We start from the raw sequence: 230,686 nt of genomic DNA on the forward strand, positions 1-230,686 counted from the left end.
TTATTTGTTTACTTTTTTGGCATCACAGGAGTTGAAGGATCAATTTGGGCTGCTGCTTTGTATTGTGCTCTGCCCTTTTTGGTGAATACGATATGTTTCTTGCCTGTCTGTATTTATTTTAAAGTCAGCAAAAAAAGTGAGGAACATACATGATTGTCGTCAGTGCTTGTCTTGCTGGGTTGAAGGTTCGTTATAATGGCAGCCATCGATTAGATCAGCGTATTGAAGAGCTTGTTCAAGAGGGAAAGGCAGTCACAGTTTGTCCTGAGCTGCTTGGCGGTTTCTCCACGCCAAGACCTCCCGCGGAAATCATTGGCGGAGACGGACATGATGTATTACAGGGTCTCGCCTCCGTGATTGATGTGCATGGAACTGATGTCACGGAGATGTATGTAAAAGGTGCGACGGCCACGCTGGAACAGGTTCAGTCTCTGAAAGCGACAGCAGTTGTGTTAAAAGAGTACAGCCCTTCCTGCGGCAGCCGGATGATTTATCGCGGTGATTTTAACGGCAGGACAAAAACTGGGGATGGTGTGACATCCGCCTTGCTAAAACAGCATGGGATTCGGGTTTTCTCTGAGGAGGATGATTGGATTTCGCTGTTTTGATAGGTGTGGTGAATAGAAGGAGGAGTTAGATTGAAAAAGTGGATCATTGGTTTAGTCGTCATTATTTTATTAGGAATTGGTCTTTATTTTATAATCAATGCAAAAACATACTCTTTTGATGATGTGGCCTCAATTGATCAAAACAAGGTGACTTCGATTCAAATTGAGCATGATAATGAGCGTGTTATGGTGGAAAAGAAAGAGGATATTCAAAAGCTGCTGAAGGAATTTTCAGGTGTGAAATTAAAGAAAACGAATGAGGTTAAAAAAGCCTCAAAAGAGTCTTATTGGATTAGAGTGTATGAGAACGAAAAAGAAATTTATGGATTTGTCTTTTATGATCAAAGCTTTTTAGAGATATATGATTTTTCTAAAACAAAAGATCAAACCAGCGAATATCAAATCGTTGACGCCAATCAAGTTGATATGGGAAAATATATCAAATAACTCAGTCAGAATGTCATGCATGATCAATAGAAAATTCGGGTATAGTGCTTGGTAAGTAAAAAGGAAGCGGAGGTTTGTTTGATGAGTGGATTAACAGATACAGTCACATTAGCAAACGGAGTAAAAATGCCGAAGCTAGGCTTTGGTGTATGGCAAGTAAAAGATGGAGATGAGGCTGTAAATGCCGTCAAAGACGCTCTTGAAGCGGGCTATCGCAGCATTGATACAGCAGCAGCCTATCAAAATGAAGAAGGGGTAGGCAAAGCCATTCAGCAATCAGGCATCTCTCGCGATGATCTATTCATTACGACGAAGGTCTGGAATAATGATCAAGGCTATGAATCAACACTCGAAGCCTTTGAAACAAGTATGAACAAGCTGGGGCTAGATGTATTAGACCTTTATTTAATTCATTGGCCTGTTGAAGGCAAATATAAAGAAACATGGAAAGCGCTAGAAAAACTATATAAGGATGGACGCGTTCGAGCGATCGGAGTGTGTAATTTCCATCAGCATCATTTAGAGGATTTATTGGAAGAGGCAGAAGTTGTGCCAATGGTGAATCAAATCGAGCTGCATCCGAAGCTGACGCAGGAGCCTTTACGAGACTACTGCAAATCGAAAGGAATTCATGTAGAGGCGTGGTCGCCATTAGGAAGCGGGAAGCTTCTAAACCATCCTGTTCTTCAGGATATCGCGAAAAAACATGACAAGTCAGTAGCGCAAGTGATTCTTCGCTGGGACTTACAGCACGGCATTATCACCATTCCAAAATCTGTGACGAAGAGCCGAATCATCGAAAACACACAAGTCTTCGATTTCGAGCTGTCCACACATGAGATGGGTGTCATTGATCAGCTCAATGAAGATGAGCGCACAGGTCCAGATCCAGATAACTTTAATTTTTAATCGAAAGAAAAGCACAGGTGCGATGCCTGTGCTTTTTTATTTGCCTTCATGTGTAGACATTTTTTGAGGTTGAAAGGTCTCAATGATTTGAATGGCGTCGATAATCTTTTCTTTATCATAGTCTCCAATCAAACAAAAGGTTTCATTTTTACGTGCAGCATGGTTTGCCACTGTAAGTGCCGCCTCGTCCAGCTGAGTTGTAATACCAAGATCGCGCATATTTTTAGGTAATCCAAGTGTTTGGTAGAGTTCAAGTAATTCCTCTACCTCGGACATTCGGTTTTCTGCGGCAAGCTGGACAAGGATGCCATAAGCCACTTTTTGTCCATGTAACACATGATGCGTTTCTTCAATAAATGTCAATCCATTATGAACGGCATGGGCTCCTGCCATTCTTCCATAACGTCCCCCATAGCCTCCGACTGTTCCGGCTAACGTAATAATCGTATCTGTCACATCTGCAAATGCTTGTGAAAATTGACCTGTTTTTAAGCTGTTCACCGCTTCTTCACTATGAGAAAGAAGAATGTCTCGAACATATACAGCCTGCTTTAATGCAGCATGCACCATGAGCGGCAAGGCGCTTTTTGTGTTACGAATAATCGCTTCCGCTTCATACCATTTTGCCAGCGTATCACCAATTCCGCTTTGAAGGTAGGAAAGAGGAGAGGAAAGCAAAAAAGTATGGTCAATTACGGTGAGGTAGCTGGATCGTTTATGATAATCTACTCTCATGAAATTGCCCTTTTCATCATAAATGACGCTGAGTGGTGTAGAAGCAGCACAGGTGCCGGGAATCGTTGGTACCATGATAACTTCGATTTGAAGAGCATCTGCAACTGATTTGGCGGTATCTAAAATCGTTCCGCCTCCGATGCCGATAATCACATCTGACCCGTTAAGCTCTTCTGCGATCCGTGTGACCGCATTGGGTGAACTGTATCCTTTGTGCTGAATGACAGGCCACTCGGCCGGCAGCTTTGTGTATTGTGAAAAAGCTTGGTATGAATCATATCCTGTCACCACAGCAGGTGACTGAAACGCAGATACAAGGGAATCTAGTTCATGATATATTCCCTTTTGAGAAATAAATTGGTTAGGACCACTTCTGACAATATCTTCTGGCTGGATCATGGATCATCAATGCTCCTTTACTACATCATATTATTCATAAATCATCTCATTTTACAGAAAGTTCTGTCAAATAAATATAAGAAGAAAGGCCCTTCCGTTTTATGGAATTAAGCCGCCGACATTGCCTTTAGGTATGTATTTCCTGTATGATAAAGAATGGTATGTTTTGATTAAATTTAAGAGGTGTTTATATAGATGGAAAAACAATATCGCGTTTTACTTTACTATCAATATGTCCCCATTGAGGATCCAGAGACGTTTACAGCAGAGCATTTAGCATTCTGTAAGGAGCTTGGTTTGTTAGGCCGTATCCTCGTATCAGCAGAAGGATTGAATGGAACTGTTTCTGGAACCATTGAGCAAACGGACAAGTACATGCAAGCGTTAAAAGAAGATCCGCGCTTTGCGTCTATGCCGATCAAAATTGACGAAGCAGATGGTCATGCATTTAAGAAAATGCACGTCCGCCATCGGAATGAACTAGTGAACCTTAGCCTTGAGGATGACGTGAATCCGTTAGAATTAACGGGGAAACATCTTAGCCCGGTCGAATTTTACGAGCAAATGCAATCACCTGATACTGTTGTGATTGATGCACGTAATGATTACGAGTTTGATGTGGGTCACTTCAGAGGGGCAGTCCGTCCTGATATTGAGACATTCCGTGAATTACCTGAGTGGATTCGTGACAATAAAGAGATTCTTGAAGGAAAAAAAATCCTGACTTATTGCACAGGCGGCGTACGCTGTGAAAAATTCTCCGGCTGGTTAAAGCGTGAAGGCTTTGAAGATGTCTCTCAGCTTGACGGCGGAATTGTCACTTACGGAAAGGACCCAGAAGTACAAGGAAAGCTATGGGACGGTCAATGCTATGTGTTTGATAATCGCTTAACAGTACCAGTGAATCAAACAGAGCATGTGGTTGTTGGAAAAGATTTCTTCACTGGTGAGCCTTGCGAGCGTTATGTGAACTGTGCGAATCCTGCATGTAACCGCAAGATGATTGCCACTGAAGAGAGTGAGCATAAGTATATGCGCAGCTGCAGTCATGAATGCCGCACAAGCGAACGGAACCTGTATGTGAAACAGCACAATTTATCTGAAGAGGAAGTTCAAGAAAGACTAGCTGTCATTGAAAAAGAACAAGCGATTTCACAAGGATAGAGGGAACCCCCTCTATCCTTTTTTTCTATACATGGCGGGGTTTAGAAGGGAGAGGAAGTCATTTCCTCTATCTTTTTTGTTTTGTTTTTTTCAAAATAAGGGTAAAGGTAGTTATTCAGTCTAATAGATTGAACAGTTGAAAAAGCGCTTTCTTTTGAAATAAGCATGTTCGACTATTTCAGAAAATGAAGAATTGAGAGATAATATAACAGGCGAAAAAATGAACAAGGGTAAAGGTTCATTAGAAGAAATATTTGCCAGTAATATGAAAAGTGAGCTGCTTTGAAAGAGAGATGCTTGCTTGACACATGCTCTGTAATTTAATCGAAAGGTGTTATGAACATGAATCATTTGCATCGTAGGATGGGAACTTTCGCTTTAATGATGGTAGGTCTTGGCTCAATCATTGGTTCAGGATGGCTCTTCGGTGCTTGGCGAGCGGCTCAAATCGCCGGCCCTGCTGCTATTTTATCCTGGCTGATTGGGATGGTTGTGATTTTATTTATCGCTTTGTCTTATAGTGAACTCGGATCGATGTTTCCAGAGGCAGGCGGAATGGTGAAATATACGCAATATTCACACGGATCTTTTATTGGGTTTATTGCAGCTTGGGCGAACTGGATTGCCATCGTTTCTGTCATTCCTGTTGAGGCGGTTGCTTCTGTCCAGTACATGAGCTCGTGGCCTTGGGAGTGGGCAAAGTGGACAACCCATTTGGTTACAAAAGGGGTGTTGACGACAGAAGGGCTTATGGTTGCCAGTGTGCTTCTTGTGATTTACTTTCTGCTGAATTATTGGACAGTTGGGTTATTTTCAAAAGCGAATACATTCATTACCGTGTTTAAAATTGTCATTCCAGGATTAACAATTGGTGCGCTCTTATTCGTAGGTTTTCATAGTGAGAATTTTACTTCTGGAACAAGTATTGCCCCTAACGGCTGGGCGAGTGTGCTGACGGCTGTTGCGACATCAGGGATTGTGTTTGCCTTCAATGGCTTCCAAAGCCCGATTAATATGGCCGGTGAGGCAAAAAATCCAGGCCGGTCGATTCCAATCGCCATTGTCGGATCGATTTTTATTGCAACTGTGATTTATGTCCTTTTACAAGTCGCCTTTATCGGTGCTGTTGATCCATCTATGATTGTGAATGGATGGGGCCATTTGAATTTCAACTCGCCATTTGCGGACCTTGCCATTGCACTTGGGATTAACTGGCTTGTTCTGATTTTATATGCGGATGCATTTGTGTCACCTTCTGGTACAGGCATTACGTATACCGCAACGACGTCTCGTATGATTTATGGAATGGAAAAAAACAAATACATGCCAAGTGTGCTTGGCCGTCTGCACCCTATTTACGGCGTGCCTCGTCCAGCAATGTTTTTTAACTTAGCCGTATCGTTTATCTTTCTGTTTTTATTTAGAGGCTGGGGTGTGCTTGCTGAAATTATCTCTGTCGCAACGCTCATTTCTTATTTGACTGGACCAGTGACCGTCATGACGCTGAGAAAGACAGGGACAGATTTATATCGACCGCTTCGAATAAAAGGACTCAGCATCATTGCTCCTCTCGGTTTTGTCTTTGCCTCATTGACGCTGTATTGGGCAAGATGGCCGTTAACAGGTCAAGTGCTGTTCATTATTCTCATCGGTCTCCCTATCTATTTTTACTATCAAGCAAAAGCGAAGTGGAAAGGCTTCGGCCGCAACTTTAAGGCGGGTGCTTGGATGGTTGTGTACCTGCTTGTGATGATGACGATTTCCTGCCTTGGCAGTGACAAATTCGGGGGTTATAACGTCATTCATTATGGCTGGGACATGGCACTGATTACAGTGGTTGCTCTGCTATTTTATATGTGGGCACTCAAAAGTGGATATGAAACAGAATTTTTAGAAGATGCGAAAAAAATTAATGATGAGCTGCGTGCTTCTCAGAAAGAAGCTGCGGCAACCAAAGAATAAAGAAACGGCTGCCTGAACATTGCGGGCAGCCGTTTTTATTTGGATGAATGATGCATCACATGCTGCTTCAGCCAAGTGATGACGCCGCGCAAAACGGCAGCTGTGACAAGTGAAATGAGCACATATCTCCAAAGCTGACCTAAGCCTTGTCCACTCAGCCAGAACACGATGCCTAGAATGATGAGGGTGAACATGAGAAAGAATAAAAATGATGCAGACCAGAAAAAAGCCTTCATAGAAGGACACCTCCTCTGGAGTAATGTATGCAGGCTGATGCACGATCAGACCAGTAATGATGAGGTAGAATAATTTATGAATTATATTGCAAAAGTCAGATAAAAACACCAAGTGATTTGACAGTTGTGTTAAGATGAGAGCATATTTTGAGTAAAGTTGTTGGTGATAGACGGAGGTGTTTGGAAATGCAGATTCAAAAGGTTCTAAACAATAATGTCATTAGTGTCATAGATGAACAAGGGAAAGAAATCGTCGTCATGGGCAGAGGCATTGCTTTCAAGCGACGTCCCGGCGACCCGGTGGACGAAGCGTTAATTGATAAAGTCTTCCGCCTAGAGGATCATTCCGTTCACGAGCGGATGAAAATGCTGCTTCAAGAGGTTCCGTATGATGTGGTCAAGGTGACGGAGGAAATGATCCAATATGCACATACAAAGCTGAACCGAAGATTAAATGAAAGTCTGCATGTATCGCTGGCAGACCATATTCATTACGCCATCGAACGGTTGAAGAAAAATCATCTGATTGAGAATTCGCTGATTTGGGAGATTAAACGCTTATACAAAGATGAATTTCTTGTGGCAAAGGACTGTCTTGAGATGATTGAAGAGCGTCTTCATATTGAACTGCCTGAGGATGAAGCAGGATTTATTGCGATGCATATCATTAACGCAGAGCTCAATGAGGATATGAATACGACGGTCAATATTACAAAGGAAGTCAATGCTATTCTCACCATTGTGAAATATCATCTCAACATGGAATTTGATGAAGACTCACTCAACTTTTATCGTTTTCTCACGCATTTGCGCTTTTTCGTTCAGCGTTTGATTAATGAAACACTGCTTGTCAGCGAAGATCAGGACTTATATCAGCTGATCAAAGTGAAATATCCGAAAGCATACGATTGCGCAAAGAAAATCGCAGAATATGTCTATCAAACCTATCACCGAGATCTCACATCAGAGGAGATGCTGTATCTATCAATTCATTTGAATCGACTGATCAAACGAGAAAAATAATGATAGATTTTAAAAGAAAGCGTTGACATGAGAAAAGGTGAGTGGTACTATTTGCTCATAAACATAAAAGAATACGGTTTCACAATGATCGTCTTAGAGGATTGTGACTGTTCGGCAGGCAAAACCTAAACGTTCACTAAAAAAGCGCAACAGCAAGCTGCGACTATTTTTGGTGCCCGTTTAGGTTTTTATTTTGCCCAAAAACGTATTTTTTTCAAAAAAAGGGGGTTTTTGTATGAGTCATCGTCAATTAGCAGAAGACATTATCAAACACATTGGCACAGAGAAAAACGTTCATTCATTGGTGCATTGCGCTACAAGACTTCGCTTCACTTTAAATGACAGATCAAAAGCAGATAAAGCGGCCATTGAAAAATTAAATGGTGTCGTCACAGTCATGGAAAGCGGCGGCCAGTTTCAAGTGGTCATTGGCAATACCGTACCAGAGGTTTATCGAGAAATTGGAGAGTTTACGAATCTATTAGAGGATTCCTCTGCTTCATCTGCAAAATCAGGTGAAGAGAGCACAAGCCTTTTCGGAAAATTCGTCGACATTGTATCGGGGATTTTCACACCACTTCTCGGTGTCATGGCGGGTGCAGGTATTTTAAAAGGTCTATTAGGTATTTGTATCAATGCGAAATGGTTATCTCCTGAAGATACGTCGTATCAAATTTTATTTGCTGCGTCTGACAGCTTGTTCTACTTCCTGCCATTATTGCTCGCATTCACTTCTGCTAGGAAGTTTAAAGCGAATCCGTTTGTCGCTGTGACGATTGCAGGTGCACTGATTTACCCAACCATTCAGGAATTGTCAAAAGGCGGCGGAGATGTGACCTTCTTCGGAATTCCAGTCGTCTTAATGTCTTATACATCGACGGTCATCCCAATCATTTTGGCAGTGTTTGTCATGGGATATATCGAACGTTTCTTTAACAAAGTCATTCATGAAAGTGTCAAAAACTTTATTACACCACTCATTTTACTTGTCACGGTTGTTCCGCTGACACTCATCGTATTCGGACCATTTGGTGTGTATGCAGGGAACGGCATCGCAGCTGTTTTACTAAAAGTATTCTCCTTTAGTCCTACACTTGCAGGTGCTTTAATTGCGATGGCTTGGCAGATTCTTGTCATCTTCGGTATCCATTGGGGACTTGTGCCAGTGATTTTAAATAATATCGCAGTCCATGGGAAAGATCATATCAAGCCGGCAACTGCGCCAGCTGTATTCTCACAAGCAGGTGCTTCCATCGGTGTTATGCTGAAAACAAAGAATAAAAAGCTGAAATCCTTGGCTGGATCAACAGCAGTTTCTGCCGTGTTTGGGATCACAGAGCCAGCTGTATACGGGGTCACGCTTCGTTTGAAAAAACCATTTATTGCAGCTGTTATCTCTGCCGGAGTCGGTGGTGCAATCATTGGTTATTCACAAAGTATTGCGATTGCGTCAGGTCTTCCAAGTTTACTGACACTTCCGATCTTCTACGGTCAAGGCTTTACAGGGTTCATCATCGGAATCTCGGTCTCGTTCGTCCTTTCTATCATCCTAACCTATTTGATTGGATTTAAAGATCCGGTAGATGAAGATGAAACGCCGGCAGCAGGTACTGTGCCAGTTATTGAAAACGAACATGGAGTCAAAGCCGCTCATGTGAAAAGTCCTTTAAAGGGAGAGGTCATCAAGCTGGAGGAAGTACAGGATAAAGCATTCTCATCTGGTGCACTAGGAAAGGGCGCAGCCATCATTCCATCAGAAGGAAAGCTGTTTGCACCAGTATCAGGAGTTGTGACAACGGTGTTCCCAACGGGACATGCGTATGGTCTAACCTCTGAAAGCGGAGCAGAAGTACTCATTCACATTGGACTGGATACCGTACAATTAGGCGGTCAGCATTTTACCCCGAAGGTTACTCAGGGGCAAACCGTAACAGAAGGTGAACTGCTTGCAGAGTTTGATATTGAAGCTATCCAAGCAGCCGGTTTGTTAGTCACAACACCAGTGATTATTACCAATTCCGGTGAGTTTAGCGATATTATTGAAACAGAGGAGAAGCAAATTGCTCCGGGACAGTCATTTTTACATCTAGTTTAATTATGAGGAGGAAGAAATTATGAGATATTCAACACTAGCACCATTTCCAAAGGACTTTTTCTGGGGCGGATCGACTTCCGCCTATCAAGTAGAAGGTGCGTGGAATGAGGATGGCAAAGGGCCTTCTGTCATTGACATGAGAGCCAGTTATCCTGAAGGCACAACGGATTTTAAAGTCGCAAGCGATCACTATCACCGCTATAAAGAGGATGTGAAGATGTTTGCAGAAATGGGTTTGAAGGCTTACCGCTTTTCCATTGCGTGGACAAGGATCATTCCAGATGGAGATGGGGAGATCAATCAAAAGGGGATTGAATTCTATCATTCACTCATCGATGAATTGCGCCGCTATGACATTGAACCAATCGTGACAATGTATCATTTTGATCTGCCTCATGCGCTTCAAGTAAAGGGCGGGTGGTCTAACCGCGGGACAGTGGATGCGTTTGAACGCTATGCAGAGGTGCTATTCAAGGAGTATGGTCAGAAGGTGAAATACTGGCTGACCATCAATGAACAAAACATGATGATCTTACATGGATCAGCGCTTGGTACACTTGATCCGAATTTAGAAAATCCAAAAAAAGAACTGTATCAGCAGAATCATCATATGCTCGTTGCACAGGCAAAAGCTATGACGCTTTGTCATCAAATGCTGCCTGAAGCGAAAATTGGACCAGCGCCAAACATCGCGCTCATTTATCCGGCTTCTCCAAAGCCTGAGGATGTGCTTGCTGCGGCGAATTACAATGCGATCCGCAACTGGCTTTATCTTGATATGGCTGTGTTCGGCCGTTATAACAACCTTGCTTGGGCGTACATGAAAGAAAAAGACATTCTTCCTGTCATCGAAGAGGGAGATATGGATATTTTGAAAAGCGCGAAACCAGACTTTATTGCCTTTAACTACTACACCTCTCAAACGGTTGAAGCGAGTAAAGGAGATGGCAACGACGAATTTGCACGCGGCGGAGATCAGCATTTGAAATCCGGTGAAGATGGCGTCTACAAAGGCGGCAACAACCCATTCTTAAGCAAAAATGCGTTTGGCTGGGAGATTGACCCTGTCGGCTTCCGTTCAACGATGCGCGAGATTTATGACCGCTATCAGCTGCCGCTTATTATCACGGAAAACGGACTGGGTGCTTTCGACAAGTTAGAAGAAGATGGTTCAATCCAAGATGATTATCGAATTGATTATTTAGAAAAGCATATCGAACAAATCAAATGGGCGATCACAGATGGCGTCGAGGTATTCGGATACTGCCCGTGGTCAGCTGTCGACTTAATCAGCACACACCAAGGATGCTCCAAGCGCTACGGGTTCATCTACGTCAATCGAGACGAATTTGACCTAAAAGACCTCAAGAGAATTCGCAAAAAGAGCTCTTATTGGTATGAAACCTTGATTCAACAAAATGGAGACAACATCGGGAAGTAACATATGAAAAAGCCAATCACCTTATGCGGGTGGTTGGCTTTTTTTCTGTTCACTTTATTGGCCAGATCATATTGTTCGAGTTGTTCTAACATGATAGTCTGATGATATATTGTAAAAATTGGTTTAATATCCATTATAAGAAAGGGGCTGTTTATATGATGACAATTCTTTATATGTTCTTCCTATTGTTTTTCATTTTTTATGGTTTGAATTATATAGGACAGAAATTAATTGCGAAGGAATATCCAATGAACCATGGAGTGATTGTGACTCTTTCAGCTGTGGAAGGTATTCTTGTTTTCGTCATTGTTGGTGTGAATGCGAAATTTCCATCTTTATTTACAGTATTTATGTCCGTTCACATCTAACTCTCTACTATCATTATACCCCGAATTTAATGAAATTTATAGACTGTTTTCCCCCCATATCTAGCCGTATACTGTTATACGCAAGTCAAAAACGATAAGGGGTGTGGCTGTATGAATGACAAGCAAAAGGTGTTAGATCCAGGGCCATTTTTTCATGGGACAAAGGCAGAATTGAAGATTGGGGATCTGCTTGAACCGCTGCATTTATCCAATTATCAGGATAAAAAATCGAACCATATTTATTTCACCGGAACACTAAACGCAGCCAAATGGGGTGCTGAGTTAGCCAGGTCTGATGCGAAAGAAAGAATTTATATTGTAGAACCGTTAGGCGAGTTTGAAAATGATCCAAATGTGACGGACAAAAGATTTCCCGGCAACCCAACACGTTCTTATCGATCGAAATCTCCGTTGAAAATAGTCGCAGAATTAGGTTCATGGGAAAGACATTCCGATGAAGAAATCAATCATATGCTAAGCTCCTTAAAAAAATTAAGTGAAGAAGGAAAAAATATCATCTACGATTGATGTTACGTATATCTAAATAACACAAAAGCCGCCTCATGAACTGGGCGGCCTTTTATTTGATCTTAATGGAACAACGCATCCATCAGCTCATCAAATGTTTTGGCTTGCTTGAGGGCGCGAATGCGGTCTGGATTGTCTAGTAAATCGACGGCCTGTTCAAAGAATTGGTTCATGCAGGCAGCGTCATCCTTATGAATCGCTAATAAAAAGACAATTGATACTTGGTCTCCCTGCCAGTCAATCGGCTGTTTTAAGTGTGCGATGGCTACAGAGGAAGTCCCTTCATTTGTGATGAGCGGATGCGGCATTGCAATACCGCTGCCAAGATAGGTAGACGACATTTGCTCACGCTCAAGCACCGAAGGCCGAAATGAAGACGATACTAGCTGATGCGCCTCTAAACGGCTGCATAATATATTTAATACCTCATCCTTGCTGCTTAGGTCAGCATTCATTAAAGTCAATCGCTCTTGAAAAAACGCCATCAGCTCTTTTGAGGGTGCCCCGTGTCCATTTAATAAATGAATGACTTCATTCACACGCTGTATATCATGCTGTTCAAAAAAGGCACTGACCTGAATGACTGGTTTCCCCTTTGATGTGAGTGGAACAGTTGTGATGATGACGTCACACGGCAAAGAGGAGCTCATGAGATAATCCTGATAGGAATAGAGCTCAACGATGTCAAGCTCGTGCTGAAAGGCTGACTTCAATTTAATTTCAAGGAGCCTTGCCGTCCCTAGTCCAGACCCGCACACGATAATGGCTTTCTTTCTTTGCGAGGTGTCGAGCTGACTTCTTTCAAATGAAGCAGCGATATGCAAGGCAACATATGCGGCCTCGTCTTCATTTGGTGTACGCACCAGCTGTAAGGCATTGAGTCCGCTGACAGCCAAATCAAACGGGTAAGGATAGGACGTTTTGATCTCATGCAAAAGCGGATTTTGTAAGGATACGCCATATTGGATTCGATTTAATAGCGGCTTCATATGAAGCATTAAGTCTTGTTGCAGAATGCTGTCATCAGCAAAACGATGGCCGCTTGTTTTTTCAATGTGCTGTAGAAAGACTGTAACCGCCTGTTGAACTTCCACTGTCGTCTGATGCTGCGCGGCTTCTTTCCACGTTTGATTCGCCAATAGATGCATGACTAAGTAATCTGTTTCATCCTCTGATAAGGTCACATAAAAAGTGTCACTCACCTGCTGTATGATTTTTTGTGCAATTCTCATTAAAACTGGTGATCTTTGTGTGCGGGCAGTACTAGCGGATACCCGCTGGTTTTTTCGTGTTTGCTGAATCGCAATGGCTAAGTGAATGACTAAATTTTTTAAAGCAATGTCTTTAATGAGCAATGACTCTTGATGCAGGTTCGTCAACACAATAGATCGAATGGTTTCAAGAGATATATCAGGAAAATGGAGCTGCTCCCGCTCAGTGATATGAGAGAGAGCAGGCTCTTCTTCAAGAAGTAAGTCTGCATAGCACGTTCTTTTTTGCAGCTCGTCTCCTTCAATCTTTAAGCCAAATCCAGGCTTTGATACAAGGGTCATGCCGTAACGGGCTAACATCTCTCGTCCTTTTTTCAAATCACTGCTGACCGTCATGCGGCTGATAAACAGTTCTTCAGCCAGCTGGTCAATTTTTAAGTAATCTGATTGAAGCAGCAGCTTTCTCATCATAAATCGTACACGCTCTTCTGGCATGACGGGGACAAGAGAGCGGGCAGGAAGTTTTTGTTGATGAAGCCAAAGTAAGAAAGCGTCTTGGTCACTCGTTAAAAGAGTATATCCCTTTCCGCGAATCGTTTTAATTATGGCTCCAGCTTCCTTTAAATACTCATTTGCTTCCTTGATTAAATTGCGGATAGAGCGGTCAGATAAGCGAAAAGAGGCAGTGAGCTCCTCCAGCTTCACGAACCCCTTCGTTTCAAATAGCCGCTGAATCAGCTGATAGGTTCGAGGATCTGCCGTCATCATCATTGCGCGGCTCCTTGCGCCTGTAAGGCATCCGTTCCAAGAGCGATGGCGCCCATTAAACCAGATAATCCATCAAAGGATGGTTTTGTGATAATTTCATGTAAAGGCTTTGGCAGCTGCAAATAGCCGCGAAGCCGCTTGTCTGTTTCATCAAGAATAAGTGGCAGCATAGCTGGCTGTTTCATCACGCCTCCACCTAAAATGATGCGTTCTGGTGAAAGGGTGAGCAGCAGGTTAGCAGTCATCTGCCCGAGATAGTAAGCATGAAGTGACCAGGCAGGATGATCCTCTGGCAGCATGGGTGCCAGTGTATGATAACGCCCTTCTATGGCAGGTCCAGATGCCAGTCCCTCTAAACAATCATGATGTATAGGGCAGCAGCCTCCGTAGGTATCATGAGGATGCCGCTGAACGGTGATATGACCCATTTCTGGATGCAGCAATCCGTGAATAAGGCGATGTTCAATATAGGCACCTCCGCCTATTCCAGTCCCAACAGTAATATAGACCAAGGAGGCAGGTTTTTCTGCTTCAGTTGAAAAACGAGCTTCCCCGAGTGCTGCACAGTTCACATCGGTATCAAGCTTCATCGGGATCCCGAGGGCTTGTTTTAAGGTAGAGAGGAAAGGGAATTGACGCCAGGCCGTTTTTGGTGTGTCTAAAATCGTCCCATAGCTTGGGCTTTGCTCTTTCACATCGACAGGACCGAATGCCCCAATTCCAATTGCATCAACACGATTCTTTGTAAAGTAATCGATCACTTGCCGGCATGTTTCATCTGGATTCCCTGTTGCAAAGGAAGTCATGTGTTCAATCGTTCCGTCTGTTGTTCCGTAGCCGCAGACAAATTTCGTTCCGCCTGCTTCAATGCCTCCAATTCGCATGATCAATGCCCTCCATTAAAGAGGGGCGGAATCCTATGGATCCCGCCCCTACATGTTCATTTTTTCTTTACAATGTAGGTTTGTACCTGACAAGGTGTAAGCGGTTCAATGTGTAATGATCCATGTTGTGCTTTGAGTATCTGTCCTTCAGGTGTTTCTCCTAAATTCGCTGTTTCTCCGTGTTGTAGAGATGAACTATTGATTGAAGCGGCTGTTTGACGCGTTAAATATGGATTGAAGAGACGAATGACGATGCCTGTTCCATGCTCCTCTTTTTTCAGAGCGCTTAGAATGGCTCCATCTGTCTCGATGTCAAGCAGGCTATAAGTAGATTGTAAGTCTTCTTTTTCATCTCGGAAAGAGAAAATTAAACGACCGTTTAAAAAATCTGCTCGCTCGTAGCATTGAACAGGGGTGGTATACCGTTTGGCAAGCTGCGATAAGTGTCCCTCGCTGACTGCATCCTTGCTATAGTGCATACCAAATGAGAATGACAATGCACCTTGCAGCTGAGCGTCAGGTGTTTCCACAATTTTTTCCCCAGATGCGCGTCCTGGACGATAAAGGAGATTTTCTTTCCCCATTTTTCCGAAACAGCGGAAGAGTGTATACGCAATGGTTGTGTAACCTTCTCCTGTGATTTGGTATTCTCTCACGCAGTCGGTCAACAGAGCGGCACCATATGCTTGATCACGAAGTGCGACAAAGGATTGCATCGGTTCAATAGTGATCGGTTTTTCTTCCCAATGTTCATTGTTCCACCATTCAAGCTCTTGCGTGAGCTCGGTTGGGCGTTCGATTGTACCAAACTGTTGATCGCTTAGTGATACGTTTGATGCGATGCCTGTATCAAAAAGAACACGCAGGCGATGATCTAATGCATGGTTATCGACATCTACATGAAAACGGATGACAGCATCGTCTTTGTTTAATGCCACCTTCGCTGTGATCGGAAGTGATGTCGCAGCCGATTGCTGAGAGCGCGCCTCTAGGTCATAAGGGACAGTGAGCTGAAGCTTGATGGTCAGCTCCTCTTGCAGGCCGCTTTTAGACACTGAGATGTCCGCTGATGAAAGATCTTTTGATGAGACATACAGATCCTCACGCGGTGGTGAATAGTTGTAAGAATCCCCATCGTCTCCGTTGTCTTCAAAGATCATTTGCTCAGAGAAGGTCTGGCCAGTTTGTTTATCTGTGATGTCCAGCGATCCGTTGTCATTTGCCGCAATGCGGTAATACGTATTTTCAATCACGCGTCCTTCAGTTTGTTCCCATAGAGATTCGCTTGATTCATCGAAGACCATGCTGACTTGTGTATAGCCTACTGACGGTAAGTCGATGGCTTCAATCAGCAGCACGGCTTTCCATACTTGCTTTGGCATGTACACTTCTTTACTTGGGTTAAGAGAAATTTGCTGTGCCAGCACATAATCTGTGACATCGGTTTTGCTTTTCACGGTGTACTGAAGCGTTCGTCCATTTGCATCCTTTAGCGTAAAAGGACGTTCCGTGATAAACGTTTCGACTTCAATGACTTCAGAGCGCGTTGAAGGCATTGTATTGAATAAAGTGAACGTGATTTCCTGCTCTGTTTGCAGTCGAATAGTGATGAGACGCATGTGCAAGTCTACAAGATTCTCAGCGATTTCCTTTGCCTGCTTGTAGCGGAAGAAGACATCTTGGTTTGTCGTGTCACTATTACAGCCGCCAATGCTGTCATGCGCTGCATTTTCAAACATGAGGTACCAAATATCGCGAACCGTATCATGCGGATAGTCGTGTCCAAGCGAATAGCTGATCGTTAGGATAGGCTCCATCACATTCACGAGATAGTTTTCGATTTGATTGTTTAAGATTTTTAAATCCGCTCGTGTTGAAAAAATAGATTTGTGAATCCGCATATGCTTCGCGTGAATAAGCTCTCCCTGTAACGTCTCAAAAGATGTCCGCTCTTTTTTCACGGCTGCAATATAATCTTCTAAACTACTGATTTGATAGTGATGCTCGTTAAGCCCATTGGCTTTTTCTAATAAGTCAGGCAGATTTTTACGAATCGGTGCCTGGTCAAAGCCATTTGGGAAATAGACATTCTTTGTGGTTGCCTTTGCTTGCAGCGCACCGATTTTTTCAGATAAAAAGGCTTGTAAGTCCTCATCCTTCTCAGGAATATTCCCGCCGTAGTAGTAGCCAAATGGCAGGTTCACAGCAAAGACTTCACTGCCGTCAGCGCCGCGCCAATTGAATTCAGTATGATTCGTCATATGGTCAGAAACGCCGCGCCAAAATGCTGTATCGACAATGCCGAAGCCGCGATAAATTTGAGGCATTTGTGCGGATTGACCGAAGGAATCAGGGACATAGCCGACTTTCATCACGTGGCCGAACTGCTGACAGCGTTCAATCCCATATTGCAGGTTCCGCACAATCGATTCACCTGAAATGACGAGCTGGTCGGTTTGGGTATACCATGGGCCGATGATGAGACGTTTCGCTGTGACGAGCTTCTTGATTCGATTCTCATCCTCTGGACGCCATTTTAAATAATCATCTAATAAGGAAGCCTGGGCATCGAGCATGAAGTAATGGAACCTTTCATCTGTTTCAAGGGTATCTAAAATGTCCATTACGCTTTTCATTAAGTAGATACGGGAGCGGGAGGTGGTGAAATACCATTCCCGGTCCCAGTGAGTATGTGGAATCACATGTACATTGACAGTCATTGATCAACGACACCTTTCTTCGTTCAAATTATCCTTCTAGCACAAGGTCAAAATCGTCTTCTTCTTTCTGCTTCTGATCATGTTCTGGCGTTTTTGGCTCTTTTTTCTCAGAGAAATTCACAAGCAGGTTGGCGCCAATACCGATGACGAGTGCGCCAGTAAGGGCTCCGATTAAATAAGCCCACCAGTTTCCGACTGAGAAGAAGCCGTATAGCCCGCCAATTGGCGGCATGATGTCATGAACTCCTAATAATGCAGCGACCCCGCTTCCAATAGCACATGCGACAACATTGAGCGGAATCAATTTCAAAGGATTGACGAGGGTAAAAGGGATCGCCCCTTCCGTAATACCGATAATGCCCATAACAAGTCCGCCTCGTCCGGCTTCTCTAAAGGTTGGAGAGAAGTTGCGTTTTCGAATCAATGTCGCAAGCCCGTATCCAAGCGGTGGAATGACAATCGCAATATTGACAAGAATGGCAGGGAGATAGACGCCTGATAGGAAGAGCGCGTTACCAGCCATCCACGCTGATTTATTCACCGGTCCGCCAAGATCGAAGCCAATCATCGCACCTAAAATGAGAGCGAGCGCAAGTGTGCTTGTTCCATCAGCGACCATTCCTTTAATCCATTCAATTAATGCCGTGTTCAAAGCGCCTAATGGTCCGCCTAGAAGAACTGACATAAGAAGTCCGGTTAAGCCAACGGTAATAAGCGGCAGGATGAGCAGAGGGACGAGCCCAGCTGCAGAGCCTTGAATTTGAATTTTTCTTTTCACAAAAAGAGCAACATATCCTGCGAAGAAGCCTGCAATGACGGCACCTATAAAGCCGGCATTTGTTGAGCTGGCAAGGGCACCGCCGATAAAACCAGCCGCAAGACCTGATTTATCTGCAATGGAATAGGCGATAAATCCAGCGAGCAGGACGTTCATTAAGCCAATGCCTGTCCAGCCAACCTGCTCCATTAAATAGGCACCGTGCAGTATGCCGCCAGCATCCTTATAGGTGTTTAAATCTGAAACACCAAACCCTAACCCGACCAATTTTGCTAAACCAACGATAAGTGAAGCACCGATGATTACAGGAAGAATATAAGAAATACCGGTCATAAGATGGCCTTCAATGACTTTTAATTTTGCTTTCATTTTCTTTGCTCCTTTCTATATGGCATTGCTCATGTTTATTGAGATTCAGACTTTTTCTTTTCTACAAGTGCTACGGCTTTGGTGATAATTTGTTCAGCATTTTTTAAGGCACGTCCGATTTCGACACGTACAGTGGGAATGCCTGAGAAGCGTTCTGCATCGTTGATATGTTGATTTGAGGCAATGATGCAGAGGTCTGCCTGCTTTGCTTCCTCTGCTGTAATGCCGTTCACCTGTCCCATAATCCCTTGCTGTTCGATTTTGATCTCGTGTCCGAGTTGTTTACCTGCATTTTCTAATGCTTTTGCTGCCATTGGTGTATGAGCTAACCCTGCTGGACATGAAGTGACACCGACAATTTTCATTGTGTAATCCCCTCTTTCAATTGTTGTTCAATGACTTCGTAATAGTAATCAGCTGTTTGACCAGGTTGAATCTTTTCGATAAAAGCAGGTTCCATTAGGCTTGTCGCAATACCTGACAGTAGTTTCAGATGTGTGACATTTGCTTCTTCTAGTGGAACGAGCAGTGTAAATAAATAGCTTGTGGGCAAATCATCGAAGCTTCCCCATTCAATGGGTTGTTCAAGTTCTAAAAAAAGAAGTGAAGCCGTTTGTACAGCGGAGCTTTTTGTATGTGGAATGGCGAAGCCTTGTTGAAGTCCTGTTGAGACTTCGTCTTCGCGTGTCAACAAATCTGCTAATAGCCCCGGCTGATCGTTTGTAATCTGAAGGTCTTCAGCTTTCTCGGAAATGTATTGTAAAATCTCATTCTTTGATCGTCCGTTTACTTGTGTGAAAACATGATCTTTTTGGAACAAGCTGATCCCTTCTCTCTTGTTTGTTAAGCGCTTACAAGTTGATTGTAATGTACTTTTCAGCATGGTTAAATAGCATCATTTTCCGTTTGAAATGGCAAAAAGTTTATGAAGCTACCCGTCTTGCTGACTGAATATCTCAAATCCTAGCTTAAAACGAGTTTAATTATATAAAAAACAGATTCTACTAAATGTATTTCTGTGATATTCTTCCAAGGTATCATAAAAGATAAGGGGGTCTTTTCATGTTCAAAAAGCAGGTCAAATCCTGTGTGGTCGTACTCATGGCCATCATTCTATGTATGGCAGCATTACCTGGATACGAGGCAGCAGCTGCTAGTCATGGAACAAGTGTCAATGAAGCCATTGGGTTAAAAAATGGTGAAGTCATCTCAGGTACATTACAGAATGAAAAGGAAGAGTCATGGTATCAAATCACGCCATCTGCACAAGAGGTGGCAAAACATACACACATGCAAATTTCTGTGAAAAGTAAACAAGTGCTGTCCGTATCGGTCTATCCAAGTAAGGACAGAGCGATGAAGGATGACACCTATTCAAGGTATCGCGTGGACACAGCAAGCGGAGAAACAGAGATCAATTTCCCGCATGCATGGTCAGGTCCCTATTATGTCAAAGTGCTCTATTTAGGGTCAGAGGAAGACAGCCGTGATGAGGAAGAGGATGCGGCATATACAATCGGGTATAAAGGAGCTAACCTTCCGCCTTCTGAACCTGTTTTCCCTGAAGAAGATGAGCCTGAAATCATCATTATTGAGAAAAAGTACGGGCGTGAAATTCTACAATCGATTCGTACAATCGAAGATAAACGATTTAATGAGACAGCAGAAGGTCGGAAGCTTTCACGTCTGCTCCAAAAGACAAAACCGTTTCTCAAATCGAAGCTCATCAAACATCAAAAAGAGCAGCAAAAGGTATACAATCATCTGCTCACATTAAAAACACTGCTAAGTGACGTAGAGAAAAATGGTGCATTTAGCGGTCATATCGTAACAGAAAAAGAACAGCAGGCGATTCGCTCCCTTTTTGATATGCTCAAAGAAGCAAGTCCGGCTTATTTAAAAAAGGAATTAGAAGCTGTCAGTCAAAAAATTGGCATTGATCAGCTTGAAGGAAAATCAGCTGGTTATGTATTAGAGAAACAAAAGCTTGTAAAAGAAGAGAAGGTTAAAACGAATAAGATCATTTTTAAATTAAAGGATGGCCAAACACTTCAATCTGCGAAAAAGAAGATGAAAAGCTACGGTATCCAAGAAAACCGTGTGACATCACAGTCAGTCAGTCCTTTATTCAAAGGCATGTATGTCTATGATGTACCAGCAGGGCAAGAATCAGCTGGAAAGACACTAAAAGCAGGCAAAGCGGCCATCAAGAGCACGGCAAGAAAGCTTTCCAGCATGCCGAATGTTGAATTTGCAGAGCCTGTTCAAACCTATCGTGCGCTAAGCAACGACGCGCAGTATGCTTATCAGTGGCCGCTGAAAAACAGTGCGCAAAACAGTGGGAAAAAAGGCGCTGACGTCAAATTTGAACAAATGAATACACTGATTGGCACAAGCAAAATGAAGCAAACATTAATTGCTGTTGTGGATACAGGTGTAGACAGCCGTTTGACAGATTTAAGCGGGACTGTTCGTACAGACTTAGGTGCGAATCTCATTGGACGCAACAAAGATGCGATTGATGACAATGGACACGGTACGCATGTGGCAGGCATCATTGCCGCAAAATCCGATAACCATTACTCAATGGCAGGTCTCAACCAACATACGGGCATCATTCCAGTGAAGGTGCTGGATGCTTATGGATTTGGCGATACAGAGCATATTGCACTTGGCATCAAGCATGCAGTGGACAAAGGCGCAAAGGTGATCAACATGAGCCTTGGCGGCTACTACAGCAGAGTGATTGAATATGCAATGAATTATGCTGCACAAAGAAATGTACTAGTCGTCGTGGCAAGTGGAAATGATGGCGTACCAGAAATGGGCTACCCTGCGACGTCAAAATACGCAATGGCGGTTGGCGCAAGCAACCGTATGGATATTGGCGCTGAGTTCTCAAGTTATGGCAAAGGACTGAGCATGTCAGCACCAGGTTCTGATATTCCGAGCTTAATGCCTGATGGGAACGTCTCATACCTTAGCGGGACATCAATGGCGACACCATATGTGGCAGCAGCAGCAGGATTACTGCTTTCTAAAAATCCATCCTTGAAGCCAAATCAAGTGAGAAATCTTTTGCAAAATACAGCAGATGACATCTCATTTAAATCTATTGATGGAAAAGACGACGTTTTCTATGATGAAAACGAGGAACCAATTGTTGATCCGAAAATTCCAGGTGTCGATTGGATGACAGGACACGGCAGACTGAATGCATTTGCTGCATTAAGTGCTGTCGAATTGAATGCATCTGTGAGCAAAGTGGAGGATCAGCATCAAAAGGTGACAGGTAAAGCAAAAGCTGGCGCTGCTATCTCTGTGTATAGAGGTAAAACCCTGCTTGGAAAAGGCACAGCAGGCAAAAAAGGAACCTTTAGTGTGAAGATTAAACATCAGAACAAAAACAAGGTCCTTCACATTAAAATTTCAAAAGGAAAGGCCGCTACGACGCTCAAAACCGTCGTGAAAAAAGGCAAAGCACCAGCTAAGCCGAAAGTGAGCAAAGTAACAGTCAAAAGTAAAGCGGTCAAAGGGACTGCGGGTGCAGGCTTGACCATTAAAGTGAAAAACAAATCAAAGAAAGTCATCAAAACAGTCAAAACCAATAGCAAGGGCGCATTTACTGCCCAAATAAAACCACAAAAAGCTAAAACGGTTTTGTATGTGACTGCTTCAGATGTGAGAAAAAGAGAAAGCAAAGCAGTAAAAGTGGTTGTGAAAAAATAAAAGAAGAACTTCCCTTTCTAAAAAAGGGAAGTTCTTTTGTTTTATACTGGAAAAATACCAATTCCTGTCGATAGTAATATAGTAGGAAATAAAAGGAGGATTTATCGATGAAAAAAATCATGTTTGCTTTCTTTCTATCATTGCTTCTCGTATTCCCAAGCTTTGCACATGCTGAAGAAACAGGTGCAGTACCAGCATCCGTACAAGTAACAAGTGTCACAGCAGCCGATAGTGGTATAGTGAATTACGGCTATGGCAGTAAATATCGCGTGGGTTCTTATTATCCAGCTACGTTTAAAGGGACACTAAAAGATGCAAGCGGAAACCTCATGCCTAATCAGCCGATCCAGCTTTATTTTGAAGCAGCAATCAAATCATATGCTCAAACAGCGACAGGCACAACAGATGAGAATGGACAGTTTTCACTCACGTTTCAAGTTCCTGCAGGTGCAGGCTACCAATCATACAATAATGCAGGCTGGTCTACACATTACTACGATATCGTTCCAGTGACGTTCACGTCAAACGACATCAAACTATCTTCAAATGTCACAAGCGTGTACCATTTGGCGTATACATCACGTTACTAATCTCATAAAAAAGAATGTCAACAATCTGAAACTTCCCTTTCTAAAAAAAGGGAAGTTTTTTGTTTTTTACTGGAAAAATACCAATTTATGCCGATGGTAATATTGTAGGAAAAAAAAGGAGGATTTATCGATGAAAAAAATGTTGTTTGCTTTCGTTTTATCATTGCTTCTCGTATTCCCAACCTTTGCACATGCAGAGGAAACAGGAGCAGCACCAGCATCTGTACAAGTAACAAGTGTCACAGCAAAAAATGGTGGAATGGCCGATTACGGTTATGGCAGTAAATATCGAGTGGGTCCGCGTTATCCAGCTACGTTTAAAGGAACGTTGAAGGATAAAAATGGTAAATTGATGGCTAATCAGCCAATCCAGCTTTATTTTGAAGCAGAGATCAAGTCATTGGCTCAAACAGCGACAGGCACAACAGACGAGAATGGACAATTTTCACTAACGATTCAAGTTCCTTCAGCTGCAGGCTACGATTATTTTGATAATGGCAGGTTTAAACATTATTTTGATGTCGTTCTAATCAAGTTCACTTCAAACGACATCAAGCTATCTTCAAATGTCTCAAGTGTGTACCATTTGGCATATTCAATCAATTCTTAACTAATCTGCTGGATGAGACGACTTAGCGAAAACCCTGTCGTTTTCATAGAAAAAAGGATGTCATCAGGTGACATCCTTTTCTTTTTGTTAGCAAACCTGCTGGGCGGCAACCGAAAGAGTCGATAAACAAACACTCATCAGCCGTTACTCCCAGATTCGATCGAGCGTTTAACTTTTAATCTTAAGCTTTGATGGATAAGAACTTTTACACTTGAACTTTGATCCTTGAACGTTCAGCTTTGAGCTTTTATCAAGGATCATCCTTAGATGATCATCAGATGAGGAGGGAATGACCTTTCCCTCGGAGGTGTTTAGTTCTATCGATTTTCGGCTCACTAACAAAATCAATTAATCGATCTGTATTTTCGTCAGTGTATTGCTTTCAGACAAGGAAAAATCAACTTCCATTTGGAAATCTTCAATTTCTTTCGAAAGCTGTTCAATTTTTACTCGAAGGCGAAGCGGATCGATGATCACTGCCTCATTTTCAGCTAGAAAAGACTTCACGATCTCTTGGTTGGCAGCCGCTTGCGTCTTTCCATCTTTCCCAAACAAGGTTTCTAAATGCTGATCAAGTCTCCTTTTCACATCTTCATTCGTTTGTTCTGCTTTGTCGACCAGCTCTTTGTACACTTGTTTCATTTTCCGTAAATAACGAATATCGTAGTCTATCGACGTCTTACGTTCAATCGCCTCTGCCACCGTCATACGGACACCTGCCACATCAATCATTGTGGTTGCATTTGATACAACGATGGCTGATTTGATGGCATTCCGGCGTTTGATTAAAGCTTGAATCGATTGATCATCAGCCTTCGCCTTTTTTTCAACTTCTTCTTGATTCTGAAATCCGTGCTGTATATGTTTCCCGATCATCAATCCACCAAGTACGGCGTCATCAACGGTTCGGTTGATCCTTTTATCTAACATTTTCAGTTCACTTAATGCTCTTGTAATGGTCATTTCCATATTCACGACAACTCCCTTGGTTCATCCTGAAAATCATAGATTCCTATCATATACCAAAGTGTGCTTCTTTTACTAGTGATATCCTTTTCTGTCAGCAGCTTTATATAGAAAAAACCTGATGTTTATACACCAGGTTTTTCTCGTTTTTTCTGAATCCAAGCTGTCATGTAATACGCAGCATAGCAGAGCGCAATGAAAGGAATGCCGCAGATGAGGGCAATCCGCTGATTTGGATCAAAGGCAATGCCGATGACAGATGCTAGACATAGGAGGAAGGCAGCAATCGGAACCACTGGATAGAGCGGGGTTCGAAATGATAAATCTTGAAGCTGTCCGCCTTCCTGTAAAAATCTTTTCCGAAACATCAACTGTGAGGCAGCAATTCCCATCCATACGACCACAACAGCCAGTCCAGAGATTGACACAAGAACAAGATATACCGTTTCTGGTGCGATCACACTCGATAGCAATGAAAGAATACCACCGATCATACTTAAAATGAGTGCATTCAAAGGAATTCCTTTTGATGTCAGCTTCGCCAGTTTTTTAGGAAGTGTCCGTTCTTCAGAAAGCGACCAAAGCATACGAGATGACGCGTATAATCCTGAGTTTGCGGCAGATAAGATCGCGGTCAGGATGACAAAATTCATGAAATCTGCAGCATAAGGAATTCCGATACGATCAAATACCACGACAAATGGGCTTTTGATCACCCCGGCTTCTTCTACTGGAATCAAGCCAGCCAAAACAACGATCGTTCCAACGAAAAACAGGACGAGACGCAGGACGGTTGTGCGAATGGCTCTTGGGATGGTCTCGTCAGGATTGACGCTTTCACCCGCAGCAATCCCAATCAACTCCGTCCCTGAAAAAGCAAAATTGACAGCAAGCATCGTCATTAAAATCGGTAAAAAGCCGTTTGGGAAAAGTCCGCCTTCGCCAGTGAAATTAGAAAAGAACGGAGCGGCCTCACCGCCCTTTAATGGAATCAAACCAAACATTGCAGCTCCGCCAAGAATAATAAAGAGAATAATAGCCATCACTTTAATACTGGAAAACCAAAACTCTGATTCTGCAAAAAATTTGACTGTAAATGCATTCAGTAAAAAGATGAGAAGAGCAAAAACACCACTCCACATCCAAACCGAAGTGTCTGGAAACCAGCGCTGCATTAATAATCCTGCCGCTGTAAATTCCGAACCGAGTGCCACTGTCCATGTCAGCCAGTATAGCCAAGCGACCGTATAGCCTGTACCAGGTCCAATGTATTTTGTTGCGTACGTATGAAAAGCCCCTGTGACCGGCATAGCGACAGACAGCTCACCTAAACAAAGCATCACGAGGTAGACAATTAATGCCCCCACAAGATAGGCAAGAATGGTTCCCGCAGGTCCGGCCTGATTAATGGTATACCCAGAGCTTAAAAAGAGCCCTGTCCCAATGACGCCGCCTAGAGAAAGCATGAACAGGTGCCGGCTCGTCATTTTTCGTTGATATTGTTGTGACTGATCTTTTGCTTGTTCCATGTCTTCCCGCCCTTTTGCTTAGAAGTATGTGTGATGATTCATGATGTGGTTCGTTTTAAGATGTCATTGATATCTTCTGGAGTCGTGCGGCAGCAGCCGCCGATGATATGCGCGCCGTCTTTGTACCATTGATACGCACATTCGCCAAAAGTAAGATGTGACGTATCACCGCTCCAAACCTTTTCTTCAGGATCATATACTTCACCTGAGTTTGGATACACCACAATCGGTTTGCTTGTTCCTTTTTTCATTTCTTGAATGAGAGAAGTGATAAATTGCGGCGGAGTACAGTTCACGCCGACAGCAGCAATTTGTTCATAAGGCTCAAGCGCCTGTACACATTCCCGTATGGAGTCACCTTCACTAATGTGCAGGCCATCCTTTGCGCTGAATGTGATCCAAGCAGATACCCCGCTGAATTCATCCCGCAGCAGCTTTGCGATGGCTGTTGCTTCAATCAAACAAGGAATCGTTTCACATGCAAGAATATCTGCTCCCGCTTCTACTAATGCCTGAATTCTTGGTCTGTGAAAATCAATGAGAGCCTGCTCAGAGAGTCCGTAATTTCCCTTATATTCTGAACCATCAGACAAATAAGCGCCGAATGGCCCCACAGATCCAGCGACAAAGGGTTTTGTCCGCCCTTCACGACGCGCTTCATCCTGCCAAAAAAGATCGCGTGCCTCTTTCGCTAAAGTGACAGATCGTTTCATGAGTTCAAGCGCTTCTTCTTTTGTATAGCCTTTTTCAGCAAAGCCTTCAATCGTTGTTTGGTAACTGGCGGTTGTGGCACAGTCAGCACCTGCTTGGAAGTAGTCCAAGTGTACTTGCTGAATCAATTGTGGCTGTTCAATAAGTATTTTGGCTGACCATAAACTGTCATTTAAGTTACAGCCCTTTCGTTCAAGCTCTGTTGCCAATGCACCGTCTAAAATCAAAGGTGCGTGAGCCTGTAAACGGCTTTGAATAGGATTCATCGGAATCAAACAGCCTCCTTTTTAGATCGGATTTGATGGGTATGATATGAGGCAGTAGTTTAAATGACTAAAGCGTTTTTGTCAAGGAGAGGAAAAAGCATCTTATAGCGAAAAAACCCTGAAAACATGCGGGTTTTGATGCATAAAAATGCAGTCAAAATAATAGAAAACCAAGTCATTGACAGCCTCTAAAAAGAGATATATATTATGGAAAGATTGATTTCAGAAAGCTTCATCAAAAGGCGCCGTCTTTTGATTTTTATGTTGTCCAACGACTGTCTTCTTTCGTGCAGAAAGAGGGTTTTTTATATGCTTAAAAAAGGAGGAAAGAAGAATTGAAAAAATGTGTAAAAGATATAGCGATGATTTTAGTTGGTTCTTTTTTATTTGCCGCAGCAGTGAACATGTTTGTCATTCCGCTTGAATTTGGTGAAGGCGGCGTAACGGGGCTGTCCATCATTTTTTATTATTTGTTTGAGATTGCACCGTGGCTGACGAACCTTGTGTTGAATGCGATCTTATTACTTGTGGGATATAAATACTTGGACAAGAAAACCACGATTTATACGGTGGTTGCCGTCGCAAGTAACTCTCTATTTTTACACTTGACCACAACATGGGTCGTGAATGTTCATGAATTGATCATTGGAGCGATTTTTGCAGGAATTATCATCGGTATTGGGATTGGTCTAGTACTAAGAGCAGGCGGAACAACGGCGGGCTCTGCCATTCTCGGAAGAATTGCCAACAAGTATTTAGACTGGAACGTGAGCTATGCCATCTTGTTCTTTGATCTGATCGTTGTATTTGCTTCCTACTTTATTATTGGTGCGGAAAAATTAATGTTTACCATTGTGATGCTGTACGTGGCGACAAAGGTGATGGACTTCGTGATAGAAGGACTTAACACGAAAAAGGCAGTGACGATTATTTCTTCATGCAAAGATGATATTGCGGAAGAAATCAATCACACCCTGGACCGAGGCGTAACAATTTTAAACGGACGCGGACATTATTCAAAGGAATCGAAGGAAATTCTTTACGCAGTCATTCAAAAGCAAGAGCTCATGCGCCTCAAGAAAATTATTAAGAAAATTGATCGAGACGCATTTGTTGTTGTCCATGACGTGCGCGATGTGTTCGGAGAAGGATTTGTGAATATATAAAAATGAAAATAAGACAAAGAGCTAAAAGACCCGAAAAAGGGTCTTTTTTTATTCTCTATACCTCTTGTCACACAATACTATGTAATGTATAGTATAAAGAGTTAGGAGTTGTAAACATGAATGCACAATTAAAAAAAGGATTACTGGAGTTTTGTGTACTGGCGGTATTAAAGAAAGGCGATTCCTATGGTTATCAAATCATTAAAGATATGTCCCGTTGTATTGAGATTTCAGAATCGACATTGTATCCGATTTTAAAGCGTTTAGAGCAAAACAATTATGTGGAGACCTATTCCCAGGAACATAACAGTCGATTAAGAAAATACTACCGCATGACAGAAAGCGGGCGGGAGCATATGGCGCAGTTTTTAGAGGAATGGGATCAGGTGATGGCGATTTACGACTTTATTTCTGGAGGACAGGGCAATGAATAAAAAAGAATTTTTAAGCAGCCTAAAGAAGCATCTGCATCTTCTAGGCGACAAAGATAGTGATCGGTTTATCGAATACTACGATGAAATAATTGAGGATTATCAGGAAGATGGCTACAGTGAACAGGAAGCGGTTCAACAAGTCGGGCAGCCTGCTATGATCGCTGAAGGAATTATGAAGGAACAAGGAATAAAAACCGTTCAGGTGCCGACGTTTGGAGAAAAAGCCACAAGACTCTCCATTCTCATTTTAGGCTTTCCGTTATGGGGCAGTATTCTAGCAACAGTCTTCCTGTTGATTCTTTCTGTGTATATGGTGATTTGGTGTATTCCACTCGTGACAGGTACAGTGACGCTGGTTGGTCTGCTCGGAGGTTTTTGGAGCATCATTGGTTCTCCATTTATCTTTCAGGACGGTTTGCATGTGGTGGTGACGCAGATTGGCGTTGGTATTTTTCTGTTAGGTGCCGGATTATTAAGCGGCATAGCCACGGCGTATTTGACAAAGCTATTTGTGCAAATAACTATTCAAACCACTAAGGCATTCATGGGAATGTTTAAAAAGAAGGTCGTGAGAGTATGAACGTGAACGATTTAAAAAAGCAAGTCATCAAATGGGGAATCATCTTCACCGTTGCCGGAGGAATTGTCATGGCAATTGGTTTTGGCATATCAGGCTTTGATCTAGATGCATATCACAACGATGACCAGAATAACGTGTTCCGCACCATCAATTGGAGTAAGCCATAATAAATGAAAAAAGACAAAGAGCTAAAATCAAGATCATTTTAGCCCTTTGTCAACAGTCTGAAACCCGCTTATGCGGGTCTTTTTTTCGCTCGGGCCACAAAGAAGAAATAACAGCAAAGTGCGCCTAGATCACAAAGCATAATGATCAGACCCATTGGAAAGGCTGTTTGGCTTCCGGCTAGTCCGACAAGAGGTGTCATGCAAGCGCCTAGCAGCATTTGCGCCACACCGATCAGTGCAGCAGCACTTCCTGCATGTGCCCCGTGATGCTGCATCGCAAGAGACGGTGCAGAGGTGCCGACAATTCCAACGCTTGATACCACAAAAAACAGCGGAATGAGAATACCGTACAATCCTGCATCAATCGAGATCATGAAAAATAAAGTCACTCCCCCTAACGCAGCTGTCAGCAATCCAATGCGAAGGACTTTCTCTTCACCGATTTTCGCAGCGACTCGGGCAAATACTTGTCCAGCCGTGATGATTCCAAGACTATTTACCGCAAATGCTGCACTAAAGCCTTGTGGAGAAAGGTTAAAAATATCCTGGAGCACAAACGGTGAACCTGAAATATACGCAAACATCGCTGCGAATACAAGACCTTGTGAGAGTGCATATCCAACAAAGAGACGATCACTGGCTAAAATTTTCATCGCGCCTGCAATCTGTTGAAAGCCCCCGGTCTGTCTACGCTCCGCAGGTAAGCTTTCTTGCAGTGAAAAGATGGATCTCAGCAGCATCAATGCCCCGAGAATTCCGAGTAGGACAAATACACCCTGCCATGTCGTGAAGCGTAAAATTTGTCCGCCCGCAATAGGTGCTGCTGCCGGAGCCACCCCGTTGACTAACATCAGCAGTGCAAAGAATTTCGTCATTTCTGATCCTTCATAATGATCTCGCACGATAGCTCGTGCAATCACAATGCCTGCTGAACCAGCAAGTCCTTGAATCAATCTAAGAAGAATGAACATCCAAATCGATGTGACCACTGTACAAAGAAGTGATGCCGCTATAAAGATAATCAAGCCAATCATCAGCGGTTTTCTTCTGCCGATCGTATCGCTGATCGGGCCTGCAATCAGCTGGCCAAGCGCCAGTCCAATGAGACAAGCCATGAGACTTAATTGGGACAGCGCCGTACTTGCCTCAAAATCACGAGCAATATGAGGCAATGCAGGTAAATACATATCCATTGCCAGCGGAGCAAGGGCTGTTAAAGATCCAAGCAATGCGGCAAGGAGAAATCGATTTTTTTTCGATTCTTGGGGATAAGATAAAGAACTCATATGATGACAACACTCCTCGTATACTTCCTCAACACAGCATAATGAATCAAGCGTTCCTTTTCAATGAAAAATTTTCAAAGATGTTTCCGTGCAAAATGATTGATCTTTCGAATGAGACTCTTTACATTGAATGAGTAGAGAAAAGAGTAAGGCTATCACATGCAGTGATTGCATGATACGTATATCCACTAATAGAGAGCAGGAGGTGCTGACATGAAGCAGCAAGAGCTGATCATTCGTCAAGCAGTCAAAGAAGATCATGAGGCCATCAGGAACGTGCTGATCAAATCCTATGCACAGTATGCGCCTCAATTTACAGAGGAAGGCTGGCAAGATTATTCTGCCGCGCTTTCAGCAGCTGTAGATAATCCGAACATGGAGCTGATGCTGGTGGCTGAGCTTGATGGCAAGGTTGTGGGGACGCTTCAAATGTTCCGATCATCAGAGCAAGCATATGACAATCCAGAAATGGGCATTACATCAGCCATCGTCCGGTTTTTAGGAGTAGATCCCGCTGTGAGGGGAAAAGGGATTGCAGAGTCATTGCTGCGTAAAAGTATTGAACTAACGCAATCATGGGGCGAAAATGTCCTGTATCTGCATACATCTGATAAAATGCAGGCCGCTATTCGCCTATATGAAAGAATGGGCTTTGAGCGTGCGCTTGATAAAGATTTTGTGAGCTCGAGTGGGACGCATGTCAAGAGCTATCAATATGTGATCAAGAAAGAACAGCCGGCAGGTTCATAATATAACGTGCAGCAAAAGGAAGAGCTTACGTCCATGGGCAGCTCTTCCTTTTTTCAATTTACTGCCACAGTGCCAGCGCCCAATATGATACCCGAACATGACAAAGAATTTTAACATGCGCTCATAAGGAGACAGCTTTCGTTCTCTCTTCGTTTTCACTAGCTGCCAATAAAGGGCAAAGCCGCAAATAATGAGGATGATTTGTCCAAGCTGTGTAAAGTTTTCAAGAATCGTGATTCCGTTCATTTCTTTTCACCTCATCATTCATCTTCCAGAAGTAAAAGCGCAATCCTTTATTTCTTCAAAAAAAATCGGTGTATACTAGAAAGAAACGAGTGTTAGAGGGAGTTGTGCATATTGTTTTCGCTGCATGCGGATCGTTGGGATGAAGTCATCGAGAGAAAAATCAAATACGATCAAAAAGTTGTGGAACATACCTGTCAGCTGTTAGACGCACAGAAGCAGCAGGCTGTGCTGTTTCACAAGATTGAAGACCCGTTTACGATGAGGGCAGGTGATGGTGCTCTGACCATTCCAAAAGGGAGCTATACGACCGCTTATTATTGGAAGGATCGTCCTTACAACATATATTTCTGGAGAGATGATCAAGGGAAGGAACTAGGGTCTTATCTTAATATGGTGGGAGACACTCAATTCAACGGCCAGCTGGTCATGTTTGAAGACCTCATTATTGATCTCCTCGTTCTTCCGAATGGTGATGTCTTTGTGCTGGATGAAGATGAATTGCCGGAGAGTTTAGCGGATTTTGAACACGGTTCGGTGCATCGGGCATTAAAGGGCGTGATGGCTTCGTTAGAAAGCATTCTCGATCAAGTGAGGGCAGATGCCGAAGGAAAATATCATCACAGTTTGTTTGAGCCGATGTTGAAATAGAAAAAACGATTCCTCGCTGAAAGGAATCGTTTTTTTGTTAAACCTTAATACGGTTTAATCGTTTTTGTAAATTGGTTTTTGTTTTGGAGGCTTTTAGCTGTTTGACAGCGCTTTGGGCCGCTGCTTTTGTTTTCTTTGTTCGTTTCGCTTCCGCTTTTTTGACCTTTTGTTTAGCGTCTGTCACTTTCTTTTGATAAGCGACTTGTTTTTTGACTTTGTCGAGCCGGTTTTGCAGGCTTGTTTTTTCTTTGCCTTTGTTTAGTTTTTTGATGGCCGTTTGAGCACTTTTAATAGCGCCCTGTGTTTTGTTTTTTTCGGCTGTTTTGACCTTTGCACGTGCCGAGCGGATATCAATGGCTGCTTGGACTTTCTTCACCCGTTCTGTGAGTGCTGTTTTTTGTTTGCTTGCAGTGAGCCGGCCAATTCTTGTTTTGGCTTGATTGACATCTTCCTGCTTTTTAGATGTTTCGGCTTTTTTAACAGCACTGGCAGCAGCCTTTAAAAAGGAGGATTGCGGCACATATTGCACGCGGCCATAGCCGAATTGTGGATCCCTCCCTTTTGCACCAAGATCCACTGTATAGCTGCGCAATAAAGTGCGAAGCTGTGCATTTGTTTTCTTCGGATGAAGCTGCTTTAACAGTGCCAGCATTCCTGTGACATGCGGTGCAGCTTGTGATGTACCCGTTGCATACCAATATTCATTTTTTAAATAAGTGCTGATGACGTTCTGGCCAGGGGCAGAAAATTCAATCCCTTTCCCTGTATTCGAGATAGACGCGAGTTTGTCTTTGTCAGTCGTTGCAGATACGGCAATGACGCTATTGTAAGCGGCAGGGTAGCTAATATGATTCTTTTTCCCATCATTTCCGCTTGCAGCGACTACAAGTAGTCCTTTTTTATAGGCTTCATCCACTGCTGAACGCAAGATGGGGATATTGTCTTCAAAGCCTAAACTTAAATTAATAATGTCCATCTTGTTGGTAATCGCCCAATCGATGCCTCGAAGCAGACTATATAGATCGCCTTCTCCCGTTTTATCTAACACTTTCACAGCATACAGCTTCACACCAGAAGCGACGCCAACTGTTCCATAATCGTTATTAAGCGCACCAATCGTGCCGGCGACATGTGTGCCATGTCCTTCATCATCTTTATAAGAGGATGTGTAGTTCACGAATGATTTACCGCCGGCTACCTTTAAATCCTCGTGTGAGAAAATGCCAGTATCTAAAACGGCTACTTTTACATTTTTACCAGTGACGCCTTCTTTTATTGCTTGTTTTATATTGAGTTTTTGCAGGTTGTAAGATTTTTGTACCAATGCATCCTGATTAGTAGCAGCGGCTGTTTTCTTCACAGTAGAAGCTGCGAGTTTAACCTTTACGTTTTTTGAGACGTAAGCGATGTTTGGGTCTTTTTTGAGTGAGGTGACCGCTTGTTCATCTGCTGTCACAGCGACCGCGGGAAGATGTATGTACTGTGCGTTCACTTTCTCACTTTCCTCAATAGCTGTTTGTTTCCCTTTTTGATTTTTATAGACGATGATAACATCTGTTTCTTTTGACGGTGCAGCTGCCTGCGAATGGAAGGGCAAAGCAGTTGTCAGCGCAAGAAGAAACGCGATGACGATCAATATTTTCCTTTTCAAGGCGTGGCTCCTCTCATCCGATGATCTCGGTCTTTTTTTCTCTATTATATCGGAGAAAGCAGAGGGATGGGATAGTAGAATTGTCGTCTTGTTGAGAAAGTTATTTTTACTAGTAACCTGAAATTGAAATTCATAGAATTCTAGTAGACAATAGAGACATCAAGATAAGAGAAAGAAGGACATGCTGATGAACGTAAAAGAGTATATGACGTATGATGCGACTGGCTTAGCAGCACTTGTGCGGAATAGGCAGGTAACGCCCGAGGAGCTTATGCAGGCTGCATTTAATAGATTGAATGAGGTCAATCCAGAACTAAACGCTGTGATACAGACGAGACAAGATCAAGTTTTAAAAGATATCAAGGAGTTACATGAGTATCAGCCATTTGCAGGCGTTCCGTTTGTGCTGAAAAATATATCACAAGGGATTAAAAACGAACCGCTGACAGCAGGCGCTTTGCTGTTAAAGGATGTAAAAGCCAACTCGGATTCGCACTTTGTTGATCGATTGAAGCAGGCTGGTTTTCTCATGATTGGGCATACAAATACACCGGAATTCGGTTTAAGAAATGTGACGGAACCTGCGTTACATGGGCCAACGAGAAATCCTTGGAATACGGACTATTCTCCAGGCGGCTCAAGCGGCGGGACAGCAGCAGCTGTTGCAAGCGGCATTGTACCTGCTGGCGGAGCAAGTGATGGCGGTGGTTCCATTCGGATTCCAGCCTCCTTTACCGGTTTGTTCGGTCTTAAGCCTACGCGGGGAAGAACGCCGGTAGGCCCAGGCGCAGGAAGGCAGTGGCAAGGGGCTTCCATCGACTTTACACTCACAAAAACCGTGCGGGACAGTGCAGCCCTTCTTGATCTTCTTCAAGTCATTCAGCCCGAAGCTGCTTTCCAAACTCCGTTATACGATGGCAGTTACCAAGAGGATCTGGTGAAACGTACATCTTCTATGCGAATTGCTTACAGTGTAGAATCTCCAGTTGGCACGAAGGTCAGTGAGGAAGCGAAGCAGGCGGTTCAGCAAACAGTGAAATGGCTGAGTGAGCAAGGTCATCAAGTAGAAGAAGCCAAGCCGGAAATTGATGGGGTTCATCTCATGCAGCAATATTACGTGATGAACAGTGGAGAAATGTCTGCGTTATTCACTTCCTTGGCTCGTTCCTTAGGGCGTCCAGTAAAGCCGGAGGAAACGGACATCGTGGCATGGGTGCTGGCGGAGGCTGGCAAGAATGTGACCGCAGCTGCTTATACAGAAAGTCTTGATGCGTGGGATCGGGCTGCTGCACAAATGGCGTCATTTCATCAAACCTACGATCTCTATGTGACACCAGCTACTGCCTATTCAGCTCCAAAGGTTGGTGAGCTTATGCATTCAGATCAGGAAACAGCCGAACTTTTACGTGTGTCATCTCTTTCAATGCAAGCACAGCAGGATCTTATTTATGATATGTTCCTCAAGAGCTTGACCTACACCCCATTTACACAGCTTGCCAACTTAACAGGTCAGCCATCAATGAGTGTACCGGTTCATCTCACTAGCGCGGGCATGCCTTTAGGGGTACAGGTGACAGCGCCTAAAGGGAAAGAGGACTGGCTGCTCAGGCTTGCGGCGGAAATGGAGACATCCTCGATTTGGAAAGGAACTAGACAATTAAATCGATAACGCATGATAAGCGACTTTGGTCTATGGAGGGAAAAGAGTGTCACACGTGAGTACGAAGGATAAAATCATTCAAACGGCAGCACTTCTTTTACGTAAACAGGGATACCATGCGACAGGATTGAATCAAATTATCAGAGAGAGCGGCACACCTAAAGGCTCTCTTTATTATTACTTTCCAAATGGAAAAGAAGAGCTGGCCATTGCATCTGTTGAATACATTAGTCAAAAGGTCATCAATCAAATTGAAGAAGGCTTTGCTTATTCGGATGATCCGTATATTGCCATCGATCGTTTTATGACAAACATCATTCGAGGATTTATGGAGAAAGAAAGTGAAAGAGGGATTCCAATTGTCTTGCTGGCGGCAGAGTCAAAGCCGGAAAACACGCAGCTCCATGTTGCATGCAAACAAGAAATGATCCGCTGGCAGGAGCTTGTAAAAGAAAAGCTAATGAACAGCGGGTATGAAGAAAACAAAGCGGATGAGCTGGCTTCTCTCCTTCACTCAATGGTAATCGGTGGTCTATCGATGACGACTGCACTCAAACAAACGACCCCTTTAGAACACGTAAAAAGTTACCTTAGACACTTATTTATGCGAGAAGAGTAAAATCTCTCGCATATTGTCTATCTATTATATCAATTGGTCTATATAATATAGATAGTCAATTCGTCATGAGGAGTGATGGGATGTCGGAGCAACCGCAATCGATCAAGCAATCCGAAGGTACCTCTTTTTATACCATGTCTGGTTCAGGAAAACTGTATGGGCTGGAGAATCAGCTTGTTCAAATGCTGGCAGAAGCAAATCAAACGAATCAGCTGTTTGAGCTTGCCTTAATCACAGGTGGGAAAGGAGCTTATTTCCCGCTGCACTGTCATGAGCACTTATTTGAAACCATTTTTGTGCTGGAAGGAAAGCTTGAAGTGATGCTGGACGGTAAAAAATACATGGTAACTGCCTTTGATTATATTCATATCCCGCCCAAAACGATTCATGGCTACAGAATGCATAGTCATAAAACAAGATTTATTTCATATACGCTGGGCGGAAAAATGACAGATGTCTATCAGCAAATTGGGAAGAGGCTTTTTCAGAATGAATGCTCTATGATGAATCATGCTTTCGATGCAGCCAGTTTTCAGCAGGCTGAAAAAGAAAGCGATATCATCCTGATGCATGGAATCAGAGAACTGTCCAATACAACGAGGCCCTCCGTTTTATTTCATAGTCAGCTCCCTCAAAAGGTGCAGCCTTATGTATTAGAGGCTGGTGAAGGGAAGCAATACATCATTGATGGTCAGATTCATGAGCTGATTGCAACAGTAGAAACAACAGGGGGCGGATTTAGTCATTTTGTGATTGAAGGAGCGAAGGAGAAATATTTCCCGCCGCATTATCATCAAGTTCATACTGAAGCGCTCTATTGTGTTGAAGGGAAAATGAACCTTCATTTGAATGGAGAAGATATTTGCTTGATGCCGGGTGACTTTGCCTATATCCCGCCTGATACGATTCACTCTTATGAATTTATGTCTCATTCAAATAAAATGTTGGTTTTGCTGCTACCAGGAGAAATTGAGCAGGTGTATGAGCAGTTTGAAGAATCTCCAAGACAAAGTATATGTCCCTATTTTATTCAAGAAGGGAATTTCATGTTCAATCGGGAGACTTCAACTCAATATGATTTGTTTTTTGTCGAAAAGGAATAAGTGTGTAACGCGTTACACAACATTATGAGTCTGTCGAAACAATCGACAGGCTTTTTTTGTTTTTTGCCTCCTCCACATAAATTTCTCATTCGATGAATGAAGCATTCATTCAAGGTGAAGCTATGTAAAGATGACTTGAGCTAAAGGAGGAAATGCATGTGAGAGCCGTTACTTATCAAGGGAAAAATAGCATTGCAGTGAAAAAAGTAGATGCACCGTCGATTCAAGATCGAGAAGATGTGATTATACGGATAACATCGACATCAATTTGTGGATCAGATTTACATTTGTATCAGGGGAATTTCCCGCTTCCAATCGGCTATGTGATTGGGCATGAACCAATGGGGATTGTGGAGGAAGTTGGCCCGGATGTCACAGCCGTAAAAAAGGGAGACCGTGTCGTCATTCCATTTACCGTTGCATGTGGTAAATGCCAATATTGCGATCATCACTTAGAAAGCCAATGCGACAACTCAAACCCGCACTACGACTCGGGTGGACTTTTTGGCTATAGTGAGAAATATGGGAATTATCCCGGAGGACAGGCAGAGTATTTACGCGTACCTTTTGGAAATTACACCCCGTTTAAGATTCCAGAGGATTGTGAGCTGGAGGATGAACAATTGCTGTTCTTATCAGATGTCCTGCCAACCGCCTATTGGAGCGTAGAGCACGCAGGTGTGAAAAAAGGCGATACGGTCATCGTGCTAGGCTGCGGACCTGTTGGGTTAATGGCACAGCAATTTGCTTGGCAAAAAGGGGCGGAACGTGTGATAGCCGTCGATTACATCGATTACCGCCTGCGGCATGCAAAACGGATGAGCGGCGTGGAGGTTTTTGACTTTACAGAAGATCCCGACATGGGAGAAACGTTAAAGGAGCTCACCAAGGGCGGGGCCGATGTTGTGATTGATTGTGTGGGAATGGACGGTAAGAAGTCGCCGCTTGAAAAAATTGAGCAAAAGCTCAAGCTGCAAGGCGGAACGATCGGACCCATTCAAATTGCCACAAAAGCCGTTCGCAAGTGCGGAACAGTGCAGATGACGGGTGTGTACGGCGGCCTGTACAATATGTTCCCATTAGGTGCTTTTTTCGCAAGAAACGTCACCTTGAAAATGGGCCAAGCCCCTGCTCGAGGATACATGTCAAAGCTCTATCAAAAAGTGACAAGCGGTGAAATCGATCCAAGAGCCATTATCACACACAAATTGCCATTAGATGAAGCTGCTCATGCGTACCACATCTTCAATGACAAACAGGATGATTGTATAAAGGTCGTCTTAAAGCCATAAAAAGAAGGCTTAGGACGTATAGACAAACCTTCGCATTCGGTGCCAGGTCTGCGTACCGGTGCTCATGAATGTTCAATTCGCTCCGCTCCATTACTCATCCTTCCTAGGGCTGCAAAGGTTTTCGATCACTCTGAAAAGAAGACAAAGGGCTTTTAGCCCTTTGTCAAAAATCTAAAGGCTTAGGAGTATTCCTAAGCCTTTAATGTGTGCTCGTCCATCATTTTTTCGATTAATTCAAAAAATGTTTTTTTATCTTCCTCTGAAAGGTGGTTGAACAATTGATTCACAAGCAGCTGGCGATTGTCGATCATTTGTTTAGCAATTTGTTCACCCAATTCAGAGAGTTCAATCCACACAGTCCGGCGGTCATTATTATTTCGAGAGCGGATAATCAGCCCTTCGTCTTCTAAGTGATTGAGAGCGGTTGTTGTTGCAGAGGGAGATAATGAAACTTCCTGAAGAATATTTTTCACAGTACATGATTGATGGCGGTAGATGATACGTAAAATAAATCCTTTAACATTCGTGACGTTTTTCGGAATATTTTCTTCATCTAATTGTTTCGTCGCCTTTAAATACTTTGTCAGTGCATGGTCTAACAAACTTGCCTCTAGCTCGAAATGTTGCATTCTCCATACCTCTTTTCCTATTGCATTCGCATTTTCCGATCAATTACTAGGTCTATCTTATCATAATAATCATCATGATTTAAACCAAAATGGAAGACGGCTATAAAATTACCTATATTATCAATTAATAAAAGGAACAATTCCAAAATGAAATGATTTTACTTTCAGCTGTTTTTATTTTAGAATGTGAATGAGATAAAATCTGCCAACCCAATTCGCTGGAAATTGGCTATTGGAAATCAAACGTTTGGAGATGAAGATATTGAATACTTTACAGGCATTACTAAACGACAGAATGGAACGCTCTTCACAAATTGAGGCGGTAACTGGCGGAGGTGTGTCTTATACATTTGAAGAATATGCAAAACGCATCGACCAGCTCGCTCATTACTTACATCAAAAAGGAATTCGAAAAGGCGATCGCGTTTGCTTTATTTGTCAAAACCATCATCACTTTTCAACGATTATGCTGGCAGCCATTAAAGCAGGTGCAGTCGCAGTTCCGCTTAGCTGGCAGCTTACTTCTTTTGAGCTGGAAGGGATTTTGAAAAAAGCAGAGCCAAAGGCTTTATTCTTTGACCGAGAATTCCGTGACATTATTGCTGCAGTGGATGTGTCTTTAGACAACTGTCTCATGGTAGAATCTGGTGTGAATGCGAAAACAACGCAGCTGTTTGAAGATATATTGGCTTCAAATGATGGCAGTGATCTTGCAGAAGAGGTATCAGAGGAGGATCTAGCGATGATCTTATTTACCTCTGGGACAACGGGTAATCCAAAAGGCTGTATGGTCGGACATGGACGAATCTATCAATTTTTAACAAGACGTGGGAATCGAGGATTTGACTTGAAAGGAAAGCGGTACTTAGCGAGTCACCCTCTGTATCATATGAGTTCAATTAATCACCTGATCGCCGCTGCGATTGAAGGGTATACGCTTGTTTTCTTACATGATGCAACACCGAAGCGCATTTTAGAAACAATTGAAAAAGAAAGAATTACGTTCATGATGGCTTTCCCTTCAGCTTATACGTACATGTTGGAAGAAATGAAGCGTGGTTCGTATGATCTTTCATCCTTTGAAATTGCGATTTCTGGCGGTACGAAGGTGCCGGTCCGTTTGATTAAGGACTACAAAGAAGCAGGCATTCAGATGATGCATGGCTATGGAAGCACGGAAGCATGGGTTGTCAGTGCGTGGCATCCTGCGATGGGCGAGGATAAAATGGGCTCTGCTGGTAAAGTGGATCCAGATGTAGAAGTGAAAATCGTTCATCCTGAGACAGAGGAAACACTGCCAGCTGGAGAAATTGGCGAAGTCGTCATGAGAAGTCCGTTTTATTTCTTAGGCTATTATCATCAGCCTGACGCAACTGCGAAGGTACTCAAAGATGGATGGTTCCATATGGGAGATGCAGGCTATCTAGACGAAGACGGTTTTCTATTTATCACAGGCAGATACAAAGATGTGATTTTATACGGCGGAGATAATATCTACCCTGATCAAGTAGAAGAGGTCATTGAACAAATTCCGGGTGTGATTGAATCAGCTGTCATCGGGGTGCCGGACGAATTATATGGAGAAGTACCAAGTGCATATATCATAAAAGACGAATCCGTAGATTTCTGCGAAGAAGATGTGGTGAACTATTGTCAGGAACGTTTGGCAGATTACAAAGTGCCATCCATTCATTTCATCAGTGAACTGCCAAAAAACAAGCTTGGTAAAATCATGAAGAAAGATTTACGTGAATTGGTTGTGAATGCTTAGTACCTATTCTGCTATAATGAAATTTGAATGATTTTTTGTTTTTCTAACGTTTTGGAGGGAAAGGGTTTGCGACATATTCTTCGTAAGAAACACATTCACGATTTGTTGGAACAGAGCAGACAGCAAAAGGTAAAGAAAACGCTGGGCGGGCTTGATCTCACGCTTCTTGGTATAGGGGCGGTGATTGGTACAGGGGTTATGGTATTAACTGGAATTACAGCAGCTAAGGATGCTGGACCGGCTGTCATTTTCTCTTTTGCAATTGCAGCCATTGTGTGCAGTTTGGCAGCACTTTGCTATGCAGAAATGGCGTCAGCGCTCCCTGTATTCGGCAGTGCATACATTTATTCATATACAACCATGGGCGAGCTTGTAGGCCATTTGATGGGCTGGACCTTATTATCTGTTTATATGCTGACAGCTTCAGCTGTCGCCAGCGGCTGGTCGAGTTATTTCAACAGCCTGCTTGAGGGATTTGGAATTTCGATTCCGCATCAATTCTTAGCGGGGCCGGAGCAAGGCGGATATATGAATCTGCCGGCGATTATCATTGCTTTACTGATTGCGTGGATCTTATCTAGAGGAACGAAGGAAAGTAAAAAATTTAATAATATCATGGTGTTTGTGAAACTCGGTATTATTGTTCTTTTCATTGTAGTAGGCGGCTTTTATGTACAGCCAGCCAATTGGCAGCCATTTATGCCGTTTGGCGCAGAAGGTGTCATTGCCGGTGCTGCTGCTGTATTTTTTGCCTTTTTAGGATTTGATGCGATATCTGCATCAGCAGAAGAGGTGAAAAATCCGCAGCGGAACCTGCCAATTGGGATCATAGGTTCATTACTTATTTGTACGGTCATTTACATTGTCGTTTGTTTGGTCATGACAGGCATGGTGCATTATACAAAGCTGAACGTTACAGAAGCTATGTCCTATGTCCTGCAAAGTGTACATCAAAATAGCGTGGCTGGTATTATTTCTGTTGGTGCGGTCATTGGATTGATGGCTGTGATTTTCGCCAATAATTATGCGGCAACTCGAATTGCCTATGCGATGGGCCGAGACGGACTTTTGCCTAAAGTGTTTTCAAAAACAAACAAAAGCGATACGCCTGTTGCTAGCATATGGATGATTGGCGGAATGACAGCTGTTATTTCAGGCTTTATTGATTTGAAGGATCTGTCCAACTTAGCGAATATCGGTGCGTTATTAACGTTTGCCATGGTCAGTTTATCTGTGCTTATTTTGAGAAAGACACATCAGCAGCTTGAGAGGGGCTTCAGGGTTCCTTTTGTGCCGGTTTTGCCGATTATATCAATGGGCTGCTGCTTGTTCCTTATGCTCAACTTACCAGGCCGGACATGGCTTTACTTTGGGGTTTGGCTGTTAATCGGTGTCGTCATGTACGCAGCGTATTCAAACAAACACAGTGAATTAGCGAAATCTTCATGAGAAAAAGGTGCAAATCCGTTGACGATTTGTGCCTTTTTTCATACGATTTGGGATAAGCTATAAACGAGATAATGGACGGAACAAGAGGAGGATGAGGGATATGATTAGTGTTAGTCCTTATATTGTTGTAGAAGATGTGAAAGAATCTCTTCAATATTATCAAGGGATTTTTGGTGGGGATATTCAAATCTTAAATGAACATCAAGACCGTGTCCTGCATGCTGAATTGCATCTTGGGGAATCGCTGCTTCATTTTTCAGATACGTTTGGACGCACGCCAAAGCCAGAGAATCTCAGATTGATCATGCAGTTTGACAATGAAGAAGAACTAAAGGCTGTCTATGAAGCACTGGAAGCTGATGGAGATGTACTGGTTGAATTACAGGATACCTTCTTTGGCGCACTTCACGGACAAGTACAGGACCGGAAAAACGGGTTAATCTGGGTTCTGAATTATATGAAATAGACTAAGACCTTCACCAGTGTGAAGGTTTTTTTGTGAGTGTTTTTATTTTCTGAAAAATGGAAAATATGCTATGTTGGAAGAATAAAAGGACAAGGAGAAGGGTGGCAAAGGAATGGAACAAATTGAGTTTCAATCAATCCAAACAAATGGTATAACACTTCATACAGCAATGGCTGGACCGGAAAATGGCCCGCTGCTTGTACTGCTCCACGGGTTTCCTGAGTTTTGGTACGGCTGGAAAAATCAAATCATCCCCTTGGCTAAGGCGGGCTATCGTGTTGTCGTTCCTGATCAAAGAGGCTACCACCTAAGTGACAAGCCAGAAGGAGTCGAATCCTACGTATTAGATAAATTGAGAGATGATATTGTGGGTTTGATCAAGACGCTGAGCCCGAACCAAAAGGCGATTGTCGGAGGACATGACTGGGGCGGGGCTGTTGCTTGGCATTTGGCTTCGACCCGTTCTCAATATGTCGAGAAATTAATCATTGTGAATATGCCGCATCCGCGGGTGATGATGAAGGTTCTTCCTTTTTATCCGCCGCAGTGGAAGAAAAGCTCTTATATCGCTTTTTTTCAGCTCCCAAATGTTCCAGAGGCAGCACTTCAAGAAAATCACTTTCAAAAGCTGGATGAAGCCATTGGGCTTACTGCAAGACCACATTTGTTCACGAAGGAAGATGTCTCAAGCTACAAGCTCGCTTGGACGCAGCCAGGCGCCTTGACCTCAATGCTGAATTGGTACCGAGCCATTAAAAAAGGCGGCTTTGAAAAGCCAATTTCAAAACGAATTCTCGTTCCTGTTCGCATGATCTGGGGGATGGAGGACAAATTTTTAAGCAGAAAGCTGGCGAAGGAAACGATTAAGATCTGTCCAAATGGCCAGCTGATCTTTGTCGATGATGCCTCTCATTGGATCAATCATGAAAAACCAGACGTCGTCAACAAACTCATACTCGAATTCTTGACATAAAGAAAAAAGCTCTGATCAGAGGACCAGAGCTTTTTTGATTTATCCGATTTGATTCTTTTTCAATGCAGCAGGTTCGTCGTCCCAGCATTCAATTTTCTCATTGTTTGGAACGGCATTTTTATAGAAAACAGGATCTTTGCCTTCTTTTTTCTGTCTCGTGTAATCCTTCAGTGCTGCGAAGGCGACCTTAGACAGCATGGTAATAGCGATGAGGTTGACGATGACCATGAGTCCCATAAAGAGATCGGCTAGACCCCAAACAAGAGGAACAGTGGCAACCGCACCGAACAGAACCATTCCAATAACGGCAATTCGATAGATGTTAAGCCAAATTTTGTTCGCTCCAAGGAATTCAATGTTCGTTTCCCCATAGTAATAGTTACCAATCAATGTACTAAACGCGAATAGGAAAATCATGATGGCAAGGAATCCAGATGCCCATGGTCCAATGTGCTGACTGAGAGAAGCCTGTGTTAATTCAATTCCTTGCAAATTTGTTGTTTTATACGCATCAGAAAACAGAACAAGGAAGGCTGTGCTTGTACAAATAATTAACGTATCTGTTAACACGCCGAATGCTTGGATTAATCCTTGTTTAACAGGGTGGCTCGTGACAGCCGTTGCTGCTGCGTTAGGTGCACTACCCATACCAGCTTCATTTGAGAAGAGACCGCGTTTAATCCCTTGTAATAAAGCACCGCCTAGCGTACCGCCAGCGAACTGTTCAAACCCGAAGGCGTGTTTCACAATCGTGCTGATGACACCAGGAAGTTCCGTGATATTTGTGACAATGACAAAGAACGCAATACCGATGTAAGCAACTGCAAGCACAACCACAATGTATTCAGAAGCCTTTGCAATCGCTTGGATGCCTTTGAAAATGATCGCTGCAAAAATGACTGCCATCACAATACCGACGGTTAAACGGTCTAAACCAAAGGAATTTTTAAAAGCGACAGTGATCGTATTGGATTGAACCGCGTTAAAGACGATTCCAAAAGAAATCGTGATCAGGATCGCAAATAAAATCCCCATCCAGCGCTTGTTTAACCCTTTTTCCATGTAATAAGCAGGTCCACCGCGGAAGCCTGTTTTGTCTTTTACTTTATATACTTGAGCTAGTGTACTTTCAACGAAACTTGAAGCAGATCCGATAATGGCTACGATCCACATCCAAAAGATGGCACCAGGGCCACCAATGGCAATAGCGATGGCAATCCCTGTGATATTCCCTGTCCCTACGCGTGCTGCCATACTGATGGCAAATGCTTGGAACGGTGATATTCCCTCTTTTTCTTTTCTTCCTTCTTTCAGGACACGCAGCATTTCTTTGATCATTCTCACTTGCAGGAAGCGTGTTCTATATGTGAAGTACACCCCAACACCAAGTAACAAAGCAATCACAATATAAGTCCAAATAAAATCATTTGTATGTGTTAAATAAGATAGCAAAGCTTTTTCGTTCATAACATCACCTCTTCGAATTCATCACTGTTCTTTTTAAAAAATACTGAGATCCCACTCTTTAGCGAGCTTTTTCAGCATCATGACGCCGGTAATACTATTTCCACAATCGTCAATGGCAGGACCGTAAATGCCAATACCACAGCCTGTCTGAAACGGGAACTCTCTTCTTGCGCTTGGCGGAACGCAAGCCATAATTCCTCCAGACACACCACTTTTGGCTGGAACGCCTACGAAAGCAGCAAAATTCCCAGACGCATTATACATGCCGCATGTCAGCATCAATGCCTTTGTTAGTCTGGCGATATCCTTTGGGATGACTTGGACTTGTTTAAAGGGATGGTAGCCATCACTTGATATAATCAGTCCAATCAAGGCGATGTCCTCTGTTGTGACCTCGATGGAACATTGCTTTAAATACACTTCTAACGTGTCCTCGACATCCGATTCTAAATAATTGGTTTCTTTTAAATAATAAGCAAGTGCCCGGTTGCGATGCGCAGTTGCCCATTCTGATTGATAAACCTCTTCATTAACAGAAGGACGCTTACCTATTAAGTTTTCGATTAAATCGAAAATATATGCTAGCTTTTCTGTAGAAGTCTTTCCGGGAAGGATGGAGGATACGGTAATAGCTCCAGCATTAATCATTGGATTAAAGGGCTTCCCTGGTTTATGCATCTCAAGACGGTAGATGGAATTAAATGCATCACCAGTTGGCTCTACATCTACCCGATCCAAGACGTAAGGTACGCCTCTTCCTAAACAGGCAGCTATAAAGCTGATGACTTTTGAGATACTTTGCAGGGTAAAGGGAACGTCCCAATCACCATATCGTACAGATGATCCATCTGGGCCTATCACGCTGATACCAAGTTGAGAGGAATTCACTTTTCCGAGTGCTGGAATGTAGCCAGCATTCTGCCCGTTCTTGTAATACGGACGTATTTCTTCTGCCCATTGATCAACAGAAGACTGGCATGCGTGTTGTGTATTATTAGAAATTGCTGTTTTCATACGATTCCTCCAATCAAAAATCAAAAAGTACCCTATTGAATTGGCGGATGACAAAAAATGCGATCAAATAGGCACGAAAACATGTTACACATCTTCAAAGAACTTGTCATGCGCTGCTTGCACCACTCCTTTACACCTAAATATATGTACAAATGAAGGCATTGTCGGTGGAAAAACAAAAAGGGTTTTTAGTGAAAATTAAGAAAACGCTTACATCTAGTTTCACTAAAATTATTCATTCAATTTATCTTGGAAACTACACAATCTGACGTAAATCTACAGAAAAACTTACAAATAAAAATCAGTCTGTCGACTTTTGTCTAAACAATTCCTATTATTGTCGTCAATGATCAAAACACTGAATAGCTGAAAGGTCACCTTGCTGCCCCGGAGAATAGTCATAAAAAAGGATTTTGGAGATAAAAAGAGCGGTGAAAATTATTTTTTTGCACATTGTGGAGAAAAGAGTCTCCTTGTATACTGTGGCTATGCAAACAGGGGAAGGGATGTCAGTCATTTGAGTTTAAATCAGCTTGTCAAAAAGGACGCATTCATTTTAATTTTTATGATGGTCATTGTGCCGCTTGCAGGAGAGCTGAAGTTTTATCCTGTGAATGAGACGTTTCGCATCAGCTTTGGTGCGCCTGCGTTTTTCTTTTGTTTATTACTCTTAAGAAAATCTAGACCGCTATTGCCAGGATTTTTAACAGGCGCAGCCATTGTGCTTTTTCGGGTAGGCCTAGATTTGGTTCAGCAGAATGCTGATCTGGCTTCATCATTTTATCAGCAATTCCCAAGCTTCTTTTTCTATTTCACTTATGCGTTCCTGTTTTTTGCCGTCCGTACGGGTCGCTTTAAACAGCGCTCTATTTTCATTGGGATCATCGGTCTGATGATCGAATTAGTTGCTGATTTTGTCGAGCTGTTTGTACAATTTCTAGTGTTTGATACAACGATGACTTTATCAAAGCTGAGCGATATGGTCCTCATTGCGTTTGCTCACAGCTTTGTGGTGATCAGTTTTTTTAATATGATGAAGCTGTATGAGGCGCAATCAAGAGAGAAGCAGATCATGAAACAAAATGAGCATATGATGATGGTCATTTCGAATTTATATGAAGAAACGGTGCACTTAAAGAAAACATTAAAACATACAGAGCATATTACGCAGGAATCATACCGGCTTTATCGTCTGCTGCATGAACACGAAGCAGGGAAAAAAGTGAGTCAGGAGCTGTTAAAGCTCGCAGGAGAAATTCATGAAGTGAAAAAGGACAATCAGCGCATTTATGCTGGGCTTTCAAAGCTGATTTCGAAGGAAAATATGCAAGATTACATGAAGGCGGAAGAGCTCGTTCAAATTGTGATCCGTATTCAAGAGAAGTATGCCCTATCTCTTGGGAAAAACATCTCCTTTACCTCTGATATAAGGGGTATTCATCTACATGATTATCATGTGTTTATTTTCTTATCGCTGATTAATAATTTAATGGCCAATGCAGTGGAAGCTATAAAGGATACCGGCATGATCTCACTCGAATTGAAAGGAAGTCATGATAAAATAGAGATTCGGATTGAAGATGATGGACCGGGGATTCCTAAAAAAATGAGAGAGATTGTGTTTGATCCAGGCTATACCTCCAAATTTGATGCATTTGGAACACCGTCTACTGGGATAGGCTTATCCTATGTGAAAGAGCTGGTTCAAGAGCTAGGCGGTCATATTCAAATCGAACCAAAAGAAACAAAAGGGACAGCTTTTCTGCTTGTCCTTCCTATACAAAATTTAATACAGAGAGGGTGAGTGTATGCGATTCTTCATTGCAGATGATGATCGTGCAATACGCTCGATTTTAGGTCAAATCATAGAGGATGAGGATTTGGGAGAGGTCGTAGATGAAGCGGGTGACGGAGTTGGATTAGAGGCACATTCACTGAACCTCAAGAAAGTAGACATCCTTTTGATTGATCTTTTAATGCCTGCTAGAGATGGCATTCAAACCATCCGCCATATTCACCCTGAATTCAAAGGCAAGGTCATTATGATTTCCCAAGTAGAGGCGAAAGAGATGATGGCAGAAGCCTATGAACTAGGGATTGAATATTATATCCATAAGCCTGTCAATCGAATTGAAATCGTCAGTGTGATTCGAAAAGTCATGGAGCGTATCAAACTGGAAAAATCGATTTACGATATACAAGCCTCCCTTCGCCACGTACTGCCATTAGAGCCTGTGTTTTCTCAAGGTGCCGGCGCTGGAGCGAAGAGAAGAACGATAAAAGAGGCTGGGGAATTCCTCTTATCTGAGCTCGGAATTGTCGGTGAGAACGGCTCTAAGGATTTACTGGAGATACTTCTCTATTTACATGAAACTCAGTCAGTCAATTCTCATGAGGTCAATTTCCCGCCGCTAAAGCAGCTGTTTATCAAAACCGCAGAAAGAAAGCTGGATCATGGTGCAACCGATGTAGAGGTGATGCGGGAAGTGAAAGCGGCGGAGCAGCGGATTAGACGAGCTATTCATCATTCCTTGAATCATTTTGCCTCACTAGGATTAACAGATTTCTCAAATCCTAAGTTTGAGCACTACGCGTCGAAGTTTTTCGATTTTACCGATGTCAGCCAAAGAATGAAAGAAATGCAGAAGACATCTTCTCCCGCAGGATCGACGGGCAGAGTCAATACAAAAAAATTCGTTCAAATCTTTTATTTTGAAGCAAAGCAGTTATTCGAAGAAATGAGCTGAGGAAAATCTGTTGGTATGATTGGAGAAAATAAACAGAGAAAGTCTGCTTTTCCTATGATCTGTCTTGATCTTCAGGTGTCTTTATCATTTAACTGATCATTCTGATTTTTCTTTTTTCTTGAAAATAAAACCCTCCTGTGCAATCGTTTGTTAAAATAGTGAGGTTAGACTAGAATGTCGGAGGTTTTATTTTGGGAAAAATTAAACGAAATGCGCTCTGCCCATGCGGAAGCGGAAAAAAATATAAACATTGCTGTGGTCAAAAATCAGGCGGAGAACAAACGTCTGAGCTTGTGTTTAAGGAAGCTGTACAAGTTCAAAAGGATTTAATGAATTATGCTTTTTCTAAACATCAAAGAGCGATCAATCAATTCATTAATGAGTTTTCTTTCCTTGCAGATATGGATAAAGAAACGCAACAAATCTCAGTTTTTCATTTGAGTGTATGGGGCATCTTCTTCCGTCCATTAACTGATCAGAAAGAAACCATTTTCCAAGAATTCCTGACAAAGAAAGCAGAAGATATTACCCGTCCGAAAACAAGACAAGTGGTCCAATCTTGGACAGACATGGAACCATCTTTGCTTTTATTAAATGAAAAAACGGACGAGTCTCTTTACTTTGAAGATATGGTAACAGCTGAGAAGGTTGAAGTAGATGTAAAACCGGATCAAACGGTACTGCCTGAAAAGGGAAGTCTCGTGCTTGGTTTTCCTGTTCAATTTGAAGAAAAAGCAGAGTTTTTCATTCAGTATACGATGTTTGCGAAAGAGTTCACAGATACTCTTCTTCTTCAGGTCCGCCAGCTTGTTGACTCATATGAAGCAAATGGAGGAGCGCGCAGCACATTTATGAGAGAATCATTCCCTGATGTGCTGAAGTGTATGTTTGCGAAGCAAGAAGTAGAAGAATCAGAAACACCTGCTCAAACAGAAGGCGATGCAGGTCTATCAGCAGATCGTATGGACTGGGCAAGTGACGTCCAGCTGGAAACAGCTAAGCTGATTGAAGACGGAATGAAGGAGCACGGTGACCAAAGCCTGACAGATGGTGCTTTAACGGTTTGGAAAGCCTACTGTGATCAGAAATCACCTGTGATCCGTAAAGCAGCGTCATTTGCTGCAGGAATCGAATACTATATTCATTCACTTGCAAGCGATGCTCCGCTTTCTCAAGCACAAGTAGCGAAGAAGTATGGCATTAGTGCGTCGACTGTATCGAGCCGTTTTAAAGATATCGAAAAAGCGGTGAAAGAAGAGCAAGAAGCGACAGTATAATCTAAAAAAGACGCGGCATCTTAAGAGGCCAGCGTCTTTTTTTTAGATTATCTTGTTTTAATAAAACCACTCATGTACTGCTCTGTATTATAATCGTTTAGGTCGATTTTCCATTGACCATCCCCATTACGTTTCATTTTCACTTCATATTCAGCTGGGCTGGAGACGGGAGGGAGCTTTTCGAATTCAGATGCGTACATGTTTAAGCTTTTTTTATACAATTCTTCTTTAGAACGGATTTTCCCGTTGTAAAACTCGTCTCTTTGTTTGTCTAGCTTGTCTTTTAAGTTAGAAGCATCAATGCCTGTTACTTGAGCGACAACCTTTGCTTCGTCATCAGAGATGGTTTTTACACTTGTTTCTACTTTGGCTTTATCCTTCATAGTGTTTTGAATGCGTTTGTACATCGACAAAATATCACGGTCACTCACTTCATTACCGTATATTCCTGCACTTCTTTTGAAGTCTTTAACAAACATTTCATGGTATTTATTGACGACATCCGATTGGTTGTCACCCGTTAAATCTGCGAATTGATCGTTCTTTTTGTCAAAAACAATAATATCGGTATATGCTGATAACGCTTTTGCTGGGTTATCCAGCTTTTTTGCTGAATCGAGTATTTTGTTTCCATCTAGATCGATTTGGATGGAATCACTGTTTTTCTTGATGCTGTCCTGATACACGAACTGATATTTTTTCCCTTTGTCTACTAGGAAATATAGAGCTCCTGAAAGTGACTTGCCTTTGTTCAGTGAACCAAGGTCAAGACGGTCTTTACTGCCGTAGAATTTTAAATCAGATACTTTGGCATCGTCCTGATAAAGGGAGAAGTCAGAGTTATATAATGAAAGGGCTTTGTCACCTTTGTTTGTGATCGTTAGGTTGACTTTTAGTACCAATTCATTGTCTCTCAGGGTAGTTGTTGAGTCTTCTGGTAACGTATATTCGTAGCTATTGACTTTTACCTCTGCTGTTTTCGTTGACTTTTGGTCAGTGTCTGTTGATTTGGCTGAGCTCTGGCAGGCTGCAGAGATGATCATCACGAATGAAATCATGAGGAGGGCACTTATTTTTTTAAAATTCACAGTTGATGCTCCTTTGCTTTTCTTTCGTCATTTCATTCCCGCTATCTGACTATGAAAAAAGAAACAGATAGAATGGTATATTCGGGTGTTAAAGGGGAAAATATCCTAATGACGATTTGCACTATTCATTCTATCGAAATTCATTCATGATGAGGAATAGGTTTTAGTCCCTATTTTTAATAGTTTTTAACACAATTACCTATAAAATAAGGAATTAAATAAGTATAATATACTGGTTAATAAGTATTGATTTATAGATTTATTTTGGGTTTTAAATGTTTTTTGTATAAAAATCTTGAAATAAAGGTAGTTTTTATTTGACGAGGCGGTGCCGGATGGCGAAGACGACAGCCTGTGTGCGGTCTTGTGCATTGAGCTTTTGTAATATACGGTGCACATGCGTTTTTACCGTACTTTTGCTGATAAATAATTGATCAGCGATGTCTTCATTCTTTAAGCCATAGGCCATTTGCTGTAAAACATCACGTTCACGTTCTGTAAATGATTCGTGAAGTAGATGAGTGTGATGTGTATCATTTGCCTGCTGAAGAGCTCGGGCCATCATGTGCTCAGAGGCTGCCGTTCGAAAGACAGATTCACCAGCAAAGGCGGTGCGGATGGCCTGAATTAATTCCTCAGGCATTGTATCCTTCAGCAAATAACCGACTGCCCCTGCACGAATCCCGTCAAAGACGTATTCTTCCGTATCAAAGGTCGTGAGAATCACAATTTTTACATCTGGGTGCTTTTTTAAAATGTGCTCTGTTGCCGTGATGCCATCCATTCCAGGCATTTGTACATCCATGAGCAGTACGTCGGGTTTGTTGGTCAAGCAAAGCTCAACCGCCTCCTGACCGTCTGACGCCTCCCATATGACGTCAATATCCTCTTGAGCGCTTGCAATATAACGAAATCCTTGGCGGATCAGCGGCTGATCATCAATAATGCCAATCTTAATAGGGGTTGTCATGTCTCAGAGTCCTCCTTGATAGGAATTTGAACATGGATACAAAAGCCGTGCGGCTCGCGTATGGACGTCTTGAGGGAACCGCCTGCTGCGTCACACCGTGCCTTCATGCCTGACAGACCAAATCCAAATGAAATATCTTTTTCGCTGGTCAAATTTCCATCGTCTTCAATGTTCATCATCAGCTCATGCTGGTGGTTATAGAGTGTAATGGTCATCGCGGTCGCCTTGGCATGGCGAATTGTATTGGTGATCGCTTCTTGTAAAATGCGGTAAAGCAGTTCAGATACGGAGAGCGGCCATTTTTTATACGTAAGCTGCTCTGTATGAAACTGAATATCTAGCTCTCCTGATATCTCTCCTTGCTTGATGAGACTGCGAAGTCCGGCAAGTCCGAGACCTGCATCATCTGACGCCATATGATGAACCACAGAACGAACTTCGGTGAGACAATTTTTAGAAATATTGATCAGCTCCTGAAACGTCTGCGCCATCTGCTCTGGTTCTTCCTGTTTTAAACGATAGGGCAAAGACTGCAGCTGGACAATCATTGAGGTTAATTGGTGACCGATGCTGTCATGCAGGTCACGTGCAATTCTGCTCCGCTCCTCCAGCACAGCAAATTGGAGTGACTGAACGGTCGCTTCTTCAAGCTCTATATGCGCCTTTTTTAATTGTTCATGGGCATCTGATAATTCCTTGTGAACCAATTGCAGTTCTCCGAAGTGTTCTTCCTTTAATTCCTGTTCACGCCGCCGCATTCTAGAGATCAAGACAAGTGTATACACAAGCAGCTGGAATAGCGGGAGAGTGATCACCATGTTCCAAGAAAAATCATTTACATAATAACTGACCCCACTAGTGAAAAAGATGATAGCAAATAGATAGGGATGATGCGCCTCTGAAAAACGAAAAGCGATAAAGCCAATCATAAAAAAGGTCAGCCCAATACTGTCTTGAATCTGACCTGTCACCATCCACAAGAGATGTGTCAGAATCCACATCGAGAGGAGCATAGAAATTTGCTTTTTAGGTGACAGCTTGCTTTTTGGAAAAAGACAAAGGAGAAACACTAAATAGACGAAGGTGCGAAACACCAATTCGCCTATTGAAAGGGGCTCATACATTTGAATATACATATAGGTCAATACAAGGCCTAATACGAATTTTCGCCTTATTTGACCTAAAAGCTTGAGTGGCTGCTGAAGGTTCATATCAAAAACTCCTGTCTGTCAGTTAAATAGCAGCAGATGCCTTGATGTTCATATATCTTTTTAAAAGAATAAAACGTAATCCGATCATACTGCCAATTGGAAGGAATGTCAGGCCATTTGCGAAAATGATCAGGGAATGACCGCCATCCTGTACAACTGAACCTACTGTCATCCGGATAAGAATGATTCCGATGAAAAAAAGTGTTCCATAGAGTGAGCTGGCGGCGGTGATACGTCCCGACTGTTGATCATATGTTACTTTGTATAGTTTACCTCTCCAAAGCCCGATTGCAAAACCTGCGAATGCAAAGCCAGTCATCACAAGCAGGCTCATCGCCGTGATTTCAATATGCTGGGTAAAGGAATAAGAGAGAGTGCCTAATAAAATGAGCGGCCCTATGAGAAGCCTGAAGGGGCGGATTTCTTTTTCCTTGCCTGTTCTTAAAAGCAGAATAATGATAATGATGACAATTTGAATGGTCATAACAAGATCTCCTTTTCGCTTTAGTCTATCTTCATCATACGCATCTACTATTTTCTCGGCGTCCACCTGCAGGTTGATTTTCAGAGAGCGGGATACTTGAATGTTGGAATTGATTCATGGGAAAATAAGGATGATTACGTAGATAAGGGAGATGAGCTTTTGAAAAAGGTAACGCTTGGACGAACTGAATTACAGGTGAATCCGATAGGGCTTGGTACGAATGCAGTAGGTGGACATAATTTATTCCCGAATCTTAGTGAGGATGCTGGACGGGAGCTTGTGGAGACGGCTCTTGATCAAGGTGTCAATTTCTTAGATTCTGCTTTTATTTATGGGCTGGGCCGTTCAGAGGAATTAATCGGTGAGATCATTGCCAAAAGAGGCGGCAGAGAAAAGCTTGTCCTTGCGACAAAAGGAGCTCATAAGGAAGTAAACGGGCAAATTGAACTTGATAACAGTCGTGATTTCTTAAGAGAGCAGGTCGAAAATAGCCTGAAACGACTTCAAACAGATTATATTGACTTGTACTATATGCATTTCCCGGATGGGCGAACGCCGCTCGAGGAAGTAGCAGGCACATTAAAGGAATTGAAGGATGAAGGGAAAATCAAGGCGATCGGTGCATCCAACCTTGATTTTGAACAGCTTCAAGCCTTTAACCGAGATGGCTACTTAGACGTGCTTCAGTCGGAGTATTCTCTGCTGAAACGTCAGGCGGAGCAGGATCTTCTTCCATACTGCGTCGAGCATGGTATTTCCTTTATTCCTTATTTCCCATTGGCATCAGGCTTGTTGACTGGCAAATTTACAAAGGATGCCACATTTGATGATATTCGAGCAAAAGACCCACTTTTCCAAGGTGATGCATTCCTTTCAAATCTCGAAAAAGTAGACAAGCTGCAGGCGATTGCCCAATCAAAGAATGCAGAAACGGCACACGTCGCACTCGCTTGGCTCTTAGCTCAGGATGGTATTGATGCTATTATTCCAGGGGCAAAACGAGCAGACCAAGTGCTGCAAAATTTAAAAACAAACGATGTTCAACTAACTGAAGAGGAAATTAATCAAATCGACAAGATTTTTTCTTAACACGAAAAAAAGGTGCAGCTATGCACCTTTTTTTTATGACATTGTAAGAGGGATTTTGATGACGAGCCGTAAATTTGGAGAACGGTAAGTGAAATCCAGTGTACCGTCTGCCTTTTCAACAAGCTGATGAATGATATACGTCCCCATGCCTTGATGATCGCCGCCTTTTGTCGAGCGGCCAAAAGTTTTGAATAAATGATCTAACACATGTTTTTCCATACCCTTTGTGCTGTTTTCACAATGGATTAAAAATAGCCCGCTCCGAATAGAGGTTGTGACCGAAATGCTGCCCTCTTTTCCAGCTTTCTTTGCTTCAATCGCTGCATCTAGGGCATTATCAAGCAGGTTGCCAGTAAAACTAACCTGATCCGCCTTTGAAAAGGGAAGCGATGAAAAGGGAGCTTGAAGGTCTAGTGAAAGTGCAATGTTCTCTTTCTCAGCCCGCTCCAAAAAGATGTGAAGGGTAGAGGCTAAATATGCATTTTCTCCTTTCATCCATGGGAAATGTTTGACGTATTGCTGAATCAAATCTTTAATCTCATACTCGTCGTTCGACGCCGAAAAGGCATTTAAATGTCTGGCTGTTTCATGATGTTTACTCCGCAGCTCAAGAAGTAATTCGTTGGTTCTAGCTTCTGCGTTTATAAGCTCTTGAAGCCGTCCATTTAACTGTTTCTCTGTCTGCATCACCTTCAATGAGAGGATATCGACTGTCACCATCATGATGATTGCTAAAAGACAGCTTAGCCCATTCTCTTGCGTTAGAAACAGCAAAAAGCCTGCACAGGTGATGAGTATAAAAGCACCTAATATCACATAACCACTCGTATGAGGTAAAAATCTTTTGTACATGAAGAATGTATAAACACATATTACGCAAAAGGTAAGAATCCACAACACAATTGATGATAGCGGTAGAAAGGCTTCAGCAGCTGCATGAAACGCAAGACCTAGCCATATGAGGGCATAAATGCGAAATCCAAGATAGAAAGCGTTCACGTTCGTTCTCCTTAAAAATAGTATTTCTTAAAGAATTCTAATTGCTGCTTGGTCATCATGGCTTTTTTATCTGTCCCTTCAAAAGACACGATAAACGAATTTTTAGCATACGCCGAGAAATTCTTAATGTAATGAATATTGATGATAAACGATCGATGGGAGCGGATAAAATCCTTTTCAGCCAAATCACCCTTTAACTCGTTTAAAGTTTGATATGTCTGGATTTCTCCTGTCGTTGTCACGATAGTTGTTGACCGGCCCGTTCGCTCAACAAAAATGACATCCTTTTTCTGCAGCACATGAATATCTGACTGCTGCTTAATGAGAAGCCGTCCATGAATGCTTTTCTCCTGCTTGGTGGACATATAGCGCTCTAAGCATTTGGCAATTCGATCAGCTTGGTAGGGCTTCATAATATAATCATGTACATTCAAATCAAACGCATGGACTGCATAACCACTGTTTCCTGTCACAAAGACCACATCGACATTCAGTGCGTGAGAGTGAATGAGGTCCGCTAATTCATAGCCGGACATTCCAGGCATTTCAATGTCAGCGAACAACAGATCAATGTCTCCTTGTTTGACCTTCTCATATGCATCCTCTGCTGACTGCGTGACAAAGACAATGTCCACAGCCTCCATTCTGCCCACAATGGCGTGCAGCTTTTCTAAATCTACTCGGTAATCATCGACGAGACCTACTTTTATCATAAAAATCACCTATGACTCTTCTTATTATTTGTCTATTTTACCATTTGTTTTTTTGAAATAGATCATTTCAAGACAGAAAAAGGACGTTTCGCGACATTTTTATATCAGGCAGGCATTATTTTTTCTATCATAGACTTAGAAAGTAAAGTTGAAAGGGGCGAACCAAATGATTACTCTCAGCGATTGCAGCTGCTGGTTTAAAGATAAGAAAAAAGTCGTGAAAGCGATGAAACACATGACGTTCTCCGTGAAGGAAGGGGAAGTCGTTGGCATCCTAGGAGAAAATGGTGCAGGAAAAACGACATTATTGCGCGCCGTAGCCACATTATTAGAGCCTACGCACGGGTCAGTCACTGTCGCAGGCTTTGATACGGTGAAAGAATCAACGGAAGTGAAAAAGCGAATTGGTGTCTTGTTTGGCGGTGAGACGGGGCTTTACGATCGTTTGACGGCACGAGAAAACCTTGAATACTTTGGCAAATTGTATGGCTTAGATCAGCATGAAATCAAAGCAAGAATAGAGGATTTGGCAAAGCGTTTTGGAATGAGACAATATATGGATCGCAAGGTGAAAGGATTCTCAAGAGGGATGAAACAAAAGGTGGCGATTGCCAGAACGTTAATTCATGATCCTGACATTATCTTATTTGATGAGCCGACAACAGGCTTAGATATCACGTCGAGTAATATTTTCAGAGATTTTATCCATCAGCTCAAGCAGCAAAACAAAACGATCCTCTTTTCAAGCCACATCATGGAAGAAGTCAGCCAGCTTTGTGACAGTGTCATGATGATTCATCAAGGAGAGCTTGTGTACAAAGGGACACTTTCAGAATTATATACTCAGGAACAAAGTGATGACTTGAACTATATCTTTATGTCGAAGCTCGCTAGGGGGATTTCATAATGTGGAAAACCGTCTTTTTGAAAGAAATGACAGATGCGCTGAGAGATCGAAAAACGTTGCTCTTAACCGTGCTGATTCCTCTTTTGACCATGCTTGGACTGGTGTTCTTTTATGAAAGCATGATTGCAGATCCAGGGGATGAAGCCTATACAGTCGCCATCAATGAACAGCTTCCAGCCGAAATGAACCAAATGATCAAAGAGGTCAAAAACCTAAACCTTGAAACATTTGATGATCCGCAGCAAGCGGTCAAGGATGGAGAGGCAAATGCTTACCTTGAAATGCCGAAAGAGGCAGGCGATATGCTCAAACAACAAAAGCCATTCGCTATTAAAATCCATGGATATACGACAGATGATGATTCGGTCATCACTGTTCAAATGCTGCAATCATTGCTGGAGCAATATCAAAACCAAGTGGTCGAAAAGCGATTAGCAGCCGATCAAATCGATGCGTCCGTTATTCATCCGTTTGAGGTGCAGTCCGTTGATGTAGAAGAAGGGGATGAAGGGGAAAACGGAGTGACCGCTATGCTGTTGTCGATTCTCCTTCCGATGATTTTGGTGACCTCCGTCATCTCAGGAGCTTTGCCGGCTGCGCTTGATATTGTAGCAGGTGAAAAAGACCGGAAATCCATTGAAGCGTTGTTCCTGACACCTGCCAGCAGACTCCAGATTCTCATCGGGAAATGGCTCGCTGTCTCTATGTTTGGTATTTTAAGTGGGATTGTGGCGATCGGTATGCTGCTTTTATCCACTTTGCTCTTTACAGAAAAGCTGAAGCAGGCTCTAAACTTTGGTGATCAAATGTGGAGCATTATCGGCGTCATGTTTGCGGCGTTAATCATCTTCTCCTTCATGGTATCCATGATCGAATTGCTGCTCAGCGTCATTTCGGGCTCAGTCAAAGAAGCACAGTCGTACATGTCCATGATCATTACACTAGGTGTGATCCCAATGTTCTTTACCATGAGAGCAGGTGCTACGCAGCTAGATACGTATTACTTTGCGGTCCCATTCCTTAATATTCATGCGCTGTGTAAGCAACTGATGTTTGGTATCATCGATCCGGTGGCTGTCACTCTGACACTCGGCTCCTCAGCCTTGGCAGTCGTTATCCTGTTTGTCATCGTCAGAAGCTTGTTTATGAAAGAAAAATGGATGCTTGCGAAATAAAGAAAGGAAAACTTGTAGATTTTTTCTACAAGTTTTTTTATATTCGGAGATTCATATAAAAAGGCTGGGGAAAGAATTGTTATGGCATAATGGAAGAGGAAATGACATAATCATCCTATTTTTACTAAAGAGGGGAGGTGGAGATATGTCTTATCAAACAGATGACGATGATGTGTTAGGACTATGTAATATATATGCTCAGCAAACACACCATTTTGAAGCCTTTATTTTGGGAAATAGGAAAGGCTTATTAGAACTAAGAAATGCAATAGACAAGGCTTTAGAAACCGGTTGTTCTACTGCAGCGTTATTCCCTTCTGATTATGAAGGATATGATGTCTATGTTGCTTTAGTAGACGAGGAGCAAAGGTTTAAAAAATTAACGACTCCTTATGTAGAGGAATACGCACAAGAGGAAAATGCGGTTGATCCAATTGAGATCATTAAAGAATATGAAGCTGAAAAGGGGAATTCCTTATAAAGAGATTCCCCTGCTTGTGAACTCGTTTGCTAGTGAATCAAATGTCTATGGATTTGGCTTGTCATTGGGTTTTGTCCAGTACTTGATGTCTTCCAATGCTCTTTCAATGTCATCCATATCGTCAATTCCTAAAGTACTATCAAATTTCGAAGATAGTATCTTTCGTACTTTAGCGAGTCTTTGAGTGACCTCCCACTCATCTATAAATCGTGTGGTTTCTGTTTCATATTCTCCTCTATATGCTTCCTCACCATACTGATGAAATTTTTCACCATAATAAGTACCCATGTTATGCAAAGACAAAAGAATCAAATTCATTTCTTTTAATACCTCTAACATTTCATCACCCGTGTAGGTGATGTTTTGATTAGACTTTAGCATTGACTCCCACCCTTAAAATAAGAAATGTTGATATACGCCGCAACCAATACGCTTGTGCTCATCATATTAAAAAAACCCCCGGGATCGGGGGTTTCAGCGTGTAGACAAACCCTCGCATTCTTTGTCAGTTCTGCGCTCCGGTGCTCACGAATGTCAAATTCGCTCCGCTCCGGTGCTCGCCCTTCCTAGACTGCAAAGGTTTTCTATCACGCTGAAAAGAGGACAAAGGGCTAAAATAAAGATCATTTTAGCCCTTTGTCAACAATCTGAAACCCCCGGAATCGGGGGTTTTTCTTTAGTTCTTGATGAATTTTTCAACTAATGAGCTTGTTTTGTAATCGTTCAAATCAAGTTTCCATTGGTCGATATCGTTTTTCTTCATGTTCACTTCTACTGTTTCTTCAGAAGATGATGGTCCTAATTTTTTAAATTCATCTGGATAGATAGAAAGTAGATATTTCTGTGCATCATCATAAGATGCTGAACGGTTTTTGCTGTAGAACTCAGTCGCTTTCTCTTTCAAACGATCGACAAGCGGACTTGCATCGATTGGTGTAAGAGTTACAGTCACGACAGCTTTATCACCACTGATCGCTTTTGTTTTTGTTGATACTTTTGATTTTTCAGCTAATGTTTCTTTTACTGCTTTTAAAAGCTTATCAAGGTTTTCGTCCTTCGCTGAGCTAGAAGAAATACCTGATGAAGTGATATAACCTTGTTTGAATGATTTATCGAATTCATTCACAACAGTTGATTTGTTATCACCTGTTAGTTTTTCGAAATCGTCGTTTTTCTTACCAAAAATCATCACATCAATATAAGAAGAAAGAGCTTTTGCAGATGCTTGTAGTGTATCTGCTTTTTTCATTAAGTCTTTTCCTTTAATATCGAATTCTAGTGTTTTGTCATCTTTTTTCGATCCACTGCCTGGCTCTGTGTAAACAAGCTGATAGTCTTTGTCTTTGTCAACAACAAAGAATAGACCGCCTTTTGTTACTTTGTCTGCATTTAAAGAGCTTGAAGATAATACTTCGTTGTAGTCATCTGGAGAGATCGTAGATACCTGTGCGTCATCTTGGTAAAGTGTGAAGTTGCTTTTATCAACATTGAGAGGCTCTTTGCTGATATTTTTTACAGATACATTCACTTTTAGTACATACTGATCATCCTGTACAGATGTATCGTATTGAGGTGGTAATGTGTACTCAGCACTTTCTACCTTTACTTCTGCTGCATCAAGAGATTTTTTGGTATCGTTTTCTTTCGCAGCTGTTTTGTCTTTACCACCACTACAAGCGGCAGCGACAACAGTTACACACAAGATCAGAAGAAACAGGGATAATTTCTTTTTAAACATGTCGTGTTTTCCTCCTCGGGTTTATGGTGAATTTCATTGAAAAGCTGTAGTTCATATCGTTCTTTTTGCACAAAAAGAAAAATACTGTATGTTTTTTACTGTAGAATGAAGCGAAAGTACTGTCAATACCTCAGTGCGTTTCCGAGGTTGATTGGCTTCAAGTAGTAAAAATGACACTAAGTTGAGAGGAGAAACTTGTAATTTATTATTTGATATCTCCTGTAGAAACTCAACATTTTATATTTTAAGGTTTTGAGTCGGATTATTGAATAGGTTCAAATGACTGTTTTTGAAGATGATGTCGCAATTAGAAGGATTTTTATGACTTGTAAATGAGTATATAGTAATGAATATTTTTTCCTGCTATGTGGATGATCACTTGGTTTGTGTGTTGTTGACAGCAAGACACATGTCCAGCAAATTTAGACAGGCTGCCGACACTGAACGTGCTTTTTCATGTCAAAATGGCAGTCATCTACACAGAAACGCTACATAAAATAAAAGAGAAACGAACTGGAGGTGGATGTATGGCAGTGGTAAGAGCGACAAGCTCTGATATTGATTTAATGGCCAGACTGCTGAGAGCGGAGGCAGAAGGTGAAGGGAAGCAAGGGATGCTGCTCGTAGGAAATGTGGGCATCAATCGGCTGCGTGCCAACTGCTCTGACTTTAAAGGGCTGCGTACGATTCCACAAATGATTTATCAGGAGCATGCATTCGAAGCGGTCACGCATGGGTACTTTTATCAACGAGCACGAGAAACTGAAAAAACACTTGCGCGGAGAAATATTAACGGAGAACGTTTTTGGCCGGCAAAATTCAGCCTTTGGTATTTTAAACCGCCTGGCAATTGTCCAGCGACATGGTATAATCAGCCGTTTGTGGCAAGGTATAAGTCGCATTGCTTTTATCAGCCAACCGCCGAAACGTGTGAAAATGTCTATAACACCTTTTAGCTTGATGAAACGCACAATCCTCTTAGAGTACGAATGCAGAGGGTTGTGTTTTTGTTTTTTCCAAAATGGGTAACCATTGTGTATCAACAAGATGAAGCACGTGAATGGAGGAAATGATGATGTATCAAGATTTAAAAGGGAAAACAGCCATTGTCACAGGCTCTTCAAAAGGAATTGGACAAGCGATCGCATTGCGGTTTGGACAAGAGGAAATGAATGTGGTTGTGAACTATAAAGGCGATGAAGATGGAGCTGAAGAGACGGTACAAGCCATTCAGAAGCACGGAGGTGGGGCGGTGAAAGTACACGCAGATGTCTCCAAAGAGGAAGGCATCCAAGCTATCATGGATACAGCATTGGAACATTTCGGTACAGTAGATGTATTCGTCAATAATTCAGGCTTCAACGGCGAAGAAGCGCTGCCGCATGAGATGACGCTGGAGCAATGGCAAAACGTCATCGATGTGAACATAACAGGTGCATTTTTAGGCGCAAAGGCTGCGCTTGCCTATATGATGGAGCATGACATCAAAGGATCTATTTTAAATATTTCCAGTGTCCATCAGGAGATTCCGCGCCCATTCAACGTTCATTATTCCACTTCAAAGGGCGGAATGAATATGATGACAAAGACGCTGGCTCTTGATTATGCAGAATCAGGTATTCGAATCAATGCGATTGCGCCAGGTACCATGGCAACCGAATCAAATGATGATTTGCAGGATGAACAGAAAAAACAAAAGCAGCTTGAGAAAATTCCGATGAGGACCTTTGGTGAACCGAAGGAGATTGGGTCCGCTGCGGCATTCCTCGTTTCTAAGGAAGCGGCATATATCACAGGCACCACCTTATTTGTGGATGGTGGAATGACACTTTATCCTTCTCAAATCAATGATTAATCCGAAAAACATCCGCCTGTTCAGCCGGCGGATATTTTTTGTTCGTAGCGTTGTGTAGCTTTGGCTCGTTTGCCGAGCAGCATCGGGTACTTGCCCAGGAAGGAGATACATGGCACCATGAGCAGCAATGTGCCGATCGTATAAAAAAGTGTCCAAGAGAGCTGCGCTGTATCAGCAATATTGATACCAAGTCCATAAAAAACAAATGCTTTCATGATATCAATGCCGGCAAACTGCAAGACAAGAATGACAATAGAATTTCGTCCTAGATACGTCAAAATAGGGGATGTTTTCAATTTAAAGCTTAAATAAATCACGGCAGCTGAACCGAGCAGAGCACATGCATAGAAAATAAAGAGATCACCGTAGTCGTTGATGCGCATATCGATCCGTGAATTAAAGCTCTGCATGTAAGCCGTCAGCACAAGCAGACCTGTACATAAAAGCAGGGTTGGATCTGTTTTTAATTCCACAAACCACTGCTTTGCTAAAAATCCAATCGAATAAAACACAACAGCCGTCAAGGCAACATTAGCATTCCAAGGAAGACTTTGATCTAAAAGCAAGGTAGAGGCATATCCAGCACCTCCGCAAAGAATAGTCAGCAAGATTAAGGCAGCAGGTCTCCCTTTTGAAAGACGATGCATAAAGTAAAATAAAATTTCCACTAAAAAGAGTGTCGTTAAAAACCAAATCGCTGGGTTATGTGTAAGTCTTGCTTCATCTGCATTGGATATGAAAATACCTGTAAACGGAACGAAAGGGTCGATATCCGTTTGTCCCTTGAATGCAAAAAAACGAGTAACGGAGAACCAAAATACATAAGTAATGATGGAGAAATAGAGATAGGGCAGGAGTAAGCTTTTGGCTTTTTTCTGAATAAATGACAAAGCAGGGGATGAGGATGATCGAAACATCATGCCTGATAGTAAAAAGAAAAGCGGCATATGAAAAGAGTAAATGAATTGCTTGAGCGAATCTGGAATGGGCACATGCGCCATAACCACGAGCAGAATGCCGATTCCTTTAGCTGCATCTACCCAATCGAGTCTCTTTTTCATGTCCTGTCATCTCCTTTTTCTCAGCGTCGTAAACCGTTCATTGAATATGTACCTCTACTATATAAAAGGTACACCTCTTATGCGTTTACAGTTCGCTAACGATTAGAAGACACATTTGCGATTAGATGACAGACGAAAGGATTTTGACATCTTGATGTTACATTTCCCATTTTTTATGACAATGTAAAAAAAGAAGCCTGAAAAGCTGGCTTCAAAATAATTCTGCTATTCGCTTGTAGGAGCGTTGTTTTTCAATCGGATCAAAGGAATTGTTCAGAATCATGATGTCATCCGTTTGATAGCGGTCCATCAAGGTCTGTAATTGCTCTTTCACCGTTTTCTTCGAGCCGACAATCATCCGCTGGCGGTTTTGCAGCACTTTTTTCTTTTCCTGCGTGGTGTAGTGATAGGCATTTGCTTCTTCTATAGAAGGAACGCGGCTGTCCAGTCCTTTTTCAACACGAAGCAGCCATAAATCTGTACTGCTGGCGATCCGGTCTGCTTCTTCATCTGTTTCACCGCAGATGACAAAGACGGCAAACATAGATTGTGGCTGCCTAGAAAAGACAGATGGAGAAAAGTGTGATCGATACGTCTCAAATGCTTGTTTGCCGCGTGCAGGATGAATAAAGTGGCCAAAAATATAGTTGATTCCAAGCTCCGCCGCCTGTATGGCACTATTTTCTCCTAGTCCAAGCAGCCAAACCGGCGGATGAGCATCAACAAGCGGAGCAGCTTTCACGCCTGCATGCGGATGACCAGAAGGCAGGCTGTCTGATAAGTAAAAAAGAAGATCCTTCAGCTGGCGGTCAAACTGAGACAAATCTTTATGCACGCCGTCCGTCAAAGCGAGTCTCGTCCTTTCGATCCCGCCCGGGGATTTACCGACTCCGATCTCAATCCGTCCAGGATAAAGGGCCTCAAGCTGCCGCGTGACCTCTGCTACTTTAAAAGGACTGTACTGAGGAAGTAAAATGCCGCCAGATCCGGTACGCAAGGTCGATGTATGAGCCGCAATATGAGCCATTAATATTTCAGGCGCCGTACTAGCGAGCCCCCTTGTGCTGTGGTGTTCAGCGAACCAATAGCGCTCATACCCAAGCGTTTCAGCCAGTTGAGCCAGCTGCGTTGTATGAATCAATGTCTCCTGAGCAGACTGACCTTTAGGAATGGCGACTTGATCTAATATATGAAGTGATGGCATCATCAACATCCTTTCAACAACATGCTGAATATAAGTATAAAGAAATCAATGGGTGGAAGGAAACGAAAGGGTTTATCCTTTGAACACATGCTTTTATCTTTTCTATATCAACATATGAAACCACATCTTACGCTCCTTATCAGCAAGAGCTGCTCACCGGGAACTTTCGACAATGTTTCACATGAAACACTTCATTTACGACATGAACTATTTTCAATGTGCATCTTTCTTTAAAAAAATATAAAGTGTTTGAAACCTATCTTGAACATAGATCGTATATACTAGTAAATAGAAAAAAGAGTAAGAGGCTCCAATGTCATTTCATGAATTTTGTCGAATTTTCATGTATGATGATTTTAATAGGGTCCATCGCTTAATAAATAGATTTTTATTATGCTGGAGGAGTGATTGATTTGGCGATTACATTAGAAAAAGGTCAACGTATTGATTTAACAAAAGGGAAAGCAGGGCTAACGAATATTCTTGTTGGACTTGGCTGGGACCCTGTATCACAAGGCGGCGGGTTTTTAGGAAAGCTGTTTGGCGGCGGAGGCGGCGCTGATGTTGATTGTGATGCTTCAGTGCTCATGCTGAAAAATGATAAGTTTACGGAAAATAAAGATTTGATTTATTTTGGCAACCTAAAAAGCAAATGCGGCAGTGTTGAGCATACAGGTGACAACCTGACTGGTGAAGGAGACGGAGATGATGAACAAGTCCTCGTCAACTTGAGCAAGGTGCCGGGTAATGTGAATAAATTGGTGTTTGTCGTGAACATTTATGATGCCCTTAGAAGAAACCAACACTTTGGTATGATTCAAAATGCTTACATTCGCATCGTTGATCGTTCAAACAATCAAGAATTAGTGAAATATAATTTAAAAGATGACTATGCAGGAAAAACATCGTTAATCGTCGGAGAACTTTACCGTCAAGAGAATGAGTGGAAGTTTGCGGCTCTTGGAAATGGTACAAATGATGCGAAGCTTGCCGATATTACGAGAAACTACATTTAAACAGAAGGGAGAGGTTCCTAGTGGGAATTTCTTTAGCGAAAGGTCAAAAAATTGATTTAACAAAAACGAATCCGGGTTTAACAAAAGTAGTCGTTGGTCTTGGCTGGGACGTCAATAAGTATGACGGCGGACATGACTTTGATCTAGACGCAAGTGTATTCCTTTTAGATGCAGCAGGTAAAGCAAGCTCTCCATCTGACTTTGTCTTTTACAACCAAACAACTGGCGGAGGCGGCAGTGTCGTACATACAGGCGATAACCGCACTGGTGAAGGGGACGGAGATGACGAGCAGGTCAATGTTGACCTTGCAGCTGTACCAGCAAGTATTGAGAAGATTTCATTTGTCATTACCATTCATGATGCAGAAGCGCGCAGTCAAAACTTCGGACAAGTGTCTAACGCATATGTACGTATTTTAAATGCGGCTTCGAATGAAGAACTCATTCGCTACGATTTGGCAGAGGATTTCTCAATTGAGACAGCCATTATTGTAGGTGAATTATACCGTCATGGCGGGGAATGGAAATTCTCGGCTGTCGGATCAGGCTATCAAGGCGGTCTTGCACGCATTGCAACGGACTTCGGCTTAGATATCGGATAACGATAGCTTCCTATTTTCAAAGACAGGAGAGATACGAATATGGCGATTCAGCTTTCAAAAGGACAACGTGTCGATTTAACAAAAACCAACCCAGGGCTGACGAAAGTGATGATCGGTCTTGGCTGGGATACGAATAAATATTCTGGCGGAGCCGAATTTGATTTGGACGCTTCGGCTTTCTTGGTGGATGCAAACAATCGTTGTCAGCAAGATACAGATTTTGTGTTCTATAATAACCTTCAACATCCAAGCGGCAGTGTCACTCATACAGGTGATAACCGGACGGGTGAAGGAGATGGAGATGACGAGCAAATTCTCGTTGATTTCTCGAAAATTCCTGCTAACATTGATCGTATCGGAATTACAGTTACGATCCATGATGCAGAGACGCGTAGCCAAAATTTTGGACAAGTCTCTAATGCATTTGTTCGTGTTGTAAATGAAGAGGGCGGGGAAGAATTGATTCGCTTCGATTTAGGCGAAGACTTCTCAATTGAAACAGCTGTTGTGGTATGTGAATTGTACCGACACGGAAGTGATTGGAAGTTTAACGCGATCGGAAGCGGATTCTCTGGCGGACTTGCAGCTCTTTGTCAAAATTATGGGTTAGAAGTGTAAATAAGAGAAACAAATCAATTCAAGAGGTGCTGTCAAAAACTCATATGAGGGCCTTTTCCAAAGTGAGAAAGAAACAGCGATCAAGAATAGCAGCAGGCGAAAGCCTGCTGATGCTTCTACACTTATAGGAGGAAAACCAGTTGGACATTTTGAAACATATGTTGGATACATATGCCTCGTTTTTTGATTGGCATATGTGGGCAGAGGTGTTAACAGACCCTGTCTCTTGGGGGCTTATTGGGACGCTTGTCGTGCTTGAAGGATTGTTATCAGCAGATAACGCACTTGTATTAGCTGTGATGGTGAAACATTTACCGGAAAAGCAGCGTAAAAAGGCATTAACCTACGGATTAATTGGCGCTTATTTCTTCCGTTTTCTATTCATTGGCGTAGGGATGCTGCTTATTAAATTCTGGTGGATTAAGGTTCTTGGAGCTGCTTACTTAGCATGGCTTGTCATTAAGCACTTCTGGTTAGGTGATGGCGATGATGAAGCGAAGGAATTGAAAAAAGAAGGCTGGTTGATTCGGGTATTTGGTATATTCTGGGCAACCGTTATCTCTGTAGAAATTATGGACCTTGCCTTCTCGGTTGATAGTATTCTTGCAGCATTCGCTGTATCTGAGGAAGTATGGATTCTTCTATTAGGCGGAATGCTTGGAATTCTCATGATGCGTACAGTGGCACAGTTGTTCCTTGTTCTTATTGACCGTATCCCAGAGCTCGAGAATACAGCGTTTATTCTTATCGGGATCATTGCGATCAAAATGGGCTTGAGTGCTGCTCACATTGAAATCCCGCATCTTGTATTCTTTGCAATTATTATCCTAGCATTTATCGGAACGTTTATTGTTCATAAAATCAATAAGAAGAAACATCAAGGTGTAACAAACGAAGCTGCGGCTTCAAAAGAAGAATAGGACGATCAAAAAGGAATGGAGTTGATTAGCGGCTCCATCCTTTTTTGAATCATCAAGTCATTTGTTCGATTTTCTCTCAACAACAGGAGGTGGCACAGCATGCGGTATTTTCAGTTTTTATCAGAGGCGAGGCAGCACGATATTTTTTTCAAACGGCCGGGGACGATGCATTTGATGACGCCAAGGCACGTACTTGCGCATGCATTAGGTGCTACTTTGTATATGCCTGCAACAAGACAGGATATAGCAGACATGCTGCTGTCGCAGAAATATGAAGCGCTTTGCTCTGTTGTATTTTGTTTAGAGGATGCCATCGGTGATCAAGAAGTGGAAATGGCTGAGCAGAATCTAGTGGTACAACTCGCCAAACTGTCGGACAAATTGACGCATACGCCTGAAACGGCTGAACAATTGCCGCTTTTATTTATTCGGGTTCGTTCACCGAAGCAGCTGCTCAAAATGGCAGATTTGCTTGGTTCATCTCTTCATTTATTGACGGGTTTTGTATTTCCAAAGTGTTCTATTCATAATGCGAAGGATTATTTGGACAGCTTGAAACAGGTTTCAGCACAAACGAAGACAAAGCTGTACGGTATGCCCATTTTGGAAACACCCGATTTATTAGAAAAAGATACAAGATATACGGTGCTGTCAGAGTTAAAGCAGATCATGCTGAATGATGAAGAATATATTTTGAATATTCGTATTGGGGCAACGGATCTTTGCGGCTTATATGGCATTCGCCGTGACCGTGACACCACCATCTATGAAATCAGATTGATTGCTGATTTGATCACAGATATGATCAATTATTTTGGCCGTTCCTTTGTTGTATCAGGTGCAGTATGGGAGCATTTTGGCCCTGCACGAAAGGAACAAAAACCATTCATCCGTGCGCTTTCTAAGGGCGGTGAGCTGTCCTTCTCTGAATTCGATGACGTACAAGGTCTACTCAAGGAGACAAGACTCGATGTAGCCAATGGCATACATGGGAAGACAGTGATCCATCCAACACATCTCAAGCCAGTTCAAAGCATGTACGTTGTGACAAAGGAAGAATACTTGGATGCATTAAGTATTTTAGATCATGCTGACGGCACAGTTGGCGTAATGAAGAGTGCCTATTCTAATAAGATGAATGAAACGAAGCCGCATTACAGGTGGGCAGAGCACATTTTAATTAAGTCAGACATTTACGGGGTGTTTCATGAAAATAGAAGCTATATCGACATACTCACAGAATCAGAAGCGGCATACGCTGAACATCTTGGAACATATGGAGGTTGAGCTTGACCTCAAAGAAGGGGTGCTCCAGCTGGAGAAAGAGCATCTTTTTGAGATGGCAGCAAGGGTGAACAAAAAAAGAGCCTTTTTATTCGTTAGTAAGGTGCTTGGAAAGCATATTCCTGTTCATCCAGTGAAACCGCTCCTTGTCTCGGGTCTTTTAGCGATGGCATATGCCAAAGAGCAAACGGGACAGACGCCTCCGTACCAAGATTTTCTTGTAGAGGCACTCAAGACGGATGATCACGCGGTGTTAACGGCAGCCTATGAAACACTCAAAAAAGAAAAGCTAGCAGCTGGCAATGAGCCTGTCGTCATCGGCTTTGCGGAAACGGCAACAGCCCTTGGACATGGTGTGTATGATGTGCTAGAAGGCGCATCTTACATTCATACGACACGTGAACAGCTGCTGGGTCTTGACCCGTCATTGGTATTTGAAGAAGAACATTCGCATGCAACAGACCAGCTTTGTTATGCAGATGAAGCATTACTTCGCACAGACCGCCCCATCGTGTTAGTAGATGATGAAGTCACGACAGGCCGTACAAATATCAACATCATTCGTGACCTTCATGCAAAGTACCCGCGGCATTCTTATACCATTCTTTCCATTTTGGACTGGCGGACGGAGGAGCATGAGAAAGCCATGTGCCAGCTTGAAGAGGAGCTCGGAATTCACATCACATCATTGTCTTTATTAAAAGGGCAGATGGTCTTTAGAGGCAAAACGCTTGATGAACCAGCTTATTCGTATGAGATTGGGGAGCAAGAGAAGCGGCCAAGTCTCTCTTTTCATTCTCTTCAATCTTTCTTTAAGCAAGTGCCGTATTCACTTTCTCATGCAGCAAATTCGGCTGGTCATTCGCCATATATACATGAAACGGGCCGTTTTGGTTTAAACGCAGCAGATACGGAAGCACTCGACCAAGCAGCTGCTGAAGCGGGATTGAAGCTGTGGCAGGAACGCAAAGGAAAGCAAACACTCTGCTTAGGGACAGGTGAGCTTATGTATGTACCGATGAGACTGTCTACACATATGGGTGAAGGCGTTCGCTTTCATTCAACAACGAGAAGTCCTATTCACCCAGTCGAAAAGGATGGATACGCTGTTCAAAATGGGTTTACCTTTATGAATCCAGAAGATGCCCGAATTCAGCACTACGTGTACAACATTCCAAAAGGTGAATATGATGATGTATTTCTCTTTTTTGAGAAAAAGGTCTCTCAGGAGGCATTGCTTCCGCTTATTCATTTATTTGCCGAGCGGCATGTGAAGCATGTGCATATTGTGACTTTATCAGACGAGGTGAAGGTGAATGGCTAACGTGTATACAAAGATGGGAAGCTATCCAGAGCAGGATGTAACCTTCTTACTCAAAGATTTATCCTCTATTGAGATGGAGAAAAGTACAGAAGAGCGGGAGCGTTCCATTCAGAGTGGTGCGCATTATTCAGAAATGCTGCCAATTGAATATAAACCAACTGAATCTTATATGACTTTATTCTATCAATCTCTTGAAGAAAGTAAGGAAAAGGTAGCCGAAGCAGTAGCTGTTGTAGCAGAACAGATTGTGAAGAAGCGAGGCTTCAAAACCGTGCTTTGCAGCTTGGCGCGTGCAGGAACACCGATCGGGGTGCTAATCAAACGATATATTCGAAAGACATATGGTATCGATCTGCCTCATTACAGCATCTCTATTATTCGCGACCGCGGAATAGACGAGAATGCACTGCATTATATGCTGAAAGAACATCCGGGCTTTGAAATTGCTTTTATCGATGGATGGACTGGAAAAGGTGCGATTTCGAAAGAGCTCGAAAAAGCTGTGATTGATTTTGAAAAAAAGTATGGCGTGCGTCTTTCGAGTGAGCTGGCTGTGCTGGCTGACCCTGGCTATTGTACACATGTATATGGAACGAGAGAGGACTTTCTCATTCCAAGTGCCTGCCTGAATTCGACGGTATCAGGGCTTGTCAGTCGTACGGTACTAAACAACCGCTGGATCAATGCCGATGATTTCCATGGGGCAAAGTATTATAAAGAGCTGCTTGATGAGGATGTGTCCAATCTGTATGTGGATACGATTGAAGAAGCATTTTCCAGCCTCGGCCCAAATGTACAAGAGAAAGCAGAAACCATACTTACGCAAGGGACGCCGGCAGATTGGCGCGGAATGGCATCCATTGAAGCAATCGGTCAGGAGTTTCAAATTAAAAATACACATTTGATTAAGCCGGGTGTTGGTGAGACGACCCGCGTGCTGCTTAGAAGAATCCCGTGGAAAATCTTGATTCAGCCTGGATCTCAGGAAAAGCTGAAGCATATTTTGCTTTTGGCTGAGGACAGAGGCGTTCCTGTCATTGAATATGCCAATATGTCCTACACGTGCTGCGGGTTAATTCGCCCGCTGGAGCAAACGTCATGAAGACATATGCATTTGCCAGTGATTTAGACCGAACGCTGATTTACTCACATCGAGTGCTTGACCAGTATGCGTATGAAGGAGAGTATGATTTAGTTGAGGTGCTGGACGAACGGCCGCTTTCCTATATGTCTGTTGAAACGAAAAGATCCTTGCAGACGATTCATCAATCAGGCTGGTTCATTCCAGTGACGACAAGAACGACTGCACAGTATGAACGGATCACCTTCTTTCAACAAGAGCTTCAACCGGAGTATGCTGTCACAACAAACGGGGGCTGTATTCTTCACCATGGCAAGCCGCTTGAGGATTGGCAGGCCATTGTTGATGAGAGACTTAGGGAGTGTATGCCAGTCAGAGAGATGCTGAGGGCGATCTCCGAACTTCCGGTTGCGGCTTGGGTGAAGCGTACCCGTACAGCAGAGGGAAGATTTCTTTATTTGATTATGAAAGATGAGTATTTATCTCACATACCGCTTGCTGAATTGAAGCTGTGGGGTGAGGAGAGAGGCTGGCAGGTTTCTCTTCAGGGACGGAAGCTTTATTTTATTCCACAGCCGCTTAATAAGTGGGATGCTGTTGCTTTTCTAAAGGATAGGCTGCAGCTTGAATACGTCTATGGTGCGGGTGATTCCCTGTTAGATGTGGGGATCATTCGTCAATCAGATAAGGGCTTTGCCCCAAGGCATGGAGAAGTTCTCGACTTTGACCCAGAACTTGAGCCGACAGCAGCATCTGGCATGGCCGCAGCGGATGAAATCACCGCTTCTGTCATCGAGCAGATGGCGAAGGCAAAAAAGCCTTCGATTCGATAGCAGAAGTAGAAGGCTGAATGATATGATAGTAGTAGCTTTCTAGAAAATATAGGAGAAAGGAAGGAGCGGCGTGAGTTATAAAGAAATCAATGTCACCCAAACACGGGCGGAGCAGGAAGCCTGGAAAAACGTGCTGAAAAAGCCGCTCCCTGAAAGAGACGGTTATGTAAAGGACGAGCATACGTTGTCCTTGCCGCGTCTCGCCGCCCGGGTCCTTGGAACTCCGCATGATGCAACCGATTATTTTATTTATTTACATGAATTATACGAAACAGAAGGCATGCATATTTTAAGTGAAACGCTCAATCGTCATATTGAGCCAGAGCATTTTCAAGCGTTGCAGCGTATTCATTTGATTAACCAAGAAGAAAAGGGATTGTCCGTGAATCGCTTTGTGGCTTTTTTAGATGGTGAACAGCTGATTGTACGCCATCCAAACCCTGTGATGAACCGGCATATCCGTCTTTCATTGATCAAGGTGTTTGAGCATTTCAAGCAGCTGCATGAGGGTGGATTTCAGCATCCTGATTTCCGCCGGGTCTTGCTGGATGTCGTGAAGTTTTCAAATAACCATCTAGGTCCATGGCTGAAGGAAGTCAATATAGAAGAAAAAATGCCGGCTGTCATTTGGTATGGAGAGGCGAATAAAAGTCAGCTTTATTTTCTTTACTATGTCATGCTGATTGGCTGTGATGTTGTGCTATTTCATCCAGAAGGCGTGGATTCGTTTCGCGAATTAGATCCAGAAGAAAAGCTGACTTTTATTGATCAGTACCCGGGGACTTCAAAGCTTGAGCCGTTCCCTACTGAAAAGCCTGAGAGGAAATCAACGGTGGCGTACCGCTCGACAAGAGAGCTTGAAGAGGTGCTTCACACGGAAGATTCAATGCTGTATAAGCCGTGGCAATTCAGAGATCATGCTCCTCATTCTATTACGCTGAAGACAACGTATGATGAGCTGTTTTTAATTGCAAAGGAACGATCCTTTATCCGCCCGAATTTCAAAGCAGACCGGGACACGATACAGATTCCGAATCTTTTTGCGAAAATGATGGGTGTCACACGAGACAAGCGTGAATACTGGGATCGCATTCACACGTTAATGGAGGGGAAAGAGACGAAGACCATTCGCCATTTTCCTTTTACAAAAGAAGTGACTTCGAATTATCAATTTCATTATCAGCATGCACTTTCTGCTACTGGAGAGATTGATCCTGAATTATTAATGAAAAGCAATGTGTGGCAGTTTTCTCATCTATATGAGGGCGCGCAGCGTGCGATAGCAGAGGCGATATCTCGAATCTGTCAGCATCCGAAGCTATTAAAAGAAGGCAATGAAACCGAATTAGATGTCCGCATTTATTTATTCAAGCAGGTTCTGCATTTGAGCCAGGATCTCATTGAACTGATTCAAACCTTTGATTATGCACAAACCGTACCGAAAGTGATTTTATACCATACGGAATATAATGGTGAGCTGACTCGTTCTGATGCGGCCGCCCTGATTTTCCTAAATGAAATGGGTGTGGATCTCTTCGTATATCATCCGGCGGGATATCAGTGTATCGAACGGTATATCGATGACCAATTATTTGATACCCATTGGCTTGATGAGATGGTCATGAACCAGGAGTTTAAAGAGCCGTCCATCGTTAGAAAGTTATTTCAATCCATTAAAAACCGATAAGGAGATCAAAGCTTATGACAAATACAAACGGAAATGACATCATTTCAATTGATAAAGAGGAAATCACGATTGAGAAGGCAGACGATATTCGCGTTCAGCTTCGAAACGAACCAGAAGTGCAAAATATTGCGAGACAGATCGATGCAAAAAATCAGCTTGAGCTTCTTGAATACGGAAAACAGCCAGCCGTTGAAATCTCTAAGTTCTCTGATCGTATCCTTTCAATGATGCGTTCAACAAGCGTCACTGACTCAGGAACAATGCTGACGCAGCTTGGTAAGATTATGGATCGCTTTGATAAAAATGATTTTGACGAGCCGAAGGGTGGTTTGTTGTCAAAAATCTTTAAACGCGGCGGCAGCATGATTGAAAAGATTTTTAGTAAATATCAAACGCTCGGTGCTGAGATTGAAAAAATTAATGTAGAAATCAGTAAATATAAAGATGAAATGACCAAATCGACTGTGACGCTTGAAGAAATGTATGAGCATAACATTCAATACTACATGGAGCTTGAAAAGTATGTCGTAGCCGGTCAAATGAAAATTGAAGAATTAAAGCAATTGGTTCCTTCATATGAAGAAAAAGCAGCTAGTGGAAACCAGCTGGCACAAATGGAACTTGATACGCTTCGTAATGGGATTCAAGCGCTTGAAGAGCGTGTATATGACCTTGATATGGCAAGAATGGTCGCGCTTCAAACGGCACCGCAAATCCGTTTGCTTCAGCGTGGGAATACAAAATTAATCGGTAAAATCAACTCTGCCTTCATTATCACCATTCCAATCTTCAAAAATGGGATCATTCAAGCTGTGACAGCGAAGAGACAAAAGCTTGTCGCTGATTCCATGAGTGAGCTGGATAGAAGAACAAATGAAATGCTGAAACGAAATGCTGAAAACATTTCAAGTCAAAGTGTGGAGATTGCCAAATTATCCGGCCGTCCAAGCATCGACATTGAAACGATCGAATCTTCCTTTAATACAATTGTACAAGGGATGAAAGAGACGAAACAGATCGAAGAAGAGAACAAGCGATTACGTGAAGATGGAACAAAACGTATGCTTGAGCTTCAAGATAATATTAAGCGGGCTGCCCTAGAGTCCTAAAAAAACGAGCTGTCTGTAACTAAAGTTGCAGGCAGTTTTTTTGTGAATTTAAATAAAATTTGAGAAAAAAGGTTTTTATGTGACCATTTTCGGGTAAATCATGTTCAGGGGAATGGTTCGCCCATGATTCAAAAAAACTGCTATGACGAGGATTCGACTTGTTTTTTAGCACAATTAGGAATTTCCAGTAAAATATTGTCTGGTGAGAGGAAATACCCCGTAAAATATGTAGTTTATGAAGCATTCTATAGGATTTACGAGTAATACGGCGTATAAACTCTAATGACCAGACCTCTATATGGAATTCATACATATTGTGGGGAAATAAGCGAATTCTAAAGATTGTTCGCATCATAACGCTTATGTTACGGTTATAAAGATGCTAATTTGGAGGGAAAATATGAATTCTGAAGAGAGAAATATCAAAATCAAGATAAATAATGTATCTAAAATTTTCGGTAAAAATGCTAAAAAAGCATCTCAAATGCTTGAAAACGGGAAAACAAAAAGAGAGATCCTAAAAGAGACCGGCGCAACAGTTGGTGTCAATCGAGCAAATTTTGATGTTTATGACGGCGAGATATTTGTCATCATGGGGCTATCAGGGAGCGGAAAGTCCACACTTGTGCGGATGCTAAACAGGTTAATCGAACCAACCTCCGGTGAAATTTATATTGATGGGGATATGATAACAAATATGTCAAAGGATCAATTGCGTGAAGTCAGACGGAAAAAGATCAGCATGGTTTTCCAAAACTTCGCATTGTTCCCGCACCGTACAATTCTTGAGAACACAGAGTATGGTCTTGAATTGCAAGGTGTAGATAAAGAAGAGCGCAGACCAAAAGCGCTTGAATCTTTAAAGCTTGTTGGACTTGAAGGCTTTGAAGAGCAATACCCAAATCAATTAAGTGGTGGGATGCAGCAGCGTGTTGGATTGGCACGTGCGTTAGCAAATGACCCTGACATTTTATTAATGGATGAAGCATTCAGCGCACTAGACCCATTAATTCGTAAAGATATGCAGGATGAATTGCTTGAGCTTCATACATCTGTAGGAAAAACGATCATTTTCATTACCCATGATTTAGATGAGGCGCTTCGTATTGGCGACCGCATTGTGCTCATGAAGGACGGAAATATCGTTCAAATCGGAACACCAGAAGAAATTCTAATGAACCCATCGAATGAATATGTTGAACGTTTCGTTGAAGATGTTGACCTTTCTAAAGTATTAACCGCTGGTCATATTATGAAACGTGCAGAAACAGTTCAGATTGACAAAGGGGCACGTGTTGCGCTTACGCTCATGAAAAACCTAGGGATTTCGTCTATCTATGCGGTAGATAAGAAAAAGCATTTATTAGGTGTCATTTCTGCCCAAGCAGCGAAGAAAGCAGCAGAAACGGGAGCGTCGCTTGAAACGGTTCTCGATAAAGAATTTACGACAGTGTTGGAATCTACGTATTTGACAGAGATCTTTGATGCGGTGTCTGATGCGAACATTCCGATTGCCGTTGTCGATGAGAAAAACAGAATGAAGGGCATTGTGGTCCGAGGTGCATTGATTGGTGCATTATCAGGAAATGATGAGTATATCAACATGTCTTCTAACAAGCTAGAGGAAATTAAAGCACAAGAGCCTTCTGCACAGGAGGTAGAATAAGATGTTTAGTATGAGTGATTTACCTAGAATTCCGTTTGCGGAATATATCGATCAATTTGTTGACTGGTTAACATTAACGTTTGGTGGTTTCTTTGATGGCATCACAAATGGATTAGCAGGAACAGTAAATGGGATTGTGGCTGCACTTGGCGTCATTCCATCCATTATTTTAACTCTTATTTTTGCCGGCATTGCTTGGTGGATCAGTACAAGAGGAGTTGCTCTTTTCACACTTATTGGATTTTTACTGATCGACTATTTAGGCTACTGGCATCCAATGCTTCAAACACTTGCGCTCGTTTTGACCGCTGTGGTCATTTCTATTGTGATCGGGGTTCCGATCGGTATTTGGGCATCACAGAAGGAAACTGTGCGTAAAATTGTGACACCTATATTAGATTTAATGCAGACAATGCCTGCATTCGTTTATCTATTACCAGCGATTTTCTTCTTTAATATTGGGGTTGTTCCTGGGGTTGTGGCATCGGTTATCTTCTCCATGCCGCCAACCATCCGTATGACCATTCTCGGTATTAAACAAGTACCAGCTGATTTAATTGAAGCAACAGAAGCATTTGGTTCAACGACATTCCAGCGTTTATTCAAAGTTCAGCTTCCACTTGCAACAAAAACCATCTTAGCTGGTATTAACCAAAGTATCATGCTGGCTCTATCAATGGTCGTTATTGCAGCAATGGTGGGTGCACCAGGACTTGGTTCAGAAGTATATAGTGCGGTAACCCAGCTGAAAACAGGTATTGGTTTTGAAGCAGGTATTGCCATTGTTATTGTGGCGATTACACTTGACCGTATTACACAAAACATTAAAACGAAAAAAACCAGGGGGAATGCTTAATGTGGAAAAAGTCTCTCTACATTGGGATGACCGCCCTGCTTGTCTTTTTACTAGCCGCTTGCGGTGCGCAGACAGATTCAAATGCGAGTGCAGCACAGCAGGTGAATAAGACCATTATCGGAATCGATCCAGGTTCAGGGATTATGGCACTGACAGATCAAGCGAAAAAGGATTACGGCTTAGAGGATTGGACGGTTGTGTCTGCATCAAGTGCAGCTATGACGGCAACACTCAAAAAATCTTACGACCGTAAAAAGCCAATCATCATCACTGGCTGGAATCCACACTGGATGTTTTCCCGCTATGATTTAAAATATCTAGATGATCCAAAAAAATCTTACGGTGAAGCGGAAGAAATTCATACGATTTCACGTAAAGGCTTTGCAAAGGATGAGCCGGAAGCAGCCAAAATGCTTAGTCAGTTTAAATGGTCTCAAGATGACATGGGCGAAGTCATGATTGATATTCAAGATGGTGTGAAACCAAAGGATGCTGCCATAAAATATGTGAAAAAACATAAAGACCAAGTAGCGAAATGGACAAAAGGCGTGAAAAAGTCGAATGGTGGAAAAATCAATCTTGCCTACGTTGCCTGGGATAGTGAGATTGCAAGTACCAATGTTGCGGCAGAAGTATTGCGTGAACTCGGGTTTAATGTGACTTTGACTCAGGTTGAAGCAGGTCCAATGTGGACAGCAATTGCAACCGGAAGTGCGGATGCATCATTATCCGCTTGGCTGCCAAATACGCATAAAACGTATGCAGCGAAGTTTAAAGGAAAATATGACGACCTTGGTACAAGTATGAAAGGCCTTCGAATGGGGCTAGTTGTTCCGAAATATATGAAGAACGTAAACTCCATTGAAGATTTGAAAAAATAGTCAATGATGTAATGGTTCCCTTATAATAGAAGGGAGCATGTGGAAAAAGCAGTCTGCTCAAAAAGCGGCTGCTTTTTTCTTATATAGAAGGATGGAGTTGTCGTCGATGATGGATAGGTCAATCATGATTTTTCTGCATGGTGGAGGAGTAAGCAGCTGGATGTGGCAGGAGCAGGTTGAAATATTTAAGGACACGTATGAATGCTTTGCCCCTGATCTCATTGGACATGGGACAAGAGCAAAAGAACAGATATTTTCAATGAATGAAAGCGCCCAAGAAGTCATCTCATGGATCAAGGAAAACGCGAATGGCCGTCAAGTGATTCTGATTGGATTTTCTTTAGGTGCACAGATTGCCGTTGATGTGTTATCAAGAGAGCCAGATATCGTAGACATCGCTGTCATCAATAGCGCCCTCGTGATGCCTCTGCCATGGCTCCATTTCATGGTGAGACCGCTCTTGCCACTGACGTATCCATTATTAAAGAAAGATTGGTTTATCCAGCTCCAAGCCGAAAAGATGGGGCTCCCGCAACATGTACTGCCTCATTATGCGGCGGAATCGAAACATCTGCAGAAGAAAACCCTTCTTACGATGTTTCAAGAAAACCTCCATTACAGGCTCCCAGACACGTTTCAGCAAGCAAAGGCACGCATTCTTGTCACAGTGGGAGAAAAAGAAAAAGGCATTATGACACGGTCAGCAAAAAAAATAACAAATTCACATCCAAAGGCAGCAGGCGTCATCGTTCCCGGTATTGGACATACATTTACTTTTGAGAAAAAAGAACTTTTCACAGAAATGATCAAAAGCTTTATAGAGGCACGTGCATTACCAGTGGAATTAAAGGAAATCCAGTAGCCGTGCCCATCAATAAGTGAAGATAAGCATAAAAGAGGCGGTGGTCTCTTAGAATCTGTATGATATAGGTATAAAACGCTTTCAGTTTCTGTGCCATAGAAGGAGGAGCTATGAGTAAAAACTATATCATATTCGGTGCAAGTCAAGGATTAGGAGATGCTTTTGTAAAGGGTCTTCCTTCAAGTGGAGATACAGTTTGGATTGTGTCGCGAAGTGAACCAAGCAGTTTGAGCATAGATGACGGTGTACATAGAATTTGGCTGAAAATCGACTTATCAAGCCAAACACATATCCCTTATATGCTCGAAGCACTGGAGAACAAGACGATTGATGTACTTATTTATAACGTCGGTTTATGGGAAAAACGAGGCTTTGAAGACGATTATTCCTTTGATCACGATCAGCCAGAGGATATTGCGCACTTAATTAATGTGAATGTCACCTCAACCATTACGTACATCCAGGCACTGCTTCCGCACGTAAGGAAATCGGAGAATGGGAAAATCATCGTGATTGGCTCAACGGCTGGACTCGATCATACAAACCTGCCGCAAGTCTCGTTTGTTGCATCTAAATTTGGCCTGCGCGGAATTGTGAATGCGCTGAGAGAGCATGTGAGAAAAGATAAAATATCTGTTACCTGTATCAATCCAGGAGAGCTGGCGGCAGAGGTTCCGTATGAAGAGGGAGCCGAAAAGGCCATTACTCTATATGATGAAACGAGAATCCCTGTTCAGGATATTGTGGAGCTTGCTAGATGTGTGATTCACTTATCAAGGGTATCTTGTGTGAAAGAAATCAACGTTCCAGCCATGGCAGATTTGAATGCATAATATAAAGCGACCACCCGTCCTGAAGAGAAGGCGGGTGGCTTTTTCATTTTATGATGAATGCTGCTGGAGCGTTTGATAGACAGCTTCAGTCAAAATCTCAATGCCGGTAAAGATTGCAGAGCGGTCAAAGGTCATGTACGGATGATGAAGACCTGGCTTTAAATCACAGCCTAAACCGAGCATCGTAGATTTGATATGCGGAAGCTTTGCTGCATAAAAGTGAAAGTCTTCTCCACCTGTTGTGACGATTGGGGGATCAAGCTGCTCTTGGCCTAAAACCTGTTCAATCGCATGAGACATGATCTGGACAGCTTCCTCATTTAACGTAGCGGCAGGCAGACGATGGTCTGTTGAAAGTGTAATGGAAGCACCAAAGGCATCCGCTACAGAATGAACTGCTCTTTCAATTTCTTTTTCTAGCTCATCCATTACTTCGTTTGTTTGCGCCCTTACATCTAATGTAAAAGAAGCTTTGCCTGGGATGATGTTTGAGCTGCCCCCGCCAGCATGTAAATTGGTCATTTTCACAGAATGGGCGACTCGTGGATCGACATGGATATGCGCCAGTCTCTGCACGAGGGTTGAAGCCACTTCTATTACGTTGATGCCAAGGTGAGGACGTGCACCGTGCGCTTCCTCTCCAGTAATTGTGCCGACATAATGATTACTTGATCCGTGCAAAATAGCAGGAGCGCAGCGTCCGTTTAATGTTTCTTGAATTGGGCGCACATGTACGCCATATAAGTAATCGACATCTGCCAGCACACCTTTTTCAATCATTTTCAGCGCACCGCCGCCTCTTTCCTCGGCAGGCTGAAAAATGAAACGGATCGTGCCGTTTGGGCGTTCTTTTTCCTTTAATGCCATAAAGGTACCAAGAGCCATTGTCATGTGTGCATCGTGGCCACATGAATGATTGGCCTGAAACTCACCATCTACTTCCTGCCAAAGTGCATCAATATCGGCTCTCACAGCGACCACTGGTACGCCTTCTCCAATTTCACCGATCACCCCTGTACAGTCGTCAAATGTTTGAGTTTTGCAGCCCAATTTTTTCAATATATCTTCAATATAAGCAGTCGTTTCTGTTTCTTCCCAGCTGATTTCTGGGTGGGCATGCAAGTGTTCGAAGATGTCTGTCACGGTTTGTTTCATTTCGTTTGTCAAAGTTGTCATGAAGAGCCTCCTTGCTGACAGATAATCTGCCAAAACATTATTTTAGTGAAATAATATTGATCTTAAATATCAACAGTGTTTATAATATAACACATCATTTGATTATTCTGAAAATTAAGTGAAATTCCGATCGGGACAAAGGGGTTTTGACACATGAAAACAGCGACAGTATCAGCACCAGAGAAACAGAAACGAAAACTTCAAATGCCGGATGCGTATGTTCTCTTATTTATGATTGCACTGATTTGTACGATAGCAACGTATTTTGTACCAGCGGGTGAGTTTGACCGAAAGACATCTGGGGAGATCACAACAGCCGTTCCTGGCAGTTATCACCGCATTGATCAATCACCAGTGAGTCCAGTAGGCTTTTTCACTGCTATACAAGAAGGGATGGTAGGGTCCGCTTCTATTATTTTTCTGATTCTATTTACGGGCGGAACCATTGCCATTTTGGAGAAAACAGGTGCTATTAACGGGATGATTCACCATGTCATCAGCCGGTTTCAAACGAAGCAATTATTGTTTATTTGTATTGTTGGGGGATTATTTTCAGTCCTTGGAACGACCGGAATTGTCGTGAACTCTGTTATTGGGTTTATTCCGATTGGCATCATTGTGGCACGATCCTTGAAATGGGATGCTGTAGCAGGAGCGGCTGTCATCTACATCGGCTGTTACGCAGGGTTTAATGCAACGATTTTATCTCCATCTCCATTAGGTTTATCACAAACGATCGCAGAGCTGCCGATCTTTTCTGGCATTGGCCTGCGTGTCATCATTTATCTTTGTTTCCTTATTTCTAGTATTGTGTACATCTATTTATATACAAGACGTCTGAAGAATAAAGACAAGGGAAGCATTCTTGGCGATCAATGGTTTCCTGCTAAGGGGCTTGGCGGAGCCGATGCGGAATCTGTGGACAAGCCTGCATTCACTGGCAGACATAAGCTGATTTTAGCGGTGTGCGGATTGTCACTTGGAGGGTTCTTATATGGCGCACTTCAGCTTGGCTGGACCGATAAGGAAATGGCCGGTGTGTTCATTTTTATGGCAATTGCAGCTGGACTGCTTGGAGGATTAGCGGCCAATGATATTGCGAAAACGTTTATTATCGGGTGTCAAAGCCTTGTATACGGCGCACTTATTGTTGGGATGGCACGCTGTATTTCGGTCATTTTAGAAAATGGGAAGCTGCTTGATACAGTGGTCAACGGCTTGGCGAGTATGCTGACAGGCTTTAGTCCAATTGCTGGTGCGATCGGGATGTATATTGCGAGTGCGCTTCTTCACTTTTTGATTTCATCAGGATCAGGAGAAGCCGTAGTCTTTATCCCGATTCTTGCGCCGCTCGCTGATTTAATGGGCATCACAAGACAGGTAGCTGTAGAAGCAGTAATGCTTGGTGAAGGGGTGGTCAACTGTATCAATCCGACTTCTGGTGTGTTGATGGCTGTGCTTGCTGCAAGTGGTATTCCTTATGTAAAGTGGCTGCGTTTTATGGTGCCGCTTGCCCTCATTTGGTTTGTCATTGGTCTTGTATTTATTTGTATTGGGGTCATGATCAACTGGGGCCCTTATTAAACATGTATGAAGCTGCCGAAGAGCGTTTGGCAGCTTTTTTCTTGTGGAAATATGTATGGAACCAGCGCTTTGAAAGCACAATAAATGTGTTCACAAATTCGCTACATATTTTTTTTGAGCAACCCCCTTGCAAAAGTTTGTGAAGTGTTGCACAATAAGAATGTGAAATACTTCACATAATAAAAACAGCCTAGTTTTACTCAGGAGGATGAGATAAATGACAAACGAAAAAGTAAACAAAGTAGCCCTTATTGGAGCAGGTTTCGTCGGCAGCAGTTATGCCTTTACATTAATAAATCAAGCGATCACAGATGAATTGGTTGTTATCGATTTGAATCAAGACAAAGCAATGGGTGACGTGATGGATTTAAACCACGGAAAAGCATTTGCCCCGCATCCTGTGAATACTTGGTATGGAGATTATGAGGATTGTAAGGATGCAGACATTGTATGTATCTGTGCTGGCGCAAACCAAAAGCCAGGTGAAACGAGACTTGACCTTGTTGAGAAAAATTTAAATATATTTAAAGGTATTGTAGACAATGTGATGAAAAGCGGATTTGATGGCATTTTCTTAGTTGCTACGAACCCAGTTGATATTTTGACATATGCGACTTGGAAATTCAGTGGACTACCAAAAGAACGAGTGATTGGCAGTGGTACGACGCTTGATACGGCAAGATTTAGATACATGCTCAGTGAGTATTTTGAAGCAGCGGCACACAATGTGCATGCGTACATCATTGGCGAGCATGGGGATACTGAGCTTGCTGTTTGGAGTCATGCGAATATCGGAAGTGTACCAATTACAGAATTAATGAAGAGAAATGATCAATACAAACAAGAAGACTTAGATGAAATCATGGAAAATGTCCGTCATGCCGCTTACCAAATCATTGAGAAAAAAGGCGCCACTTACTACGGCGTAGCAATGAGTTTAGCCCGCATTACAAGAGCGATCCTGCACAATGAAAACAGTATTTTAACGGTCAGCACTTACTTGGATGGTGAGTACGGAGCAGAAGATGTCTACATTGGTGTACCCGCCCTTGTGAATCGAAATGGTGCAACAGAAGTGATGGAGCTTGCTCTGGATGATACAGAGAAAGAAAAATTTGCACACAGTGTGAATGTGTTAAAAGAGATTTTGGCTCCTCATTTTTAATCAATCAAAAGCAACCTATCTGAGCAGAAAAGGATGAATCACTATGTGGCAGCAAATATATGATCCGTTTGGTAATGAATTCGTCAGTGCATTGGTGGCAATGCTCCCAATCTTGTTTTTCCTACTTGCATTAACCGTTTTTAAGTTAAAAGGTGTTTTAGCCGCTTGTTTTACCTTAATCGTCAGTTTTGTAACAGCTGTTTTCTTCTTCCATATGCCAGTTGAAAAGGCATTATCTGCTGTGCTGCTCGGTATATCTAATGGGCTGTGGCCGATTGGATATATCGTGATCATGGCGGTATGGCTCTATAAAATTGCCGTGAAATCTGGTAAGTTCGATGTCATTCGTTCTAGTATTGCAGGAATCTCTCAAGATCAACGTCTTCAGCTCTTATTAATAGGTTTTAGCTTTAACGCATTTTTAGAAGGTGCTGCTGGGTTTGGTGTACCGATTGCGATCAGTGCCGCTCTCTTAACAGAGCTTGGGTTTAAACCGCTGAAAGCTGCGATGCTCTGCTTAATTGCCAATGCTGCATCTGGTGCATTTGGTGCTGTAGGAATCCCAGTGATTACAGGGGCGCAAATGGGCAATATGACGCCGCTTGCGTTATCTCAAACCCTTGTATATACGATTCCGTTTATTTCATTCTGTATTCCGTTCCTACTCATTCTGATTGTAGATGGATTCAAAGGAATCAAAGAAACTCTGCCAGCCTTGCTTGTTGTGAGTGGAACCTATACCATTTTGCAAGCTGTTACAATGGTGACGATGGGTCCTGAGCTTGCCAATATTATTTCTGCCTTAGCAAGTATGGGAATTTTGGCTTTATTTCTTCGGAAATGGCAGCCAAAACACATTTATCGAGAAGAAGGATCGCCAGATATTGAACAGAAACAAACGTATCGCGGCGTTGAAATACTGAAAGCATGGTCTCCGTTCTATATTTTAACTGCTGTTATTACGATATGGAGCCTGCCAGCATTTAAAGCATTGTTTGCTGTAGGAGGACCGCTTAACTGGACGACCATTTTAGTGAAAATGCCATTTTTACATCAGCAAATTGTGAAATTACCACCAATTGCACAAACGGAAACACCTATTGATGCGATCTTTAAAATTGATGTCATCAGTGCAACGGGTACTGCCATTCTGATTGCGGTGATGCTGACAGGGCTGTTTAGCAGACATATTACATTAACAGAAGGCGCTGCCTGCTTAAAAGCAGCGGTGAAAGAGCTTTGGCTCCCCGTTCTTACCATTTGTTTTGTGATGGGCTTTGCCAACCTGGCGAACTTTGCTGGACTAAGTTCTGCGATTGGACTTGCTCTTGCCAAAACAGGCGATTTGTTCCCGCTTGTCAGCCCGGTGCTGGGCTGGATCGGTGTGTTTATTACGGGGTCTGTCGTGAGTAACAACGCCTTATTCGGTAACCTTCAAGCGGTCACTGCTTCTCAAATCGGCTCACAGGCAGGTTTGTTAATTGGGGCGAACACGACCGGTGGTGTGATGGCGAAATTAATTTCTCCACAATCTATCGCTATCGCTACAGCAGCTGTTGGAGAAACAGGGAAAGAATCTGAGCTCTTCAAAAAGACCGTGAAGTACAGCTTCATTCTGCTCGGCATTGTATGTATATGGACATTCATTCTTGCTCAATTTTTATAGGTTGATAGATTAAAAAAGACTGGGATCTCTCCCAGTCTTTTTTTATGTAGATTCTCTTGTCACGAGCCGGGTAGGCAGCTGGATATGTTCGCGCTGTAATGGTTTTTGGTCTTGCAGAAGCGCGATCATTTGCTGTACTGACCGCTGGCCAAGCTCTACGATCGGTATGTCAATCGTGGTGATCGTTGGAGCTGTCACTTCGCATATGTCTTGGTTGTCATAGCCGATGACCGCTAGATCCTCGGGGATTTGATAGCCATATGAAATGGCCTGTTTAATGAGCCCTGCTGCAACTTGATCATTGCCGGTGAAAATGGCATCAGGCGCATCCGTCATGTGATGGATGACCTCCATTAAGCGAAAGCCGTCTTCAATGGTAAAAGCCTCTCCAAACAGCCAATCATCTTGCAGCGGCAAACCGTGAGCAGAGAGTGCATCAAGATAGCCCTGTTTTCTTTGTTTCTGCGCTTCACTGCTTTCTGTATCGAAGCAAAACCCAATCGATTTTCGCCCCGACCGAATCAAGTAGTCCACCGCTTTATAGGCGGCTTCCCGTTCATCGTATCCAATAATCGGGATGTTTGCTGTTTGATGATATTCATTTGCCATGACAATGGGGCCGTTCGTTAAAAATGGCTCAATTTTCTCCCACGTATTTTCTAACGCCCCCAATATAACCCCATCTACTTCTCTTCTTTTTAATAGTTGAAGTCCTTCAAGCTCTAATGCTTCTTGATAAAACGTCTGAAGCACGATGGCTTTATATCCTTGATCAAGGGCTTCTTTTGAAATGCCTTTAATCAATTGTGCAAAAAAAGGATGGTCCACAGCTGGGACAGACACAGCAATGGTTTTTGTCTGATGTGACCTTAGTGTGCGGGCTGCTGAACTCGGTGTATATTCCATTTCTTTCATCACCTGTAAGATGAGCTGCCGCTTTTCTTCTGACACATATGGGTGATGGTTTAGCACTCTGGAAACGGTGGTGGTTGAAACCCCGCAGCGTTTGGCAATTTCATAAATTGTACACATATTAACAAATCCTTTACACAAAGTTATTGTTCTGAAATCGATAACATCATTTACAATGTGAAACAAGTTAAATATTAACAAAAGGAATTGATTAATTGGAGGGAATGGAATGCAAATATTGACGAAGATATCAGGTAAAAGCAAGGATTATCTTCCTTTGCTGGATATGATCAATCAAGGTGTTCAAGTAAAAGCCGATTCAGTTGAAAAGCATCTAGCAAATGAAAAGCTGGTGACGTTCCTTGAGCAAGATATAGAACGCACAGGTTTGGAAAAAATTCTCTTCCATTATAAACAAAATAAGGAAAAAAAGATACCGTTTCTGCCGGTTGATAAACTGATTTCAGAGGATGAAATCGATGATATTATGCTGGTGTTGAAGGAAGTATTGAGCTCTGGCCGTTTTACTTCAGGGCCATATATTCCGACCTTTGAAAAGGCGATTGCTGAGTACTTAGGGAAAAAATATGTCATAGCCACGTCAAGTGGAACAGATGCCTTGATGATCAGTCTCATATCGGCAGGCGTCCATCCGGGAGACGAGGTGATTTTGCCAGCCAACAGCTTTGCTGCAACAGAAAATGCAGTGCTTGCCATTGGGGCTGTTCCGGTATATGCCGATATCGATCCAGAAACCTACTGCCTCGCAGCGAGTGAAATAGAGAAGCATATCACAGATAAAACGGTATGCATTCTACCGGTTCATTTATATGGAAAGCAAGCGGATATGAAGGCTATTTCGGCGATTGCGAAACAGCATGGTTTGAAAATCATTGAAGATGGCTGTCAAGCGATTGGCAGCAGTGGCCTTGGTGCTTATGGAGATGGACTTGTTCTCAGCTTTAATCCATACAAAAACCTTGGGGTCTGCGGAAAGGCAGGCGCCATCGCTACAAACGATGAGGCCTTAGCGGAAAAATGCATGGAGATCAGCTATCACGGCTTTGAATCTGGAAAGAAAAATGTCAAACGCAGTGACTACGGCTTTAATTCCAAAATTGATAATTTGCAGGCAGCGATCGGACTCGAACGAATGAAGTATTTAGGACTGCAAAACTTTAAACGTTTTTACTTAGCCAAGCGATATATTGACCAGCTGCAAACGCTTGAGGATGAAGGATACATGAAGCTTCCGAAGCTGACGGATGACCATGTATGGCATCTATTCCCGATTAGAGTACTGAAGGGAGACCGAGATGAACTTGCAGCGAAATTGCTGGAAATGGGCATAGAGACGGATGTCTATTACCCGATCCTATCGCATCAGCATCAAACAAATCTTGTTTCTCAAAAGTATAGACAAACAACACTACCGCACACGGAAAAGGCAGCGCAGCAATTACTTCACTTGCCGCTTTACCCAGGAATGCCGCTGCAAGATCAGGAGAAGGTCATCGAGGGGGTTCATCATGTTATCAAGTCTTCCATTCAATAAAAAACTGCTTAATCAGCCGAAGAATCCGCAGTGGATCGTCTTCTGTGATTTTGATGAAACGTATTATTCTCACGAAATGACAGAGGAGCAGAGAGAGGATGTCAAGCGGCTGGAAGCCTTTGTAGCAGAAAAGAGTGAAGCGGGACAGCTTTTGCTGGGCTGGGTGACGGGAAGCAGCCTCGATTCTGTCACGAGCAAAATGGAAAAAGGCGGGTTTCATCAATTCCCGCATTTCATTGCGTCGAACTTAGGGACTGAGATTGTATATACGTCGGATGCTCATTTTGGACAGCCAGATGCAGAGTGGATGAAGCGGCTGGATGCACAGGGCTTTTCAGATGAAAAAATCGAAGACATCCTGGAAACAGTCCGAGAAAAGGGCATTTCCCTTAGACCGCAAACGCAGCTGGGCAGCTCAGGGTATAAAAAGAATTTCTATTATCAAGAGCAGGATGAACGGACGGATCTTCATCATCTATCATTTATCCAAACACTGGCTAAAGAGCGGGGTGTGGCGGTCAACATCAACAAATGCAACCCGCTTGCAGGAGATCCTGCGGATTGCTATGATGTCGATTTTTTACCAGTAGGAACAGGGAAGGATGAAATTGTCCGCTTTATGCTGAACCAATATGATCTATCGAAAGATCAAGGCTTTGCGTTTGGTGATAGTGGGAACGATTTGCGGATGCTTCAATCCGTCACGCACGGTTTCCTTGTCCAAAATGCGACAGGCGAAGCCAAACGGCACCATCACCAAATTTGTCATCATGGGTATGCAAAAGGAATCTATGAAACTCTGAAAACAGTGATGTATAAACATGAGGAGGCACATTCATGAAGAAAATTGGAATTGTTGGAGCAGGGAATATTGCAAAAGCACATGCAAGAGCATTATCAACGATCAAAGGTGCAGAATTATCCGGTGTCTATGATTTGCATGAGTCGGTCGCACAGGGATTCATTAAACAGTACGGCGGACGTGTGTATTCAAGTATCGAGACACTTGCAGATGCATCTGATGGGTTGATCATTGCTTCCCCTAATTTTTGTCATAAGGACCATGCCCTTCAGTCGCTAAGAGCAGGACAGCCGATTTTATGTGAAAAACCGATGGCTGTGTCGCTGAAGGAAGCGAAGGAAATGGTAGAGACAGCCAAACAGTTCCAAGTTCAAGCCAGTATGGGCTTTAACTATCGTTATTTATCCTTTGTGAATATATTGAAGAACTTGATTGCCAACGGAGAATTAGGCCGTATTTTGACCGTCAGAACTCATTTTAAGAAAAACAGTGCCCTCAGAAGAAAGACATTTTCATGGAGAGACAGCGGCGAAAGTCTGCGTACGAGCGGTGCGCTAGGAGATCTTGGCATTCATTTGATTGATATGCTGTGGTACTTATTTGGCAGTGAAATGAAGAAAGAATCACTTAACACCAAGATGCTGACACGTGTAAAGGAAAAAGAAGAGAAAAAGGTACAGGTGGATGATCATACCGAAATTTTCGGGCAGATGGAGAATCAAGTGTTCTTTCATTTGGTGACATCCAAAAGTACGCAGCCTGAGGAATGTGGATTTAGTGTAGAAGTCGTTGGTCATGACAAGGTATTCAAATACCATACGAACATGAAAAACGAATATGAGATCAGTGATGGATTGTGTGTGGAGCGTCATCAAATGCCGCAAACCTTGCTGACAGATCCGCCGAATGAATTTTACGGATGGTCCGATACATTCCGCGATCAGCTGATGCATTGGGTGAATACTGATCCATACCCAACTCATATGAATGTCGCTGATTTTGAAGATGGTTATCGCGCGCAGGCTGCGCTCAATACATGCTTTGAGAGGGAAGAGGCAGTTGTCTCTGCTCAGGCATATTAAAGAGGTGGAGCGGAGGATGTCATGACTCCGCTCCTTTTTAGAGGAAGTGAAAAGATGAAAAAGGTATTTTATTTTGGCTGTGTCTTTTATTTTTTTATTGGGACCATTCATGTGTTCTTTGGCAGCTTAACGCCTTATTTGCTGTCGAGTTATGATAAGGGTCCTGGGGAATTATCATCTTTAATTTTTTTTCAGTTTATTGGTTTTTTGACAGGTGTTCTGCTATCCCCCATTCTAGTGAGAAAAAGAGGCTATGGCGCTGTGCTGACGATGGGTCTTTTGCTGATGATTGGCTCACTTCTGCTGGGGCTGTTGGTGCCGGGCTGGACGACGCTTGTGCTGGCAGGTTTTTTTCTTGGGAGTGGCGCAGGCAGTCTTGAGACAACAGCCGGTGCGTATGTCATTTCAATGGCTAATAGTGCAAAGCGAATCAGTATCATGGAGGTCTTTTTTGGATTAGGTGCACTGTTATTTCCGCTAGTGATTTTGCTGACTGTCACAGATCAGACATGGCAGTATGTGTTTTTATTTCAGGTGGGTGCGCTGACATTTTTCCTCATGCTCTGGCTTGTTTTTATGAACAAACTGCCTCATGGACAGATGGATGCTCCTTCCACAGGAGGGATGAGGAAACCGTCCTTGCTTCTTGATCGAAATAATCGAATGATCGTGGTCATTATGATTTGTTTTGCCTTTTTCTACGCAGGGATTGAAACGAACTTTGCGAACTTTTTGCCGTCGATCATGCTGGAAAAGGGGGGAGAAAATTGGGGCCTCTTTGCGGTCTCTACTTTCTGGACAGCGATCGTCATTGGCAGGACTGTGATTGCGAGAAAAGCTGATCAGCTGCACCCGCTGCGTTTTTTAAAGCTAAGCGCATCACTGATGATTTTGCTGCTTGTGATATTCGCTCTGACAACCCACATTACTGCGCAGCTGATTCTCATCTTTTTCATCGGCCTTTGCGCAGCTGGCATGTTCCCAATCGCACTGACAGCATCAGCGCTAATGATTGAAAATGCCATCGATGAGGCGACGAGTTATTTTATTGCAGCCGCGAGCTTAGGCGGAGCCTGCTTGTCCTTTTTGATTGGATTTAGTCTGGAATGGGCAGGAGCGGCAAGTGCCGTCTTTGTATTTGCTTTCTTAGCTGTTCTTTTGTTTGTAGCTGCGATTCAAATGAATCGTTCTAAGAAAAAAGAAACAGTACACCCGCAGCAGACGGAACTGAAAGGCTAAGCACATGATCAAGCCGCTCCCCAAGGTCCCCCTGAAATGATGTCAAAGGACTTGTACTAAAACGCAGAAAGTTTGAATAACATGTACAAGTCAGCATCAAAAGGAGGACGTCTATGTGGCGGTATTTTTTGGTTATATCTTTTTAGGGTTGTCACTTTCAGCGCCTGTTGGGCCAGTCAATGCAGCCCAAATCGACAGAGGGATTAAAAGTGGATTTTGGCATGCGTGGATTTTTGGTGTGGGGGCTATGGCTGCGGATATTGTCTATATGCTTCTCATCTATTTTGGTGTCGCCCAGCTTTTGACTGCACCTCTTGTAAAAACCTTTTTGTGGCTGTTCGGCTTTTTCGTTCTGACCTATACCGGCATTGAAAGTCTGCGTAAAATCAATTTGCAGGAGAGTCCGAAAAAGGACAGCGGTAACACATCAATTGGCCATTCGTTCATGACCGGATTTTTCATTTCTCTATCTAATCCGCTCAGTATTTTGTTTTGGCTTGGCATCTATGGCAGCATTTTAGCCAATACGATCGAAAAGTATGGAGCTTCCCAAATGCTCATGTATAGTATGGCTATTTTTATCGGCATGCTGATCTGGGATTTCAGCATGGCACTGCTAGCTAGTTCGTTTAGGCGTTATTTAAGTGAACGTGTGTTACATGGCTTATCCGTTCTTGCAGGTCTATCTTTACTTGGTTTTGGCGTCTATTTTGGGTATCAAGGGATTATGGCGTTGATTGGGTAGAAAAACAGACTGACACATTCAGTCTGTTTTTTTGTAAGGATTGACAGACATAACACATTCTTGAATAATGTGGAATAGAAAATGGATTGAAGGAGCTTCTGCTATGCGTATGTTTCTGCCAGTATTTAATTATTTGTGTATGTTGATTTTATCAGTCATCACAGCAACATTCATTTATACGTTTTTATTTATGCCATCTGAAGCGGGCTTCAGTTATGTGGAGATGACCAGTCTGTTCATTTTGCTTGCTTATGTCATTTTTGCTGTACCAATTCAGCTTGTTTTACACCGGCATCCTAAAAGGTTTCGAAGCCGTGACTTATTGATTTATTTTATTGCGGCCTGGGTGGTTTGCTCGGCTTTGGCTTTATGGATTGATTATGGACTTGTTGTGTTCATCAGCTATAAAGTTTATTTGTTTAGCTTCTGCGCAGCCCTTATTTATTGGGTGCTGGATTCCGTCTTTTTGATGAAGAGCCAATCGTAGAAATGACGAAAGGCGCTCTATTAACTTACGCTAGGCTGATCTGCATAATAGAATAAGAGAAACAAATACCTGCTCCATTTGAATGGAAATACCCATCTTGTCATGCGCAAGGAAAGTCGTGGGAGGACAGTCACCACAGCCATTTCCACCTCATAGGCTGTGGAGAAGACGCTAAAACGAGGTGGAAGGAAATGGCCCAGCTGTATGCAAAAAGTTGCCTTGATCAAAATCTACGATCACTAGAAGAATGGAAGCAGGATGCTTTCAAACAATTTGGCGAGATGGTCGGAGATGAAGCAGATACATTCCCTTGTGTACCCGGAAGACAGGGATTTTTTCTCGATCATTTACGCTATGGGTTTGTTGGTGACCCGAGGGAAGAGGAAGCGGTGGATGATTTAGCCCAGCTGCTTAGAGAATATCAAGGCTGTGCGAAAGAAACCGGTCAATATGCTTCATTTATCTGCTTTTTCGAAACACCGCAGGATTTAAAGGAAAGTTCGCTTGAAGAGTTCGAGCAGCATTTTTGGTCGCTGCTTCAACGGCTGCATCATAAAGATGAAGAACCATGGCCTGAGGAGATTCCGCTAGATACTCATCATCATGAGTGGGAGTATTGCTTCCATGGTGAAGCTTATTTTATTTTGTGTTCCACACCTGCTCACAAGCTCAGAAAAAGCCGCCACTTCCCTTATGTCATGATGGCATTTCAGCCTAGATGGGTGTTTGAGAAATTGAATGGATCGACCAAGTTTGGACAAAAAATGAGCCAGCTCGTTCGCAAGCGGCTCAAAGCATATGATGAGGTCAGTGTTCATCCATCATTAAAATGGTACGGGGATCCGACCAATCATGAATGGAAGCAGTACTTTCTCCCAGATGAAGAGGCGGAGAAACCAGCCTCCGCCAAATGTCCATTTACTGCATTAAAAAACATGATGAAATTATGATGCGGTCTGATCCTGTTTCCACTTTTTCCTCATAAATAGCACCATGACGGCAATCACTGCAATGATCCCAAGGCTGATAAAAAAGCCAGGTCGTCCGCTTGCCTCTGTTAATGTGCCTGAAACGGCGGCTCCAATTAAGAGCAGCGCAAGAATCATTTCACACGTTTGGCGAGTGGATGGCTTGGATAGCTTTTTACTTGAGAACAGAATAAAGATCCATGTATACAGCAAAGTAAGACCGGCTGCTGTTGTGAGATGCTCGTAGATGTGTTTGGACAAAAAGAGTGCAAGCAAAATCGAGACAATTAATCCAGCAGCAGTTAAGATAATCGAAGACCATCTGACATGCGATGGATCTTTTTGTTTAAAGCAAGCAGGTGCATCCTGATGCTCTGACATTGTGCCGAGCAGCGTTGTGACTGCATAGAGAGAGGCAACCAATGTCGAAAAACCGGCAATGATAAAAATGCCATTAAAGATATGAAGAAAGATCGATAAATGAAACGGCTCTAATGAAGTAATAAATGGACTGCTGTTCTCATTAAAGGCTGTCACTGGGACAAGCAAGAGAGCAAGTCCGATTGAGACGATATAGATGACTGCTAGAATGATCAGCATGACACGCCCAGCCTTTGCCGCATCCTTCGGGTCCTTTAAATGAACCGCCATCAGCCCCATGACTTCAATCCCCCCAAAAGCATAAAACGCATAAATCAAACCATTCCAAAGACCAAGCGGACCAAGAGGCATCCATTCGTGATCCTTATTAGGCAGATGAAGGGTCGGTTTATGTTCTGTCAAAATGCCGAATAATACAAGCACCGCAAGAATCATAAACAGAAAAATCGCCGCTGTTTTCAGTACCGCAAGAACATTTTCTGTCTTTTGAAAAGAAGAAAGCCCTATAATAATGACGAGCAGAGCAAGAGCGGAATAAATTGCAGAAAACACCCAAAGCGGAACAGAAGGAAACCAGTGACGGGTAAATAGAGAAATGGCGGTTAACTGACTTCCTGTAATCAGCATTTCTGCAAACCAATACACCCAGCCATTACTAAATCCTGCCCAGCGTCCGTATGCTTTACGAGCATAAGAACAAAACGACCCTTTATCAGGATTATCGGCTGTCATCGCAGCCAAATGTTTAAAGACGAGATACGTTCCGACCGCAGCAAGCAAAAAGGAGATGCAGACGGAATAACCGGATTTTGTAATGGCGATGCTGGAGCCAAGGAAGAACCCAGTGCCAATTGTACAGCCGACTCCGATGAGAGAAAGCTGCCACCAAGATAAAGATTGTTCTTCTTTCAATGCAAGTGCAACACCTTTCTATTTCAATGACATTAGCTTGTGACCACGTCTTTTTTTTATACATGATCAAGGGGACATTTTGGGCATACTGTCATGGAAAGGAGTGCATGTGATGAACGGAGAATACGTCATTTTACCGAAGGGTAGACTCGGCTTTCGTTTAGGAAAAGGCCAATGTATGCGAGTGGTCGATGTCGAAGGCCAGCAAGTAGCAGATGTGATGGCCTATCATGAAAAGGATTTTTATGAAAAATTTGACCAAGGTGCCACAATGGATAGCCTATTTTCATCCAAAGTGAAAAAAGGCGATAAGCTCTATTCTAATTTATATAAACCGATGTTTACGATCATTGAAGATACAGTAGAATGCCATGATTTATACATGCCCGCCTGCCGGCAAGAAATGTATCAGCTTTTATACGGCCGGACGCACTTGGAGGTCATGCATACATGCTACGACAATTTGCGGACTGCCTTTGAGCCCTTTGGAATTCCAAAGGAGGATATGTATTATCCTTTTAATGCCTTTATGAATACAGTCATTGATGAAAAAGGAAAGCTGTCTGTCGAGCTGCCAAAATCGCTGCCAGGTGACTACATTCGCCTGAGGGCTGAAATGGATCTCATTGTGGCCGTGTCCGCTTGCCCTGCTGATATTGGGAAGTGTAATGGATCAAGCTGTACATCTATACGGGTAGAAATCGATTAAAAAAGAAAAGGACCAGTCCATAAAGACATGGTCTTTTTCACTTGTGAATGTTTGATATCTAAGAAATAGGGGAACGTCTAACAAAATGTTCTTGATGAAAACATGGTATAATGGAGATTCAAAAAACGTTGTTAAATCAATGAATTGTGTGTAAAACCTGTTCTCTTCATGTAGAGGATGCTTAGGAGGAAAAGTGTATGAGTTTGCAGAAAAAGATCAGCCAAGAGTTGCATGTGCAGCCCTCAATTGACCCAAAGCAGGAGATCGAAAAACGGGTTGGATTTCTAAAGGAATACTTGAAAAAAACCGGGGCAAAAGGATTTGTACTCGGCATTAGCGGCGGGCAGGATTCAACGCTTGCCGGACGTCTTGCACAGCTTGCTGTCAGTGAGCTTCGTCAAGAAGGAAAAGAGGATGCAGTCTTTATTGCGGTACGCCTTCCGCATGGTGTGCAGCAGGATGAAGATGATGCACAGCTTGCTCTATCATTTATTCAGCCAGACAAGTCGTGGAAATATGATATTGCACCTGCCGTATCAGCATTCAGTGATCAATATCAAAAAGAAACAGGCGGCCCATTGTCTGACTTTAATAAAGGGAATGTCAAAGCACGTATGAGAATGATCGCGCAATATGCTGTCGGCGGTGAGGAAGGATTGCTTGTCATCGGTACAGATCATGCAGCTGAAGCAGTAACCGGCTTCTTCACGAAGTATGGTGATGGCGGTGCAGATGTTCTTCCGCTCACAGGCTTGACAAAACGCCAAGGCAGGGCGCTACTCGAAGCGCTAGAAGCACCGGAACGCCTGTTTTTAAAGAAACCAACAGCCGATCTGCTGGACGACAAACCTCAGCAAACGGATGAAACAGAACTCGGCATTACGTACAATGAAATTGATGATTACTTAGAAGGCAAACCAGTGTCAGATCAAGCAGCAGAAGCGATTGAAAAGCGCTATGTTCAATCAGAGCATAAACGCCAAGTACCCGCTTCCATGTTTGATGATTGGTGGAAATAAAAAAGAGACCTCTCCAGAAGATGGAGAGGTTTCAGCGTGTAGGCAAACCCTCGCATTCGGTGTCAGGTCTGCGCGCCGGTACTCACGAATGTCACATTCGCTCCGCGCCGGTACTCGTCCTTCCTAGGGCTGCAAAGGTTTTCTATCACGCTGAAAAGAAGACAAAGGGCTAAAATAAAGATCATTTTAGCCCTTTGTCAATAATCAGAGACCTCTCCAGATGGAGAGGTTTTTTTATGTCGAATTTCAAGTGGGTTTGACAAAATAACCAAAATTTCATTAAATTAGTAGAACGATATACTTAAGTCCATTTCACTAAATATCGGTTTTTTTGATCAAAAAAAGCATGCATAATTAGTTCGATTCACTTAATTTCGTTTCTATTGACAGTATTTTCAGAAAAAATGATTGACGAAGAAAAAGAATGCGCTTACAATGAAACCACATTCCGAAAAGTGAAATTAGATTCCACTGAATGGAATAAGGGGGTGATTCACCTCCAAATAAGAAGCTAAAGGAATGATGGACACAATGAAAAATCGAAGTGCACTGGAAATTTACAAAGAGGGAGGCGCTTGGTGGGAGACTGAGATTAGTCATATTCAAAAAAATTCAATTGAACTTCGAGGATATCCGATTGAAGAACTGATTGGTGAATTGTCGTATCCACAAATGCTCTATTTACTGCTTGTTGGTGAATTATTGGATGATTCAAAAGCAGCTCTTTTTGAAAGTGTTCTTGTCGCAGGTGCGGACCATGGACCAAGGGCGCCATCTATTGCAGCAGCCAGAATGGCGGTGACTTGCGGCATTTCGTTTAATTCCTCTGTTGCAACAGGGGTGAATCTATTAGGTGACATTCATGGCGGAGCCGGAGAGAAGGCCATGCGTATGTTATACGAAGCCAAAGCGATCTACGATGATCAAAAGGATGTACAGTCTGCGGCAAAGCAAGTGTGCCAAACATGGTTAACTCGCAAGGAAAAAATCCCGGGAATCGGACATCAGCTTCATGATGATGATCCGAGGGTGAGACGTCTATATGAGCTGAGTCACACATATGTCCAGCAAGGTGTTATCAGCGGGACATATTTACGATTAGCCGAAGCGATTAGACATGAGCTTGAACAGCTGAAAGGGAAGAAAATCACAATGAATATAGATGGTGTATCTGCTGCCATCCAATGTGAATTAAACATTCCGGCAGAAGCAGCAAAAGGCATTTTTTCCTTATCCAGAGGAATGGGCATCGTGGCGCATGCATATGAGGAGCTGACAAAGGGAGCCCTCGTGAAGGGACCTTGTCCGAATGAAGAAAGATTGGTTCGTTATGCAGGGCATGGAACGCGGTACTTGAAGGAGGGAGAAAAAATTTGAGTGGTTTCAAAGCGTTGTCATATATAAACGGCGAGTGGCTGGATACCGATCGTGTCAAAACTGATATCATCAATCCTTACTCAGGAGAAATAATCGGTACATCCTATCTCGCCTCATCAGAAGACATAGAACAGGCACTTTCTAGTGCGCAGCATGCTAAAAAACAAATAGCGGGAATATCGGCAATCGAACGCTCAAAGCTTCTAACAAAAGCAGCCATCTTACTTGAAGAACAAAAAGACCATTTTGCAAAACTGATTTCGCTGGAACTAGGCAAACCACTTAAAAATACAAGAGATGAAGTTTCGCGATCAATCGAGACGCTGGCGCAGTCGGCGGAAGAAGCGAATCGATTAATAGGTGAGACCATTCCTGGCAATGTATCATCGCGTGGACAGGGAGCAATGGCCATGACATTTAAAGTACCAGTCGGAGTTGTGCTGGCGATTACTCCTTTTAATGCACCGCTCAACTTAATTTGTCACAAAGTCGGTCCAGCCTTTGCGGGAGGGAATGTCATTATTTTGAAGCCCGCACCGCAAACATCAGCTGTTGCCACAGCGTTTGTCAAACTTCTTCTCGAAGCAGGGTTTCCTGAGGCTGGTTTGCAGCTTGTGATTGGCGGGGTCGAGGCTGGGAAACAGTTAGTCACTGATGAAAGAACGAATCTCATCTCTTTTACCGGCGGGGCTGCCGGAGGCGAACATATTACAACCTCTGCGGGATTAAAAAAGGTACTGCTCGAACTTGGAGGGAATGGCGCGACGATTGTTCATCACGATGCAGATATTGAACAAGCCGCATCCCTTTGTGCAAAAACAGGCTTTAGTAATTCCGGTCAAAGCTGTATTTCTGTTCAAAGAATTTATGTCCACCAGGAAATCATGCCGACGTTTACTGAGGTATTAAAACAAAAAGTAGAGCAGCTTGTCGTTGGAGATCCGCTGTCTAGTGAGAGTGATATCGGCTGTATGGTTGATGTCCAGGCCGCGCAGCGTGTTGAGGCCTGGATACAAGAGGCAGTGAGCATGGGTGCTGAGCTTTTATATGGGGGAAAAAGAAAAGGAGCGAGCATCACGCCAGCTATTTTGTTAAACCCTCCGAAACAGGCCAAGGTTGTCTGTGAGGAAGTGTTCGGCCCAGTTGTCAGCGTTCTCCCTTATGAGGAGCTGGAGGAGGCAATCAAAGAAGCAAATGATAGTCGATATGGGTTGCAGGCAGGGATCTTTACGAATCAGCTGGATGTGGCATTACACGCAGCAAAAGAGCTTGAAACTGGCGGTGTTGTCATCAATGGGACATCGAATTTTAGACTGGATCATTGGCCTTATGGCGGGATTAAGCGAAGTGGTCTTGGAAGAGAGGGTCCGCGTTTCGCCATCGAGGAGATGACCGAAACCAAAATGGTCGTGCTCCCAAATGGTCTATGAAAGGGGCGTAGGGATGTGAATGCATTTCAGCAAAAAGTAAAAAGTGTGCAGACAGGCGGTCCGCCAATGATTTGTACGCCGCTCATCGGACAAACAAAGGAAGAATTGTTTCATGAGGTCGAGGTGTTAACAGAGAAGAAGCCTGATGTGATCGAGTGGCGGGCAGATTTTTTTCATCACCTTCATGACAAGGAACAAGTGATAGAAACCCTTAAGGGAATGGTAGAAAAGGCAAAAGGCATCCCATTTTTATTCACCATTCGCTCTGAAAAGGAAGGCGGTGAAAGTATATCACTCTCCGAAACTGAGAAAGTTTCTTTGCTTGCCGAGCTTTGTTCCACACAGCTTGTGGATGCCGTTGATTATGAATTGATGCAGGATGTGGCACATATACAGCAAGTCAGTCAGGCAGCTAAAAGAAATGGCGTCACCTTGATTGTGTCGTATCACGATTTCTATCGCACCCCTGAGATAGATCGTCTCGTGCAGCTACTCGTCAATGCAGAATCAGTCGGCGCCGACATCGCAAAGATCGCAGTGATGCCGCATTCCTATGACGATGCATTAACACTGCTCTCAGCGACCAGCTATGCGAAAAAGCAGCTGTCAATTCCCGTGATTTCGATGGCAATGGGGGAATACGGGGCTTTTACAAGAATGGTTGGCGGACTTTTTGGATCTGTCATGACCTTTGCTGTAGGGAAAGAAAGCTCAGCTCCCGGGCAAGTCGCGATACAGGATTTGAGCAATGTTCTATCTATTGTGTTTTCAAAGAATAAGTGAGTAGCAGATTCATAGCTGCAACGTGAGAGGAGAGAAACATGAAGAAGAATATTTCTACACAGGTTATTCAGTACTTAGAAAATCGGGGAGTCGAGCATATTTTCGGTCTCTGTGGTCATACGAATATTGCTTTTTTATCAGCGCTTGAAAAAAGCTCGATTCAATTTGTAAATGTCAGGCATGAACAGATAGCAGCACATGCAGCAGATGGTTATGCGCGAGCAAAGAAACAGACGGCTGTTGTTCTCAGTCACCTAGGTCCTGGACTCACCAATGCGGCAACAGGTGTGGCGAATGCAGCACTTGATTCCATTCCGATGGTTGTCATTGCAGGAGATGTTCCAAGTCATTACTACGGAAAGCACCCACACCAAGAGATCAATCTTCATTCCGATGCCTCTCAATACGAAATTTACCGGCCGTTTGTGAAAAGAGCATGGCGAGTCGATATTCCAGAATTATTTCCAGAGATTTTATCAAAAGCATTTCAGTTAGCTGAAAGCGGCCGACCTGGCCCGGTGCTTATTTCTGTTCCGATGGACGTGTTCTCAAAAGACCTAGATGTGTCCCTGTTTGAACAAATGAACCATCATACACACACCATTGAAAAACCTTCTATTGATGATCAAACGGCCAATCGGATATTAGACCGATTGCTGCAGGCAGAAAGGCCGCTCTTATATGTAGGGGGAGGCATTTTGTTAGCTGATGCAGCTGAAGAATTAAAGGCATTTTCTGACCATCTAAGTATCCCTGTTGCTCATTCTTTGATGGGGAAAGGAGCCATGCCGGATGATCACCCAATGACCCTTGGAATGACGGGGTTTTGGGGGACAAAATTTATTAATGATCAGTGTAAAGAGGCGGACTATATATTGGCTTTAGGGACCCGTTTTGCTGAAGCTGATGCGAGCTCGTGGGAATCGGAGTATACGTTCAATTTCCAATCAACCAAGCTCATTCATATTGACATTGATCCGAATGAAATTGGCCGGAACTACCCTGTTGAAATTGGAGCGGTAGCCGATCTCAAGCAGGCACTGACCGTACTCAATCGCGTGGCGAAAGAAAGGCTGCCAGAAGGTATCGATCGCCTTGAACTGAAAAAGGACATTGCGGCATATCGTGAGGAATTTCAAAAGAGCAATTTGACGAATATTCAAGACGAGTCTTTCCCAATGAAACCGCAGCGTATTTTGCAGGAAGTGCGGGAAGTATTACCGTCAGATGCTTTCATTACAACCGATGTTGGCTGGAATAAAAATGGGGTAGGACAGCAATTTCCTGTATTGACTCCAGGCACTATTTTAACCCCAGGCGGTTTTGCAACAATGGGATTTGGAGCCCCTGCTGCACTTGGAGCAAAGATTGCCCAGCCTGACCGTGTCGTTGTGTCACTAGTTGGAGACGGTGGATTCGGTCAAAATCCATCCGTTCTCGCAACAGCCGTTGAAGAAAACATTCCTGTTGTGTGGATTGTGATGAATAACAGTGCGTTTGGCACAATAGCCGGCTTGCAAATGGCGCACTATGAAACGACGTACGGCACTGTTTTTAGAAAAGGTGGAGAAAGCTATTCTCCGGATTTTGCTGCCATTGCGAGAGGTTATGGAATGAAGGGGATTAAAATCACTTCTGCGTCTGAATTCAAAGAAGCCTTGGCTGAAGCCATTGCCTCTCAAGAGCCTTGCGTCATTGATGTAGCGATGAAAAATGATCCTGTTCCTACGGATGGACATTGGAATATTAATGACATTTATTCACCAAATACAAAACGCTCACATGTCAGTGTGAACTAAACATTACTAGGGAGGAATCAACAATGAAAATTAAAGTATTGAATCCGTTTCAAGATGGGAACCCATTATGGTTAGGCTTAGATCGTCCAGAGGAGCAAATGATTCGAAAGGTATTTCAAACGATTACACCAGATACCGTTGGATCAGAACATATGATGGCGGGTCTCACCATTTTTGAACCAGGGGAAGCAAGTTCAGTGCACAATCACCCGGGTTCAGAGGAATTTGATTTTGTGATTAAAGGGTCCGGCGAAGTCATTTGTGATGGAGAAAGGCAGCCCTTTAAACAAAATGATTTTATGTTCATTCCTGACGGTGTCCCGCACCAGCATGTGAATACAGGCGATGAACCTTTATGGCTCATTTGGCTCTACACGCCGCAAGGGCAGCTTCCGAAGGATTAAAAACCTGCACCGGTGAGCCCTGCTTTTGAATCATCAGGGCCTTACGGGTCAATCAGAAAGATGAAAAGGGCTAAATTAGAAATGATTTTAGCCCTTCATCACTTGAATGAAAGGGAGTCAAGCAATGAATATGAATACACCGCTCGAAGGAATAAAAATATTAGACGTCTCTACAATGATCGCTGCACCCTATGGCGCGGTGCTTCTAGGGGATTTTGGAGCAGAAGTCATCAAAGTCGAGATTCCTGGTAAAGGCGATACGCTGCGGCATGTCGGCCCTTTTGCAGATGGGGAACCACTTAGATGGTCAGGTCTCTCACGGAATAAGAAATCCCTTACACTGGATCTGCACAAAGACGAAGCAAAAGACATTTTTAAAAAGCTTGCAGCTCAGGTCGATGTACTGATCGAAAATTTCCGTCCTGGAACACTCGAAAAATGGGGCGTTGGGTACGATGTGTTAAAAGAAATCAACCCTCGTTTAATTATGATTCGTGTATCGGGTTATGGTCAAACGGGCCCGTTTAAGGACAAGGCCGGATTTGGAACGCCAGCGACGGCGTTTAGTGGCTTTACATATATTCAAGGGTTTCCAGACCGGCATCCAGTCAGCCCTTCATTTTCTCTAACTGATTATATTGCTGGCATCTATGTGGCATTTGCTACTGTGACAGCGATGTATTACAGGGATACACATCCAGAAGGAACGGGGCAAATGGTGGATTTGGCCCTCTATGAATCTGTGTTTCGTATGTTAGAGTTTTTGGTTGCAGAATATGACAAGCTTGGGAAGGTGCGTGAGCGTTCACCGGGGCTAAGCGGTCATTCAAGCCCTGCTGGTACCTATGAGACAAAGGATGGGCATTATTTGGTTCTTGTGACAAGTACAGATTCGACCTTCAATCGATTGGCTGAGGCGATGAATCGATTAGATTTATTAGAGAATGAAAAATTCGCGGTTAATGCATCCAGGCTGAAGCATAACAAAGAAATGGATGCAATTGTTTCGCAATGGATCGCGTCGAAAACAAGGGATGACGTATTAGAAATTCTAGATACTCACGGTGTCCCTGTGAGCCCGATCCTAAGTATTCGGGATATTTTTGAACATCCACAATTTAAAGCAAGAGAGAATATCGTCGAAGTGCATCACCCTCGACTTGGAAAAGTGAAGGTGCCTGGGATCATTCCGAAGTTTGAAAAAACACCTGGAAGTATCCGTCACATTGCACCTGATTTAGGCGAACATAATTATGAGATTTTAACAAATATGCTTGGCCTAACAAAAGAAGAGTGTAAGCAGTTAGAAGAAAAAGGGGTTATTTAAGACGTTCAACCGAACCGCACGCTGCGGAAACAAAGGAGGATGGTTATGAAAGTGCATTCAGAATTGAAGGGGAATGAATTGCAGCCCGCATATGTGAAACCAACGAAAGCCCGTTTTGGCATATTGATTCTGTTGTTTTTTATTACCGCTATTAATTATATTGATCGAGCCAGTGTGTCCATTGTTGCGCCTGCTATTCAATCTTCATTGCAATTAAATCCTGCTTTATTAGGTCTGATTTTTTCGGCATTTAGCTGGACATATACAGCGATGCAAATTCCAGGCGGTTTTATTCTCGATAAATTTGGCTCAAAGGTAACGTATGGGATATCACTCGTTACTTGGTCTATTTTTACAGGCTTACAAGCGTTTGCGAATAGCTTTGCCTTTTTATTCGGCTGCCGTTTGTTTATTGGAATTACAGAATCTCCCGCATTTCCTGCAAATAATCGTATTGTCACTACATGGTTTCCAAGGCGGGAACGGGCTTTTGCAACAGGAGTATACACAGCTGGAGAGTATGTGGGTCTTGCATTTGCGACACCTCTTCTTTTTTGGATCATGACGACTTTCGATTGGAGAACCGTCTTTATTACGGCAGGTGCGCTCGGTATCATATTTGCTTTCTTTTGGTACAAGTATTATCACGAACCGAAAGAGCATCCGAAGATAAATGAAGATGAGTTAGAATTAATCCGGCAAGGCGAAGGGCTGACCGTCGCATCACAGGAGAAGCTGAAATGGGCAGACTTTGCCGCCCTCCTAAAATATCGTAAATTGATCGGGCTCTATATTGGCCAATTCTCTGTTGCGTCTACACTTTTTTTCTTTTTAACATGGTTTCCGACCTATTTAGCAGAGGCGAAAAACATGGCGTTTCTCAAGGTAGGTTTTGCTGCTTCTCTTCCTTATATTGCTGCATTTTTTGGGGTCTTGTTTGGAGGTTATGTGTCTGATTGGCTGCTTAGAAAGGGCGTATCAGTGAATGTAGCGAGAAAGCTGCCGGTAGTGGTTGGCTTGCTGATGACGAGTACCATTGTTTTAGCAAACTTTACAACGAATATCCCGCTTGTGCTGACCATTTTATCCATCGCTTCATTTGCGCAAGGACTGTCTAATATCTCTTGGACGATGCTGTCCGAGGTGGCACCGAGGGAAATGGTTGGGCTTGCTGGCGGCGTATTTAACTTTTTTGCTAATTTAGCTGGGATCATCACTCCGCTGATTATCGGATTCATCGTGTCGGCGACAGGCTCTTACAACGGGGGAATTTTATTCGTCAGTTTAGTCGCATTAGGCGGGGCATTGTCGTACATTTTCATCGTAGGTAAAATTGAACGTATTCAATTGAAACCGTAGTGGGAAAGCAAAAGAGAACTCATATCAAGACGAGTTCTCTTTTTTTATGAATAAAAAATAACGGTGATAACTGTTGCACATGCGATACCCATGCTGATATAAAAGCCAGCAAACCAAATATTCCACCGAGTGATACGGTAAGGGTTGACCTTCATCAAATCTGCCAATAAGGAGACAGAAACATTAAAAGGGCTAAACATAACAGTTGATGTGCCAGCAACGATCAGCATGATAGCGATGGGAAGAGCAGGCAGTTCATGAATGACAGGTGTCATCATGCTGACTAATAAAGCAAGCGAGACGAGCGGGTGAAAACCGCAAAGAGCGGTGATCAGAAAATACAACCCGATGACACAATAAACCCAAATGGCATGGTCTGCTATACTGACAATAAATGCTTGAATCGGCTGCATACTGTTTGTGGCAAGCAGCATATCGACAAAGAAGCCGGCACTTAAAAATAGACACATATAGTTGGAGAGCTGATTGGTTCTTTCTTTCCAATGAGGCACAGAGACCGCTATATATTGTTTTCTTTTTTTGATAACAGATGAGAATAATAGAGCAAATGGAATAATTGTCAGCACAACAGCAAATAGATAGCCTTTTCCAATCCATGCATCGACAAGTGAGACGGCTGTCATAAAACTAAGCAGCATGAAAGCGAGCTGAAGGGTTTTTCGCTTAATTCGATGAGGATTGGAGTTTGTTTGTGCTGACTGAATGATGTTTGGTAATCGTTTGCTTTGCCGAGAAAAAAGCATCCAATCTGCCGCCAGCACCACGATCATTAAACCAAAAGTAATGGGTGCAATTTGATAATATTTTAGTTTGGTTGCATCAATGGTGACGCTGACTAGCACTTCAACAGGACTCCAGCTTAAACATAATGCATATGACCTTAAGAGGTTGCGTGTATAAAGATGTTGCTGCACCTGTTTTTTTAGGGATTCCAGCGACGGTTTGAGTGATGTATATAGTAAGGGGATCGTCGCGATATTTAAAAACATGCCAAGAATATGAGTGACAAATGAACTCTTGCGATAAAGCTGGTTTGGACTCGTTGTATGTAGTGTGAGCAGTTTATTTAATTGTGTATCGAAATGTCCAACATGTATGAGAGAATGAATAAAAGGCAGCATGAAAAATAGAGAAAGCAAGCCTAGCATGGAATGAAAGTGAAGAACAAACGTATGCAATGGCTGGCCGGATAAGAAGAATAAGAACAAACCAATGATGAGAAACACAGCACCTGTTTTCAAATAAAGCCCACTGGCTTTCTTAAAAGAAATGGTGAGCGAGATAGCGGCCAGCAGACCAACAAAGTAGGAGAGTATGGGAGCAGGAAATAGTTGATGAACAATATATAAGCTAATCAGAAGTGTAAAAACGACCAGGTACATTCAAATATCTCCTCCATGAAACATCTTCAATTGATTTTATTCCGTCTAGTAGAATTTGTTTTCTTTTAGTGGAACATTTAAAATGGATTATAGCAAAATCGATCGTTTATGTCGATAAGAAATCAAAGGGGAAAAGGAGAAAGTGAACATGGCTGATAAGAAGTCAAAAGAAGAATCAGGACTGCGTACGGTTCAGCGCGCTTTGGATATTCTTTCTTGTTTTAGTGAAGAACGTCAAGAGCTGACGCTAACGGATATTTCAAAAGAGATGAATTTAGCAATGTCTACGACAACGAGACTGCTCAAGGCACTTGAAATGAATCATTTTGTGGAAAAGAATCAAGAAACAATGAAATACCGATTGGGTCAAAGGCTTTATCTCCTCGGGTACATTGCAGGGAAGTCCATTCAATTGAGAGAACTGGCTAAACCACTCATGTACGCACTTCGTGATGAAACAAAGGAAACCGTCAACCTGTATGTACTCGATTCAACAAGCAGGGTTTGTATTGAACAAGCGGAAGGGCTGCAATCGATTCGGCATCTTGTCAAGATTGGTGAGAAGCTGCCATTATACGCAGGTGCAGGCGGAAAGGTATTATTGGCATTTCAAAGTGAAGAATTTCAACAAAAAGTATTTGCGGCTGAGGCTGATCATGTGATGGGAGACGACTGGAAAAAGGAACGTAAACATATTCTTGACACGTATACTTCTTGCAGTATCGATGAACGAGAGGTAGGATCTGCGGCAGTAGCGGCACCAATCTTTAATATTCATGGGGAAGTGAAAGCTTGTTTATCCATATCTGGTCCAACCCATCGGTTTACTGAAGAAGTCATTCCCCAGTTGCAGCAAAAAGTGAAAGAACAAGCACAGAGGCTCTCTGAACAGCTCGGCTACGTCGTTAAACACAATTTTTAAGATGGTCTATCTTTTCGCGCTCCATTTATCATATAATAGAAACATTATGTAGCATTCCTTGTCGTAGGGAGGACGTGTCACGACCATGAAAATCAATAGAGAAATTCCTGTAAGACAGCGGAATATTGTCCTCATTGGCTTTATGGGTGTTGGAAAAACAACCATTGGGCAGCTGGTTGCCAAAAAGCTATATAGAGATTTTATTGATGTCGATCAGGAGATTGAGAAAAAGTACAACATGACGATTCCAGAGATGTTTCAGCAAAAAGGAGAAGCATTCTTCAGGCAGGCTGAAAAGGATTATATCGTCGATTTATGTGAACATACACAGCTCAAGATCGTTTCCCTTGGAGGCGGTGCATTCAAACAGGAAGAAATCAAACGCGCCTGCTTGAAGCATTGTACCGTTCTTTTCCTAGACCTGTCTTGGGAGAATTGGAAGCAGCGGCTGGATATTTTAATCGAAAATCGCCCTGTTCTTCACAACCGGACGCTTGATGAGATGAAAGAGCTGTTTGAAGAACGCCGGGAAATTTATTCTCTTCATAACTCCAGAGTGGAAACAGATCATTTAGAGGCTGAGGAAGTCGCCAATTATATTGTGGATACACTCAAGCTTGGCTGGGATTTATATTCGAAATAAAAAAAGTCTACCGTTTAGGGTAGACTTTTTTCTATTGATTCCTTTCCTCTTTGTACATATGATGATGTTTTGACAATCAAAATATTTTTATCCTTTATTTGGTGTATGGCCGTTCGGAAAAAGCGGTGATCCTACTTCAATCAGTTCATGATGATGAGGTTTTTGATATAGATCTTTTTCTTTTTTGAAAAAATAAAATAGTATCTAAAATTCTATAATAGTTTTTTGAATTATTATAATATTGAAAAAACAGTGTTGACATCTTTGTTGATGACATTCTATGATTGTTTACGTAAACGCTTACCGTAAACGTTTACTATAATCGAATGGGGAGGAATTTGTTGATGAAAAATAAAGAAAAATGGAGCGGTGTATTCCCGGCAGTCTTAATTCCTTTTAAAGATGACTATTCAATTGATGAACCTGCTTTTCGTAAGCTTGTTCGCTGGGTGGCGGAGCACGAAGGGATTAACGGGATTGTTGTCAATGGACATACTGGCGAGATTATGACTTTGCTGCCACATGAACGAGCTGAGGCTGTGCGCATTGCAGCCGACGAATTAAAGGGAGAGGTACCTGTCATTTCAGGGGTTTCAGCTGAAGGGACAATTGAAGCGATCCAACATGCAAAAGCAGTTCAAGAAGCTGGCGGAGAAGGTATTCTTCTCATGCCGCCGCATTCATGGCTGAGATTCGGTATGCAGCCTGAATCACCTGTCCAATTCTTTAAAGATGTTGCAGAAGCAATTGACATTTCAATCATCGTCCATCAATATCCAACATGGACAAAAACCTCTTATACAACCAGTCAATTATTAGAAATGTCCGAGATTCCAAACGTTGTCTCATTTAAAATCGGTCAAAGAGACATGGCACAATATGAAGTCGATGTGCGCGCACTAAAAAAGCATGCACCAGATGTATCGTTGCTCACATGTCACGATGAATATTTATTGCCAACATTAGTTCAAGGGATTGATGGGGCGCTTGTCGGTTTCGGCTGTTTTGTGCCGGATTTGATCGCTGAACTTGTCAAATGTGTGAAAGAACAAGACCTTGCAGCGGCTAATAAAGTGTACGATAGAATCTTTGAATTAAAGCATGCTGTGTATAAAATGGATGAACCTTCCTCTACCTCTCATCTGCGAATGAAGGAAGCGATGTTCCAGAGAGGTTTGATCAGCAGTTCGCTTGCGAGGAAGCCGGTATTACCTTTAACTCAAAAGGAAAAAGAAGAGATTCGTCAGGGCCTTCAAAGTGTTGGTTTGCTTAAGGAAAACGTCAGTAGATAACAGACCATTGATTTCATGATGAAGGTGAGTCAGGTTATAATAGAGTATAAAACAACAGACTCCCGGAGGTATGAAATGTGTCAGTAAGTATTAAAGATGTCGCATTGAAAGCAGGAGTATCTATAGCCTCTGTTTCCCGAGTATTAAGTGGTAAACCAGGAGTAGGTGCTCAAACGGCTGAAAGAATCAAACAAGTGATTGATGAGTTAGGCTACCGTCCTAATTTAGGAGCGAGAGGGCTCGTTAAAAGAAAGACTGGGAATATCGCTGTAGTGGTTCCTCGCGGTTCATATATTTTGAATAATCCATTCTTTTCAACGATTTTAGATGGAATAGCGAAGGAATTAGATGAGACCGAATTCAATATGCTGATGTCATTTACATCTGTACAACAGCAGCGATTACTTGAGACGCAGGCTGTAGATGGTGCCATTTTATTTTCTCCAAGAAATGAAGAATTGAGCATGGATTGGTTAAAAAGTTTGGCTATTCCCATTATCGTTGTCGGAAGTTACTTAGAGGATTCTCCATTTCCATGTGTCAGGCCAGATGATGAAGAAGGTGTTTGTCAATCTGTAACGGCCTTATTTGATAAAGGTCATCGAACCATTGGGCTGGTGAATGGTCCAATGAGTTCGATGCATAGTGTGAGGTATTACAAGGGGTACGAGCGTACACTGAAAAGTTTAGGATTAACAATGAACAAAGAGCTTGTGTTTGAGTTAGATGAATTTGATGGGGGAAAAGTAGTAGAAGTGGTTTCTCAATTTCTTCAAGGAAACCAGCACATGACTGGAGTTGTTTGCTCTTCAGATTTTTTGGCGATGGGGGTCATGAAAGCGGCAGATAACGCAAATGTGTCAATACCTCATGATTTGTCTGTCGTTGGTGCTGATGATGTGCCTATTGCAAGTTTTCTAACCCCTTCTTTATCTTCTGTTCATGTTGATTTAGTTGGAATGGGAAGAAAAGCTGTTTCTTTACTAACACAGTTATTGGAAGGAGAACAGTTAGAAGCGATGGAGCATATCTTCCCTATGTATTATATAGATCGTGGCACCACTGGAACGCCAAAAAAGAATTGATAGATGCTGAAAACTCGTATGAACGCTACAGAATTTCTCTTGATTTAAAATGTAAGCGATTTCTTTAGCGATCTTCGGCATGTACTTTTGCATCATTTCCTCTAATAAGGAGGAGATACTATGACGTTAGAACTCAGCGGAAATTCAAATTCTCACGGTGGGCAAGTTGTTGATAGAGCTTCACAACTATTGACTAGGATGGAAAGTGTACCTTTTTCGAGGTGGCATTTAAAACCTCGGATCATTATGGGATCTGCTACCTTTTTTGATGCTTTTGATGCGCTATCTTTAGCGTTTGTTCTCCCGGTTCTCATCGGAATGTGGAATTTGTCACCTGCTCAAATTGGCCTTCTTATTGGGTCTGGTTATATCGGACAAGCGATTGGTGCTATTTTCTTTGGATGGTTAGCAGAAAGGCGCGGCCGTGTATTTAGTGCAAAGTGGACGGTGTTCCTCATGTCTATTATGAGTATCGCATGTGTATTTTCAGGTAATTTTATGGCCCTTTTTATTTTCCGTTTTATACAAGGAATTGGAGTTGGAGGAGAGGTGCCGGTAGCAGCCTCATATATTAATGAGTTGTCTAGAGCCCAAGGAAGAGGTAGATTTTTTATGCTTTATGAGATGATTTTTCCATTAGGATTAATGATCTCAGCTCAAATTGGCGCATTTGTCGTACCTAGCTTTGGGTGGAAATGGATGTTCTTGATTGGAGGCATTGGAGGTTTAATCGTCTTTGTATTCTTTTTCATGCTGCGTGAATCGCCAAGGTGGCTTATTTCGAAAGGCAGGTTAGATGAAGCCGAAAGAATTATTGAAGAAATTGAAGCTAGTACTGACAAACGAATGCCTGTCGCAAATCAAGTATCCAGCAGTACTGAAAAGGGCGACTGGAAAGAGCTATTTTCAACTTTTTACCGTAAGAGAACATTGATCGTATGGGGACTATGGTTTTCTGCCTACTTTGTATCGAATGGTTTAAATAACTGGTTACCGAGTCTTTATAATACTGTTTACCATTTGCCAGTCGGAGATTCATTAAGGGCAGCATCTCTCACAAATATTTTACAGACCATAGGGGTATTCGCTTGTGCATTTTTAATTGATAAAGTAGGACGGAAGCGCTGGGCAACCATTGCATTTGTATTAACAGGTGTTTTATTAACGGCTTTATGGATCAGCGGAGCGACTTCTCCAGAAAGCGTCATCTATTTAGGGTCTGCTGCTTACGGAATGATGGGAACAATTACAGTTCTTCTCTATCTATATACACCTGAAATTTATCCAACACGTATGAGGGTGATTGGAACGGCATTTGCTACAGCGTGGCTTAGGCTGGCCTCAGCGATCGCTCCTATTATGATAGGTTTTATTTTAGAGGTAAGCGGTGTTTCAACTATTTTTATTCTTTTTGCAAGTGTGACTGTAGTGGGAGCAATTCTTGCTTTTAAAATGATAGAAACGCGCGAGAAAGTATTAGAGGATATTGCACCGTAAGTTACGTTTGCAGTAAAGAACTTATTCCAACGAGGGTAGGTTCTTTTTTTATTCAGAGAATCTAAAATGCCTAACCTATCTCCGTTCATTTAACATATAATAGAAACATGATGTAGCCCTCCTTGTCATGAGGAGGGACGTGTCACGAACGTAAAAAGCAATACAAGTGAGACAGTGAAGATGTATATTTGAAATAAAAAAGTCTACCGTTTAGGGTAGACTTTTTTCTATCAGTTTAATGCTTGATTCCTTGAAGCAATGCAGCTTTTAAACAGAAAGAAATGGGCTGATGCTGTGCATCGAATTGAAGCTGAAACAGCTGCTTTGTGTCAGGGTCTGCGGCTTGAAGGTGGGAAACGATCTCCTTTTGAACGTTCTCTGGTGTGCGTCCACGTATAATCCAGTCCTGATAATCAATGTGCAGATCCCAGTAACGAATCTCGTTTTGAGTCAATTGGTTTGCTACGAAAAGCTCTTTCCATTCTGATAACGAGCTTTCTCGCACATGAGAGGGATCTCTCAGTCTATTTAAGTGATTAATAAATGAATCCTGTGCAGTGTTTTCAGGTGCATAATGATCGACGAGCAGAAATTGGCCGCCTTTTTTTAAGACTCGGCTGATTTCAGACATGGCTGCCGGAAGGTCTGGAAAATGGTGAGCGGCAAATCGGCACGTCACTAAATCAAATGATTCATCAGAGAAGGGCAATGCTTCTGCGGCTGCCTGCTCAAAAGTAATGTGGGTCAGCTGGCGTTCTTCAGCAAGTGCTTCAGCAACCTCGATCATCTTTTGTGTGACATCAATACCGATTCCTTTAGAGATGACGTCTGAAAAGGAAAAAACGGTATGTCCTGCCGCACAGCCAATATCAAGTAAATGCTCATCTCCCTTCGCATTTGCTGTTGTTTTCATCCATTCCAGCTCTTCTCCAGCAGCAAATATAGGTGAATCTCGATAGTTCTCGGCATTTTGTGAGAATTGGTTCTCTGCTTTAGCATATGGATTCATTTCTTTTCCCCCTTTGTGGTCTCTTTATCGTAGAATTCCTTCTGTTATTTGTCTAAGACATAAAAGATATGGCATGAATAGTTAAAACCTATGAGGTGATGAAAGTGGATATACGAATGATGGAATATGTCATAGAAGTGTACCGGCAGCAAAGTTTTACAAAAGCAGCGGATCAACTTCATATTGCACAGCCTTCTCTAAGCCAGCAAATAAAGAAGCTGGAAGAGGAATTAGACACACCACTATTTATTCGAAAATATGGACAAGTAACGCCCACACCTCAAGGGAGACGATTCATTAAAAGGGCTGAGAATATTTTGAAGGAAAGAGATGATTTGCTGCGTGAAATGGGAGAAGCAGCTTATGAAATCGGGAAAGAGCTGAACATTGGAGCGCCAGCAGTGACAGGGGTATATGTCTTGCCCGGTTTATTAAAAACCTTTTGTCAAACGTATCCTCATGTTCACGTTCAACTGATAGAAGAGTCTCCGCGTGAGCTCGAAAAACTTCTATTGGCTGGAAAGCTGGATTTGGCTATTTTATCGATGCCTGTCGAGCACGAATCATTGAAAACGAAACAAATGCTGACAGAGCCGCTCCTTCTTGCAGTTCCGCAAGCTGCTCAGCCCTGGTTATCAGAGGCATTGAACGAGATCATTGAGCAGGCAGGGCAAAAAGAGACCGGTCACGAAATCGTTCCCTTTCGGCTTCTTGAAGGTATCCCATTTATTTTGTTGAAAGAGGGATACGGTTTTCGGCAAGTGGTCACAGAACTGTGCCGTCATCACGGTTTTCAGCCAAAAGTGGCTTTTGAAACAAGCCATATTCAAACAGCACAGGCATTGGTCAAAAACGAACTAGGGGTGACCGTTGTGCCGAAAATGGTGGCACAAGAGGATAGGAACCAAGTCACTTATTTGCAAATTGATTCATGCCCAACCCGCACACTTGTGTTTGCATATGTGGAAGAAAGGTATTTAACGAAAGCCGCTCAAGCCTTCATGGACCTATATCAGAATCAAGGGAAAGCTTAAACAAACGTTTAATTAAACGCAAAAAGCAGGGGAGCACCCTGCTTTAAGATTGGTGACAAAGGGCTAAAATGATCTAGATTTTAGCCCTTTGTCTTCTTTTCAGCATGATAGAAAACCTTTGCAGTTTAGGAAGGACGAGCACCGGAACGGAGCGAATTTGACATTCGTGAGTACCGGCGCGCAGACCTGACAAAGAATGCGAGGGTTTGTCTACACGCTGAAAGCAGGGGAGCACCCTGCTTTTTAATATAAGTCCAGACGCTGATCCGTCATAACCGGAATTTGCTGCCTGACTTCATCCACTAGCTGAAGATCAATTTCCGCATAATAAATGTCTTCGTCATCGCTTGTTTCAAGCAGTATGCGGCCGAGTGGATCAATCACCATGGAGTGTCCAGGGAATTCTGTGTCTCTGCTTGTGCCTGTTCTGTTTACAGCAATCATAAATGACTGGTTTTCAATCGCTCTTGCGATGAGCAGGCTGCGCCAATGGTCCACTCTTGCTGACGGCCATTGCGCCGTATTGACGAGCACCTTCGCTCCTTTGTTCACAAGTGTTCTGGAAAGCTGCGGGAAGCGGAGGTCATAGCAAATCATCGCACCAATCGTTACATCTTCACCATAGTCAAATAAACCAAGCTGATCACCAGCGGTTAAATAATTGTGCTCATCCATTAAGCGGAATAAATGAATTTTATCATAATCTAACACAAGCTCACCTTGGCGGTTAAAGACATACATCGTGTTGGTGATGTTTTCATCTTCTGTCCGCTTATTTAATACACTGCCTGCGATGAGATACACCTGATGCTTACGGGCAAAGGAGGAAAAGAGCTGTATTGTGCGTTCACCGTTTACATCCGCAAGCTGATCGGCTTGCTCAAGGGCGTAGCCGGTATTCCACATTTCGGGTAAAATGATCAGATCCGGCTGCTCGCGGACCGCTTCTTCTAAAAAAGCTTCTGCTTTTTTAAAATTCACTTCAGGTTCTCCAATTTGTACGTCCATTTGGACAAGGGTGATTTTCATAGGGATTCCTCCTTTTTTCGCTATATGTCATGTGAAAATTCATGAACGATCGATCATCTTCATGAATATATTGTAAAGGATGATTCTGTCTGAGAACATCTAGTCTTTATGGTCAGTTTCTTTATCATAAAGGTTTCCATCATCTTTGCCAATAGAAATGTCAGAAGGTTTTGTTAAATGACTTTCTCAATCAAGAAATGAGTGGTATGATATATATAACTAATAAAACAAAGGGGAATAGTAGGATATGCAATTGTTCGATTTATCATTAGAAGATCTAAAAAAATATAAACCAAAGAAAACAGCACGTCCTGATTTCTCAGACTTTTGGAAGGCATCGCTTGAAGAACTGCGTCAAGTGAAGGCAGATCCAGCGCTTGAACCTTATGACTATCCAGTGAAAGGGGTCAAGGTGTACCGCCTGACGTATCAAAGCTTTGGGCATTCTCGAATTGAAGGCTGGTACGCGGTACCAGATCAATCAGGTCCGCATCCAGCGCTCGTTCGTTTTCATGGCTATAATGCCAGCTATGATGGCGGCATTCACGACATTGTCAACTGGGCGCTGCATGGCTATGCGACATTTGGTATGCTCGTCCGCGGTCAAGGCGGCAGTGAAGATACGTCAGTGACACCAGGCGGTCACGCTTTGGGATGGATGACAAAAGGCATTTTATCAAAGGAAACCTACTATTATCGAGGTGTTTATTTAGATGCGGTTCGTGCACTCGAAGTCATTCAGTCCTTCCCGGAAGTGGATAAACAACGGATCGGCGTGATTGGCGGAAGCCAAGGAGGCGCATTAGCGGTAGCCGCTGCAGCCCTTTCAGACATTTCGAAGGTCGTCGTGGCAGATTACCCTTACTTATCAAACTTCGAGCGTGCAGTGGATGTGGCATTGGAGCAGCCTTATTTAGAAATCAATTCGTACTTTCGGAGAAATAGTGATCCGGAAGTGGAAGAAAAGGCATTTGAGACATTAAGCTATTTTGATTTAATCAATCTAGCTGGATGGGTCAAACAGCCAACATTGATGGCGATCGGGCTGATTGACAAAATAACCCCGCCATCTACTGTGTTTGCGGCATACAACCATTTAGAAACAGAAAAAGACCTGAAGATATATCGCTATTTTGGACACGAATTTATCCCGGCGTTTCAAACAGAGAAGCTCGCCTTCTTACAAAAGCACTTGCTCAAATAAAAAAACAAAGAGGCCGCTCTAGGAGGGCCTCTTTTTTAATAACTCGTATTCTGCCTCGTTTTTTCATCAGGCACTAACGCTGTGATAATGAGGGCAAGAGCTGTGATGATATGCAGGATGAATCCGAGTATCGGAATCCAGGCGAGGCAGGATGTGATAATCCCAATGATGCTGCCAATCATTGGTCCTTGGTCTCGCTTCGATAAGACGAGTGTGATAATATGCAGGATAAGCATGACCATGAGCGGTGAATAGCCATTGCTAATAATAAATAGTCCTCCGATGACAGGGATGGCAAGACAGGCTTCAAAAATCCCGGTGATCCATTTCATGATGCGAGATATAGACATGAGATCCAACTCCTTTTTCATATATGTCTTATTCGTATTTTACCAAATCGTGATGAAGTCATGCAGATTTCTATAGAAAGAGTTGATGGTTGATGAGAGAGAGAATCAAGGAAGAGCTGAAAATCATCGAAGAAACGTATGACGTCAAGATTTGCCTCGCGGTCGAATCAGGCAGCAGAGCATGGGGATTCCCTTCGACTGATAGTGACTACGATGTTCGTTTTTTATATGTGCCTCGAAAAGAATGGTATTGGGCGATGGAAGAGCATCGTGATGTCATTGAACGGCCGATTGATGACATGCTTGATATCAGCGGCTGGGAGCTTAGAAAGGCACTTCGCTTATTCAATAAATCGAATCCGTCCATCATGGAATGGCTGTCTTCTGACATCATCTATGCTGAATCCTTCTCTTTGGCAAAGCAGCTAAGAGAATTAAAGGATCGAGCGTTTTATCCCGCAGCATTGATGTATCATTACCTCAATATGGCGAAGCGGAATGAAAGCAGGCATTTACGAGGAGAGCAGGTGCGAATCAAGAAGTATTTCTATGTGCTTCGTCCGCTACTTGCCTGTCAGTGGATTGAACGCTACCGGACGGTTCCGCCGATGGACTTTCTTGAACTGCTCGAGGAACTAGTGGAGGAAGGACCGCTTTTAGCGGAAATCCATGAGCTGCTCAAACGTAAAATGGACGGCGAAGAAATGGATGTAGAAAACCGCCTCGCTTATGTCCATCCATTTATCGACAAAGAGATCGAGCGATTTGATGAATTGGTGAAAAGCTACAATCAGCCGAAAGACAACCTGATGCAAGAATTAAATGAGCTGCTGCAGTCTACCCTTGATGAGGTGTGGGCGTAAGCAGGGAAGAGCCAGCCGGATCGCGGCAGGCTCTTTTTTATCTGTTATTGTGATAAAACCACAAAAAAAGTCAGAATTTTTGTCATCTTCAAATATTGTAGCGGACAGCTTATGAGCCTTACAATAAAGACATAGCTTACAAAGAGTGGGAGGTGCCCTTTATGGAGTCGGTCACAAGAAATTTCTTCTTGTTTTTGTCAAAGAGCAGTCTCTTGAACCATATTGCTCGTAATTGGGGAAGTGCTGTTGCATCTAAGAAAATCATCGGAGGGAAGGACTTTGAGAGTGCCATCCCTGTCATCAAACGATTAAATGACCAAGGAATGGCTGTGACAGTTGATCACCTTGGTGAGTTTGTCACAAAGGCAGAGATTGCAAATGAACGGACGATTGAGTGTATTCAAACCATTCAGCGGATTGCAGAGGCGGGACTCAATTCTCACGTGTCACTCAAAATGACATCCCTTGGCCTGGATATTGACGATGACCTTGTGTATCGCAATATGAAAAGGATTTTAGATACGGCAGAGAAGCACCGTATCATGGTGACAATCGATATGGAGGATGAACAGCGCTGTCAAAAAACGCTGGACATTTTTAAAGAGATGAAATCTCAATATGAGTATGTCAGTACGGTCTTGCAGGCGTATTTGTACAGAACAGAAAAGGATCTTGATGACCTAAATAAGCTGCAGCCATTTTTAAGACTTGTAAAGGGTGCCTATAAGGAATCCGCCGAAGTGGCGTATCCAAACAAAAAAGACGTCGATCAGAATTATCAAAAGCTGATCGAAAAGCAATTGCTCTCAGGGAACTATACAGCCATTGCGACACATGACGATCGAATGATTGAGTTCACGAAAAATATTGTGAAAAAACACAATATACAGACAAGTCAGTTCGAATTTCAAATGCTGTACGGCATGAGATCAGAAACGCAGCAAGCACTTGTGAAAGAAGGCTATCAAATGAGGGTCTATACGCCGTATGGACGAGAGTGGTATGGCTACTACATGAGACGTCTTGCAGAACGGCCGGCAAACATTGCCTTTGCTTTAAAAGGAATGACGAAAAAATAATTTGAAACGGGAGCGTGACAAAAATGACAACACCTTACAAGCATGAACCATTCACGGATTTTAGCCAGGAAGAAAACCGCAAAGCGTTTGAACAAGCATTAGCTAAAGTAACAGAATCACTTGGTCAAACCTATCCGCTCGTGATTAATGGAGAAAGAATTGAAACGAAGGACAAGATTGTTTCAATCAATCCAGCGAAAAAGGATGAAGTGGTTGGAACTGTATCAAAGGCCGGGAAGGAAGAGGCAGAACAAGCGGTTCAAGCAGCAGCGAAAGCATTTGAAACATGGCGCTATACGTCTCCTGAAGAAAGAGCAGGCGTATTATTCCGTGCTGCGGCAAGCATTCGCCGTAAAAAGCATGAGTATTCAGCCCTTCTTGTAAAAGAAGCAGGTAAGCCTTGGAATGAAGCGGATGCAGATACAGCAGAAGCGATTGACTTCCTAGAGTATTACGCTCGTCAAATGCTGGAGCTGGCGAAAGGCAAACCAGTGAACAGCCGCGAAGGGGAACGCAATCAATATGTGTACACACCAACTGGCGTGACACTCGTCATTCCGCCGTGGAACTTCTTATTTGCCATCATGGCAGGAACAACAGTAGCGCCAATCGTCACTGGGAATACAGTTGTTTTAAAACCAGCAAGTGCGACGCCTGTCATTGCAGCCCGTTTTGTGGAAGAGCTTGAGCGAGCCGGTCTTCCAAAGGGTGTTGTCAACTTTGTACCTGGAAGCGGAGCAGAAGTTGGGGATTACTTAGTAGATCATCCGAAAACAAGTCTGATTACATTCACTGGATCAAGAGAAGTAGGGACACGTATCTTTGAACGCGCGGCAAAAGTGCAGCCAGGCCAGCAGCATTTAAAACGTGTCATTGCTGAAATGGGCGGTAAGGATACAGTAGTTGTTGATGCGGATGCAGATGTTGAATTAGCGGCTAATGCCATTTTCACATCAGCCTTCGGGTTTTCAGGTCAAAAATGTTCAGCTGGATCGCGGGCAGTCGTCCATGAGAAGCTGTATGACCAAGTGGTTGAGCGAGTGAAGGAAATCACAGAAACGAAAACAACAGCCAATCCGCTTTCTGCGGATGTTTACATGGGACCTGTCATTGATCAAGCGTCCTTTGACAAGATCACGGATTATATCGAGGTTGGCAAACAGGAAGGCTGCTTAATCACTGGCGGAACGAGTGATGATTCGGAAGGATACTTTATCCACCCGACCATTTTTGCAGATCTTGAGCCGACTTCTCGTTTAATGCAAGAAGAAATCTTTGGACCAGTGTTGGCTTTCTCGAAAGTCTCAAGCTTTGATGAAGCACTTGAGGTAGCCAATAACACAGAATACGGTTTAACAGGTGCTGTCATTACGAATAATCGTGATCACATCAACCGTGCGAAGCAGGAGTTCCATGTGGGGAACCTTTACTTTAACCGTAACTGCACAGGTGCCATCGTTGGTTACCACCCATTCGGCGGCTTCAAAATGTCAGGAACGGATTCAAAAGCAGGCGGTCCAGATTACCTAGCTCTGCACATGCAGGCAAAAACGATTAGTGAAATGTTTTAATATGGAAAAAGCATGAACCTGAACTGATGGGTTCATGCTTTTTTTGCCTGTCTGCGACTTGTTTCTATACAAATCTGACTGGAAAGAAGTATGATAAATGTATCACTTAATCAGGGAGCAATCGGGATGGAAGAGATATTAGAAAAGCTTCATACATTTTTTGATGTCGATAAATTAATTGCATTTATTAGCGGATATTTAAAGAAGCCAGTCATTTTAGAAAGCACAGAGTGTCAGCTCCTTGCTTATAATTCTTACAGCATTCAGCAGTTTGACCCAGTCAATCAGCAAACGATTTTCTCAAAGGAATGCCCGGGATCTGTGGTCGATTGGTTAAAGAAAACAGGGGTAATCGAGCGACTTTTCGCGGAATCAAAGCCTTTTTATGTGAGCGGTCATGACGAGCTCGGATTTAATCGGCGGGTGGCTGTGAGCGCCAAGCATAAACAAGAGGTAGTAGGCTTTATTTGGGTCCAAGACATTGAGGACTCCCTCTCTCAGGAGGAGCTGCAATTTTTACACGAGGCTTCCTTTCAGGTTGGAAAAGTGATATATAAGAATAAGAAACAGCTTGAGAAAAAGGAAGGCAAGATTGAAGAGTTTTTCAAAAAGGTCATGGATGATCATTTTTATACAGAAGAAGAGCTGAAATGGGAGGCTGAGAACTTAAGCATTCCACTGCCAGCCGTATTTACCGTTATGGTCGTGCACGCTGCCGATAACAAAAGTGAGACGGCAGAAGATGTGAAGGATGTCATTCGAACGTATTTGCAGCTAGAGGATAAAGTGAATCACGTCTATTCGGTTCAAGCAGATATCGTGGTTATATTAGGCAGCCTGTCAGATCGGCACTCACCGAAAGCGACTGCCGCTGATGTCATCGCACATCTGCAATCGAAAACGCATGCACATCCTTCTCCTTTGTATATCGGAATGGGAAGAGAGTATCGTGATGTCATGAAAATGAGTACAAGTCGATTTGAAGCGATAGAGGTCGTCAAGGCAGTGAAAATTGTTGGAGGACAAGACCTGATTCCATATGATTATGAGAATTTAGGGGTCTTCCGGTTTTTAGACTCCATTTACAGCCATCAAAAAAAGAAAAACGACTTCAATCCAGATTTGTTACGTTTGAAGGAAAAAGACCGCGAAAGTCAAACTTCGTTTTTAAAAACGCTTGAAGTCTACTTATTGAATAACTGCAAGTTAAAGCCAGCAGCGGAGCAGTTGTTTATTCATCAAAATACATTAAACTATCGAATGAAACAAATTTTTGACATGACGTCGATCGACTTAAGTCATTTTAGCCAGCGATGTGAGTTATTTATTGAATTGATGCTGATGAAAAAAGATCAATAATATATGATGGAATCCGCAGGTGCACGGATCACCTGCGGATTTTCATGTGAAATGCGAAAATGGCATACAACTGATGTATTTCGTTGTATGATAGATAAAGATTTTATGAGAAAAATGAAAGGGGGGCCACCTTTGGGTTCAGTCACCTTAGCCATTTTGATTTTCATCATGACCCTCGTCCTTGTCATTTGGCAGCCAGGACGTGTCACCATAGGATGGTCAGCATGTGGGGGTGCCATTCTTGCGCTTGCCTTTGGCGTCGTTCATCTAGGCGATGTATGGGAAGTTACGCAAATTGTATGGAACGCCACCTTTGCTTTTATTGGTATTATTATCATTTCGTTAATTTTAGATGAGATCGGTTTTTTTGAGTGGGCTGCACTGCATATGGCAAAAGCTGCAAGAGGCAACGGTGTCCGCATGTTTATTTATTTAACATTGCTCGGCGCTGTTGTGGCTGCTTTTTTTGCAAACGATGGAGCGGCACTGATTTTGACCCCAATCGTCTTATCTGTCGTGAGAGCGTTGAAGCTGGATGAGCGCATGGTGCTACCTTTTGTGATGGCAAGCGGCTTTATTGCAGATACAACCTCCTTGCCATTTGTCATTAGTAACCTGGTCAATATCGTATCAGCCGACTATTTTCATATTGGTTTTCTAGAATATACAGCGAATATGTTCGTGCCAAACCTTGTGTCGCTTGGAGCGAGCATGCTGGTTCTGTATGTGTTTTACCGAAAACTTATCCCAAAAACCTACGATCTGTCACAGGCGAAAGAGCCGGCATCAGCTATTCGAGATATCCGTATGTTCCGTTTGTCTTGGTATGTGCTTGGCTGTCTGCTTGTTGGTTATTTTGCGGGCGAGCTGATCGGTGTTCCAGTGTCTATTATTGTAGGCGGGATTGCCCTTGCTTTCTTGTGGCTGGCGAGAAGAAGTCCGCAAGTGGCGACAAAGCGAGTGATCAAAGAAGCGCCGTGGTCCATTGTGTTTTTCTCGATCGGTATGTATGTCGTCGTATATGGATTGAAAAATGTTGGCCTTACTGAAATATTGGCGGCATGGATCGAGCAAGGGGCATCACATGGCCTGCTTGCAGGAACGATGTTTATGGGTGTACTTGCCGCAGTGCTGTCCTCTGTGATGAACAATCTGCCGACTGTTTTAATTGATGCGATTGCCATTGGACATACAGATACAGCAGGTGTCATGAGAGACGGGCTGATTTATGCCAATGTTATCGGCTCCAACCTTGGACCGAAAATGACCCCAATCGGCTCATTGGCGACATTGCTGTGGCTTCATGTCTTAAAGAAAAAAGGCGTTCATATCTCTTGGGGGGCTTACATGAAAGCCGGAATCATCCTGACCATCCCAACCTTGATCCTCACTTTACTCGGATTATATGTGTGGTTATGGCTTATTCATTAATTATCGTGTAGAACAAACCCTCGCATTCGCCCGCAGGTCTGCGCTCCGGTGCTTAGGGCTGCAAAGGTTTTCTATCATGCTGAAAAAGAGCAGATCCATGAGATCTGCTCTTTTTTTTGCTACAGATATTTCGCATAGCGTTTTTCTAAAAAGTCCTGAAGCAATGAGACGACACTGCAAATGCCCCAGTAAATGAGTGCGACCAAAATATACATGGTCATATAATCAAATTCTCGTCCGCCTACAATTTTTGCTTGCTGGAAGAGCTCTGGTACAGTAATCATCGCTGCCAGTGAGGAAGCTTTGATTAAATCAAGCATGACATTGGTCAATGGCGGCAAGGCGATGCGGACGGATTGAGGCAAAATGACACCGCGCATCGTTTGCCAATAGCTGAGACCTAATGATTTAGCGGCTTCCACCTGTCCACTTGGAACAGAGGAGAGGGCCGCCCGATTAATTTCTGCAATATAGGCAGCACTATTGAAGCTGAACCCAATAATGGCGGCAGTGACTGCTGTAAACTCAATGCCGATATAAGGGAACCCAAAATAAAGAATAAACAAAATCACCAGAATGGGCACGCCTCGCATGAATGAGATATACAGCCGTGCAGGCAGCTTAAGAACCCATGAATTCGCCATCCTGGCAAGAGCGATAAAAAAACCAAGAATGGTACCAAAAAACATGCTCACAAAGGAAATGAGCAGCGTCAGCCAGATGCCTTTCATGACAAACGGAAATGACGCCTTTGCCAGTGCAGGATTAAATATATATTCTAAATGAATATCTCCCACGATTGCGGCTCCTTATTTGGAAATGTCGACATCTTCGACATCAGCATCAATTTTCTTTGAGACGTCTGCATGATTAAAGAATTTCTCAGAAATCTTTTTCATTGTTCCGTCTTTTTTCATGTCGCTTAATACACGATTCAATTCTTTTTGAAGCTCTTTGTTGTCCTTCTTCATGACAAATCCTTGTTCATTCGGCATGTATTTCAAGTCAGGGTGAATCGTAATATTTAATTTAGGAAATGCAGCAAGAGCCAGTGTCTGCAAGTAATAATCATTTAAAATGACATCTGTTCGGCCGTTTGCAACATCCTTTAAGTATTGCTCGTTTGTCGCATTATCATAAATGACTTCCTTTGCACCGTACTTACGAGCGACATCCATGTAAATCGTCGTGGCAGCACCTGCTGCTTTCTTTCCTTTTAAATCTTTTAAAGTTTTAATGCCTGATAAATCATCTTTCCGTACGATAGCCGTTCCGTAGGAATATTTATAAGGGGTTGAAAAGGCAAACTTGTCTTTTCTGTCATCTGTGATGTCGATATCATTTGCAGCGGCATCCACTTGACCAGAATTAATGGCGCTCAGCATCCCGTCATAACCCATTTCTTTAAATTCTACTTTCACATCAAGACGTTTAAACGCTTCTTTGACAACTTCTACTTCATAGCCAGTTAATCGATCCTTGCCATTAGAAGTATCATGATAAGAAGTTGGATAAAGGGTGCCTGAAGTTGCAACCACGATTTTTCCTTTCTTTTTAATCTCATCCCACTTTGTGTCTCCAGATTGAGATGAGCCTGATTGACTGCAAGCAGACATGATAAGGATGCAAGCAGATACAACAAGCATGATCCATATAGATTTTTTATGATAAAAACGACTCATTTAAGAATCCTCCTCTATTTTTTATACAAAACAAAACATAGCACGCTTTTTCTGATAGGACAACGTTTTCAGAAGAAAAGTGAAAAAGTAAGAATATTATAAGCAATTAGCGTGTTAAAATAATGTATAAAAAAGGAAAATGAGCGCAAAATAAAGGCGAATAAAGGAGGGAACAACAATGATGAAAAAAATAAGTGGTTTGATCATCTTGTCGATGATGCTGTTATTTGGTTTTCAGATAGAAACGGCTCATGGAGAAACACCTCAAATGGAAAAGCGCCCGGTGACACACCAAGTGAAATTAACAGCAGAACAACAAAAACAAATTGAAATCCTTGAGCAGCAAATTCTTTCTAAACGAAAAGCAGTCATTGAGAAATATGTACAGTATGGCGTGTTAACAAAGGAACAAGGCACACACATCACGAAACGAATGGATGAGCATTACAATCATTTGAAAAAGAACGGATTTGTTCCATTGCTGAAAAAACCACAGCACCATCGCCCATAATAATGATAAAACCGGCAGCGAGGTGCCGGTTTTTTATTGTGATCAGAAGGTGAGACTTTCCCCATCTTGAGGGACAAAAATGGCTTGATCTGCATGATGCTCTTGAATGTAAGCTTCCAAAGCAGCTCTTGTTAACAAGCAATGATTCACAGCTTCAAGATGACAGGCGACAATTTGAGCTTTTGGCTGAGAACGGTGAATGTCTAAAATTTCTTCCTTAGTCATGGTAATCGGATCGCCTTCTAAAAATTGAGCAGCTCCGCTATTGACCACAATGACGTCTGGCTTGCATGTATTCACAACCTCTTTCGGTTCATCACACCAAATGGTATCACCTGCAATATAAAGGGTAGGTTCATCAGGGTGAGAGAAAACAAAACCGCTCACCTGCCCCATTCGCTTCGCCGTTTCTCCCGTCCCATGCTGTCCACCTGTACGTTTAATATGAACGCCGCAAATGTCCATTTCATCTTCAATGCATGTGACATGCTGAAATCCAGCTTCTTCAACTTCTTTTCGATCCTTCTCCGATTGAGTATAAATTGGCCCATCTTGAGCTAATTTCCTTTTGGCCTCGTCGTCAAAGTGGTCCACATGTAAATGAGAGAGTAAGACAGCATCTGGGTGTAACAGACTGTCTAAATCTATATTTACAGGAAGCTCCACAATAGGGTTGTTCAAATGTTGATTGGCTGTATGAGGGAACGGTGGATATGTTCCTTTTGCTGCCAAAAAGGGATCGATTAAAAAAGTTGAATGACCATAGTGAAGGTATAAAGTAGCATTGCGAATGAGTGTAATTTTCATAAAAAGGCCTCCTTTTTTTCTGATTAAGTTTACAGTATATTAAAAGAGTTCTATGTGACAGAGGATCATGAAAGTCTTTTATCGGAAGGGCTTGATTTTTGAAAGAGGTGAGCCAATGCTAGACCAAACAGATATGAATATTTTAAAAGAACTATCAAAGAATAGCCGATTAACGATGAAAGCTCTAGGTGAAAAAGTTCATTTAACCGGCCAAGCTGTTGCAAATCGGGTGTTAAAGCTAGAAGAAGAAGGCGTGATCGAAGCATATACCATTTCAATTGATTGGCAGACGCAAAAGACGATTCAAACATTTTTGCAGCTCTATACCCGGAGTCATCATCATGAACCACTTCTGTCGTTTCTTTATGAAAAGGAAGAAATCAAGAATTTGTTCAAAATAAGTGGTGAGGGCTGTTATATGGCTGAAGGACATTTCTCGAGTCATGATGAGCTTGATCAGTTTTTAACGGAGCTGACAAATTACGCAAATTACAAACTGTCTATTGCGGTTAAACGTCTCATTCATCAATAATCGAAGAGACGCAGGAGGAAAAGGAACGATGCAAAAATTAATCGAAAATCAAGCTGAACCGATGACAAAGGAAACAATCAAAGCAGACTTGGAACAACTTGGTGTGAAAAAGGGCATGATTTTATGTGTTCACTCATCTTTATCATCCATCGGCTGGGTAAACGGAGGCGCTGTAGCCGTCATACAAGCATTGATGGAAACCTTAACAGAAGAGGGGACACTCATTATGCCGGCACAAACGTTAGAGCTTTCTGATCCTGCCGATTGGATTGATCCGCCTGTTCCTTATTCATGGTGGAAATCGATCAAAGAAACAATGCCTGCATTTGATCCAGCTTACACGACGCCAACAGCAATGGGAAAGGTAGCGGAAACATTTTGGAAATACCCAGGCGTGGCGAGAAGCAACCATCCCCATTTTTCATTCACAGCCTGGGGGAAAAGAAAACATGAAATTCTGAAACACCATGCACTTTCCTTTGGATTAGGAGAGCATTCGCCTCTTGGTCGCATGTATGATCTTCATGCTCAAGTGCTGCTGCTTGGTACAACATTTGAAAGCATGACAGCTTTTCATCTAGCTGAATACCGAATCCCCCAGCAGGACCTCATGACAAGAGGAGCCCCTATTTTAGAAAATGGGTGGAGAGTATGGAAAGAGTACCAAGATATCATCACAAGAGAAGAACTATTTGAACAGATTGGCCGTGATTTTCTGCAATCAGGAGGCCTCCATCAGCACAATCAAATCGGACTTGCCAGTTCATATTTATTGCCAGTGAGAGAATCGGTAGACTATGCGGAAAAGTGGCTTGATTTATACGATCAGTCGTAATCTACACTGTTTGGAAATTTACATAATAAACATCTTGATCAGGCTGCTGTGAGGTATAGCAGGTAAGCTGATAGTCTCCTTTTGGAATGGGGAAAGACAGTACATGAGCCATGACGCTTGTGATATAAACTTGATCCCTTGTATGCGTAAAGGGCACTGTTATAGCTCTATCAATAGAGACTTGGGGCTCATCGCTATTTAATGTCACAATAATAGACGCCTTTCCATTATTGATTCCTTCAAAGGAAACTCCTTGATCTCCAGTTGCGAATCCTTGAAGAATGTCCTCATCTGTCCAATCAATGATAGGTGGTGTTTCGCTTCCGGTGTATACCGTGATTTGGTGGTAGGAGATAGATAGAGAATAGGTTTGATTTAAGAGATTCATATAAAAAACTCCTTTATTCATGGATTTTCGTTGAAACGTAAATGGTTGAAAGAGTCATTCTTGAGGAGAAAGTTAGGCAGCAAGACGATTGCAGCCGTCTTGCGCTATTTGTTGTGGGATCTAGATGTGAAATTGCGAGACCATTGCTTTTAAATCTCCTGCTAAATGGGCAAGTGCTTCTGATGAAGCTGTTACTTCTTCCATTGCAGCAAATTGTTCTTCTGTTAAACCTGCTACTTGCTGTGAATGTTCACTCGTTCGTTTAACGCCTTCTGTAATAGACGCAAAAGACTGTTTCGCATCGTTAGTATAAGCTGCGATTTTTTGTGATGCACTCGATAAATGCTTAATGCCATCTGCCATTTCTCTCATGGACTGCTGGATATCATGAAAAGATTCTTCTGTATGAGAGATAAGGACAGCCCCTTGAGCTGCTTCTTCTCTTACTTGTTTGATGGCATTCGTCGAATGAGTCATCTCTTTTTGTATTTCAGAAATGAGATGGGAAATCATGTTTGATGATGCTTGAGATTCTTCAGCGAGCTTTCTCACTTCGTCTGCGACAACAGCAAACCCTTTTCCATGCTCACCTGCCCGTGCTGCTTCAATTGCTGCATTAAGAGCTAGCAGGTTTGTCTGGCTGGCGATATCTGTAATGACTTTGGAAATATGATCAATTTCAGTTGAACGTGTTTCCAATGCTTGAATTGCTGTACCGTTTTCTTCAATTGATTTTGCAATAGATGTCATTTGTGAATGAACTTCACCGATATTGTGTACACCTTTTTGGGCAATTTCTTGTGCGAAGTGACTTCTTGAAGCCATTTGTCCGGCATTTTCAGTGATGTTTGCCAGCTCGTTTGATACTTGAATCATCATGTGCTCACTAGCTGTCATTTGAGCGGACTGTTCTTCTGAAGATTGTGCCACTTCTTGGATCGTGTGGGTGATTTTTTCTGATGCTGCACTCGTTTCTTCTGCGCTAGCTGACAGCTGTTCAGAGGATGTGGCCACTAATTCAGACGTGTTCATGACATTTAGAATCGTTTGATTTAGTTTTTCACGCATCTTATTGAAATGTCCAGCCAGATCAGACAATTCATCACCGGCAGTATCCGTCACATTGATGGTTAAATGACCTTCGCCTGCACTCTTAATGGCAGAAGCCAAATGCTTGAGACGTACCTGAATCCGCTTAGTGAAAATAGAAATAATGATGACTGAAACGATCAGACTTAACAAAAGGACGATGACAAATTGTATATAGAATGACTGAAGCATTTGTGAAATCATGCTTTGATTAGCGCCAGTATAAAAAATACCAATTGTTTCGCCTGCTTCATTTTTGATTGGCATATAAGCCGTTTGATAGTCTTTCCCAGCAACATTTGCTGTCCCGTAATAATTTTCTCCTTTATCTAAAACAGTGGTCTTCACTTCAGGAGAGACTTCAGTACCTACAGCTCGTTTCCCGTTTAACATGACATTCGTAGCAACACGGGTATTTCCTTGAAAAATCGTGATGGTATCACCGGTATATTCGGCTAATTGGTCAACCAATGCATCATGATCATTGATTTGCGTATTTCCTTTGAATAGCTTGTCCTCTTTAATCTGCCACGAGCCTGCCACTTTTTCATTTAGGTAGGCGTAGCCTAGCTTTAAATCACCTTTTGCTTTTTCAGTTGCCATTTGCTTGATGTTTTCTGTCATTTCGCGATTTACCACATAACCAACAACCGCAGAAAAGATGATGAGGACACTTAAAAAGATCAGCAAAATTTTGGCGCCTAGCCTCAGTTTTCCCTTTTTCTTCATGCTTTTTGACTCCTTTAGGTATAAGGTAGGATATCCCTCCTTAAGGATTATCGGCATGAAAAAAGTGTTTAAAATACCTGCAAGCAGTCATGTGAAAATTTTTTTAATATAGAAAAGGGAAAGGCGGCTAATCGATGATAAATTGAATTCTTGTGCCGTCTGGATCATCCGATAATTGATGACTTACCCACGAGCCTGCGCCTCTATTATCAGAAGGGCGTACATATTTGACAGAAGCTCCACTGCCTCCTTCTTTGCACATCGCCATTGGCCATTCGTCCCGATCATACCCGCGCTTTGTTGGAATGCCATGTAGTGATCGATCTCTCTGCTCATCACTATGTTTACGGTCAATTGTACAAATGGACGAATGACCTTCATCAATGGCTTCTTCTATGTGCTTGGCTGTTTCTGGATAGCGGTCTGATGGAAAATGAATGGTTTTGTCATAAGATGAATTCGCTGTCTCTTGTTTCCCTTGCTCTAGCTGGATATAGCCTGTTGCTACACCAATGACAATCAATAAAAGCAAGAGAATCATTTTAAGAAGTTTCATAGATGCTGGCTCTCTTTCTTGTTTGCGTATTTTGTAAACAGAAGTATAGCAGAATTACTTACCAATTTCTCCTGGTTTTGAAAAAACGTCTTTTAAAATTCAAAAAACAGTTTTTACCTGATTTCTTGCTTTTCATTTTTGTAGAAATTCATAAAAATTTTAATTTTGTGGGTCAGAAAACGAATATGCTCATCCAAAATGGCTTTATCACTGCTTTTTTGGCTAATTTCAAGAATTTAACACACAGAAATTTCAAAAAAATAAAATTGACTAGACCGATCTGCTTTAATAATATGGAGTCAAATATCAAAAAATGTCGTAATTTATCAAAATATGATTCTAATTACATTGTAGGAGGGAAGTACAAATGGCGGATGTCTCATACCGGCTCGGAATAGACATAGGCGGAACATTTACTGATTTATCGCTGATAAATGAAGCAACAGGGGAGCTGACTGAACTCAAAACGCCTACAGTGACTGATGACCCAGCCCAAGGAATTATCAATGGGTTAAATCTTCTGAAAAAAAGAGGTGTTGATTTATCCAACATCCAATACCTCGTTCACGGAATGACAATCGGTCTGAATACATTATTACAGCGAAAAGGAGCAGATTTAGCCCTTTTTGTGACAGAAGGATTTCAAGATATATTGTCACTTCAACGTTTACGACTACCCGTTCCTTATGACTTCAATTCTCGTTTGCCAGAACCATTGATACCACGGAAGCATGTATATCCAATCTCTGAAAGGTTGATACACGATGGTACGATCAAAAAACCTCTCCATCTGCAGCAATTAGATGATGCGGTCCAGCATGTTATATCTAAAAAGCTAGCAGGTATCGTCATTTCATTTTTACATAGTTATCAAAACCCAGTTCATGAATTACAGGCAAAAGCCTATATCAATCATCATTATCCACAGTTAGAAGTCCTTACCTCATCTGAATTATGGCCTCAAATGAGGGAATACGAGCGTACAGTGATGTCTGTTGTTAATTTGTACATTCAGCCAAAGGTGAAACAGTATTTGCAAACATTGAAAAGCCGTTTGAAGGAAGAAGGTGTACCAATTTCTCCATACATTACACAATCAAATGGTGGTTTAATGGATGCAGAAAGTGCGGCAACCTCGCCTGTTAAGACTCTCTTTTCTGGTCCGGCAGCTGGTGTCATCGGTGCGGCGAGAATTGCAGCATCAGCGAGTGAACCCAATCTGATCACTTTTGATGTTGGGGGGACGAGTGCAGATATCTCAATCATTCAAAATGGACAGCCTACAATGGCTCAATCCAATCAGCTTTCAGGCTTCCCAATCATTCTTCCATCTGTTGCGATGTATTCAATAGGAGCAGGAGGAGGTTCGGTAGCATGGATTGATCAGGGCGGACTTCTCAAAGCGGGGCCGGAATCAGTTGGCTCAAACCCGGGACCAGCTTCGTATGGAAAGGGAGAAAAAGCAGCTTTAACTGATGCGTTTCTCATATGCGGTTATCTCAATCAAGAACGTTTTGCCGGAGGACATTTACATTTACAACTGTCTGCGGCGAAAAAGGCCTTTCAGCCAATTGCTGATCAGCTCAACAAAACGCTTGAAGAGGCGGCTGACCAGCTCATTCAAGTAGCCGTAGCCAATATGTACACAGAATTAAGCAATGTGATGGAGCAGCAAGGATTTGACCCTAGAGATTTTAGTTTGCTGGCGTTTGGCGGAGCAGGACCGGTTGTGGCGAATTTCCTTGCAAGAGAAATTCATGCGAAAAATGTAGTTGTTCCTCCAAGTCCTGGTACATTATGTGCGTTAGGTGCTTTAACAGCTGATTTTATCCATGATGCGGTGCTGTCGAAGAAAATATGTTTACAAGACTATTCGATCAACCAACTAAAACAAGATTATGAGAAGCTGTCACGAAAAGCGACTGATTGGGTCAGCCAGCAGAACATTCAGCATATCAATCAGACATCCATTCTCTTATTAGCAGACGCACGATATCAAGGGCAGGCATTTGAGATTGAATTGCCATTATCGATTGATTGGTTAAAGCAAGAACAAGACATCCACCAACTTTTTGAAGCCTTTCACAAATTGCATCAGCGTCAATATGGTCATAGGGATGATCAGGCAAAAATCGAGTTTACTCATTTACGCGTTCGAGTCATAGGTGAGACGCCTCCGCTGCCTTTTTCACCTGTTCAAGAAAGCATGGGACAGTCTTTGAAACCAAATGAATATAGACGAATTTTTATAGAAGAAAAAGAATACGAAGCATCGGTTTATAATCGGGATACGCTGTCAGTAGGTTCTATTGTAAATGGGCCTGCCGTGATTGAGCAGGATGATACGACAACATTAATTTTGCCAAACTGGACAGGCAGTATTGATCCATCAGGTAACTTAGTGATTTCAAAGGAGGCGGCTTTACATGAGAACTGACCCAGCAAAGCTTGAGATGATGCGCAGTTATTTTAATGCGATTGCATCAGGTATGGGGCATGTCATTGAACGGACGTCGTTTACGACCTTCGTCAAAGAATCTGCTGACTTTGCGACAGCACTAGCCACACCTTCTGGAGATTTCTTTGTTTATCCGAAGACAGTGGGTGTGACGATCTTTTTAGGGCTGAGTCTAAAAAAAGCAATTGAAGAAAGCGGACAGATGCAGCCAGGAGACATTATCATCACTAATGATCCTTATACGACAGATGGTTTGGCGACTCACCTGCCAGATGTCCATATCATTAAGCCGATTTTTGTAGATGGTGAAATCGTAAGCTATGCTTGGTCTTTTGTTCATGTCAGTGATGTGGGTGGCCTTGTGCCTTCGAGTATTTCACCGACAGCAACGGATGTTCATCAAGAAGGATTAAGAATTCCGCCAGTAAAAATTTATGAAGGTGGGAAAGAGAATCAGGTCGTACGTACTTTTTTGAGAGCTAACAGCCGCGCTAGTCATCTAAACGATGGTGATATCAATGCGATGATTGCTGCAGTGAATACAGCAGATATTCGGTTAAAAGAAATGATTGAGAAATTTGGAAAAAACGAAGTGAAACAAGGAATGATAGACTTGCTGAAGCAAGCCGAGGATCGTGCTGGAAAGGTCATTGAAGCTATACCGGATGGAACGAGTGAATTTGCTGATTATTTAGATGATGATATGATTTCAGACGTCCCTATTCGGTTGAAAATCAAGCTAACGATCAAAGGCAAACGGCTGACGCTCGATTTTTCTGAGTGTGACCCGCAAGTAAAAACAGCCTTTAACCTTGTTACCAATGGTCAGAAGCATTCCTTTCTTTATCAAGGGTTGATTAATTACATCATTAGTAAGGATCCTTTTATACCGATTAATGGTGGAATAACGTATCCAATCGATGTGATCTCTCCTAAAGGAACGCTGGTGCATCCAGAATATCCAGCCTCTGTCGGGATTCGTCATTCGATTACGATGAGGCTGTACAATGTCGTGCTAGGTGCGATTGGTAAGCTGCTGCCTGAAGCAGTACCGGCAGCAGGTGCAGGTCAATCTGCCATTGTGGTTCTCTCTGTACCTGATGATCAAACGGGTGGCAGGAAAATGTCCGTTGTCGAACCATTAGGCGGAGGCGGCGGTGCTCAAAATGGTACTGATGGAGTTGACGGTATTGATCATTCGTCAGGCTTTTTGAAGAATACCCCAATTGAGAGTTTGGAACAGCATATTGATATTCATGTTCACCGATATGAGCTTCTGCCGAATACAGGTGGAGCTGGTGAAAATCGAGGCGGACATGCGATTGGTTTGGAATTTGAAATGATGAAGCCTGAATCGATGGTGACAGCACGAGGAATGGAACGGATGAAGTTTCAGCCTTGGGGTTTAATGGGCGGCCGAGCAGGAGCGGTTGGTGAGGTCAAGCTGATCACAGCTAATGGTGAGAAACAAGACCAGCCCAAAATAGATGTTCTGCGACTTGAAAAAGGCGATATCGTTCAATTGATTTCACCAAGTGGAGGCGGCTGGGGGAATCCATTTGCCAGAAAGAAAGAAAAAGTCCTTCAGGAAGTGGAAGCTGGTCTATTAAGTGAAGAAAGAGCGCTGCAGCAATATGGTGTTCAAGTGTATTTAGAGCAAAATGAATGGAAGATTGATGAGGAGCAGACGAGCAAGGTGCGTGAAAAGGCTGGTGATCCTGCAGCTACTGATGTGTGGGATTTCGGAGAACAAAGAGCAGCTTATGAGAAAGTATGGACGGACGAAGCCAGCAGTGAGCTAGCCGTTCAGCTGCGTTCCTATCCGGCTAATGAACGTACGCACTATAAACATGCAGTTCATCAATATTTCAGTCATAGAAATGAGCCGTTAACAAAGGAAGATATTACTCAAGCACTTCGTCAAATGAATGGACAAAAAGGGGGAAATGAATCATGAAAAGAAGATTAATCGCTATTGTTGCAGGTATCCTATCCATCGTTGTACTGCTGACCGCTTGTGGTGGAAATGGAAAGGATCAAGGCAAACAGCAGCAGACTGTGATTGTTGGCGTATATGGAGGCGATTGGGAAAAGAATATCAAACCAATCCTTGAAAAGTTTGAAAAAGATACGGGAATTAAAGTGCAGACCGTCTCTGGAGCGGATTCTGAATGGTTTACAAAATTAAAAGCGTCAAATGGGAAAAATCCACCATATGACTTACTAATCTTACAGCCTGACACGATTCAAAGAGGTATTGCAGCAAACGTTCTTGCGCCTATCGATGAAGATCAAGCGCCGAACGTCAAAAAGCTTTACCGTTCTGTCCAAAAGAAGCTTACTGTGAATGGAAAACAATATGCAGCAGGCTTTAGTATGGGGCAGCTTGGAATTGCTTATAGAAAAGATCTCGTCAAGCAGGAACCAAACAGCTGGACAGACCTATGGAGCAGTCAGTTGAAAGGGAAGGTAGCCATTTCATCTCCGACTTATTCAGCTGGTTTGCAATTTTTCTCTGCACTTGTTCATGCACAAGGGGGGACAGAATCAAATCCTAAGGATATTGATAAAGCATTTAAAAGTCTCGCGCAATTAAAAGGTCATGTCGCTGCTTTTCCGGATAACCCAGGATCGATTCAAACCTTGTTAGAACGTGGGGATGTCGCAGCTGTTCCCTATTGGGACGGGCGAGTATTTGCACTTGAAGAAGAAGGAATGGATATTGGTTTCTCATATCCGAAAGAAGGCGCTGTTGCAGCTGTAGCGAGCTGGGCTTTAACGAAAGGAAGTCAGCACGAAGAAGCGGCATACAAACTATTAAACTACTTGAGTGGAAAAGAAGCTCAGGAGGCTTTCTCGGAAAAATCTTATTATGGCATGTCGAATTCTGATGTGAAGTACAATGACAAGATTAAGGGGAAAGTGAAAGTTGGAGAAAATTATTACAGCAAGCTGACTTGGGTAGATTATGAAACAGCAACCTCTGAGCTGGGCAATTGGACAAATCGATGGAACGAAGTATTAGGCGGAGGAAAATAGGTGATCGCATGAGTGGAATTCATTTAGAACACATCAGTCAGCACTTCGGTGAGCAGATTGCTCTCAACGATGTCAGTCTTACTGTGAATGAGGGAGAGTTTTTCTCCCTTCTCGGTCCTAGCGGCTGCGGGAAATCAACGTTATTAAACATCATTGGCGGTTTTTTAGAACCAACAAAAGGCGTCGTCTATATTGGTGATCAGGATGTGACAGCTTTGCCGCCTTACCAAAGAAAAACAGGTATGGTCTTTCAAAGCTATGCACTCTTTCCGCATCTGACTGTATTTGATAATGTGGCGTACGGGCTTAAGGTTCAAAAGAAAAAGAAGGCGGAAATCAAAGAGAAAGTGATGGAAAGCTTGTCTCTTGTTCAATTAGAGGCATTTGCGAAACGGATGCCCCACCAATTAAGCGGTGGTCAGCAGCAGCGGGTAGCGATAGCAAGAGCGCTGGCGATTCAGCCGTCTGTTCTCCTTCTTGATGAACCGCTCAGCAACCTAGATGCCAAACTAAGAAAAAACATGCAGACAGAGCTGCGAAATATTCAAAGAAATGTTGGGATTACAACCATTCTTGTGACACATGATCAAGAGGAGGCCTTAAGCCTTTCTGATCGAGTTGGAATTTTAGGAGAGGGTAGAATTCAGCAGATTGGGACGCCTTTAGAGGTGTACCGCCAGCCAAACAATCGATTTGTAGCTGAATTCATCGGACAGGTGAATATCTTTGAGGCCGTGTACAATGAAGCTGATGCTGCATTTACGGTTCCGCATGTAACCCATTCAAACGGTCAGCATCTTCAGCTGCAGGCTGCGGCACATCAAGAGAAGAGGGAAAAGCAACTGCTTATGCTGCGTCCTGAAAGAATCAGCATCTCTTCTGAGCAGGAGAAAGTTCAGCCAAACCATGTATCAGGCGTGCTGTCAGATGTGAGTTATATTGGGCATTCATTACGTTTGGTTGTGGGGCTTGATAATAGTGAAATCATTGTCCATGCTTCTGATGCTGCATTTCCCGAGCTGCCTGAAGTTGGAGAAACCGTCCATATCCATTGGCAGCCTGAAGATATCGTTTTCTTAGATTCGAAGGTGCATACGTGATGCGAATCAAGAAAAAGAATCAACGATTTCATTGGTTTATGCTGCTGCCAGCCTGTTTGTTTCTTGTTGTATTTTTACTAGCTCCGCTTGTGATGATGCTCGTTCTCAGTTTTCGCGATGTCGATTCGATGATGAATACATTACAAACGTATAGCTTTTCTCAATATATTCATGTGTTCACGACAGATGCATATGTAAAGGCGATTGGAAGTACTGTGTGGGTGGCTTTACAGACAACGGTGATTTGTTTATTGATGGCATACCCAGCAGCATACGTGCTTGTCAAGGCTCCTAATCCGCGTCTGCGGGCATTTTTCTATATCTTACTTGTGTCGCCGCTTTTGACAAGTGTTGTGATTCGGACGTTTGCATGGATTGTTCTTCTTTCGCAAAATGGTCTGATCAATGGCATGTTACTAGATTTACATGTGATTGAGAAGCCGCTCTCGATGCTGTGGAATATGAATGCGGTGATTATTGCCTATGTCCAAGTCATGCTGCCATTTGCAGTACTGCCGATCGCAACAAGTTTAACCGATATGGATCGTCACTTAAAACCGGCTTCTATGAGTCTTGGAGCTGGCCGGATTCGAACCTTTTTTCATGTCACCTTACCACTGACCATTCCTGGCATGGTGACAGGCGCGATCATCGTCTTCTCACTGGCAGCAGGAAGTTATATCACTCCGCTGTTAGTCGGCGGACGGATGCAGCCGCTGCTGCCGCTGTCAATTTATCAGCAGGTGATGCAGGTGTATAACCTGCCTCTTGCTGCAGCTATGTCCTTTACATTATTGGTTTGTGTGCTTGTGGTGGTCAGTCTACTAAGCTATTTATTGAAGCGTTGGGAGGCGAGGATGCATGCGTAAAAAGTCAATAGGTGACCGCTTGCTTTCTATCCTGATTTGGACTGCTGGGTCATTGGTTTATCTTTTTTTAACCATTCCTGTTCTTGTGATCGTCCTATCTGCTTTTAGTCCAAATGCCTTTCCTGAATTTCCACCGACTTCGTTCTCTGTTCGCTGGTTTCATGAGGTCGTGTCAAATCCAGAATGGATGGAATCGCTTCGGATCAGTGTGATTCTGCTTTTCATTGTGACGCCTCTCACGGTTCTTTTAGGGACAATGGCTTCGTATGCTTTAGCAAGGCTTTCCTTTAAGGGAAAGGAGGCTGTCCAAGCTTTCATTCTGTCACCTCTCATGATTCCTCAAGTGGTGTTAGGGATTGCTATGCTTTACTTGTTTACGGCTATGGGCTTTACAGGGTCTTTGTGGGCGCTCGTCATTGGTCACGTCATCATTGGTTTTCCCTATGTGGTTCGAACGGTAGGTGTGAGTGTTTCGAATTTAGATCCGCGTCTTGAGCTGGCTTCAATGAATCTTGGCGCAGGACCCATTCGCACGTTTTTTCGAGTCACATTGCCTTTGATTAAGCCGGGAATCATTGCAGGCGGAGTGTTTTCAGCTGTGACGTCATTTGGGGAAATATCGATCAGTTTATTCGTTTCCTCACCTCAAACCATCACAATTCCGGTCAGGACCTTTAATTACATTGAGCAGACCTTTGATCCAAGTGTCAATGCGATATCTGTCATATTTATTATCATTTCTATCATTGCGCTGCTCATTATTGAGAAAACGATTGGTCTGTCTAAGGTGATGTAAATATAATGAAGAAACAAGGAGTTGTCATTTGAAATGGCAGCTCTTTTTTTTGTTGTTTTTACAGTAAAAAAATTCATTTTTTTAGGGAATGTAGTTCTTAAGATTTAAGAATTTGCGGGAAACGAAAGGAGACCTCTATCCTAGATTTTCGGCCATATTTTCAATATTTAAGGGAAAATATGAAATTTTTGCGGTATTTAGTCGATTATTTTCGGTTGAACGCAACTATTATTAGTTATTTTCGGTAAATATCGTCAATTATCATGTAAACCCTTCGGTATAACGCATGAATCTTTACACCCATTTTTCGGTGAAAAAAACAATATTTTCATATAAAGTGGACGTAAATAGAAAATATCTAAAAGAAAAGAAGAAAAAGGCAAATCTATGGAAACATAGAGACGCAAAGCCATGTCCTAAGGTAAATGATTCTTTTTTGCTAAGGTCGGCAGGCTACCGAATCAAAATGGGAGTCCCTCCGTTTTATTCGGGGTGGGCTCCTTTTCTGTTAAAGCGTCTATTTTAATGAAATAGACTTGGTTCTTTTGATATAGAGGGTGCAGGGTGAAATTGGTGGAGAAAACATAGAAGAGGCGGAGGATGAGAATGAATACAGTTTATTACCCCTTAACACATGCGCAAAAGCGAGTATTCTATACGGAAAGATTTTATCCAGGTACAAGTATTTCTAATTTGGGTGGATTCGCCAGGTTGAGATCAGCATCTGGTCTCAATCCTTCTTTGGTCGTCGATGTGCTTCAAGCGTACATTCGACAAACTGACTCTCTTCGGCTGAGACTCGTATATCGAGATGAAGAGGAGGAGCCTGTTCAATATATCAAACCTTATGAAAAACAGCCGATTCGAATGGAAAAGGGCTGGAGTGAAGAGGAAGTAAGGGCTTGGGCGAACGAGCAAATTCGTGAGCCGATGCCATTGATTGACAGCCCCTTGATTGAATTTACGGTATTTCAAATCAGTGATCAAGAGTGCTGGCTGTTCTGTAAAGCACATCATATTGTCGCGGATGGGATTTCTATCATTTTAATGGGAAATCGCATTATTGATTTATATCATGACATGCTGCAAGGAGTAGACATCTCGCCAGTTGAGGAGATTTCCTTCGTTGATCACATTATGAGTGAGCAGACCTATGAATCTTCTAAACGTTTTCAAAAAGATCAAGCTTTTTGGAATGAGCAATTTGCTCATATTCCAGACTTCGCATCTTTAAAACCGCATAAGGGATATGAGATGAGTTTACATGCGGAGCGATTTTCAGGGGATATTCCAGATTCTTTAAAGGAGAAGCTTCGTGTCTTTTGTGAAGAACAGAAAGTCAGTATGCTTTCGATGTTTATGTCCACTGTCTATATTTACTTACATCGTTTTAGCGGTATGGAGGATGTCGTTCTTGGAACCTTTATGGGTAACCGGACGAATGCCAAAGAAAAAAAGATGATTGGGATGTTTGTATCGACGATTCCAATGCGTGCATCTGTTCAAGGGTCGCAATCGTTTGTTGATTTCGTAAAGCAGGTCATGGCAGATCAAATGAAGATCTTGCGACACCAAAAATACCCTTACAATTTGCTCATGAATGATTTGCGGGAAAGAGAAGGATTTACAGGACGCCTTTTTGATATTTCTTTAGAATATCAGGTCATGCAGTGGCAGAAAAAAGAGAACCTGTCGTTCATTACTGAACCGATTTTTAGCGGGAGCGGAATGAATGATATTTCAATACATGTGAAAGACCGCTGGGATACTGATACATTGACCATTGATTTGGATTACCGTACAGATGTATTCACAGAAGAAGAAATGAGTAAGATGTTTGATCGATTCTTGATTTTACTAGAAGCGGCGGTCACTCAGCCTGATCAGCTGATCGGGACACTGCCTTTACTTTCAGCAGGTGAACAAAAGGAACTGCTGCAATTATCTGAGGGAGAATCGTTTGAAAGACCAGCAGCAAAACCGGTTCATCACATGTTTGATGAGACAGCCAACAAATATGCAGATCGAACAGCCGTTGTAGCAGAAAATGGAACAATTACTTATGGAGAGCTGCAACAACAGGCAGTAAAGCTCGCACGTTTTCTTCAAATGAAAGGTATCTCACGTGATGTGCCTGTTGCTGTTTTGATGGAGCGGAAGGTAGATGCCATGGTAGCAGTCTTCGGCATACTAAAGGCTGGCGGGGCATATGTACCAATAGATCCAGCATTACCTGAGGAGCGCATTCAATTTATTGTGGAGGATTCAGGTGCTTCTATCGTGTTAACAGAGGAATCGTTCATTCAAGAGTACCCAGCCCTCTCGGAAAAATTGATCGTGCAGCAGCAACTATTATTAGATGATGGACGGCTGCCTGAGCTTCTCGATCAGACGGCGCCCGAAGATTTAGCCTACATGATTTATACATCGGGTACGACTGGAAAGCCGAAGGGCGTCATGATTGAGCATCTTCAGCTTCATCATTTGGTCCATGCTTTGCATCATGAGATGTATCAAGGGGCGAATGAGCTTCAAATGGCGCTTCTAGCCCCATTCCATTTCGATGCATCGGTGAAACAAATATTTGCTGCCCTTTTATTTGGACATACGCTTCATATCATCCCGCGAGAAACGACGAGAAATGGCATGCAGCTAGCGGCTTATTACAGAAAACATCAAATTGAAGCGGCAGATGGAACTCCGGCGCATGTGCAGCTTTTACTTGCAGCGGATTTGGACGGTCTGTCATTGACGCACATGTTGATTGGGGGAGAAGCGCTGCCTGCGAAAGCAGCACGTTCACTTATCGAAGCGGTTCGTATGAGTCAGCCTGATTTTACTCTATGGAATGTGTATGGTCCAACTGAGACGTGTGTGGATGCGGCAGTTCATCGCCTGAATCTCAGTGAGCTGAGCGAATCAACTGAACAGCGCTATGTGTCGATTGGAAAACCGCTTGGTCATCATCGTATTTATATTTTAAATGAACATGATCAATTACAGGTGCCAGGGGCTGCAGGAGAACTTTGCATTGCCGGTATAGGTGTTGGGCGAGGCTATGTGAATCAGCCTGAATTGACGAAGAAGGTATTCACGGCAGATCCGTTTTCTCCGAATGAGCGGATGTATCGAACAGGGGATCTAGTCAGATGGCTTCCAGATGGCACGATTGATTATCTTGGCAGAATGGACGATCAAGTGAAAATAAGGGGTTACCGCATAGAAACAGGTGAGATTGAAGCGGTGATGGAGCAGGTAGATGGAATTGATAAGGCTGTCGTGCTAGTAGTTGATGAAGCGGATGGGGAAAAGGCGTTAAGTGCTTACTATCAAGCTCGTCATGATGGTGTGTCTGTTGACATGCTGCAAGCGGCTATCAAACATCAGCTCCCAGCTTACATGATGCCGCTTTATTTCAAAGAACTCGATGCTTTTCCACTCACAGTCAGCGGCAAAGTCGACCGTCGTGCACTTGCTGCCTTAAAAGGTGATAGAGCGGTTCATGCTGTTTATACGGCACCTAGAAACGATATAGAAACGAAGCTTGTTCATTTGTGGGAAGACATTCTTGATCAAGAACAAATCGGTGTATATGATTCTTTCTTCGATCGAGGCGGGCATTCGCTCAAAGCGATGACCGTACTTACAAAGGTTCAGCGAGACTTTCAAGTGGAGGTGCCGCTCTCTGTTTTATTTGAACAGCAGACGATTGCTGCACTTGCTGCTTATATTGAGCAAGCAGAAAAGTCTACTGCAACGGAGATACCAAAAGCGCCGGCTGCAGATCATTATCCGTTATCGCCTCCACAGCAGCGCGTCTATATGGTGAGTCAATTGGAGCAAAGCACTGCCTATCATATGCCTGCTGTTGTGAGGTTAAAAGGAGCTCTGCAGCTTGAGAAGCTGACTGAAGCCTTTGACAGACTGATCTCACGTCATGATATGCTGCGTACTTCTTTTCATACGATAAAAGGTGTCCCTCGTCAGCGGATCGCTTCATCCGTTTTCTTTGAAATAGAACAGCTGACAGGTGGTACGATGGAAGAAAACATGCAGCACTTTGTCAGACCTTTTGATCTTGAGTGTGCGCCACTTCTTCGAATAGGATTGCAGTCATTGCATGATCAGGAGCATTTGCTCTTTTTCGATATGCATCATCTGATTTCAGATGGTCTTTCGATCGATTTAATACTGCGTGAGCTGTCAGATGCTTACGAGGGATCGGTGAAAGAACCATTGAAGCTTCAATATCAAGATTATGCTGTTTGGCAACAGCACCAAGACTTTCAAAAAGAAGAGGCATTCTGGCTGCAAGAATTTTCGGGGGATATCCCTGCTTTACAGCTGCTGACCGATTATCAGCGTCCAGCTGTCCAGTCCTTCGCAGGTGATCGTATCATCAAAGAAATCGATGAGGCGTTAAAGAATCAATTACAGGAGATTGCAGCAAACCATCACACTACACTGTATACGGTGCTGCTTTCTGCTTACTATACATTGCTTGCGAAATATACGGGTCAAAAGGAATTTGTGGTCGGAACACCGGCAGCAGGGCGTGTGCATACAGATTTGAATGACATGATCGGTATGTTTGTCCAGACACTTGCTTTGCGGTCAGAGGTAGATCCGAATGGAACCATGTCTCAGTTGATTGAGCAAGTAAAGGAAAAGACGATGCAGGCATTTGAGCATCAGCAATATCCGTTTGAGCGGCTGCTTGAAAAACTGAATGTGCCAAGAGATTTTAGCCGTCATCCATTGTTTGATACCGTCTTTACAATCGCGCCGGATCATTCAACAGCACAGCATATTGGAGACATGCTGGTCGAAGTCGAAGAAACCAATTTCCATATTGCAAAGTTTGATTTAACACTGCAAGCGATGGAGTCAGATCAAGGTTTATCCTTTGTACTCGATTACAGTACGGCGCTATTTAAACGAAGTACAGCAGAGCAGATGCTCAAACATTATGTTTATCTGCTGGAGCAAATGGTTCAAACGCCGCAGGAAGCTATTCAATCCTATCGCTTACTGTCTGAACAAGAAGCAGAAGCTCAGCTAAATAGGTGGAATCCGTTACCTGCGCCTTATCCAGCAGAAGAAACCATTGTGACGCAGTTTGAAGAACAGGTGCAGCAGCATGGTCATCAGCCTGCATTGCAATGTGAAGATGTGGTTCTTTCTTATCAAGAGCTGAATGACCGAGTGAATCAGCTGGCTCATTATTTGCGTGAAAATGGTTTTGAAAAAGGAATGAAAGCAGCCTTATTCTTTGAACGATCCAATGAAATGGTGCTCTCTGTTCTGGCTGTGCTTAAGGCGGGCGGAGTCTATGTACCAATTGATCCCGATTTCCCTGATGAGCGCGTGAAGCACTTTTTAACAGACAGCGGTGCACAATTCTTACTGACACATCAAGTGCTGCGCCATCGCTCGGTGCTCACTGCATTTGAGGGAATCATCATAGAAACAGAAAATCAAGCGATTGCTCAGCAGTCAGACAGCCCAATAGATGCTCATATTTTACCTGAGGACTTGGCGAATTTGACCTATACATCTGGTACAACCGGTAAACCTAAAGGAAATATGGTGACACACCGGAACATTTTGAGAACGGTGAAGCAATCGAATTATCTCACCATTCATCATGAAGATACGGTGATGAGCATCTCAAACTATGTATTTGATGCCTTTATGTTTGATGTGTTTGGTGCTTTATTAAACGGAGCAAAACTCATTGTTCTGCCAAAGGACCATATTTTAAACATGAATGAGCTTTCTGGAGCGATTGAGAAGGAAAAAATCAGTATTTTAATGATCACAACAGCTCTTTTTCACTTACTCATCGATATGAAAAAAGGCAGCTTGAAGAACGTAAGAAAAGTGCTGTTTGGCGGGGAACGTGCTTCAGTGCCTCATGTGGTGACTGCACTTGAGACAGTGGGGAAAGACAAGCTTGTTCATATGTACGGCCCTTCTGAGAGCACAATTTTCACCACATATTATCCTGTGAACCACATTGAGAAGCACGCGTTATCCATCCCAATCGGAAAGCCAGTGAGTCAAACGGCTGTTTATATTGTAGATGAATTTGGACATGTACAGCCGCCGGGCGTGGCAGGAGAGCTATGTGTCGCTGGTGATGGACTTGTGAAAGGATATTATAAGCAGCCAGAACTAACGAGCGAAAAGTTTGTCAAAAATCCTTTCCGCCCTGGAGAGACCATGTATAAAACGGGCGATCTTGCACGCTGGCTGTCAAATGGAGATATTGAATTCATTGGACGGATCGATCATCAAGTGAAGATTCGCGGACAGCGTATCGAGCTTGGGGAAATTGAACATCAACTGCTGCAGCATCCTCAGGTGAAGGAAGCTATCGTGATTGCTGCTCCGAATGACACGTTATGTGCGTATTTCACAGCAGAAGGATCTGTCTCATTAACTGATTTGCGCGAGCAAGCAGGACGTGAACTGCCCGTGTATATGATGCCGGCATTTTTCATGCAATTAGAGGAGCTTCCTTTAACGAATAACGGCAAGGTCGACAGGCGGGCGCTGCCGGCACCTGATCTTAGTGAGCAGGGGGCAAATGAATACACCTCTCCTCAATCAGAAACAGAGCGTCTGCTGGCGAACATTTGGGAGGAAGTTCTTGAAGTACCGCGAATCGGCAAACACGATCATTTCTTTGAATGCGGGGGCCATTCGCTGCGCGGCATGAAAATGCTGAACAGGTTGTATGAAGAAATGCAGGTGGAGCTCACTTTGAAGTCTTTATTTGAATCCCCGACATTAGAAGCGTTCGCGCTTGCGGTAGATCAAGCGGACCAAACGGAGATCAAGCGAGTGGAAGTTGCCAAAGAGGCGGCCTATTATCCAGTGACATCTGCTCAGAAAAGACTGTTTGTTTTGGAGAAAATGACTGATGCGGAGCAAAGCTACCATATGCCGGCGGCCTTAAAGCTAGAAGGCGTCTTTGATGAAAAACGATTTGAAGAGGCAATTGATCAGATAGTCCAACGTCATGAAGCTTTCCGAACGAGCTTTGATTTTGTTCAGAATGAACCTGTTCAACGGATTGAAACAAATGTCTCAATAAACATTGAAAAAATTGAACAGAACGGCCGAGACATACAGCAATTGATGAATGACTTTATCAGGCCATTTGATGTAGAAAAAGCGCCTTTACTCAGAATAGGTCTAGTTTCCGTCTCCGTAAATGTCCATTATTTACTGATTGATATGCACCATATCATTTCAGATGGGGCGTCTGTTGGCATTTTAATTGAGGAGCTTTCAGCCCTGTATCGAGGAGACAAACTAGAGGAATTGCCTGTTCAATATAAGGATTATGCAGTTTGGTCAAAAAGTGAGGCATCTGCTGCGCAAAAAGCAGATGAAGAGGCATTCTGGCTGGATCAATTACAAGGAGAGCTGCCTGTACTGGCACTGCCGGAAGACCTGCCAAGGCCAAAAGTGCAAACATTCGCTGGAGATCGTGTCTCATTTACAATTGAAGGTTCGCTTAAATCAAAATTGGACGAACTCGTTAGAACGCTCAACAGTACGACCTATACAGTCCTGCTTGCTGGCTACAGTATTCTTTTAAGCAAGCTTTCAAGACAAGAGGATATCATCATTGGTTCTCCGGTTGTGGGTAGAACCCATCCTGATATTCAATCTGTGATTGGCATGTTTGTGAACACGCTGGCACTTAGAACAAGACCAACAGGACATCAGACTGCTGCTGAATTTGCGTCAAATGTCCATCAGCTTGTGTTAGAGGCAAACGAGCATCAGCTGTACCCATTTGAAGAATTGGTAGATCAGGTGCAAACGGTTCGAGACACAAGCCGTCATCCAATTTTTGATGTGGTCTTCTCAATGGAAAATGCGGATATTCGTGATTTATCGATGGATGGGCTTCACGTTGTTCCACAGCCATTCGAGGAGAATATCGCCAAATTTGATTTGACCTTAACTGGAAACGAATCCGCAGATCAAATTGAGCTCGTGTTTGATTTTAATTGTTCTATCTTTCAAAAGACGTCAATTGAAAAGTGGAAAGAATATTTCCTTCATTTGCTGGAACAAATGGTGTCAGCGCCAGATCAATCTTTAGATCAAATGAAATTATTGTCACCGCAGCAGCAGCAAAAACAGCTGAACGAATGGTCAGGACCTGTCCTAGACGTCCCGTCAAATCAAACCGTTCATGCCCTGATTGAGGCGAAGGCACAAGGAGCACCGCATCAAAAAGCGGCGACCTTCTGCGGAACGAGCTGGACGTATAAAGAGCTGAACAGCCGGGCGAATGTAGTCGCTTCAAGGCTCATCGCAAGCGGCACAAAAACAGGAGACCGCGTCGGCATTCTCACCCGCCCATCTCTTGACATGACAGCTGCTGTCCTTGGCGTTCTCAAGTCAGGTGCGGCATTTGTTCCGATTGATGCAGATTATCCAGCGCAGCGTATTGCATACATGCTGGAAGACTGCGGGGCAGAGGTACTTCTGATGCAGAAAGGACTTACTGCACCACCTTCATTCACAGGTCATATCCTGTTCATAGAAGATGCGGTAGAGGGAGAAGCTCACGAGATTCAGGTTCAGATCAAACCAACGGATCTTGCCTACATGATTTACACGTCTGGGACGACGGGACAGCCGAAGGGTGTCATGGTCGAGCACCAGTCTCTTGTGAATCTTGCATTCTGGCACAATGATGCGTTCCAAGTGACGCACGAGGATCGAACTGCGAAATATGCAGGCTTTGGCTTTGACGCCTCCATTTGGGAGATGTTCCCGACGTGGATCGCTGGCGCAGAGCTGCATATCATCGACGAAGCAATTCGCCTCGATATGATCAAGCTCAATGCGTATTTCAATGAAGAAGGCATCACCATTGCCTTCCTGCCAACACAGCTTTGTGAGCAGTTTATGTCAATGGACAACCATTCTCTACGTTACTTACTAACAGGCGGAGACAAGCTGAAACAGGTGAAGCCAGTTCCATATCAACTCGTCAATAACTACGGTCCAACTGAAAATACGGTCGTAGCGACAAGCGGAATGATCGATCCAGAACAAGGCACGCTTCCGATTGGAACAGCCATTGCCAATACTCGTTTTTACATTATGGGTTCGTTATATGACCTGTCGCCGCCAGGCGTACCGGGTGAGCTCGTGATTGCAGGAAAAGGACTGGCAAGAGGCTACTGGAAACTTCCAGAGGAAACAGCCAAACGATTTGTCCCAGATCCATTCTATCCAGGCGAGCGCATGTACCGCACAGGCGATTTAGTGAAATGGACAGAGGGTGGCGAGCTGATTTACCTCGGCAGAATAGACCATCAGGTCAATATCCGCGGCTTCCGTATTGAGCTGTCAGAAATTGAAGCCCAGCTTCTGACGCTGGATTCGGTGAAAGAAGCCGTCGTGACAACGGTCAAAGATGCGAGTGATCAGGACGCCCTTGCCGCTTACGTGATCACAGAGAACGATACTGATGCAGAAGACTTAAAAGAAAGCCTAAAACGAACGTTGCCTGAATACATGGTGCCATCATGGATCATCAAGCTAGACCAATTTCCAATGACGGCAAATGGAAAAGTTGATCTGAAAGCATTGCCAGCTCCTGATATCGAAGCGAACCAAACGATATACGAAGCACCAAGAGACGAAGTTGAAACACTGCTTTGCGGCATTTGGGAAGATGTCCTTGGCGTCAGCCAAGTCGGTATTCACGATCACTTCTTCTTCCTTGGCGGAGATTCGATTAAAGGTATCCAAATGGCAAGCAGACTCACGCAAGCAGGCTGGAAGCTCGATATGAAACTTCTATTCCAGTACCCGACGATTGCGGAGCTGCGCCCATATATCGAGGAAGCCGATCTTCTCACAGCCGACCAATCATCTGTCGAAGGAGAAGTCATTTTAACACCGATTCAGCGCTGGTTCTTTGAACGAAACTTTACGAATCAGCATCATTGGAACCAATCGGTTATGCTCCAAGCACCAAATGGTTTGGATGAGGAAATCGTTCAGCAAGTACTGGAACAGCTCATGATTCATCATGATGCCTTGCGACTGGTGTATCCGCTCGAAGAAGGGCGCGTCATCCAGCGTCATCGAGGAATCGAGGAAAAGAATGTGGCAATTGAAGTGGTGGAAGTAAAAGGAGAGCTGTCGCAGCAAATCAAGCAGGTAGAAAAGCTGGCAAATGAAGTGCAGGCGAGTATATCGCTAGCAGAGGGGCCTTTAGTGAGACCTGCTATTTTCCGAACGGATCAAGGGGATCATTTATTGCTTGCTGTACACCATCTTGTCATTGATGGTGTGTCATGGCGCATTTTCCTTGAAGATTTCATGGCTCTTTATGAACAGTCGAAGCGCAGGGAAACTCTTACCCTCCCTGAAAAAACACACTCCTTCCAAGAATATGCCCAGAAGCTGACTGAATACGCTGTGTCAGATGAGCTGCTATCGGAAAGAGAGTATTGGAAAAAGGTACTTGCGCATTCCGTTCCTCCGCTTCAAAAGGATCATGTCACGGAGGATCAACGAATGCTTCATACAGAAACCATTCGTTTTACATTGTCTGAAGAGGAAACGCACAGGCTGCTGACGGATGTACATGAAGCCTACCAAACAGAAATCAATGATATTTTGCTGACGGCATTAGGATTGTCCATGAAAGAGTGGACAGGTGAAGACAGGCACTTTATTCATCTTGAAGGGCACGGGAGAGAAGACATCCTCCCTGCGGTTAACGTGTCACGGACCATCGGCTGGTTTACTAGCATGTATCCTGTGTTACTGGATATGTCGCATGCAGACGATCTTTCTTATCAAATCAAGCATTTAAAAGAGGAACTCAGACACATTCCGAACAAGGGGATCGGCTATGGCGTTTTAAAATACTTAACGCCTGACAAGATGAAGGACGATATTGATTTTCAAGTCACACCAGATATCAGCTTTAACTATCTTGGCCAGTTTGATGAACAGATCGGTGGCGGTGAAATGAGACGCTCTGCATGGCATGCAGGACAATCGCTGAGCCCTGAATCCGAGAAACCTCATGCGCTAGATATTGTTGGTTTCGTAGAACAAGCAATGCTCCATGTGACGATTTCCTATCATCACCTTGAATTCGAAGAGCGGACGATGGAACAGTTCAAGGAACTCCTAGAAAAGAATGTGAAGACATTGATCTCACATTGTCTATCACAGGATGAGAGTCAGATCACACCTAGTGATGTGGGGGATGATGATCTTACCATGGATGAACTTGAAAAGCTAATGGATCTATTTTAAGCAAAATGAAGAGGTGGACTTATGAGCAAGCAGAAAATTCAAAAGGTATATCCTTTAACACCAATGCAAGAGGGCATGCTGTATCATGCCATGCTAGACCCTGATTCCTCCTCTTATTTCACACAGCTTGAGCTTGGAATAAGCGGAGATTTTGATCTAGATCTTTTTGAAAAGAGCCTCAATGAACTCGTACGGACATATGACATTCTGCGTACAGCCTTTGTCTATCAGCAATTACAAAAGCCTCGTCAGGTTGTATTGGCTGAACGTCATTTAGATGTGTATAGAGAAGATCTATCTCATCTGAATGATCAAGAGCAGAAAAAGGTATTGGATCAATATAAAAAGCAAGTGAGAAAGCAAGGATTTCACTTAACGAATGATCTGTTGTTGAAAGTCGCTGTTTTTCAATTAAATGAAACAAACTGGCACCTGATTTGGAGCAACCATCACATCATCATGGATGGTTGGTCCATGGGTGTTTTGATGAAAAAACTGTTTCATTACTATGAATCTTATCGGAACGGCCGAACCCCGGATCGCTCACAAGGTAAGCCTTATGCGGACTATATCCAGTGGCTTGGAAAGCAAAACAAACAAGAAGCGGAAGACTATTGGAAGGAGCGGCTGGATGGCGCTGTTCAGCACCAAGGGCTGCTGCAGCAAAAAGAGGCGAACGGACAATATGACCATCAGGAATGGACGTTTACATGGGATGCACAAACGGTACAAGCCATTCAAGATGCGGCAAGACAATGCCAAGTGACAGCACCGAACCTTTTTCAGGCTGTCTGGTCCGTTCTTTTAAGCACCTATCATGCAGCAGATGATGTCACATTCGGAACAGTCGTATCGGGCAGACCTCCAAGTGTGTCTGGAATTGAGCGAATGGCAGGGCTGTTTATCAATACGATACCTGTTCGGGTGACATTGGATCAGGAACAGACCTTCAAACAGCTGTTTCAAAAGGTTCAGCAGCATGCACTGGAAGCGGAAAACTATGATTTTATGCCGCTTTATGACATTCAGCAGAAAACAGCTGCTGGAGGAAAGCTCTTTGATCATTTGGTTGGGTTTGAAAACTATCCTTTAGATCAGGAGCTGTCTGGTGACACCATGTCTGCACGTCTCGGTTTTGCCATTGATGTAAAGGACGGATTTGAACAAACGAATTTCGATCTGAATCTTCTTGTCTATCCGGGTGAAACGTGGACATTGAAAATCAAATACAATGCGGTGGCGTTTGAAGAAAAAGTCATTGAAAATATATCGAAACATCTGACCAATCTCATAAAGCAAATCATTCAAAATCCTGACATGTATCTTCATGAAGTGACATGTATCACAGAAGAAGAAAAGCAGCAGATTGCAGCGTGGAATCAGACGGAGAGAGATTATCCGAAGCACCTGTCCATTCCCGAGCTGCTCAATGAACGTATCAAAGCGCAGCCAAACCACCTGGCATTAGTCGAAGGCGAGCGAACATTCACATACGAAGAGCTTGGACAAGAAATCCGTCGTTTAGCCAGCATCCTTGTAGAAAACGGCGTTCAGCCGGGGGATGCTGTCGCGGTGTATATGAACCGATCAGCAGATGCGGTGATCGCCATTTTAGCCATTTTACACGCAGGGGCTGCCTATGTGCCGATTGATCCAGCTCAGCCTGAGGAGAGAATCCGTTGGATGCTTGAAGACAGTGGCGTAGCCATTTTGCTTTATGCTGACAGCCAGCCGCCGGTTGATGAAAGCATCAAAGCAATTCATGTGACCGGCATGACTCATCACTCACAAGCGGAGTTTTCAGTCGTCGAGACGTCTCCATCTCAATTGGCATATATCATGTTCACATCGGGATCAACTGGACGGCCCAAAGGAGTGCAAATTGAGCATCAGCATATTGTGAGGTTAGCATGCTCTCAGGAGAAATTGGGCTTGAACACGTCGGATCGTATGGCGCATACAGGAGCTGTCAGCTTTGATGCGATTACCCTTGAAATCTTCACTACGCTTCTGAATGGGGCGACGCTTTATCCTGTTGACCGTGATACTTTATTGGATATACACCGATTCGAACAATTTATCCAAACACATCAAATCACGGCGCTCTTTTTAACGACTGGTTTATTTAATCAGCTCGCTCAGCAGCGGCCGCAAATGTTCAAAGGGTTAAAAACATTATTCACCGGCGGTGATGTGATCAATGAGAAAAGTGCGGAGCTTGTGAAAAAGCATCATCCATCACTTACCTTGCTGAATGTCTATGGTCCAACAGAAAATACAACCATCTCGACCATTTACGAAGTAAGAGGAGATGAAACGGGTCCGATCCCAATTGGTCAGCCGATCAATCATACGTCAGCTTATATTTTAGATGACTATCAGAGACTTCAGCCAATTGGAGCGCCAGGAGAGCTGTATGTAGGCGGGGACGGTGTTTCAAGAGGGTACATCAAACGTCCAGATTTGACTGATCAAGTATTCATGGCAGATCCTTTTAAGCCGTCAGGACGGATGTATCGAACAGGTGACTTGGCTAGATATGGTGCGGATGGTCAGATCGAATTCCTTGGCCGTGCAGATGATCAGGTGAAAATTCGAGGCTTCCGTATTGAGCTTGGTGAAATTGAAACGGTGCTTCGCCAAGAAACGGGTATCGATGATGCGGTTGTACTTGTTCAGCAGCTTTCTTCAGAAGAAAAGGAAATCATCGCCTACTTCACAGGGAGACTCACAGAAGAAGAGGTGCGAGATGTATTCAATCAAAAGCTGCCAGCTTATATGGTGCCGCACTATGTGATGAAGCTGGATACCTTTGCACTGACAACGAACGGGAAGGTAGATCGAAAAGCTTTACCAAAGCCGAACGAAGTGCATCGCGAAGAGATCAAAATCATGCCGCCTGAGACCGAGACAGAAAAGGTACTAGCTGACATTTGGGAGGAGCTTCTTGGAAAAACGATTGGGATAGACGAGCATTTCTTCATGGCTGGCGGGCACTCGCTCAAGGCGATGATGATGTCTGCGAAGGTTCAAGAAGCGCTTCAAAAGGAAGTGCCGATTCAAATGATTTTTGAGAAGCCGACGATTCGCTCATTAGCGGCTTACATCGATCAGGATGGTCAAGAAGATGCCGGACATCCTATTTTACCAGCAGAGCAGGCAGATGAATATCCGGTATCACCAGCTCAGCGCCGTTTATACATTTTGCAGACACTTGAACCTGACAGCACGAATTATCATATTCCGATCGTCTTAACGCTTGAAGGAACACTCGAATATGAGCGGCTCAAATCAGCATTTAATCAGTTAATCCAAACGCATGAAATCTTAAGAACGAGTTTTCATATGAATGGAGAAGACATTGTCCAAAGGGTGCATGAATGGTCTGCATTTGACCTTCCTGTTCATGACATCAAGGAAGAAGAGGCTGAGGCATTTCTTGCTGAACGTCAATCGCCATTTGATTTAACAGCGGCACCCCTTTTACGAGCTCAGCTGCTAAAGGTCAGTGAGAATCGTCATCTTCTCGTTTTGGAAGCACATCATCTCATTACAGATGGCAGCTCCATGAAGACGTTCATTCAAGATTTGGCGAAGGCCTATGATGGAGAAGCTCTTGCTGAAAGAGCCATTCATTATAAAGATTACGCTGTCTGGCAGCTAAGTGAAGAAGAAACGGAGAAACTGAAGGAGCATGAAGCATATTGGCTGAAGCAATTTGAAGGAGATTTACCGGTTTTAGAGCTACCAACTGATTATCCGCGTCCAGCAGAACGTGATTTTTCGGGAGAACGATTCATGTTTGGCTGTGATCAAGCAACGACTCAGCGCATTCATGAACTGCTTCAGAAAACCGATACGACCATGTATATGTTCTTGTTATCCGCCTTTCAAGTGCTGCTTGCCTCCTATAGCGGTCAGGAAGATATCATTGTGGGTTCGCCTGTTGCTGGACGGACACACCCTGATATCCAGGACATGCCGGGGATGTTTATCAACACCATTGCAATGCGCGGAAAACCAGAACAAACCAAAACATTTTTACAGCTGCTTGAAGAAATAAAAGAAACAAGTGTTGATGCTTTTGCACATCAAAGCTATCCACTGGAAGAGTTAATTGCACATCTTCCATTAGACCGTGATACAACTCGGAGCCCGCTTTTTAGCGTGTCATTTAACATGCAGAACATGGAGGTTCCAGCGCTAAAGCTCGGCGATCTGCACATTTCGCCTTATGCCATTCAGCATCACTCGGTCAAATTTGATTTATCTTTAGAAGCATTTGAACGCGAGGGAGCATTAAAACTGAGCTTTGACTATGCAGCGGCATTATTTAAAGAAGAGACCGTCCGCCGGTTCGGAACTCACCTCCTAGCGATTATTCGTGAGGCGGTTCGTCATCCAGAGGAACAGATCGGCTTGCTCCGTATACTGGATCAGCATGAACAAATAGAGCGTCTGGAGAAAAAAGCCGAAGGGCCAACGAATCGTCATGAGCCATTCCATGTCCAATTTTCACGTCAGGCTAAGGAAACACCGGATGCTATCGCCGTCATGGATGATCAAAGAAAACTCACCTACCGTGAGCTGGAAGACATGTCACATGCACTTGGCTGTGAACTTAAGAAACGAGGCGTAGATAAAGAAAAAACTGTGGCACTGATTCTTGACCGCTCTGTCTATGTGATCGTCTCCATGCTTGGTGTGATGAAAGCAGGAGGAGCGTTTGTCCCGATTGATCCAGCTTTTCCGGCTGAACGAATCCGCTACACATTAGAGGATTCAGGTGCACAAGTCATCGTGACAAATAGGTCTCTTGCTGATTCCTATCAAAATCGCAAGTCGATTCAAGTGGTGCAGGTTGAACAAGCAGTGCAACAAAGCTATTCACTAGAACTGCCAGAAGTATCGGTCGATCAGCTCGCTTATGTGATTTACACATCTGGGACAACAGGGAAGCCGAAGGGAGTACAGCTCACGCATCGTAATCTATCACACTATGTCAACTGGCTGACAAATGAGGTGACATTGCAAGAATGTGATCGGACAGCACTGCTTTCTTCTTATGCATATGATCTTGGTTACACAAGCATTTTCCCTGTTTTAAAAGCAGGGGGGACACTCTATGTTCCTCGTGAAGAGGTGTATACAGACCCTGTACGTCTGATGCGTTTGATTGATGAACAAGAGCTGACTTATATCAAAATGACACCATCCTTATTTCATATGATGGCAGATTCTAAGGAGCATTCATTTAACGCTTTACGCCTAGTGGTACTTGGAGGAGAATCGATCATTCCTGAGGATGTTGAAACATTTATGGAGCAGCATCCATGCGTGGCAGTAATGAACCATTACGGTCCGACTGAGACTACCATTGGTACAGTGACCAAGCTGATCACACCGCAAGAGCTGGACGCTCTGAAGGAACGATCTTTGATCGGGCAGCCAATTGCACACACTAGAGCACTTGTTTGCAATCAGCAGCAGCGTCTTGTCCCTTACGGCGCGCCGGGAGAGCTTTATATATCTGGGGAAGGCGTGTCGAGAGGATATTTGAATCAGCCTGAGTTAACAGCGGAACGTTTTCTTGAAAATCCATATGACCCTCAAGAGCGAATGTATCGAACAGGGGATTTGGTCAGACAGCATGCAAATGGAGATATTGAGTTTCTTGGAAGAGTCGATGATCAAGTGAAAATCCGCGGCTATCGCATTGAGAAACAGGAAATTGAGCATGCCGCACGTGCTCTGGCATCTATTCAAGAAGTCTATGTGAAAGTTCTGCACCTGTCCGGTTTGCCGGAGCTTGCACTCTATTACACAGCGCCTGAACACATTGGAACATTGACGTTTAGAGAAAATCTTGCGGAGACACTGCCGGATTATATGATTCCAACGTACTTTGTGAAAGTCGATCACATTCCACTTACCCAAAATGGAAAGGTGGATGCGAAGTCTTTGCCGCTTCCGCATGAAGTGCATATGAACCGTACGGCGCATGTGGCACCAGAAACGGAACTTGAGCGGACGCTGTGTGACATTTGGTCAGAAGTTCTTGGGGTGGAACAAATGGGTGTTCTTGACCACTTCTTTGAATTAGGAGGTCATTCCCTCAAGGGTATGGTGCTCATTTCGAAGGTGCAAGCAAAGCTGAACAAGCATGTGCCGCTCAAAGTCCTTTTTGAAAAACCAACCATACGAGCGATGGCTGCCTACTTGGACGAAACGGATTCTTCGGTGGTTACATCCATTGAGCCGGCGGAAAAGCAAGATTTCTATCCCGTCTCTTCTGCTCAAAAGCGGATGTATGTACTGCAGCAGCTGCATCCAGAAGCAGTCACTTATCATATGCCAGCCGTTTTAATGATGGAAGGCAGCCTTGATGTGAAGCAGCTAGAAGCAGCGCTTCAAGCCTTGATCGACAGACATGAATCGTTGCGGACAGCGTTTGTAGAAATTGACGGCGTACCCGTTCAAAAAGTCTATCGCCAAGTGCCGTTTACATTAGAGGTTGATGAAATCGAGGGCGATCAGGAGCAGTCTGTCATCGAGTCATTCATTACACCATTCTCACTACATCAAGCACCATTAATGAGAGCAAAAGTGGCGAAGCTTTCTGATGAGAAATATGTATTCATGATGGATATGCACCATATCATTGCAGACGGTGTCACACGTAGCCTGCTTATTCAAGAACTGGCAGAGCTTTATGAGAAAAAGACGTTACCGCCAGTTCAGCTGCATTACAAGGATTTTGCGGTATGGCAGCAGGAAGAAAATCAGCAGGCGCTCCTTGAGAAGCAGCGGCAGTATTGGCTGGAGCAATATGCACAGCCGCCAGAAGACTTAGCGCTGCCCCTTGATTTTCCGCGTCCTCAAGTTCAGTCATTTGAAGGAGGGCGAGTCGATAGATGGTTGTCTGCTGAAAAGGTGCAATCTATCAAAACGCTCATGGCGGAAAAAGGTGTGAGCTTGAACATGGTGATGCAAACAGCATTTGCCATTTTCCTTTCGAAATTAACTGGGCAGACAGATATCGTCATAGGCGCTGTAACCGCAGGACGTACGCATGCTTCAATCGAACGAGTTCCAGGCATGTTTGTCAATACGCTTGCTCTTCGAAACGAAGTGCAGCCAGAAGACACGACAGCACAGCTGCTTGAAAAAATGAAAGATCGCAGCCTATCAGCCTATGAACATCAAGAATTTCCGTTTGAGGAATTGGTGGCTCAGTTAGATCTTTCGAAAGACACGAGCCGCAATCCATTGTTTAGTGTCATGCTGACTACAGATGACCGTGACCTGACGTTACCGGATTTGAATGGACTCAAGCTGTCACAAAAGCAGCAAGATACCGTTCATGCAAAATTTGATATAACGCTTGGTGTATTTGAAGAAAATGATCAAGTGGGCTTGCGCTTTGAGTATGCAGCGGCTCTGTTTAAAAAGAGCACCATTCAGCGCTGGAGCCGATATATTGAAAAAATCATAGACGATATGGTGACTAAGCTGAATCAGCCGATTTCAGCGCTATCTCTCATAACTGAAGAGGAAAAACGAGAGCTGATCAATGAATGGTCAGGACCTGTCCTAGACGTCCCGTCAAATCAAACCGTTCATGCCCTGATTGAGGCGAAGGCACAAGGAGCACCGCATCAAAAAGCGGCGACCTTCTGCGGAACGAGCTGGACGTATAAAGAGCTGAACAGCCGGGCGAATGTAGTCGCTTCAAGGCTCATCGCAAGCGGCACAAAAACAGGAGACCGCGTCGGCATTCTCACCCGCCCATCTCTTGACATGACAGCTGCTGTCCTTGGCGTTCTCAAGTCAGGTGCGGCATTTGTTCCGATTGATGCAGATTATCCAGCGCAGCGTATTGCATACATGCTGGAAGACTGCGGGGCAGAGGTACTTCTGATGCAGAAAGGACTTACTGCACCACCTTCATTCACAGGTCATATCCTGTTCATAGAAGATGCGGTAGAGGGAGAAGCTCACGAGATTCAGGTTCAGATCAAACCAACGGATCTTGCCTACATGATTTACACGTCTGGGACGACGGGACAGCCGAAGGGTGTCATGGTCGAGCACCAGTCTCTTGTGAATCTTGCATTCTGGCACAATGATGCGTTCCAAGTGACGCACGAGGATCGAACTGCGAAATATGCAGGCTTTGGCTTTGACGCCTCCATTTGGGAGATGTTCCCGACGTGGATCGCTGGCGCAGAGCTGCATATCATCGACGAAGCAATTCGCCTCGATATGATCAAGCTCAATGCGTATTTCAATGAAGAAGGCATCACCATTGCCTTCCTGCCAACACAGCTTTGTGAGCAGTTTATGTCAATGGACAACCATTCTCTACGTTACTTACTAACAGGCGGAGACAAGCTGAAACAGGTGAAGCCAGTTCCATATCAACTCGTCAATAACTACGGTCCAACTGAAAATACGGTCGTAGCGACAAGCGGAATGATCGATCCAGAACAAGGCACGCTTCCGATTGGAACAGCCATTGCCAATACTCGTTTTTACATTATGGGTTCGTTATATGACCTGTCGCCGCCAGGCGTACCGGGTGAGCTCGTGATTGCAGGAAAAGGACTGGCAAGAGGCTACTGGAAACTTCCAGAGGAAACAGCCAAACGATTTGTCCCAGATCCATTCTATCCAGGCGAGCGCATGTACCGCACAGGCGATTTAGTGAAATGGACAGAGGGTGGCGAGCTGATTTACCTCGGCAGAATAGACCATCAGGTCAATATCCGCGGCTTCCGTATTGAGCTGTCAGAAATTGAAGCCCAGCTTCTGACGCTGGATTCGGTGAAAGAAGCCGTCGTGACAACGGTCAAAGATGCGAGTGATCAGGACGCCCTTGCCGCTTACGTGATCACAGAGAACGATACTGATGCAGAAGACTTAAAAGAAAGCCTAAAACGAACGTTGCCTGAATACATGGTGCCATCATGGATCATCAAGCTAGACCAATTTCCAATGACGGCAAATGGAAAAGTTGATCTGAAAGCATTGCCAGCTCCTGATATCGAAGCGAACCAAACGATATACGAAGCACCAAGAGACGAAGTTGAAACACTGCTTTGCGGCATTTGGGAAGATGTCCTTGGCGTCAGCCAAGTCGGTATTCACGATCACTTCTTCTTCCTTGGCGGAGATTCGATTAAAGGTATCCAAATGGCAAGCAGACTCACGCAAGCAGGCTGGAAGCTCGATATGAAACTTCTATTCCAGTACCCGACGATTGCGGAGCTGCGCCCATATATCGAGGAAGCCGATCTTCTCACAGCCGACCAATCATCTGTCGAAGGAGAAGTCATTTTAACACCGATTCAGCGCTGGTTCTTTGAACGAGCATTCAGCGATCAGCACCATTGGAATCTCTCGATGATGCTTCATGCGCCAAATGGATTTGACCTTTCCATTACAGAACAAGTCATGCAAAAACTACTTTCACATCATGATGCACTGCGTATGGTATACAAGCAGGAACATAGCGGCATCCTGCAATACAACCAGCGGGAGCTACCGGAACCGATAGCGATTATTTCTCATGATGTCTCAAAAGAGCACGATGTGAAAAAGGCAATTTCCACATTTGCCAATGAGTATCAGCGTCAGCTGAACCTCGAAACAGGTCCATTGATGAAAGTGATTTGTTTCCATGCGGAAGATGGCGATCATTTACTCATCGTGACACACCATTTAGTTATTGACGGTGTCTCATGCCGAATTTTACTAGAGGACTTTATGTCTCTATATCAGCAGGCATCTCAGGGACAAGCCCTTGTCCTGCCGCTGAAAACTCATTCCTTTAAAGAATGGGCAGAGGCCATTGAACGTTATGCACAGTCACAGCCATTAAAAAGTCAGCGGGAGTATTGGGCAGAAATTGAAAGCAAACCATTAACCGCATTACCTGTTGATCATGAAGTGACGAAAAGAAGAGTTGCCGAAACCAAATCGGTTCAAATGCAGCTGACAGAAACAGAAACTGAGCATCTTTTGACCGATATTCATCTGCCGTACACAACGGAAATGAACGATATTCTTTTATGTGCTCTTGGTCTTGCTGTTCAAGAGTGGACAGGTGAGTCCCATGTACATGTGCAGCTTGAAGGTCATGGAAGAGAGGATATTTTATCAGGGCTGGATGTCTCTCGCACAATTGGCTGGTTTACGAGTATGTATCCAGTTGTTCTTGAAGCGAAGCCGGATCAGACCATAGCTGATGCTATTAAAGGAACGAAAGAAATGCTGCGCCGTGTGCCAAATAAAGGGATTGGCTATGGGATTTTAAAATACATGACAGCCACTGAACCGTCAGGGCACCATGTACATCCTGAAATCAGCTTGAACTATCTTGGACAGATTGATCAGGAAGTGACGACAGAACTCTTTGGGCCGTCCATCCATGATATGGGACGACAAGCAAGCCCAGATTCGGAAGCTGTTTATAAGCTGAACCTTAGTGGTCTTGTTCAACACAATCGATTCATTTTGTCTTGCTCCTATTGTGCAAGTGAATATGAAGAACAGACGATACAGCAGTTCATGGCATTGTTGAAGGAAAAAATCCAATCCATCATCACCCATTGCTTAGCGCAGCACGAACGGGAATTTACGCCAAGTGACTTCTCTGCGGCTGACCTTGAAATGGATGAAATGGACGACATTTTTGACATGCTTGAGGAGAAATTGACTTAACAACACACGAGATCAGTCATAAAAATAGGAAGGGAGGATGAAATAGATGAGTCAATTTAAAAGGGATCAAGTTCAAGACATGTATTATCTGTCACCGATGCAAGAAGGAATGCTGTTTCATACCCTCCATCATCAAGAAAAGGGCTTCTATGTAGAGCAAATGGATATGAACGTTAAGGGCACACTGCATCATGACTTACTTGAGAAAAGCATGAATATCATCGTGGAGCGGTACGATATTTTTCGTACCGTGTTTCTCCACGAAAAAGTAAAGCGCCCTGTCCAAGTTGTGCTAAAGGAGCGTCCTTTTACACTTGATGTTGTGGACTTGCAAGATCTTTCTGAAGACGAACAGCTTGAACGTATCGAGAAATTCAAACAACAGGATCAGCTGAGAGGATTTGACCTCTCGAAGGATTCTCTCATGCGGGCATCTGTTTTCCAAACGGGTTTTGCCAGCTATCGCTGGATATGGAGCTATCATCATATCCTTCTGGATGGCTGGTGCTTTGGACTTGTGGTGCAGGAGTTGTTTGCGATTTACCATGCACTTTTACATGACGTTCCTTATAAGCTAGAACCGGTCAAACCATATAAAGAATATATAAAGTGGCTGGAAAAACAAGATAAACAAGCATCACTTCAATATTGGCAGCAATCATTAGCAGGGTTTGATGGACAATCAACCTTTAAAGAACAGCGAAAACAAACGAATGAACATGAATTAGGCGAAATTGAATGGTCCATGAGCAAAGAAGAAACGGCTGCTTTGTCAGAGTTAGCGCTGCAGCAAAATGCGACGTTAAGCAGTGCGCTTCAATCCGTTTGGTCGGTTCTGCTGAGCAGGTATCAGCGGTCAAATGATGTGCTGTTTGGAACAGTTGTGTCAGGACGCCCGGCAGACTTGGCTGGCGTTGACAGGATGGTTGGATTGTTCATCAATGTCATACCAAGAAGAATTCAGCTGACAGATTACATGACATTTCGTGCACTCCTGTCAGAAACACAGCAGCAGTCTCTGGCAGCCGAGCCGCACCAATATATTCCCATTTATGATATTCAGGCAAAGACAGGTCAGCAGCAGCTCATTGATCATATTGTCGTGTTTGAAAATGTCCCAGCCGCAAAGAAGGACGAGCAAGAGGCACGGTTAGGGTTCACGGTGGAGAACATGAATGTCTATGAAAAATCAAACTATGATCTCAATCTGCTCGCATCGCCTGGAGAAGAATTGCTATTGAAGCTGGCCTTTAACAAAAGAGCGTTTGATCCTCAATTTGTTCACAAGTTAAAGGAACAGCTCAGTCTATTGATAAATGAGGCGGTCAAGCATCCCGATCAATCGGTTCATACACTCCCGCTCGTCACGAAGCAGGAAAAACAGCAGATTCTTGAGGAATGGAATGCACCTGAGCTTGAGCATGACCAATTATATTTATCGAAATGGTTTGAGCATAATGTGGGCAAACAGCCAAATGCAGTGGCACTATCAGCAGAAGAGCAAACGATGACATATGCCGAGCTGAATGAACAGGCCAATCGATTGGCAAGGCATTTGCAAAAAAATGGGACTGAACATCGAACGGTCATCGCCATTTTAGCCGATCGAACACCTGAACTCATTGTCAGTCTGCTTGCTGTTTTAAAAGCAGGCGCAGCCTATGTGCCAATTGATCCTGATTATCCAGAAAGCCGCATTCAATACATGCTTAAAGACAGCGGAGCGACGCATCTCCTGACTCACTCATCCTTTATTGGTCAGGCGAAGGGACTCGGGTTTACTGGTACGTATCTGTTTGCAGATGATCAGGAAATTTCACTTATGAGCTCAGAGAATCTGCCGCTAGAAGCAGGTTTACACGATACGGCATATATCATGTATACATCAGGTACAACGGGTCAGCCAAAAGGCATCATGACAACCCATTCCAATATTGCCCGGGTGGTTAAAAATACGAACTACTTAACCATTTCAGAAACAGACACACTGCTGTCGCTATCCAACAGCGTATTTGATGGCTTTACCTTTGATGTATATGGTGCGCTTTTAAATGGGGCAAAGCTTGTCTTGCCGAAAAAAGACACCATTTTAGATATGCATGAGCTGACGGAGCTCATTAAAAGAGAAAGCATTTCTGTCATGTTTGTTCCAACTGCTTTATTTAATCTTCTCGTTGATGAAGAAACCGATTGGATGCACAGTGTGCGCAAGGTGTTATTCGGAGGGGAGCGTGCATCTGTACAGCATGTGAGAAAAGCCTTTGATGTCATGGGAAAAGGCAGACTAATCAATGTCTACGGCCCAACCGAATCAACCGTTTTTGCCACCTATTATCCTGTAGATGAAGCTCCGCCGATAGAAGCGCATTCTATTCCAATCGGAAAGCCGATTAACCAAACGGGTGCTTATATATTGAGCCAGCAAGGACAGCTTCAGCCGATTGGAATGGTCGGAGAACTTTGTCTCAGCGGCAAAGGGCTTGCGAAGGGGTATTTGAATCGTCCTGATCTGACAAAAGAAGCCTTTATCACACATCCATTTGCTACGGGAGAAAGGCTGTATCGTACGGGAGATTTGGCTTATTTTCGAGCAGACGGTCTGATTGAGTATGCAGGCAGAGTGGACGATCAGGTGAAAATTCGCGGCCACCGAATTGAGCTGACAGAAATTGAAGCCCACCTTCTCATGCATCCAGGCGTAAAGCAAGCTGCCCTTATAACGGATCAGCATGGCTCGCAGCATACAAGACTGCTCGCCTATATGACATGTGAGGAGAAGTGGAAGGACAAAGTTGATGTGATCAAGTCAGGGCTGAAGGAGAAACTTCCGGCTTACATGCAGCCTCATGAGCTGATCAGACTTGAGAAAATGCCGCTGACACCAAATGGAAAAGTTGATAAACGTCAGCTGCCAAAGCCAGAAGCGCCTCAAGGAAACCGCCATGTGAAGCTTCCGGCAAATGAGGTAGAACAAAAGCTGCTTGTCATGTGGCGTGAAGTGCTTGAACGAGATGATATCAGTACAGATGACCATTTCTTTGAGCTTGGAGGACATTCTTTAAAAGCGATGTCGCTTTTATCAAAGGTGTCGAAGGAATTCGATGTTCAGGTGCCTATTCACTTGTTGTTTGAGACGCCTACAATTGAAGCCATGAGCCGTTATATTCAACAGCAGGATCATGAAGCTGCCGGCTATCTTGTATTCAATGAATCTCAAACGCCAACAGTCTTTGCTCTTCCGCCATTACCCGGCTATGGCTTTATCTATCAGGAAGCTGCCAAAACGCTCGATAGTCTTCGTTTGATCGCCTTTGATTTTATTGAAGCTGATCACCGCATGACGCAATACGTTCAGCATATTCAGCACCTTCAGCCTGAAGGGCCGCTGACTTTGATGGGTTACTCTGGCGGGTGCTATCTGGCCTTTGATCTCGTTCAAACGCTTGAACAAGCAGGGCGGACGGTGGAAAAGGTCATCATGATCGATTCCTATAAGAAAATTGGAGAAAGTGATTTAGAAGGACGATCCATCGAGGACGATATCGCAGCGATTGTTCATCAATCAAAGCAAAGTGAACTTGCCCAAGAAGAGCTCGTTCAAGAAGCGCTTGCTCAAAAAACGCGGGCTTATTATGAAACATTTGTTAAGGGGGTGAATCAAGGAAAGATACAAGCAGATATTGATTTCATCCAATCAAAAGAGCAAATTGAGATTCCAGACTGGATGGATCATTGGGAAAAGGCGACGACCGGTGCTTATCGCTATTATCAAGGCTACGGTCAACACGCTGACATGTTCAAAAACAAAGAATGTGCAGCCCAAAATGCCCAGCTGATCCAAAAGATCGTGAATCAAAAAAATAGAGAAGCCGTTTTGTAAACTTTAGTTCAGGCAGGGGTGCATATTGGCAGCCCTGCCTGTCAAAAAAGGAAAGGAACTCATATGAAACCATCAATTATAAATAAATCAAATGTACATGAATCAATCGATACGATTTTACAAGATGTACAGAGAACGATTTTACAAACCAACGAAATCGAACGCTTCGCTGTTTTTTCTCATGAAAAAACCATTCGACCGCGGCCATATCACCTCTCTCATTTATTTCTCGACAATCACATGGAGCAGGAGGCCGCAGCTGAATCGATACAGACGCAAATGGCTTCCCCTGCTTTAGCGGACATGCCGCCCGCCCTTTCCTATGGAGGGGATCTAGATGTTAAGGCAGGAGCCCAAACCTTGCAGGACGCCTTAACAGAGGCGGCAAAAACGAAAAATGGTCTGACTTATATCGTCAATAGTGAAAATGAACTCACACAATCCTACGCGCAGTTAAAGGAGGACGCCGAGCGGGTTCTGACAGGTTTGAGGGCGTTAGGACTTGAACCGGGTGATCCTGTATTCTTTCAGTTTTCATCCAATCATGCGATGGTAACAGCCTTTTGGGCGTGTGTGTTAGGCGGATTTGTTCCAACACTAGTGTCCGCCGCACCGACCTATCGGGAAATGAATGCCTCCGTGAAGAAGCTTCATCATGCGTGGAACCTGCTGGAGCATCCGCTCATTTTAACAGATGACTCGCTGGTTGATGAGGTGCAAGGCTTAGCTTTATTGTGGCATACAGACAAGTTACGTGTCGCAGCCGTTGAGCCGATGCTTTCTTTAGAAAGAGATAGAGAAGCTTATCCAGCGTCACCGGATGATTCAGTCTTTTTTATCTTAACGTCTGGAAGCACAGGGATGCCCAAATGCGTAGAACATTCTCATCGAAGCGTGCTGGCGAATGTCAAAGGAACAGTGGCAGCCAACGGGTTTACACAAGAGGATGTGTCGTTAGACTGGATGCCTTTAGATCATATTGGCGGTATTGTGATGTTTCACCTTGTCAATGTGTACACGGGCTGTGAGCAGGTTCGGGCAAGAACAGATGATTTTATCGCTCAGCCGCTGCGCTGGCTTGACTGGATGGACCGCTACCGTGCAACGAAGACATGGGCGCCTAACTTCGCATTTGCGATGATCAATGATTATGAGAAAGACATCTCGTCAGGATCTTGGGATCTTTCTGCTATGACCTGTATGATCAATGGGGCAGAAGCGGTCGTACCGAAGACGATTCAACGATTTTTACACTTGTTGGCTCCACATGGCTTAAAGGGAGACGTCATTAGACCAGCATTCGGCATGTCTGAAATCTCTTCAGCCGTTGTCTTCTCTTTTGCGATAGAGCGGGGAGATGAAAGCAGCGGGGTTCTAACCTTTGAGGAAACATCACTCACAGAGCAGCTAAGACCAGCGGAGGCACGGGAGACAGGAACCGTCAGCTTTACAGAGCTGGGAAGACCAATTCCGGGTATTACGATTCGTATCGTTAACCATCAGCATGAGCTTCTTCCCGAAGATCATATTGGCAGTGTGCAAATTAAAGGGCCGACGACAATGAAGGGCTATTACAAGAATGACGAAGCGAATCAAGAAGTTTTTCAAACAGACGGCTGGTTCCACACGGGGGATTTAGGTTTCCTGCACGAAGGAAGGCTGACATTAACCGGTAGAGAAAAAGACATGATCATCATCAACGGGAAAAATTATCACAACTATGAAATTGAAGTCATTGCAGAAGAAGTACCCGGCGTCGAAACGAGCTTTGTAGCCGCTTGTTCCGCTCGGATGGAAGCATCTGCATCCGACGAGCTGATTCTCTTTTTTACACCGAAGCTGTATGAACCTTCTTATATCATGAGGGCAAGTCAAAATATTAAATCCCAAATTGCAACAAAAATGGGGCTATCTGCATCGCGCGTGATCCCTGTCCAGAAGCATGCCTTTCCGAAAACAAGCTCTGGAAAAATAGAGAGGGCACAGCTCAAGAAGCGATGGCAGGAAGGCGAATTCGATGAAATCATCAAGGAGCTGGACATCAGACTTGAAAATGAACACACCTTGCCTGATTGGAGTTTACAAAAGAAGTGGATACCTGCTCCGCTCCATGAAGCTCAAAAACAAACATTAGGGAACACGGTGATCTTTGCAGATACATTAGGACTGGCAGATCAATTGAGATCCCTTTCAAGCAATGAAGAAACCTATATTACGGTTGAACCGGGTCAAGCATTCACACAACTCACACATACACACTTCATCATCCACCCGAATCGGCCGTCTGACTACGAACAACTCTTTGAGACGCTCCGTTCGTATGGCGTTTCGGTGAAACAAATCATTCACCTTTGGAACTACACAACTCAAGAAGACACACTTCATGCAGCGTTTGCAAAAGAAGCGCAGAAAACTGGCAGCATGAGTGCATTATATGTAACAAAAGCGATCGCTGCCTATGAGGAGCCAGTAGAGATCACCTTTATCTCTGCTCATGCGATGAATTTGCCGGAAGATCAAACACATGATGTGGAGAAAGCAACGACAGCAGGATTGATGACAGCTGTTCAGCATGAATGGCCGTTTATCAAGGTGCGGTGTCTTGATTTTTCTCTAGCAGAATCAGCTGCTGGTCGTTCTCATGCATCATCGATTATGACAGAGCTTACACATGACACAAGCCATCATATCGCCGCTTATCGCGAAGGTGTTCGTTATACTCCTCTTTTAACGCCGCTTCATCTGGAAAAAGAACAAAGGAGGAAGAAGCCGCCGTTTGAATCATCCGGGCTTTACGTGATAACAGGCGGGCTTGGCGGCATTGGGCGGTTGCTGAGTGAGCACCTGCTGACATCCTATCAAGCGCATCTTGTGCTGGTTGGAAGAAAGGCGAGAGAGGCTTTATCTGTGGAGCAGCAAGACGTATTGATTTCACTTGAGAAATTAGCGGAAAAGCGCGGTGGCACAGTTCTTTATGAAAAGGTGGACATCACTGACGCAAAAGCCATAGAAGCCTTGATCTCAAAACAGGAGGCAGCTTTAGGCAAAAGGCTGCATGGCGTCATTCATTTCGCTGGCATCATTCAAGAAGAGCTGCTTCGTGACATGACGTCTGTGTCATTACATGCGATGTACGAAGCGAAGGTATATGGCACGATTGCGCTACATGAAGCAGCTTCTAAACGGCAGAATGTCTTATTCCTTTCTAGCTCGTCAGCTCGAACGTTAAAGGGCGGGATGACCGTTGGCGCTTATTGCGCGGCCAATGAGTTCGTTGAACAATTTGCTCATTATCAGAGGCTCACCTCTACAGTAAAGCCGTATTGCTTTAGCTTTAGTATGTGGGATGAGACGGGAATGAGTGAAGGCTCAATGATCAAAGGCATGCTAAAAGAAAGAGGCTACCTCCCGATTCCAAAGCGGGCAGGCATTCAAACAATGCTGGCATGCTTGATGACAGATACTCCTCTCATTTATATCGGGTTGGATCGATCGAAGCAGGATATTCAAGAAATGATACAGGGGGATATTCAAACAGAACAGGCCGTATATGTCTTTTTCAAGACTGATCAAACAACGGCTATTGAAGAAAGGCTGTATCAGTCCATTTATACGTGTATACAGTCTCGTCTATCTGGGGAATGTTCCGTACATCTCTATCCTGAAGAATACTGGAAAGAAACAGAGGATGGGATGCCGGACGAAGTGCATTTCAATGAATTAATAGAGGAAAGTGGACAGGGTTCAGAGGACAGAGCACCTCAAACTGAGACGGAAAAACTCTTGGCGCGCATTTGGTCCGAACTGCTTGATGTTTCAAACATCAGCTGTGGTGATCATTTCTTTCTACTCGGAGGTCATTCGCTCAAGGCAACGCAAATGCTGTCAGCTGTTAGGCAGAAAACGGGATTTGACGTGCCGCTCGCCGTTCTTTTTGAGCATACGAGACTTGGAGAGTTAGCGGACTGGATTGATTCATATGCCAAAGCCGATGAAGCGATTCCGATACGGAAAATAGAAAAGGGTCAGGAGCTTCCGATGTCCTATGCTCAGCAAAGACAGTGGTTTCTCTATCAATTACAGCCCGATCTAGCATTATACAATAATACGATTTCCTTTCGGATGAATGGACCTTTAGATGTAAAGGTGCTTCAGCACAGCCTGCAGCAAATGGTGCAAAGGCATGAATCGCTCAGAACATCCTTTGCGATGAACGGCGATGAACCGGTACAGATCATACATGAGCATATGACTCTTCCAGCGCTTGAGGTGGTAGATGTATCAGAGCTGGCATCACAGGAAGAAAAAGAACAAAAAGCGGCTGAATGGGCGAAAAGAGAAGCGGGCACACCTTTCCGCTTAGAGCAAGATGCACTTTTTCGCGCGAAATTAATTCGGCTGTCAGAAACAGATCATTTGCTGCTGATGTCCATTCACCACATCGTGTCAGATGGCTGGTCGATTGGCATTGCCGCAAGGGAGCTATCCGAATGGTATACAGCGATGATCGAGGGGAGGGAGCCTGATCTCTCACCACTGCCAATTCAATATGCAGATTACGCACTATGGCAGAAGGAGTATTTGACGGGAGAAACACTTCAGAAGCAGCTTTCCTATTGGAAGGAGCAATTTGCGGTACCTGTGGAAGAGTTGATGCTGCCGTATGACTACACGCGTCCGGCCGTTCAATCCTATAGGGGAAAAACGAAAAAATACCGCTTGTCGAAGCCGTTATCAGACCAGCTGGCGGTTCTTTCTAAGAAAACAGATAGCACCCTTTATATGACATTACTTTCGGCTTTCTCTACCTTGCTGCATCGATTGTCTTCACAGGATGAGTTTGTCATTGGATCCGTCATTGCCGGGAGAAATCGGACGGAGATGGAGCAGCTCATCGGATTTTTCGTGAATACGCTGGCACTTCGGATCGATCATAGCGGGAATCCGGCTTTCACAGAGCTATTAGAGCGAGTGAAGGAAACAACAATGGGTGCCTATGCACATCAAGATGTGCCGTTTGAGATGGTCGTAGATGAACTGAATATTGTACGTGAGGCTGGAAAGCAGCCGCTGTTTCAGGTCATGTTCGTTCTGCAAAACCTGCCTCTTGAAGCATCACCGATGGGTGAGGCGACATCCGTTTTAGCAATTGAAGATAACGATACGGCCAAGTTTGATCTATCCCTGTTTGTTTTTGAAGGGGCGGAAGGTCTTCAATTAAAACTAGAGTATGATGCAGACTTATTTTCTGACGACACGATGGAACGGTTCCTTCGTTACTACGAACAGCTGCTTGCGTGTATTTGTGAAAATCCAGCACAGCCGATCAGACAAATGAATTATCTGCCAGAGAAAGAGAAGCAGAAGCTGCTCTATGAATGGAGCGGCAAAACAGAACAACCAGCAGGCCCGCTTCTCATCACAGAACGGTTTGAAGCACAGGTGAAAAAGACACCTCATGCGATTGCCCTCGAATCTGGGGAAGACCAGTGGACGTATCAGGAGTTACAAGAGAAAGTCAATCGGCTTGCCGCTTATCTGCAGCAGCGAGGAGTGAAGCCGCATGAACCAGTAGGGCTGCTGATCGACAGGTCGCCTGAAATGATTTTTGGGGTGCTGGCGATTGTGAAAGCAGGCGGGGCCTATGTCCCAATTGATCCTGAATATCCAGATGCACGAATTGATTATATGCTGAGGGATACAGGTATTCAGCTGTTACTAACAAAAAATGAATGGCTGAAACAAGTCTCGATCAGTCAAACCGAGCTCATTTGTCTTGATCAGGGATATGAAGAGTTTTTATCGGAGGGAGAACTCCAACCTGCTGCCCTCAAACCTGATGGACTCGCTTATATCAATTACACATCAGGATCAACCGGTCAGCCAAAAGGGGTTTTGATTCCGCATCAAGCGGTCATTCGGCTTGTATGTGAAACAGATTATGTCACCCTTGATGAACATACGCGTATTTTACAAATCGCTAGCTTTTCCTTTGATGCCTTTACGTATGAAATATGGGGAGCCCTGCTCAACGGAGGAAGGCTGATACTGACCGATCGAAATACGATTTTATCAATGGATACGCTGGCTGACACGCTGACATCTTACAAGATCACAACAGGATTTCTGACAGTGCCGCTGTTTAACCGATTAACAGAGGAACATCCAGAAGCTTTATCTGGATTCAATGCCTTATTGGTCGGTGGTGATGCTTTGTCAGCTGCTCATATCCGTAAAGCGCTGCCGTATTTACCTGAAGGCCTTTTAAACGGCTATGGACCAACTGAGAATACGACGTTCTCCTGTGTGCATCACATTCGGGCAGTGGATGAGGGGCAGGTGGCGGTTCCTATCGGTCAGCCAATTGCGTATTCACAAGCTTATGTACTAGACGACCAGCTGCAGCCGGTTCCACAAGGTGTCATTGGAGAGATCTATGTAGGCGGTACAGGGCTTGCACTCGGTTACCTTGGAGATGAAGAAAAAACATCACAATCATTTATCCCGCATCCTTTCCAAGAAGGAGCGCGTTTATATAAAACTGGCGATCTGGGCCGCTGGCTGCCAAACGGCATCATCGACTGCCTAGGAAGAATCGATCATCAGGTGAAAATTCGCGGACACCGCGTCGAATGCGGGGAAATTGAAGCCGCTATGCTGCGCTTTGAAGACATCATAGAATGTGCAGTCATTCCGCATCAGCATGAGAGTGGCCACAAGCGGTTGATCGGTTATTTTGTCCAAAAGGGCAGCGTGACCACGCAAGACATTCGCCATCAATTAAAAGAAATACTGCCAGATTATATGGTGCCAAGCCTATTAATAGAGCTGGAGGAACTCCCGCTCACGGCAAATGGCAAGGTAGACCAAAAACGTCTCCCGCCGCCAGAGTGGAGACAGGAAGAAGTGGACAAACCGGCTGACAAGGCACTCAGTGAGGAAGAACGTGTACTGGAAAAAGTGTGGACTCAGCTGCTCGGCGCTCCTTCGATTGGCGTACATGATAACTACTTTGAGCTTGGCGGAGATTCGATTATTGTCATACAAATGGTGGCGCGCTTAGCACAGGAAGGCTACGTCATTCAGCCGAGAGATGTATTTGAAAAACAGACGATTTCACAACTGGCACTTGCTATGAAAAAGTCAGATGCTGCTGCGTTCTATGATCAGTCGCCTGTCACAGGAGCAGTTCGTCTACTTCCGATCCAATCATGGTTCTTTGAGCAATCATTGATAAACCAAGATTACTGGAATTTATCTGCGCATATGGAATTCAAGCAATCCATACAGCTCAAGCAGCTGACACAGGTTCTCTCAAAAATTGTCGATCATCACGATATGCTGAGAGCGATTTATACAAAAGCAGCAGATGGCTCGTGGATTCAAACCACTCGTGCGCCCGGCATCACCCCTTGTGTCACCTTCTTTGATCTGACGAGTGTTTCTCAGGAGGAAGCGCTGGAACAAATCCGCATGGAGACCGCCGCTTGTCAAGGAACGTTGTCATTAGAGCGAGGGGAAGTCATCAAAGCCGTTCTTTTTCACACAAGTGATGGTATGTCTGAACTCTTTATCGCTGCCCATCATCTTGTGATGGATGGAATCTCATGGCGCATCATACAGGAAGACCTATTAAATGGACTGAAGCAGCTTGCGGCAGGGCAGGAAATCGCGCTTGCAAAGAAAACTGCGTCCTATCAGCAGTGGGCAGAGGCTCTTTATGAATATGCACAAACCGATCAATTACAAGAGCAGGTTCCTTTTTGGCAAAATATCATCAGTCAAGAGGAAGAGGGTTCTCCTTTTCAAACACCTGCGCTTTTCAATATAGAAGAACATGCAGAGATCCTGTCTATTCAATTAACGAAGGATCAAACAGATATTTTACTAAGACAGGCATCTCAAGCGTATCGAACAGAGGTAAACGATTTACTTTTATCAGGACTCACGCAAGCCGTTGGAAAGCCGCTGCTTATTACGTTAGAAGGGCACGGACGCGAGGATTTATTTGAACAGATGGATTTGTCACGAACAGTCGGATGGTTTACAAGCTCTTATCCTATTTTTATTCCTTTTATTCAAACCGATGTTGAGAGACAAATCAAAGATGTCAAAGAAACCTTAAGAGCTGTGCCGCAAAAGGGAATAGGCTATGGCTTACTTCAATACATGACAGCATCTCGTTTACTCAAAAAGGCAGCGCCGCAGATGAGCTTTAATTACCTTGGACAGTTAGATCAAATAGACGGTGAGACACACCTTTATATAGCTGATGAACGAAATGGACATGTACATGATCCAAAAGCAGAAAGACAGCATTTGATCGATGTGTACGGATATGTTGTGAACGGTCAGCTTCAGATGAATTTTATGATCAATCGTGAACTGCTTCAGTATGAAGAGGTGCGCCTGTTACCTGAACGATTCAAAGAAAAAATGGAGGATATTCTGACGCATTGTGTAGAAACAAAAGGCGGTTTTACGCCATCTGATTTTCCAATGGTTCAGCTGACGCAAAAGCAAATCGATGATCTCCCAGACAATGTAGTGGATGTGTATCCACTATCTCCAATGCAGCAAGGGATGCTGTTTCATGCTCTATTAGATCAAGCGTCACAGGCGTACTTTGGTCAAGTGCATATGACGCTCGAAGGCTTAACGGACGGCGCAGCCTATGAAAAAGCCTGGAATCTGCTTGTGGAACGTCATTCGATTTTGCGGACAACATTTGCTTGGGAAGGGCTAAAGGAGCCTGTTCAGTTGATTCAATCAGAAGGCAGCATTCATCTCACTCAGCACGATGTGCGCCACCTGAGTGAAACGGATCAGAAGGAAGCCATCCAGCAATATTTGCAAACAGATCGTTTAAAGGATTTCAAACTAGAAGATATGGATGAACCGCTGATTCGTATTGCCTTATTCCATCGTGATGAAAACACATGCACGTTTGTTTTTAGCTTTCATCATATTTTAATCGATGGCTGGAGCTTGTTCAGCTTTATTGAAGAATCCTTTTCTTTGTACCGCTCTCTTGTGGATGAACGGGAGGTGGATCTTCCTGCTGTCCGTCCATATAAAGATTTTATAGAGTGGCTGCAAAAGCAGGATCAAGAGAAGGCGCTAGCGTTCTGGAAACATTATATGTCAGGAGTAGAGGAGGCCACGCCACTTCCAGGAGACGATGGGCATGCTTCAGATGAAGATGCAGGTGTTGATCAGCTAAGTATCAAACTAACGCCCGAGATGCAGGAGAAACTCGAAAAGATGACAGGCAAGCAGAAGGTGACAATGAGCACCCTGATTCAGACAGCATGGGGGCTGCTTTTGCATCTTCATTCAGGATCTGATGATGTCGTGTTCGGAGTGACAGTATCAGGACGGCCGGCGGATTTACCACAGGTTGAAAGCATGACAGGGCTCTTTATTAACACATTGCCGCTCCGTTTGCCGATCACGCCAGAGTGGACCATTTCCAAGCTGCTGGCACATACGCAGGACACAGTTTTTCAGATGCGGGAATTCGAATATACCGTACTGCCAGATATTCAGCAGCTGACCCACATCCCGAATGGAGATTCATTGTTTAACAGCATTGTCGTGTTTGAAAACTATCCGATTGAATCTATCGAGCCATACGGAGTGCGTATTGTAGACATTGCGAGTCATGAAGAAACGAACTATGACCTGACCCTTGTGGCAGTTCCGGGAGATACGCTGGAGCTTCGGGTCACATATCGCCTCAATCAATATACAGAAAAGCAAATACAATCGTTGATGCAGCAGCTGATCCACACACTTGAAGCGATGACAGAACAAATGGAGACACCCCTTTCTTCCTTCACAATCGTGACGAATGAAGAAAAAGAGCGGATAATCACCGATTGGGCGAAAAACGCACAAGTCAGTGTGCTGTACCCAGATCAAGAAGAGGTCTATTCAGGTGTGCATGATCCTTCCTGTGAGACGGAAATATATGTCCTGAGCGAAGAGCATCAGCTCATGCCGATAGGATTCCCTGGAGATATTTTTATCGGCGCAAAGGATATCAAAGCACTTTGCGGGGAGCTTGCTGATTGGATGGAGACGCATAAAATTCCGCATCCATTCAAACATCAAACTGGCGAATACCTCTATCCGACAGGTGATGTCGGCGTTTGGACTGAAAAAAATAAGATTCAGATTTTGGATTGGATGTAGGAGGAGAAGAACGATGTTAGTGAGTAGACGAAAAGGACATGCAGCAAATCATATCGTCAGAATCAACGGAAAACGGATGGATCTCAAAGCATTAGAGCAAGTCATGATGCTTCATTTTCCGCTTAAGGAATGTGCCATCATTCCGAAGAAAAATCAAGAAGGCAGTCTATCGCTTGTGCTATTTGCACAGGCGAAGGACCCTTCGCTGACAAGGGAGGACCTGATGAAAGGTCCACTTCACCCTCATGAAGTGCCAGCTGCTCTTGTCTTATTACCTTCTTTGCCAAAGACAGAAAGTGGAGCAGTCGACACAGAGGCACTGCTTTCAATTGAAATCATAGATCAAGAGGAATTAAGAAAGATAGAAGAGCGCACCAAAGCTATAGATGGAGTAGAGGAAGCGGCCGCTTTCATTGAAAGTCAGTCAGAAAAACAAACGCCCTATCACTTAGATGACCTGTTTCCTAATCGACAGCATATTCAAGGGAACGGATCGCTTTCGAAGAAGGAAGCGAGCGAGACAAAGCAATCATCTGTACATGAGAAGCCGCCTGCACTTGTGTATGGCGGAGATGTGATCAAAAAGCCAGGCACACCTGTCACACTGACAGAGGTGCTGATTCGAGCAGCTTTTATGTCACCAGACCGCGGGGTGACTTATTTGAAAGAAGACGGGCATACGTTGACCCAAACCTATCCTGAATTACTAACAAGCGCTGAACGGGTTCTGTCCGGTTTAAGGGCAGCAGGACTGACAAACGGTGATCAAGTGTTACTTCAATTGAAAGATCATCAAGATTTTATCACGGTGTTCTGGGGCTGTATTCTCGGAGGAATCATTCCGACCCCGGTCTCCGTGCCGCCTGTTTATGATGAAATGAATCAAGGTGTAAATAAGCTGAAGGGCGTGTTTCAGCTGCAAAACGAACCTTTCATTATTACGAATGAAGCAAATGCTGAGGACATTGCTGGTCTGCGTGAGACATTTGAAGCAAAGACCATGCCTATCTTAACAATTGAAGCATTGCTGACGTATGAACCAGATGAACAGCATTATGAGCCGGAGCCGGATGAGCCTGTGCTGCAGCTGCTGTCTTCAGGAAGTACGGGTGTACCAAAGTGTATCCGTCATCATCATCAAAGCATTTTATCTAGAATTATTGCTTTTGAGCAGGTAAACGGCTTTACACATGAGGATGTGTCGCTTAACTGGATGCCGCTTGATCATGTTGGTGGAATTGTCATGTTTCATGTACATGACGTCTACCTTGGCTGCCAGCAGATTAGTCCATCCATCGATCAATTTATCGAGCGGCCGATGGTGTGGCTCGATTGGGTAGAAACATACGGTGTGACAAGAACATGGGCGCCAAACTTTGCTTTTGCCATGATGAATGAATATGAGGAGGACATTCGTAAAGGGAGCTGGGACCTGTCTACTCTGACTTATATCATGAATGCAGCGGAAGCAGTTGTCCCGAAAGTCACACAGCGCTTCATGCACATCATGGGTCAGCACAGATTAAGCCGTCATGCGATGGTACCTGCTTACGGCATGTCAGAAACATCCTCAGCCATTGTTCAGTCAAAGAAATTTATGCGGAACGGTGAACAGGATGGCCAGCTGACGATTGATCAAAATTCATTAACAAGTGAGATCGAATATGTGACGCACGATCACCCGAACAAGATGACGTTTACAGAAGTCGGCACACCGATTCCGTCTGTATGGATTCGAATTGTAGATGAGCATCACGAGGTGCTGCCAGAAGATCAGGTTGGGCGCTTGCAGGTGAAGAGTCCAACAATTATGATGGGCTACTATCAAAATGAGGAAGCCAATCAAGAAGTATTTGCGGAAAACGGCTGGTTTCACACGGGGGATTTAGGCTTTATTCACGAAGGGCGTCTCGTTCTGACAGGTCGAGAAAAAGACATCATTGTTATCAACGGCGCTAACTATTTAAATTACGAAATTGAAGCGGTTGTAGAAGAGGTGGACGGGGTTGAAGTCACCTTTGCCGCTGCGTACGGCATTTATAATCCCGAATCAAGCAACGACACGCTTGCTGTCTTTTTTGTCTCACAAAGGGATTCAATAGAGGAACAAATCACAATGATTCAACAGATTAGAGAGGCCATCATTCGAAAAATCGGCATAGAGCCTGATCACATCATTCCGGTGAAAAAAGATCAATTTCCGAAAACGGAGAGTGGGAAAATCCAGCGTGCTCAGTTAGGCGCAGCACTAAAAGATGGAGCCTTCCGTGACATTGAACAGGCACTGGATCTTGCTTCTGAAAATGAACAAACACTCCCAGATTGGTTTTTTAAACGCATTTGGGCTAAGGAGAATATCGGTCCAACTCAGCCTTTTGCTGAACATGTCCTCGTTTTCGAAGATGAAAAAGGACTTTATCAATCGCTTTACGCCCAATTTGAGCAAAAGAATCAGCCATATATTTCTGTGAGAAAAGGGCATGAATTTTTGCGTCTGTCTAAAGGGATGTATCAGATAAACCCGAGAATCAAGGGGGATTACGTCAGGCTCATTGCAGCACTTGAAGCAGATGAACTAAAGACCGGGCGTATGCTCCATCTGTGGAATGTGTCAGACAAAGAAGACATCGTTGATCCTGCGCATTTCAAAGAGCTGCATGCCAGCACCAATCAATCCATTTTGTACTTGTATCAAGCATTGAGACAAGCAAATAAAGAGCCCAGCCGTTTTGTCGTTGTGACAAAAGGTGGACAATTTGTGCAGCCTGAAGACGATCTTCATGTGGAGAAAACGCCGCTTGTAGGTCTATTAAAAACCATTCCGCAAGAATGGGAAGGAGCAGAGGTGTCTCATCTTGAAATTGAAGCGGAGAATGTAGAACAGGATGCCAAGCATATTGCGGATGAATTGTCTGCTATCCATATAAAAGCAGAAGTGTCTTACCGAAATGGGGACAGGTTCGTACCAAAGCTGGAAAAAGTCAATATGATGGAAGCACCTCAAACAGAAGGGTTTTTAGAATATGAAGGTCTTTATTTATTGACTGGAGGACTTGGCGGGATTGGGTTTGAGCTGTCTAAGCAGATGCTCCAATTTGGCTTAAAGCTCGTCTTGATTGGACGGACATCTCTGGAAGGCAGCTTGGAAAAGAAAGAAGCCTTCTCACAGTTAAAAGGTTTTGGTGACGTCATTTATGTCCAAGCGGATGTGACCAACTTATGTGACGTCGAACAGGCGATTTATGAAGCAGAAAAGCATTTTGGACAATCGATCCGAGGTGTGCTGCATTTGGCCGGTGCTGGCAATGTGTCTGAGCATTTTCAGCAGGCGGACAAGTATACACTGGCTCATACGTCAGAAGAGGATTTCACAAAAGAAATGTCAGGGAAAGCAGACGGGGCATGGGTGCTGCAGGAAGCCTTTAAGTATGATCCGACAGTACCGCTTGTCTTTTTTGGATCGGTCAATGGCTTTTTTGGCGGCACGACATTTGGGGCATACTCTGCGGCCAACAGCTTTTTAGATGGACTCGCCCACGCTCTCACCTTTCAACAAGGAAGACGAGCGATCTCATTGAACTTCAGTATGTGGGATAATCTCGGTTTGTCTAAGGGGCATACCGGAGCAGCTCTCACCGTTCGCAAGGGATTTCAATTGATTGGAAAGAAGCAAGGTCTCCATTCTTTATGTCTAGGTGTTCGGCTGAATGAAGCGCATCTATTTATCGGACTGGACGGAGCAAACCGAGACATCGCCGGGTATCTTCAGCCAGCTCCAATACCGGTCTTTGAAAAAAAGCTTTTTTACACTGTTCAGCCTGGCAAAGAAGTGCATGTTGAAGAGATCAAGAGCATCGCAGAAGGCAAATGGGACATTCAGCAAGTACAGGAAATACCGAAAAAACAAGATGGCTCTATTGATCATAAAGCTCTCAAATTGAATCATGACAAAAACGTACAAAGCCTTGAAAAGCAATTGCCAGAAACGAAGACAGAGCAGCGTCTTGCCGTCATATGGGAGGATATTTTAGATGTGGATCGCGTGTACAAAGAGGATCAATTCTTCGACCTTGGCGGACATTCACTAAAAGCGACTCAAACCATTTCTCGGATCAATCATGAATTTTCAATGAAGGCACCTTTAAAAATATTATTTGAAAGCAAACATCTGGCACATCTGGCGCAAATGATTGATGACATCAAAGGGGCGCCAGCCGTTCAGGAAGCTAAAATTCCAAAGCTTGAAAAGAAAACAAGCTATGAGCTGTCACATGCCCAGAAGCGCATTTGGTTCTTATCCACATTAGAAAAGAGCCATCATTACAATATATTAGGTGCTTGGAAGCTGACAGGACCATTACACATTCAAGCATTAACAAAAGCGATTGGCCTTTTAACAAAGCGGCATGAAGCACTTCGGGCAACATTCGAATCACTTGGCGGCAAGCCGGTCCAACTCATTCGAGAAGACCTTCCGCCATCTGTGACTGTGGCAAATTTCTCGTTATTTAATGAAAAAACAAGAGCGAGAAGACTGAAGCAGCTCATTCAGCAAGAGGCAGAACGCGTCTATGATTTAGAAAGAGGACCTCTTGCGCAGTGGACGATAGTAGATATGGGCAAGGAGGAATATTATCTTCTTTGCGCGCAGCATCACATCATTTCAGATGCATGGTCACTCAGCCTGCTCATTCAGGAATTAGAAGTGGCATATGACGCACTGATTGCAGATGAAACGCCGCAGCTCCCAGCCTTAGAAATCGAATGGACAGATTATGTACATTGGGAAAATGAACAATTAAAGCATCATCAAGCAGACAAAACCTATTGGCTCAATACGTTACAAGGTGAACTTCCAGTGCTGGATCTGCCGTTTGATCGCCCTCGTCCGCCAGTTCAAACATTTAACGGTGCTACAGAGCAAATCGTATTGGATGAACCGCTTATCCGCCGCTTGCAGGCTTTGTCTAAGCAGCAGGGCACGACACTGTTCATGACAATGCTGTCTGCGTACTACGTCCTGCTTCACAAGCTGTCCGGACAGACAGATATCATTGTTGGATCGCCTATTGCAGGCCGGGATGCCAAGCAATCAGAGCAGCTCGTTGGGATGTTTGTGAATACACTTGCGCTGAGACAGGACGTCTCAACAGCAGAGACGTTCGCCGATCTCTTGGAAAATGTGAAAGAGATGACATTAAAAGCGTTTGAACATCAGCATTATCCATTTGATAAGCTTGTCGATGACATTTCGTTAGATCGAGATTTAAGCCGGTCACCTATTTTTCAGGCGGCCATGGGGTATGTCACCAATTCGCTTGATGTAAACCTAAAAGGGCTGACAAGTGAACATGTGGTGGTTCATCATACAGTATCTAAATTTGATCTCACCCTGCATGTATTTGAACAGGAAGAGCAGCTGTCGATTCATGTGGAATACAATACGGATTTATTTGATCAAGAGACCATCCATCGTTATATGAACTATTATCTCCATGTGCTAGACGGCATGACGGCTCAGCCTGAGCGTACATTTGCTGATTATTGCTTAATGGACAAAGCGGAACAGGCGGCGATGATTATAGGGAAAAATCAAACGGAAACGCCTTATCCAAAGCGTACGCTTCAAGAATTGTTTGAAGAACAGGTGAAGCGTGATCCGCATCGTATTGCCTTGTCCTATATGGATAAGCATATGACGTATGAAGCCTTAGATAAGAAGGCGACAAAGCTTGCTGCTTACTTGCAGTCAAAAGGAATTGGACCAGGCTCCCTTGTCCCGATGCTTTTTGATCGCTCCTTTGACATGATTGTTTCGGTACTAGGAATCATCAAATCTGGTGCTGCATATGTTCCGATGTCACCTGAATATCCTGATGCACGCATCCGTCTCATCGTTCGTGATACGCAAAGCGATGTGATCATCACCCAGTCTCATTTTGCAGACCGTCTAGTAGACTTTACATGTACAAAGATCGTCATGGACAAGCCAATACAAGAAACAAATGCAGTGTATCAAAGAGAATCATCGATCATAGGTGAAGACCAGATAGCCTATGTTAATTACACATCAGGCTCAACAGGTACACCAAAAGGCGTGATGCTTCCTCATGCAGGAGTTGTCCGCTTGGTTAGAGAAACAAATTATATAAAGCTCGGTCCAGATGACAAAATGCTTCAGCTTTCAAACTATGCTTTTGATGCCTTTACATTTGAATTATGGGGAATGCTGCTGAATGGCGGTCAGCTGATTCTGCTCCCAAAATATGCAGCACTGAATATGGACGAATTAACACAGTTCATCAAAACGCATCAAGTAACCGCCAACTGTCTGCCAACCGCTTTATTTAATCGATTGGTGGAGCATGATCCAAAAAGCGTGGCAGGCTACCGCACATTACTCGTTGGCGGGGAAGCCATGTCTAGTGAGCATGCACGAAAGGCACTGCCGCATATGGAAGGTGTGCTCGTCAATGCTTACGGGCCAACAGAAAACACGACCTTAGCCACAACACATCAAGTCACACACGTGCCAGCAGGTGCAAAATCAGTTCCAATTGGTGTGCCGGTGTCGAACTCAACTGTTGTCATACTGGACGATGCGCTCAACCCAGTACCAGCAGGAGTCAAAGGAGAAATTTATATCGGTGGAACTGGCCTTGCTAAAGGCTACCTTCATGATCCAGAGCGGACAAAGGAGCGGTTTATTGACAATCCTTTTCCTGAACTAAAGGGAGACAAGCTGTATCGCTCAGGCGACCTTGGTACATGGCGGTCAGATGGCACCATTGAATACCTCGGGCGAAAAGATCATCTAGTGAAAATTAGAGGCTACCGAATTGAATGCGGAGAAATTGAAACAGCACTGCTCAAGCATCCACAAGTCAAAGAATGTACAGTCATCGCCAAAACGTATGGCAGCTCAAAAAGGCTGGCAGCCTACCTAGTGACAAACGGAGACAATCCTCTTCCGGGCTGGAAAGCCTTTTTGCAGGAAAGCCTGCCAGGTTATATGATTCCAAGTTACTTTGTCGTACTGGATGAAATGCCGGTGACAACGAACGGGAAGGTTGATCAAAAAGCACTGCCAGAGCCAACAGAAACAATCTCCCTTTCCCAAGATGACGACAAACCGGTCACCGAAACGGAGGAGCGGATTGTCGCAGCTTTCAAGGAGGTGCTTGGTGTGAAGCAAGTAGGTATGCATGACTCCTTCTTTGATCTGGGCGGCGATTCCATCATGAGTATTCAGGCTGTCGCCAAATTAAAAGAAAAAGGTGTTCGTGTTGATCCAAAATGGATTTTTATGCACCCTGCACCTGCGCAATTAGCCGCACATTTGGACGCAGTACCAGAAGCCGCTGAGAACGTCGAAAGGTCTCCGAAGGACTATGTGATCGAGTTGAAAAAAGGCGATTCAGCCGAACCAAGAATATTCTTTGCACCGCCTGCTGGTGGAACGGTGATGGGCTATATTGATGTTGCCAAGCTCATGACACATCAAGGTGCTGTGTACGCCTTGCAGTCTCCCGGCTTATATGAGGATGAAGAGCCGCAATTTCTCCATTACACGGAGCTTGTGACCCTTTTTGTTGAAGCTATTGAAACGTTCTACCGTCCGGGCATTGACTATCTCGCAGGGCATTCAATGGGCGGGCACCTTGCCTACGGAATGAATCAGCGGCTCTCTCATGCAGGAAAAGCACCGAAAGGACTCATCATTTTAGATACGGTGCCAGTGCTAAGAGATGAGGCAGATCAGGCACTTCATGCCGATATGAACGAAGAAGAAGTGAAAATGCTCGCACTTGTCCTTGGAATGGGGAATCTGGTCGGCATTCAGCCAGAAGCTTTACAAGGATTGAGCTTCCAAGAAGTGAAGCAGAAAATACTCAAAGAGGCAGAAAAGGATGAAGTTGTTCATCAATTCATGAATGATCAATATTTAGATAAATATTTGCAAATGCAAACGCATAATACGATCATGTCACAAGCCATTGAATTAGAAAAAGAACCATTCCCTGTGCCATTTTATATTGTCCAAAGTAGTGATCATGCAAGCGATTTCCAGAAGAAGTTCGCAGACTGGGAGGCTTATACGAAAGGATCGTGCGTGTATTACCACATCAAAGGCGACCATGTCACCATGATGAAAAGACCGCAGGCAGATGAACTGGCACGGATTCTTCAAACGATTATAAAGGGGTAAAGACGTATGAATCAGTTATTTAAAACCTTTGAAAAAAAATCAGATCTCATTCAGCTTATATGTTTTCCTTTTGCTGGCGGATATTCCGCCTCATACCGTCCACTCTTTGAACAGCTAAAAGACATGGCCGAAGTCACAGCAGCAGAGCCTCCAGGGCACGGCACCAATCTCATGCCGCTTGAATCAAGCATTGACAGGCTGGCAGAGCTGTATAAAGAAGGACTCACGGACAAATTGAACCGTCCATTTATTCTGTTCGGACATTCAATGGGCGGACTTGTGGTTTACAGACTAACCCAGCTGCTAGAAAAAGAAGGGATCTATCCGGCAGCAGCGGTGATCTCAGCCATTCAGCCCCCGCAAACAAAACGACAGATGCTGACGCATTTATCCAATGACGCATTTGTGCAGCATATTGCCGAAATGGGCGGGATTCCAAAGGAATTACTAGAAAACAAACCAATGATGGATTACTTTACACCATCCTTGCGTGCAGACTACAGGGCACTAGAAACCTTTCAGCACACAGATCAATCGATCATCGACACACCTGTTTATTTATTCAATGGAAAACAAGATGAGAAATGCATGCAGGATGCAAGCGGCTGGCTAAAATGGGCAAAAACCATCGAACGCACCGATTTCGATGGAGGCCACATGTACATCAACACACATCCCGAGCCATTTGCAGAGCAGATGAGACATGTGATTGAGCTTGCAGCCAAGCAGCAATTGATCAAGAATTAAGAAAAAACGACCCATCAATAGGGTCGTTTTTTACTGAGGAATAATACTTGAAAACGCTGATATAGCTAATGAAAATAAGAATAATAAAACGAATGGGATGTAAAATTTATAACTTCTATTTTCTTGATCTTTTAAGTGAGAATAGCACCACACACTAAATGCGACTATAACGAAAATGTTGATGTTCCATAAAAATGGAAGTGTAATCGTGCGTTCAGCATTAGATACCTTTAATAGGTATAAAATAATAACAATCAAGTTGCCTAATAAAATGTAATAGTAAGCTAATATCCCTTTTTTAAAAATATTTTTATAGGAATCTTTTATTCCGAAAATAATAAAACTTAAAAAAATGACTAATGAAAAAAATAAAACTTCAATCATTGGCTTGAATATTTCTCCAATCACAGCAAGTGAAATACCTATCCACTTACTAACTTCAATTACATCTTGATTCCCATCAATTTGTAGCTCTAGTAGATTTTTATTTATTTCATCCATTTTTAATATAGAAAGGATGAAAGCTATTATACCAGAAAGCATACATACTAATAAAATGTGTTTTTTCATAATAGCACCCTTTAACAATATCAAATTTTTATAAAATAAAATTCAATCATCGAAGCAATAAATAATAAGAAAACACCGGTTATAAGCTGACTAGCATAGATTTTTCCTTTTGTTTTAAATGAAATTTTGTTTTTAGATATGATATATCCTATAATCTGTCTTGATATATCAAAAGAGACAAAATAAAAAAGAAACAAACCGAAAATTTCAATCGGAGCGTGGAAAATAATATAGTATAATGCTATATCAATTCCATATATATATGTATACGATATAAAAAATGCACCTAAGAAAAAACCATTTAGAAAAATAATAATGCTAGATAACAAACCTAAACTAACAATGCCAGATATTAATATTAGGAGTGACACAAAAAGGTTATTAAAAAAAATTTCTAGATAGCTATGAATCTCAATGTTGTTTTTCAAATCTATACTATCTATAAATGTTGAAGCAAAAATACTTAAACTAAAACCTCCTAAAAATAATATGATAAAAACTGAAAAATTTTTAAGATAATTTTTCAAAAAATTTCTTTTCGAGTTGATCTTCATGAAAAGTCACTCCTGAAGATTTTTTTTCTGAGTGAATGATACTACCATTATCAATAAAAAGGATTTCATCACATAAGTCTGCAGCAAATTGAATGATATGTGTGGAGAGCAAAATGATTTTGTTGGCATCTCTGAAATTTCTTAAATGTTTTTTCATGTCAGCCATGTTTGTAGGATCAAGACCTGTAAATGGCTCATCTAATAAAATAATGTTTGGATGATGTAATATTGTTAAAATAAAAGACATTCTTTGTCTCATACCTCTTGAAAGAGCAGAGGAACGGCGGTGAATTTGTTCTTCTAATCCATATTTGCTCAATAGATCCTTGATTTGATCATTTTCTAAAGGTTGTTCTACAAGCATAGATTGGTATTTTACAAGTTCAAAACAGGTTAAGTTTTCAAATAGAGTTGGATCGTCTTCCATATATCCGACAGAAGAAAAATTTTGCTTACTATGATTTATTAATATTTGACCTTCATCAGGGTTTATCAATCCAGCTACCATTTCTAAAATAGTCGTTTTTCCAGCACCATTTTTACCTAATAGTCCGATAATTCTACCCTCTTGGAAATGCATCTCAGGGATCATAACTTTAAAGTTAGACTCTTTGTACTCTTTTATTAGACCATGAATTGATAACATACAATCCCTCACTCAAATAATGTTTTAAATGATTTGTAATTTTTGTTGATTGTTCTATCCCAAAATTTAATCATTAAAAATAAAATGATGAAAGAACAAGCAGCCATAACAGAATTTGTTAAAATGAAATATACTGTGCTATATGAGGAAATCACTGATAAAGCTAGAATGAAACCATAACAAATATTTAAAGTCAATTTACTAAGAGAACTTGGAACTTGATAAACAAATTCCCAATTAAAATAAGGAAATACAACAGTAGAACCGACAGTACAAATACCGACGAGAATACAAGTGTTTATTAAAGTAATCATCACGTAAAAAGGCTGATCTAGTTTTAATACAAAGCTTGAAAAAATGATATATAAAATACAAAAAAACAAGTGTAATATAATAGATAAAATAATCTTGTTTTTAATTTTATTTTTCACTAAGTTAGGTAAATTCTGTTTTAAAGGAAGAATGGGGCCATCAATATCAAAAGAGACATATGGTTGTATTGCGTTCGATATAATAATCATTGGAAAAATCACACTAAAAATAAATAAAAAATCATTTTCTATATTCAATGTTTCAAGTTGATTTGTATTAACACCATAAAGAATTAGACCAAATAACCCCCCAGATATTGTTAATATAAATAATAATACTGACCATTGTATAGGAGGATTTCTCATGAGAAGTGTAATTTCATAAAATAAAATATGATTAAACTCTCTAGATGTTCTTTTTCGTTTTTCTTTTAATTCTTTTTGGGAATTAAAAATTGGTACATTACGAACATTTTTCTTCCAATTCATCAATAACAATAAGCTAATAAATGTGAAGGTTAAAATAAAATATATTGAATAACTAGATAAAGAATTTGTTAATAAATTGAATCTAAATACAGTGAAAACCCACAGTGCAATGAGGCCAGTAGTTATATAACCAATACTCGATGAAATTGAGAAAAACTTTGGGTTAGAAAGTAGCAACAAGACATGTAATCTAAGTAAGTAACCTATAATAAAAGACGAGGCTGCCAAAGCAGCGATTGTAAAAGATCCCTCATACCCATTTATAATTAAATTTGCTAAGTAAGACCCTAAAATTAAGAATAATACACCCACAATAGTACTGAAAAACTTACTCATATCTTTACTGAAGATATATTGATCTAGATGAACTTTTAAAATAGCCATCTGTTTTTTATCAGTAGAGAAAAGTATTCTCATCAAACTTTTATCAATATTAACTGTAAACATAAATATAAACAGCGATAAATAGATTATTGTTAAATCCTTAACGAAAAAAGGAGTTAATATACCTAGTAATAGCGGTGTTATTATGTATAAGAAAGCAAAAAACACAAAAATGAGAGCATTATTTCGTTGGTGTCTTCTTAGATCATTGATTAACAACATTTTTGTATATGTTAAATATTTATGCATTTACAACACTTCCATTTTAAAGGTGTATAGAGAAGGCTGTTACACCTTCTCTATTAAATCTTTTTTAGAAAGAAATAGCGTATTTCACTCCGTATTTTCTAGCATAACTAATGACCAGAGAAGCAATAGCACCAAGTCCAAAAGTACCTAAGACAGCAGCAACAGCACCCACTGTACCTGCTGCATTTAGAATTGCACTAACAGAAGTTATAGCCCAGCCAGGTATTTGAGGATAGTTTGCTACTAGATTTGCAAAAGGTGTAACTGGTTCAAGAGTCAATAAAATCATAGTTGTTAAAGTTAGAGTGAAAATAAGACTCAAGCCTACAATTGCAAAAAATCTATTTTTTAAACTCAATTCCATAATTAACACCCCCTCCCTTGCTTATATACCCATATTATACAAAAAAAGGATATTAAATAAATGGGTTTTTTATACTGTATTTTATTTCTCTGTAACGAAAGAGTAATATTTTGATAAAATGTGAGGAAAGATAATGAATTTACTAGAGAATTATTAGCATATAAATCGTTTTTTTAATTGATAATGACATTTCTTCAGTAACTAGCTATGAAATACAAGGTGAAAACACTAAATATATTTATTGAAATTTAATTCGGACGAAAAAAGAAGCTTTTTAGGATAATACAAGACAAGCAACAATTGATCAGACATTAAAAAAGAAAGCGGCTCTCTTTAAAGAGGCCGCTTTTTCTTATGAATTCGGTTTCTTTACCACATTCCCGCCAATCACCCCGCCAATGACCAGCACCCCTCCGAGGAAATGATACCAATCAATCGTTTCGTGTAAAATGAGAACCCCGGCGGCGACTGTGATAAACGCGGATAAATTATTAAAGATGCTGACCTTTGCCGCTTCTAGGTGCGAGAGTGCATAGTTTGATAAATACGCCGTGAGAAGCGATGAAAGAATACCTAAAAAGAGCATCGACCATACAAAGGATGCATCTGTAAATGGACTGAAAAACTCCGGCAATGAGCCATTGGTCGAATGCCGGATAAGCGCAGCGGCATTGAAAAAGACAAAGCCAAAGAAGGTCATCACAAAGGTGAGTTCGATCACATGGAATCGTTTTGTAATCACTCTAGCAAACACACTATATGCACTGGATGACAAGGCTGAAAGTAAAATCAGCACATAGCCGATGAAGTGAGAATGCTGGACATCAATTCCCTTCATGACAAAGAGAAGCATCACCCCGCACACAGAAAGAAGGGTAAACAGCACTTGTATCCATGTCGCACGTTCCTTTAAAAACCAGGCTGCCAGCAGCATCGTCAAAATGGGAATCGTTGCTTGAATGATGCCAGCCTCTGAAGAAGATGTATACATCAATCCCCACACTTGAAAAGCAAAGAACAAAACAGGATAAAGCAAGGAAAACGGTACGATATAAATGAGATCACGCCATTGAATGGATATGCGATTCTTCTTTCGTAAAAATGGATACAGCAATAGAGCGGCTGAAAAAGAAACAGTAAAGCGGTGTGCCAATAAATCGATTGGGTTTGCTGATTCTAATGCTATTTTGACAAACAAAAAGGAAAAACCAATGATAGAGGCATATGCGATCGCAGCAGCATACGCTTTTTGTTTTGAAATATTCATAACGTGACTCCTTACATGAGCATGCATGCTTCAAATGAATTGACCGGTTCTGTTCTTCTATCGTAATCGGAACATCTAACGTGTACAATAAGAGAACATAATATCTGTACCGGTACAAGGAGGAAAAGGCGTGAGGAAATATGATCAGCTTGTCTTGAGTTTAAAAGAAAAAATGGATTCAGGGGAGTACAGCGCTGGAATGAAAATTCCCTCCATTCGCCACTTAGCGGCTCAATATGCAGTGAGTAAAAGCACTGTTATCAAAGCGCTAGACACATTGGAGCGTGAACATCTGCTGTATTCTGTAGAAAGAAGCGGCTATTATGTCGTGAAAACGAAGCAATCAGTTGGTAAGCAGGATGGCACATGGATTGATTTTGCTTCCTCTGCACCTGATCCCGTGGTGTTTCCGTATGTCGATTTTCAGCACTGCATCAATCAAGCGATCGATTTGTATCAAAACGACTTATTTATTTACGGCACAGCCAACGGTTTACCATCTCTGCTGCCAGTCATTTCAAAGCGATTAATGGATTATCAAGTGTTTGCTCAACCAGAACAGATCGTCATGACCTCTGGTATTCAGCTCGCGTTATCCATTTTAAGCACCATCCCTTTTCCGAATGGAAAACAAACTATACTTGTAGAACAGCCGGGTTATCACTTATATCTCCAATATTTAGAGAAAAACCAATTGCCTGTGCGCGGAATTCAGCGGACGGAAAAAGGGATCGATCTGATCGAATTAGAGCGTATCTTTCGAGAAGAGGAGATTCGTTTTTTCTATACGATGCCACGATTTCAAAACCCGCTTGGAACGAGTTTATCAAAGCAAGAAAAAAGAGCGATAGCAGCCCTTGCAGAGAAATATGATGTCTACATTGTTGAGGATGATTATATAGCAGATTTAGAATTCGACACAAAAAGAGACCCGATTTATTCATACGATCAGGCAGGAAAGGTTATTTATTTGAAAAGCTTTTCTAAAATCATTTTTCCGGGGCTGCGAACAGGAGCGGTCGTCTTACCTGAAGAACTGATTACTCCTTTTAGCGAACACAAACGGCTCATTGATATCGACAGCTCTATGCTGTCCCAGGCAGCTTTAGAAATATATTTAAAAAGCGGGATGTTTGAGCGGCATAGAGACAGAATGCGGGCGAGCTATCGAAATCGCTCCAAGCAGCTCGTAGCAAGTTTAAAAAATGATCAGGGCGCTTATCAGCTGGGAGAACAGGAGCCGGCTACCCATACACATGTACGTGTCGACCGGTCGATTCCCATGAACCAGCTCATTCAGCAGCTGAAAAAGGCATCTGTTTCCATTCAGCCAATTGACCGCCATTACCTGAAGGCCTATCAAAAGGACCCGATTTTTCAGCTGAACATCTGGCAGGTGAAAGAAGAGCAGATCACACGCGGAGTCGATCTATTAAAGACGGTATTTCAGCAAATCACGCGTTATTAAAGGCGGGACAGTACATCACTGCAAGTGAGTCTCTCAACGCTATCAGCCGCAGCAGACTTTCGTGTGCATACCGCCATTTGGTAGGCAGGATCAATTGAATATGTTTGAACAAAGCAAGGCGTTTCATGATCAGGTAATGTCAACGTAGCCTGTCCATCCTCTGAAAGACGGGCTGTAAAGGACGAAAGACCATAGGATAATCCTTTTCCAGTCAGTTTGATAAAAGCCTCCTTCATTGACCATAGATGAAAGAAATAGGCTTCCTGCCGCTCTGCCGGCTGTGAGAGTAAATCCTGATACTCATCCGCTGAAAAAAATCGCTTGGCAATCGCCAGATCAATAGGTTTGATTTCCTCAATATCAATGCCAACAGGTGCATCATCTACTGCGCAAACGACCCAATCGCCAGAATGAGAAAGATTAAAATGAAAAGAAGGAAGCTGCCGGACGACAGGCTTGCCATTGCCCTCAGTTTCAAAAACGATCTGATCCATAGGCAGATCGTACATATCATGTATCGTTTGACGAACCAGCACCTCACCTAACAAGGTTCTTCTGGCATCGATCAAAAAACGAAAGCGATCAGCCGCTACACGCTTTTCAGATGACACAAAGAGCTTCAAACGCTCTATTTGTTGTTGTGCATTGATTTCATCTAAGTGTTGTAATTGGATAGCAAATATCTTCATAACGAACCTCTAATTTTTTACATTCATTGTACCATTGGAGAGTGACGTGCAAAAGGGTCCATTAATGTAAAAAGGACAGCGAGCCTCGCTGCTTTTATGTCTGTTTCATAATGTGTACACCATTCGGATCAATTGTCTCCATTTTATCAATATCCGTCATGACCACATCAAGCAGGGAAAGGCGTTCTCCTTTTTGCCAGTGAATGGGCTGATTCAAAGGTGATAGCAGCTGATCCACTTTAGGTGTCTGTGACAAATCAGGAATAGCAATTGTCATAGCATGCAGCGCATCGTTTCCAGTTTCAATGACATCTGTACGCCGCTGTAATTCAAGCCTTAAACGAAGAGGTGTCGAAAGAAACGTTCTCCGTTCCCCTTCTTGGACAGGCCAGTTTAATTCTTTAGCTTGTGCAAGCAGCTGATCATATTCTTCGTTTGGGACAAGGAAGCCGATGTGATCAAACAAGACTTTTTTACTATATCCGAATGTGATATTGATCTGACCTTTTCTCATTTCGATGATTCGAAAGGTCGGCTGCTTATCTCTAAAATCATCCCATGTGAGCGGGGGATGAAAGGAACCATCCTTTGTGAAACGTCCTTTTACCTCAAAGCCCAGCGAACGATACGCTTGTTCTGTCTCTTCAACAAATGGTGTCCAGTAATGATAGTGGAAAAGCTGCATGAGATCTCCAACTCCTATGTATGAATATTCTGTTTTTTTATTTTAACACAAGAAAAGCCATTCTGATCTTAGAATGGCTTGTTCTCATCTAGTAAGGGTTTGAACAGGTTTCTCTGCTGTTTTTGTAATGAGCAGCTGCAGGAGTCGTGTCGATTGCGGCAAGGAAAAACGAAGGACAAGACCTGTGAAGATCGCAGTCAAAATCGTTCCAATGCCAATCGGTCCGCCGAGCATCCATGCAAATAAAAGCACTGTTAACTCAATGCCATTTCGAACCCACTGTACGTTCAGTCCCGTTTTCGCTGAGATGAGCAGCATTAATGAATCCCTTGGCCCAGCGCCAAGATTGGCTGAGACATAAATGCCAACACCGTATCCAGAAACTACAACACCCGTAATAAATACATATAAAGCCGGTAAATACCCATGTGGTGCAGGTAATATCGCATTAAAGAAATCAATAAACACACCAATCAGCACCATATTCAGTAAAGCGCCGATCTTTGGAAAAGATTTCGTGAAAAAAGAAGTCAGTGTCACAATAAGTGCACCAATGATAATGGACCATTGTCCAATTGTGAGTCCAAAATGCTGAAACAGTCCGTAGTGGAAAGCGTCCCAAGGACCAATCCCAAGGATCTTCCCTTTCACTGTCAGCGATAGTCCAAAAGCTAGTACGATCAATCCAACAAAATAAAAAAACCAACGTAAAAGATGTTCCCGCTTCAAAAGCATTCCCTTCTTTCTTAAACACTCGATTTCCATCGTAACATACTCTCACACCCCTTTAAATGGCTTTGCTCAATTGTAATCGCTTACTCCAAAAAGAATTTTTTTGATTTGTAAAGGTCAAAACATCAAAACAAACAGCAAGACTTTCGAATTGTTTTTTTTACCAAACCAAGCCATTAATTCCCTCCTTTTAAAAGAAAAAGAAAAAAATTCAATATATTTTGACAAAAAAATAATCTAAACCAATTAAAGAATAATTATCTTTAGATAGAAGAGATTGTATGTAAACTGTGTCATTAGACCTGTTGAAAAATACGGAGGTTTACTATAAAAAAAGATCATTTTATTGGAAAAAACATATGCAAAACAAACGTTGAGAGGCACCTGTTACTAAATGACTATTTTTGTCGAAAATAGTCATTTAGTCATGTTGTTACTTTTGAAATGTTACTGATATTCTTTACCAAAGTGTGGGAGGTGAACTGGTACATACCATTACGATATAAAGCAAGAAAAAGGGGAGGTCAAAAAATGAATATATTGAAAAGAACAAGTCAATTATTTCTTATATTAATGCTGATTGCTGGAAATTTATTAACAGTTTCACCGGTAGTGACGAAAGCCGCGGGGACGGTTGTTGTGAACAATACGGATTCCTATATGTTTGGGAGTAGACCGCTGGTTCTTCAGCAGCTTGATGGAAATAACCCAACAAACGTAAAAGCTAGTGTACAGGTGAAAGGAATCGATGTAGGTGCAGTGAATGGTGTTGCTGTAAGTGATCGAGAAAATGTTGTATATGCAACTGCAGATAATGTCGGTAGCCCTAGTCTATATAAAATAAATGCGACCTCAGGGCAGGCAGAGATCGTAACCAAATTACCTGAAGGTGCTACTAATGCCGTTGTGTATCAAGATAAATATATATATTCTTATGCTTCTAATGGTGAGTATTTCCTTGGAACGTACGATTTAGTTACGGGTAAAAAAACGGCCAAAAAAATCGTAGGCTATGAGATTGGGTCTGGCGTTGGCGGAGACCTTGTCGTTGATAAGGACGGTTATCTTTGGTTCGCATCCAATGGCAGTGGTGCCATTGCACAAATGAACCCTGATACAGCAGAGGTCATTCGTGTCATTCCAATTAAAAATGCGGATGGTAAAACGATTGACGGAGGCGTTCGGGGAATTAGCTTTTTGCCAAATGGACAAATGCTATTACAGTCAGGATTAAATGAATCCATTGGTCATTCCACTCTTTTTACACTTGATGCGAAAACATTAAGTACAACATATATGGGCACTGTAGGTGATACATTATCTTACGACCTAGCTTCACGTGTAAAACCAGAATTTGATCCATATCCACCAGAGCTTGAATCAGAAAAATCAGTTATCTTACAGAAAAAAGCAGAGGGCAACACAGATGAGAAGCATCCAGAAGTAGGCGATACCCTTCTTTATACAATTAGAGCCAAAAATACAGTACAATACGGCATTCTTAAAAATCTAATCATTTCAGATCAGCTTCCAAGCAGTTTAAGCTATGTTGCAGGCTCACTTAAGGTAGATGGTGCCAGTGTAACAGATGCAAAAGATCAAGACAAAGGTGATTATACAAACGGCACTGTTGCAGGACAAGTAGGTGACGTGAAAGATACCGATTGGCACACTGTGACATTTGAAGCGACAGTAGGAAAAGGTCAGGCAGGCAAGGATATTAAAAATACTGCCAATGTAAAAGGGGAGAACACACCACCAGGCAATCCAACAACAGATATAGAAATCTATCCTCGAGATCCAAAACTTGAATCAGAAAAATCGGCGGTCTTGCAGAAAAAAGCAGAGGGCAACACAGATGAGAAGCATCCAGAAGTAGGCGACACATTGCTTTATACCATCCAAGCCCGTAATGCTGTTGAAGATAGCTTCATTGAAGATCTTGTCATTTCTGATAATTTACCTCAAGGATTATCATATGTACCAAATTCACTTAAGGTAGATGGAAACCCAGTCACGGATACAAAAGATGATGACAACGGAGATATAACAGACGGCACTGTTACTGGAACGTTCGGTGAAGTGAAAGATGCGAAGTGGCATACAGTGACGTTCGAAGTGACGGTTAACAAAGGCCAGGCAGGCAAAGACATTCAAAATACAGCGAGTGTCACAGGCGGTAACACACCACCAGAGAAACCGACAACAAAAACAGAAATCTATCCTCGTGACCCGAAGCTAACATCAGAAAAATCAGCCGTCTTACAGAAAAAAGCAGAAGGTAACACAGATGAGAAGCATCCAGAGGTTGGTGACACTCTTCTTTATACAATTAAAACAAAGAATACGAAAGAAGACAGTCTCGTTGAAAACTTAGTGATCTCAGATGAACTGCCGGAAGGATTGGCGTATGTACCGAATTCACTACAGGTGGATGGAGATACAGTTACAGACGCAAAGGATGACGATAACGGAGACTTTACAAACGGAGCCATTTCAGGACAATTTGGCGACATTAAGGATACAGATTGGCATACGGTGACGTTTGAAGTGACGGTTGAAAAAGGACAATCAGGCAAAGACATTCAAAATACAGCCAATGTCACAGGGGGCAACACACCACCAGAGAAACCGACAACAAAAACAGAAATCTATCCGCGAGATCCAAAGCTCGAATCAGAAAAATCAGCGGTCTTGCAGAAAAAAGCAGAAGGTAACAAAGATGAGAAACATCCAGAAGTAGGCGATACCCTTCTTTATACGATTAAAACAAAGAATACGATAGAAGACAGTTTGATTAAAGATTTAGTCATTTCAGACCAATTACCAAAAGGACTGAAGTATGTCACTGGATCCCTGCAAATTGATGGAGAATCCGTCACGGACGTAAAAGACGATGATAGCGGAGACTACACAGATGGAAAGGTTACAGGATCTTTTGGTGATGTGAAGGATACGGACTGGCACAACGTGACGTTTGAAGTAACAGTTGAAAAGGGACAGGCTGGTCAAGACATTCAAAACACAGCTAGCGTCACAGGCGAAAACACACCGCCAGAAAAGCCATCAACCGAAACAAAAATTTACCCTCGTGACCCAAAACTAACATCAGAAAAATCAGCGGACATTCAAAAAAAGGCTGAGGGCAACACAGATAAAAAGACACCACAGGTCGGCGATACCCTTCTTTATACGATCAAAACAAAGAATCTTGAAGAAGACAGCATCGTCAACAATCTCGTGATTTCTGATGAACTACCAGAAGGTCTTGAATATGTCGAAGGTTCACTAAAAGTGGATGGACAAGCCGCGACAGATGCAAAAGATGAAGACAACGGAGACTACACAAAAGGCATAGTAACCGGTCAATTTGGCGATATCAAAGATACGGACTGGCATACAGTGACCTTTGAAGCGAAAGTCGCAAAAGGCCAATCAGGTAAAAGCATTCAAAACACAGCGAAAGTAACAGGCGAAAACACGCCGCCAGAAGAGCCATCAACCGAAACAAAAATTGATCCAAGAGATCCAAAGCTTGAATCAGAAAAAACATCTGAAATCTCTCAAAAAGCAAAAGGCAATACAGATGAAAAACAAGTACAGGCAGGCGACACTCTTCTTTACACCATCAAAACAAAAAATAGTGTAGAAGATAGTGTCATCCAAGATCTAGTCATCGCAGATAAACTGCCAGAAGGTCTTGAATATGTCGAAGGGTCGCTAAAAGTGGATGGACAAGCCGCGACAGATGCAAAAGATGACGACAACGGAGATTACACAAAAGGCACAGTAACCGGTCAATTTGGCGATATCAAAGATACAGACTGGCATACAGTGACCTTTGAAGCGAAAGTCGCAAAAGGCCAATCAGGTAAAAGCATTCAAAACACAGCGAAAGTAACAGGCGAAAACACGCCGCCAGAAGAGCCAAAAACAGAAACAAAAATTGATCCAAGAGATCCAAAGCTTGAATCAGAAAAAACATCTGAGATCTCTCAAAAAGCAAAAGGCAATACAGATGAAAAACAAGTACAGGCAGGCGACACGCTCCTTTACACCATCAAAACAAAAAATAGTGTAGAAGACAGTGTCATCAAAGATCTAGTCATCGCAGATAAACTGCCAGAAGGTCTTGAATATGTCGAAGGTTCACTAAAAGTAGATGGACAAGCCGCAACAGATGCAAAAGATGACGACAATGGAGATTACACAAAAGGCACAGTAACCGGTCAATTTGGCGATATCAAAGATACAGATTGGCATACAGTCACATTTAAGGCGAAGGTTTCCAAAGGATCTGAAGGGAAAACCATTCAAAATATCGCAGTCGTAAGTGGTGAGAATGTAGACGATCCAGACAACCCTGAAAACTCAACAACTGTAGAACCACCGCATAAGCCAGAGGTGCCAGCAAATCCGGATACGCCTACTAATCCAGATACGCCTTCTAATTCAGAAACGGAGACACCTGGTCATCATCTTCCGAATACTGCAACTGCGATGTACAACCTTTTACTAGCAGGTTTTGCACTCGTATTAATAGGTGCAGCTCTTATCGTCTGGAACAGAAGAAAAAGAAACGGATAACCGGTCATGTTTCAAAAATTCATCTCAGCGATATTGATCATAGCAGGGCTTTGTCTTGCGATTGTAGGATATTTGAATATCGTTGATGGGCAAAAAGAAGTAGATCAGTCATTTCAGTCTGCACAAGCAGCCATTCAGCAAAAGGGGAAAACAGATTCCCCTTTTGCGCCGCAGACTGGTGAAGCGATTGGGCTTTTGCACATCCCAAAGCTAAAAGCTGAGTTACCGATTGTAGAAGGAACAGATGCAGATGATTTAGCAAAAGGCGTTGGTCACTTTCACGAGAGTTATTTTCCAAACGAGCACGGACAAATCGTTTTATCAGGGCACCGTGATACGGTGTTTAGACGAACAGGAGAACTTGTGAAGGGAGATCAATTGATTATCGAGCTTTCATATGGACGTTTTGTCTATGAAATCGAGAAAACAAAGATAGTGAAGAAAGATGATCAAACAATTATTACGTTACAACAGGAAAAGGAAGAACTTATCCTCACCACATGTTACCCTTTTTCCTATATTGGTCCTGCACCAAACAGATATATCATATATGGGAAGCGTATTTAGTCACTGGAACAGCCTGCAGATTAACCGATTTGATCGCTTAATCCCTTCATATAGAGGGAATTGTCTATATCATATCTAGTAATGCAGGAGGGGGCAATTTGTTAAATAACGATTATGTTAAATATATAGATAAATTTGGGAGAATTGTTCTTCCGACAGAGATGAGAAAACGGTTGAACATTCATCCGCAAGATTTTATGGAGATTTATCGAGAAGAAGATCAAATAGTAATGAAGCCGTATTGGCAGGACAAACCTTGTATCGTAACAGGGCAAGTGACGTGTTCCAATAAGGTGCTATCTGGTGGTGTGGTCATCAGTCCAGAGGGAGCAAGGCTGCTCCTGCAAGATTTACTGGCGCTTCGCCTGCAAAAAGAGATATAAAAAAAGGCTGTCCTCACCACGTGAGAACAGCCTTTTTTCATCATACTGGATTCAAAATCCGGTTTAAGAATTGTTTTGTTCGTTCTTCCTTTGGTCGTTTGAAGATTTCTTCCGGAGGACCTTGTTCGACAATGACGCCGCCATCAATGAAAATTACTTCGTCTGCTACTTCTTGGGCAAACTTGATTTCATGTGTGACAACCGCCATGGTCCAGCCTTCCTTCGCTAGATCCTTCATGACCTTTAAAACTTCCCCGACAAGCTCAGGGTCAAGCGCAGAAGTTGGTTCATCAAAAAGCATAAGCTCTGGCTGAATGGCAAGTGCACGGGCAATCCCGACACGCTGCTTTTGACCGCCTGAGAGCTGAAATGGATACAGGTCTTTTTTATCCTCAAGACCGACCTTTTGCAAGAGCTGAATGGCTTCTTTTCGAACCATTTCCTTTGGACGGCGCTGCACCTGAACAGGACCTTCCATGACATTTTCAAGCACTGTACGGTGAGGAAACAGGTGATAATCCTGAAACACCATTCCTGATTTACGGCGTAGCTTCAGCAGATCAGCTGATTTATTTTTTTTCGAAAAATCAATCGAGAAATCATCGAAGGTAAAGGAGCCGCTATTTGGTATTTCAAGTGCATTTAAACAGCGAAGCATCGTTGTTTTCCCAGAACCAGATGGACCGAGAATGGCCACAACCTGCCCTTTGTTGATCGAAAAATCAATCGACTTTAAAATCTCATTTTCACCAAAGGATTTTTTGAGACCTTTGACTGTTAGCATGTCGTTCCCTCCTTACCTTGCGACATATCGATCAAGTCGTTTTTCAATTTGATGCTGAACGAGCGATAGAATGAAGCAGAATACCCAATAGATGAGGGCTGCTTCCATATAAATAAACAAGATCTGATCCAAGTTCGCCGCAGCAATTTCCTGTGATTTACGGAACATCTCTGCCACGAGAATCTGGGAGGCAAGGGATGTATCCTTCACCAAGCTAATGAATGAATTAGACAGCGGTGGAATCGATACACGCACAGCCTGCGGTAAAATCACGCGGACGAGCGTTTTGCGATGTGTCATCCCAATGGAATAACCTGCTTCCCATTGTCCTTTTGGAACAGACAGGACGGATGCACGGATAATTTCCGACGCATACGCACCTACGTTTAAAGAAAAAGCAATAATGGCACTTGGATATGGATCCAGTGTGATATTAAATGTCGGAAAGAAATAGAAAATAATAAACAATTGCACAAAAAGCGGCGTTCCGCGAACGGCCGACACATAGATGGAGAAAATCCATCTGAGGGCTTTAATTTTAGACATTCTCGCAAGAGCTGTCACAAGCGCGATAAAAATACCAATAATAAAGGCAATGATGGCGAGGGGAATTGTATAATAAATTCCCTGCATCACCATTGGCCAAAAAGATTGCTGAAGAAGATCCCAAGGAATGACGACTCCTAGGATGTTATTTTGTAACATCTTCACCAAACCATTTCTTAGAAATCTTAGCGAGTGTACCGTCTTTTTTCATTTCTTTTAATGCGCCATTCACTTTGTCAACGACTTCGCCGCTGCCTTTTCTGAATGCGAAATAAGTTTCTTGAGGATCTCCTGTTTCAAATGCAACTTTTAGGTTTTTGTTACCGCTTGTTTTCAAGTAATTCAATACAGCCAATTTGTCATTGAACGTCAAATCAGCACGTCCTTGCTGAATCAATTGAATGGATTGTGCAAGACCTTCGACGCCTTCGATCTTAGCACCAGCATCTGTTGCTAGTTTGTTGTAGTTACTTGTTAACGATTGTGCTGCTTTTTTGCCTTTAACATCAGATAGTTTCTTGATGTCGTTATTATCTGATTTTGTCACAACAATAGCTTGAGATGTCGTGTATTTATCAGAGAAATCGTATTGATTTTCACGGCCAGTTTTCCCAACTTGGTTCGCTACCACGTCAAAACGTTTTGCATTCAGTCCAGCAAACATACTGTCCCATTGTGTTTCTTTGAATTCAGGTTTTAAGTCAAGGCGTTTTGCTACTTCAGTGATGACTTCTACATCGTAGCCAGTTAATTTATCTGTCTTTTTGTCATGGAAAGTGAAAGGAGCATAAGTACCCTCAGTTCCAATGGTTAATACACCTTTATCCTGAATGGATTTCCAAAGGTCTCCTGATTCCTTAGACCCAGATTGTTTATTCGCGTTGTCGCTTGCACCAGATCCACATGCCGTGATCAATGCAACACAAGCGCCTAAAATAATGGCAAAGAACATTTTTTTCATTTTATTCCCCACTTTTCTTGTTGGTATTTACAACATATGATCTTACAGAGAAGCAACCTAAAAGTAAAGCATTTGAAACTAGCTTGAGCGAATCTCACCAACTTTATGCCCGCAACCCATTTCTTTCAAACCTAAAAAGCCATTCAGTTTATTTGTGCGAACATTACTAAAATAAAGACTTTGAGACAGTGACCATAGAAGGAAGCATATTTATTATAAAAGATGTATAATTAGTAGGTTGTTTTGAAAATGGAATGAATCACATGGAGACATGTTTTAATAACAGAGCATCTTAGAAGAAGGAGGGCATCATTGTGGATGTTGGACGAAATCAGCCCGATCAATTGAAAAGGGCGATGACCTCCCGCCATTTATTTATGATTTCACTTGGCGGTGTCATTGGGACAGGCTTTTTCTTAGGAACGGGCTATACGATTGGACAAGCAGGGCCAGTCGGAGCTGTTCTTTCATATATTGTGGGCGGATTGATCATGTATTTAACCATGCTGTGTCTTGGGGAGCTGTCGGTTGCACTTCCTGTGTCGGGGTCGTTTCATACGTATGCGACGAAATTTGTCAGCCCGGCTGCGGGTTTTGCTGTCGGCTGGATTTATTGGCTCGGCTGGGCGGCAACGGTCGCCCTTGAGTTCTTATCAGCAGGACAGCTGATGAGGCGCTGGCTGCCGCAAGTAGATGTGTGGATTTGGTGTCTCATATTCGGACTCTGTCTTTTCTTATTAAATGCCCGGTCAGCAAAAGCGTTCGGGGAGTCGGAATTTTTCTTTTCTACCATTAAAATTATTGCCATTTTACTCTTTATTGGCGTAGGCGGAGCGGCGATGTTTGGGTTTATTGATACAACGAGCGGTGAACCAGCCCCTTACTTCAGCCATTTTGTGAATGATGGGCTGTTTCCAAATGGTCTGCTGGCCGTTGTGGTCACGATGATTACGGTGAATTTTTCGTTTCAGGGAACAGAGCTGATCGGTATTGCGGCAGGAGAAAGTGAAAACCCTGAGAAAACCGTTCCCCGTTCGATTCATCAAACCGTATGGCGTACACTTGTCTTTTTCGTCTTATCTATTTTCGTCTTAGCCGGTATGGTGCCTTGGAAGGAAGCAAGTGTGCTGCAAAGTCCATTTGTTACTGTGTTTGAGAGAACGGGCATTCCTTTTGCGGCAGACATCATGAACTTTGTCATTATTATTGCTTTATTATCTGTTGCAAACTCTGGCTTGTATGCATCGACAAGAATGCTGTATTCCTTATCGAAGGAAGGAATGGCAGGAAAAGCATTTAGACGCGTCAATCAGCGCGGTATTCCGATGAATGCCTTACTGCTCACGTTCCTGTTTACAGGGATTTCGCTGTTATCCGGTTTTTTTGCAGAGAAAACGGTATTTGCCTGGATCGTGTCCATTGCCGGAATGAGTGCCCAGACAGGCTGGATCACGATTACATTATCACAGCTTCTTTTCCGTAGAAAATATTTGAAAGCAGGCGGAAAGCTGGAAAACTTAAAATTTAAAACGCCTCTTTATCCGGTGCTGCCAATCATTGCGATCACACTGAATACCATCGTGTTGGTTAGCCTTGCCTTTGATCAAGAGCAGCGCATCGGGCTATATGTCGGCGTACCGCTCATGATCATTGGATATGTTGTCTATCATCGCTATTTGAAAAAGCATCAGGCACAAAGTGAGCCACTGAAGCTGCAAATCCATGGAGATGACGAGATCCGGTTTTAAAATCAAAAAACACTAAATTTAAGATATTTAAAAACACCTCTGATATCAATCTGAAGGTGTTTTTTTTGAAGTGATTCTGTAAGTTCTCAACTAACAACAAAAGTTAGTTCATATCCTGCTGTTTAAAATCTTGTTGTTCAAAATTTTGGAGCTTATTCTGATATCCTACGTTATTATTACCCCAAAGCTTCTCGTAATCCCATCCTGTTAGCGCTTTCAAAACACTTCTTGTTTCATCATCAGCCTGTTCCATTGAACCATTATTCTTTAACCTATTAATTTCATTAATCATAATGGAATGAGTTTTCTTAGATAATTTAAATTTAAATGAAATAACTAAACTAATCCCGACTAGCCCTACAGTTCCGAAAAACAGAATACCTACAATCCCATTTATTGCTGTCGTAGACTGTGTCGTCGCACTTGCAACGAATCCACTTTCCTGTAAAATAACTCCCACCAAGAATGTGGCTAAAGCTGTAGTACTCTTGCGTGTAAACGTCATAATACCTGCAAATATTCCTTCTCTTCTTTTACGAGTGACCATTTCATCTACATCAGGAATGAAAGTGTAAATATTCCATGGTATATAATATAACCCACTCTTTCCGATGCCTAAGATAAAAGAGAAAGCATACAGCGCTATAATCATATAAGTTGGTTGTGTGAAGTATAAAAATATATAACCGCTGATACATGTAATAATAGCAATATAAGATATTTTCAAAGATGGCGCAGGACCTATTTTAATCACGAGCCAACCAAACAATATGGTACATACCATTTGAAGTAATGAACCAATAGATAATAAATCGGCTGCGAGCACTGCATCTTTATTTAAAGAAAACACAACAAAGTAGACAAAGACAGCGTTTAAAATATCCATGGCAGTAAACGAACAAATATACATCGTGAGGTGCTGGCGGAAACTTCTAATTCTAAAAGTAGATGTTAAGTCAATGATGACTTTTTTTATGGATTCTATAGCAGGTACTTTTTCTACACCATCAGGTTCTATCATGTCTTCTTCTATTTTACGTTCCCATGTTGTTCTATGTGTAATTAATAATGCAGCCATAAAAATAAAGGTGAAGATAATTCCATTGTAAAGAAAAACTTGAGGTGAATCTTTTCCGAATATTTCGAATAATCTGCCTGGAATAAAGGTAGCTAAAAATGTTCCTAGTCCTGAGTAGATTAATCTTATTGTTGAGAGCTTGGTCCGTGCATTAAAATCATTCGTCATTTCAGCTCCAAGTGTTTCAAATGGAATTAATACCATTGCTGCAAGGAATTCTAACAAAATATAAACCGTTAAATAGTACCAGTAATTCATATCAGAAATCCAAAGAAGAGAATAAATAACCATCAAAGGGCTTCCAATTAGTAAAAAGAACCTGCGTCGTCCAAATTTTTTCCCAAGTTTTGTACGACCAAAATTGTCAGTGATATGGCCCATAATTGGGCTTGCTATCGCATCAATAATACGAGCAATTGCAATAATAGATCCTGCTTCAACAGGGGTAAGACCACAGTATGTAATAAAAAAATATAACATCCATGCGCCTATGATAGCGAATGCTCCCCCTCCAAATAAATCCATTGTTCCATAACCAATATAATTTTTGAGTGTTAGTTTCCTGTTCTCAGTCTGCATTCTTATTTCTCCTTTCCAAGCCTACTTATAAATTTAAAAAAACATATAAAATAAAGATGTATGACAAGGAAAAAAATAAAAATATTAAACACCTGAATACGCCATAAAACCTCCATCAACAGGAATGGTCACGCCGGTAACAAATGCTGACATATGATCATCAACAAGCCATAATAGGGTACCAAGAAGATCTTCTGGCGTACCAAACCTTCTCATTGGTGTGTTCGAAATAATCTTATGAGACCTCTCTGTATAATCTCCTTCTTCAGTTAGGAGAAGGTTTTTATTTTGTGAGGTTAAAAAGAAGCCCGGTGCTATGGCATTTACTCTAATTCCTGCCTCGGCCATATGAACAGCTAACCATTTGGTGAAATTTTCAATTGCTGCTTTTGCCGCGCTATAAGCAGGCACTTTGGTCATTGGAGAAGGGGCACTCATAGATGACATGTTGATGACAACTGCTCCCTTTCGATGAACCATATTTTTAGTGAAAATTTGTGTAGGAATAAAAGTCCCCATAAAATTTAAATCAAATACATTTTGTACACTATCTGTACTTAAATGAAAAAAAGTATTTACCTTAGGATTAGTAAGGTCTTCTGTTTGAAATATTTCATTGGTTGTATTTGCACTGGAGTGGTTACCACCAGCTCCATTTATCAATATTGTACAATTGCCTAATTCCTCTGTTACAATTTTCTCGGCTTGTTCAACACTCTCTTTATTCAGAACATCACATTTAATCGCAATCGCTTTCCCGCCCATAAGGTTAATTTCTTCGGCTACCTTTTCACCTTTTTCGACTGTTCTATTTAAAATGGCCACAGACACGCCATGTCTAGCAAGTTCCTTTGCCATGGCGCTGCAAAGTACTCCACTTCCTCCTGTTATGACAGCTACTTTACCAGCTAAATTTTTATTTTCTTGTATGTTTACCATGTAGCTTCCTCCTTTGCTTCTTTTCATACAGAATGTTTATTTTGTAAAGCATCCCAAGCTCCCCACAAATACATAATTCCAAGTGCTCTATCATAAAGACCATATCCAGGCCTGCATTGTTCATCCCATATGTGTCTTCCATGATCGGGTCTACAATAACCTTTGAATCCGCTTTCATAATAAGCGTGTATAATAGCTGAAACATCTACTGATCCATCTTTTGATCGATGCGATGTTTCAACAAAGTCCCCGTTATCATATACACGTACATTTCTTATATGAGTAAATGGGATTCTATCAATAAATTCGTGAATCATAGAAACTAAATCATTTTCTAAGTTTGCTCCTAAAGATCCTGTACAGAGCGTTATACAATGATGTGGGCTATTATTTAGTTGTAAAATTTTTCTGATGTTTTTTTGGTTAGTTACTATTCGCGGTAGACCAAAGACAGGCCAAGGTGGATCGTCAGGATGAATAGCCATTTTAATATCATGAAGTTCTGCAATTGGAATAACCTGATCTAAAAAATATTTCAAGTTGTCCCATAAATCATCGTCTGTTACATTTCTGTAGGCTTCAAAAAGGTGGTGGAGGTGATTTAACCGCTCTGGTTCCCAACCTGGCATGGTTAAACTGGAGTTCTCACTAATTTTATTTACTAAGTCTTTCGGATCAATATCTTTAATTCGACTATGTTCATAAAATAGAGCTGTAGAGCCATCAGGAAGTGTTTTATTTAAGTCTGTACGGATCCAATCAAATACAGGCATAAAGTTATAACATATGACTTTAACACCGACCTTTGCTAGCTTCTGAATTGTTTTCTTATAATTTTCTATGTATCGATCTCTAGTTGGAAGTCCGAGCTTAATGTCTTCATGAACATTCACGCTTTCAACCACTTCAATATGAAGGTTATGTTTATCAGCTAATTTTTTCATTTCTACAATTCTTTCTATTGGCCACTCTTCTCCTGCGGGCACATCATGCAGTGCCCAAACAATTCCTTCCACTCCTGGAATCTGCTTTATTTGTTCCAGTGTGATTGTGTCGTTTCCTTCTCCAAACCATCTAAATGTCATCCTCATCTACCATCACCCCTAAAAATATAAGTAACAACCTATTTTTATTTAAAATAATTTGGATATTCTTTCTTCAATAATTCTTTATCAACAAGTGCAATTTTCAAATGCTCTTCCATGATTGTTTCAGCTTTATCAGCATCTTGATCTTGTATAGCTTTGAAGATATTTACATGTTGAGAAAAAATATTATCCCAATTATAATCTGTTACTAGCCTTAACATGCGACTCCTATTAAAGTGTACATTCATCTGTTGAATAACTAACCATGTTTTTTCTTTTTTACACCGTTTGAAAATAGTTCTATGAAACTCCTCATCTAATTCAAACATTTTTTTATAATCTTTTTTCTTAACGCAAATTTTTTGCATACTTAAATTCATATCTAAATCATTAATCAACTCTTCAGAAGGTTCCTGACAGGCTAGTCTAATCACTGCCTTCTCGAGATGTTCTCGCATAAACCGTGCTTCCTCCACAAGGTTCAAATCAATTAAAGAAACAAATGTACCTCGTTGAGGGTAGATACTTAATAATCCTTCTTGAGATAATTTTAAAAAGCTTTCTCTTACAGGAGTTCGACTAACATTAAATTGAACGGATATTTCTTTTTCAGAAATATTTGTCCCAGGTGGAAGCTTCAGGCTTAATATTTGATCTTTTAGCATATTGTAAACTTGTTCCCTCGTAGAGAGGTTTTGGTTTTTAAAATCAATATTCATTATTCTAATCTCCTTTCTCTAACATACTACCATACAAGTGCATTAGAATGGTAGACACTAATTTAATTTTTCTGAATATTACCCTATGAGCATTTATAACTCTTGATGATTCTAACTATGTAAGCCATGATCAATCATAAAAGTGAGGGAGATTAAAAAGAAAATTCAAAAAACTATACAAAATTCAAAAAGATTGAGTTATAATGTTTTTGAGCTACCATACTAGTATAACTAGAATATTAATAGAACGAACGGTACTCTGATCTATCAGTTAGGTGAGTCATTCATTTTTTTGAAAGCGCTATCTCATTATTAGAAGTGAAAATTTATCTTCTTGCAGAAGGGAAAGATTGATATGACCAACATCGCAATTATAGGAACTGGATCTATTGCAACTGCCCATATCGAGGCTTATCTTGCAATGCCTGAAATCAGTAAGATTGTAGCTTTAGCTGATATTTATCCTGAAAAAGCAATGTCTGCAGCAACAAAATATAACCTAGAAGCACGAGTTGTCGCTAACTACCAAGAGTTATTGAATGATCCTACGATTGATGCCGTTTCCATTTGTACACCTCCTTATATGCACGCAACCATTGCCATCGATTTTCTTAAAGCAGGCAAACATGTCTTAGTAGAAAAACCTATGGCTTCTTCTCTAAAAGAATGTGACGAAATGATAAAAGCATCTATTGAAAGCCAAAAGCTTTTATCCGTTGTTGCTCAAAACAGGTTTATGACGCCCATTATGAGATTAAAACATGTCCTTGATCAAAACCTCATTGGAAAAATCGCTCATACTCAAGTTGATTCTTTTTGGTGGCGTGGTCATAGTTACTATGATTTATGGTGGCGCGGTACATGGGAAAAAGAAGGTGGAGGTTGTACACTTAATCATGCTGTCCATCATATTGATATGTTGCAATGGATGTTAGGATTGCCGACTGACATTTTTGCAGCAACTAGTAATACCTTGCATGATAATGCAGAGGTTGAAGACCTTTCGATTGCTGTACTTCGCTATGGAAATGGCAGCTTAGCACAAGTAACCAGTTCTGTTGTTCATCATGGAGAAGAACAACAATTGATTTTTCAAGGTGAAAAAGCTAGAGTATCTGTCCCATGGAAAGTAAATGCTCAAATAGCTAAAGAAAATGGGTTTCCTCAAGAGAAAAATGATGAGGATTTAGAAAATCGTATTCAGGAAGCTTTTAATCAATATCCGGAATTGCTATTTGAAGGGCATAAAGGACAAATAAATAATTTTTTAATGGCCATCAAGGGTAACCAGAAGCTTTTAATTGATGGAACAGAAGGAAGAAATACACTAGAACTTATTACAGCCATCTATAAATCTGCAAACCAAGGTGTTCATGTGAAGCTTCCTCTTTTAGCAGACGATCCTTTCTACACACGTGAAGGCATGCTCGCGAACGTTAAGCATTTTTATGAAAAACAAAGCAGTGTAGAAAATTTTTCAGACGATACGATAACCGTTGGAGGAAATTACGAGAAACTATGAGTCTAACGTTATTAAGTTATTAAAAATAAACTGGAAGCTTGCTAGAGGAGGAACAATCATGCAGAAAAGTGATGGAATGAATTATGCTCCTAAGGGAAAAAGTGCCCCTGTCGTTACAGAAGGACAATTCGTAATGGCAGCTATAGGTCTTGATCATGGACACATCTATGCAATGTGCAATGGATTAACTGAGGCTGGGGCTACATTAAAATGGGTTTATGATCATGATCAGAAAAAAGTACAAGAATTTTGTAAGGCTTATCCGGAGGTACAGGCAGCCAAAAGTGAGAAAGAAATTCTCGAAGATCCAGATGTAAGGCTCGTGGCAGGCGCAGCCATTACATCTAAACGCTGTGATTTAGGGCTGCGTGTTTTAGATCATGGTAAGCATTACTTTACGGATAAATCACCTTTTACAACGTTGGAACAATTGGAGCTTGCTCGTAAAAAAACAGCTGAAACGGGGCTTAAATGGGCTGTTTATTATAGTGAACGTTTGCACGTGGAAAGTGCCGTATTTGCTGGTCAACTGATTGAACAAGGAGCCATTGGAAAAGTGGTACAAGTTCTTGGAACTGGCCCACATCGTAGTAATGTAGAAAGCAGACCAAGCTGGTTTTTTGAAAAGGAGTATTATGGAGGTATTCTATGTGATATTGGCAGTCACCAAATTGAACAATTCCTTTACTATTCTGGCGCAAAAGATGCAAAAGTTGTACATAGTAAAGTGGGCAATTACAAACATCATCAATATCCAGAATTGGAAGACTTCGGCGATGCTACTTTAATTGCGGATAATGGGGCTACAAACTATTTTAGAGTAGACTGGCTGACTCCTGATGGCCTTAGCACTTGGGGGGATGGGCGTACATTCATTCTTGGAACAGATGGGTATATTGAAATTCGCAAATACGTAGACATAGCAAGGGATAAAATAGGAGACCATTTATACTTAGTAAATCAACAGACAGAGCAACATTTTTCTCTAAATGGAGAAGTAGGATTCCCTTACTTTGGTGAACTTATTTTAGATTGTTTAAACGATACTGAAAATGCTATGACTCAAGAACATACTTTTAAAGCCGCAGAACTATGCTTAATTGCACAACGAGACGCAATCTATGTAAATACGGAGTTTGAATTAAGTAAGATTTAAAAAAGTGGGGTGTTATTTTTGTTAATAACACCTTATTTCATTTAATTGAGATTTTCTAAACATAAGTATAGAGGTGACTATATTGTCTACATTCCTAAGCGAAGATATGATGCTTAATCACGAAAGTTCAAAAGTTCTTTATCATGATTACGCGAAAAATATGCCAATCTATGATTTTCATACGCATTTAATGGCTGATGACATTGCTGCTAACAAAAAATATGAAAATATGACTGATATTTGGCTTAATGGAGACCACTATAAATGGAGGGCTATGCGGTGGTTTGGTGTAGAAGAAAGATTGATCACGGGGAATGCAAGTGACAAGGAAAAATTCTTAGCTTGGGCCCAAACGGTTCCATATACAATAGGAAACCCTCTTTATCATTGGTCACATTTAGAATTAAGTCGTTATTTCAATATAAATGAGTTGTTCTCAGAAAAAAATGCACATAAAGTTTGGGATATCTGTAATGAGAGATTAAATGAAAGGAACATGTCCACAAATGGAATTTTAGAAAAATTTAATGTAAAAGTTGTATGTACGACTGATGATCCAATCGATACTTTAAAAATTCATCAAATCATACGTAAAGATGTAGGAATTACTACTAGGGTCCTACCTACATTTAGACCGGATCAAGCTTTAAATATTGAACAATCAAATTTTGTGAATTATATAGAAAAATTAGGTGAGTCAATCAACGGCGTTGTTTTAACATATGAAAACTTTATCGCTTCATTACATTCACGAATTGATTATTTTCACGCGAATGGATGCAGAATGTCTGATCATGGTTTTGAAATATTTCCATTTTCACCAGCTACTGAACAAGAAGTATCTTCTATATTTGTACGTGCGCTGCAAGGAAAAACACTATCCCAAGAGGATATCAATAAATTTAAAACAAACACTCTTCTTCACCTGAGTAAAAAATATCATTCTCTTCATTGGACCATGCAATTACACATAGGTGCTTTAAGGAATAATAACACACGAATGTTCAAGTTAACGGGAAAAGATAGTGGGTACGACTCTATGTCTGACTTCCACCTAGCAAGACATTTAAATGGTTTTTTGAATGAATTAGACAAAGATAACCTTTTACCTAAAACCATTATCTATAATTTAAATCCCGTTCATAATGCGATTGTGGCCTCTACTATAGGGAATTTTCAATCTTCTGATGCCAGAGCAAAAATTCAATTTGGATCTGGGTGGTGGTTTAATGATCAAAAAGACGGCATGCTAGATCAAATGAAAACATTATCTAATATAGGTTTGCTTAGCACTTTCGTAGGTATGCTTACAGACTCCAGAAGCTTTTTATCGTTCCCTCGTCATGAATATTTCAGAAGAATTTTATGTAATTTATTTGGGACTTGGATAGAAAATGGTGAGCTTCCAAGGGATTACGAATTTATAGGAAAAATAGTCAAAGATATTTGTTATCACAATGCCGTGAATTATTTTAACATCGAAATAAATGAGACAGTACCAATGAAAACGAATGAATCATGCAGTAAGATATAAAATTTCTATATGAAGACTGATCATCAATAAAGTGAAAAACTGGACATGATGTACTCATGTCCAGTTTTTTATTAATGAACGCCTTTCATCGCTTTCTTAATCACTGGTGTCAGTAATAGCATTACAACGCATAAAACGATGGCCAGCAATCCGATGATACCGAAATAGACGGTTTCTGGCACTTTATCAAACAGTTTGACTACTTGCGCATTGATCGCCTGTGCCATCGCATTTGAAAGGAACCAAAGGCTCATCGTTTGCGCTGAGAAGGCAGCAGGTGCCAGCTTTGTTGTCGCTGACAGTCCAACTGGTGATAAGCAGAGCTCTCCGATCACAACGAGGAAGAAGCTCAGAACGAGCCATAATGGGCTCACAAGTGTGTTCGGACCGGACATGTATGCAGGAATGATCATGATGATAAAGGATAACCCCGCAAACAGAAGGCCGAGTGAGAATTTAATCGGGGTAGACGGCTGTTTCTTCCCAAGTCTGACCCATAACCAAGCAAACACTGGAGACAGCAGCACAATAAAGATTGGGTTCAATGATTGGAACCATGAAGACGCTAGTGTCATCCCAAGAAAATTCAAGTTTGTTCGTTGATCTGCATATGTCGCTAAAATGTTTGAGCCTTGTTCTTGAATCGCCCAGAACATCACGGCAGCAAGGAACAATGGAATATAAGCGAGAACCCTGGATTGCTCCACTGCACTCGTCTTTTTACTGAAATACATGACAATGAAATAAACAATCGGAATGAGTACACCAAGGGCACTGACAAACCAAGTGAATAGATTAATTGTGAGTGCGCCTGTTTGAATGCCAATGACAGCAAAAACTGCGAGCAAAATCACAACCAATGATCCGTAAATTTTGAAGTTCTTACGTTCGGTAGCTGATAATGGATTTGTCACATAAGTGCCGGCAAGACCAAGGTTCGGTTTTTTTGTGACCACAAATGTAATGAGTCCAACAAGCATCCCAACGGCAGCGAGTGAGAACCCGAGGTGGAAATTCACTTTTTGACCGAGTGTTCCGACAATTAATGGGGAGATAAAGCCACCCATGTTGATCCCCATGTAGAAAATACTAAATCCAGAGTCCCTACGTGGATCTGTTTTTGTATACAGGTCGCCAACAATGTTTGAAACGTTTGGCTTAAGAAGACCTGTCCCAATAATAATCAGTCCCATACTAATAAAGAGCGCTGTTGCTCCACTTGGCAAAGCCAAAATCACGTGGCCAAGCATAATGAAAACTCCGCCATAAAACACCGTACTGGACGAACCAAATACCCGGTCGGCGAGCCATCCGCCAATAACTCCTGACATATAGACAAGCGCACCGTAGACAGACATGATCGAATTGGCTGTCGTCTGGTCAAAGCCTAGACCGCCTTTTGTCACCTCTGTGTACATATAATAAATAAGCAGTGCACGCATGCCATAATAGGAGAAACGCTCCCAAAATTCAGTGAAAAACAGTGTGTAAAGTCCTTTTGGATGTCCAAAAAACCCTTTTTGAGGAACACTTTTAACAATTTTATCGTGGTCAATTGTAGACATGGCATAGATCCTTTCTTAAAAAAAGAGATATGAGAAAAATGATATTCTTGTATAGTTCTTGTGTCAATATAAAACTATTCTAAAACAGGAAAATGTTAGTTCAATAGGCTTAAAGACTCAAAAAATTGAAAAATTCATTGAAGTAAAAATTATCGAAAAGTTATTCCGGAAGAATTTATTTAAAATTTGAAGCAATGTACAAGCAAACCTTTACCACATGCATAGGATGACGAGAGAACATGTGTGAAAAGGAGTGATTTAGGTTGGGGGAATTGAATGAAGCTGATCTAAAAAAACCTGTTGTCAATGTACTAGATTTTGGCGTGATTGCTGACGGGAAAACGGATTGCACAGCCAAGCTCAATGAATGTTTAGAATGGACAAAAGCACAAGGGTATTCCCATGTCTGGCTGCCGAGCGGCACATATTTAATCGATGCGGTGTACAGAGGTGATTCATTTTTTCCTTTCCGAGGTGCAGGTATACGGGTGCCAAGTCATATATGCATTGAGATGGCGCCAGACGCTGTGATAAAGGTAAAACCAAATGATTCATGGGGGTATGCAGCCTTTTATATAGGAAAGGTTCAGAATGTGACCATCCGAGGCGGACGTATTGAAGGGGATCGTCATGAGCATGTATACAAGCCGCTCCCCTCTGAACGAAAAACCCATGAATGGGGCTTTGGGGTGTGCATTGAAGGTGCCTCCCATGTCGAGGTGAATCATGTCCAAATCAAAAATTGTACGGGAGACGGCATTATTGTCAGTCCCCATGGTTTATTGACAGAGGGTGAACCGTACTCGCCTGCTGCATCTATTGATATTTCCGGCTGCACCATCACAGATTCGAGGCGCAACAACATTTCGATTACAGGCTGTGATGGGGTCATTGTGGAGGACTGTCTCTTGGAAAGAGCAGGAGTAAATGGGGTCGAGCCAAGAATGGGCATTGATATTGAAGGCTATGGAGAAAATGCCGTTAATATGGAAGAACCGCTGAATATTCAGATTCGAAACAACATCGTCAGAGGAGGGGCTGCGAGCTCAATCTATAACTTTAACGGTTATGGTGTGATCATTGAAGGCAATCATACAGATAGCAGTATCTCCTATGGCTTCTCCACCGAAACGATCATTGCCAACAATATGATTCGTGCAGTGGGAGGAGGTGTTACAAAAGCAGGGATTACGAGCTTAGGCGTCTCACTTGGCCAAACCGAAAACAATGTGATTATTATTGGCAATATGATTGAGGGGTTTGAAAAAGGGATTGATGTGAGGGGAGACAGTGTTCACATTACAGGTAATAAGATTAGTCTTTTTGAAGATGCGGCTGTGTCCGTTTATATGGCGAATCGTATTCTAATAGAAGGAAACCATATTGAATCAGGAACGAATACCGGAAAAAGGAGCGCCTCCCTGCGTATCTATCAATCGGATAGTGTCGTCTTTTCAAACAATACGGTCTATTCTGTTATCGATGCGGCCGTGGTGAGAGGAACGAATATCCTTATTCAGCACAATCAATTCAAAGAATTCAGCAGAGGAATCTGGGTGCAGGAAGGGGAAACAGGGATCAACGGCAACCACTTTATTCAAGAAGGACACCCGGAGCTAGATTCTTCCTATACGATCAGTGTCACCGAAAATGCAAAGGCTTTCATCTGGCAGAATCGCTTTAAAAACTATCAAAACTACGCTGTATACAGTAGCACGACAGGGGCATTAGAAATTAAAGACAATTCCTTTGAAGAAACATCCTTATATGTGGTGATGTATATTAAAAATGGTTCACCACAAATTGGAGATAACCGCTTCTATTTAAATCGATCGATCGGACAGCCGACAGCGATCTTTATTGACCAGGCTTCCTCAGCTCGTGTGCTGCGCAATAACATCATCAATCTATCTCCTCAAAAAGCGATTGCTGTCCGCACCGCAAATTCCACTCATTCTGTCATCGCTCACAACATGCTGGAACGCAGTCAATTGTTGACACATACCACAGACCGGCTCATCGGAAATATTGAGATTGATACGCCATCATAAGCGTTTGAAATCCCTTATTTTGGAGGTTCAGAAGGCGGTTGACAATCCTGTAAAAAGGGCATATAGTAATAATTATTTTTCATTTTTCGCAACATTTGCCCTTTTTTTATTAATAAAACCGATTAATTCAATCAGAAAAATGTATCTTCTAAGGACTTCAGTTTGATACATGTAGGATATAGAAAGGATGAAGAACAAGTGTCACAGCCGAAAAGGAAGCTCAAGCTAGGCGTATTCATCGCAGGAACTGGACATCACGTTGCCTCTTGGAGACATCCGAATGCAGTACCAGACGCAGCCATGAACCTAGATTATTTTAAACAATTAGCGAAAAAGGCAGAGGAAGGAAAGCTGGATTTGCTCTTTTTAGCTGACAGTTTATCCATTAATCAAACCTCTCATCCGAACGTATTAACGAGATTTGAACCGCTCACGCTGCTTTCATCGATTGCTGAGTCTACTTCAACGATTGGTTTAGCAGCAACAGCTTCCACTACATACAGTGAGCCTTTCCATATTGCAAGACAGTTTGCCTCCCTTGATCATTTATCAGGCGGAAGAGCGGCATGGAATGTGGTCACATCTTCTATTGAAGAAACAGCGAAAAATTTTAGCGGAGAAGAGCATTTAGCACATCATAAACGTTATGAGCGGGCAGAAGAGTTCGTCGAAGTCGTCAAAGGTCTCTGGGATTCTTGGGAGGAAGACGCCCTAATCAGAAACAAGGAAACAGGAGAATTCTTCGAATCTAGTAAGCTTCATGAGCTCCAGCATAAAGGTGAGTTCTTCTCAGTCAGGGGGCCTCTCAACGTATCACGCACGCCGCAAGGGCAGCCTGTGATCATTCAAGCAGGATCTTCCGAAGATGGTCAAAAGCTTGCAGCAAAAACAGCAGAGCTCATTTTCACTGCACAAAACGATCTCGAAAAAGCGAAGGAATTTTATCAAAGCTTGAAGGGGAAAGTAGAGGCTGCTGGCCGTGCTAGAGAGGACGTCAGCATCATGCCGGGTATCTTCCCGATCATTGCTGATACAGAGGAAGAAGCCCGAGCAAAATATGAAGAATTACAGGAGCTGATTGTTCCTGAGATTGGACTGAGCATTCTGCAAAATTACTTAGGCGGGATTGATCTGTCTCAGTATCCGTTAGACGGACCGCTTCCAGAGATTGATCCGAGCACGTCAAATGCGGTGAAAAGCCGTTTTGATCTCGTGATGAATATGGCGAGAAAGGATAACCTGACTATTCGCCAGCTCTATCAATCGGTTGCCGGCTCACGCGGTCATAATATTTTCATTGGAACGCCGGAGCAGCTGGCAGACGTGATGGAAACATGGCTGAATGAAGAAGCAGCAGACGGCTTTAATGTGATGCCGCCGCTCTTGCCAGAAGGACTGGATGTGTTTGTAGACCGCGTCGTCCCAATCCTTCAGGAACGAGGCTTATTCAAAACCGATTACACAGGACAAACCTTACGAGAAAATCTCGGACTAACAGAGCCAAAAAATCGCTACACGACATAAGGTGAGGTGACTAACGTTGGGATACACGTTTCGTCTGGCAACAGAGGCAGATATAGAGGCGCTGCTTGAACTAACAACAAGAGCCTATGAGCCAATTCGTGAGCTCGGCATTCAGTTCCAAGCAGCACATGCCGATTTCGCTCTCGTTCAGAATAATGTACAAAAGAATCTTTGCTATGTGATGGAAGAAAACGGAGAGCTTCTATCCACCTTATCACTCCGCATGCCTTGGGGAGAGCAGCCAGGACCGTTCGGCGTCCCTCACATCTGGTGGTTTGCCTCAGAACCAGCCGCCAAAAAAGGGACAGGCTCTGCCTTGCTGGAATGGGTTGAAACCGAAGTACTAAGGGATACACTAAAGGTACCGTACGTGTCACTCGGTACAGCTGATAAGCACCCGTGGCTCGTAGAAATGTATGAGCGCAAAGGCTATGTCAGAGCAGGAGAAAAGGATTTAGGCAAAGGTCATATCACGGTTTATTTTAAAAAACAATTAAGATCAGATATCACACAACCATAAGACGAAAGAAGGGTTTTCGAACATGAAAAACAAAAAGTGGCTAGTCGTTCTTTTTGCAGCAATGCTGGCAGTTTTAGCAGCTTGCGGTGGTAACAATCAAAGTGAAGGCAAAGACGAAAAAGTATTAAAAGTAGGCGCTACTGGACAAAGCTATCCATTCGCTTATAAAGACAATGGCAAGCTTGTCGGATTCGATGTTGAAGTAACAGAAGCCATTGCGAAAAAGCTTGGCTACAAACTAGACTGGCAGCTGAGCGAATTCAGCGGACTAATGGGGCAGCTGACATCTGGTAAGCTCGATACGGTGTCAAACCAAGTTGCCATTACAGACGAGCGTAAACAAACATTTAACTTTACAGATACGTACGCATACGCAGGAACACAAATCATCGTGAAAAAAGACAACAACGACATCAAAGGTCTTGATGATTTAAAAGGAAAAACAGTGGCGGCGGTTCTTGGCTCTAACCATGCTAAAAACTTAGAGAGCAAAGACCCAGATAAGAAAATCAAGATTAAAACATATGAAACGCAAGACGGCGTATTAAATGAAGTTGCAAATGGCCGCGTAGATGCTTATGTCAATGGACGCAGTGTATTACTTGCTCAAATTGAAAAAACAGGTCTGCCGCTGAAAATCGTAGGCAACCCAATTGTGTATGAAGAAGTAGGCTACCCATTTGCGAAAGATAAAAAGCATGACAAACTAAGAGAAGAATTTAACAAAGCCATCAAAGAATTAAGAGAAGACGGGACACTTAAGAAATTGTCTGAGAAATATTTCAAAGACGATGTCACAGTGCCAATTAAAAAATAACAACAGCGGCGGTGAAGAGCAGACATGAACAAAATTGATTGGCAGTATATGGTGACGGTTTTTCCGACACTGCTTCAATACTTGCCGATAACGATCTTCATGGCGATTGTCTCCATGGTATTTGCCATTATCATTGGTGTGGTATTCGCTCTTATTACGAAAAACCGGATACCTGTTTTATACCAATTTGCCAAGCTGTATATTTCTTTCTTCAGAGCGGTTCCAACCTTGGTTCAGCTCTTTCTCATTTATTTTGGTCTCCCGCAGCTATTCCCTGCGATGACCTCAATGGATGCTTTAACAGCGGTCATTATCGGATTAAGTATTAAAAACTCAGCATACTTAGCAGAAATTTTCAGAGCGGCTCTGAACTCAGTGGATGAAGGGCAGCTTGAGGCATGCTTATCTGTCGGTATGACAAGATGGCAGTCTTACGTCAGAATTATTTTCCCGCAGGCCATCAGAAATGCGATTCCAGCGACGGGGAATACCTTTATTGGTCTTTTAAAAGAAACATCTCTTGCCTTTACGATTGGTGTGGCAGAAATGTTTGCACAAGGGAAGATGATTGCATCGGCGAACTATAAATACTTTGAAACCTATTTAGCCGTAGGGATTGTGTATTGGGTGATGACCATCATTTATAGCTTCCTGCAAGACCTATTTGAACGAAAAATCAGCAAACCTTACCGGAATTAAGGAGGTGTGGACATGATCAAGCTCACCAATTTGAAGAAATCATTCGGCGACCTTGTCGTCTTAGACGGAATCAATCTCGACGTGCAAAAAGGGCAGGTTGTGGCCATTATCGGACCTTCTGGCTCCGGTAAATCCACTTTGCTGCGCTGCTTAAATTTATTAGAAACACCAGATGAAGGCACGATTGAAATTGGCGATGCGAAGCTCGATGCGTCTAAATATTCACGTAAAGAAGCCCATCACCTGCGTCAACAAACGGCCATGGTGTTTCAAAACTATAATTTATTTAAAAACAAGACAGCACTGCAAAACATTACAGAATCATTGCTTGTGACGAAAAAAATGACAAAGCAGCAGGCGAATGAAATCGGTATGAAACTGCTGAAGCAGGTAGGGCTAGAGCAAAAGGCTGACAGCTATCCAGTCACATTATCTGGGGGACAGCAGCAGCGGATTGGGATTGCCCGCGCGTTAGCGGTTGATCCACATGCGATTTTGCTGGATGAACCAACGTCAGCGCTTGATCCAGAGCTTGTCTCAGGTGTGCTTCAAGTCATTAAATCCATTGCGATTCAAGAAACAACAATGATCATCGTCACACATGAAATGGCGTTTGCAAGAGAAGTGGCAGACCATGTGATTTTCATGGCAGATGGTCATATTATTGAGCAGGGGACGCCAACTGAGTTATTTGATGAAACGAAGAATGAACGGACGAAACGATTTATCCAAAAAGAAGCAGCGGCTGAAGAAGCATAAGCTGCTTTTTATTCTTTAGAGGGGTGATTGACAGTGAAATCAATAGGAAATGGAGCTTTAAACAAACGTTTAATCAACATTCGCCGAGCGCTTCATGAGCATCCAGAGCTGGCGTTTGAAGAATATGAAACGACAAAGAAACTGCGCCGCTGGTTAGAAGAGGAAGGGATCACTGTACTTGATATCCCAGCCCTGCAAACAGGCGTTGTCTGTGAAATCAAAGGAGAACAAGAAGGACCGACGATTGCTCTGAGAGCCGATATTGACGCTCTTCCGATTGAAGAAGCATCTGGCGAACCATTTTCTTCAAAGGTACCGGGCAAAATGCATGCATGCGGTCATGATTTCCATACAGCTTCTATTTTTGGGGCGGCACTTTTATTAAAGGAGCGGAAACACGAGATCAAAGGAACGGTCCGTATTTTGTTCCAGCCGGCTGAGGAAGTTGCTCAAGGAGCGAAACACGTCATAGAGGCAGGCGTTTTAGATGGAGTCGATGCGATTTTCGGTATGCACAACAAACCTGACCTTCCAGTTGGCACGATTGGCATTAGAGAAAAAGCATTGATGGCGAGTGTGGATCGGTTTGAAATCGATATTAAAGGAACGGGAGGTCATGCCGGGATTCCAAATCACACGGTGGACCCCATTGCCATCAGCGGGCAGATCACAAGTGCCCTTCAGCAAATCGTCAGCCGCCGCATCAGCTCCTTGCATCATGCGGTTGTCAGCATCACACGCATTCAAGGCGGTACGTCATGGAATGTGATTCCCGACCGTGTCGAGATGGAAGGAACCGTTCGGACGTTTGAGCCTGAAGTAAGAGCGATGATTCCAGAGCTCATGAAAAAAATCGTCAGCGGAATTGCAGAGGGATTTGGAGCAGAGGCTGAAGTGAGATGGCATCCGTATTTGCCTTCTGTCATGAATGATGAGCGTCTGACAAAGGTAGTAGAAGAAACGGCTGGCTCGCTTGACTTACGTGTCGTGCAGGCAGAGCAGTCACCGGGCGGAGAAGATTTTGCCCTTTATCAAGAACGCATTCCAGGCTTTTTTGTATGGATAGGGACCAGTGGTACGAAGGAGTGGCATCACCCTGCGTTTACTTTAAATGAAGACGCACTTCCGGTTGCTGCTGCCTTCTTTGCTGAGCTTGCCGTTCGGGCATTGGAGTCTCGATCATGGAGCTAACAAAACAACTGGCAGAGGCAGTGCTTTCTGCTGATCCGATGCAAGATGAACGGGCCATTCAGATGGCTAGAAATGGCCTGTTAGATGCTGCGGCAGCAGCGCTTGCTTCGAAAGAGGATGAAGGGATTCAGAAGCTGATGCAGCTTGTTGAAAAGGAAGGCGGAGCCGCTCAGATTCCTGTCATGGGACAAGGGAGGAAGGTGAGTCGCCAATCCGCAGCGATGCTGAACGGCTACCTCATCCATGCCCTTGATTATGATGATGTCCATTCAGATGTGAGAGGACACCCAAGTGCCGTCATCATTCCAGCGCTGCTTTCACAGCTGACAGCCGGCAAAGGGTATGGCGAACGGTTTTTAGCTGCCTACATCACAGGTGTTGAAGTAATGGCAAGACTTGGCGAATCCATCGGCAAGGCGCATTATGAGCGGGGGTGGCATAATACGGGAACACTCGGTGCCATTGCGGCAGTGTGTGCGATTGGCTATTTGAAGCAGGTCACACGAGAAGAACTGACGAAAGCAATCGGCTTTGCCGGAGCGCAATCAGCCGGAATGCGAAAGCAATTTGGCTCTGATATGAAACCATTACAAGCCGGCTTAGCTGCTAAAACAGCCGTTTGGTCTATGGATTTAGCTTGTTCAGGTTTTGGCGGGAATGACTCGGCTCTTGATGGCGCACTCGGTTTCTTTTCACTCTATGGAGATCAGGAGCGTGCGGAAAGCCGTTTGCTAGAAGGCTATGGTTCTACATGGCGTATCGTTTCACCTGGGCTGTGGTTCAAAGTATATCCATTCTGCTCAGCAGCCCACCATGCAGCAGATGCGATCCAATCCTTAATGAAAGAGCGGTCTTTCTTGCCGGAGCAGGTAAAACAGGTCGAGGTCATATTCCCGCCAGGCGGAGATGCAGCGCTTATTGAACGAACACCTTTGACTGGGGAAGAAGGACGATTCAGTGTCGAATATGTCATCGCACTTGCAGTGTTTGGACAGACGCTTACGCTGGATGCCTTTACGAAAAAAAATATTCCATCAGACATGCGGATATGGATGAAACGGGTGAGCAGAGGATATGATCAAACGATAGAGCCCCATCCCGATGCTGTTCCAAAAGGACGCTTTACGATTGTGAAGCTCACCTTATCTGACGGCACCACCATCAGCAAACGAGTTGATGTACCTCAGGGAGCACCAGGATGTGCGTTATCGAAAGAAGATATCATACAAAAGTTAAGCAGCGTCACAAGCGCATCACAAGCACAGCAGATTTTACAGGCGGTTGAAGAGGGAAACGACGCTGCGTATTTGAAGTTGCTGGCATGATAAAAAAGCTCATCGATAGAGATGAGCTTTCAGCGTGTAGACAAACCCTCGCATTCGGTGTCAGTTTTGCGCTCCGGTGCTCGCCCTTCCTAGACTGCAAAGGTTTTCTATCACGCTGAAAGGAAGACAAAGGGCTAAAATAAAGATCATTTTAGCCCTTTGTCAACAATCTGAAAGCTCATCAATAGAGATGAGCTTTTTTAAATAGATCTATCATAAACTGTCAGGAAGTTCTTTATCTAAATATATGAGAATTCCTCATGAGTTAAAGAACCATAAATGACAATGTCCTCATCTTGATATGTTGTAAAGTAATGTTGAATCATAACTCAACTAACATCTTGACCATCTTCTGCAATTCCATCATCAAAAAACTCAGGTGATTCACCGCAGTATTAGTTCTTTCAAAAAGTATGAATAAAAGATGACCAAACGATGATAAGTTCATGAAAACAGTGGAATCCAATTGAGATTTGAGAGGGAAGATGTAAAATAAAGCTACATAAAGAAAAACAATGGCAGCAGCGGAGGCTGATGATGAAAATATTAATGATTGAAGATAATCAGAGTGTTTGTACAATGACGGATATGTTTTTTCAACGAGAGGGATTTCAAGCTGAATTCGTTCATGATGGATTAGAAGGACTGAATCGCTTTCAGCAAGAGGAGAATTGGGATCTGCTCATCTTAGATGTCATGCTTCCTTCGATGGATGGTCTGACCATTTGTCAAAAGGTGCGTCAGATCAGTGATGTTCCGATTATCATGCTGACAGCAAAGGAAACCGAATCTGATCAAGTGCTTGGTTTTGATCTTGGGGCAGATGATTATGTGACCAAGCCCTTTAGCCCACTCACCTTGATGGCAAGAATTAGAGCGGTGAAACGACGCTTTGCTCATACAACGACTCAAGAAAAGGTGAATGAGGGTGAACGGCTGGAGACAGCACATTTTCAGTTGGATAAGAAAACGAGGGAAGTTTTCCTGGATGGAGAGCGAATAGAGAACCTCACACCGAAGGAATACGATCTGTTGTGCTTTTTTATTCAGCATCCTCGGCAAGTATTTTCACGAGAACAATTGCTTGAGCAAATTTGGGGATATCAATTTTATGGAGATGAACGAACGGTAGATGTCCATATTAAACGGCTGCGCCAAAAAATTGGGGACGGTCCTAAGCCCTTTTTGTATACAGTATGGGGCGTAGGGTATAAGTTCGATGAAGATTAAATATTTTTATCAGCTGCTGATCAGTCATCTTGGGTTATTGCTCATCGCCATTGTCATTATCAGCACCCTTTTATCTCATTTTGTGAAAGATATTGCCTATCAAAACAGAGTGAATGAAATGAGCTCCTATGGGAATGAAATCTTGCAAGATTATAAACGACTCCCTAAAAGCGAGATGACCTTTCGTCTGCGTCCATTTGAAGATATTCTTTCGACGAGGCAAATTCGTTTTTTCGTGTTTGATGAAAAAGGAGATATTCTCTCTCAGCAGCAAGAGATGCCGCCGCATGAAGTATTATTGACAAAGGATTTATGGGCCAAACTCTCAAAAGGAGAGCAAATCATTGACAAGCGAAGTGATTCACGCCGCCTTGATCAAGAGGCATCACTTGTGGCACTCCCTGTCATGGAGGATGGAAAGCTAAAGGGTGGAGTCGTCCTTATTGCCCCGATTCAAGGCGCTGAACAGCTCATCGCCCAAATGAATCGTTATCTGTATATCATCGTATTTGTGGCACTGACGATCACCTTTATTCTCAGCCTGTTCTTGTCTAAATTTCATGTGAACCGCATCAAAAAGTTGAGAGAGGCGACTGAAAAGATTGCGCAAGGTGATTACAACATCAAGCTTGAAAACAAACACCTTGATGAAATTGGCACACTTGGTGAGGATTTTAATATGATGGCCAAGCGTCTTCAGCAATCAAGAGAGGAAATTGACCGGCTCGAAAAGCGCAGACGCCAATTCATCGCAGATGTGTCTCACGAATTGAAAACTCCGCTGACCACCATTCGAGGACTGGTGGAATGGCTGAACACAGCGGATGTGTCAGCAGAAGAGAAAGAGAAATGCTATTCCTTAATTACTGACGAGACAAAACGTATGCTGCGCCTCGTCAATGAAAATATGGATTATGAGAAAATTAGATCGAATCAAATTACCCTTCAGAAATTTCACTATCCACTCATTGACACATTTGAAGTGATGAAAGAGCAGCTGAGCCGAATCGCCGAAGAGAAAAACAATCAGCTGATCGTGGATGTTGATCCCAAGCTAAAGGTTTATGCGGATTATGACAGGCTCATTCAAATGCTTGTCAATATCACAAAGAACGCGATTCAATTCACAGAAGGCGGTCGTATTTACTTAAGAGGAAAACAAGGAAATCAAGAGACGATCATTGAAGTGGAAGACACAGGCATTGGCATTGCGCCAGATGAAGTCAAACACATATGGGAACGTTTTTATAAAGCGGATATCTCAAGAACGAATACACCGTATGGAGAATACGGATTGGGCTTGTCCATCGTGAAGCAGCTTGTGGACTTACATGAAGGGCATATTGATATGAAAAGTGAAAAAAACAATGGAACGACATTTACCATTCGACTGCCGTTTCCAGAAGAAAAGGGCTAAAATGAAGTTCATTTTAGCCCTTTTTGGTGAATCACCACTTATTCATTTTTGGTAAACGTTAACCCAATATGAGCAAGTGCCTGCGGTAAATCTTTTCGGATGGTGATGTCTTTAAACGATATATTGGATTGAATCGCACTTAAAGCAAGGTCTTGTTTAATGCCTGTTAAAACTGCTGAAATTCCTAAAAGTCTCAGCGTTTGTGCGTAGCTGACCAAATATTGAATGCTCTGTTCATTCAGGCTTTTTGTTCCCGATACATCAATAACCAAATGAGAGAGCGACAGCCTGTAGCTTTCCTGTAAAATGGTTTCCAAAATATGCTGAGCACGTGTCTCTTCAATATCACCAAGCAGAGGAAGCACGGCGACACCGTCAACAACTGGTACGATCGGTACAGACAATTGCTGAATCTGCCTGTTGGCACGGTCTAGCTCGAGAACGTAGCTTAATAAAGAAGCCATCGTTTCAAACATATACACATGCTCTTCTGTGAAATGATTTGGTCTCACATCAAGTCCGCAAATCGTTCCGTAGTTCGTCCCATCTGTGAAATCAATGGGAACCCCAATGAACGAGCCGCCTTGAAGATTTTTCGTGACCTCTAAGTATTTAAATCGGTCATCTTTCGAAATGTCAGGGATCACAAGTGTAGCCTGATGGTCGACCGCCAGCTTGCAAAATGTCTTTTCGTAAGGAAGTTCTTCCCCTTCTTCAAGAAGCTGCTCGTCATGATTTAACACTTTTACAATTTGATTGGTGTTTTGATCATTTTTAGCGATAAACAGTGTATTCACACCAATGAATTGACTCATCATGTTTAAAATACTAGTAGAAGCATCATGAAAATTGCGAAACTGTTTTAATAGTTGTTGACGAGGCATTGTTTTAGGACTCCTTGTAGCTCCGATCATAGGTCGGAACGGATAGTTGATTTGTCTCTATCATACAAAATCAAACGAGAAATAGATACACTTTAATGCGCAGAGAACTCGAATCGGCGAGAGGAAAAAAGACTGCCGGATCTTAAGATCTGGCAGCCTGCTGATTAAAGGGAGACAGGGACAGTAGACATAGAGAAAAATTCCTCATATAGGGCTTGAACAGCTTCTTTTTCTTGAGCCGCTTTGACGCCAAACATCATGCTGACCTCTGAAGAACCTTGATTGATCATTTCAATATTGACCTTCGCTTTTGACAGCGCTTTTGCCGCTCTTGCTGTTGTGCCAACATTATGACGCATCGCTTCTCCTACAACCATAATCAGCGAGAGATTCCGCTCTAAAACGACCTCATCTGCATCAAGCACGAGCTTTAAGCGGTCTAGCAGCTCTTGTTCAATATGCTGCTCCTCCAGCTGATCCTGCCTTAAAATAATGGTCATATCATCAATGCCAGAAGGTACGTGCTCATATGTAAGCCCATATTCCTCTAATGTTTGCAGCACCTTACGACCAAAGCCGACCTCTCTGTTCATCAAATATTTACTAATGTAAATGCTGCAAAATCCATTATCTGAGGCGATTCCAACAACAGGTCCATTTGTATGATCGCGCTGATTCACAATTTTTGTGCCTTTTGCCGAAGGATTATTGGTGTTTTTAATCTGAACCGGAATGCCTGCACGGAAGGCTGGAATGAGTGCTTCATCATGAAAAACAGAAAATCCAGCATACGACAGCTCGCGCATTTCCCGGTATGTCAGCTCTGTAATCTCTTTCGGTTCATGAACGATCGTTGGATTGACAGCATAGACAGCATCCACATCTGTAAAGTTTTCATACACATCTGCCTTTAGACCGTTCGCCAAAATGGAGCCGGTAATATCGGAGCCGCTTCGCGAAAAGGTAACGATGTCTCCCGCTAGACTAAAGCCAAAAAAGCCAGGGAATATAATAATGCCAGAGCGCTCTCTTAATTTGTACAAATGATCATATGACTCCGGCAGGACTTGCGCTTGACCAGGCTCATCGCTCACAAACAAACCAGCTTCCTTTGGATTCACATAATGAGCTTCCACACCCTGGTGGCGGAAATAGGCAGCAATGAGCTTTGCATTATTGTCTTCGCCGCTTGCTTTGATGGCATCAAGATAGCACTCAGGGCGGGATGAATCAGCCTGTAATAATGCGTCTAGATCTTGCCTGATGGTGTCGATAATGTCTTGACCTAATCCGAGTTCATCCGCTATTGAGGCATACCTCTCGATGACGGCTTCCTTTAAATCATGTGCTTCGCCTAAACGTAAATATTGTTCACCACAGCTAATTAATAGATCGGTGACCTTCGTATCCGTTGAATGCCGTTTTCCTGGTGCGGAAACAACGACTGCTTTTCGAGCTGGATCTGCTGTTACAATGTCAAATACCTTTTGCAGCTGCTTGCCAGATGCAAGTGAACTGCCACCAAATTTCACGACCTTCAATGCATACATCTCCTATAGTAAAAATTTTCTCACAAATTGAATAGTTCCTATTATCAACTCTTTTCTTTAAATTATCAAGGTTTTTCTTCACTAGAAATACAAATGTATTTATAGAGAGGACGGTATTGTGTGAGTATATGAAAAAAGAGCCGGCCATATGCCGAGCTCTTTTTCTTATGAAGAAGACGAGGAGGAAGATATCTCCTGCTTCATCACTTTGTTATCACGTTTTGCCTTTAAGAAAAAGGAGAGGATGAGTCCAATGACTGCAATCAGACCAGAAATGAAAAATGACGTATTCATTCCATGAACGGCTGATTTTAATGGATTGGCTAATTCTGCATTTGCAGCAGAGCTGCTCATGATGGAAACAAGCACAGCCGTTCCAATGGAACCGCCTACTTGTCTCATCGTGTTATTCATCGCTGTCCCATGCGGGATCAAATGAGGCGGTAATGCGTTAATACCTGCCGTTGTCAGCGGCATCATGATCATCCCAACCCCGATTAAGCGAAGCGTATAGGCGACCGTAATGAGAGCGATCGATGAATCAAGGGTGAGCAGCATAAATGGCAGGGTGGTAACGGTGAGGATCGTAAATCCGCCTAATGCGAGCCCTCTTCCGCCGACTTTATCAAAAATCCGTCCGATAATTGGTGACAGGAATCCCATAAAGAGAGCACCTGGCAATAAGATCAGCCCTGTATCAAGTGCAGACAGCCCTCTGACATTCTGCGTATAAAGCGGCAGAATTGTCTCTGTACCAATTAATAAAGCAAAGACAAGCATTCCAAGGAAGGTTGTTAAGCTAAAGATCGCAAATTTAAATACGCCAAACTCAAGCATCGGTCTTGTTAGGTTCGACTGGCGCAGGATAAAGAAGAACAAGCTCACGGCGCCGACAATCAGCGAAATGAGAACAGTCGCACTCGTCCATCCATACGTGCCGACACTAGAAAATCCGTAAAGCAGCCCGCCGAAACCGAAGGACGACAAGATGACAGATAAGACATCAATACGTGTCTCTCGCTGCTGTGTGACATTTTTCATTAAGAAGAAAGCAAGAATAAGGTCGATGATACCGATTGGCAGAACAATATAGAACAGAGCCTTCCAGCTGAAGGAATCGACAATCCAGCCGCCGAGTGTTGGTCCAAGCGCTGGTGCGAACGAAATGACAAGTCCGACCATGCCCATTGCCTGCCCACGTTTTTCTTTTGGGAAAATGGTTAAAAAGATCGTTTGCATCAGCGGCATTAAAATCCCTGCACCGGCTGCCTGTACGATACGCGCTGCAAGTAACACCGGGAAATTCGTAGCAAATGAAGCAAGAATTGTACCGGCTGTAAAGATGCTAAGTGCCGTTAAAACTAAAGAACGGCTCGAAAATTTCTCAATTAAGAAAGCCGTAATCGGGATGAGAATCCCGTTTGTCAGCATAAAGGCTGTTGTAAGCCACTGTCCTTTGCTGACCTCAATATTGAAGTCCTCCATGATATGTGGGATCGCTGGAATAAGAAGCGTTTGGTTTAATATCGCGACGAATGCCCCAACGAGAAAAATCCCAACAATCACAGATCGATTGTAAGATGTTGTTGATTGGTTCATGTTATCCCTTCTTTATCTATAAAATGATGCTTTTCAGCTGTGACACGTTTTGTGATAAAACGCTGTTTTTGCCTAAATAATCGAGCAGTGAGCTGATTAAAAAGGTTCTCGGTTGGTCCTTTGATAATTCCTGATTGAGCAGCTCATACGCAGAGAGGAGATCATTTTTTTCTTCTCCGTTTGGCCATGAGTGAAGCTCTTGTTTGATCTTTGTTAAGTACGAATTGACAAGTTTTTCTTCGTCATATTCGTCCTGTGAGGAAAGCAAATAAGAGTTCATCAGCTCGTCTGTTAACACAGGTTCAATGGAACAAGGCTTTTTCGATACACGATCCATCACACCGATGATCATTTCGGCAGCAATTTCTAATTGGATGTTTTTTTGCTCAATCGCCAGCATTAAGATGAATTCTCTCATTAATCCATTGAGAACAATCACTAAATCCCAGACATATGGAGCGACAGATTCACCATATGTACTTAAAATAATGTCTCTGTGCCGCTGCATGATAATGGAGCGTGTTTCACGTAAATGCTTAATGACAATGGGCGAATGCTGAGAAAAAGCTTCAAAGGACAGCATGTTCAAAAATTTATGATTCTCTTTAAACTCTTCAAGCTCAAGCTTGATCTTCTTTGTGAATTTTTCCTTTTTGGACAGCGTCGTTTCTGAATGAATGATGCGGGAAATCTCTCTCATTTTGCGCTGATTGTATTTAATCAGTTCTAATAGAAGAGCTTCCTTTGAATCAAACAGTTTATAAATAGACGCTTTGGATATTTTACAGGCATCGGCAATTGACTGCATGGAGACACTCATATAGCCTTTTTGAGAAAACAATTTCTTCGAAACCCGCAAAATCTCTTCTTGCTTTTCGTTCATCTTCTTAAGTCCTTTCCGAATCGGCAAAACCATATGGTCACAATGGAAACCGAGTGGTCACTTTGGCTATCATAACAAAACCAATGCCTTAAGACAAGAAAATGAACTTAAAAAATACCCGTCTGTATGACAGGTACTTTATCCTTCCGCATGTGCGACATATATTTTTGTTTTGCCGTGAAGTTCAACGACCAAAAGGTCTTCTCTCTCCTTCACAGAGTAAATAGCGGTCCCTTTTTGCAGCCTAGAAGCTGTACCATGTTCAAAATTTTTGGCGGCTGTTTTCTGAATGACACCTACTTGCTGATGTTTTGTGACGTGTAAGGATGTCGTCCAATCTACATTTGTTTCATACACGGTTCCTTCCCATTGAAATAAATCTGCCTGCTGATCCATAGCTAATAACTCTTCCGCACTAGGTGGTTTTGACTGGGAATGATATTGGACTGACTGGCAGGCGCATAAGGAAAACGTGAGCAGCAAGAGCAATAAACTAAACCATATGTTACGTATCAAAAAAGGTTCCTTCCCTTCAATACAGTGTTTCTTAAGTAATGGACGTGAATGAAGTTAAATCGTTACATGCCTAGTCAGTTCATGAGTTTTAGGTGAATGAGATTGTATGTTGGCACAAAATACGATACATTTATCGTATGACGAATCCAAACCATCCAAACAAAGAAGATATGAGACTGATTTCTGTGCTGCACGCATTGGCTGATCCAATCCGGTTAGAAATTGTCCGCTGCTTGGCAGAAGCGGGGGAGAGGACATGCGGCACGTATGAGATGAATATTGCCAAATCCACGCTTTCCCATCACTTCAAAGTGCTGAGGAAGGCAGGCGTCGTGAAAGTGAGAATTGACGGGAAGCACCGTTACTATTCTTTAAGAAAAGAAGACATCGAGACCGCTTTTCCTGGACTCATGTCATCGATTCTAGCTGTAGATAAAAAGCGGTGGTAAGCCAGCTGTCTATGAAGAGCAGCTGGCTGTTTTATTTCCCGAAAATGGCGTCGTACAGCCGTTTCACTGCCGGTTGAATATCCTCTCGCCTCATATGCGAGAAGCCGAGGACGAGCGGAACAAAGCCTGGCTGATGTCCCGGCAATTGCTCATCAAGGGTAAAACGATCCATACCGTACATTTTCAGCTTCCTTTCTTTCGCTCGCTGTAAAATCTCATGCTGCGTCCGATTTGAACGGAACTCTGCGATAAAATGAAGCCCGGCATTTTCTCCAATAATCCGCACATTGTCAGCAAAAACCATATTGAGCTCTTCAATGAGCTGCTTCCGTTTTTCCTCATATAAACCATTCATGCGTTTAATATGCCGTTGATACGCCCCATCTTTTATAAAATGAAGAAGGGTGTATTGTGTAAAAAGATTAGCTGTTTGAATGAAAAAATGCTGTTCCTCCTTATAGCGTCTCAATAAATGCTGAGGCAGCACCATATAGCTTAGCCGCAAGCCGGGCAGCAATGATTTTGAAAAGGTACCCATATAAATGACTTTGTCATATCGATCGAGACTTTGCAGCGCTGGAATGCTGTCTGTGCCATATTTAAATTCACTGTCATAATCATCCTCAATGATGTAACGGTCTGGCTGATCAGCTGCCCAGTTTAACAGCTGAATGCGCCGGGAAATCGGCATAATCACCCCTGTTGGAAATTGATGTGAAGGGGTGATGATCAACACATTCGGCTGTTTCTTATAAATGTCGTTCATCCGCACACCTTTTTGATCAATGCCAATCGTTTCAATTTGATGATGATTGTTTTTCAGCATTTGATAGAGCCGGCGGTAGCCAGGGTTTTCTAGCCCGTATACTTGACCGGCTGGAAGGATGCTTGATAACGAATGGATCAGTGACTGTGTGCCTGCACTTAAAATGAGCTGTTCTGGATAGCATTTGACTCCTCTCGCAAGTCCGATCAGCCGGGCAATCGTTTCCCTGAGCTC

The 230,686-nt window shown here is 42.8% G+C and carries 180 protein-coding genes and 1 riboswitch (2 of these 181 only partly in view); of the genes, 117 read left to right on the forward strand and 63 right to left on the reverse strand.

The annotated features are described in order from the left end of the window. The 4 genes from ACN6NB_RS01150 to ACN6NB_RS01165 form a co-directional block, all read left to right on the forward strand. On the forward strand, positions 1 to 153 hold the 3' portion of the coding sequence (locus ACN6NB_RS01150; RefSeq protein ID WP_052468281.1) for a hypothetical protein. 78 nt of this gene lie to the left of the window's left edge; the window shows 153 of its 231 coding nt (coding positions 79-231); its start codon lies off the left edge, out of view; it ends in the stop codon at positions 151 to 153. After that, positions 150 to 608: a 2-thiouracil desulfurase family protein gene (locus ACN6NB_RS01155; protein ID WP_247544637.1), complete on the forward strand. Its 459-nt coding sequence runs from the start codon at positions 150 to 152 to the stop codon at positions 606 to 608. The genes ACN6NB_RS01150 and ACN6NB_RS01155 overlap by 4 nt, the downstream gene beginning before the upstream one ends. A gap of 30 nt (positions 609 to 638) precedes the next feature. Then, positions 639 to 1,055: a DUF5301 domain-containing protein gene (locus tag ACN6NB_RS01160; RefSeq protein ID WP_126682137.1), complete on the forward strand. Its 417-nt coding sequence runs from the start codon at positions 639 to 641 to the stop codon at positions 1,053 to 1,055. 81 nt (positions 1,056 to 1,136) lie between these two features. Then, entirely contained in the window at positions 1,137 to 1,964 is an 828-nt protein-coding gene (locus ACN6NB_RS01165; protein ID WP_039176146.1) for an aldo/keto reductase, read from the forward strand. 36 nt (positions 1,965 to 2,000) lie between these two features. Here ACN6NB_RS01165 and ACN6NB_RS01170 read toward each other — a convergent pair whose 3' ends face one another. Beyond that, positions 2,001 to 3,098 carry an iron-containing alcohol dehydrogenase family protein gene (locus ACN6NB_RS01170; protein WP_474253189.1) on the reverse strand — a complete coding sequence of 366 codons (1,098 nt, stop codon included), beginning with the start codon at positions 3,096 to 3,098 and terminating at the stop codon, positions 2,001 to 2,003. A 195-nt stretch (positions 3,099 to 3,293) separates the two neighbouring features. Here ACN6NB_RS01170 and trhO point away from each other — a divergent pair, with 195 nt between their 5' ends. Together trhO and ACN6NB_RS01180 are read left to right on the forward strand one after the other, a co-directional pair. Next, the gene (gene trhO, locus ACN6NB_RS01175) at positions 3,294 to 4,262 is read left to right on the forward strand and encodes an oxygen-dependent tRNA uridine(34) hydroxylase TrhO (protein WP_039176148.1); all 969 of its coding nucleotides are present in this window, start codon (positions 3,294 to 3,296) and stop codon (positions 4,260 to 4,262) included. A 342-nt stretch (positions 4,263 to 4,604) separates the two neighbouring features. Then, positions 4,605 to 6,224: an APC family permease gene (locus ACN6NB_RS01180; protein ID WP_041088830.1), complete on the forward strand. Its 1,620-nt coding sequence runs from the start codon at positions 4,605 to 4,607 to the stop codon at positions 6,222 to 6,224. Between the two features lie 35 nt (positions 6,225 to 6,259). On the opposite strand, the gene ACN6NB_RS01185 is transcribed toward ACN6NB_RS01180, so the two are convergent. Further along, a complete protein-coding gene (locus ACN6NB_RS01185; protein ID WP_151283961.1) occupies positions 6,260 to 6,460 on the reverse strand; it encodes a hypothetical protein in 201 nt (66 codons plus the stop codon). Positions 6,461 to 6,646: 186 nt separating this feature from the next. On the opposite strand from ACN6NB_RS01185, the gene licT reads away from it, so the two are divergent. From licT to arr, 5 genes are all read left to right on the forward strand, one after another. Further along, positions 6,647 to 7,483, forward strand: a complete 837-nt coding sequence (licT, locus tag ACN6NB_RS01190) for a BglG family transcription antiterminator LicT (RefSeq protein ID WP_048238207.1) — start codon at positions 6,647 to 6,649, stop codon at positions 7,481 to 7,483. 235 nt (positions 7,484 to 7,718) lie between these two features. Next, positions 7,719 to 9,578, forward strand: coding sequence for a beta-glucoside-specific PTS transporter subunit IIABC (locus ACN6NB_RS01195; protein WP_064498753.1), 1,860 nt, complete (start codon positions 7,719 to 7,721; stop codon positions 9,576 to 9,578). 19 nt (positions 9,579 to 9,597) lie between these two features. Then, the gene (locus tag ACN6NB_RS01200; RefSeq protein WP_126682140.1) at positions 9,598 to 11,019 is read left to right on the forward strand and encodes a glycoside hydrolase family 1 protein; all 1,422 of its coding nucleotides are present in this window, start codon (positions 9,598 to 9,600) and stop codon (positions 11,017 to 11,019) included. A 155-nt stretch (positions 11,020 to 11,174) separates the two neighbouring features. Then, the gene (locus ACN6NB_RS01205) at positions 11,175 to 11,387 is read left to right on the forward strand and encodes a hypothetical protein (protein ID WP_039176159.1); all 213 of its coding nucleotides are present in this window, start codon (positions 11,175 to 11,177) and stop codon (positions 11,385 to 11,387) included. Between the two features lie 111 nt (positions 11,388 to 11,498). Next, the gene (gene arr / locus ACN6NB_RS01210; RefSeq protein ID WP_058837242.1) at positions 11,499 to 11,915 is read left to right on the forward strand and encodes an NAD(+)--rifampin ADP-ribosyltransferase; all 417 of its coding nucleotides are present in this window, start codon (positions 11,499 to 11,501) and stop codon (positions 11,913 to 11,915) included. Positions 11,916 to 11,977: 62 nt separating this feature from the next. On the opposite strand, the gene ACN6NB_RS01215 is transcribed toward arr, so the two are convergent. Genes ACN6NB_RS01215 through ACN6NB_RS01240 form a run of 6 tightly spaced genes read right to left on the reverse strand, consistent with a single transcriptional unit; the run spans position 11,978 to position 19,528 of the window. Beyond that, positions 11,978 to 13,897, reverse strand: coding sequence for a BglG family transcription antiterminator (locus ACN6NB_RS01215; RefSeq protein ID WP_369879051.1), 1,920 nt, complete (start codon positions 13,895 to 13,897; stop codon positions 11,978 to 11,980). After that, positions 13,894 to 14,778, reverse strand: a complete 885-nt coding sequence (locus ACN6NB_RS01220; RefSeq protein WP_075612298.1) for an ROK family protein — start codon at positions 14,776 to 14,778, stop codon at positions 13,894 to 13,896. Before ACN6NB_RS01220 ends, ACN6NB_RS01215 begins: the two co-directional genes overlap by 4 nt. 56 nt (positions 14,779 to 14,834) lie before the next feature. Further along, entirely contained in the window at positions 14,835 to 17,498 is a 2,664-nt protein-coding gene (mngB, locus tag ACN6NB_RS01225) for a mannosylglycerate hydrolase (RefSeq protein ID WP_144516412.1), read from the reverse strand. 28 nt (positions 17,499 to 17,526) lie between these two features. After that, positions 17,527 to 18,645, reverse strand: a complete 1,119-nt coding sequence (locus ACN6NB_RS01230; protein ID WP_106025735.1) for a PTS fructose transporter subunit IIC — start codon at positions 18,643 to 18,645, stop codon at positions 17,527 to 17,529. Positions 18,646 to 18,680: 35 nt separating this feature from the next. After that, positions 18,681 to 19,010: a PTS fructose transporter subunit IIB gene (locus tag ACN6NB_RS01235; protein ID WP_007498438.1), complete on the reverse strand. Its 330-nt coding sequence runs from the start codon at positions 19,008 to 19,010 to the stop codon at positions 18,681 to 18,683. Beyond that, entirely contained in the window at positions 19,007 to 19,528 is a 522-nt protein-coding gene (locus ACN6NB_RS01240; RefSeq protein ID WP_251181458.1) for a PTS sugar transporter subunit IIA, read from the reverse strand. The genes ACN6NB_RS01235 and ACN6NB_RS01240 overlap by 4 nt, the downstream gene beginning before the upstream one ends. 179 nt (positions 19,529 to 19,707) lie before the next feature. Here ACN6NB_RS01240 and ACN6NB_RS01245 point away from each other — a divergent pair, with 179 nt between their 5' ends. The 3 genes from ACN6NB_RS01245 (at position 19,708) to ACN6NB_RS01255 (ending at position 23,574) form a co-directional block, all read left to right on the forward strand. Beyond that, on the forward strand, positions 19,708 to 22,374 hold the full coding sequence (locus ACN6NB_RS01245) for a S8 family peptidase (protein WP_144491687.1): 2,667 nt from the start codon (positions 19,708 to 19,710) through the stop codon (positions 22,372 to 22,374). A gap of 107 nt (positions 22,375 to 22,481) precedes the next feature. Beyond that, positions 22,482 to 22,964: an Ig-like domain-containing protein gene (locus ACN6NB_RS01250; RefSeq protein WP_058837247.1), complete on the forward strand. Its 483-nt coding sequence runs from the start codon at positions 22,482 to 22,484 to the stop codon at positions 22,962 to 22,964. Between the two features lie 130 nt (positions 22,965 to 23,094). Further along, positions 23,095 to 23,574, forward strand: a complete 480-nt coding sequence (locus tag ACN6NB_RS01255) for an Ig-like domain-containing protein (RefSeq protein ID WP_107163926.1) — start codon at positions 23,095 to 23,097, stop codon at positions 23,572 to 23,574. Positions 23,575 to 23,922: 348 nt separating this feature from the next. Here the strand turns inward: ACN6NB_RS01255 and ACN6NB_RS01260 are convergent, their stop codons facing one another. The 3 genes from ACN6NB_RS01260 to mmuM form a co-directional block, all read right to left on the reverse strand. Further along, positions 23,923 to 24,543: a hypothetical protein gene (locus tag ACN6NB_RS01260; protein WP_039176173.1), complete on the reverse strand. Its 621-nt coding sequence runs from the start codon at positions 24,541 to 24,543 to the stop codon at positions 23,923 to 23,925. Between the two features lie 122 nt (positions 24,544 to 24,665). Further along, on the reverse strand, positions 24,666 to 26,069 hold the full coding sequence (gene mmuP, locus ACN6NB_RS01265; protein WP_039176176.1) for an S-methylmethionine permease: 1,404 nt from the start codon (positions 26,067 to 26,069) through the stop codon (positions 24,666 to 24,668). 38 nt (positions 26,070 to 26,107) lie between these two features. Further along, the gene (gene mmuM / locus ACN6NB_RS01270; protein WP_106025767.1) at positions 26,108 to 27,046 is read right to left on the reverse strand and encodes a homocysteine S-methyltransferase; all 939 of its coding nucleotides are present in this window, start codon (positions 27,044 to 27,046) and stop codon (positions 26,108 to 26,110) included. Between the two features lie 335 nt (positions 27,047 to 27,381). On the opposite strand from mmuM, the gene ACN6NB_RS01275 reads away from it, so the two are divergent. From ACN6NB_RS01275 to ACN6NB_RS01290, 4 genes are all read left to right on the forward strand, one after another. Continuing rightward, positions 27,382 to 28,212, forward strand: a complete 831-nt coding sequence (locus tag ACN6NB_RS01275; RefSeq protein ID WP_024424393.1) for a YitT family protein — start codon at positions 27,382 to 27,384, stop codon at positions 28,210 to 28,212. A 116-nt stretch (positions 28,213 to 28,328) separates the two neighbouring features. Further along, the gene (locus ACN6NB_RS01280) at positions 28,329 to 28,646 is read left to right on the forward strand and encodes a PadR family transcriptional regulator (protein WP_039176181.1); all 318 of its coding nucleotides are present in this window, start codon (positions 28,329 to 28,331) and stop codon (positions 28,644 to 28,646) included. After that, the gene (locus tag ACN6NB_RS01285) at positions 28,639 to 29,226 is read left to right on the forward strand and encodes a DUF1700 domain-containing protein (protein ID WP_058837248.1); all 588 of its coding nucleotides are present in this window, start codon (positions 28,639 to 28,641) and stop codon (positions 29,224 to 29,226) included. Before ACN6NB_RS01280 ends, ACN6NB_RS01285 begins: the two co-directional genes overlap by 8 nt. Then, on the forward strand, positions 29,223 to 29,393 hold the full coding sequence (locus ACN6NB_RS01290; RefSeq protein WP_186315137.1) for a hypothetical protein: 171 nt from the start codon (positions 29,223 to 29,225) through the stop codon (positions 29,391 to 29,393). Before ACN6NB_RS01285 ends, ACN6NB_RS01290 begins: the two co-directional genes overlap by 4 nt. A gap of 68 nt (positions 29,394 to 29,461) precedes the next feature. Here ACN6NB_RS01290 and ACN6NB_RS01295 read toward each other — a convergent pair whose 3' ends face one another. Beyond that, positions 29,462 to 30,679, reverse strand: a complete 1,218-nt coding sequence (locus ACN6NB_RS01295; RefSeq protein ID WP_058837249.1) for a multidrug effflux MFS transporter — start codon at positions 30,677 to 30,679, stop codon at positions 29,462 to 29,464. 213 nt (positions 30,680 to 30,892) lie between these two features. Here ACN6NB_RS01295 and ACN6NB_RS01300 point away from each other — a divergent pair, with 213 nt between their 5' ends. Further along, positions 30,893 to 31,429, forward strand: a complete 537-nt coding sequence (locus tag ACN6NB_RS01300) for a GNAT family N-acetyltransferase (protein WP_144491688.1) — start codon at positions 30,893 to 30,895, stop codon at positions 31,427 to 31,429. Here ACN6NB_RS01300 and ACN6NB_RS01305 read toward each other — a convergent pair. Next, positions 31,424 to 31,675: a hypothetical protein gene (locus ACN6NB_RS01305; protein ID WP_144491689.1), complete on the reverse strand. Its 252-nt coding sequence runs from the start codon at positions 31,673 to 31,675 to the stop codon at positions 31,424 to 31,426. The genes ACN6NB_RS01300 and ACN6NB_RS01305 overlap by 6 nt on opposite strands. Positions 31,676 to 31,786: 111 nt before the next feature. Between ACN6NB_RS01305 and ACN6NB_RS01310 the strand changes: the two genes are divergently transcribed. Continuing rightward, positions 31,787 to 32,323: a ribonuclease FAU-1 family protein gene (locus ACN6NB_RS01310; RefSeq protein ID WP_058837252.1), complete on the forward strand. Its 537-nt coding sequence runs from the start codon at positions 31,787 to 31,789 to the stop codon at positions 32,321 to 32,323. 37 nt (positions 32,324 to 32,360) lie between these two features. On the opposite strand, the gene ACN6NB_RS01315 is transcribed toward ACN6NB_RS01310, so the two are convergent. Continuing rightward, positions 32,361 to 33,974, reverse strand: coding sequence for a S8 family peptidase (locus ACN6NB_RS01315; RefSeq protein ID WP_039176194.1), 1,614 nt, complete (start codon positions 33,972 to 33,974; stop codon positions 32,361 to 32,363). 187 nt (positions 33,975 to 34,161) lie between these two features. On the opposite strand from ACN6NB_RS01315, the gene ACN6NB_RS01320 reads away from it, so the two are divergent. The 4 genes from ACN6NB_RS01320 to ACN6NB_RS01335 all read left to right on the forward strand — a co-directional run bounded on the left by ACN6NB_RS01320 (position 34,162) and on the right by ACN6NB_RS01335 (position 38,648). Beyond that, complete coding sequence (locus tag ACN6NB_RS01320) at positions 34,162 to 35,643, forward strand: amidase (protein ID WP_064498779.1); 1,482 nt, start codon at positions 34,162 to 34,164, stop codon at positions 35,641 to 35,643. Positions 35,644 to 35,680: 37 nt separating this feature from the next. Further along, positions 35,681 to 36,253 carry a TetR/AcrR family transcriptional regulator gene (locus ACN6NB_RS01325; protein WP_231730800.1) on the forward strand — a complete coding sequence of 191 codons (573 nt, stop codon included), beginning with the start codon at positions 35,681 to 35,683 and terminating at the stop codon, positions 36,251 to 36,253. An 80-nt stretch (positions 36,254 to 36,333) separates the two neighbouring features. Then, positions 36,334 to 37,356, forward strand: a complete 1,023-nt coding sequence (locus ACN6NB_RS01330) for a quercetin 2,3-dioxygenase (protein WP_058837254.1) — start codon at positions 36,334 to 36,336, stop codon at positions 37,354 to 37,356. A 158-nt stretch (positions 37,357 to 37,514) separates the two neighbouring features. Continuing rightward, positions 37,515 to 38,648 carry a zinc-dependent alcohol dehydrogenase gene (locus ACN6NB_RS01335; RefSeq protein ID WP_047203435.1) on the forward strand — a complete coding sequence of 378 codons (1,134 nt, stop codon included), beginning with the start codon at positions 37,515 to 37,517 and terminating at the stop codon, positions 38,646 to 38,648. Positions 38,649 to 38,839: 191 nt separating this feature from the next. On the opposite strand, the gene ACN6NB_RS01340 is transcribed toward ACN6NB_RS01335, so the two are convergent. Beyond that, the gene (locus ACN6NB_RS01340) at positions 38,840 to 39,277 is read right to left on the reverse strand and encodes a MarR family winged helix-turn-helix transcriptional regulator (RefSeq protein WP_039176203.1); all 438 of its coding nucleotides are present in this window, start codon (positions 39,275 to 39,277) and stop codon (positions 38,840 to 38,842) included. Positions 39,278 to 39,539: 262 nt separating this feature from the next. On the opposite strand from ACN6NB_RS01340, the gene ACN6NB_RS01345 reads away from it, so the two are divergent. From ACN6NB_RS01345 to ACN6NB_RS01360, 4 genes are all read left to right on the forward strand, one after another. Then, positions 39,540 to 41,048, forward strand: coding sequence for a class I adenylate-forming enzyme family protein (locus ACN6NB_RS01345; protein ID WP_144491691.1), 1,509 nt, complete (start codon positions 39,540 to 39,542; stop codon positions 41,046 to 41,048). Positions 41,049 to 41,114: 66 nt separating this feature from the next. After that, a complete protein-coding gene (locus tag ACN6NB_RS01350; protein WP_039176209.1) occupies positions 41,115 to 42,497 on the forward strand; it encodes an amino acid permease in 1,383 nt (460 codons plus the stop codon). Positions 42,498 to 42,597: 100 nt separating this feature from the next. Next, entirely contained in the window at positions 42,598 to 42,963 is a 366-nt protein-coding gene (locus tag ACN6NB_RS01355) for a VOC family protein (protein WP_025092526.1), read from the forward strand. Positions 42,964 to 43,075: 112 nt separating this feature from the next. Further along, entirely contained in the window at positions 43,076 to 43,936 is an 861-nt protein-coding gene (locus tag ACN6NB_RS01360) for an alpha/beta fold hydrolase (protein ID WP_228280334.1), read from the forward strand. A 39-nt stretch (positions 43,937 to 43,975) separates the two neighbouring features. Here the strand turns inward: ACN6NB_RS01360 and ACN6NB_RS01365 are convergent, their stop codons facing one another. Both ACN6NB_RS01365 and ACN6NB_RS01370 read right to left on the reverse strand, forming a co-directional pair. Continuing rightward, a complete protein-coding gene (locus ACN6NB_RS01365; RefSeq protein WP_024427211.1) occupies positions 43,976 to 45,403 on the reverse strand; it encodes an alanine/glycine:cation symporter family protein in 1,428 nt (475 codons plus the stop codon). A gap of 33 nt (positions 45,404 to 45,436) precedes the next feature. Then, entirely contained in the window at positions 45,437 to 46,417 is a 981-nt protein-coding gene (locus tag ACN6NB_RS01370) for a glutaminase (RefSeq protein WP_008342152.1), read from the reverse strand. A gap of 517 nt (positions 46,418 to 46,934) precedes the next feature. On the opposite strand from ACN6NB_RS01370, the gene ACN6NB_RS01375 reads away from it, so the two are divergent. The 3 genes from ACN6NB_RS01375 (at position 46,935) to ACN6NB_RS01385 (ending at position 50,441) form a co-directional block, all read left to right on the forward strand. Beyond that, the gene (locus ACN6NB_RS01375; protein ID WP_126682150.1) at positions 46,935 to 48,221 is read left to right on the forward strand and encodes an ATP-binding protein; all 1,287 of its coding nucleotides are present in this window, start codon (positions 46,935 to 46,937) and stop codon (positions 48,219 to 48,221) included. 4 nt (positions 48,222 to 48,225) lie between these two features. Then, the gene (locus tag ACN6NB_RS01380; RefSeq protein ID WP_474253190.1) at positions 48,226 to 49,164 is read left to right on the forward strand and encodes a response regulator; all 939 of its coding nucleotides are present in this window, start codon (positions 48,226 to 48,228) and stop codon (positions 49,162 to 49,164) included. Positions 49,165 to 49,355: 191 nt separating this feature from the next. Then, the gene (locus ACN6NB_RS01385) at positions 49,356 to 50,441 is read left to right on the forward strand and encodes an SEC-C metal-binding domain-containing protein (RefSeq protein ID WP_474253191.1); all 1,086 of its coding nucleotides are present in this window, start codon (positions 49,356 to 49,358) and stop codon (positions 50,439 to 50,441) included. Between the two features lie 47 nt (positions 50,442 to 50,488). Here ACN6NB_RS01385 and ACN6NB_RS01390 read toward each other — a convergent pair whose 3' ends face one another. The 4 genes from ACN6NB_RS01390 to ACN6NB_RS01405 form a co-directional block, all read right to left on the reverse strand. Next, positions 50,489 to 51,529, reverse strand: a complete 1,041-nt coding sequence (locus tag ACN6NB_RS01390; protein ID WP_144491694.1) for a DUF4352 domain-containing protein — start codon at positions 51,527 to 51,529, stop codon at positions 50,489 to 50,491. 313 nt (positions 51,530 to 51,842) lie between these two features. Continuing rightward, positions 51,843 to 52,499 carry a response regulator gene (locus tag ACN6NB_RS01395; RefSeq protein WP_474253192.1) on the reverse strand — a complete coding sequence of 219 codons (657 nt, stop codon included), beginning with the start codon at positions 52,497 to 52,499 and terminating at the stop codon, positions 51,843 to 51,845. Then, positions 52,496 to 53,710 (reverse strand): sensor histidine kinase, encoded by a 1,215-nt coding sequence (locus ACN6NB_RS01400; RefSeq protein ID WP_474253193.1) that lies wholly within the window; start codon positions 53,708 to 53,710, stop codon positions 52,496 to 52,498. The genes ACN6NB_RS01395 and ACN6NB_RS01400 overlap by 4 nt, the downstream gene beginning before the upstream one ends. Before the next feature lie 22 nt (positions 53,711 to 53,732). After that, positions 53,733 to 54,194 carry a DUF1453 domain-containing protein gene (locus tag ACN6NB_RS01405; RefSeq protein WP_228280332.1) on the reverse strand — a complete coding sequence of 154 codons (462 nt, stop codon included), beginning with the start codon at positions 54,192 to 54,194 and terminating at the stop codon, positions 53,733 to 53,735. Positions 54,195 to 54,353: 159 nt separating this feature from the next. Between ACN6NB_RS01405 and ACN6NB_RS01410 the strand changes: the two genes are divergently transcribed. Then, a complete protein-coding gene (locus ACN6NB_RS01410) occupies positions 54,354 to 55,283 on the forward strand; it encodes an aldo/keto reductase (protein ID WP_039182964.1) in 930 nt (309 codons plus the stop codon). A 33-nt stretch (positions 55,284 to 55,316) separates the two neighbouring features. On the opposite strand, the gene ACN6NB_RS01415 is transcribed toward ACN6NB_RS01410, so the two are convergent. Continuing rightward, entirely contained in the window at positions 55,317 to 56,282 is a 966-nt protein-coding gene (locus ACN6NB_RS01415) for a sensor histidine kinase (RefSeq protein WP_058837263.1), read from the reverse strand. 11 nt (positions 56,283 to 56,293) lie between these two features. Continuing rightward, positions 56,294 to 56,995 (reverse strand): LytR/AlgR family response regulator transcription factor, encoded by a 702-nt coding sequence (locus ACN6NB_RS01420; protein ID WP_039176235.1) that lies wholly within the window; start codon positions 56,993 to 56,995, stop codon positions 56,294 to 56,296. Positions 56,996 to 57,161: 166 nt separating this feature from the next. On the opposite strand from ACN6NB_RS01420, the gene ACN6NB_RS01425 reads away from it, so the two are divergent. From ACN6NB_RS01425 to ACN6NB_RS01435, 3 genes are all read left to right on the forward strand, one after another. Continuing rightward, on the forward strand, positions 57,162 to 57,902 hold the full coding sequence (locus ACN6NB_RS01425) for an ATP-binding cassette domain-containing protein (RefSeq protein ID WP_039176238.1): 741 nt from the start codon (positions 57,162 to 57,164) through the stop codon (positions 57,900 to 57,902). Then, positions 57,902 to 59,077 carry an ABC transporter permease gene (locus ACN6NB_RS01430; RefSeq protein ID WP_474253194.1) on the forward strand — a complete coding sequence of 392 codons (1,176 nt, stop codon included), beginning with the start codon at positions 57,902 to 57,904 and terminating at the stop codon, positions 59,075 to 59,077. Before ACN6NB_RS01425 ends, ACN6NB_RS01430 begins: the two co-directional genes overlap by 1 nt. Positions 59,078 to 59,222: 145 nt before the next feature. Continuing rightward, on the forward strand, positions 59,223 to 59,558 hold the full coding sequence (locus ACN6NB_RS01435; RefSeq protein ID WP_144490689.1) for a hypothetical protein: 336 nt from the start codon (positions 59,223 to 59,225) through the stop codon (positions 59,556 to 59,558). Between the two features lie 45 nt (positions 59,559 to 59,603). On the opposite strand, the gene ACN6NB_RS01440 is transcribed toward ACN6NB_RS01435, so the two are convergent. Both ACN6NB_RS01440 and ACN6NB_RS01445 read right to left on the reverse strand, forming a co-directional pair. After that, entirely contained in the window at positions 59,604 to 59,939 is a 336-nt protein-coding gene (locus ACN6NB_RS01440; RefSeq protein WP_144490690.1) for a hypothetical protein, read from the reverse strand. A gap of 295 nt (positions 59,940 to 60,234) precedes the next feature. Next, positions 60,235 to 61,296, reverse strand: coding sequence for a DUF4352 domain-containing protein (locus tag ACN6NB_RS01445; RefSeq protein ID WP_039176247.1), 1,062 nt, complete (start codon positions 61,294 to 61,296; stop codon positions 60,235 to 60,237). Positions 61,297 to 61,823: 527 nt separating this feature from the next. On the opposite strand from ACN6NB_RS01445, the gene ACN6NB_RS01450 reads away from it, so the two are divergent. Both ACN6NB_RS01450 and ACN6NB_RS01455 read left to right on the forward strand, forming a co-directional pair. Beyond that, positions 61,824 to 62,252 (forward strand): cell wall hydrolase, encoded by a 429-nt coding sequence (locus tag ACN6NB_RS01450; RefSeq protein WP_039176249.1) that lies wholly within the window; start codon positions 61,824 to 61,826, stop codon positions 62,250 to 62,252. A 119-nt stretch (positions 62,253 to 62,371) separates the two neighbouring features. After that, entirely contained in the window at positions 62,372 to 63,151 is a 780-nt protein-coding gene (locus tag ACN6NB_RS01455; protein ID WP_039176252.1) for a glucose 1-dehydrogenase, read from the forward strand. Between the two features lie 20 nt (positions 63,152 to 63,171). Here ACN6NB_RS01455 and ACN6NB_RS01460 read toward each other — a convergent pair whose 3' ends face one another. Then, positions 63,172 to 64,212 (reverse strand): acyltransferase family protein, encoded by a 1,041-nt coding sequence (locus ACN6NB_RS01460; RefSeq protein WP_474253195.1) that lies wholly within the window; start codon positions 64,210 to 64,212, stop codon positions 63,172 to 63,174. A gap of 211 nt (positions 64,213 to 64,423) precedes the next feature. After that, positions 64,424 to 65,416: an LLM class flavin-dependent oxidoreductase gene (locus ACN6NB_RS01465; RefSeq protein ID WP_330545861.1), complete on the reverse strand. Its 993-nt coding sequence runs from the start codon at positions 65,414 to 65,416 to the stop codon at positions 64,424 to 64,426. A 413-nt stretch (positions 65,417 to 65,829) separates the two neighbouring features. Between ACN6NB_RS01465 and ACN6NB_RS01470 the strand changes: the two genes are divergently transcribed. The 15 genes from ACN6NB_RS01470 to ACN6NB_RS01540 all read left to right on the forward strand — a co-directional run bounded on the left by ACN6NB_RS01470 (position 65,830) and on the right by ACN6NB_RS01540 (position 80,988). Beyond that, positions 65,830 to 66,432 (forward strand): TerD family protein, encoded by a 603-nt coding sequence (locus tag ACN6NB_RS01470; RefSeq protein ID WP_039176264.1) that lies wholly within the window; start codon positions 65,830 to 65,832, stop codon positions 66,430 to 66,432. A gap of 20 nt (positions 66,433 to 66,452) precedes the next feature. Continuing rightward, positions 66,453 to 67,034, forward strand: coding sequence for a TerD family protein (locus ACN6NB_RS01475; RefSeq protein WP_039176267.1), 582 nt, complete (start codon positions 66,453 to 66,455; stop codon positions 67,032 to 67,034). Positions 67,035 to 67,073: 39 nt separating this feature from the next. Continuing rightward, the gene (locus ACN6NB_RS01480; RefSeq protein ID WP_034664245.1) at positions 67,074 to 67,652 is read left to right on the forward strand and encodes a TerD family protein; all 579 of its coding nucleotides are present in this window, start codon (positions 67,074 to 67,076) and stop codon (positions 67,650 to 67,652) included. A gap of 140 nt (positions 67,653 to 67,792) precedes the next feature. Then, the gene (locus ACN6NB_RS01485) at positions 67,793 to 68,572 is read left to right on the forward strand and encodes a TerC family protein (protein ID WP_039176272.1); all 780 of its coding nucleotides are present in this window, start codon (positions 67,793 to 67,795) and stop codon (positions 68,570 to 68,572) included. 99 nt (positions 68,573 to 68,671) lie between these two features. Further along, positions 68,672 to 69,859 carry an HpcH/HpaI aldolase/citrate lyase family protein gene (locus ACN6NB_RS01490; RefSeq protein ID WP_338593895.1) on the forward strand — a complete coding sequence of 396 codons (1,188 nt, stop codon included), beginning with the start codon at positions 68,672 to 68,674 and terminating at the stop codon, positions 69,857 to 69,859. Continuing rightward, complete coding sequence (locus ACN6NB_RS01495) at positions 69,849 to 71,180, forward strand: phosphoribosyltransferase family protein (RefSeq protein ID WP_099662863.1); 1,332 nt, start codon at positions 69,849 to 69,851, stop codon at positions 71,178 to 71,180. Before ACN6NB_RS01490 ends, ACN6NB_RS01495 begins: the two co-directional genes overlap by 11 nt. Then, the gene (locus ACN6NB_RS01500) at positions 71,173 to 72,282 is read left to right on the forward strand and encodes a cysteine protease StiP family protein (RefSeq protein WP_099662864.1); all 1,110 of its coding nucleotides are present in this window, start codon (positions 71,173 to 71,175) and stop codon (positions 72,280 to 72,282) included. Before ACN6NB_RS01495 ends, ACN6NB_RS01500 begins: the two co-directional genes overlap by 8 nt. Beyond that, on the forward strand, positions 72,279 to 73,094 hold the full coding sequence (locus tag ACN6NB_RS01505) for an HAD family hydrolase (protein WP_338593898.1): 816 nt from the start codon (positions 72,279 to 72,281) through the stop codon (positions 73,092 to 73,094). Before ACN6NB_RS01500 ends, ACN6NB_RS01505 begins: the two co-directional genes overlap by 4 nt. 70 nt (positions 73,095 to 73,164) lie before the next feature. Beyond that, positions 73,165 to 74,781, forward strand: a complete 1,617-nt coding sequence (locus ACN6NB_RS01510) for a YceG family protein (protein ID WP_247544625.1) — start codon at positions 73,165 to 73,167, stop codon at positions 74,779 to 74,781. 14 nt (positions 74,782 to 74,795) lie between these two features. Next, complete coding sequence (locus ACN6NB_RS01515) at positions 74,796 to 75,890, forward strand: toxic anion resistance protein (protein ID WP_034283225.1); 1,095 nt, start codon at positions 74,796 to 74,798, stop codon at positions 75,888 to 75,890. A 400-nt stretch (positions 75,891 to 76,290) separates the two neighbouring features. Next, the gene (gene opuAA / locus ACN6NB_RS01520; protein ID WP_039176292.1) at positions 76,291 to 77,556 is read left to right on the forward strand and encodes a glycine/proline betaine ABC transporter ATP-binding protein OpuAA; all 1,266 of its coding nucleotides are present in this window, start codon (positions 76,291 to 76,293) and stop codon (positions 77,554 to 77,556) included. 10 nt (positions 77,557 to 77,566) lie between these two features. Then, positions 77,567 to 78,412: a glycine/proline betaine ABC transporter permease subunit OpuAB gene (gene opuAB, locus ACN6NB_RS01525; RefSeq protein ID WP_039182966.1), complete on the forward strand. Its 846-nt coding sequence runs from the start codon at positions 77,567 to 77,569 to the stop codon at positions 78,410 to 78,412. Next, a complete protein-coding gene (locus ACN6NB_RS01530) occupies positions 78,412 to 79,293 on the forward strand; it encodes a glycine betaine ABC transporter substrate-binding protein (protein ID WP_144490693.1) in 882 nt (293 codons plus the stop codon). Before opuAB ends, ACN6NB_RS01530 begins: the two co-directional genes overlap by 1 nt. 106 nt (positions 79,294 to 79,399) lie before the next feature. Further along, positions 79,400 to 80,155: an alpha/beta fold hydrolase gene (locus ACN6NB_RS01535; RefSeq protein ID WP_247544624.1), complete on the forward strand. Its 756-nt coding sequence runs from the start codon at positions 79,400 to 79,402 to the stop codon at positions 80,153 to 80,155. A gap of 110 nt (positions 80,156 to 80,265) precedes the next feature. Next, on the forward strand, positions 80,266 to 80,988 hold the full coding sequence (locus tag ACN6NB_RS01540; protein ID WP_058837272.1) for an SDR family NAD(P)-dependent oxidoreductase: 723 nt from the start codon (positions 80,266 to 80,268) through the stop codon (positions 80,986 to 80,988). 48 nt (positions 80,989 to 81,036) lie between these two features. Here ACN6NB_RS01540 and ACN6NB_RS01545 read toward each other — a convergent pair whose 3' ends face one another. Then, positions 81,037 to 82,164: a M20 peptidase aminoacylase family protein gene (locus ACN6NB_RS01545; protein WP_474253196.1), complete on the reverse strand. Its 1,128-nt coding sequence runs from the start codon at positions 82,162 to 82,164 to the stop codon at positions 81,037 to 81,039. A 153-nt stretch (positions 82,165 to 82,317) separates the two neighbouring features. On the opposite strand from ACN6NB_RS01545, the gene ACN6NB_RS01550 reads away from it, so the two are divergent. The 3 genes from ACN6NB_RS01550 (at position 82,318) to ACN6NB_RS01560 (ending at position 86,579) form a co-directional block, all read left to right on the forward strand. After that, positions 82,318 to 83,748: a YfcC family protein gene (locus ACN6NB_RS01550; RefSeq protein ID WP_366204382.1), complete on the forward strand. Its 1,431-nt coding sequence runs from the start codon at positions 82,318 to 82,320 to the stop codon at positions 83,746 to 83,748. Between the two features lie 217 nt (positions 83,749 to 83,965). Continuing rightward, complete coding sequence (locus ACN6NB_RS01555; protein WP_064498609.1) at positions 83,966 to 84,913, forward strand: L-lactate dehydrogenase; 948 nt, start codon at positions 83,966 to 83,968, stop codon at positions 84,911 to 84,913. Positions 84,914 to 84,956: 43 nt separating this feature from the next. Further along, entirely contained in the window at positions 84,957 to 86,579 is a 1,623-nt protein-coding gene (locus tag ACN6NB_RS01560; protein WP_474253197.1) for an L-lactate permease, read from the forward strand. A 42-nt stretch (positions 86,580 to 86,621) separates the two neighbouring features. Here ACN6NB_RS01560 and ACN6NB_RS01565 read toward each other — a convergent pair whose 3' ends face one another. Further along, positions 86,622 to 87,611, reverse strand: a complete 990-nt coding sequence (locus ACN6NB_RS01565) for a LacI family DNA-binding transcriptional regulator (protein WP_330545851.1) — start codon at positions 87,609 to 87,611, stop codon at positions 86,622 to 86,624. 109 nt (positions 87,612 to 87,720) lie between these two features. Here ACN6NB_RS01565 and ACN6NB_RS01570 point away from each other — a divergent pair, with 109 nt between their 5' ends. The 7 genes from ACN6NB_RS01570 (at position 87,721) to ACN6NB_RS01600 (ending at position 94,351) form a co-directional block, all read left to right on the forward strand. Further along, positions 87,721 to 89,046 (forward strand): DegT/DnrJ/EryC1/StrS family aminotransferase, encoded by a 1,326-nt coding sequence (locus ACN6NB_RS01570; protein WP_394722373.1) that lies wholly within the window; start codon positions 87,721 to 87,723, stop codon positions 89,044 to 89,046. Next, positions 89,021 to 89,887, forward strand: a complete 867-nt coding sequence (locus ACN6NB_RS01575) for an HAD-IIB family hydrolase (RefSeq protein WP_144491702.1) — start codon at positions 89,021 to 89,023, stop codon at positions 89,885 to 89,887. Before ACN6NB_RS01570 ends, ACN6NB_RS01575 begins: the two co-directional genes overlap by 26 nt. Further along, positions 89,884 to 90,930: a Gfo/Idh/MocA family protein gene (locus tag ACN6NB_RS01580; protein ID WP_144491703.1), complete on the forward strand. Its 1,047-nt coding sequence runs from the start codon at positions 89,884 to 89,886 to the stop codon at positions 90,928 to 90,930. The genes ACN6NB_RS01575 and ACN6NB_RS01580 overlap by 4 nt, the downstream gene beginning before the upstream one ends. A 54-nt stretch (positions 90,931 to 90,984) precedes the next feature. Further along, a complete protein-coding gene (locus ACN6NB_RS01585) occupies positions 90,985 to 92,169 on the forward strand; it encodes an MFS transporter (RefSeq protein WP_247544622.1) in 1,185 nt (394 codons plus the stop codon). Between the two features lie 115 nt (positions 92,170 to 92,284). Continuing rightward, positions 92,285 to 92,914 carry a LysE family translocator gene (locus ACN6NB_RS01590; RefSeq protein WP_099662870.1) on the forward strand — a complete coding sequence of 210 codons (630 nt, stop codon included), beginning with the start codon at positions 92,285 to 92,287 and terminating at the stop codon, positions 92,912 to 92,914. A gap of 103 nt (positions 92,915 to 93,017) precedes the next feature. Beyond that, a complete protein-coding gene (locus ACN6NB_RS01595; protein WP_039176326.1) occupies positions 93,018 to 93,401 on the forward strand; it encodes a UPF0715 family protein in 384 nt (127 codons plus the stop codon). Positions 93,402 to 93,592: 191 nt separating this feature from the next. Beyond that, positions 93,593 to 94,351 (forward strand): YqcI/YcgG family protein, encoded by a 759-nt coding sequence (locus tag ACN6NB_RS01600; RefSeq protein ID WP_474253198.1) that lies wholly within the window; start codon positions 93,593 to 93,595, stop codon positions 94,349 to 94,351. Here the strand turns inward: ACN6NB_RS01600 and ACN6NB_RS01605 are convergent. Then, positions 94,346 to 95,662: an amino acid permease gene (locus ACN6NB_RS01605; RefSeq protein WP_039176332.1), complete on the reverse strand. Its 1,317-nt coding sequence runs from the start codon at positions 95,660 to 95,662 to the stop codon at positions 94,346 to 94,348. The two genes, ACN6NB_RS01600 and ACN6NB_RS01605, sit on opposite strands and share 6 nt — an antisense overlap. A 112-nt stretch (positions 95,663 to 95,774) precedes the next feature. On the opposite strand from ACN6NB_RS01605, the gene ACN6NB_RS01610 reads away from it, so the two are divergent. The 9 genes from ACN6NB_RS01610 to ACN6NB_RS01650 all read left to right on the forward strand — a co-directional run bounded on the left by ACN6NB_RS01610 (position 95,775) and on the right by ACN6NB_RS01650 (position 105,869). Beyond that, positions 95,775 to 96,371 carry a DUF1989 domain-containing protein gene (locus ACN6NB_RS01610; protein WP_047202087.1) on the forward strand — a complete coding sequence of 199 codons (597 nt, stop codon included), beginning with the start codon at positions 95,775 to 95,777 and terminating at the stop codon, positions 96,369 to 96,371. Positions 96,372 to 96,568: 197 nt separating this feature from the next. Continuing rightward, positions 96,569 to 97,390 (forward strand): ammonia-dependent NAD(+) synthetase, encoded by an 822-nt coding sequence (gene nadE / locus ACN6NB_RS01615; protein WP_474253199.1) that lies wholly within the window; start codon positions 96,569 to 96,571, stop codon positions 97,388 to 97,390. Between the two features lie 519 nt (positions 97,391 to 97,909). Continuing rightward, positions 97,910 to 98,767: a citryl-CoA lyase gene (locus tag ACN6NB_RS01620; RefSeq protein ID WP_474253200.1), complete on the forward strand. Its 858-nt coding sequence runs from the start codon at positions 97,910 to 97,912 to the stop codon at positions 98,765 to 98,767. Continuing rightward, positions 98,764 to 100,197: an aldehyde dehydrogenase family protein gene (locus ACN6NB_RS01625; protein ID WP_474253201.1), complete on the forward strand. Its 1,434-nt coding sequence runs from the start codon at positions 98,764 to 98,766 to the stop codon at positions 100,195 to 100,197. The genes ACN6NB_RS01620 and ACN6NB_RS01625 overlap by 4 nt, the downstream gene beginning before the upstream one ends. 66 nt (positions 100,198 to 100,263) lie before the next feature. Continuing rightward, positions 100,264 to 100,980, forward strand: coding sequence for a type I 3-dehydroquinate dehydratase (gene aroD / locus ACN6NB_RS01630; protein ID WP_216431146.1), 717 nt, complete (start codon positions 100,264 to 100,266; stop codon positions 100,978 to 100,980). A gap of 38 nt (positions 100,981 to 101,018) precedes the next feature. Then, on the forward strand, positions 101,019 to 102,779 hold the full coding sequence (locus ACN6NB_RS01635; RefSeq protein ID WP_366204392.1) for a thiamine pyrophosphate-binding protein: 1,761 nt from the start codon (positions 101,019 to 101,021) through the stop codon (positions 102,777 to 102,779). Positions 102,780 to 102,802: 23 nt separating this feature from the next. Beyond that, the gene (locus tag ACN6NB_RS01640; RefSeq protein WP_039176346.1) at positions 102,803 to 103,183 is read left to right on the forward strand and encodes a cupin domain-containing protein; all 381 of its coding nucleotides are present in this window, start codon (positions 102,803 to 102,805) and stop codon (positions 103,181 to 103,183) included. A gap of 124 nt (positions 103,184 to 103,307) precedes the next feature. After that, positions 103,308 to 104,510, forward strand: coding sequence for a CaiB/BaiF CoA transferase family protein (locus ACN6NB_RS01645; RefSeq protein WP_099662874.1), 1,203 nt, complete (start codon positions 103,308 to 103,310; stop codon positions 104,508 to 104,510). 45 nt (positions 104,511 to 104,555) lie between these two features. Beyond that, positions 104,556 to 105,869, forward strand: a complete 1,314-nt coding sequence (locus ACN6NB_RS01650; protein WP_247544620.1) for an MFS transporter — start codon at positions 104,556 to 104,558, stop codon at positions 105,867 to 105,869. 44 nt (positions 105,870 to 105,913) lie between these two features. Here ACN6NB_RS01650 and ACN6NB_RS01655 read toward each other — a convergent pair whose 3' ends face one another. Next, positions 105,914 to 107,272 (reverse strand): hypothetical protein, encoded by a 1,359-nt coding sequence (locus ACN6NB_RS01655; RefSeq protein WP_059374385.1) that lies wholly within the window; start codon positions 107,270 to 107,272, stop codon positions 105,914 to 105,916. 148 nt (positions 107,273 to 107,420) lie between these two features. On the opposite strand from ACN6NB_RS01655, the gene ACN6NB_RS01660 reads away from it, so the two are divergent. From ACN6NB_RS01660 to ACN6NB_RS01680, 5 genes are all read left to right on the forward strand, one after another. Further along, complete coding sequence (locus ACN6NB_RS01660) at positions 107,421 to 108,194, forward strand: IclR family transcriptional regulator (protein WP_039176354.1); 774 nt, start codon at positions 107,421 to 107,423, stop codon at positions 108,192 to 108,194. An 85-nt stretch (positions 108,195 to 108,279) separates the two neighbouring features. Next, positions 108,280 to 108,837 (forward strand): shikimate kinase, encoded by a 558-nt coding sequence (locus ACN6NB_RS01665; protein WP_003214270.1) that lies wholly within the window; start codon positions 108,280 to 108,282, stop codon positions 108,835 to 108,837. A 344-nt stretch (positions 108,838 to 109,181) separates the two neighbouring features. Beyond that, on the forward strand, positions 109,182 to 110,129 hold the full coding sequence (locus ACN6NB_RS01670) for a dihydrodipicolinate synthase family protein (protein WP_064498636.1): 948 nt from the start codon (positions 109,182 to 109,184) through the stop codon (positions 110,127 to 110,129). Positions 110,130 to 110,206: 77 nt separating this feature from the next. Continuing rightward, positions 110,207 to 111,214, forward strand: coding sequence for a LacI family DNA-binding transcriptional regulator (locus ACN6NB_RS01675; protein WP_039176360.1), 1,008 nt, complete (start codon positions 110,207 to 110,209; stop codon positions 111,212 to 111,214). A gap of 120 nt (positions 111,215 to 111,334) precedes the next feature. After that, a complete protein-coding gene (locus ACN6NB_RS01680) occupies positions 111,335 to 112,711 on the forward strand; it encodes an MFS transporter (protein WP_039176363.1) in 1,377 nt (458 codons plus the stop codon). 235 nt (positions 112,712 to 112,946) lie between these two features. Here the strand turns inward: ACN6NB_RS01680 and ACN6NB_RS01685 are convergent, their stop codons facing one another. After that, a complete protein-coding gene (locus ACN6NB_RS01685; RefSeq protein WP_327842389.1) occupies positions 112,947 to 113,720 on the reverse strand; it encodes a class I SAM-dependent methyltransferase in 774 nt (257 codons plus the stop codon). A gap of 116 nt (positions 113,721 to 113,836) precedes the next feature. On the opposite strand from ACN6NB_RS01685, the gene ACN6NB_RS01690 reads away from it, so the two are divergent. After that, positions 113,837 to 114,754: a LysR family transcriptional regulator gene (locus ACN6NB_RS01690; RefSeq protein WP_474253219.1), complete on the forward strand. Its 918-nt coding sequence runs from the start codon at positions 113,837 to 113,839 to the stop codon at positions 114,752 to 114,754. A gap of 243 nt (positions 114,755 to 114,997) precedes the next feature. On the opposite strand, the gene ACN6NB_RS01695 is transcribed toward ACN6NB_RS01690, so the two are convergent. Further along, a complete protein-coding gene (locus ACN6NB_RS01695) occupies positions 114,998 to 115,783 on the reverse strand; it encodes a carbon-nitrogen family hydrolase (RefSeq protein WP_059374391.1) in 786 nt (261 codons plus the stop codon). A 247-nt stretch (positions 115,784 to 116,030) separates the two neighbouring features. Between ACN6NB_RS01695 and ACN6NB_RS01700 the strand changes: the two genes are divergently transcribed. Then, positions 116,031 to 116,987: an acetylxylan esterase gene (locus ACN6NB_RS01700; RefSeq protein WP_059374393.1), complete on the forward strand. Its 957-nt coding sequence runs from the start codon at positions 116,031 to 116,033 to the stop codon at positions 116,985 to 116,987. A 35-nt stretch (positions 116,988 to 117,022) separates the two neighbouring features. Here the strand turns inward: ACN6NB_RS01700 and ACN6NB_RS01705 are convergent, their stop codons facing one another. Beyond that, complete coding sequence (locus tag ACN6NB_RS01705; protein WP_024424319.1) at positions 117,023 to 117,337, reverse strand: hypothetical protein; 315 nt, start codon at positions 117,335 to 117,337, stop codon at positions 117,023 to 117,025. Positions 117,338 to 117,429: 92 nt separating this feature from the next. On the opposite strand from ACN6NB_RS01705, the gene ACN6NB_RS01710 reads away from it, so the two are divergent. The 5 genes from ACN6NB_RS01710 to ACN6NB_RS01730 all read left to right on the forward strand — a co-directional run bounded on the left by ACN6NB_RS01710 (position 117,430) and on the right by ACN6NB_RS01730 (position 123,640). Beyond that, entirely contained in the window at positions 117,430 to 118,200 is a 771-nt protein-coding gene (locus ACN6NB_RS01710; RefSeq protein WP_474253202.1) for a nucleotidyltransferase domain-containing protein, read from the forward strand. 161 nt (positions 118,201 to 118,361) lie between these two features. Beyond that, positions 118,362 to 119,279, forward strand: coding sequence for a proline dehydrogenase (locus ACN6NB_RS01715; RefSeq protein WP_338527795.1), 918 nt, complete (start codon positions 118,362 to 118,364; stop codon positions 119,277 to 119,279). A 23-nt stretch (positions 119,280 to 119,302) separates the two neighbouring features. Further along, positions 119,303 to 120,850 (forward strand): L-glutamate gamma-semialdehyde dehydrogenase, encoded by a 1,548-nt coding sequence (gene pruA, locus ACN6NB_RS01720; RefSeq protein ID WP_474253203.1) that lies wholly within the window; start codon positions 119,303 to 119,305, stop codon positions 120,848 to 120,850. A 126-nt stretch (positions 120,851 to 120,976) separates the two neighbouring features. Continuing rightward, complete coding sequence (locus tag ACN6NB_RS01725) at positions 120,977 to 122,209, forward strand: PucR family transcriptional regulator (protein WP_144464081.1); 1,233 nt, start codon at positions 120,977 to 120,979, stop codon at positions 122,207 to 122,209. Between the two features lie 132 nt (positions 122,210 to 122,341). Then, entirely contained in the window at positions 122,342 to 123,640 is a 1,299-nt protein-coding gene (locus ACN6NB_RS01730; RefSeq protein WP_039176390.1) for an arsenic transporter, read from the forward strand. Between the two features lie 119 nt (positions 123,641 to 123,759). Here the strand turns inward: ACN6NB_RS01730 and ACN6NB_RS01735 are convergent, their stop codons facing one another. Together ACN6NB_RS01735 and ACN6NB_RS01740 are read right to left on the reverse strand one after the other, a co-directional pair. Continuing rightward, positions 123,760 to 124,437: an amino acid ABC transporter permease gene (locus ACN6NB_RS01735; RefSeq protein ID WP_064498644.1), complete on the reverse strand. Its 678-nt coding sequence runs from the start codon at positions 124,435 to 124,437 to the stop codon at positions 123,760 to 123,762. Between the two features lie 12 nt (positions 124,438 to 124,449). Then, positions 124,450 to 125,322, reverse strand: a complete 873-nt coding sequence (locus tag ACN6NB_RS01740; RefSeq protein ID WP_039176396.1) for a transporter substrate-binding domain-containing protein — start codon at positions 125,320 to 125,322, stop codon at positions 124,450 to 124,452. A gap of 181 nt (positions 125,323 to 125,503) precedes the next feature. Here ACN6NB_RS01740 and ACN6NB_RS01745 point away from each other — a divergent pair, with 181 nt between their 5' ends. After that, positions 125,504 to 125,833 (forward strand): YckD family protein, encoded by a 330-nt coding sequence (locus tag ACN6NB_RS01745; RefSeq protein WP_039182972.1) that lies wholly within the window; start codon positions 125,504 to 125,506, stop codon positions 125,831 to 125,833. A gap of 42 nt (positions 125,834 to 125,875) precedes the next feature. Here the strand turns inward: ACN6NB_RS01745 and ACN6NB_RS01750 are convergent, their stop codons facing one another. Beyond that, the gene (locus tag ACN6NB_RS01750; RefSeq protein WP_058837296.1) at positions 125,876 to 126,640 is read right to left on the reverse strand and encodes an MBL fold metallo-hydrolase; all 765 of its coding nucleotides are present in this window, start codon (positions 126,638 to 126,640) and stop codon (positions 125,876 to 125,878) included. Positions 126,641 to 126,755: 115 nt separating this feature from the next. Here ACN6NB_RS01750 and ACN6NB_RS01755 point away from each other — a divergent pair, with 115 nt between their 5' ends. Together ACN6NB_RS01755 and ACN6NB_RS01760 are read left to right on the forward strand one after the other, a co-directional pair. Continuing rightward, the gene (locus tag ACN6NB_RS01755) at positions 126,756 to 127,172 is read left to right on the forward strand and encodes an Lrp/AsnC family transcriptional regulator (RefSeq protein WP_039176401.1); all 417 of its coding nucleotides are present in this window, start codon (positions 126,756 to 126,758) and stop codon (positions 127,170 to 127,172) included. Positions 127,173 to 127,200: 28 nt separating this feature from the next. Next, positions 127,201 to 128,007, forward strand: coding sequence for an AAC(3) family N-acetyltransferase (locus ACN6NB_RS01760; protein ID WP_064498645.1), 807 nt, complete (start codon positions 127,201 to 127,203; stop codon positions 128,005 to 128,007). 1 nt (position 128,008) lies between these two features. Here ACN6NB_RS01760 and ACN6NB_RS01765 read toward each other — a convergent pair whose 3' ends face one another. From ACN6NB_RS01765 to ACN6NB_RS01775, 3 genes are all read right to left on the reverse strand, one after another. Next, a complete protein-coding gene (locus ACN6NB_RS01765) occupies positions 128,009 to 128,395 on the reverse strand; it encodes a competence protein ComJ (protein WP_064498646.1) in 387 nt (128 codons plus the stop codon). Between the two features lie 120 nt (positions 128,396 to 128,515). Next, a complete protein-coding gene (locus ACN6NB_RS01770) occupies positions 128,516 to 130,213 on the reverse strand; it encodes a methyl-accepting chemotaxis protein (RefSeq protein WP_059374404.1) in 1,698 nt (565 codons plus the stop codon). Between the two features lie 127 nt (positions 130,214 to 130,340). Next, positions 130,341 to 130,769, reverse strand: a complete 429-nt coding sequence (locus ACN6NB_RS01775; RefSeq protein WP_039176411.1) for a NucA/NucB deoxyribonuclease domain-containing protein — start codon at positions 130,767 to 130,769, stop codon at positions 130,341 to 130,343. A 367-nt stretch (positions 130,770 to 131,136) separates the two neighbouring features. Here ACN6NB_RS01775 and ACN6NB_RS01780 point away from each other — a divergent pair, with 367 nt between their 5' ends. From ACN6NB_RS01780 to ACN6NB_RS01835, 12 genes are all read left to right on the forward strand, one after another. Further along, positions 131,137 to 133,206 carry a hydantoinase/oxoprolinase family protein gene (locus ACN6NB_RS01780; protein ID WP_327842392.1) on the forward strand — a complete coding sequence of 690 codons (2,070 nt, stop codon included), beginning with the start codon at positions 131,137 to 131,139 and terminating at the stop codon, positions 133,204 to 133,206. After that, a complete protein-coding gene (locus ACN6NB_RS01785) occupies positions 133,196 to 135,184 on the forward strand; it encodes a hydantoinase B/oxoprolinase family protein (protein WP_058837301.1) in 1,989 nt (662 codons plus the stop codon). Before ACN6NB_RS01780 ends, ACN6NB_RS01785 begins: the two co-directional genes overlap by 11 nt. Then, positions 135,181 to 136,266 carry an ABC transporter substrate-binding protein gene (locus tag ACN6NB_RS01790; RefSeq protein WP_058837302.1) on the forward strand — a complete coding sequence of 362 codons (1,086 nt, stop codon included), beginning with the start codon at positions 135,181 to 135,183 and terminating at the stop codon, positions 136,264 to 136,266. The genes ACN6NB_RS01785 and ACN6NB_RS01790 overlap by 4 nt, the downstream gene beginning before the upstream one ends. Before the next feature lie 8 nt (positions 136,267 to 136,274). Beyond that, the gene (locus tag ACN6NB_RS01795) at positions 136,275 to 137,366 is read left to right on the forward strand and encodes an ABC transporter ATP-binding protein (RefSeq protein WP_058837303.1); all 1,092 of its coding nucleotides are present in this window, start codon (positions 136,275 to 136,277) and stop codon (positions 137,364 to 137,366) included. Continuing rightward, a complete protein-coding gene (locus ACN6NB_RS01800; protein ID WP_039176427.1) occupies positions 137,366 to 138,235 on the forward strand; it encodes an ABC transporter permease in 870 nt (289 codons plus the stop codon). Before ACN6NB_RS01795 ends, ACN6NB_RS01800 begins: the two co-directional genes overlap by 1 nt. Next, on the forward strand, positions 138,228 to 139,031 hold the full coding sequence (locus ACN6NB_RS01805; RefSeq protein ID WP_024424298.1) for an ABC transporter permease: 804 nt from the start codon (positions 138,228 to 138,230) through the stop codon (positions 139,029 to 139,031). Before ACN6NB_RS01800 ends, ACN6NB_RS01805 begins: the two co-directional genes overlap by 8 nt. 368 nt (positions 139,032 to 139,399) lie before the next feature. After that, positions 139,400 to 139,492, forward strand: a riboswitch (cyclic di-GMP riboswitch). Between the two features lie 145 nt (positions 139,493 to 139,637). Next, on the forward strand, positions 139,638 to 150,350 hold the full coding sequence (locus ACN6NB_RS01810; RefSeq protein WP_474253204.1) for a non-ribosomal peptide synthetase: 10,713 nt from the start codon (positions 139,638 to 139,640) through the stop codon (positions 150,348 to 150,350). Between the two features lie 21 nt (positions 150,351 to 150,371). Further along, entirely contained in the window at positions 150,372 to 161,075 is a 10,704-nt protein-coding gene (locus tag ACN6NB_RS01815) for a non-ribosomal peptide synthetase (protein WP_474253205.1), read from the forward strand. 46 nt (positions 161,076 to 161,121) lie between these two features. Then, on the forward strand, positions 161,122 to 164,955 hold the full coding sequence (locus ACN6NB_RS01820) for a non-ribosomal peptide synthetase (protein ID WP_064498652.1): 3,834 nt from the start codon (positions 161,122 to 161,124) through the stop codon (positions 164,953 to 164,955). 63 nt (positions 164,956 to 165,018) lie between these two features. Beyond that, the gene (locus tag ACN6NB_RS01825; protein ID WP_474253206.1) at positions 165,019 to 175,152 is read left to right on the forward strand and encodes an amino acid adenylation domain-containing protein; all 10,134 of its coding nucleotides are present in this window, start codon (positions 165,019 to 165,021) and stop codon (positions 175,150 to 175,152) included. 13 nt (positions 175,153 to 175,165) lie between these two features. Then, complete coding sequence (locus tag ACN6NB_RS01830; RefSeq protein ID WP_474253207.1) at positions 175,166 to 183,361, forward strand: amino acid adenylation domain-containing protein; 8,196 nt, start codon at positions 175,166 to 175,168, stop codon at positions 183,359 to 183,361. Between the two features lie 6 nt (positions 183,362 to 183,367). Continuing rightward, positions 183,368 to 184,108 (forward strand): thioesterase II family protein, encoded by a 741-nt coding sequence (locus ACN6NB_RS01835; protein ID WP_144490716.1) that lies wholly within the window; start codon positions 183,368 to 183,370, stop codon positions 184,106 to 184,108. Positions 184,109 to 184,138: 30 nt separating this feature from the next. Here ACN6NB_RS01835 and ACN6NB_RS01840 read toward each other — a convergent pair whose 3' ends face one another. From ACN6NB_RS01840 to ACN6NB_RS01865, 6 genes are all read right to left on the reverse strand, one after another. Beyond that, on the reverse strand, positions 184,139 to 184,678 hold the full coding sequence (locus tag ACN6NB_RS01840; RefSeq protein ID WP_075610865.1) for a hypothetical protein: 540 nt from the start codon (positions 184,676 to 184,678) through the stop codon (positions 184,139 to 184,141). A gap of 20 nt (positions 184,679 to 184,698) precedes the next feature. Continuing rightward, positions 184,699 to 185,232 carry a stage II sporulation protein M gene (locus ACN6NB_RS01845; RefSeq protein ID WP_073979274.1) on the reverse strand — a complete coding sequence of 178 codons (534 nt, stop codon included), beginning with the start codon at positions 185,230 to 185,232 and terminating at the stop codon, positions 184,699 to 184,701. Continuing rightward, complete coding sequence (locus tag ACN6NB_RS01850; protein ID WP_126682190.1) at positions 185,189 to 185,878, reverse strand: ABC transporter ATP-binding protein; 690 nt, start codon at positions 185,876 to 185,878, stop codon at positions 185,189 to 185,191. Before ACN6NB_RS01850 ends, ACN6NB_RS01845 begins: the two co-directional genes overlap by 44 nt. A gap of 8 nt (positions 185,879 to 185,886) precedes the next feature. Next, positions 185,887 to 187,311, reverse strand: coding sequence for a hypothetical protein (locus tag ACN6NB_RS01855; protein ID WP_144491722.1), 1,425 nt, complete (start codon positions 187,309 to 187,311; stop codon positions 185,887 to 185,889). Positions 187,312 to 187,375: 64 nt separating this feature from the next. Then, positions 187,376 to 187,675 (reverse strand): hypothetical protein, encoded by a 300-nt coding sequence (locus ACN6NB_RS01860; protein WP_024427284.1) that lies wholly within the window; start codon positions 187,673 to 187,675, stop codon positions 187,376 to 187,378. Positions 187,676 to 188,027: 352 nt separating this feature from the next. Continuing rightward, entirely contained in the window at positions 188,028 to 188,942 is a 915-nt protein-coding gene (locus tag ACN6NB_RS01865) for a DMT family transporter (protein WP_144491723.1), read from the reverse strand. Positions 188,943 to 189,072: 130 nt separating this feature from the next. Between ACN6NB_RS01865 and ACN6NB_RS01870 the strand changes: the two genes are divergently transcribed. Next, positions 189,073 to 190,410: an aminotransferase-like domain-containing protein gene (locus ACN6NB_RS01870; protein WP_073979277.1), complete on the forward strand. Its 1,338-nt coding sequence runs from the start codon at positions 189,073 to 189,075 to the stop codon at positions 190,408 to 190,410. Here the strand turns inward: ACN6NB_RS01870 and ACN6NB_RS01875 are convergent. From ACN6NB_RS01875 to ACN6NB_RS01885, 3 genes are all read right to left on the reverse strand, one after another. Beyond that, positions 190,407 to 191,099, reverse strand: coding sequence for a 4'-phosphopantetheinyl transferase family protein (locus tag ACN6NB_RS01875; protein WP_073979278.1), 693 nt, complete (start codon positions 191,097 to 191,099; stop codon positions 190,407 to 190,409). The two genes, ACN6NB_RS01870 and ACN6NB_RS01875, sit on opposite strands and share 4 nt — an antisense overlap. A 94-nt stretch (positions 191,100 to 191,193) precedes the next feature. Beyond that, complete coding sequence (locus tag ACN6NB_RS01880; protein WP_144491724.1) at positions 191,194 to 191,784, reverse strand: hypothetical protein; 591 nt, start codon at positions 191,782 to 191,784, stop codon at positions 191,194 to 191,196. An 84-nt stretch (positions 191,785 to 191,868) separates the two neighbouring features. Then, on the reverse strand, positions 191,869 to 192,513 hold the full coding sequence (locus ACN6NB_RS01885) for a YczE/YyaS/YitT family protein (protein ID WP_099662957.1): 645 nt from the start codon (positions 192,511 to 192,513) through the stop codon (positions 191,869 to 191,871). 534 nt (positions 192,514 to 193,047) lie between these two features. Between ACN6NB_RS01885 and ACN6NB_RS01890 the strand changes: the two genes are divergently transcribed. The 3 genes from ACN6NB_RS01890 to ACN6NB_RS01900 all read left to right on the forward strand — a co-directional run bounded on the left by ACN6NB_RS01890 (position 193,048) and on the right by ACN6NB_RS01900 (position 198,053). After that, positions 193,048 to 197,103, forward strand: a complete 4,056-nt coding sequence (locus ACN6NB_RS01890; RefSeq protein WP_474253208.1) for an isopeptide-forming domain-containing fimbrial protein — start codon at positions 193,048 to 193,050, stop codon at positions 197,101 to 197,103. Between the two features lie 6 nt (positions 197,104 to 197,109). Beyond that, positions 197,110 to 197,670, forward strand: coding sequence for a class D sortase (locus tag ACN6NB_RS01895; RefSeq protein WP_058837314.1), 561 nt, complete (start codon positions 197,110 to 197,112; stop codon positions 197,668 to 197,670). A 98-nt stretch (positions 197,671 to 197,768) separates the two neighbouring features. Beyond that, positions 197,769 to 198,053, forward strand: a complete 285-nt coding sequence (locus tag ACN6NB_RS01900; protein WP_039176465.1) for an AbrB/MazE/SpoVT family DNA-binding domain-containing protein — start codon at positions 197,769 to 197,771, stop codon at positions 198,051 to 198,053. A gap of 40 nt (positions 198,054 to 198,093) precedes the next feature. Here ACN6NB_RS01900 and ACN6NB_RS01905 read toward each other — a convergent pair whose 3' ends face one another. The 3 genes from ACN6NB_RS01905 to tcyA are packed head-to-tail and all read right to left on the reverse strand — an operon-like array spanning position 198,094 to position 200,344. After that, positions 198,094 to 198,837 carry an amino acid ABC transporter ATP-binding protein gene (locus ACN6NB_RS01905; RefSeq protein ID WP_251181559.1) on the reverse strand — a complete coding sequence of 248 codons (744 nt, stop codon included), beginning with the start codon at positions 198,835 to 198,837 and terminating at the stop codon, positions 198,094 to 198,096. 12 nt (positions 198,838 to 198,849) lie between these two features. Continuing rightward, positions 198,850 to 199,542: an amino acid ABC transporter permease gene (locus ACN6NB_RS01910; protein ID WP_024424286.1), complete on the reverse strand. Its 693-nt coding sequence runs from the start codon at positions 199,540 to 199,542 to the stop codon at positions 198,850 to 198,852. Beyond that, positions 199,529 to 200,344, reverse strand: coding sequence for a cystine ABC transporter substrate-binding lipoprotein TcyA (gene tcyA, locus ACN6NB_RS01915; RefSeq protein WP_039176473.1), 816 nt, complete (start codon positions 200,342 to 200,344; stop codon positions 199,529 to 199,531). The genes ACN6NB_RS01910 and tcyA overlap by 14 nt, the downstream gene beginning before the upstream one ends. Positions 200,345 to 200,658: 314 nt before the next feature. On the opposite strand from tcyA, the gene ACN6NB_RS01920 reads away from it, so the two are divergent. Further along, positions 200,659 to 202,092, forward strand: a complete 1,434-nt coding sequence (locus ACN6NB_RS01920; RefSeq protein ID WP_126682199.1) for an amino acid permease — start codon at positions 200,659 to 200,661, stop codon at positions 202,090 to 202,092. A gap of 103 nt (positions 202,093 to 202,195) precedes the next feature. On the opposite strand, the gene ACN6NB_RS01925 is transcribed toward ACN6NB_RS01920, so the two are convergent. From ACN6NB_RS01925 to ACN6NB_RS01940, 4 genes are all read right to left on the reverse strand, one after another. Beyond that, positions 202,196 to 203,749: an MFS transporter gene (locus tag ACN6NB_RS01925; protein ID WP_039176478.1), complete on the reverse strand. Its 1,554-nt coding sequence runs from the start codon at positions 203,747 to 203,749 to the stop codon at positions 202,196 to 202,198. A gap of 84 nt (positions 203,750 to 203,833) precedes the next feature. After that, positions 203,834 to 204,688, reverse strand: coding sequence for an SDR family oxidoreductase (locus ACN6NB_RS01930; RefSeq protein WP_126682201.1), 855 nt, complete (start codon positions 204,686 to 204,688; stop codon positions 203,834 to 203,836). A 23-nt stretch (positions 204,689 to 204,711) separates the two neighbouring features. After that, entirely contained in the window at positions 204,712 to 205,779 is a 1,068-nt protein-coding gene (uxuA, locus tag ACN6NB_RS01935; RefSeq protein WP_106025702.1) for a mannonate dehydratase, read from the reverse strand. Positions 205,780 to 205,817: 38 nt separating this feature from the next. Next, entirely contained in the window at positions 205,818 to 206,495 is a 678-nt protein-coding gene (locus ACN6NB_RS01940) for a GntR family transcriptional regulator (RefSeq protein ID WP_218676954.1), read from the reverse strand. A 355-nt stretch (positions 206,496 to 206,850) separates the two neighbouring features. Between ACN6NB_RS01940 and ACN6NB_RS01945 the strand changes: the two genes are divergently transcribed. The 3 genes from ACN6NB_RS01945 (at position 206,851) to uxaC (ending at position 210,707) form a co-directional block, all read left to right on the forward strand. Then, the gene (locus ACN6NB_RS01945) at positions 206,851 to 208,017 is read left to right on the forward strand and encodes a Gfo/Idh/MocA family protein (protein ID WP_144516385.1); all 1,167 of its coding nucleotides are present in this window, start codon (positions 206,851 to 206,853) and stop codon (positions 208,015 to 208,017) included. A 58-nt stretch (positions 208,018 to 208,075) separates the two neighbouring features. Then, positions 208,076 to 209,173 (forward strand): Gfo/Idh/MocA family protein, encoded by a 1,098-nt coding sequence (locus ACN6NB_RS01950; protein ID WP_041089064.1) that lies wholly within the window; start codon positions 208,076 to 208,078, stop codon positions 209,171 to 209,173. Positions 209,174 to 209,255: 82 nt separating this feature from the next. Next, positions 209,256 to 210,707, forward strand: coding sequence for a glucuronate isomerase (gene uxaC, locus ACN6NB_RS01955; protein WP_058837318.1), 1,452 nt, complete (start codon positions 209,256 to 209,258; stop codon positions 210,705 to 210,707). A 71-nt stretch (positions 210,708 to 210,778) separates the two neighbouring features. On the opposite strand, the gene ACN6NB_RS01960 is transcribed toward uxaC, so the two are convergent. Further along, complete coding sequence (locus tag ACN6NB_RS01960; RefSeq protein WP_064498671.1) at positions 210,779 to 212,272, reverse strand: peptide MFS transporter; 1,494 nt, start codon at positions 212,270 to 212,272, stop codon at positions 210,779 to 210,781. A 263-nt stretch (positions 212,273 to 212,535) separates the two neighbouring features. Here ACN6NB_RS01960 and ACN6NB_RS01965 point away from each other — a divergent pair, with 263 nt between their 5' ends. From ACN6NB_RS01965 to ACN6NB_RS02010, 10 genes are all read left to right on the forward strand, one after another. After that, on the forward strand, positions 212,536 to 214,323 hold the full coding sequence (locus ACN6NB_RS01965; RefSeq protein WP_039176499.1) for a right-handed parallel beta-helix repeat-containing protein: 1,788 nt from the start codon (positions 212,536 to 212,538) through the stop codon (positions 214,321 to 214,323). 198 nt (positions 214,324 to 214,521) lie between these two features. Next, the gene (locus tag ACN6NB_RS01970; protein WP_106025700.1) at positions 214,522 to 215,847 is read left to right on the forward strand and encodes an LLM class flavin-dependent oxidoreductase; all 1,326 of its coding nucleotides are present in this window, start codon (positions 214,522 to 214,524) and stop codon (positions 215,845 to 215,847) included. A 16-nt stretch (positions 215,848 to 215,863) separates the two neighbouring features. Further along, the gene (locus tag ACN6NB_RS01975) at positions 215,864 to 216,367 is read left to right on the forward strand and encodes a GNAT family N-acetyltransferase (RefSeq protein WP_060699768.1); all 504 of its coding nucleotides are present in this window, start codon (positions 215,864 to 215,866) and stop codon (positions 216,365 to 216,367) included. Between the two features lie 22 nt (positions 216,368 to 216,389). After that, complete coding sequence (locus tag ACN6NB_RS01980) at positions 216,390 to 217,184, forward strand: amino acid ABC transporter substrate-binding protein (RefSeq protein WP_024427304.1); 795 nt, start codon at positions 216,390 to 216,392, stop codon at positions 217,182 to 217,184. A gap of 24 nt (positions 217,185 to 217,208) precedes the next feature. Continuing rightward, positions 217,209 to 217,883, forward strand: coding sequence for an amino acid ABC transporter permease (locus ACN6NB_RS01985; RefSeq protein WP_024427305.1), 675 nt, complete (start codon positions 217,209 to 217,211; stop codon positions 217,881 to 217,883). A 12-nt stretch (positions 217,884 to 217,895) separates the two neighbouring features. Continuing rightward, on the forward strand, positions 217,896 to 218,642 hold the full coding sequence (locus tag ACN6NB_RS01990) for an amino acid ABC transporter ATP-binding protein (RefSeq protein ID WP_039176505.1): 747 nt from the start codon (positions 217,896 to 217,898) through the stop codon (positions 218,640 to 218,642). A gap of 33 nt (positions 218,643 to 218,675) precedes the next feature. Beyond that, positions 218,676 to 219,833: an amidohydrolase gene (locus tag ACN6NB_RS01995; protein ID WP_327842294.1), complete on the forward strand. Its 1,158-nt coding sequence runs from the start codon at positions 218,676 to 218,678 to the stop codon at positions 219,831 to 219,833. After that, positions 219,824 to 221,158 (forward strand): MmgE/PrpD family protein, encoded by a 1,335-nt coding sequence (locus ACN6NB_RS02000; RefSeq protein ID WP_474253209.1) that lies wholly within the window; start codon positions 219,824 to 219,826, stop codon positions 221,156 to 221,158. The genes ACN6NB_RS01995 and ACN6NB_RS02000 overlap by 10 nt, the downstream gene beginning before the upstream one ends. Positions 221,159 to 221,695: 537 nt before the next feature. After that, positions 221,696 to 222,388, forward strand: coding sequence for a response regulator transcription factor (locus ACN6NB_RS02005; RefSeq protein WP_058837326.1), 693 nt, complete (start codon positions 221,696 to 221,698; stop codon positions 222,386 to 222,388). Beyond that, entirely contained in the window at positions 222,378 to 223,805 is a 1,428-nt protein-coding gene (locus ACN6NB_RS02010) for a sensor histidine kinase (protein ID WP_106025697.1), read from the forward strand. Before ACN6NB_RS02005 ends, ACN6NB_RS02010 begins: the two co-directional genes overlap by 11 nt. Before the next feature lie 38 nt (positions 223,806 to 223,843). Here ACN6NB_RS02010 and ACN6NB_RS02015 read toward each other — a convergent pair whose 3' ends face one another. The 5 genes from ACN6NB_RS02015 to ACN6NB_RS02035 all read right to left on the reverse strand — a co-directional run bounded on the left by ACN6NB_RS02015 (position 223,844) and on the right by ACN6NB_RS02035 (position 229,237). After that, positions 223,844 to 224,689: a GAF domain-containing protein gene (locus tag ACN6NB_RS02015; RefSeq protein ID WP_039176521.1), complete on the reverse strand. Its 846-nt coding sequence runs from the start codon at positions 224,687 to 224,689 to the stop codon at positions 223,844 to 223,846. Between the two features lie 164 nt (positions 224,690 to 224,853). After that, complete coding sequence (locus tag ACN6NB_RS02020; RefSeq protein ID WP_144490729.1) at positions 224,854 to 226,230, reverse strand: aspartate kinase; 1,377 nt, start codon at positions 226,228 to 226,230, stop codon at positions 224,854 to 224,856. A 174-nt stretch (positions 226,231 to 226,404) separates the two neighbouring features. Beyond that, positions 226,405 to 227,838, reverse strand: a complete 1,434-nt coding sequence (locus tag ACN6NB_RS02025) for an MDR family MFS transporter (RefSeq protein WP_107164135.1) — start codon at positions 227,836 to 227,838, stop codon at positions 226,405 to 226,407. A 16-nt stretch (positions 227,839 to 227,854) separates the two neighbouring features. After that, positions 227,855 to 228,721, reverse strand: a complete 867-nt coding sequence (locus tag ACN6NB_RS02030; protein WP_228280305.1) for a TetR/AcrR family transcriptional regulator — start codon at positions 228,719 to 228,721, stop codon at positions 227,855 to 227,857. Between the two features lie 138 nt (positions 228,722 to 228,859). Next, positions 228,860 to 229,237, reverse strand: coding sequence for a hypothetical protein (locus tag ACN6NB_RS02035; protein WP_039176531.1), 378 nt, complete (start codon positions 229,235 to 229,237; stop codon positions 228,860 to 228,862). A gap of 137 nt (positions 229,238 to 229,374) precedes the next feature. Here ACN6NB_RS02035 and ACN6NB_RS02040 point away from each other — a divergent pair, with 137 nt between their 5' ends. Continuing rightward, positions 229,375 to 229,686: an ArsR/SmtB family transcription factor gene (locus ACN6NB_RS02040; RefSeq protein ID WP_126682231.1), complete on the forward strand. Its 312-nt coding sequence runs from the start codon at positions 229,375 to 229,377 to the stop codon at positions 229,684 to 229,686. 31 nt (positions 229,687 to 229,717) lie between these two features. Here the strand turns inward: ACN6NB_RS02040 and gabR are convergent, their stop codons facing one another. Further along, on the reverse strand, positions 229,718 to 230,686 hold the 3' portion of the coding sequence (gabR, locus tag ACN6NB_RS02045; RefSeq protein WP_126682209.1) for a MocR-like transcriptional regulator GabR. 456 nt of this gene lie beyond the right edge of the window; 969 of the gene's 1,425 nt are visible here — the last part of the coding sequence; its start codon lies beyond the right edge, outside the window — the gene reads right to left on this strand; it ends in the stop codon at positions 229,718 to 229,720.

The sequence above is a fragment of the Bacillus sp. 11B20 genome (assembly GCF_056098985.1).

What these genes read in the sequence shown, in the direction of transcription:
- ACN6NB_RS02010 (WP_106025697.1), top strand. Translation starts at nt 222,378, where the DNA reads ATGAAGATTAAATATTTTTATCAGCTGCTGATCAGTCATCTTGGGTTA.
- arr (WP_058837242.1), top strand. Translation starts at nt 11,499, where the DNA reads ATGAATGACAAGCAAAAGGTGTTAGATCCAGGGCCATTTTTTCATGGG.
- ACN6NB_RS01580 (WP_144491703.1), top strand. Translation starts at nt 89,884, where the DNA reads ATGAAGAAAATTGGAATTGTTGGAGCAGGGAATATTGCAAAAGCACAT.
- ACN6NB_RS01835 (WP_144490716.1), top strand. Translation starts at nt 183,368, where the DNA reads ATGAATCAGTTATTTAAAACCTTTGAAAAAAAATCAGATCTCATTCAG.
- ACN6NB_RS01405 (WP_228280332.1), bottom strand. Translation starts at nt 54,194, where the DNA reads ATGACCATTCAAATTGTCATCATTATCATTATTCTGCTTTTAAGAACA.
- ACN6NB_RS01990 (WP_039176505.1), top strand. Translation starts at nt 217,896, where the DNA reads ATGATCAAGCTCACCAATTTGAAGAAATCATTCGGCGACCTTGTCGTC.
- ACN6NB_RS01620 (WP_474253200.1), top strand. Translation starts at nt 97,910, where the DNA reads ATGATGGACACAATGAAAAATCGAAGTGCACTGGAAATTTACAAAGAG.
- ACN6NB_RS01710 (WP_474253202.1), top strand. Translation starts at nt 117,430, where the DNA reads ATGAGAGAGAGAATCAAGGAAGAGCTGAAAATCATCGAAGAAACGTAT.
- ACN6NB_RS01220 (WP_075612298.1), bottom strand. Translation starts at nt 14,778, where the DNA reads ATGCGAATTGGAGGCATTGAAGCAGGCGGAACGAAATTTGTCTGCGGC.
- ACN6NB_RS01165 (WP_039176146.1), top strand. Translation starts at nt 1,137, where the DNA reads ATGAGTGGATTAACAGATACAGTCACATTAGCAAACGGAGTAAAAATG.
- ACN6NB_RS01930 (WP_126682201.1), bottom strand. Translation starts at nt 204,688, where the DNA reads ATGGTAAACATACAAGAAAATAAAAATTTAGCTGGTAAAGTAGCTGTC.
- ACN6NB_RS01845 (WP_073979274.1), bottom strand. Translation starts at nt 185,232, where the DNA reads ATGAAGATCAACTCGAAAAGAAATTTTTTGAAAAATTATCTTAAAAAT.
- tcyA (WP_039176473.1), bottom strand. Translation starts at nt 200,344, where the DNA reads ATGAAAAAAATGTTCTTTGCCATTATTTTAGGCGCTTGTGTTGCATTG.
- mmuP (WP_039176176.1), bottom strand. Translation starts at nt 26,069, where the DNA reads ATGGAACAAGCAAAAGATCAGTCACAACAATATCAACGAAAAATGACG.
- licT (WP_048238207.1), top strand. Translation starts at nt 6,647, where the DNA reads ATGCAGATTCAAAAGGTTCTAAACAATAATGTCATTAGTGTCATAGAT.
- ACN6NB_RS01280 (WP_039176181.1), top strand. Translation starts at nt 28,329, where the DNA reads ATGAATGCACAATTAAAAAAAGGATTACTGGAGTTTTGTGTACTGGCG.
- ACN6NB_RS01560 (WP_474253197.1), top strand. Translation starts at nt 84,957, where the DNA reads ATGTGGCAGCAAATATATGATCCGTTTGGTAATGAATTCGTCAGTGCA.
- ACN6NB_RS01940 (WP_218676954.1), bottom strand. Translation starts at nt 206,495, where the DNA reads ATGAATATTGATTTTAAAAACCAAAACCTCTCTACGAGGGAACAAGTT.
- ACN6NB_RS01455 (WP_039176252.1), top strand. Translation starts at nt 62,372, where the DNA reads ATGTATCAAGATTTAAAAGGGAAAACAGCCATTGTCACAGGCTCTTCA.
- ACN6NB_RS01515 (WP_034283225.1), top strand. Translation starts at nt 74,796, where the DNA reads ATGACAAATACAAACGGAAATGACATCATTTCAATTGATAAAGAGGAA.
- ACN6NB_RS02025 (WP_107164135.1), bottom strand. Translation starts at nt 227,838, where the DNA reads ATGAACCAATCAACAACATCTTACAATCGATCTGTGATTGTTGGGATT.
- ACN6NB_RS01805 (WP_024424298.1), top strand. Translation starts at nt 138,228, where the DNA reads ATGCGTAAAAAGTCAATAGGTGACCGCTTGCTTTCTATCCTGATTTGG.
- ACN6NB_RS01215 (WP_369879051.1), bottom strand. Translation starts at nt 13,897, where the DNA reads ATGATGATGACGGCAGATCCTCGAACCTATCAGCTGATTCAGCGGCTA.
- ACN6NB_RS01895 (WP_058837314.1), top strand. Translation starts at nt 197,110, where the DNA reads ATGTTTCAAAAATTCATCTCAGCGATATTGATCATAGCAGGGCTTTGT.
- ACN6NB_RS01420 (WP_039176235.1), bottom strand. Translation starts at nt 56,995, where the DNA reads ATGATAAAAGTAGGTCTCGTCGATGATTACCGAGTAGATTTAGAAAAG.
- ACN6NB_RS01445 (WP_039176247.1), bottom strand. Translation starts at nt 61,296, where the DNA reads ATGTTTAAAAAGAAATTATCCCTGTTTCTTCTGATCTTGTGTGTAACT.
- ACN6NB_RS01670 (WP_064498636.1), top strand. Translation starts at nt 109,182, where the DNA reads ATGAAAAATAAAGAAAAATGGAGCGGTGTATTCCCGGCAGTCTTAATT.
- ACN6NB_RS01425 (WP_039176238.1), top strand. Translation starts at nt 57,162, where the DNA reads ATGATTACTCTCAGCGATTGCAGCTGCTGGTTTAAAGATAAGAAAAAA.
- ACN6NB_RS01680 (WP_039176363.1), top strand. Translation starts at nt 111,335, where the DNA reads ATGACGTTAGAACTCAGCGGAAATTCAAATTCTCACGGTGGGCAAGTT.
- ACN6NB_RS01705 (WP_024424319.1), bottom strand. Translation starts at nt 117,337, where the DNA reads ATGTCTATATCTCGCATCATGAAATGGATCACCGGGATTTTTGAAGCC.
- ACN6NB_RS01775 (WP_039176411.1), bottom strand. Translation starts at nt 130,769, where the DNA reads ATGAAACTTCTTAAAATGATTCTCTTGCTTTTATTGATTGTCATTGGT.
- ACN6NB_RS01575 (WP_144491702.1), top strand. Translation starts at nt 89,021, where the DNA reads ATGTTATCAAGTCTTCCATTCAATAAAAAACTGCTTAATCAGCCGAAG.
- ACN6NB_RS01800 (WP_039176427.1), top strand. Translation starts at nt 137,366, where the DNA reads ATGCGAATCAAGAAAAAGAATCAACGATTTCATTGGTTTATGCTGCTG.
- ACN6NB_RS01565 (WP_330545851.1), bottom strand. Translation starts at nt 87,611, where the DNA reads ATGTGTACAATTTATGAAATTGCCAAACGCTGCGGGGTTTCAACCACC.
- ACN6NB_RS01700 (WP_059374393.1), top strand. Translation starts at nt 116,031, where the DNA reads ATGCAATTGTTCGATTTATCATTAGAAGATCTAAAAAAATATAAACCA.
- ACN6NB_RS01695 (WP_059374391.1), bottom strand. Translation starts at nt 115,783, where the DNA reads ATGAAAATCACCCTTGTCCAAATGGACGTACAAATTGGAGAACCTGAA.
- ACN6NB_RS01860 (WP_024427284.1), bottom strand. Translation starts at nt 187,675, where the DNA reads ATGGAATTGAGTTTAAAAAATAGATTTTTTGCAATTGTAGGCTTGAGT.
- ACN6NB_RS01170 (WP_474253189.1), bottom strand. Translation starts at nt 3,098, where the DNA reads ATGATCCAGCCAGAAGATATTGTCAGAAGTGGTCCTAACCAATTTATT.
- trhO (WP_039176148.1), top strand. Translation starts at nt 3,294, where the DNA reads ATGGAAAAACAATATCGCGTTTTACTTTACTATCAATATGTCCCCATT.
- ACN6NB_RS01195 (WP_064498753.1), top strand. Translation starts at nt 7,719, where the DNA reads ATGAGTCATCGTCAATTAGCAGAAGACATTATCAAACACATTGGCACA.
- ACN6NB_RS01595 (WP_039176326.1), top strand. Translation starts at nt 93,018, where the DNA reads ATGCGTATGTTTCTGCCAGTATTTAATTATTTGTGTATGTTGATTTTA.
- ACN6NB_RS01855 (WP_144491722.1), bottom strand. Translation starts at nt 187,311, where the DNA reads ATGCATAAATATTTAACATATACAAAAATGTTGTTAATCAATGATCTA.
- ACN6NB_RS01240 (WP_251181458.1), bottom strand. Translation starts at nt 19,528, where the DNA reads ATGCTGAAAAGTACATTACAATCAACTTGTAAGCGCTTAACAAACAAG.
- ACN6NB_RS01550 (WP_366204382.1), top strand. Translation starts at nt 82,318, where the DNA reads ATGAAAACAGCGACAGTATCAGCACCAGAGAAACAGAAACGAAAACTT.
- ACN6NB_RS01830 (WP_474253207.1), top strand. Translation starts at nt 175,166, where the DNA reads ATGTTAGTGAGTAGACGAAAAGGACATGCAGCAAATCATATCGTCAGA.
- ACN6NB_RS01400 (WP_474253193.1), bottom strand. Translation starts at nt 53,710, where the DNA reads ATGAACCTTCAGCAGCCACTCAAGCTTTTAGGTCAAATAAGGCGAAAA.
- ACN6NB_RS01960 (WP_064498671.1), bottom strand. Translation starts at nt 212,272, where the DNA reads ATGTCTACAATTGACCACGATAAAATTGTTAAAAGTGTTCCTCAAAAA.
- ACN6NB_RS01370 (WP_008342152.1), bottom strand. Translation starts at nt 46,417, where the DNA reads ATGAAAACAGCAATTTCTAATAATACACAACACGCATGCCAGTCTTCT.
- ACN6NB_RS01815 (WP_474253205.1), top strand. Translation starts at nt 150,372, where the DNA reads ATGAGCAAGCAGAAAATTCAAAAGGTATATCCTTTAACACCAATGCAA.
- ACN6NB_RS01950 (WP_041089064.1), top strand. Translation starts at nt 208,076, where the DNA reads ATGCAGAAAAGTGATGGAATGAATTATGCTCCTAAGGGAAAAAGTGCC.
- ACN6NB_RS01785 (WP_058837301.1), top strand. Translation starts at nt 133,196, where the DNA reads ATGAGAACTGACCCAGCAAAGCTTGAGATGATGCGCAGTTATTTTAAT.
- ACN6NB_RS02030 (WP_228280305.1), bottom strand. Translation starts at nt 228,721, where the DNA reads ATGAACGAAAAGCAAGAAGAGATTTTGCGGGTTTCGAAGAAATTGTTT.
- ACN6NB_RS01545 (WP_474253196.1), bottom strand. Translation starts at nt 82,164, where the DNA reads ATGACAACTTTGACAAACGAAATGAAACAAACCGTGACAGACATCTTC.
- ACN6NB_RS01430 (WP_474253194.1), top strand. Translation starts at nt 57,902, where the DNA reads ATGTGGAAAACCGTCTTTTTGAAAGAAATGACAGATGCGCTGAGAGAT.
- ACN6NB_RS01650 (WP_247544620.1), top strand. Translation starts at nt 104,556, where the DNA reads ATGAAAGTGCATTCAGAATTGAAGGGGAATGAATTGCAGCCCGCATAT.
- ACN6NB_RS01600 (WP_474253198.1), top strand. Translation starts at nt 93,593, where the DNA reads ATGGCCCAGCTGTATGCAAAAAGTTGCCTTGATCAAAATCTACGATCA.
- ACN6NB_RS01570 (WP_394722373.1), top strand. Translation starts at nt 87,721, where the DNA reads ATGCAAATATTGACGAAGATATCAGGTAAAAGCAAGGATTATCTTCCT.
- ACN6NB_RS01305 (WP_144491689.1), bottom strand. Translation starts at nt 31,675, where the DNA reads ATGAACGGAATCACGATTCTTGAAAACTTTACACAGCTTGGACAAATC.
- aroD (WP_216431146.1), top strand. Translation starts at nt 100,264, where the DNA reads ATGATTTGTACGCCGCTCATCGGACAAACAAAGGAAGAATTGTTTCAT.
- ACN6NB_RS01745 (WP_039182972.1), top strand. Translation starts at nt 125,504, where the DNA reads ATGAAAAAAATAAGTGGTTTGATCATCTTGTCGATGATGCTGTTATTT.
- ACN6NB_RS01540 (WP_058837272.1), top strand. Translation starts at nt 80,266, where the DNA reads ATGAGTAAAAACTATATCATATTCGGTGCAAGTCAAGGATTAGGAGAT.
- ACN6NB_RS01865 (WP_144491723.1), bottom strand. Translation starts at nt 188,942, where the DNA reads ATGAATATTTCAAAACAAAAAGCGTATGCTGCTGCGATCGCATATGCC.
- ACN6NB_RS01665 (WP_003214270.1), top strand. Translation starts at nt 108,280, where the DNA reads ATGAAAATCAATAGAGAAATTCCTGTAAGACAGCGGAATATTGTCCTC.
- ACN6NB_RS01890 (WP_474253208.1), top strand. Translation starts at nt 193,048, where the DNA reads ATGAATATATTGAAAAGAACAAGTCAATTATTTCTTATATTAATGCTG.
- ACN6NB_RS01645 (WP_099662874.1), top strand. Translation starts at nt 103,308, where the DNA reads ATGAATATGAATACACCGCTCGAAGGAATAAAAATATTAGACGTCTCT.
- ACN6NB_RS01365 (WP_024427211.1), bottom strand. Translation starts at nt 45,403, where the DNA reads ATGAACGAAAAAGCTTTGCTATCTTATTTAACACATACAAATGATTTT.
- ACN6NB_RS01320 (WP_064498779.1), top strand. Translation starts at nt 34,162, where the DNA reads ATGAACGTAAAAGAGTATATGACGTATGATGCGACTGGCTTAGCAGCA.
- ACN6NB_RS02015 (WP_039176521.1), bottom strand. Translation starts at nt 224,689, where the DNA reads ATGCCTCGTCAACAACTATTAAAACAGTTTCGCAATTTTCATGATGCT.
- mmuM (WP_106025767.1), bottom strand. Translation starts at nt 27,046, where the DNA reads ATGAATCCTATTCAAAGCCGTTTACAGGCTCACGCACCTTTGATTTTA.
- ACN6NB_RS01905 (WP_251181559.1), bottom strand. Translation starts at nt 198,837, where the DNA reads ATGCTAACAGTCAAAGGTCTCAAAAAATCCTTTGGTGAAAATGAGATT.
- ACN6NB_RS01480 (WP_034664245.1), top strand. Translation starts at nt 67,074, where the DNA reads ATGGCGATTCAGCTTTCAAAAGGACAACGTGTCGATTTAACAAAAACC.
- ACN6NB_RS01450 (WP_039176249.1), top strand. Translation starts at nt 61,824, where the DNA reads ATGGCAGTGGTAAGAGCGACAAGCTCTGATATTGATTTAATGGCCAGA.
- opuAA (WP_039176292.1), top strand. Translation starts at nt 76,291, where the DNA reads ATGAATTCTGAAGAGAGAAATATCAAAATCAAGATAAATAATGTATCT.
- ACN6NB_RS01200 (WP_126682140.1), top strand. Translation starts at nt 9,598, where the DNA reads ATGAGATATTCAACACTAGCACCATTTCCAAAGGACTTTTTCTGGGGC.
- ACN6NB_RS01725 (WP_144464081.1), top strand. Translation starts at nt 120,977, where the DNA reads ATGGAAGAGATATTAGAAAAGCTTCATACATTTTTTGATGTCGATAAA.
- ACN6NB_RS02000 (WP_474253209.1), top strand. Translation starts at nt 219,824, where the DNA reads ATGGAGCTAACAAAACAACTGGCAGAGGCAGTGCTTTCTGCTGATCCG.
- opuAB (WP_039182966.1), top strand. Translation starts at nt 77,567, where the DNA reads ATGAGTGATTTACCTAGAATTCCGTTTGCGGAATATATCGATCAATTT.
- ACN6NB_RS01770 (WP_059374404.1), bottom strand. Translation starts at nt 130,213, where the DNA reads ATGAAGAAAAAGGGAAAACTGAGGCTAGGCGCCAAAATTTTGCTGATC.
- ACN6NB_RS01610 (WP_047202087.1), top strand. Translation starts at nt 95,775, where the DNA reads ATGAACGGAGAATACGTCATTTTACCGAAGGGTAGACTCGGCTTTCGT.
- ACN6NB_RS01925 (WP_039176478.1), bottom strand. Translation starts at nt 203,749, where the DNA reads ATGCAGACTGAGAACAGGAAACTAACACTCAAAAATTATATTGGTTAT.
- ACN6NB_RS01290 (WP_186315137.1), top strand. Translation starts at nt 29,223, where the DNA reads ATGAACGTGAACGATTTAAAAAAGCAAGTCATCAAATGGGGAATCATC.
- ACN6NB_RS01460 (WP_474253195.1), bottom strand. Translation starts at nt 64,212, where the DNA reads ATGAAAAAGAGACTCGATTGGGTAGATGCAGCTAAAGGAATCGGCATT.
- ACN6NB_RS01880 (WP_144491724.1), bottom strand. Translation starts at nt 191,784, where the DNA reads ATGCAGCTTTTCCACTATCATTACTGGACACCATTTGTTGAAGAGACA.
- nadE (WP_474253199.1), top strand. Translation starts at nt 96,569, where the DNA reads ATGAGTTTGCAGAAAAAGATCAGCCAAGAGTTGCATGTGCAGCCCTCA.
- ACN6NB_RS01355 (WP_025092526.1), top strand. Translation starts at nt 42,598, where the DNA reads ATGATTAGTGTTAGTCCTTATATTGTTGTAGAAGATGTGAAAGAATCT.
- ACN6NB_RS01360 (WP_228280334.1), top strand. Translation starts at nt 43,076, where the DNA reads ATGGAACAAATTGAGTTTCAATCAATCCAAACAAATGGTATAACACTT.
- ACN6NB_RS01465 (WP_330545861.1), bottom strand. Translation starts at nt 65,416, where the DNA reads ATGCCATCACTTCATATATTAGATCAAGTCGCCATTCCTAAAGGTCAG.
- ACN6NB_RS01230 (WP_106025735.1), bottom strand. Translation starts at nt 18,645, where the DNA reads ATGAAAGCAAAATTAAAAGTCATTGAAGGCCATCTTATGACCGGTATT.
- ACN6NB_RS01505 (WP_338593898.1), top strand. Translation starts at nt 72,279, where the DNA reads ATGAAGACATATGCATTTGCCAGTGATTTAGACCGAACGCTGATTTAC.
- ACN6NB_RS01245 (WP_144491687.1), top strand. Translation starts at nt 19,708, where the DNA reads ATGTTCAAAAAGCAGGTCAAATCCTGTGTGGTCGTACTCATGGCCATC.
- mngB (WP_144516412.1), bottom strand. Translation starts at nt 17,498, where the DNA reads ATGACTGTCAATGTACATGTGATTCCACATACTCACTGGGACCGGGAA.
- ACN6NB_RS02005 (WP_058837326.1), top strand. Translation starts at nt 221,696, where the DNA reads ATGAAAATATTAATGATTGAAGATAATCAGAGTGTTTGTACAATGACG.
- ACN6NB_RS01530 (WP_144490693.1), top strand. Translation starts at nt 78,412, where the DNA reads ATGTGGAAAAAGTCTCTCTACATTGGGATGACCGCCCTGCTTGTCTTT.
- ACN6NB_RS01655 (WP_059374385.1), bottom strand. Translation starts at nt 107,272, where the DNA reads ATGTACCTGGTCGTTTTTACACTTCTGATTAGCTTATATATTGTTCAT.
- ACN6NB_RS01840 (WP_075610865.1), bottom strand. Translation starts at nt 184,678, where the DNA reads ATGAAAAAACACATTTTATTAGTATGTATGCTTTCTGGTATAATAGCT.
- ACN6NB_RS01875 (WP_073979278.1), bottom strand. Translation starts at nt 191,099, where the DNA reads ATGAAGATATTTGCTATCCAATTACAACACTTAGATGAAATCAATGCA.
- ACN6NB_RS01660 (WP_039176354.1), top strand. Translation starts at nt 107,421, where the DNA reads ATGGCTGATAAGAAGTCAAAAGAAGAATCAGGACTGCGTACGGTTCAG.
- ACN6NB_RS01810 (WP_474253204.1), top strand. Translation starts at nt 139,638, where the DNA reads ATGAATACAGTTTATTACCCCTTAACACATGCGCAAAAGCGAGTATTC.
- ACN6NB_RS01790 (WP_058837302.1), top strand. Translation starts at nt 135,181, where the DNA reads ATGAAAAGAAGATTAATCGCTATTGTTGCAGGTATCCTATCCATCGTT.
- ACN6NB_RS01910 (WP_024424286.1), bottom strand. Translation starts at nt 199,542, where the DNA reads ATGTTACAAAATAACATCCTAGGAGTCGTCATTCCTTGGGATCTTCTT.
- ACN6NB_RS01380 (WP_474253190.1), top strand. Translation starts at nt 48,226, where the DNA reads ATGCGATTCTTCATTGCAGATGATGATCGTGCAATACGCTCGATTTTA.
- ACN6NB_RS01495 (WP_099662863.1), top strand. Translation starts at nt 69,849, where the DNA reads ATGGAGGTTGAGCTTGACCTCAAAGAAGGGGTGCTCCAGCTGGAGAAA.
- ACN6NB_RS01985 (WP_024427305.1), top strand. Translation starts at nt 217,209, where the DNA reads ATGAACAAAATTGATTGGCAGTATATGGTGACGGTTTTTCCGACACTG.
- pruA (WP_474253203.1), top strand. Translation starts at nt 119,303, where the DNA reads ATGACAACACCTTACAAGCATGAACCATTCACGGATTTTAGCCAGGAA.
- ACN6NB_RS01260 (WP_039176173.1), bottom strand. Translation starts at nt 24,543, where the DNA reads ATGGAAATGACCATTACAAGAGCATTAAGTGAACTGAAAATGTTAGAT.
- ACN6NB_RS01235 (WP_007498438.1), bottom strand. Translation starts at nt 19,010, where the DNA reads ATGAAAATTGTCGGTGTCACTTCATGTCCAGCAGGGTTAGCTCATACA.
- ACN6NB_RS01155 (WP_247544637.1), top strand. Translation starts at nt 150, where the DNA reads ATGATTGTCGTCAGTGCTTGTCTTGCTGGGTTGAAGGTTCGTTATAAT.
- ACN6NB_RS01500 (WP_099662864.1), top strand. Translation starts at nt 71,173, where the DNA reads ATGGCTAACGTGTATACAAAGATGGGAAGCTATCCAGAGCAGGATGTA.
- ACN6NB_RS01740 (WP_039176396.1), bottom strand. Translation starts at nt 125,322, where the DNA reads ATGAGTCGTTTTTATCATAAAAAATCTATATGGATCATGCTTGTTGTA.
- ACN6NB_RS01490 (WP_338593895.1), top strand. Translation starts at nt 68,672, where the DNA reads ATGCGGTATTTTCAGTTTTTATCAGAGGCGAGGCAGCACGATATTTTT.
- ACN6NB_RS01690 (WP_474253219.1), top strand. Translation starts at nt 113,837, where the DNA reads ATGATGGAATATGTCATAGAAGTGTACCGGCAGCAAAGTTTTACAAAA.
- ACN6NB_RS01205 (WP_039176159.1), top strand. Translation starts at nt 11,175, where the DNA reads ATGATGACAATTCTTTATATGTTCTTCCTATTGTTTTTCATTTTTTAT.
- ACN6NB_RS01825 (WP_474253206.1), top strand. Translation starts at nt 165,019, where the DNA reads ATGAAACCATCAATTATAAATAAATCAAATGTACATGAATCAATCGAT.
- ACN6NB_RS02040 (WP_126682231.1), top strand. Translation starts at nt 229,375, where the DNA reads ATGACGAATCCAAACCATCCAAACAAAGAAGATATGAGACTGATTTCT.
- ACN6NB_RS01755 (WP_039176401.1), top strand. Translation starts at nt 126,756, where the DNA reads ATGCTAGACCAAACAGATATGAATATTTTAAAAGAACTATCAAAGAAT.
- ACN6NB_RS01295 (WP_058837249.1), bottom strand. Translation starts at nt 30,679, where the DNA reads ATGAGTTCTTTATCTTATCCCCAAGAATCGAAAAAAAATCGATTTCTC.
- ACN6NB_RS01635 (WP_366204392.1), top strand. Translation starts at nt 101,019, where the DNA reads ATGAAGAAGAATATTTCTACACAGGTTATTCAGTACTTAGAAAATCGG.
- ACN6NB_RS01285 (WP_058837248.1), top strand. Translation starts at nt 28,639, where the DNA reads ATGAATAAAAAAGAATTTTTAAGCAGCCTAAAGAAGCATCTGCATCTT.
- ACN6NB_RS01715 (WP_338527795.1), top strand. Translation starts at nt 118,362, where the DNA reads ATGGAGTCGGTCACAAGAAATTTCTTCTTGTTTTTGTCAAAGAGCAGT.
- ACN6NB_RS01765 (WP_064498646.1), bottom strand. Translation starts at nt 128,395, where the DNA reads ATGAATCTCTTAAATCAAACCTATTCTCTATCTATCTCCTACCACCAA.
- ACN6NB_RS01250 (WP_058837247.1), top strand. Translation starts at nt 22,482, where the DNA reads ATGAAAAAAATCATGTTTGCTTTCTTTCTATCATTGCTTCTCGTATTC.
- ACN6NB_RS01395 (WP_474253192.1), bottom strand. Translation starts at nt 52,499, where the DNA reads ATGACAACCCCTATTAAGATTGGCATTATTGATGATCAGCCGCTGATC.
- ACN6NB_RS01750 (WP_058837296.1), bottom strand. Translation starts at nt 126,640, where the DNA reads ATGAAAATTACACTCATTCGCAATGCTACTTTATACCTTCACTATGGT.
- ACN6NB_RS01760 (WP_064498645.1), top strand. Translation starts at nt 127,201, where the DNA reads ATGCAAAAATTAATCGAAAATCAAGCTGAACCGATGACAAAGGAAACA.
- ACN6NB_RS01185 (WP_151283961.1), bottom strand. Translation starts at nt 6,460, where the DNA reads ATGAAGGCTTTTTTCTGGTCTGCATCATTTTTATTCTTTCTCATGTTC.
- ACN6NB_RS01850 (WP_126682190.1), bottom strand. Translation starts at nt 185,878, where the DNA reads ATGTTATCAATTCATGGTCTAATAAAAGAGTACAAAGAGTCTAACTTT.
- ACN6NB_RS01820 (WP_064498652.1), top strand. Translation starts at nt 161,122, where the DNA reads ATGAGTCAATTTAAAAGGGATCAAGTTCAAGACATGTATTATCTGTCA.
- ACN6NB_RS01300 (WP_144491688.1), top strand. Translation starts at nt 30,893, where the DNA reads ATGAAGCAGCAAGAGCTGATCATTCGTCAAGCAGTCAAAGAAGATCAT.
- ACN6NB_RS01780 (WP_327842392.1), top strand. Translation starts at nt 131,137, where the DNA reads ATGGCGGATGTCTCATACCGGCTCGGAATAGACATAGGCGGAACATTT.
- ACN6NB_RS01255 (WP_107163926.1), top strand. Translation starts at nt 23,095, where the DNA reads ATGAAAAAAATGTTGTTTGCTTTCGTTTTATCATTGCTTCTCGTATTC.
- ACN6NB_RS01435 (WP_144490689.1), top strand. Translation starts at nt 59,223, where the DNA reads ATGTCTTATCAAACAGATGACGATGATGTGTTAGGACTATGTAATATA.
- ACN6NB_RS01440 (WP_144490690.1), bottom strand. Translation starts at nt 59,939, where the DNA reads ATGCTAAAGTCTAATCAAAACATCACCTACACGGGTGATGAAATGTTA.
- uxuA (WP_106025702.1), bottom strand. Translation starts at nt 205,779, where the DNA reads ATGAGGATGACATTTAGATGGTTTGGAGAAGGAAACGACACAATCACA.
- ACN6NB_RS01535 (WP_247544624.1), top strand. Translation starts at nt 79,400, where the DNA reads ATGATGGATAGGTCAATCATGATTTTTCTGCATGGTGGAGGAGTAAGC.
- ACN6NB_RS01685 (WP_327842389.1), bottom strand. Translation starts at nt 113,720, where the DNA reads ATGAATCCATATGCTAAAGCAGAGAACCAATTCTCACAAAATGCCGAG.
- ACN6NB_RS01640 (WP_039176346.1), top strand. Translation starts at nt 102,803, where the DNA reads ATGAAAATTAAAGTATTGAATCCGTTTCAAGATGGGAACCCATTATGG.
- ACN6NB_RS01555 (WP_064498609.1), top strand. Translation starts at nt 83,966, where the DNA reads ATGACAAACGAAAAAGTAAACAAAGTAGCCCTTATTGGAGCAGGTTTC.
- ACN6NB_RS01945 (WP_144516385.1), top strand. Translation starts at nt 206,851, where the DNA reads ATGACCAACATCGCAATTATAGGAACTGGATCTATTGCAACTGCCCAT.
- ACN6NB_RS01180 (WP_041088830.1), top strand. Translation starts at nt 4,605, where the DNA reads ATGAATCATTTGCATCGTAGGATGGGAACTTTCGCTTTAATGATGGTA.
- ACN6NB_RS01980 (WP_024427304.1), top strand. Translation starts at nt 216,390, where the DNA reads ATGAAAAACAAAAAGTGGCTAGTCGTTCTTTTTGCAGCAATGCTGGCA.
- ACN6NB_RS01585 (WP_247544622.1), top strand. Translation starts at nt 90,985, where the DNA reads ATGAAAAAGGTATTTTATTTTGGCTGTGTCTTTTATTTTTTTATTGGG.
- ACN6NB_RS01795 (WP_058837303.1), top strand. Translation starts at nt 136,275, where the DNA reads ATGAGTGGAATTCATTTAGAACACATCAGTCAGCACTTCGGTGAGCAG.
- ACN6NB_RS01340 (WP_039176203.1), bottom strand. Translation starts at nt 39,277, where the DNA reads ATGCAACATTTCGAGCTAGAGGCAAGTTTGTTAGACCATGCACTGACA.
- ACN6NB_RS01330 (WP_058837254.1), top strand. Translation starts at nt 36,334, where the DNA reads ATGTCGGAGCAACCGCAATCGATCAAGCAATCCGAAGGTACCTCTTTT.